Source organism: Pseudomonas sp. SP16.1, assembly GCF_052682975.1.
Map to the genome: position 1 here is coordinate 885,945 of NZ_JBQYFZ010000001.1, position 223,233 is coordinate 1,109,177.

General features: G+C 64.7%; 206 protein-coding genes, 4 tRNA genes, 7 pseudogenes and 1 riboswitch (2 of these 218 running past the window's edge). Of the genes and pseudogenes, 109 read left to right on the forward strand and 108 right to left on the reverse strand.

Annotation, left to right across the window (positions count from 1 at the left end; all coding sequences use genetic code 11):
* A protein-coding gene (locus ACUTAF_RS04400) for an OprD family porin (protein ID WP_445578833.1) crosses the window boundary here: on the reverse strand, positions 1-461 show its beginning. It extends 886 nt beyond the left edge of the window; 461 of the gene's 1,347 nt are visible here — the first part of the coding sequence; its start codon is at positions 459-461; its stop codon lies off the left edge, out of view.
* A gap of 686 nt (positions 462-1,147) precedes the next feature.
* On the opposite strand from ACUTAF_RS04400, the gene ACUTAF_RS04405 reads away from it, so the two are divergent.
* Complete coding sequence (locus ACUTAF_RS04405) at positions 1,148-1,579, forward strand: HIT family protein (protein WP_445578834.1); 432 nt, start codon at positions 1,148-1,150, stop codon at positions 1,577-1,579.
* Entirely contained in the window at positions 1,576-1,782 is a 207-nt protein-coding gene (locus ACUTAF_RS04410) for a SlyX family protein (protein WP_445578835.1), read from the forward strand. The genes ACUTAF_RS04405 and ACUTAF_RS04410 overlap by 4 nt, the downstream gene beginning before the upstream one ends.
* Positions 1,783-1,835: 53 nt before the next feature.
* Here the strand turns inward: ACUTAF_RS04410 and ACUTAF_RS04415 are convergent.
* From ACUTAF_RS04415 to ACUTAF_RS04435, 5 genes and pseudogenes are all read right to left on the reverse strand, one after another.
* Positions 1,836-2,054 (reverse strand): annotated as a pseudogene (locus ACUTAF_RS04415) (cold shock domain-containing protein); the annotation flags it as partial.
* Between the two features lie 99 nt (positions 2,055-2,153).
* Positions 2,154-2,465 (reverse strand): annotated as a pseudogene (locus ACUTAF_RS04420) (cold shock domain-containing protein membrane protein); the annotation flags it as partial.
* Between the two features lie 163 nt (positions 2,466-2,628).
* On the reverse strand, positions 2,629-3,696 hold the full coding sequence (locus tag ACUTAF_RS04425; protein WP_445578836.1) for a GGDEF domain-containing protein: 1,068 nt from the start codon (positions 3,694-3,696) through the stop codon (positions 2,629-2,631).
* Between the two features lie 277 nt (positions 3,697-3,973).
* A complete protein-coding gene (locus ACUTAF_RS04430; protein ID WP_165674199.1) occupies positions 3,974-4,444 on the reverse strand; it encodes a Dps family protein in 471 nt (156 codons plus the stop codon).
* A gap of 135 nt (positions 4,445-4,579) precedes the next feature.
* A pseudogene (locus ACUTAF_RS04435) lies at positions 4,580-5,329 on the reverse strand (SDR family NAD(P)-dependent oxidoreductase).
* Between the two features lie 398 nt (positions 5,330-5,727).
* Here ACUTAF_RS04435 and aspS point away from each other — a divergent pair.
* The 16 genes from aspS to nadA all read left to right on the forward strand — a co-directional run bounded on the left by aspS (position 5,728) and on the right by nadA (position 19,285).
* Entirely contained in the window at positions 5,728-7,503 is a 1,776-nt protein-coding gene (gene aspS, locus ACUTAF_RS04440; protein ID WP_445578837.1) for an aspartate--tRNA ligase, read from the forward strand.
* A 104-nt stretch (positions 7,504-7,607) separates the two neighbouring features.
* Positions 7,608-8,357, forward strand: coding sequence for a YebC/PmpR family DNA-binding transcriptional regulator (locus ACUTAF_RS04445; protein ID WP_445578838.1), 750 nt, complete (start codon positions 7,608-7,610; stop codon positions 8,355-8,357).
* Between the two features lie 196 nt (positions 8,358-8,553).
* Positions 8,554-9,078: a crossover junction endodeoxyribonuclease RuvC gene (ruvC, locus tag ACUTAF_RS04450; protein WP_445578839.1), complete on the forward strand. Its 525-nt coding sequence runs from the start codon at positions 8,554-8,556 to the stop codon at positions 9,076-9,078.
* 21 nt (positions 9,079-9,099) lie between these two features.
* The gene (gene ruvA / locus ACUTAF_RS04455; protein ID WP_445578840.1) at positions 9,100-9,705 is read left to right on the forward strand and encodes a Holliday junction branch migration protein RuvA; all 606 of its coding nucleotides are present in this window, start codon (positions 9,100-9,102) and stop codon (positions 9,703-9,705) included.
* A gap of 187 nt (positions 9,706-9,892) precedes the next feature.
* Positions 9,893-10,945 (forward strand): Holliday junction branch migration DNA helicase RuvB, encoded by a 1,053-nt coding sequence (ruvB, locus tag ACUTAF_RS04460; RefSeq protein ID WP_445578841.1) that lies wholly within the window; start codon positions 9,893-9,895, stop codon positions 10,943-10,945.
* A gap of 53 nt (positions 10,946-10,998) precedes the next feature.
* Positions 10,999-11,451, forward strand: a complete 453-nt coding sequence (gene ybgC, locus ACUTAF_RS04465; RefSeq protein ID WP_445578842.1) for a tol-pal system-associated acyl-CoA thioesterase — start codon at positions 10,999-11,001, stop codon at positions 11,449-11,451.
* Positions 11,452-11,483: 32 nt separating this feature from the next.
* Positions 11,484-12,155 (forward strand): protein TolQ, encoded by a 672-nt coding sequence (gene tolQ, locus ACUTAF_RS04470; protein WP_445582401.1) that lies wholly within the window; start codon positions 11,484-11,486, stop codon positions 12,153-12,155.
* 27 nt (positions 12,156-12,182) lie between these two features.
* A complete protein-coding gene (gene tolR, locus ACUTAF_RS04475; RefSeq protein ID WP_445578843.1) occupies positions 12,183-12,635 on the forward strand; it encodes a protein TolR in 453 nt (150 codons plus the stop codon).
* The gene (gene tolA, locus ACUTAF_RS04480; protein WP_445582402.1) at positions 12,632-13,624 is read left to right on the forward strand and encodes a cell envelope integrity protein TolA; all 993 of its coding nucleotides are present in this window, start codon (positions 12,632-12,634) and stop codon (positions 13,622-13,624) included. Before tolR ends, tolA begins: the two co-directional genes overlap by 4 nt.
* A 5-nt stretch (positions 13,625-13,629) precedes the next feature.
* Entirely contained in the window at positions 13,630-14,928 is a 1,299-nt protein-coding gene (tolB, locus tag ACUTAF_RS04485) for a Tol-Pal system beta propeller repeat protein TolB (RefSeq protein WP_445578844.1), read from the forward strand.
* 56 nt (positions 14,929-14,984) lie between these two features.
* A complete protein-coding gene (gene pal / locus ACUTAF_RS04490) occupies positions 14,985-15,482 on the forward strand; it encodes a peptidoglycan-associated lipoprotein Pal (protein ID WP_397485692.1) in 498 nt (165 codons plus the stop codon).
* 6 nt (positions 15,483-15,488) lie between these two features.
* Positions 15,489-16,301 carry a tol-pal system protein YbgF gene (gene ybgF / locus ACUTAF_RS04495; protein ID WP_445578845.1) on the forward strand — a complete coding sequence of 271 codons (813 nt, stop codon included), beginning with the start codon at positions 15,489-15,491 and terminating at the stop codon, positions 16,299-16,301.
* A gap of 324 nt (positions 16,302-16,625) precedes the next feature.
* Entirely contained in the window at positions 16,626-17,273 is a 648-nt protein-coding gene (gene queE, locus ACUTAF_RS04500; protein ID WP_445578846.1) for a 7-carboxy-7-deazaguanine synthase QueE, read from the forward strand.
* Between the two features lie 2 nt (positions 17,274-17,275).
* Positions 17,276-17,950 (forward strand): 7-cyano-7-deazaguanine synthase QueC, encoded by a 675-nt coding sequence (gene queC / locus ACUTAF_RS04505; protein ID WP_445578847.1) that lies wholly within the window; start codon positions 17,276-17,278, stop codon positions 17,948-17,950.
* Positions 17,951-18,008: 58 nt separating this feature from the next.
* Positions 18,009-18,084: transfer RNA gene (locus ACUTAF_RS04510), tRNA-Lys, on the forward strand.
* Between the two features lie 142 nt (positions 18,085-18,226).
* Complete coding sequence (gene nadA / locus ACUTAF_RS04515; RefSeq protein ID WP_445578848.1) at positions 18,227-19,285, forward strand: quinolinate synthase NadA; 1,059 nt, start codon at positions 18,227-18,229, stop codon at positions 19,283-19,285.
* Between the two features lie 101 nt (positions 19,286-19,386).
* On the opposite strand, the gene ACUTAF_RS04520 is transcribed toward nadA, so the two are convergent.
* Both ACUTAF_RS04520 and ACUTAF_RS04525 read right to left on the reverse strand, forming a co-directional pair.
* Positions 19,387-20,460, reverse strand: a complete 1,074-nt coding sequence (locus tag ACUTAF_RS04520) for an LOG family protein (RefSeq protein ID WP_445578849.1) — start codon at positions 20,458-20,460, stop codon at positions 19,387-19,389.
* A gap of 106 nt (positions 20,461-20,566) precedes the next feature.
* Positions 20,567-21,970: an MBL fold metallo-hydrolase RNA specificity domain-containing protein gene (locus tag ACUTAF_RS04525; protein ID WP_445578850.1), complete on the reverse strand. Its 1,404-nt coding sequence runs from the start codon at positions 21,968-21,970 to the stop codon at positions 20,567-20,569.
* 123 nt (positions 21,971-22,093) lie between these two features.
* Here ACUTAF_RS04525 and ACUTAF_RS04530 point away from each other — a divergent pair, with 123 nt between their 5' ends.
* Together ACUTAF_RS04530 and ACUTAF_RS04535 are read left to right on the forward strand one after the other, a co-directional pair.
* A complete protein-coding gene (locus ACUTAF_RS04530) occupies positions 22,094-24,496 on the forward strand; it encodes a phosphoketolase family protein (RefSeq protein WP_445578851.1) in 2,403 nt (800 codons plus the stop codon).
* Between the two features lie 38 nt (positions 24,497-24,534).
* A complete protein-coding gene (locus ACUTAF_RS04535; RefSeq protein ID WP_445578852.1) occupies positions 24,535-24,747 on the forward strand; it encodes a hypothetical protein in 213 nt (70 codons plus the stop codon).
* A 20-nt stretch (positions 24,748-24,767) separates the two neighbouring features.
* Here the strand turns inward: ACUTAF_RS04535 and ACUTAF_RS04540 are convergent, their stop codons facing one another.
* Positions 24,768-25,166: a quorum-sensing-regulated virulence factor family protein gene (locus tag ACUTAF_RS04540; RefSeq protein ID WP_445578853.1), complete on the reverse strand. Its 399-nt coding sequence runs from the start codon at positions 25,164-25,166 to the stop codon at positions 24,768-24,770.
* 121 nt (positions 25,167-25,287) lie between these two features.
* Here ACUTAF_RS04540 and ACUTAF_RS04545 point away from each other — a divergent pair, with 121 nt between their 5' ends.
* Positions 25,288-26,013, forward strand: coding sequence for a tRNA-uridine aminocarboxypropyltransferase (locus tag ACUTAF_RS04545; protein ID WP_445578854.1), 726 nt, complete (start codon positions 25,288-25,290; stop codon positions 26,011-26,013).
* Here the strand turns inward: ACUTAF_RS04545 and ACUTAF_RS04550 are convergent.
* Positions 25,928-26,965 carry a DMT family transporter gene (locus ACUTAF_RS04550; RefSeq protein WP_445578855.1) on the reverse strand — a complete coding sequence of 346 codons (1,038 nt, stop codon included), beginning with the start codon at positions 26,963-26,965 and terminating at the stop codon, positions 25,928-25,930. The two genes, ACUTAF_RS04545 and ACUTAF_RS04550, sit on opposite strands and share 86 nt — an antisense overlap.
* A 138-nt stretch (positions 26,966-27,103) precedes the next feature.
* On the opposite strand from ACUTAF_RS04550, the gene erdR reads away from it, so the two are divergent.
* A complete protein-coding gene (gene erdR / locus ACUTAF_RS04555; RefSeq protein WP_445578856.1) occupies positions 27,104-27,751 on the forward strand; it encodes a response regulator transcription factor ErdR in 648 nt (215 codons plus the stop codon).
* Between the two features lie 76 nt (positions 27,752-27,827).
* Here the strand turns inward: erdR and ACUTAF_RS04560 are convergent, their stop codons facing one another.
* Positions 27,828-28,754 (reverse strand): LysR family transcriptional regulator, encoded by a 927-nt coding sequence (locus ACUTAF_RS04560; protein ID WP_445578857.1) that lies wholly within the window; start codon positions 28,752-28,754, stop codon positions 27,828-27,830.
* Positions 28,755-28,866: 112 nt separating this feature from the next.
* Here ACUTAF_RS04560 and fpr point away from each other — a divergent pair, with 112 nt between their 5' ends.
* On the forward strand, positions 28,867-29,646 hold the full coding sequence (gene fpr / locus ACUTAF_RS04565; RefSeq protein ID WP_445578858.1) for a ferredoxin-NADP reductase: 780 nt from the start codon (positions 28,867-28,869) through the stop codon (positions 29,644-29,646).
* A 129-nt stretch (positions 29,647-29,775) separates the two neighbouring features.
* Here fpr and ACUTAF_RS04570 read toward each other — a convergent pair whose 3' ends face one another.
* From ACUTAF_RS04570 to ACUTAF_RS04580, 3 genes are read right to left on the reverse strand one after another with little or no spacing between them, the layout of a single operon-like run.
* A complete protein-coding gene (locus ACUTAF_RS04570) occupies positions 29,776-30,330 on the reverse strand; it encodes a peptidylprolyl isomerase (RefSeq protein ID WP_445578859.1) in 555 nt (184 codons plus the stop codon).
* A 3-nt stretch (positions 30,331-30,333) separates the two neighbouring features.
* Positions 30,334-31,128, reverse strand: a complete 795-nt coding sequence (locus ACUTAF_RS04575; RefSeq protein ID WP_445578860.1) for an alpha/beta fold hydrolase — start codon at positions 31,126-31,128, stop codon at positions 30,334-30,336.
* A 10-nt stretch (positions 31,129-31,138) separates the two neighbouring features.
* Positions 31,139-32,065 (reverse strand): LysR family transcriptional regulator, encoded by a 927-nt coding sequence (locus ACUTAF_RS04580; RefSeq protein ID WP_445578861.1) that lies wholly within the window; start codon positions 32,063-32,065, stop codon positions 31,139-31,141.
* Positions 32,066-32,149: 84 nt separating this feature from the next.
* On the opposite strand from ACUTAF_RS04580, the gene ACUTAF_RS04585 reads away from it, so the two are divergent.
* The 4 genes from ACUTAF_RS04585 to rarD all read left to right on the forward strand — a co-directional run bounded on the left by ACUTAF_RS04585 (position 32,150) and on the right by rarD (position 35,182).
* Positions 32,150-32,464 (forward strand): 3-phosphoglycerate kinase, encoded by a 315-nt coding sequence (locus ACUTAF_RS04585; RefSeq protein ID WP_445578862.1) that lies wholly within the window; start codon positions 32,150-32,152, stop codon positions 32,462-32,464.
* 135 nt (positions 32,465-32,599) lie between these two features.
* Positions 32,600-33,199, forward strand: coding sequence for an FMN-dependent NADH-azoreductase (locus tag ACUTAF_RS04590; RefSeq protein ID WP_445578863.1), 600 nt, complete (start codon positions 32,600-32,602; stop codon positions 33,197-33,199).
* A 217-nt stretch (positions 33,200-33,416) separates the two neighbouring features.
* The gene (locus ACUTAF_RS04595) at positions 33,417-34,289 is read left to right on the forward strand and encodes a carboxylate/amino acid/amine transporter (RefSeq protein ID WP_445578864.1); all 873 of its coding nucleotides are present in this window, start codon (positions 33,417-33,419) and stop codon (positions 34,287-34,289) included.
* Positions 34,289-35,182: an EamA family transporter RarD gene (rarD, locus tag ACUTAF_RS04600; protein WP_445578865.1), complete on the forward strand. Its 894-nt coding sequence runs from the start codon at positions 34,289-34,291 to the stop codon at positions 35,180-35,182. The genes ACUTAF_RS04595 and rarD overlap by 1 nt, the downstream gene beginning before the upstream one ends.
* On the opposite strand, the gene ACUTAF_RS04605 is transcribed toward rarD, so the two are convergent.
* A complete protein-coding gene (locus tag ACUTAF_RS04605) occupies positions 35,183-35,761 on the reverse strand; it encodes a dihydrofolate reductase family protein (protein WP_445578866.1) in 579 nt (192 codons plus the stop codon).
* A 97-nt stretch (positions 35,762-35,858) separates the two neighbouring features.
* The gene (locus tag ACUTAF_RS04610) at positions 35,859-36,266 is read right to left on the reverse strand and encodes an anti-virulence regulator CigR family protein (protein ID WP_445578867.1); all 408 of its coding nucleotides are present in this window, start codon (positions 36,264-36,266) and stop codon (positions 35,859-35,861) included.
* A 266-nt stretch (positions 36,267-36,532) separates the two neighbouring features.
* Here ACUTAF_RS04610 and ACUTAF_RS04615 point away from each other — a divergent pair, with 266 nt between their 5' ends.
* The gene (locus ACUTAF_RS04615) at positions 36,533-37,861 is read left to right on the forward strand and encodes a DEAD/DEAH box helicase (protein ID WP_445578868.1); all 1,329 of its coding nucleotides are present in this window, start codon (positions 36,533-36,535) and stop codon (positions 37,859-37,861) included.
* 116 nt (positions 37,862-37,977) lie between these two features.
* Here ACUTAF_RS04615 and ACUTAF_RS04620 read toward each other — a convergent pair whose 3' ends face one another.
* Together ACUTAF_RS04620 and ACUTAF_RS04625 are read right to left on the reverse strand one after the other, a co-directional pair.
* Positions 37,978-39,810, reverse strand: a complete 1,833-nt coding sequence (locus ACUTAF_RS04620) for an ABC transporter ATP-binding protein (RefSeq protein ID WP_445578869.1) — start codon at positions 39,808-39,810, stop codon at positions 37,978-37,980.
* Between the two features lie 35 nt (positions 39,811-39,845).
* Positions 39,846-40,910 carry a metal-dependent hydrolase gene (locus tag ACUTAF_RS04625; RefSeq protein WP_445578870.1) on the reverse strand — a complete coding sequence of 355 codons (1,065 nt, stop codon included), beginning with the start codon at positions 40,908-40,910 and terminating at the stop codon, positions 39,846-39,848.
* 127 nt (positions 40,911-41,037) lie between these two features.
* Here ACUTAF_RS04625 and arfB point away from each other — a divergent pair, with 127 nt between their 5' ends.
* Positions 41,038-41,451 (forward strand): alternative ribosome rescue aminoacyl-tRNA hydrolase ArfB, encoded by a 414-nt coding sequence (gene arfB, locus ACUTAF_RS04630; protein WP_445578871.1) that lies wholly within the window; start codon positions 41,038-41,040, stop codon positions 41,449-41,451.
* Here arfB and ACUTAF_RS04635 read toward each other — a convergent pair.
* Both ACUTAF_RS04635 and gap read right to left on the reverse strand, forming a co-directional pair.
* A complete protein-coding gene (locus ACUTAF_RS04635; RefSeq protein ID WP_445578872.1) occupies positions 41,448-41,912 on the reverse strand; it encodes a methylglyoxal synthase in 465 nt (154 codons plus the stop codon). The genes arfB and ACUTAF_RS04635 overlap by 4 nt on opposite strands.
* Positions 41,913-41,926: 14 nt before the next feature.
* Complete coding sequence (gene gap / locus ACUTAF_RS04640) at positions 41,927-42,928, reverse strand: type I glyceraldehyde-3-phosphate dehydrogenase (RefSeq protein WP_445578873.1); 1,002 nt, start codon at positions 42,926-42,928, stop codon at positions 41,927-41,929.
* Positions 42,929-43,058: 130 nt separating this feature from the next.
* Here gap and edd point away from each other — a divergent pair, with 130 nt between their 5' ends.
* The 4 genes from edd (at position 43,059) to ACUTAF_RS04660 (ending at position 48,090) form a co-directional block, all read left to right on the forward strand.
* Positions 43,059-44,882, forward strand: a complete 1,824-nt coding sequence (gene edd, locus ACUTAF_RS04645) for a phosphogluconate dehydratase (protein ID WP_445578874.1) — start codon at positions 43,059-43,061, stop codon at positions 44,880-44,882.
* Positions 44,879-45,835: a glucokinase gene (locus ACUTAF_RS04650; protein ID WP_445578875.1), complete on the forward strand. Its 957-nt coding sequence runs from the start codon at positions 44,879-44,881 to the stop codon at positions 45,833-45,835. Before edd ends, ACUTAF_RS04650 begins: the two co-directional genes overlap by 4 nt.
* A 100-nt stretch (positions 45,836-45,935) precedes the next feature.
* Positions 45,936-46,661 (forward strand): response regulator, encoded by a 726-nt coding sequence (locus tag ACUTAF_RS04655; RefSeq protein ID WP_445578876.1) that lies wholly within the window; start codon positions 45,936-45,938, stop codon positions 46,659-46,661.
* Entirely contained in the window at positions 46,654-48,090 is a 1,437-nt protein-coding gene (locus ACUTAF_RS04660; RefSeq protein WP_445578877.1) for an ATP-binding protein, read from the forward strand. Before ACUTAF_RS04655 ends, ACUTAF_RS04660 begins: the two co-directional genes overlap by 8 nt.
* Positions 48,091-48,171: 81 nt before the next feature.
* On the opposite strand, the gene rdgC is transcribed toward ACUTAF_RS04660, so the two are convergent.
* Entirely contained in the window at positions 48,172-49,092 is a 921-nt protein-coding gene (gene rdgC, locus ACUTAF_RS04665) for a recombination-associated protein RdgC (protein WP_445578878.1), read from the reverse strand.
* Positions 49,093-49,171: 79 nt separating this feature from the next.
* Between rdgC and ACUTAF_RS04670 the strand changes: the two genes are divergently transcribed.
* The 5 genes from ACUTAF_RS04670 (at position 49,172) to ACUTAF_RS04690 (ending at position 51,234) form a co-directional block, all read left to right on the forward strand.
* Positions 49,172-49,378, forward strand: coding sequence for a hypothetical protein (locus ACUTAF_RS04670; RefSeq protein WP_445578879.1), 207 nt, complete (start codon positions 49,172-49,174; stop codon positions 49,376-49,378).
* A gap of 26 nt (positions 49,379-49,404) precedes the next feature.
* Positions 49,405-49,480: transfer RNA gene (locus tag ACUTAF_RS04675), tRNA-Val, on the forward strand.
* 15 nt (positions 49,481-49,495) lie between these two features.
* Positions 49,496-49,572 (forward strand) — tRNA-Asp (locus ACUTAF_RS04680).
* A gap of 186 nt (positions 49,573-49,758) precedes the next feature.
* Positions 49,759-50,466, forward strand: coding sequence for an FKBP-type peptidyl-prolyl cis-trans isomerase (locus ACUTAF_RS04685; protein WP_445578880.1), 708 nt, complete (start codon positions 49,759-49,761; stop codon positions 50,464-50,466).
* Positions 50,467-50,790: 324 nt separating this feature from the next.
* Positions 50,791-51,234, forward strand: a complete 444-nt coding sequence (locus ACUTAF_RS04690; RefSeq protein ID WP_445578881.1) for a YkvA family protein — start codon at positions 50,791-50,793, stop codon at positions 51,232-51,234.
* On the opposite strand, the gene ACUTAF_RS04695 is transcribed toward ACUTAF_RS04690, so the two are convergent.
* Positions 51,143-51,955 (reverse strand): substrate-binding periplasmic protein, encoded by an 813-nt coding sequence (locus ACUTAF_RS04695; RefSeq protein ID WP_445578882.1) that lies wholly within the window; start codon positions 51,953-51,955, stop codon positions 51,143-51,145. The genes ACUTAF_RS04690 and ACUTAF_RS04695 overlap by 92 nt on opposite strands.
* A 267-nt stretch (positions 51,956-52,222) precedes the next feature.
* On the opposite strand from ACUTAF_RS04695, the gene ACUTAF_RS04700 reads away from it, so the two are divergent.
* Genes ACUTAF_RS04700 through ACUTAF_RS04710 form a run of 3 tightly spaced genes read left to right on the forward strand, consistent with a single transcriptional unit; the run spans position 52,223 to position 53,386 of the window.
* Positions 52,223-52,546 (forward strand): helix-turn-helix domain-containing protein, encoded by a 324-nt coding sequence (locus ACUTAF_RS04700; RefSeq protein ID WP_445578883.1) that lies wholly within the window; start codon positions 52,223-52,225, stop codon positions 52,544-52,546.
* A complete protein-coding gene (locus ACUTAF_RS04705; RefSeq protein ID WP_445578884.1) occupies positions 52,543-52,908 on the forward strand; it encodes a hypothetical protein in 366 nt (121 codons plus the stop codon). The genes ACUTAF_RS04700 and ACUTAF_RS04705 overlap by 4 nt, the downstream gene beginning before the upstream one ends.
* Positions 52,901-53,386, forward strand: a complete 486-nt coding sequence (locus ACUTAF_RS04710) for a sel1 repeat family protein (protein WP_445578885.1) — start codon at positions 52,901-52,903, stop codon at positions 53,384-53,386. The genes ACUTAF_RS04705 and ACUTAF_RS04710 overlap by 8 nt, the downstream gene beginning before the upstream one ends.
* On the opposite strand, the gene ACUTAF_RS04715 is transcribed toward ACUTAF_RS04710, so the two are convergent.
* Both ACUTAF_RS04715 and ACUTAF_RS04720 read right to left on the reverse strand, forming a co-directional pair.
* Positions 53,375-55,129 carry a bifunctional diguanylate cyclase/phosphodiesterase gene (locus ACUTAF_RS04715; RefSeq protein WP_445578886.1) on the reverse strand — a complete coding sequence of 585 codons (1,755 nt, stop codon included), beginning with the start codon at positions 55,127-55,129 and terminating at the stop codon, positions 53,375-53,377. The genes ACUTAF_RS04710 and ACUTAF_RS04715 overlap by 12 nt on opposite strands.
* 104 nt (positions 55,130-55,233) lie before the next feature.
* The gene (locus tag ACUTAF_RS04720; RefSeq protein WP_445578887.1) at positions 55,234-57,315 is read right to left on the reverse strand and encodes a carboxy terminal-processing peptidase; all 2,082 of its coding nucleotides are present in this window, start codon (positions 57,313-57,315) and stop codon (positions 55,234-55,236) included.
* Between the two features lie 129 nt (positions 57,316-57,444).
* Between ACUTAF_RS04720 and ACUTAF_RS04725 the strand changes: the two genes are divergently transcribed.
* The 3 genes from ACUTAF_RS04725 (at position 57,445) to ahpF (ending at position 60,880) form a co-directional block, all read left to right on the forward strand.
* The gene (locus ACUTAF_RS04725; protein WP_445578888.1) at positions 57,445-58,407 is read left to right on the forward strand and encodes an NAD(P)H-quinone oxidoreductase; all 963 of its coding nucleotides are present in this window, start codon (positions 57,445-57,447) and stop codon (positions 58,405-58,407) included.
* A gap of 155 nt (positions 58,408-58,562) precedes the next feature.
* On the forward strand, positions 58,563-59,126 hold the full coding sequence (gene ahpC / locus ACUTAF_RS04730) for an alkyl hydroperoxide reductase subunit C (protein ID WP_445578889.1): 564 nt from the start codon (positions 58,563-58,565) through the stop codon (positions 59,124-59,126).
* A gap of 197 nt (positions 59,127-59,323) precedes the next feature.
* A complete protein-coding gene (ahpF, locus tag ACUTAF_RS04735) occupies positions 59,324-60,880 on the forward strand; it encodes an alkyl hydroperoxide reductase subunit F (protein WP_445578890.1) in 1,557 nt (518 codons plus the stop codon).
* A 176-nt stretch (positions 60,881-61,056) separates the two neighbouring features.
* Here ahpF and ACUTAF_RS04740 read toward each other — a convergent pair whose 3' ends face one another.
* Positions 61,057-61,899: a bifunctional allantoicase/(S)-ureidoglycine aminohydrolase gene (locus ACUTAF_RS04740; protein WP_445578891.1), complete on the reverse strand. Its 843-nt coding sequence runs from the start codon at positions 61,897-61,899 to the stop codon at positions 61,057-61,059.
* Between the two features lie 143 nt (positions 61,900-62,042).
* Between ACUTAF_RS04740 and ACUTAF_RS04745 the strand changes: the two genes are divergently transcribed.
* Complete coding sequence (locus ACUTAF_RS04745; RefSeq protein WP_445578892.1) at positions 62,043-62,897, forward strand: LysR substrate-binding domain-containing protein; 855 nt, start codon at positions 62,043-62,045, stop codon at positions 62,895-62,897.
* An 88-nt stretch (positions 62,898-62,985) separates the two neighbouring features.
* Here the strand turns inward: ACUTAF_RS04745 and ACUTAF_RS04750 are convergent, their stop codons facing one another.
* The 6 genes from ACUTAF_RS04750 to ACUTAF_RS04775 all read right to left on the reverse strand — a co-directional run bounded on the left by ACUTAF_RS04750 (position 62,986) and on the right by ACUTAF_RS04775 (position 68,276).
* On the reverse strand, positions 62,986-63,639 hold the full coding sequence (locus tag ACUTAF_RS04750; protein ID WP_445578893.1) for an HAD family hydrolase: 654 nt from the start codon (positions 63,637-63,639) through the stop codon (positions 62,986-62,988).
* On the reverse strand, positions 63,639-64,625 hold the full coding sequence (locus ACUTAF_RS04755; RefSeq protein WP_445578894.1) for an ABC transporter ATP-binding protein: 987 nt from the start codon (positions 64,623-64,625) through the stop codon (positions 63,639-63,641). Before ACUTAF_RS04755 ends, ACUTAF_RS04750 begins: the two co-directional genes overlap by 1 nt.
* A gap of 48 nt (positions 64,626-64,673) precedes the next feature.
* Positions 64,674-65,462 carry an ABC transporter permease gene (locus tag ACUTAF_RS04760; protein WP_445578895.1) on the reverse strand — a complete coding sequence of 263 codons (789 nt, stop codon included), beginning with the start codon at positions 65,460-65,462 and terminating at the stop codon, positions 64,674-64,676.
* Positions 65,449-66,291 (reverse strand): ABC transporter permease, encoded by an 843-nt coding sequence (locus ACUTAF_RS04765; protein ID WP_445578896.1) that lies wholly within the window; start codon positions 66,289-66,291, stop codon positions 65,449-65,451. The genes ACUTAF_RS04760 and ACUTAF_RS04765 overlap by 14 nt, the downstream gene beginning before the upstream one ends.
* Entirely contained in the window at positions 66,288-67,094 is an 807-nt protein-coding gene (locus ACUTAF_RS04770; RefSeq protein WP_445578897.1) for an alkaline phosphatase family protein, read from the reverse strand. The genes ACUTAF_RS04765 and ACUTAF_RS04770 overlap by 4 nt, the downstream gene beginning before the upstream one ends.
* Before the next feature lie 123 nt (positions 67,095-67,217).
* A complete protein-coding gene (locus ACUTAF_RS04775; RefSeq protein WP_445578898.1) occupies positions 67,218-68,276 on the reverse strand; it encodes an ABC transporter substrate-binding protein in 1,059 nt (352 codons plus the stop codon).
* A 306-nt stretch (positions 68,277-68,582) separates the two neighbouring features.
* On the opposite strand from ACUTAF_RS04775, the gene ACUTAF_RS04780 reads away from it, so the two are divergent.
* The 4 genes from ACUTAF_RS04780 to ACUTAF_RS04795 all read left to right on the forward strand — a co-directional run bounded on the left by ACUTAF_RS04780 (position 68,583) and on the right by ACUTAF_RS04795 (position 71,129).
* Complete coding sequence (locus ACUTAF_RS04780) at positions 68,583-69,299, forward strand: UTRA domain-containing protein (RefSeq protein WP_445578899.1); 717 nt, start codon at positions 68,583-68,585, stop codon at positions 69,297-69,299.
* A 189-nt stretch (positions 69,300-69,488) separates the two neighbouring features.
* Complete coding sequence (locus ACUTAF_RS04785; RefSeq protein WP_012017940.1) at positions 69,489-69,863, forward strand: YciI family protein; 375 nt, start codon at positions 69,489-69,491, stop codon at positions 69,861-69,863.
* 34 nt (positions 69,864-69,897) lie between these two features.
* Positions 69,898-70,680, forward strand: coding sequence for a DUF899 domain-containing protein (locus ACUTAF_RS04790; protein ID WP_445578900.1), 783 nt, complete (start codon positions 69,898-69,900; stop codon positions 70,678-70,680).
* A 26-nt stretch (positions 70,681-70,706) separates the two neighbouring features.
* Positions 70,707-71,129, forward strand: a complete 423-nt coding sequence (locus tag ACUTAF_RS04795) for a YybH family protein (protein ID WP_445578901.1) — start codon at positions 70,707-70,709, stop codon at positions 71,127-71,129.
* 21 nt (positions 71,130-71,150) lie between these two features.
* Here the strand turns inward: ACUTAF_RS04795 and ACUTAF_RS04800 are convergent, their stop codons facing one another.
* Positions 71,151-71,690, reverse strand: a complete 540-nt coding sequence (locus ACUTAF_RS04800; RefSeq protein ID WP_445578902.1) for a tetratricopeptide repeat protein — start codon at positions 71,688-71,690, stop codon at positions 71,151-71,153.
* A 139-nt stretch (positions 71,691-71,829) separates the two neighbouring features.
* Here ACUTAF_RS04800 and ACUTAF_RS04805 point away from each other — a divergent pair, with 139 nt between their 5' ends.
* Positions 71,830-72,957, forward strand: a complete 1,128-nt coding sequence (locus ACUTAF_RS04805; protein ID WP_445578903.1) for a M14 family metallopeptidase — start codon at positions 71,830-71,832, stop codon at positions 72,955-72,957.
* A 120-nt stretch (positions 72,958-73,077) separates the two neighbouring features.
* On the opposite strand, the gene ACUTAF_RS04810 is transcribed toward ACUTAF_RS04805, so the two are convergent.
* Both ACUTAF_RS04810 and soxR read right to left on the reverse strand, forming a co-directional pair.
* Positions 73,078-74,322, reverse strand: coding sequence for an OprD family porin (locus ACUTAF_RS04810; protein ID WP_445578904.1), 1,245 nt, complete (start codon positions 74,320-74,322; stop codon positions 73,078-73,080).
* Positions 74,323-74,887: 565 nt separating this feature from the next.
* Complete coding sequence (gene soxR / locus ACUTAF_RS04815) at positions 74,888-75,346, reverse strand: redox-sensitive transcriptional activator SoxR (protein ID WP_445578905.1); 459 nt, start codon at positions 75,344-75,346, stop codon at positions 74,888-74,890.
* A gap of 78 nt (positions 75,347-75,424) precedes the next feature.
* Here soxR and ACUTAF_RS04820 point away from each other — a divergent pair, with 78 nt between their 5' ends.
* The gene (locus ACUTAF_RS04820; RefSeq protein ID WP_445578906.1) at positions 75,425-76,003 is read left to right on the forward strand and encodes an NADPH-dependent FMN reductase; all 579 of its coding nucleotides are present in this window, start codon (positions 75,425-75,427) and stop codon (positions 76,001-76,003) included.
* 185 nt (positions 76,004-76,188) lie between these two features.
* Here the strand turns inward: ACUTAF_RS04820 and gcvT are convergent, their stop codons facing one another.
* From gcvT to gcvH, 5 genes are all read right to left on the reverse strand, one after another.
* On the reverse strand, positions 76,189-77,313 hold the full coding sequence (gene gcvT, locus ACUTAF_RS04825) for a glycine cleavage system aminomethyltransferase GcvT (RefSeq protein ID WP_445578907.1): 1,125 nt from the start codon (positions 77,311-77,313) through the stop codon (positions 76,189-76,191).
* A 150-nt stretch (positions 77,314-77,463) separates the two neighbouring features.
* Entirely contained in the window at positions 77,464-78,840 is a 1,377-nt protein-coding gene (locus ACUTAF_RS04830) for an L-serine ammonia-lyase (RefSeq protein WP_445578908.1), read from the reverse strand.
* Between the two features lie 66 nt (positions 78,841-78,906).
* The gene (gene glyA, locus ACUTAF_RS04835; protein WP_445578909.1) at positions 78,907-80,163 is read right to left on the reverse strand and encodes a serine hydroxymethyltransferase; all 1,257 of its coding nucleotides are present in this window, start codon (positions 80,161-80,163) and stop codon (positions 78,907-78,909) included.
* Positions 80,164-80,329: 166 nt separating this feature from the next.
* Positions 80,330-83,182 (reverse strand): aminomethyl-transferring glycine dehydrogenase, encoded by a 2,853-nt coding sequence (gene gcvP, locus ACUTAF_RS04840; RefSeq protein WP_445578910.1) that lies wholly within the window; start codon positions 83,180-83,182, stop codon positions 80,330-80,332.
* Between the two features lie 9 nt (positions 83,183-83,191).
* Positions 83,192-83,575 carry a glycine cleavage system protein GcvH gene (gene gcvH, locus ACUTAF_RS04845; protein ID WP_445578911.1) on the reverse strand — a complete coding sequence of 128 codons (384 nt, stop codon included), beginning with the start codon at positions 83,573-83,575 and terminating at the stop codon, positions 83,192-83,194.
* A gap of 362 nt (positions 83,576-83,937) precedes the next feature.
* On the opposite strand from gcvH, the gene sodC reads away from it, so the two are divergent.
* Positions 83,938-84,489 carry a superoxide dismutase [Cu-Zn] SodC gene (sodC, locus tag ACUTAF_RS04850; RefSeq protein ID WP_445578912.1) on the forward strand — a complete coding sequence of 184 codons (552 nt, stop codon included), beginning with the start codon at positions 83,938-83,940 and terminating at the stop codon, positions 84,487-84,489.
* A gap of 143 nt (positions 84,490-84,632) precedes the next feature.
* On the opposite strand, the gene ACUTAF_RS04855 is transcribed toward sodC, so the two are convergent.
* A complete protein-coding gene (locus ACUTAF_RS04855; protein WP_445578913.1) occupies positions 84,633-86,153 on the reverse strand; it encodes a sigma-54-dependent transcriptional regulator in 1,521 nt (506 codons plus the stop codon).
* Positions 86,154-86,226: 73 nt separating this feature from the next.
* Between ACUTAF_RS04855 and ACUTAF_RS04860 the strand changes: the two genes are divergently transcribed.
* Complete coding sequence (locus tag ACUTAF_RS04860; RefSeq protein WP_445578914.1) at positions 86,227-86,424, forward strand: hypothetical protein; 198 nt, start codon at positions 86,227-86,229, stop codon at positions 86,422-86,424.
* A gap of 208 nt (positions 86,425-86,632) precedes the next feature.
* On the opposite strand, the gene ACUTAF_RS04865 is transcribed toward ACUTAF_RS04860, so the two are convergent.
* Positions 86,633-87,331: an endonuclease gene (locus ACUTAF_RS04865; RefSeq protein WP_445578915.1), complete on the reverse strand. Its 699-nt coding sequence runs from the start codon at positions 87,329-87,331 to the stop codon at positions 86,633-86,635.
* A gap of 573 nt (positions 87,332-87,904) precedes the next feature.
* Between ACUTAF_RS04865 and ACUTAF_RS04870 the strand changes: the two genes are divergently transcribed.
* From ACUTAF_RS04870 to ACUTAF_RS04890, 5 genes are all read left to right on the forward strand, one after another.
* A complete protein-coding gene (locus ACUTAF_RS04870; RefSeq protein ID WP_445578916.1) occupies positions 87,905-88,495 on the forward strand; it encodes a tyrosine-type recombinase/integrase in 591 nt (196 codons plus the stop codon).
* A 13-nt stretch (positions 88,496-88,508) separates the two neighbouring features.
* The gene (tnpA, locus tag ACUTAF_RS04875; RefSeq protein ID WP_003284819.1) at positions 88,509-88,826 is read left to right on the forward strand and encodes an IS66-like element accessory protein TnpA; all 318 of its coding nucleotides are present in this window, start codon (positions 88,509-88,511) and stop codon (positions 88,824-88,826) included.
* The gene (gene tnpB, locus ACUTAF_RS04880) at positions 88,823-89,158 is read left to right on the forward strand and encodes an IS66 family insertion sequence element accessory protein TnpB (protein WP_010562499.1); all 336 of its coding nucleotides are present in this window, start codon (positions 88,823-88,825) and stop codon (positions 89,156-89,158) included. The genes tnpA and tnpB overlap by 4 nt, the downstream gene beginning before the upstream one ends.
* A gap of 61 nt (positions 89,159-89,219) precedes the next feature.
* On the forward strand, positions 89,220-90,767 hold the full coding sequence (gene tnpC, locus ACUTAF_RS04885) for an IS66 family transposase (protein WP_445578482.1): 1,548 nt from the start codon (positions 89,220-89,222) through the stop codon (positions 90,765-90,767).
* Between the two features lie 51 nt (positions 90,768-90,818).
* Positions 90,819-91,475 carry a tyrosine-type recombinase/integrase gene (locus tag ACUTAF_RS04890; RefSeq protein WP_445578917.1) on the forward strand — a complete coding sequence of 219 codons (657 nt, stop codon included), beginning with the start codon at positions 90,819-90,821 and terminating at the stop codon, positions 91,473-91,475.
* Positions 91,476-91,486: 11 nt separating this feature from the next.
* Here the strand turns inward: ACUTAF_RS04890 and ACUTAF_RS04895 are convergent, their stop codons facing one another.
* From ACUTAF_RS04895 to ACUTAF_RS05005, 23 genes are all read right to left on the reverse strand, one after another.
* Complete coding sequence (locus ACUTAF_RS04895; RefSeq protein ID WP_445578918.1) at positions 91,487-91,681, reverse strand: helix-turn-helix transcriptional regulator; 195 nt, start codon at positions 91,679-91,681, stop codon at positions 91,487-91,489.
* A gap of 190 nt (positions 91,682-91,871) precedes the next feature.
* Positions 91,872-92,231 carry a histone-like nucleoid-structuring protein, MvaT/MvaU family gene (locus ACUTAF_RS04900; RefSeq protein WP_445578919.1) on the reverse strand — a complete coding sequence of 120 codons (360 nt, stop codon included), beginning with the start codon at positions 92,229-92,231 and terminating at the stop codon, positions 91,872-91,874.
* Between the two features lie 151 nt (positions 92,232-92,382).
* A complete protein-coding gene (locus tag ACUTAF_RS04905) occupies positions 92,383-92,652 on the reverse strand; it encodes a helix-turn-helix domain-containing protein (RefSeq protein WP_445578920.1) in 270 nt (89 codons plus the stop codon).
* On the reverse strand, positions 92,653-93,978 hold the full coding sequence (locus tag ACUTAF_RS04910; RefSeq protein ID WP_445578921.1) for a type II toxin-antitoxin system HipA family toxin: 1,326 nt from the start codon (positions 93,976-93,978) through the stop codon (positions 92,653-92,655).
* A 179-nt stretch (positions 93,979-94,157) separates the two neighbouring features.
* Positions 94,158-94,385: a DUF2274 domain-containing protein gene (locus ACUTAF_RS04915; protein ID WP_445578922.1), complete on the reverse strand. Its 228-nt coding sequence runs from the start codon at positions 94,383-94,385 to the stop codon at positions 94,158-94,160.
* Positions 94,382-95,647, reverse strand: a complete 1,266-nt coding sequence (locus ACUTAF_RS04920) for a TraB/TrbI/VirB10 family type IV secretion system protein (RefSeq protein ID WP_445578923.1) — start codon at positions 95,645-95,647, stop codon at positions 94,382-94,384. The genes ACUTAF_RS04915 and ACUTAF_RS04920 overlap by 4 nt, the downstream gene beginning before the upstream one ends.
* Positions 95,648-95,649: 2 nt before the next feature.
* Positions 95,650-96,636, reverse strand: a complete 987-nt coding sequence (gene trbG / locus ACUTAF_RS04925; RefSeq protein ID WP_445578924.1) for a P-type conjugative transfer protein TrbG — start codon at positions 96,634-96,636, stop codon at positions 95,650-95,652.
* Positions 96,633-97,340: a conjugal transfer protein TrbF gene (gene trbF, locus ACUTAF_RS04930; protein WP_445578925.1), complete on the reverse strand. Its 708-nt coding sequence runs from the start codon at positions 97,338-97,340 to the stop codon at positions 96,633-96,635. Before trbF ends, trbG begins: the two co-directional genes overlap by 4 nt.
* 12 nt (positions 97,341-97,352) lie before the next feature.
* Positions 97,353-98,528 carry a P-type conjugative transfer protein TrbL gene (gene trbL / locus ACUTAF_RS04935; RefSeq protein ID WP_445578926.1) on the reverse strand — a complete coding sequence of 392 codons (1,176 nt, stop codon included), beginning with the start codon at positions 98,526-98,528 and terminating at the stop codon, positions 97,353-97,355.
* Positions 98,525-98,710 carry a hypothetical protein gene (locus tag ACUTAF_RS04940; RefSeq protein WP_445578927.1) on the reverse strand — a complete coding sequence of 62 codons (186 nt, stop codon included), beginning with the start codon at positions 98,708-98,710 and terminating at the stop codon, positions 98,525-98,527. Before ACUTAF_RS04940 ends, trbL begins: the two co-directional genes overlap by 4 nt.
* Positions 98,711-98,723: 13 nt before the next feature.
* Positions 98,724-99,458 (reverse strand): P-type conjugative transfer protein TrbJ, encoded by a 735-nt coding sequence (gene trbJ, locus ACUTAF_RS04945; RefSeq protein ID WP_445578928.1) that lies wholly within the window; start codon positions 99,456-99,458, stop codon positions 98,724-98,726.
* Positions 99,455-101,884 (reverse strand): conjugal transfer protein TrbE, encoded by a 2,430-nt coding sequence (trbE, locus tag ACUTAF_RS04950; RefSeq protein WP_445578929.1) that lies wholly within the window; start codon positions 101,882-101,884, stop codon positions 99,455-99,457. The genes trbJ and trbE overlap by 4 nt, the downstream gene beginning before the upstream one ends.
* Positions 101,885-101,895: 11 nt before the next feature.
* On the reverse strand, positions 101,896-102,168 hold the full coding sequence (locus ACUTAF_RS04955; RefSeq protein WP_445578930.1) for a VirB3 family type IV secretion system protein: 273 nt from the start codon (positions 102,166-102,168) through the stop codon (positions 101,896-101,898).
* The gene (locus ACUTAF_RS04960; protein ID WP_445578931.1) at positions 102,165-102,506 is read right to left on the reverse strand and encodes a TrbC/VirB2 family type IV secretion system protein; all 342 of its coding nucleotides are present in this window, start codon (positions 102,504-102,506) and stop codon (positions 102,165-102,167) included. The genes ACUTAF_RS04955 and ACUTAF_RS04960 overlap by 4 nt, the downstream gene beginning before the upstream one ends.
* Positions 102,503-103,510: a P-type conjugative transfer ATPase TrbB gene (gene trbB / locus ACUTAF_RS04965; protein WP_445578932.1), complete on the reverse strand. Its 1,008-nt coding sequence runs from the start codon at positions 103,508-103,510 to the stop codon at positions 102,503-102,505. The genes ACUTAF_RS04960 and trbB overlap by 4 nt, the downstream gene beginning before the upstream one ends.
* The gene (locus ACUTAF_RS04970; RefSeq protein ID WP_445578933.1) at positions 103,507-103,941 is read right to left on the reverse strand and encodes a CopG family transcriptional regulator; all 435 of its coding nucleotides are present in this window, start codon (positions 103,939-103,941) and stop codon (positions 103,507-103,509) included. The genes trbB and ACUTAF_RS04970 overlap by 4 nt, the downstream gene beginning before the upstream one ends.
* The gene (locus ACUTAF_RS04975) at positions 103,938-105,929 is read right to left on the reverse strand and encodes a conjugal transfer protein TraG (RefSeq protein WP_445578934.1); all 1,992 of its coding nucleotides are present in this window, start codon (positions 105,927-105,929) and stop codon (positions 103,938-103,940) included. Before ACUTAF_RS04975 ends, ACUTAF_RS04970 begins: the two co-directional genes overlap by 4 nt.
* A gap of 841 nt (positions 105,930-106,770) precedes the next feature.
* A complete protein-coding gene (locus tag ACUTAF_RS04980) occupies positions 106,771-107,676 on the reverse strand; it encodes a F510_1955 family glycosylhydrolase (protein ID WP_445578935.1) in 906 nt (301 codons plus the stop codon).
* A 210-nt stretch (positions 107,677-107,886) separates the two neighbouring features.
* Positions 107,887-108,246, reverse strand: coding sequence for a copper-binding protein (locus tag ACUTAF_RS04985; protein ID WP_445578936.1), 360 nt, complete (start codon positions 108,244-108,246; stop codon positions 107,887-107,889).
* Positions 108,243-111,404, reverse strand: coding sequence for an efflux RND transporter permease subunit (locus tag ACUTAF_RS04990; protein WP_445578937.1), 3,162 nt, complete (start codon positions 111,402-111,404; stop codon positions 108,243-108,245). The genes ACUTAF_RS04985 and ACUTAF_RS04990 overlap by 4 nt, the downstream gene beginning before the upstream one ends.
* A complete protein-coding gene (locus ACUTAF_RS04995; RefSeq protein WP_445578938.1) occupies positions 111,401-112,882 on the reverse strand; it encodes an efflux RND transporter periplasmic adaptor subunit in 1,482 nt (493 codons plus the stop codon). The genes ACUTAF_RS04990 and ACUTAF_RS04995 overlap by 4 nt, the downstream gene beginning before the upstream one ends.
* Positions 112,879-114,135, reverse strand: coding sequence for a TolC family protein (locus ACUTAF_RS05000; RefSeq protein WP_445578939.1), 1,257 nt, complete (start codon positions 114,133-114,135; stop codon positions 112,879-112,881). The genes ACUTAF_RS04995 and ACUTAF_RS05000 overlap by 4 nt, the downstream gene beginning before the upstream one ends.
* Before the next feature lie 101 nt (positions 114,136-114,236).
* On the reverse strand, positions 114,237-114,572 hold the full coding sequence (locus ACUTAF_RS05005) for a hypothetical protein (protein ID WP_445578940.1): 336 nt from the start codon (positions 114,570-114,572) through the stop codon (positions 114,237-114,239).
* Positions 114,573-114,846: 274 nt separating this feature from the next.
* Between ACUTAF_RS05005 and ACUTAF_RS05010 the strand changes: the two genes are divergently transcribed.
* Positions 114,847-114,987: a DUF2790 domain-containing protein gene (locus ACUTAF_RS05010; protein WP_445582403.1), complete on the forward strand. Its 141-nt coding sequence runs from the start codon at positions 114,847-114,849 to the stop codon at positions 114,985-114,987.
* Between the two features lie 128 nt (positions 114,988-115,115).
* Here the strand turns inward: ACUTAF_RS05010 and ACUTAF_RS05015 are convergent, their stop codons facing one another.
* Positions 115,116-115,583, reverse strand: a complete 468-nt coding sequence (locus tag ACUTAF_RS05015; RefSeq protein ID WP_445578941.1) for a carboxymuconolactone decarboxylase family protein — start codon at positions 115,581-115,583, stop codon at positions 115,116-115,118.
* A 270-nt stretch (positions 115,584-115,853) separates the two neighbouring features.
* On the opposite strand from ACUTAF_RS05015, the gene ACUTAF_RS05020 reads away from it, so the two are divergent.
* The 4 genes from ACUTAF_RS05020 to ACUTAF_RS05035 all read left to right on the forward strand — a co-directional run bounded on the left by ACUTAF_RS05020 (position 115,854) and on the right by ACUTAF_RS05035 (position 118,094).
* Positions 115,854-116,447, forward strand: coding sequence for a TetR/AcrR family transcriptional regulator (locus tag ACUTAF_RS05020; protein WP_445578942.1), 594 nt, complete (start codon positions 115,854-115,856; stop codon positions 116,445-116,447).
* 68 nt (positions 116,448-116,515) lie between these two features.
* On the forward strand, positions 116,516-117,208 hold the full coding sequence (locus tag ACUTAF_RS05025; protein ID WP_445578943.1) for a haloacid dehalogenase type II: 693 nt from the start codon (positions 116,516-116,518) through the stop codon (positions 117,206-117,208).
* Positions 117,209-117,278: 70 nt separating this feature from the next.
* Positions 117,279-117,554 (forward strand): radical SAM protein, encoded by a 276-nt coding sequence (locus tag ACUTAF_RS05030; protein WP_445578944.1) that lies wholly within the window; start codon positions 117,279-117,281, stop codon positions 117,552-117,554.
* A gap of 126 nt (positions 117,555-117,680) precedes the next feature.
* On the forward strand, positions 117,681-118,094 hold the full coding sequence (locus tag ACUTAF_RS05035; RefSeq protein WP_445578945.1) for a DUF3641 domain-containing protein: 414 nt from the start codon (positions 117,681-117,683) through the stop codon (positions 118,092-118,094).
* On the opposite strand, the gene ACUTAF_RS05040 is transcribed toward ACUTAF_RS05035, so the two are convergent.
* The 10 genes and pseudogenes from ACUTAF_RS05040 to hemA all read right to left on the reverse strand — a co-directional run bounded on the left by ACUTAF_RS05040 (position 118,021) and on the right by hemA (position 131,608).
* Positions 118,021-119,160, reverse strand: coding sequence for a diguanylate cyclase domain-containing protein (locus tag ACUTAF_RS05040; RefSeq protein WP_445578946.1), 1,140 nt, complete (start codon positions 119,158-119,160; stop codon positions 118,021-118,023). The two genes, ACUTAF_RS05035 and ACUTAF_RS05040, sit on opposite strands and share 74 nt — an antisense overlap.
* Positions 119,114-120,319: a CHASE domain-containing protein gene (locus tag ACUTAF_RS05045; RefSeq protein ID WP_445578947.1), complete on the reverse strand. Its 1,206-nt coding sequence runs from the start codon at positions 120,317-120,319 to the stop codon at positions 119,114-119,116. The genes ACUTAF_RS05040 and ACUTAF_RS05045 overlap by 47 nt, the downstream gene beginning before the upstream one ends.
* A gap of 491 nt (positions 120,320-120,810) precedes the next feature.
* On the reverse strand, positions 120,811-123,801 hold the full coding sequence (locus ACUTAF_RS05050; protein ID WP_445578948.1) for an EAL domain-containing protein: 2,991 nt from the start codon (positions 123,799-123,801) through the stop codon (positions 120,811-120,813).
* A gap of 145 nt (positions 123,802-123,946) precedes the next feature.
* Positions 123,947-124,462, reverse strand: a pseudogene (locus ACUTAF_RS05055) (methyl-accepting chemotaxis protein); the annotation flags it as partial.
* A gap of 240 nt (positions 124,463-124,702) precedes the next feature.
* Complete coding sequence (locus ACUTAF_RS05060) at positions 124,703-125,629, reverse strand: LysR family transcriptional regulator (protein ID WP_445578949.1); 927 nt, start codon at positions 125,627-125,629, stop codon at positions 124,703-124,705.
* A gap of 13 nt (positions 125,630-125,642) precedes the next feature.
* Positions 125,643-126,842: an MFS transporter gene (locus ACUTAF_RS05065; RefSeq protein WP_445578950.1), complete on the reverse strand. Its 1,200-nt coding sequence runs from the start codon at positions 126,840-126,842 to the stop codon at positions 125,643-125,645.
* Positions 126,843-126,927: 85 nt separating this feature from the next.
* Entirely contained in the window at positions 126,928-128,781 is a 1,854-nt protein-coding gene (gene asnB / locus ACUTAF_RS05070) for an asparagine synthase (glutamine-hydrolyzing) (RefSeq protein WP_445578951.1), read from the reverse strand.
* A 22-nt stretch (positions 128,782-128,803) separates the two neighbouring features.
* Positions 128,804-129,874 (reverse strand): Gfo/Idh/MocA family oxidoreductase, encoded by a 1,071-nt coding sequence (locus ACUTAF_RS05075; RefSeq protein ID WP_445578952.1) that lies wholly within the window; start codon positions 129,872-129,874, stop codon positions 128,804-128,806.
* Positions 129,871-130,374: a GNAT family N-acetyltransferase gene (locus tag ACUTAF_RS05080; RefSeq protein ID WP_445578953.1), complete on the reverse strand. Its 504-nt coding sequence runs from the start codon at positions 130,372-130,374 to the stop codon at positions 129,871-129,873. Before ACUTAF_RS05080 ends, ACUTAF_RS05075 begins: the two co-directional genes overlap by 4 nt.
* Position 130,375: 1 nt before the next feature.
* On the reverse strand, positions 130,376-131,608 hold the full coding sequence (gene hemA, locus ACUTAF_RS05085) for a 5-aminolevulinate synthase (RefSeq protein ID WP_445578954.1): 1,233 nt from the start codon (positions 131,606-131,608) through the stop codon (positions 130,376-130,378).
* A 156-nt stretch (positions 131,609-131,764) separates the two neighbouring features.
* On the opposite strand from hemA, the gene ACUTAF_RS05090 reads away from it, so the two are divergent.
* A complete protein-coding gene (locus ACUTAF_RS05090; protein WP_445578955.1) occupies positions 131,765-132,619 on the forward strand; it encodes a helix-turn-helix transcriptional regulator in 855 nt (284 codons plus the stop codon).
* A 17-nt stretch (positions 132,620-132,636) separates the two neighbouring features.
* Here ACUTAF_RS05090 and ACUTAF_RS05095 read toward each other — a convergent pair whose 3' ends face one another.
* The 4 genes from ACUTAF_RS05095 to parA form a co-directional block, all read right to left on the reverse strand.
* Entirely contained in the window at positions 132,637-134,586 is a 1,950-nt protein-coding gene (locus tag ACUTAF_RS05095) for a DUF3363 domain-containing protein (protein WP_445578956.1), read from the reverse strand.
* A gap of 350 nt (positions 134,587-134,936) precedes the next feature.
* Positions 134,937-135,464 carry a S26 family signal peptidase gene (locus tag ACUTAF_RS05100; protein ID WP_445578957.1) on the reverse strand — a complete coding sequence of 176 codons (528 nt, stop codon included), beginning with the start codon at positions 135,462-135,464 and terminating at the stop codon, positions 134,937-134,939.
* A complete protein-coding gene (locus tag ACUTAF_RS05105; protein WP_445578958.1) occupies positions 135,461-135,703 on the reverse strand; it encodes a ribbon-helix-helix protein in 243 nt (80 codons plus the stop codon). The genes ACUTAF_RS05100 and ACUTAF_RS05105 overlap by 4 nt, the downstream gene beginning before the upstream one ends.
* Positions 135,700-136,338, reverse strand: a complete 639-nt coding sequence (gene parA / locus ACUTAF_RS05110) for a ParA family partition ATPase (RefSeq protein ID WP_444669797.1) — start codon at positions 136,336-136,338, stop codon at positions 135,700-135,702. The genes ACUTAF_RS05105 and parA overlap by 4 nt, the downstream gene beginning before the upstream one ends.
* Before the next feature lie 161 nt (positions 136,339-136,499).
* Here parA and ACUTAF_RS05115 point away from each other — a divergent pair, with 161 nt between their 5' ends.
* Positions 136,500-138,059 (forward strand): IS1182 family transposase, encoded by a 1,560-nt coding sequence (locus ACUTAF_RS05115; RefSeq protein WP_445578477.1) that lies wholly within the window; start codon positions 136,500-136,502, stop codon positions 138,057-138,059.
* A 314-nt stretch (positions 138,060-138,373) separates the two neighbouring features.
* Here the strand turns inward: ACUTAF_RS05115 and ACUTAF_RS05120 are convergent, their stop codons facing one another.
* The 3 genes from ACUTAF_RS05120 to ACUTAF_RS05130 form a co-directional block, all read right to left on the reverse strand.
* A complete protein-coding gene (locus ACUTAF_RS05120) occupies positions 138,374-139,201 on the reverse strand; it encodes a replication initiator protein A (RefSeq protein ID WP_445578959.1) in 828 nt (275 codons plus the stop codon).
* Between the two features lie 11 nt (positions 139,202-139,212).
* A complete protein-coding gene (locus ACUTAF_RS05125) occupies positions 139,213-139,584 on the reverse strand; it encodes a helix-turn-helix transcriptional regulator (RefSeq protein ID WP_445578960.1) in 372 nt (123 codons plus the stop codon).
* A gap of 506 nt (positions 139,585-140,090) precedes the next feature.
* The gene (locus tag ACUTAF_RS05130; RefSeq protein ID WP_445578961.1) at positions 140,091-140,603 is read right to left on the reverse strand and encodes an antirestriction protein ArdA; all 513 of its coding nucleotides are present in this window, start codon (positions 140,601-140,603) and stop codon (positions 140,091-140,093) included.
* A 732-nt stretch (positions 140,604-141,335) separates the two neighbouring features.
* Here ACUTAF_RS05130 and ACUTAF_RS05135 point away from each other — a divergent pair.
* The 4 genes from ACUTAF_RS05135 to ACUTAF_RS05150 all read left to right on the forward strand — a co-directional run bounded on the left by ACUTAF_RS05135 (position 141,336) and on the right by ACUTAF_RS05150 (position 148,924).
* Positions 141,336-141,980 carry a hypothetical protein gene (locus ACUTAF_RS05135; protein ID WP_445578962.1) on the forward strand — a complete coding sequence of 215 codons (645 nt, stop codon included), beginning with the start codon at positions 141,336-141,338 and terminating at the stop codon, positions 141,978-141,980.
* A 234-nt stretch (positions 141,981-142,214) separates the two neighbouring features.
* Positions 142,215-143,900 (forward strand): hypothetical protein, encoded by a 1,686-nt coding sequence (locus ACUTAF_RS05140; protein WP_445578963.1) that lies wholly within the window; start codon positions 142,215-142,217, stop codon positions 143,898-143,900.
* 130 nt (positions 143,901-144,030) lie between these two features.
* A complete protein-coding gene (locus ACUTAF_RS05145) occupies positions 144,031-147,840 on the forward strand; it encodes a hypothetical protein (protein ID WP_445578964.1) in 3,810 nt (1,269 codons plus the stop codon).
* Positions 147,841-148,075: 235 nt separating this feature from the next.
* Positions 148,076-148,924 carry a hypothetical protein gene (locus ACUTAF_RS05150; RefSeq protein ID WP_445578965.1) on the forward strand — a complete coding sequence of 283 codons (849 nt, stop codon included), beginning with the start codon at positions 148,076-148,078 and terminating at the stop codon, positions 148,922-148,924.
* 342 nt (positions 148,925-149,266) lie between these two features.
* Here the strand turns inward: ACUTAF_RS05150 and ACUTAF_RS05155 are convergent.
* Positions 149,267-149,886 (reverse strand): annotated as a pseudogene (locus tag ACUTAF_RS05155) (tyrosine-type recombinase/integrase).
* Positions 149,887-150,254: 368 nt separating this feature from the next.
* Here ACUTAF_RS05155 and ACUTAF_RS05160 point away from each other — a divergent pair.
* Positions 150,255-150,776, forward strand: a complete 522-nt coding sequence (locus ACUTAF_RS05160; protein ID WP_445578966.1) for a hypothetical protein — start codon at positions 150,255-150,257, stop codon at positions 150,774-150,776.
* Positions 150,777-151,024: 248 nt separating this feature from the next.
* On the opposite strand, the gene ACUTAF_RS05165 is transcribed toward ACUTAF_RS05160, so the two are convergent.
* From ACUTAF_RS05165 to ACUTAF_RS05220, 12 genes are all read right to left on the reverse strand, one after another.
* Positions 151,025-152,175 (reverse strand): IS3 family transposase gene (locus tag ACUTAF_RS05165; protein WP_445578967.1). Its coding sequence is split into 2 segments (ribosomal slippage): positions 151,025-151,932 and positions 151,932-152,175, totalling 1,152 coding nucleotides; the frame shifts between segments, so codons are not numbered across the junction.
* A gap of 488 nt (positions 152,176-152,663) precedes the next feature.
* Complete coding sequence (locus tag ACUTAF_RS05170; RefSeq protein WP_445582404.1) at positions 152,664-155,027, reverse strand: TonB-dependent receptor; 2,364 nt, start codon at positions 155,025-155,027, stop codon at positions 152,664-152,666.
* Positions 155,028-155,168: 141 nt separating this feature from the next.
* Complete coding sequence (locus ACUTAF_RS05175) at positions 155,169-155,990, reverse strand: FecR family protein (RefSeq protein ID WP_445578968.1); 822 nt, start codon at positions 155,988-155,990, stop codon at positions 155,169-155,171.
* Positions 155,987-156,511, reverse strand: coding sequence for an RNA polymerase sigma factor (locus ACUTAF_RS05180; protein ID WP_445578969.1), 525 nt, complete (start codon positions 156,509-156,511; stop codon positions 155,987-155,989). Before ACUTAF_RS05180 ends, ACUTAF_RS05175 begins: the two co-directional genes overlap by 4 nt.
* Positions 156,512-156,759: 248 nt before the next feature.
* The gene (locus ACUTAF_RS05185; RefSeq protein WP_397488003.1) at positions 156,760-157,056 is read right to left on the reverse strand and encodes a LasR-specific antiactivator QslA; all 297 of its coding nucleotides are present in this window, start codon (positions 157,054-157,056) and stop codon (positions 156,760-156,762) included.
* Entirely contained in the window at positions 157,053-157,322 is a 270-nt protein-coding gene (locus ACUTAF_RS05190) for a hypothetical protein (RefSeq protein WP_445578970.1), read from the reverse strand. Before ACUTAF_RS05190 ends, ACUTAF_RS05185 begins: the two co-directional genes overlap by 4 nt.
* Positions 157,323-158,027: 705 nt before the next feature.
* The gene (locus ACUTAF_RS05195) at positions 158,028-158,801 is read right to left on the reverse strand and encodes an SDR family NAD(P)-dependent oxidoreductase (protein WP_445582405.1); all 774 of its coding nucleotides are present in this window, start codon (positions 158,799-158,801) and stop codon (positions 158,028-158,030) included.
* A 32-nt stretch (positions 158,802-158,833) separates the two neighbouring features.
* Positions 158,834-160,018, reverse strand: coding sequence for an acetyl-CoA C-acyltransferase (locus ACUTAF_RS05200; RefSeq protein ID WP_445578971.1), 1,185 nt, complete (start codon positions 160,016-160,018; stop codon positions 158,834-158,836).
* Positions 160,019-160,076: 58 nt separating this feature from the next.
* The gene (locus tag ACUTAF_RS05205; RefSeq protein WP_445578972.1) at positions 160,077-162,188 is read right to left on the reverse strand and encodes a 3-hydroxyacyl-CoA dehydrogenase NAD-binding domain-containing protein; all 2,112 of its coding nucleotides are present in this window, start codon (positions 162,186-162,188) and stop codon (positions 160,077-160,079) included.
* Positions 162,189-162,215: 27 nt separating this feature from the next.
* A complete protein-coding gene (locus tag ACUTAF_RS05210; protein ID WP_445578973.1) occupies positions 162,216-164,018 on the reverse strand; it encodes an acyl-CoA dehydrogenase in 1,803 nt (600 codons plus the stop codon).
* Between the two features lie 102 nt (positions 164,019-164,120).
* Positions 164,121-165,908, reverse strand: a complete 1,788-nt coding sequence (locus tag ACUTAF_RS05215; RefSeq protein WP_445578974.1) for an acyl-CoA dehydrogenase C-terminal domain-containing protein — start codon at positions 165,906-165,908, stop codon at positions 164,121-164,123.
* A gap of 115 nt (positions 165,909-166,023) precedes the next feature.
* Positions 166,024-168,672, reverse strand: a complete 2,649-nt coding sequence (locus tag ACUTAF_RS05220; RefSeq protein WP_445578975.1) for a LuxR C-terminal-related transcriptional regulator — start codon at positions 168,670-168,672, stop codon at positions 166,024-166,026.
* A 269-nt stretch (positions 168,673-168,941) separates the two neighbouring features.
* Here ACUTAF_RS05220 and ACUTAF_RS05225 point away from each other — a divergent pair, with 269 nt between their 5' ends.
* The 3 genes from ACUTAF_RS05225 to ACUTAF_RS05235 all read left to right on the forward strand — a co-directional run bounded on the left by ACUTAF_RS05225 (position 168,942) and on the right by ACUTAF_RS05235 (position 173,665).
* Positions 168,942-170,711, forward strand: coding sequence for a DUF1302 domain-containing protein (locus ACUTAF_RS05225; protein WP_445578976.1), 1,770 nt, complete (start codon positions 168,942-168,944; stop codon positions 170,709-170,711).
* 32 nt (positions 170,712-170,743) lie between these two features.
* Positions 170,744-172,108: a DUF1329 domain-containing protein gene (locus ACUTAF_RS05230; protein WP_445582406.1), complete on the forward strand. Its 1,365-nt coding sequence runs from the start codon at positions 170,744-170,746 to the stop codon at positions 172,106-172,108.
* Positions 172,109-172,222: 114 nt separating this feature from the next.
* A complete protein-coding gene (locus tag ACUTAF_RS05235; RefSeq protein WP_445578977.1) occupies positions 172,223-173,665 on the forward strand; it encodes an aldehyde dehydrogenase family protein in 1,443 nt (480 codons plus the stop codon).
* A 71-nt stretch (positions 173,666-173,736) separates the two neighbouring features.
* Here ACUTAF_RS05235 and ACUTAF_RS05240 read toward each other — a convergent pair whose 3' ends face one another.
* The gene (locus ACUTAF_RS05240) at positions 173,737-174,702 is read right to left on the reverse strand and encodes an AraC family transcriptional regulator ligand-binding domain-containing protein (RefSeq protein ID WP_445578978.1); all 966 of its coding nucleotides are present in this window, start codon (positions 174,700-174,702) and stop codon (positions 173,737-173,739) included.
* A 348-nt stretch (positions 174,703-175,050) separates the two neighbouring features.
* Here ACUTAF_RS05240 and ACUTAF_RS05245 point away from each other — a divergent pair, with 348 nt between their 5' ends.
* The 3 genes from ACUTAF_RS05245 (at position 175,051) to ACUTAF_RS05255 (ending at position 180,611) form a co-directional block, all read left to right on the forward strand.
* Positions 175,051-177,108, forward strand: coding sequence for an alkyl/aryl-sulfatase (locus ACUTAF_RS05245; RefSeq protein ID WP_445578979.1), 2,058 nt, complete (start codon positions 175,051-175,053; stop codon positions 177,106-177,108).
* A gap of 107 nt (positions 177,109-177,215) precedes the next feature.
* Positions 177,216-178,859 (forward strand): GMC family oxidoreductase, encoded by a 1,644-nt coding sequence (locus ACUTAF_RS05250; RefSeq protein WP_445578980.1) that lies wholly within the window; start codon positions 177,216-177,218, stop codon positions 178,857-178,859.
* 141 nt (positions 178,860-179,000) lie between these two features.
* Entirely contained in the window at positions 179,001-180,611 is a 1,611-nt protein-coding gene (locus ACUTAF_RS05255; RefSeq protein ID WP_445578981.1) for a long-chain fatty acid--CoA ligase, read from the forward strand.
* Between the two features lie 664 nt (positions 180,612-181,275).
* On the opposite strand, the gene ACUTAF_RS05260 is transcribed toward ACUTAF_RS05255, so the two are convergent.
* A complete protein-coding gene (locus tag ACUTAF_RS05260) occupies positions 181,276-183,378 on the reverse strand; it encodes a TonB-dependent receptor family protein (protein WP_445578982.1) in 2,103 nt (700 codons plus the stop codon).
* A 429-nt stretch (positions 183,379-183,807) separates the two neighbouring features.
* A pseudogene (locus tag ACUTAF_RS05265) lies at positions 183,808-184,049 on the reverse strand (JAB domain-containing protein); the annotation flags it as partial.
* A gap of 199 nt (positions 184,050-184,248) precedes the next feature.
* Here ACUTAF_RS05265 and dinB point away from each other — a divergent pair.
* Positions 184,249-185,310 (forward strand): DNA polymerase IV, encoded by a 1,062-nt coding sequence (gene dinB / locus ACUTAF_RS05270; protein ID WP_445578983.1) that lies wholly within the window; start codon positions 184,249-184,251, stop codon positions 185,308-185,310.
* A gap of 118 nt (positions 185,311-185,428) precedes the next feature.
* Here the strand turns inward: dinB and ACUTAF_RS05275 are convergent, their stop codons facing one another.
* From ACUTAF_RS05275 to ACUTAF_RS05290, 4 genes are read right to left on the reverse strand one after another with little or no spacing between them, the layout of a single operon-like run.
* On the reverse strand, positions 185,429-185,827 hold the full coding sequence (locus ACUTAF_RS05275) for an META domain-containing protein (protein ID WP_445578984.1): 399 nt from the start codon (positions 185,825-185,827) through the stop codon (positions 185,429-185,431).
* Positions 185,828-185,831: 4 nt separating this feature from the next.
* Entirely contained in the window at positions 185,832-186,263 is a 432-nt protein-coding gene (locus ACUTAF_RS05280; RefSeq protein ID WP_445578985.1) for a hypothetical protein, read from the reverse strand.
* 27 nt (positions 186,264-186,290) lie between these two features.
* Positions 186,291-187,286, reverse strand: coding sequence for a 2-hydroxyacid dehydrogenase (locus ACUTAF_RS05285; RefSeq protein ID WP_445578986.1), 996 nt, complete (start codon positions 187,284-187,286; stop codon positions 186,291-186,293).
* Positions 187,287-187,295: 9 nt separating this feature from the next.
* Positions 187,296-190,046 carry a response regulator gene (locus ACUTAF_RS05290; RefSeq protein WP_445578987.1) on the reverse strand — a complete coding sequence of 917 codons (2,751 nt, stop codon included), beginning with the start codon at positions 190,044-190,046 and terminating at the stop codon, positions 187,296-187,298.
* Positions 190,047-190,600: 554 nt separating this feature from the next.
* Between ACUTAF_RS05290 and ACUTAF_RS05295 the strand changes: the two are divergent.
* From ACUTAF_RS05295 to ACUTAF_RS05320, 6 genes and pseudogenes are all read left to right on the forward strand, one after another.
* A pseudogene (locus ACUTAF_RS05295) lies at positions 190,601-191,439 on the forward strand (sensor histidine kinase); the annotation flags it as partial.
* Positions 191,440-191,535: 96 nt separating this feature from the next.
* A complete protein-coding gene (gene cysM / locus ACUTAF_RS05300) occupies positions 191,536-192,447 on the forward strand; it encodes a cysteine synthase CysM (RefSeq protein ID WP_445578988.1) in 912 nt (303 codons plus the stop codon).
* Positions 192,448-192,450: 3 nt separating this feature from the next.
* A complete protein-coding gene (gene rlmD, locus ACUTAF_RS05305; protein WP_445578989.1) occupies positions 192,451-193,803 on the forward strand; it encodes a 23S rRNA (uracil(1939)-C(5))-methyltransferase RlmD in 1,353 nt (450 codons plus the stop codon).
* A gap of 119 nt (positions 193,804-193,922) precedes the next feature.
* Positions 193,923-196,166: a GTP diphosphokinase gene (gene relA / locus ACUTAF_RS05310; protein ID WP_445578990.1), complete on the forward strand. Its 2,244-nt coding sequence runs from the start codon at positions 193,923-193,925 to the stop codon at positions 196,164-196,166.
* Positions 196,167-196,254: 88 nt separating this feature from the next.
* Positions 196,255-197,085: a nucleoside triphosphate pyrophosphohydrolase gene (gene mazG, locus ACUTAF_RS05315; protein ID WP_445578991.1), complete on the forward strand. Its 831-nt coding sequence runs from the start codon at positions 196,255-196,257 to the stop codon at positions 197,083-197,085.
* A gap of 491 nt (positions 197,086-197,576) precedes the next feature.
* Positions 197,577-198,116 (forward strand): DUF2058 domain-containing protein, encoded by a 540-nt coding sequence (locus ACUTAF_RS05320; RefSeq protein ID WP_445578992.1) that lies wholly within the window; start codon positions 197,577-197,579, stop codon positions 198,114-198,116.
* 4 nt (positions 198,117-198,120) lie between these two features.
* On the opposite strand, the gene ACUTAF_RS05325 is transcribed toward ACUTAF_RS05320, so the two are convergent.
* The 3 genes from ACUTAF_RS05325 to ACUTAF_RS05335 all read right to left on the reverse strand — a co-directional run bounded on the left by ACUTAF_RS05325 (position 198,121) and on the right by ACUTAF_RS05335 (position 200,815).
* Complete coding sequence (locus tag ACUTAF_RS05325; RefSeq protein ID WP_445578993.1) at positions 198,121-198,396, reverse strand: Rho-binding antiterminator; 276 nt, start codon at positions 198,394-198,396, stop codon at positions 198,121-198,123.
* Between the two features lie 142 nt (positions 198,397-198,538).
* Complete coding sequence (locus tag ACUTAF_RS05330; RefSeq protein WP_445578994.1) at positions 198,539-199,810, reverse strand: OprD family porin; 1,272 nt, start codon at positions 199,808-199,810, stop codon at positions 198,539-198,541.
* Positions 199,811-199,951: 141 nt separating this feature from the next.
* A complete protein-coding gene (locus tag ACUTAF_RS05335; RefSeq protein ID WP_445578995.1) occupies positions 199,952-200,815 on the reverse strand; it encodes an MBL fold metallo-hydrolase in 864 nt (287 codons plus the stop codon).
* 197 nt (positions 200,816-201,012) lie between these two features.
* Here ACUTAF_RS05335 and ACUTAF_RS05340 point away from each other — a divergent pair, with 197 nt between their 5' ends.
* The 3 genes from ACUTAF_RS05340 to ACUTAF_RS05350 all read left to right on the forward strand — a co-directional run bounded on the left by ACUTAF_RS05340 (position 201,013) and on the right by ACUTAF_RS05350 (position 203,085).
* The gene (locus ACUTAF_RS05340; RefSeq protein ID WP_445578996.1) at positions 201,013-201,570 is read left to right on the forward strand and encodes a TetR/AcrR family transcriptional regulator; all 558 of its coding nucleotides are present in this window, start codon (positions 201,013-201,015) and stop codon (positions 201,568-201,570) included.
* 84 nt (positions 201,571-201,654) lie between these two features.
* The gene (locus ACUTAF_RS05345) at positions 201,655-202,800 is read left to right on the forward strand and encodes a DUF5610 domain-containing protein (protein ID WP_445578997.1); all 1,146 of its coding nucleotides are present in this window, start codon (positions 201,655-201,657) and stop codon (positions 202,798-202,800) included.
* A 48-nt stretch (positions 202,801-202,848) separates the two neighbouring features.
* Positions 202,849-203,085: a glutaredoxin family protein gene (locus ACUTAF_RS05350; RefSeq protein ID WP_445578998.1), complete on the forward strand. Its 237-nt coding sequence runs from the start codon at positions 202,849-202,851 to the stop codon at positions 203,083-203,085.
* Between the two features lie 75 nt (positions 203,086-203,160).
* On the opposite strand, the gene ACUTAF_RS05355 is transcribed toward ACUTAF_RS05350, so the two are convergent.
* From ACUTAF_RS05355 to mobA, 3 genes are all read right to left on the reverse strand, one after another.
* A tRNA-Pro gene (locus ACUTAF_RS05355) sits at positions 203,161-203,237 on the reverse strand.
* Between the two features lie 214 nt (positions 203,238-203,451).
* Positions 203,452-203,673 carry a YgdI/YgdR family lipoprotein gene (locus ACUTAF_RS05360; protein WP_445578999.1) on the reverse strand — a complete coding sequence of 74 codons (222 nt, stop codon included), beginning with the start codon at positions 203,671-203,673 and terminating at the stop codon, positions 203,452-203,454.
* Positions 203,674-203,739: 66 nt separating this feature from the next.
* The gene (gene mobA, locus ACUTAF_RS05365) at positions 203,740-204,345 is read right to left on the reverse strand and encodes a molybdenum cofactor guanylyltransferase MobA (RefSeq protein ID WP_445579000.1); all 606 of its coding nucleotides are present in this window, start codon (positions 204,343-204,345) and stop codon (positions 203,740-203,742) included.
* A gap of 64 nt (positions 204,346-204,409) precedes the next feature.
* Here mobA and moaB point away from each other — a divergent pair, with 64 nt between their 5' ends.
* The 23 genes from moaB to ACUTAF_RS05480 form a co-directional block, all read left to right on the forward strand.
* The gene (gene moaB, locus ACUTAF_RS05370) at positions 204,410-204,949 is read left to right on the forward strand and encodes a molybdenum cofactor biosynthesis protein B (protein WP_445579001.1); all 540 of its coding nucleotides are present in this window, start codon (positions 204,410-204,412) and stop codon (positions 204,947-204,949) included.
* Positions 204,946-206,160 carry a molybdopterin molybdotransferase MoeA gene (locus ACUTAF_RS05375; RefSeq protein ID WP_445579002.1) on the forward strand — a complete coding sequence of 405 codons (1,215 nt, stop codon included), beginning with the start codon at positions 204,946-204,948 and terminating at the stop codon, positions 206,158-206,160. The genes moaB and ACUTAF_RS05375 overlap by 4 nt, the downstream gene beginning before the upstream one ends.
* 4 nt (positions 206,161-206,164) lie before the next feature.
* Positions 206,165-206,953: an NAD-dependent deacylase gene (locus ACUTAF_RS05380; RefSeq protein WP_445579003.1), complete on the forward strand. Its 789-nt coding sequence runs from the start codon at positions 206,165-206,167 to the stop codon at positions 206,951-206,953.
* 46 nt (positions 206,954-206,999) lie between these two features.
* Positions 207,000-207,608 (forward strand): C40 family peptidase, encoded by a 609-nt coding sequence (locus tag ACUTAF_RS05385; protein ID WP_445579004.1) that lies wholly within the window; start codon positions 207,000-207,002, stop codon positions 207,606-207,608.
* An 86-nt stretch (positions 207,609-207,694) separates the two neighbouring features.
* Positions 207,695-208,213, forward strand: a complete 519-nt coding sequence (locus ACUTAF_RS05390) for a C40 family peptidase (protein WP_445579005.1) — start codon at positions 207,695-207,697, stop codon at positions 208,211-208,213.
* Positions 208,210-208,869 (forward strand): O-methyltransferase, encoded by a 660-nt coding sequence (locus tag ACUTAF_RS05395; protein WP_445579006.1) that lies wholly within the window; start codon positions 208,210-208,212, stop codon positions 208,867-208,869. Before ACUTAF_RS05390 ends, ACUTAF_RS05395 begins: the two co-directional genes overlap by 4 nt.
* A 6-nt stretch (positions 208,870-208,875) precedes the next feature.
* Complete coding sequence (locus tag ACUTAF_RS05400) at positions 208,876-209,196, forward strand: hypothetical protein (protein ID WP_445579007.1); 321 nt, start codon at positions 208,876-208,878, stop codon at positions 209,194-209,196.
* A gap of 39 nt (positions 209,197-209,235) precedes the next feature.
* Positions 209,236-209,440: riboswitch (cobalamin riboswitch) on the forward strand.
* Between the two features lie 173 nt (positions 209,441-209,613).
* Complete coding sequence (gene cobO / locus ACUTAF_RS05405; RefSeq protein ID WP_445579008.1) at positions 209,614-210,267, forward strand: cob(I)yrinic acid a,c-diamide adenosyltransferase; 654 nt, start codon at positions 209,614-209,616, stop codon at positions 210,265-210,267.
* Positions 210,264-211,556 carry a cobyrinate a,c-diamide synthase gene (locus ACUTAF_RS05410; RefSeq protein WP_445579009.1) on the forward strand — a complete coding sequence of 431 codons (1,293 nt, stop codon included), beginning with the start codon at positions 210,264-210,266 and terminating at the stop codon, positions 211,554-211,556. The genes cobO and ACUTAF_RS05410 overlap by 4 nt, the downstream gene beginning before the upstream one ends.
* Positions 211,553-212,206: a 5,6-dimethylbenzimidazole synthase gene (gene bluB, locus ACUTAF_RS05415; protein WP_445579010.1), complete on the forward strand. Its 654-nt coding sequence runs from the start codon at positions 211,553-211,555 to the stop codon at positions 212,204-212,206. The genes ACUTAF_RS05410 and bluB overlap by 4 nt, the downstream gene beginning before the upstream one ends.
* A 27-nt stretch (positions 212,207-212,233) precedes the next feature.
* A complete protein-coding gene (cbiB, locus tag ACUTAF_RS05420; RefSeq protein ID WP_445579011.1) occupies positions 212,234-213,142 on the forward strand; it encodes an adenosylcobinamide-phosphate synthase CbiB in 909 nt (302 codons plus the stop codon).
* Positions 213,135-214,145, forward strand: a complete 1,011-nt coding sequence (cobD, locus tag ACUTAF_RS05425) for a threonine-phosphate decarboxylase CobD (protein ID WP_445579012.1) — start codon at positions 213,135-213,137, stop codon at positions 214,143-214,145. Before cbiB ends, cobD begins: the two co-directional genes overlap by 8 nt.
* Entirely contained in the window at positions 214,145-215,599 is a 1,455-nt protein-coding gene (locus ACUTAF_RS05430; RefSeq protein WP_445579013.1) for a cobyric acid synthase, read from the forward strand. Before cobD ends, ACUTAF_RS05430 begins: the two co-directional genes overlap by 1 nt.
* Before the next feature lie 129 nt (positions 215,600-215,728).
* Positions 215,729-216,250, forward strand: a complete 522-nt coding sequence (cobU, locus tag ACUTAF_RS05435) for a bifunctional adenosylcobinamide kinase/adenosylcobinamide-phosphate guanylyltransferase (RefSeq protein WP_445579014.1) — start codon at positions 215,729-215,731, stop codon at positions 216,248-216,250.
* Entirely contained in the window at positions 216,247-217,302 is a 1,056-nt protein-coding gene (cobT, locus tag ACUTAF_RS05440) for a nicotinate-nucleotide--dimethylbenzimidazole phosphoribosyltransferase (protein WP_445579015.1), read from the forward strand. The genes cobU and cobT overlap by 4 nt, the downstream gene beginning before the upstream one ends.
* On the forward strand, positions 217,299-217,874 hold the full coding sequence (gene cobC / locus ACUTAF_RS05445; protein WP_445579016.1) for an alpha-ribazole phosphatase family protein: 576 nt from the start codon (positions 217,299-217,301) through the stop codon (positions 217,872-217,874). The genes cobT and cobC overlap by 4 nt, the downstream gene beginning before the upstream one ends.
* Entirely contained in the window at positions 217,871-218,605 is a 735-nt protein-coding gene (locus ACUTAF_RS05450) for an adenosylcobinamide-GDP ribazoletransferase (RefSeq protein ID WP_445579017.1), read from the forward strand. The genes cobC and ACUTAF_RS05450 overlap by 4 nt, the downstream gene beginning before the upstream one ends.
* 59 nt (positions 218,606-218,664) lie before the next feature.
* Positions 218,665-219,522, forward strand: coding sequence for a hypothetical protein (locus tag ACUTAF_RS05455; protein WP_445579018.1), 858 nt, complete (start codon positions 218,665-218,667; stop codon positions 219,520-219,522).
* Between the two features lie 85 nt (positions 219,523-219,607).
* On the forward strand, positions 219,608-220,012 hold the full coding sequence (locus tag ACUTAF_RS05460; RefSeq protein WP_021445174.1) for a MarR family winged helix-turn-helix transcriptional regulator: 405 nt from the start codon (positions 219,608-219,610) through the stop codon (positions 220,010-220,012).
* A 64-nt stretch (positions 220,013-220,076) separates the two neighbouring features.
* Positions 220,077-221,282: an MFS transporter gene (locus ACUTAF_RS05465; protein WP_445579019.1), complete on the forward strand. Its 1,206-nt coding sequence runs from the start codon at positions 220,077-220,079 to the stop codon at positions 221,280-221,282.
* Complete coding sequence (locus ACUTAF_RS05470) at positions 221,279-221,404, forward strand: hypothetical protein (protein WP_445582505.1); 126 nt, start codon at positions 221,279-221,281, stop codon at positions 221,402-221,404. The genes ACUTAF_RS05465 and ACUTAF_RS05470 overlap by 4 nt, the downstream gene beginning before the upstream one ends.
* Positions 221,405-221,480: 76 nt before the next feature.
* Positions 221,481-222,029, forward strand: a complete 549-nt coding sequence (locus tag ACUTAF_RS05475; RefSeq protein ID WP_445579020.1) for a glutathione peroxidase — start codon at positions 221,481-221,483, stop codon at positions 222,027-222,029.
* A gap of 345 nt (positions 222,030-222,374) precedes the next feature.
* Positions 222,375-223,233 carry the 5' portion of an esterase/lipase family protein gene (locus ACUTAF_RS05480; protein ID WP_445579021.1) on the forward strand. It continues 68 nt past the right edge of the window, so the window shows 859 of its 927 coding nt (coding positions 1-859); its start codon is at positions 222,375-222,377; the stop codon falls past the right edge of the window.

Sequence of the window (223,233 nt, forward strand, 5' to 3'; positions counted from 1 at the left end):
TACTTCAGAACGGTATCGGAAATACGGAACTTGACGGCACCCCCGACTTCGGTCTGGGTGTCGTCGCCACGACCTTCGTCGGTGGTGGCGAACAGGCCGTTGCTGTGACGACCGCGGCCGCTGTCCAGTTTGATGCTACTCAGGGAGTGAGCGTCCACACCTACGCCGACAGTGCCCTGGGTGAAGCCGGATTCATATAGTAGGCGAATGCCCAGGCCGGTTTCTTCGCGGTAGCCTTTCTTGAATTGAGAGTCACGAACGTTATCGCCGTCCGAGTCGACAGTGGGGATGTTACCGCCACCGTTGCGGAAATCACGGTTCATGTACAGAACGCGATTGAAGATGTTGAAGCTGCTGTCTTCAATGAAGCCGTTGGATTCGGACTGGCTGGATGCCACTGCCATCTGAGAGGTACCCGCGGCAACTGCCAGGGCGATTACGCTCCACTTCATCACTTGCATCGTGATTGCTCCTTTGGTTTAGAAGAGTTGCGCTGCCCATTTAATTGTTGTATGGGCGGCTCTTTCTTTTTGTGTCGGCGCTAACTTATAGCACGCCGCCAATATTGGCGATAGTTACAAACTATTCCTTGCGCTTTCTCCACCCTGGTGTCGCAAGGGCTATGAAGGATGTCGCAAATCTGTAGCTCTGCACTTGCGTTCTGTGGTGCCGACGTTTTCGCGATAGCGGGGGCCGGTTGGGCTGCTATTGATCTGCTGCACGGCGTACCGGACCTTGGCCGTACTCATAGCAAAAGTCGTGCTCAAAGGCTTCCTTTGACGTTAAAAAAATGACTGCCACCTGGTCGGGCGGGCGGTTGAGGCGGGTCGAGCCAGCGCCGCCGCGGCTTTGTCCGGGCCTGGGTTGGGCCGGCCAGGGCCTTCCGCCGTTGGGCCTTGGCCGATGCTGGGCTCATGGGAGTGGGTGGCCGTGGCGGCTGGCGGTAACGTGCGCCCGGCAGTCATTACGGTAGGAAACCAAATGGTGCACGCTGACGCTGCGCGTCGGACGCAGCTGCCTTGCGCTGGTGCATGCCCGAGGATGAATTGTCCCTGTCGGCCGCGTATGCTGCGCGCCCTGTGCTCCGGTCCCTGACGGATATCCGGCGCTAAGCTTGGTTGATTGGGTCGATACGAGGAGAGTCGCCATGTTCGCTCTGGATTCGCGATTGCAGCAGGACTGCCTGCTGATCGGGGATTTCCCCCTGTGCAGCTTGCTGCTGATGAACGATACCCACTATCCCTGGTTCGTCCTGGTGCCGCGGCGCGAGGAGGTGAGCGAGCTGTTCCAGCTCGATGCCACCGACCAGGCCCGGCTCTGGCGGGAGACCACGCTGCTGGCCGAGACGCTCAAGGACACCTTCGCCGCGGACAAGATGAACGTGGCGACGCTGGGCAATCTGGTCAGTCAGCTGCACATGCATGTGATAGTGCGGCGCCGCGACGACGCCGCCTGGCCGGCCCCGGTATGGGGGCGGCACCCGGCGCAGCCCTATAACGAAGAACAGGTGCGGCAGCTCAAGGACAAGCTGCGCCTGGTGTTGACCGAGGACTTCCAGTTCGCCGGAGATGCATCATGAGCCTCGAGGCCCGCATCATGGAGCTGGAGAGCCGCCTGGCCTTTCAGGACGACACCATTCAGGCGCTGAGCGACGAGCTGGTCGAGCAGCACAAGCGTATCGAGCGTCTGCAGCTTCAGTTGAGCACGCTGGCACGGCGGCAGGAGGAATTGCACGGTCAGGTGGGGATCGCCGAGGACGAAGCGCCACCGCCGCATTATTGATCGGCAACGAAAAAGCCCGCGAGCGATCGCGGGCTTTTTTAACTCCGTGGGGCTTAGCGCCGTGCGGGGGCGGCGGCGATCACGTCTTCGGCCTGCAGGCCCTTGTCGCGCTGCATCACCGAGAACTCCACGCGCTGGCCCTCGATCAGCACGCGATGGCCTTCGCCGCGGATGGCGCGAAAGTGCACGAAGATATCTTCGCCCGAGTCGCGCGAGATGAAGCCGAAGCCCTTGGAGGTATTGAACCACTTGACCGTTCCGGTCTCGCGATCGTCCTGCTCGGTGTTCTGCGCAGGGGCGGTGGATTGCGTGCGCGGGCTGCGCTGAGTGCTCTGCTGCGGTTGCGTGCGCAAGCTGCAGGCCAGGTGCAGCAGGGTGGCGCCGGTGGCGATCAGCAGGGGCAGCCAGAGGGCGGGTTGGCCGCCGATGCTCGACAGCGGTGCGAGCAGCACCAGGCCTTGAAGCACAGCGGCCAGGACCAGCAGGGTCGAAGCCAACCCCTGCAGCTGCAGGCGGGTGCCGGCGAGGTTCAACGGTTGCTGTGGCGCGGCCAGCAGGTTGAGCAGGCCGATCAAGGCCAGGCAGGGCGCGTCGGGGGTGGCAAGGAATGCGCCGGAAAAACTCGGGACGGCAGATAGCAGCAGGGCGGCAAACCCTGTAACAAGGTGGGCGATCTTCAACATCTTCGATGAACTCACTGATTGGATGACGACTTGGGGTGCTGCGGAGGCGGCACGTCCGTGATGATCAGGTGGACGAGTGCCGGGGTATCGCGTCGCGCGCGCCGCAAGAGAAGAGCGCGGCGTGCGGAACGTATTTAACAGCAAAGGCGGGGGGTTACTCAAATCAGGCGCTGAGCATGCTTTCGCTGGTGGCGGGGTGGACCTGGTTGCGGCCGCCGCGCTTGGCCTGATAGAGGGCGTCGTCGGCGCGGGTGAGCAGGGCTTCCAGGGTGTCGCCTCGTTCGGCCAGGGCGCAACCGAACGAGGCGGTGATGCTGTCGAGTACCTGGTCGGTGCGTCGCACCTTGACCCGCAGTGCCTGGATCTTGCGGCGCAGCTGTTCGGCGAACTCGAGCACCTCGGCGATGCCGGTGCAATTGCGCAGCACCAGGCAGAATTCCTCTCCGCCATAGCGAGCGGCGAAGGCGCGCGGCGGCAGCAGTTCGCGCATCAGTTGCCCGACGTGCTGCAGCACGCGATCACCCAATGGGTGGCCGTACTGGTCGTTGAACTGCTTGAAGTGGTCGATGTCGAGGATCACCAGGGCCAGGCCTTCGTGCGATTCGCTCAGCGCCTGCTCCAGCAGGCGGGTGAAGGCGTGCCGGTTGAACACCCGGGTCAGGCTGTCGAGGGTGGCGGCCAGGTGGGCGCGTTCCAGTTGGTTGCGCAGGTGCTTGATCTCATCCTGGGCGGCGCGCAGGCGGTAGAGGAATTTTTCCTGCTGGTCGTGCATCAACTGGGTGCTTTCCTGCAGCTCGCTGAGCACGCTGGGCAGGTCTTCGATTATCGGTTCCTGCAGGGCGCTGAGGCCGTGGCTGAGGCTGTGCTGATAGTTCTGGCTGCCGATCACGCTGCGCGAGACGTCGTTCTCGATGTCGTCGACCAGTTCGATCACTTGCTGCTGGCCGGCGCGGGCTTCCTCGAGATCGCCGCGGATGATGTAGTCGCGAAACAGCTTGATCGCGGTTTCCGGCGGGAAAACGTCGAAATCCTCGACGGCCTTGTCCAGGCGCCGGTTGAGTTCCGGTTCGCTGCCCTTGCTGTAGGTGTACCAGAGCGCGTAGTGCACCGGGTTGGGAGCGATGGCGTGGCGCATCATCAGCGGCACGGCCTGTTTCAGCAGGGCGGCCGCTTCGCGAGTTTCCTCTGGGTAGAGTTCGAGAATGCTGGGGGTTTTGGGCGGCTGACTCATGTGCGTCGCGGAACTCTGTGGCGAATGGCCAGAGCATAGATCAGCCAGGGGCTGGCTGCCTAATGAAAAAGGTCCGGATATCCGCAATGCCACTACCTCGGGGCGCGCCTGCCTCCAGCCACTCCCTCGTTGGGAGAGGGGCCGGGGGCAACGGCTGGAAACGCCGTGGAACTGCCGGTTGGGGCTATCCGCGATGCTATACCCGGGGGCTTGGATTGGTCGCGCCCGACCATGCTCAGGTGAACAGCGCTAGCGGATATCCGGGCCTGCGGAGCGGTTATGCGGCGAGCAGGCTGCGCAGCATCCAGGCGGTTTTTTCATGCACCTGCATGCGCTGGGTCAGCAGGTCGGCGGTGGGCTCGTCGCTGACCTTGTCCAGCAGCGGGAAGATGCCGCGTGCCGTGCGTACCACGGCCTCCTGACCCTGCACCAGCTGCTTGATCATGTCCTCGGCAGTCGGCACGCCTTCCTCTTCCTTGATCGACGACAGGCGGGCATAGGCGGCGTAGGTGCCGGGTGCCGGGAAACCCAGGGCACGGATGCGCTCGGCGATGGCGTCCACTGCCAGGGCCAGCTCGTTGTACTGGCCTTCGAACATCAGATGCAGGGTGTTGAACATCGGACCGGTGACGTTCCAATGGAAGTTATGGGTCTTCAGGTACAGGGTGTAGGTATCGGCCAGCAGGCGCGAAAGGCCCTCGGCGATGGCGGCGCGATCCTGTTCGGCGATTCCGATATTGATTTCCATAGAGTTTTTTCTCCTCTCAAATGAGTCGGGGTGTCGATATCCTAGTGTTCGGCAGAGCCTAGCACGGAGTCATCGAGGCGACTCCCGCGCCATGTCAATGAAAGCCATGTTTAGAAGCTATCGATCGGGCGCGGTTCATTTTCCGCACCCGAGAAGCTTGGCCAGCACGCTCGGGTAGGCGGCCGGCAGCAGGCGCTGGAGGCGATCGAGCAGGCGTGCGTCGCCACCGACCAGGATGCGTGGCCTGCCGGCCTTGACGCCGGCGACTATCGCCTCGGCGGCCTTTGCCGCGCTGGTGCGCGCCAGCCTGTCGAAGTTGCGCATGGCGCGCTCGGCGTCCTGCGAGCCATCGATGCCGCGGTAGAAGCGCGCCGAACGGGCGATATTGGTCTTGATTGCGCCGGGATGCACGCAACTGACGGCGATGCCGCGGTTGGCCACTTCCTGGCGCAAGGACTCGGTAAAACCGCGTACGGCGAACTTGCTGGCGTTGTAGGCGCCCTGGCTGGGCAGGCTGACTATGCCGAAGACGCTCGACAGGTTGACGATATGCCCGCTGCCCTGCTGCAGCAGGTGAGGCAGAAAGGCCTTGCTACCGTGCACCACGCCCCAGAAGTTGACGTTCATCAACCACTCGAAGTCCTAGTAGGCGAGCGCCTCGATGGTCTGCGACACGGCGACGCCGGCATTGTTGACGACCAGGGCGTGGCAGCTGACGCGCGCGCCGCCGCCGCGCAGGGTCTCGGCGTTGCGTTCGAGCTGGGCCAGATCGATATCGGCCAGGGCCAGGTGGCAACCTTCTGCGGCCAGTTGGGTGGCCAGGGCCTGGCCGATGCCGGAGGCGGCGCCGGTGATCACGGCGACCTTGTCGGAAAATGATTGCATGATGGCTCCTTGCCTTCGCTGGTTGTCTCCATGGGGGGGCGGAGCTTAGCCACTCGGCCCTGCGCGGTACAAACGTTTCGGTCATGCGCCAGATCAACATTCCGCTGCAGGAGGGGCTGGACACCTCGACCCGGTGCGCGCTCGTGTCGGCAGTCTTCCAGCGGGGCGCTGGAGAGGGCGGCGAGGCCGGACGGGGGGGCATGGTATTTCCCTCCCGTGTTCGGCCTTGGTAATGGAAGCCGTCCGCCGGGCGGCTGCACCCGGGCGATTTACCCTATATAATCCCGCTCTTTTCAAGACCGGGCGCGCGGCGGGATGCTCGCCGCGGCGCGGCTCCTGCTCAGGGCGCAGGGTGTCGCCTGACCAATCCAAGACCTTTAGAGAAGCGAAACACGATCATGATGCGCAGCCACTATTGCGGCCAACTGAACGAGAGCCTGGATGGCCAGGAAATCACCCTTTGCGGCTGGGTGCACCGTCGCCGCGACCACGGCGGGGTGATCTTCCTCGACATTCGCGATCGTGAGGGCCTGGCCCAGGTGGTGTTCGACCCGGATCGCGCCGAGACCTTCGCCAAGGCCGACCGCGTGCGCAGCGAATACGTGGTGAAAATCACCGGCAAGGTGCGCCTGCGTCCGGCCGGTGCGGTCAACCCGAACATGGCTTCCGGGGCCATCGAGGTGTTGGGCTACGAGCTGGACGTGCTCAACGAGGCGGAAACCCCGCCGTTCCCGCTCAACGAATACACCGACGTCGGCGAGGAAACCCGCCTGCGCTATCGCTTTATCGACCTGCGCCGCCCGGAAATGGCCGAGAAGCTCAAGCTGCGTTCGCGCATCACCTCGAGCATCCGTCGCTACCTGGACGAGAATGGCTTCCTCGACGTCGAGACGCCGATCCTCACTCGCGCCACCCCGGAAGGCGCCCGCGACTACCTGGTGCCAAGCCGCACCCACGCCGGCAGCTTCTTCGCCCTGCCGCAGTCGCCGCAGCTGTTCAAGCAGCTGCTGATGGTTGCCGGCTTCGACCGCTACTACCAGATCGCCAAATGCTTCCGCGACGAGGACCTGCGCGCCGACCGTCAGCCGGAATTCACCCAGATCGACATCGAGACCAGCTTCCTCGATGAAAAGGACATCATGGCCATCACCGAGACCATGGTGCGCAACCTGTTCAAGGAAGTGCTGGGCGTCGAGTTCGGCGAGTTGCCGCACATGCCGCTGGCCGAAGCCATGCGTCGCTTCGGCTCGGACAAGCCTGACCTGCGCATCCCGCTGGAGCTGGTGGACGTGGAAGATCAGCTCAAGGATGTCGAGTTCAAGGTCTTCGCGGGACCGGCCAACGATCCCAAGTGCCGCGTTACCGCGCTGCGCGTACCGGGCGGGGCGAGCATGCCGCGCAAGCAGATCGACGACTACACCAAGTTCGTCGGCATCTACGGCGCCAAGGGCCTGGCCTATATCAAGGTCAACGAGCGTGCCGCCGGCGTCGAGGGCCTGCAGTCGCCGATCGTCAAGAACATCCCGCTGGACAATATCAACGTGATCCTCGATCGCGTCGGTGCGGTCGATGGCGACATCGTGTTCTTCGGCGCCGACAAGGCCAAGATCGTTTCCGAAGCCCTGGGCGCGCTGCGCATCAAGCTCGGCCACGACCTCAATCTGCTGACCTGCGAGTGGGCGCCGCTGTGGGTGGTCGACTTCCCGATGTTCGAGGAGAACGACGACGGCAGCCTGACCGCCATGCACCACCCCTTCACCGCGCCGAGCTGCAGCCCGCAGGAGCTGGAAGCCAACCCGGCCGCCGCGCTGTCGCGCGCCTACGACATGGTGCTCAACGGCACCGAGCTGGGTGGCGGTTCGATCCGTATCCACGACAAGGCCATGCAGCAGACGGTGTTCCGCGTACTCGGCATCAGCGAAGAGGAACAGCAGGAGAAGTTCGGCTTCCTCCTCGACGCCCTCAAGTACGGCGCGCCGCCTCACGGCGGCCTGGCCTTCGGCCTGGATCGCCTGGTCATGCTGATGACCGGCGCCAGCTCGATCCGCGAGGTCATCGCCTTCCCGAAAACCCAGAGCGCGGCCTGTGTCATGACTCAGGCGCCAGGTCTGGTGGACAACAAGGCGCTGCGCGAACTGCATATTCGCCTGCGCGAGCAACCCAAGGCCGAATAAGCCGTTACCGAGAAGCCTGGATTGCCAGGCTTCTTCGTTATGGGGCGCAGCGACTCGAGCTCTCGCACCCCGGCAAACAGTAAATGAAACAAACGGAGTGAGTTATGGCTGGTCATTCCAAGTGGGCCAATATCAAGCACCGCAAGGGTCGTCAGGACGCCAAGCGGGGCAAGATCTTCACCAAGCTGATCCGTGAGCTGACCGTCGCCGCCAAGCATGGCGGGCCGATCCCCGCGGACAACCCGCGCCTGCGCCTGGCGGTCGACAAGGCCCTGACGGCCAACATGTCGCGCGACGTGATCGACCGCGCCATCGCCCGCGGCGCCGGCAACAACGAGGCCGACAACGTCGTCGAGCTGAGCTACGAGGGCTACGCGCCGAGCGGCGTGGCGATCATAGTCGAGGCCATGACCGACAACCGCAACCGCACCGCGGCGGCCGTGCGCCACGCCTTCAGCAAGTGCGGCGGCAACCTCGGCACCGATGGTTCGGTAGCCTACATGTTCGAGCGCAAGGGGCAGATCAGCTTCGCCCCCGGCGTGGACGAGGAGGCGCTGATGGAGGCGGCGCTGGAGGCCGGCGCCGACGACGTGGAGATGGGCGACGACGGTTCCGCGCTGGTTTCCACCAGCTTCGCCGACTTCCATGCGGTCAACGAGGCGCTCGCTGCCGCCGGCTTCAAGGGCGAGGAAGCCGAGATCGCCATGATCCCCAATATCAGCGCGCCGGTCGCCGATCTGGAAACCGCGCAGAAGGTGATCAAGCTGATCGACATGCTGGAAGATCTGGACGATGTGCAGAGCGTCTACCACAACGCGGATATCCCCGACGAGATCATGGACCAGCTGGGCTGAAGCAGCTTGTCGCCCGGATGCGTAGGGTGGGCCGGGCGGCGATCCGCTTTAGCCCACCATGCAACGCGACCCTGGTGGGCTGAAGCCCACCCTACGCCCGCCCTACGGTTTTCTCTGGTTCCACCGGCGCGTCACGAGTGACGGCGCATGAGGACCCCCGTATACTCGCCAACTGGATAAATAGACAGTTGCCGACATGACTCTCATCCTAGGAATCGACCCCGGCTCGCGCATCACCGGCTACGGCGTGGTGCGCGACACCGGCCGCGGCTGCGAGTACGTCGCCAGCGGCTGCATCCGCACCGGCGACGGGCCGCTGGCCGAGCGCCTGCAGATCGTCTTTCGCGGGGTCGGCGAGGTGATCCGCAGCTACGGGCCGGTGACCATGGGCATCGAACAGGTATTCATGGCGCGCAACGCCGACTCGGCGCTCAAGCTGGGGCAGGCGCGCGGCGCCGCCATAGTGGCGGCGGTGGAGGCGGGCCTGGAGGTGGCGGAGTACACCGCCACCCAGGTCAAGCAGGCGGTGGTCGGCACCGGGGCGGCGGACAAGCAGCAGGTACAGCTGATGGTCATGCACCTGCTCAAGCTGACGCAGAAGCCGCAGATCGACGCTTCCGACGCCCTCGGCATCGCCCTGTGCCACGCCCACCACCGGCAGAGCCTGATTCCCCACGGCCTGGCCGGCGCCAAGCGGCGTGGCGGGCGCCTTCGTTTGTAATCTGATTAAAGGACAGCAGTGGTGATCGGACGTTTGCGCGGCACCCTGGCGGAAAAGCAGCCGCCGCATTTGCTTCTGGATGTAAATGGCGTCGGTTATGAGCTGGAAGTGCCGATGACCACCCTTTATCGTCTGCCCTCGGTAGGCGAACCGGTGACCCTGCATACCCATCAGGTGGTGCGCGAGGATGCCCATCTGCTCTACGGTTTCTTCGAGAAGCGCGAGCGCGAGCTGTTTCGCGAGCTGATCCGGCTCAACGGCGTCGGCCCCAAGCTGGCCCTGGCGCTGATGTCGGGGCTGGAGGTGGATGAGCTGGTGCGCTGCGTGCAGGCTCAGGACACCGCGGCGCTGACCAAGGTGCCGGGGGTCGGCAAGAAGACCGCGGAGCGCCTGCTGGTCGAGCTCAAGGACAGGTTCAAGGCGTGGGAAAGCATGCCGGCGATCGCCACCCTGGTGGTGGAACCTCGTCCAGGTGCGGCAGTCTCAAGCGCGGAGAATGACGCGGTGAGCGCCCTGATTTCCCTGGGCTACAAGCCGCAGGAGGCCAGCCGGGCCGTGGCCGCCGTCAAGGAGGATGGTTTGACCAGCGAAGATTTGATCCGTCGCGCACTGCGCGGCATGGCGTGACAAGGTGCTGAACGACTACCTGCGTTGCCGATGCGTCATTAATATCCGGCTGGAGCGCCAGTCCGATCGCAATGCTCATTTGCAGTCGTAAGCTCGCGTACGAGCCCAGCCCGGTTCTCGCCTGTTTTTGCCTGGCCTCGGCTGCGCTGCCGACGCTCTTCAACACCCTGTCGATGGAAACATTCCGATGATCGAAGCCGATCGCCTGATTACCGCCAGCCCGCGTGAGCGCGAAGAGCAGCAGGATCGTGCCATCCGTCCGCTGAAGCTGGCCGACTACATCGGCCAGCCCAGCGTGCGCGAGCAGATGGCGTTGTTCATCCAGGCCGCAAGGGGCAGGGCGGAAGCCCTCGACCATACCCTGATCTTCGGTCCGCCGGGCCTGGGCAAGACCACCCTGGCCAATATCATCGCCCAGGAAATGGGCGTGTCGATCAAGAGCACTTCCGGTCCCGTGCTGGAGCGTCCTGGCGATCTGGCGGCGCTGTTGACCAATCTGGAAGCCGGCGACGTGCTGTTCATCGACGAGATCCACCGCCTCTCGCCCATAGTCGAAGAGGTGCTGTATCCCGCGATGGAGGATTTCCAGCTCGACATCATGATCGGCGAAGGCCCGGCGGCGCGCTCGATCAAGCTGGACCTGCCACCCTTCACCCTGGTCGGCGCCACCACCCGTGCCGGCATGCTGACCAACCCGCTGCGCGACCGCTTCGGTATCGTCCAGCGCCTGGAGTTCTACGGCATCGACGACCTGGCGACCATCGTCACGCGTTCGGCTGGCATCCTCGGGCTGCCCATCGAGGAGCGGGGCGCCTACGAAATCGCCCGTCGCGCCCGCGGCACGCCGCGTATCGCCAACCGCCTGCTGCGTCGCGTGCGCGACTTCGCCGAGGTGCGCGGACGTGGCCACATCACCCGCGAGATCGCCGATCAGGCGTTGAACCTGCTGGACGTCGACGAACGTGGCTTCGACCACTCCGACCGTCGTCTGCTGCTGGCGATGATCGAGAAGTTCGACGGCGGCCCGGTGGGCGTCGACAGCCTGGCCGCCGCCATCAGCGAGGAGCGCCACACCATCGAGGACGTCCTCGAACCCTACCTGATTCAGCAGGGCTACATGATGCGCACGCCGCGTGGGCGGGTGGTGACCCGTCACGCCTACCTGCACTTCGGCCTGAATCTTCCCAAACCCCTCGGCGAGCAACCGGGTGCGGACCTCTTCGCGATGGACGACGAATGACGAAAAAATTCTTATCAAGCCGGATTGGCAAGCGACAGGGCGGGGACTAGAGTATGCGCGCGCCAAACGGAGTCCAGCCGTTCAGCCATCGTTGCCGGGTCTATTACGAAGACACCGACGCCGGCGGTATCGTCTACTACGTCAACTACCTCAAATTCATGGAGCGGGCTCGCACCGAGCGCCTGCGTGAACTGGGTTATGCCCAGTCGACGCTGGCCGGTGAGGGCCTGTTGTTCGTCGTGCATTCGGCCGAGGCCCGCTATCACGCGCCGGCGCGGCTGGACGACGAGCTGTTGATCAGCGCCGACGTGATCGAATTGAACCGCGCCAGCCTGCGTTTTCGTCAGCAGGTCAGGCGGGCCGCGGATGATGTGCTGCTCTGCGAAGGGCAGTTCCTGGTGGCCTGTGTGCGCGCCGACAACTTGAAACCCCGGGCCATCCCCGAGTCCCTGCGCCATGCGTTCGCCGGGGTGCAGGCGCCGGGCCTAATTGCAGCAGGAGAGTAAGCGTGGAAGCCAACGCCAACGCCGTTGACCATATGTCGATGTGGAGTCTGATCAGCAACGCCAGTCTGGTGGTGCAGCTGGTAATGCTCACCCTGGTCGCCGCCTCGGTCATTTCCTGGGTGATGATCTTCCAGCGCAGCAATGCCATTCGTGCCGCCAAGCGCGCCCTGGACGGCTTCGAGGATCGCTTCTGGTCCGGTATCGACCTGTCCAAGCTATATCGCCAGGCCGGCAGCAACCCCGACCCGGATTCCGGTCTCGAGCAGATCTTCCGCGCCGGCTTCAAGGAATTCTCCCGTCTGCGCCAGCAGCAGGGCGTCGACCCGGATGCGGTAATGGACGGCGTGTCCCGTGCCATGCGTGTGGCCATTTCCCGTGAAGAGGAAAAACTGGAGACCGCATTGCCGTTTCTCGCCACTGTCGGTTCCACCAGCCCCTATATCGGCCTGTTCGGCACCGTGTGGGGCATCATGAATTCATTCCGTGGCCTGGCCCAGGTGCAGCAGGCCACTCTGGCCACCGTCGCCCCGGGTATCGCCGAGGCGCTGATCGCCACCGCCATCGGCCTATTCGCCGCGATTCCTGCGGTGATCGCCTACAACCGCTTCGCCGCCCGCGGCGAGATGCTGATCGGCCGCTACTACACCTTCGCCGACGAGTTCCAGGCCATCCTGCACCGCAAGGTGCACACCTCGGACGATTAAGACGAGCGAACAGGAAGGGCTTTAGCCATGGCGAGAATTCGCAACAGACGCAAACCGGTCGCCGAGATGAACGTGGTGCCCTACATCGACGTGATGTTGGTGCTGCTGGTCATCTTCATGGTCACCGCGCCCATGCTCAACCAGGGGGTCAAGGTCGATCTGCCCAAGGTCAGCAGCGAGGCGTTGCCGCAGGACAACAACGCCCAGGTGCTGACCATTTCCATCAAGGCGGACAAGACCTACTACTGGAACATGGGCAGCGAGGTGGACGTCGACACCGAGCAGGAGCGTGCCTCCACCCTGGAGCAGATGACTCAGGCCGTTGCGGCGATCATTGCCGAGAACCGTCGTCAGGGTAAGCCGGTGCAGGTATTCGTGCGCGGCGACAAGTCGGTCGACTACGGCACGGTGATGGCCGCCATGGGCGGTCTGCAGCAGGCCGACGTGGGCAACGTCGGATTGATTACCGAGGCGCCCTGATGCAGCAAAGCGAGCGTTCGCCATCGGAGAGCTACTTCTGGCCCGTGGTATGGGCCGTGGGGCTGCACGTCCTGATGTTTGCCATGCTGTTCGTCAGCTTCGCCTTCAGCCCCGAGCTGCCGCCGGCGCGCCCCGTGGTGCAGGCTACCCTGTACCAGCTGAAATCGCAGAGCCAGGCCACTACCCAGACCACCCAGAAGGTCGCCGGCGAGGCGCAGAAGACCTCGGCGCCGCAGTTCGAGACCGAGCGTCTGGAGCAAAAGAAGGCCGAGGAGCAGAAGCTTGCCGCGGCCAAGGCTGCGGAACAAAAGAAAGCCGAGCAGGCTCGAAAGGCGGAAGCGGCCAAGGCCGAGGCAGCCAAAGCCGCGGCGGCGAAGAAGGCCGAGGCCGAAAAGAAGGCCGCGGAGCAGAAGCGCCAGGCCGATATCGCTAAGAAGCGCGCCGAGGATGAGGCGAAGAAGAAAGCCGCCGAGGATGCCAAGAAAAAGGCAGCCGAGGACGCGAAGAAAAAAGCGGCGGAAGAGGCCAAGAAAAAGGCAGCTGCCGAAGCCGCGAAGAAGAAGGCGGCCGAAGACGCCAAGCGTAAGGCCGAAGAGGCGCGACGCAAGGCGGCCGAGGATCAGAAGGCAGCGGCGCTGGCCGAGCTGCTGTCGGACAATGTGCAGAACCAGCAGGCGCTGGCCGAAACCCATGGCGATCAGGTGGCGGGTAACCTCGATGACCTGATCATCAAGCTGATCACCGAGAATTGGCAGCGGCCGATGTCGGCGCGGCGCGGCATGAGCGTGGAGTTGCTGATCCAGATGCTGCCCGATGGCACGGTGACCAACGCCAGCGTGTCGCGCTCCAGTGGCGATGCACCGTTCGACAGTTCCGCCGTGGCCGCGGTACGCAACGTCGGCCGCATTCCCGAGATGCAACAATTGGATCGCGCTACCTTTGACCGTCTGTACAGGCAGCGCCGCGTCATTTTCAAACCGGAGGATTGAGCTCTGTGAATACCCTGATTCGTATCGCCCTGCTGGGGCTGGTCATGCTGGTCGGCAGCGTGCAGGCGGCCGACCCGCTGGTGATCTCCCATGGCGCCGACCGCGCCACGCCGATCGCCGTGGTTCCGTTCGGCTGGCAGGGTGGCGCTGTGCTGCCGCAGGACATGGCCGAGATCATCGGCAACGATCTGCGCAACTCCGGCTATTTCGAGCCCATTCCGCGGCAGAACATGATCAGCCTGCCGACCCAGGCCAGCGAAGTCATCTACCGCGACTGGAAGGCCCTCGGCACCCAGTACGTGCTGGTCGGCAGCATCGTGCCCAACGCCGGTCGCCTGCAGGTGCAGTACGCCTTGTTCAACGTCAGCACCGAGCAGCAGGTGATGACCGGCAGCGTCGGCGGCGGTACCGATCAGCTGCGCGACATGGCGCACCACATCGCCGATCAGGCGTTCGAGAAGCTCACCGGCGTCAAGGGCGCGTTCTCCACCCGCCTGCTGTACGTCACCGCCGAACGCATGGGCGCCAACAACACGCGTTACACCCTGCAGCGCTCCGACTACGACGGTGCCCGTGCGGTAACCCTGCTGCAGTCGCGCGAGCCGATCCTGTCGCCTTCCTTCGCACCCGATGGTCGGCGTATCGCCTACGTGTCGTTCGAGCAGCGCCGCCCGCGCATCTTCGTCCAGCATATCGATACCGGCCGCCGCGAGCAGATCACCAATTTCGAGGGGCTCAACGGCGCCCCGGCCTGGTCGCCGGACGGCAACCGCTTGGCCTTCGTGCTGTCGCGTGACGGTAATCCGGAAATCTACGTGATGGATATGGGCAGCCGGCAGATGCGCCGCGTCACCAACCATTACGCCATCGACACCGAACCTTTCTGGGGGCGCGACGGTCAGACCCTGTACTTCACTTCGGATCGCGCCGGCAAGCCGCAGATCTACAAGACCAGCATCAATAGCGGCGCGGTGGAGCGGGTTACCTTCGTCGGCAACTACAACGCGAACCCGAAGTTGTCGGCCGACGAGAAGACCCTGGTGATGATCCATCGCCAGGATGGTTTCACCGTGTTCAAGGTGGCGGCGCAGGACCTGGAAACCAACCGCCTGCGCATCCTTTCCGACACCAGTTTGGATGAGTCGCCCACTGTTGCGCCCAATGGCGCCATGCTAATCTACGCCACCCGCCAGCAGGGCCGGGGAGTCTTGATGTTAGCGTCCACCAATGGGCGCGTGAGGCTCCCTCTTCCTACCGCTCAAGGCGAAGTTCGAGAGCCTTCTTGGTCCCCTTACCTGAACTGATGCGGCGCTATACCTTTTATTGCTTGACACAACTGGGGTTCATTAGGAGTTACATGATGGAAATGCTGAAATTCGGTAAGTTCGCTGCACTGTCCCTGGCTCTCGCCGTCGCTGTTGGTTGCTCCTCCAAAGGCGGTGATGCTGCTGGCGAAGGCGCGGTCGACCCGAACGCCGGTTACGGTGCCAACACCGGTGCCGTGGATGGCAGCCTGAGCGAAGAAGCCGCCCTGCGCGCTATCACCACCTTCTACTTCGAGTACGACAGCTCCGACCTGAAGGCCGAAGCCATGCGCGCTCTGGACGTACACGCCAAGGACCTGAAAGGCAACGGCGCTCGCGTCGTTCTGGAAGGTCACGCCGACGAGCGCGGCACCCGCGAGTACAACATGGCTCTGGGCGAGCGTCGTGCCAAGGCCGTTCAGCGTTACCTGGTACTGCAGGGCGTTTCCCCGGCTCAACTGGAACTGGTTTCCTACGGCGAAGAGCGTCCGGTCGCCATGGGCAACGACGAGCAGTCCTGGGCTCAGAACCGTCGCGTAGAGCTGCGCAAGTAAGCTGCCATGCGTAATTGCCGCCGTACTCTGACCCTTCTGACACTCGCCCTGCCGCTCGCGGCGATGGCGGAAGTTCCCGTGCTGGAAAGCAGCTCCATGCCGCAAGGCAGCAGCTATCCCCCGGCGGGTTATGGTACGGCCGGCGCCTATGCCGGAGCCGGGGCGCAAGCCCCGGCCTCGGCACAGGGCATGCTGTTCAACCAGTTGCAGCAGATGCAGCAGGAAATTGCCCAGCTGCGCGGCATGCTCGAAGAGCAGCAGAACGAAATCCAGCGTCTCAAGCAGGAGAGCCTCGAGCGCTATCAGGATCTGGACCAACGCCTGTCCTCCGGTGCTGGCTCCGCCGCTCCCACACAGAATTCAGCCAGCGGCGCCGTCAACGCCAATGGCACCCCAACGCCGCCTGCCGCCCAGCAGCAGGCCAGCGCCGAACCGGGTGATCCGGCCAAGGAAAAAATCTACTACGACGCCGCCTTCGACCTGATCAAGGCCAAGGATTTCGACAAGGCATCGCAGGCGTTCACCGCCTTCCTCAATCGCTATCCGAACAGCCAGTACGCCGGCAATGCGCAGTACTGGCTGGGCGAAGTCAATCTGGCCAAGGGCGATCTGCAGGGGGCCGGCCAGGCCTTCGCCAAGGTCAGCCAGGCCTATCCGGACCACGCCAAGGTGCCGGACTCGCTGTTCAAGCTGGCCGACGTGGAGAAACGCCTGGGCAACAACGACAAGGCCCGTGGCATCCTCCAGCAGGTCATCTCCCAGTTCCCCGGCAGCTCTGCCGCGCAGCTGGCGCAACGCGATCTGCAGCGACTCCCGTAACGGTCGCCGCCTTTCAGAAAGCCCGCGTTTGTCGCGGGTTTTTTATGCCCGGCTGTCGTGCTATGGGCTATAGGGTGCTCCGTGCTCATCGCGACCGTTACGGCCGAGCAATGGTGGTGCGCATGGCGCACCCGGGCCGCAATGGTGAAATATCGGTTGCGGCGTTTTTCGTTTAGAATCGCCGACCCCGGGATTCGGGCGAAGCTTCAGCTCGGCTGATGTCTTCGCTATGCCGGGAAACGGACCGCCGCTTCCCTGAGCGGACCCTCGAATTCAACGCAACGGAGGCGGATGGCCTGTTTCGTCATCACGCCCGTGGCCACTATGCAAGCAACCCTGCGCATCACCGAGATTTTCTACTCGCTGCAGGGCGAGACGCGTACCGCCGGCTTGCCGACGGTATTCGTGCGCCTGACCGGCTGTCCCCTGCGCTGCCAGTACTGCGACACTGCTTACGCCTTTAGCGGCGGCGAGCTCGTTGCGCTGGACGCCATCCTCGACCAGGTGGCGGCCTACAAGCCGCGCTACGTCTGCGTCACCGGCGGCGAGCCGCTGGCCCAGCCCAATTGCATTGCTCTGCTCGAGCGTCTGTGCGACGCCGGCTACGAGGTATCGCTGGAGACCAGCGGCGCGCTCGATGTAGCGGCCGTCGATCCGCGGGTGAGCAAGGTACTCGACCTGAAGACCCCGGGCTCGGCCGAGGTGCAGCGCAACCGGTACGAGAACATCGAGTGGCTGACCGCCAACGATCAGGTCAAGTTCGTCATCTGTTCGCGCGAGGACTACGACTGGGCGGTGTCCAAGCTGATCCAGTATCGCCTCGAGAGACGCGCCGGCGAGGTGCTGTTCTCGCCCAGCCACAAGCAGGTCGATGCGCGCGAGCTGGCCGACTGGATAGTGGCGGACAACCTGCCGGTACGCCTGCAGCTGCAGCTGCACAAGATTCTCTGGAACGACGAGCCGGGACACTGAGCATGAACGACAAGAAAGCGCTGATCCTTCTCTCCGGTGGCCTCGATTCGGCCACCGTGGTGGCCATGGCCAAGGCCGAGGGCTACGCCTGCTACAGCATGAGCTTCGACTACGGCCAGCGTCATCGCGCCGAGCTGCAGGCCGCCGAGCGCGTCGCCCGGCAACTCGGCGTGGTCGAGCACAAGGTGATCGGCCTCAACCTCAACGGCATCGGTGGCTCGGCGCTGACCGACAGCTCCATTGCCGTGCCGGAAACCCCGGGCGAGGGCATTCCGGTGACCTACGTGCCGGCGCGCAATACGGTGTTCCTGTCCCTGGCGCTGGGCTGGGCGGAAGTGTTGGGCGCGCGCGATATCTTCATCGGCGTCAACGCGGTGGATTATTCGGGTTATCCGGACTGCCGTCCGGAGTTCGTCGAGGCTTTCGAGCGCATGGCCAACCTGGCGACCAAGGCCGGGGTGGAAGGGCAGGGCTTTCGCATTCGCGCGCCGCTGCAGCAGCTGAGCAAGGGTGAAATCATCCAGGCCGGCATGCGCCTCGGCGTGGATTACGCCTTGACCGTGTCCTGCTACCAGGCCGACGATGACGGCCGCGCCTGCGGCAAGTGCGACAGCTGCCGCCTGCGCGCGGCCGGCTTTGCCGCCGCCGGCGTCGCCGATGTCACCCGCTATATTTGAAAAAGTTTTCGCGAAGTGTTGATTTCCTGAATTAAATCAGTATCATGCGCCTCGCGTTGGGTCGTTAGCTCAGTTGGTAGAGCAGTTGGCTTTTAACCAATTGGTCGTAGGTTCGAATCCTACACGACCCACCAGATCGCAAAAGCCAGTCGCAAGACTGGCTTTTTTTTGCTCTCGAAAAGCCCCTTGGCCGATATCGCGTCCACCCGTGGCGATGGGCGCGCAGAGCCGGGTGTATACTCGCAGCTCGCGTACGAGCGCCACAGGTTTGATGATATGACGCAGATTTCCGAACGCCTTCTGGTTCAAGCCCATCTCGATGCCAAGCAGCCCAAGCCGCTGACGGCCGAGGAGGAAGCTTTCTACCGCCGCGAGATCGCCGCCGAGCTGAAGAAGCAGAACGCCGTGCTGGTGGCGCACTACTATTGCGACCCGGTGATCCAGGCGCTGGCCGAGGAAACCGGCGGCTGCGTCTCCGACTCCCTGGAAATGGCCCGCTTCGGCAATCAGCACCCGGCGCAGACCGTGGTGGTGGCCGGGGTCAAGTTCATGGGCGAGACGGCGAAGATCCTCAACCCGGAAAAGCGCGTGCTGATGCCGACCCTGGAGGCGACCTGCTCGCTGGATCTGGGCTGTCCGGTGGACGAGTTCTCGGCCTTCTGCGACCAGCATCCCGAGCGCACCGTGGTGGTCTACGCTAATACCTCGGCAGCGGTGAAGGCGCGCGCCGACTGGGTGGTGACCTCCAGCTGCGCCTTGGAGATCGTCGAAAGTCTGATGGATAACGGCGAGACCATCATCTGGGCGCCGGACAAGCACCTGGGCAACTACATCCAGCGCGAGACCGGCGCCGACATACTGCTGTGGGACGGCGCCTGCATCGTCCACGAGGAGTTCAAGGCCAAGCAGCTGCTGGACATGAAGGCGCTGTATCCGGATGCCGCCATCCTGGTGCACCCCGAGTCGCCGCAGAACGTGGTGGAGCTGGCCGATGCGGTAGGCTCCACCAGCCAGCTGATCAAGGCGGCGCAGACCCTGCCGAACTCCACCTTCATCGTCGCCACCGACCGCGGCATCTTCTACAAGATGCAGCAGCTGTGCCCGGACAAGACCTTTATCGAGGCGCCCACCGCCGGCAACGGTGCGGCCTGCCGCAGCTGCGCGCACTGTCCGTGGATGGCGATGAATACCCTGGAGCGCGTGCTCACCGGCCTGCGTGAAGGCGGCGGCGAAATTCAGGTCGACCCCGCGCTGATTCCCAAGGCGGTCAAGCCGCTCAAGCGCATGCTCGATTTCACCCAGGCGGCTCGAATGAAGGTCGTTGGCAACGCCTGACAGGGATGTAGTCAAAACGAAGCCCAGCAAATGCTGGGCTTCGTGCTTTGCGTCGCCCGGATGCAATCCGGGAAGGGGAGGGCATTGCCCCGGATTACAGCTCAGATCGCCCAGTGCTGCGGCTGGTTGACGAAATTCAGCAGTTCGCGCAGCCGGCTGTGGTCGCGGCCGTTGAAGGCGAAGGCCAGGCGCTGCAGGTGACACAACTCGGGTTCGTCGCGCTCCTGCTCGCAGTAGGGCTGCAGGCTGAAACGGCCGTCTGTGCTCAGGTCGACGAAGTCCTCGTGCAACTGGGCCAGCGCGGCTTCGCTGAGCGGGTGGTTGAGGCGCAGGACGAAGCGGTCCTTGAGCCAGCGGCTGGAGTGGAAGTTGCGATAGAACTGGGCGATCTCATCGGCGGCGTCCGCGGCGCTGTGCACCAGGCGCACCAGCTTGAGGTCGCTGGGCAGGATATAGCCCTTGTCCGCCAGTTCCAGCTTGAGAAAGTTTATGGCGTGCTCCCAGTAGGTGCCGCCGGGCTGGTCCAGTAGCACCACCGGCACCAGTGGGCTCTTGCCGGTCTGGATCAGCGTGAGTACTTCCAGCGCCTCGTCCAGCGTGCCGAAACCGCCGGGGCAGAGCACCAGGGCGTCGGCTTCCTTGACGAAGAACAGCTTGCGCAGGAAGAAGAAGTGGAACGACAGCAGGTTCTCGCTGCCCTGCATCGTGGCGTTGGCGGCCTGCTCGAAGGGTAGGGTGATATTGAAGCCCAGGCTGTTTTCCCTTCCGGCGCCTTCGTGGGCGGCGGCCATGATGCCGCCGCCGGCGCCGGTGATCACCATCAGGTCGTAGTGTGCCAGGGTGGCGCCCAGCTCGCGCGCCAGGGCGTAGACCGGATGGTCGGCCGGGGTGCGCGCCGAACCGAATACCGTGACCTTGCGCCGCCGCTTGAAGCGCTCCAGGGTGCTGAAGGCATGCTCCAGCTCGCGCAGGGTCTGCAGCATGATCTTGGCGTCCCAGCGGTTGCGATCGGCCTGGGCCATGCGGATCACGGTGGTGAGCATGTCCCGGTACAGCGGCAGGTTCGGGCTGTTGCCGGGCGCGGAGAGGGCGAGCAACTCGTCCACCTTGCTGGCCAGGTCGATGCCGCTGGTCTGGAGGTGGCGTGACAGGTAATCGTCCGGTTCGTATGGCATGCTGCGTCTCCTTGATCGACTCCGCTCGGTCGCGTCCAAGTCCCTGAAAGGCCGAGCCTTTTCAGAGTATGGACGCCTCGGGCAGGTTTGCGGAAGCGCAGTGTTCTCAGATCGCGATCTGCTCGCCCGGTTCGGGAATGTTGGCGAGCCAGTTCATCCGCTGGTGCAGGGCTTGCTGCAGCGCCTGCATCTTCTCCAGCTCGCCGTGGACCAGATACAGCTCCGGGTGATGCTCGAAGTGGCTGGCCCAGTCGAGCAGCTGCGACTGCCCGGCATGCGCGGAGAAGCCGCCGAGGGTATGCACCTTGGCCTTCACCGCGATGCGCTGGTGCAGCACCTTGACCGTGTCGGCACCGTCGACGATAAGGCGGCCGAGGGTGCCCTTGGCCTGGAAGCCCGGGAACACCAGGTGGCAATTCTCGCGCCAGAGGTTGTGCTTGAAGTGGTGGACGATGCGCCCGCCGTTGCACATGCCGGCGCCGGCGATGATGATCGCGCCGCTCTTGATCCGGTTGATCGCCATCGAATCTTCAGGCGTCGGTGTGCAGCGCAGCACCGGCAGCCAGTCCTCGACCCGCCTGACGCCCTTGGCGGCCAGGATGGCGCGGTCCTCGGCGGCGAACTGCTCGTGGAAGCGGCTGTAGATGGCATTGGCACGGATCGCCATGGGGCTGTCGAGGAACACCGCCTGCTGCGGCAGCCGGCCCTCCTGGTAGAAGCGGCCGAGGTAGTAGATCAGATCCTGGGTGCGGCCGACGGCGAAGGACGGGATCAGCACGTTGCCGCCCTCGCGGTGGGCCTGCTGCAGGATAGCGGCGAGCTCTTCCAGGGTGTCCTCGCTGCAGCGGTGGTCGCGGTCGCCATAGGTCGACTCCATCAGCAGCACGTCGGCCTCGCTCAGCGTGGTCGGCGCCTGCATCAGCGGCGAGCAGGTATTGCCCAGGTCGCCGGAGAACACCAGATGGCGGTGCAGGTGGTGATCCTCGATCTTCATCTCGACTATCGCCGCGCCGAGGATGTGCCCGGCATTGTGGAAGGTCACCTGCACCCCCTTGGCCACCTCGACCGGGGTGCCGTAGGCGTGGGTGCGGCGCTGGCCGAGTGCCTGCTCGGCATTGGCCAGGGTGTACAGCGGGCTGATCGCTGGCTTGCCCTGGCGGGCGCGCCAGCGGTTCTCCCACTCGGCATCCTTTTCCTGCAGGAAGGCGGCGTCGAGCAGCATCAGCTCGAGCAGCTCGCCACTGGCCTCGGTGGTATGGATCGGGCCGCGATAGCCTTCGGCTGCCAGGCGTGGCAGCAGACCGCTGTGGTCGAGGTGGGCGTGGGAGATCACCACCGCATCCAGGCCGCGTGGGTCGAACGGGAAGGGCGTGCGATTGAGGTCTTCCTCTTCGCGTCGTCCCTGGTGCATACCGCATTCGAGCAGCACTTTGGCGCCGTCGCGGCTTTCCACCAGATAGCAGGAGCCGGTGACCTGTTGAATGGCGCCGAGAAAGGTGAGCAGGGCCATGGTTCTATCCTTGTGGTGATGACGAGCCAAGCTTGCCGGGTTGCCGCGCGGCAGGTCTTGATGCAGATCAGCCAGCGCCTTTGGCTGTGAGCCTAGACTGCGACGAGAACCGAGGAGTGCCCGATGACCCAGCTACTACCCGACGCCAGCGCCCTGGCCCGGCATGCCCGGCAATACCCGGAGTTCGCCGCCTGGCAAACGGGGCGCGGGCCCATTCAGCATAGTCCGCAGACCCACGCCGCGGTGTTCCGCCTGGCTCATCAACTGGTGCAGGGCGGATTGCAGGCGGACCTGGCCACTGTCTATCGCCGCTTCCAGGCCCTCGACCGGCTGACCGCGGCCGGCCTCTGGCTGGTGGTGCACATGACCTACGCGCGGCGGGTCAGGCTCGATGGCGCGCCGCTGCAGGCAGATGATTTCAAGCCGGTGCCCGAGGGCCATACCGGCGGCGCGTTGAACATGGTGCCGGCCTATGCGGGCTATCTGGCGCTCGATGCGTTGACCGGCGAGACCCGTGCCTGGCTGATGGGGCAGGGGCATTGCGTGGCGGCGATCGAGGCGCTGAACCTGCTGACCGGCAACCAGCACCCCGAGCAGGCCGCCCGCTATAGCTGCGACGAGGCCGGCATGAGCCGGCTGGCGGCGGACTTCTACAGCTACGCGCAAGCGGCGGACGGCAGCCCCGGCGTGCCGCTGGGCAGCCACGTCAACCCGCACACCGCCGGCGGTATCGCCGAGGGCGGCTACCTGGGCTTCGCCGAGCTGCAGTACGCGCACCTGCCGCTGCCCGGCGAGAAGCTGGTGGCCTTTCTCTCCGACGGCGCCGCCGAGGAGCAGCGCGGCAGCGACTGGATGCCGCGCTGGTGGCGTGCCGAGGACTGCGGCGTGGCGCTGCCGGTGATGATCGCCAACGGCCGGCGTATCGAACAGCGCACCGACCTGGGCACGCACGAGGGGCTCGAGGGATTCCGCCAGCACCTGTGCCGCTGCGGCTTCGACCCGCTGACCTTCGACGGCCGCGACCCGGCGGCCTTCGTCTGCGCCCTGTGGGAGATGGAGCAGCGCCTCGCCCACCGCGTGCAGGAGCTGAACGCAGGCCTGCTCGGCTATCCCTTGCCGATGCCCTACGGCATCGCCGAGACCGTCAAGGGCCATGGCTTCTATGGCGCCGGCAGCAATGCGGCGCACAACCTGCCGTTGCCGGCCAGCCCGGCGCTGGATTCGTCGGCGCGCGAGTTGTTCAACCGACATGTGGCGGCCCTGTGGGTGGCGCCGGCAGAGCTGGCCGAGACCTGCCGCCTGTTCGCCGAACGGCCGGGGCGAGTGGCCGAGCGGGATAATCCGCTGGCGCAGCGCCGGCCGCCGTCGCCGGTGCAGCCGGCGCTGCACTTTCACCGGGACGTCTGCTCGCCGATGAGCGCGCTGGATCGCTACTTCGTCGACCTGGTGCGGGCCAACCCGCATCTGCGGCCGCGGGTGGGCAACCCGGACGAACTGGCCAGCAACCGTCTCGGCGGGATACTGGCGGCGCTCAAGCATCGCGTCAGCCAGCCGGAAAGCGACCTGGAGGACGTGCACGGTGCGGTGATCACTGCGCTCAACGAGGAGGCGGTGGTGTCCGCCTGCCTGGCCAACCAGGGCGGGCTGAACCTGGTGGCCAGCTACGAGGCCTTCTGCGTGAAGATGCTCGGTGCGGTGCGCCAGAGCCTGATCTTCGCCCGCCAGCAGAAGGAGGCGGGACGCCCCGCCGGCTGGCTCGGTTGGCCACTGGTGGCCACCTCGCACACCTGGGAGAACGGCAAGAACCAGCAATCGCATCAGGACACCACCTTCTGCGAGGCGCTGCTGGGCGAGATGCACGATGTCATGCGCGTGCTGCTGCCGGCCGACCACAATTCGTTGCTGGCGCTGCTGCCGGGCATCTACCAGGAGCGTGGCCGGCTGGCCTGCCTGGTGGCGGCCAAGCGCGAGCAGCCGTGCGTGTTCAGCGCCAAGCAGGCGCAGCAACTGGCGCGCGTGGGCGCCTTGCAGGTCGACGAGTGGGGCGATGGCGAGCCCGTAATGCTGATCGCCAGCGGCAGCTATCAACTGACCCAGATGCGTCGCGCCGCCGTTCGTCTGAGCGAGCAGGCTGTCGCCTGGCGTCTGATTTACTTGCAGGAACCGGGGCGTTTTCGCGCGCCGCGCGATGCCTGGGAGGCCGCCAGTCTGGCCAGCGAGGCCGAGCGCGAGGCGTTGTTTCCCGAGTCCGTCGCCAGGCGCGTGCTGCTCAGTCATATGCGTCCCGAGGTCGCGGCGGGGCATCTGTGGCCCCTGCTGGGCGACCGGCGCTCGTGCCGTGTGCTGGGTTACCGCAACCACGGCGGCACCTTCGACGAGGCCGGCATGCTATTCGCCAATCGCTGCAGCTGGGCTCACGTGCTGCAGGCGATAGCCGAGCTGCTCGGCGTCGCCCAGGGCGCCTGGCTGACGGCTGAAGAGCAGGCGGCGCTGGCCGGGGAGGGCGATCCGCGTTGCCTGCGCTGAGCGGGTGATCCGCTTCAACGGGAAAGGGAGGGGCAGGTATGCCCAAATTGATCCTGGAGATAGACCTGGAGCTGTACCACCTGCTGCAGCAGGCGGCGCGTACCAACCGGAGGACTCTGGAGGGCGAATGTCTGCGACGGCTGGAGGGCGGCGCGCGGCGCTCGCGCTACATGGAGGCGCTGCTCGCCGAGCTGCGCGCCGACGACGCCCAGCGCCGTGCCGCGCGGGGCTCTGGCCCCAGCGCCGGCTGAAAGAACCTGGCGCAGATCCGTCAGAGTGCGCAGTCGGCCTTGTCGAACGCCTCGGTGGTGACCGGTCGGTTGCTGCGATATTCGCTGAACTGGTAGCGCAGCTGCGCGCCCTGGGCCAGCAGCCGGCGAAAGCCCGGGTTGCCGCAAACGCTGGCGGCCAGCTGGGCGCGCACCGTGTCCGGATTGCCGCGCATCTGCGCGGCATGGGCCGGACGGACGCTGAGATGGTTGATCAGGGTGTGGCCTTCGACGGTATAGCCCTGATCGAGAATGTCCTCGTTGATCGCTCGCGGTGTGCCCTCGCTGCTTTGCCGCGCGACCTGCTCCAGGGCGCGGGTCAGTTCGAGCTCCTTGAGCGAGGCGGCCTGGACGGCGACGGGCAGGGTCAGGGCGAGGACGAGGGCGGTAACGCGGGACATGCGGATTCTCCTGGACGAGTGCGGGCTTTGACCCGGCAGGCGCGGCCGGGTTCAGCACCTGGCGCATCATAGCCCGCCCGGCTTTGTTAAACTGCCGCGTTTTTTCTGTCGAGCCCTGTTCGTGGACCAGTCCCATCCCCCGCATGCCGTCGCCCGGCTACGCGCCGAGCGCCTGGCGCGCAGCGTCAAACCCTTCGTTGCGCGCGGTTCGCGAGCCGAGCGCTGCCCGGCCTGCCGGGTGCAGCCGGATTACTGCCTGTGCGCCTGGCGCCCGCGGGCCGCGGCGAATGCCGGCATGTGTCTGGTGATGCACGATATCGAGGCGCTCAAGCCGAGCAACACCGGCTGGCTGATCGCCGACGTGGTGGCCGACACCCACGCCTTCGGCTGGACGCGCACCGCGGTCGATCCGGCGCTGCCGGCGCTGCTCGCCGAGCCGCAGTGGCAGCCCTACCTGGTGTTTCCCGGCGAGTACGCCGCCCCCGAGCGGGTGGTGGAGGAAGTCCATCTGGTGCCGGGCAAACGGCCGCTGTTCGTGCTGCTCGATGCGACCTGGACCGAGGCGCGCAAGATGTTTCGCAAGAGTCCCTATCTGGACGCGCTGCCGGTACTCAGCCTGACGCCGGCGCAGCTGTCGCGCTACCACCTGCGTCGCTCCAGCCGCGGCGAGCACCTGTGTACCGCCGAGGTGGCGGCCATGTGCCTGGAGCTGGCCGGCGACGCGCAGGCCAGCGAGGCGCTGGACTGCTACCTGGATGCCTTCAGTCAGCATTACCTGGCGGCAAAGCGGCGCCTGCCGTTGGATCTTTCCGACGAGTTGCACCAGCGCCTGGCGCGTTTTCGCTGAGCACGGCCGGCAGCGGCTTGGGCCATAGCTGGGCCAGCAGCATGCCGGCGAACATCAGCGCACAACCCAGGTAACCGCGCAGCGCCAGCACCTCGCCGAGCAGCAGGGCGCCGGCGATGGCGGCGAACACCGCTTCCAGCGAGAGGATGATCGCCGCGTGCGAGGCAATCGCGTGCTGCTGCGCCACCACCTGCAGGGTGAAGCCGACGGCCACGCCGAACAGGCCGCCATAGAGGATCGCCGGGCCGGCTGCGAGAATGCCGTCCAGGGTCGCCGTCTCGAAGATCAGCGCCAGCAGCAGGCTGATCACGGCGCAGGTGGCGAACTGGATCAGCGCCAGGCGCAGCGGGTCGTGGCGGCTGGCGAAGAAGCCCACCAGCAGCACGTGCACGCCCCAGACGACGGCGCCGGCCAGCTGCAGCCAGTCGCCGGAGGCGACGGTAAAGCCTTCGCCGACGCTGAGCAGGAACATGCCGACCACCGCCAGGCAGGCGCCCAGCCAGATGCCCAGGCCGCTGCGTTGGCCGATCAGCAGGCCGAGGATCGGCACGACGATGACGTACAGCCCGGTGATGAAGCCGGAATTGGTCACCGTGGTGAACAGCAGGCCGACCTGCTGCAGGTTGATCCCCAGGGACAAGGCCAGGCCCATGACCACGCCGCCGAGCAGCAGGCTGCGATCCAGCGGCGCCGCCGGGCGTCGGCTGCGTCGTTGCAGCAGGGCCAGCAGCGGCAGCAGCACCAGGCAGGCCAGGGCGAAGCGCAGGCCGGTATAAAGGAAGGGGCCGATGCTGTCCATGCCCAGGCGCTGGGCGACGAAGGCGCTGCCCCAGATCATCGCGGTGATCAGCATCAACAGGTCGGCGCGCAGGGCTTGGCTTGGCATGGCGGTGTCTCGGCGGGCAAAGCGACGAATCGTGCCGCAAAGCTTGGCGCTTGACCACCCCGTCATGGCTCGGCATGCTGGGCGCCGCCGTCGTCCCGAGTGGGGAGCCTGCCAGCGCCGAGTGCGCAGGCTTGAGCGGGTCGCTCGGCGCCAGGCACTGCCATAATCAGCGCAGTGCACTCATAACAAGAACAGGATCTGCCAATGGCCGCCTACGAAATCCTGATTGCCGACGACCATCCGTTGTTTCGCAGCGCGCTGCAGCAAGCCCTGACCCTGGGCCTGGGGCCCGAGGTGCGACTGGTGGAAGCCGCCAGCATCGCCGAACTGGAAGGCCACCTGGGCGCCAAGAGCGACTGGGACCTGGTCCTGCTCGACCTCAACATGCCCGGCGCCTACGGCTTCTCCGGCCTGGTGCTGCTGCGCGGGCAATATCCGCAGATTCCCGTGGTGATGATCTCCGCGCAGGAGGAGGCCTCGGTGGTCAACCGCTCCCGCGAATTCGGCGCCAGTGGCTTCATCCCCAAGTCCAGCCCGCTGGAAACCATCCAGGAGGCCGTGCGCCAGGTGCTCGACGGCGATACCTGGTGGCCGCCGCTGGCCGAGGAGGGGGCGCCGGTGTCGGCCGAGGCCAAGGCCGCCAGCGCCGGCCTGGCCAGCCTGACGCCGCAGCAGTTCCGCGTGCTGACCATGGTCTGCGAGGGCCTGCTGAACAAGCAGATCGCCTACGAGCTGAGCGTCTCCGAGGCGACGGTCAAGGCCCACGTTACCGCCATCTTCCGCAAGCTCGGGGTGCGCACCCGCACCCAGGCGGCGCTGCTGCTGCAGCAGATGGAATCGATTCCGGGCTGAGGGTTCGGCGGGCGCAAGCGTCCGCCGAGGAGAACAGGGTCAAGGCCATGGTTGACACGCCGGCGGCATGTCCGCCCTAGGCAATCGGCGGCAGGACGATCTGATCGCTGCGAGCCACTCCGACGGTGAGCGCGCGGCACTGTTCGAGAAACTCGCGCATGGCCGCGGTCTGGTATTTCTGCTTGTGCCAGATGAAGTAGAACTGCCGGCGCAGGTCCAGCTGCGGCGTTTCCACCGCCACCAGGCTGCCGCGGCGGAAGGCATCGCGCAGCGCCAGGCGCGAGATGCAGCCGATACCCAGACCCGACTCCACCGCGCGTTTGATCGCCTCGGTGTGTTCCAGCTCCAGGCGGATATTCAGGCTGCGCGGGTGATGGCGCATGGCCTGATCGAAGGTCAGGCGCGTGCCCGAACCCTGCTCGCGCAGGATCCAGGCCTCATGCGTGAGCTCCTCCAGCGACGCCGTACCGCGCGTGGCCAGGGGATGCTGCGGCGCGCAGAACACCACCAGTTCGTCCTCGACCCAGGGCTGCACCTCGATGTCCGGATGCGCGCAGTCGCCTTCGATCAGGCCCAGATCCAGCTCGTAGTGGGCGATCTGCTGCACCACGTGAGCGGTGTTGTGCACCTGCAGCTTCACCCGGCACTCGGGGTGGCGCTGCATGAAGCTGCCGATCAGCAGGGTCGCCAGGTAGTTGCCCACGGTCAGGGTGGCGCCGACGTTGAGCGAGCCGAAACCGCTCTTGCCGCCGAGCAGGCGTTCGATCTCGCGCGCCTGGTCGAGCAGCGCCACCGCCTGCGGCAGCAACTGGCGACCCAGGGCGTTGAGCGCCAGGCGCTTGCCGGCGCGGTCGAACAGCTGGCAGTCGGAGTGGCGCTCCAGTTCGGTCAGCGAGGTGCTGGTGGCCGATTGCGACAGGGCCAGCGACTCGGCCGCGCGCGAGACACTTTCCTGCTGGGCCACGGCGACGAATACCTGGAGTTGTCTGAGGGTAAATCGCATATCTATATAACCGATAACCTATATCTTGATAATCCACTTAACAGATATTCTGCGTCCGCCTAGAATGCCGCGCAATCAGCCTTTTGCTTCCCGTCTGCGCGAGGAATTCCGCATGAGCAATATGAACATCGAGCGTGTGCTCAGCGTTCACCACTGGAACGACACCCTGTTCAGCTTCAAGTGCACCCGCGACCCGGGCCTGCGCTTCGAGAACGGCCAGTTCGTCATGATCGGCCTGCAGCAGGCCAACGGTCGTCCGCTGATGCGTGCCTACTCCATCGCCAGCCCGAACTACGAGGAGCATCTGGAGTTCTTCAGCATCAAGGTGCCGGACGGCCCGCTGACCTCGCAGCTGCAGCACCTCAAGGAAGGCGACGAGATCGTCATCAGCAAGAAGCCCACCGGTACCCTGGTGCTCGATGACCTGCTGCCGGGCAAGCACCTCTACCTGCTGTCCACCGGCACCGGCCTGGCGCCGTTCATGAGCGTGATCCAGGACCCGGAAACCTACGAGCGCTTCGACAAGGTGATTCTGGTGCACGGCGTGCGCTACGTGAACGAGGTCGCCTACCGCGAGTTCATCACCGAGCACCTGCCGCAGAACGAGTATTTCGGCGAGGCGCTCAAGGGCAAGCTGATCTACTACCCGACCGTGACCCGCGAGCCGTTCGAGAACCAGGGCCGCCTGACCGACCTGATGCGCAGCGGCAAGCTGTTCGCCGACATCGGCCTGCCGCCGATCAACCCGCAGGACGACCGTGCGATGATCTGCGGCAGCCCGAGCATGCTCGACGAGACCAGCGAAGTGCTCGACGGCTTCGGCCTGAAGATCTCCCCGCGTATGGGCGAGCCGGGCGACTACCTGATCGAGCGCGCCTTCGTCGAGAAGTAAGCGCCTCCGTTAAACGACAAAGCCGCCCGATGGGCGGCTTTGTCGTTGTAGGGTGCGCGGGAGGTTGCTCGTTGGAGCGCGGTGCGCGCGGCCTGGGCGGCCCCGCGACACCCTACGGCAAGCGGCGTCTTACAGACGCTTGGCGTCGAGGATCAGCACCGGCTCGCGCGGCACGTTCTGGTGCATGCCGCGGTTGCCGGTGGGCACCTGGGCAATCTTGTCCACCACTTCCATGCCGCGGGTCACCTTGCCGAACACGGCATAGCCGAAGTCGCGCGAGCCGTGGTCGAGGAAGGCGTTGTCCTTGTGGTTGATGAAGAACTGGCTGGTGGCCGAGTCGCGCACCTGGGTGCGGGCCATGGCCAGGGTGCCGCGTACGTTGTGCAGGCCGTTGTCGGCCTCGTTCTTGATCGGCGCGTCGGTGGCCTTCTGCTGCATCTGTGCATCGAAGCCGCCGCCCTGGACCATGAAGCCGGGGATCACCCGGTGGAACTGGGTGCCGGCGTAGAAGCCGCTGTCGACGTACTTGAGGAAGTTGGCCGTGCTGATCGGTGCCTTGTCGGCGGCCAGCTCCACCTCGATCTCGCCGAGGCTGGTGGTCAGCAGCACCTTGGGATTGTCCGCCGCCAGCAGGCTGGTGGACAGCAGCAGGGAACAGGCGGCGAAGGCGAGTTGCTTGAGCATGGGTCAGTTTTCCTTGTTGGCAGTTTCGAGAAAGGCGAGCAGGGCGCTATTGAAGCGTTCGGGTTGGTCCAGCGGTGTGGCGTGGCGCGAATTTTCGATCACCAGCAGGCGTGCATCGGGCATTTCTGCGACGTACTCGCGCTTGCGCTCGACCGGGGTGTAGTCGTGGTCGGCCGCGATCACCAGGGTAGGACAGGTGATGCGGTTCAGGCGTTCCCGCACGCCCCAGCCGATGATGGCGTCGAGGCTGGCCAGGTACGCGCGCTTGTCGTTCTGCGGCCAGCGCGCCTCGATCTTGCGCCGCAGTTCGGCCTGCTCCGGTCTGGGGAACAGCAAGCGGCCGAGCCCTTTGGCGATGGTCTCCAGGCTGAGCAGGCGCGACAGGGTCCAGCGCTTGCCGATCTCCAGCCAGTCGCGCGGGGTTTTCGCCTTCACCTCCGGGCCGCTGTTGACTATGGTCAGGCTGCGCAGCAGCTCCGGGCGGTCGACGCCGAGCTGGAAGCCGATCATCCCGCCCATGGAGATGCCCACCAGGTGCACCGGCGGCAGCTGCAGGTGCTCGATCAGCGCCACCACGTCGTCGGCGAAATCGGCGATGCGGTAGGCCTCGCGCGGTTTGTCCGAGCGGCCGTGGCCGCGCACGTCGAGCGCAAGCACGCGGTAATGCTGGCTGAGCTGGGGAATCTGGTACTCCCAGTCGCGGGTGCTCGAGCCCAGGCCGTGCACCAGCAGCAGCGGGGCGCCGTGGCCGTAGTCCTCGTAATGCAGCTGGCATCCGTCGTTGTCGAAGTAGGGCATGGCCGGGTTCTCAGTCGGGCGACAGCGGGGCGGCGAAGGCGGCGTCGAGCGGCGCGGTGTCGAAGTTCTTGATCAGCTCGATGAGGATCTGGGTGGCCGGGCCGAGCACCCGTTCCTTGTTGCTGTAGAGGAAGAAGCGCGGCTTGCGCGTGCCGCCCTGGGCCAGCGGCAGCGGCTTGAGCAGGCCCTCGTCCAGCTCGCGGGCGATCAGGTGGCGCGGCAGCCAGGCGAAGCCCAGGCCGCTGCTGACGAAGGTGCGTGCGGTGGGCAGGCTGCCGACCGTCCAGCGTTGCTCGGCGCCGAGCCAGCCGGTGTCGCGCGGCTGCACCCGGCCGCTGTCGCGGATCACCACCTGCATCTGGGTTTCCAGATCCTGGAAACTCAGCTCGCGCTGCAGGCGGTGTAGGGCGTGCTCCGGATGGGCCACGGCGATGAACTCCACCTCACCCAGTTCGAGGCCCAGGTAGCCGGTGATATTGAGGGAGCTGATGGCCAGGTCGGCGGAGCCTTCGTGCAGCACTTCCTCGACGCCGGAAAGCACCTCCTCGCGCAGGCGCACACGGCAGCCGCGGCTTTGCGGCATGAAGGCCGACAGCGCGCGGACGAGATTGGCGGTGGGGTAGGCGGCGTCCACCACCAGGCGCACCTCGGCTTCCCAGCCCTGTTCCATATGGTGGGCCAGGTCTTCCAGTTGGCTGGCCTGCTTGACCAGTTGTCGCGAGCGGCGCAGCAGCACGTCGCCGGCTTCGGTGAGCACCGCCTTGCGTCCGTCGATGCGCAGCAGCGGCACGCCGAGCTGCTCCTGCATGCGCGCCACGGTGTAGCTGACCGAGGATTGCGAGCGGTGCAGCACCTCGGCGGCCTGGGCGAAGCCGCCTTGGTCGACCACCGCCTGCAGGGTGCGCCATTGATCCAGGGTTACACGGGGAGCCTTCATTGCTTTGTCCTGTCTCTGCCGGCAAACGGGTTCTATCGCCGGCGATATCCACCTACACTGGCGCTTCCCCGTTGGAGAGCGTCGATGAAAAAACTCTGCTGCCTGCTGTTCGCCCTGTTGCCGCTGGGCGCCCATGCCTACCCCATCGAGCTGGACAAGCAGCTCAACGGTGCCGAGGTGTCCGCCAGCACCCAGGAGATCGACCACAACATGGCGGCGCTGATGCTCTACAACTATGGTCAGAGCGAGGCCGAATGCACCGCGGTGTTCCGCAACGGCCCCGAAGCGCCGCGCACCCGTCGCGCCGCGCTGGCGCCGGGGGCGAACACCAATCTGACGGTCAAGTTCACCCGCAGCGTGATTCGCCTGCGGGTCAACCTGACCTGCGGTCTCAAGTAACCAGAGCCTAGTCTCGGGCCTTTTATAAATCAACTTTGTCGATATATGTAAGCAGATATTTGCGCTTTTTAATCGATAGTTACGACTCTAGTCTGTGCTCCATCGACCTTTACCCACCTCGATGGAGTCTCAAACATGTCCCGTGTTCTGGTAATCGAAAGCAGCGCTCGCCAACAAGGCTCGGTGTCCCGCGAGCTGACCCTGCAGTTCATCGCCAACTGGCAGGCCGCCCATCCCGCCGACCAGATTCAGGTCCGCGACCTGGCCGCCGAGCCGGTGCCGCACCTGGATGCCACCCTGCTGGGCGGCTGGATGACCCCGGCCGAGCAGCAGAGCGAGGCGGAGCAGGCCGCGCTGGCGCGCTCCAACCAGCTCACCGACGAGTTGCTGGCGGCCGATGTGCTGGTGCTGGCCGCGCCCATGTACAACTTCGCCATCCCCAGCACCCTGAAAGCCTGGCTGGACCACGTGCTGCGCGCCGGGGTCACCTTCAAGTACAGCGAAACCGGCCCGCAGGGCCTGCTCAGTGGCAAGCGCGCCTTCGTCCTCACCGCCCGCGGCGGGATCTACGCCGGCAGCGGCCTGGATCACCAAGAGCCCTACCTGCGCCAGGCGCTGGCCTTCATCGGTATCCACGAGGTGCAGTTCATCCATGCCGAAGGCCTGAACCTGGGCGGCGAGTTCAGTGCCAAGGGCCTGGCCCAGGCCAAGGCCAAGCTGGCCGCCGTGGCCTGATCGCGACTCCACTCTCCTGGGCGCCCGCATCCGGGCGCGTTCGCCGGCCGGGACCCGAGGGTGCCGGCCGGCTTTTTCGTCTGGCCCGGTGCAAAGCCGGGGGCAGCTCCCGGATTGCGACCGGCGCCCACCCTGTTCGCGGCTGAAGCCACTGCTGCGGATTGTCCGGCACTGGCGAACGCGCTAAGGTCGCCGCCTTCGTTGCCTGGAGCTCGCCGTGCGCTACCTGCTGATTGTGACCCTGCTGTGGGCCTTCTCCTTCAGCCTGATCGGCGAGTACCTGGCCGGTCGGGTCGACAGCTATTTCGCCGTGCTCAGCCGTATCCTCATCGCCGGGCTGCTGTTCGTGCCGCTGACCCGCTGGCGCGGCCAGGCGCCGGCCTTCGTGCGCGGCATGCTGCTGATCGGCGCGCTGCAGTTCGGTGTCACCTACGTCTGTCTGTACCTTAGCTTCAACCTGCTGACGGTGCCCGAGGTGCTGCTGTTCACCATCCTCACGCCGTTGCACGTGACCCTGATCGAGGACGCCCTCAATCGCCGCTTCAACCCCTGGGCGCTGCTCGCCGCGCTGGTGGCGGTGCTGGGGGCCGGAATCATCCGCTACGACGGCGTCAGCCAAGGCTTCCTGCTCGGCTTCCTGCTGCTGCAACTGGCCAACTTCACCTTCGCCGCCGGCCAGGTGCTGTACAAGCACCTGCTGCTGCGCCATCCCTCGAGCGAGCCGCAGTACCGGCGGTTCGGCTTCTTCTATGTGGGCGCGCTGCTGGTGGCGCTGCCGGCCTTCCTGCTGCTGGGCAATGCCGAGCGCCTGCCGGGCACGGCGCTGCAATGGGGTGTGCTCGGCTGGCTCGGGGTGATGGCTTCGGGGCTGGGGCTGTACTGGTGGAACAAGGGCGCCAGCCTGGTCGACGGCGGCACCCTGGCGGTGATGAACAACGCCCTGGTGCCGGCAGGTTTGCTGGTCAACCTGCTGATCTGGAATCACGACGCCGACCTGGCGCGCCTGGCGCTGGGCGGCGCGGTGATCGTCGCCTCGCTGCCGCTGGCCGGGCTCGGCCGGGCCAGCCCGCTGCAGGGCGCGGCACGCTGATGCATCTGTCCGGACGTGGCGTGGCGCTGTCGGTGGGCGCGTCGGTGCTGTTCGCAGTGCTGCCCGGTTACGTGCAACTGCTGGCGCCGCTGGATGGCATCCAGATATTCGCCCAGCGCGTGCTCTGGTCGATTCCGCTGGTGCTGTTACTGGTGCTGCTGAGCCGCCAGGGCGCGCTGCTGGGCGAGACCTTCGCCCGCCTGCGCCGCGAGCCGCTGCTGCTGGCCGCCTGGCCGCTGGCGGCGGCGCTGATCGGCGTGCAGTGGGGGCTGTTTCTCTGGGCGCCGCTGGCCGGGCGCATGCTCGAAGTGTCGATGGGCTATTTCCTGCTGCCGTTGGCCATGGTGCTGGCCGGCCGGCTGTTCTATCAGGAGCGTCTGCGCCCGTTGCAACAACTGGCGGTGGCCTGCGCGGTGCTCGGGGTGACGCACGAGTTGTGGCGCAGCCAGGCGTTTTCCTGGCTGACCCTGATTACCGCGCTGGGCTATCCGCCATATTTCATGCTGCGCCGCTGGATGCGCCTGGACGCGTTGTCGGGCTTCGTGCTGGAGATGCTGATGCTGGCGCCCTTGGCCATCTGGCTGATCGTCGCGTACGGGCCGGTCGGCGCCTTCGAGGGCCGGGTCGCGCTCTGGCTGCTGGTGCCCGGCATGGCGCTGATCGGTACCCTGGCCTTCGCCGCGATGATGGCCTCCAGCCGCCTGCTGCCGCTGGGGCTGTTCGGCATTCTCAGCTACGTCGAGCCGGTGCTGCTGTTCGCCGTGGCCCTGCTGGTCCTCGGTGAGCACTTCGATGCGGCGCAATGGCTGACCTACCTGCCGATCTGGCTGGCGGTACTGCTGGTCGGATGGGACAGCGTCCGGCTGCTGCGCAAGCAGCGGCGAGGGGGCTGATCAGGCGACGCTGGCGCGCGGTACGGGGATCTGCCGGAGTTGGCTGACCTGCTTTTGCACCCGGTAGTGCAGCTGCACGGTGCCGCTGTTGAAGCGACGCTGGTCGCTCAGCGTCAGGCTGCGCTCCATCCCGGTGGCCAGCAGCGGGATGCCGGCGCCGAGCACGTGGGGCACCAGATTGATCACCACTTCGTCGATCAGTCCGGCGGTGTAGCAGGTACCTGCCAGGAGGCTGCCGCCGACCAGCCAGATGCGCTGGAACTTGGCCTCGCCCAGGGCCGCCAGGGCCTGTCCGGGAGTGCAATGGGTCAGCTGCACTTCGTCGCTGGCGCGCGGCAGTTCCAGGCGGGTCAGCACCACGCAGGGCTTGCCGGGATAAGGCCAGGGTCCGCCGCGCCCGCGCAGCGCCTCGTAGGTGCCGCGGCCCATCAGCAGGGCGTCGATACCCGAGTAGAAATACTGGAAGCTGTATTCCTCGTCCGGCTGGCGCAGGCTGTCGAACCAGTCGAGGCGACCATCGGGGCGGGCGATATAGCCATCGAGGCTCGAAGTGATGTGATAGATCAGCGACGGGTTCATGATGTCTCCTCGGCAGGCCATCTGAAGATTTGATCGATATCACGGGCAACAAGTTCGCCGGGCGCCCTACCGCTGGTCGGCAGCTGCCCGGCGGGTCTCAGTCGAGGACGTTGCGCAGGATTTCATGGACGATGCCGGTAGCGACGGCCACCAGCACCACGTCGCGGCCGACCTGCTGCCACTGGTAGCCGTCATACTGGGGCAGGCGCGCCGACAGACGGCTGTCGAAGTTCTTGGCGATGCCCGGCGGCAGCGGCTTGCCGCGACCCAGGTTCTTGGCGATGCCTGGCGGCAGGGCGGAAGTCGGGCCGATCAACTGGCGGTTCTCGCCAAGCACGATGCGCACCTGGCCGATATCCACGGTCGGGCCACGCAGGTCGATCTGCGCGCTGTCCTCGCCGGCCGTTGGCTTGCCCTTGCCGGGCGGCGGGCTGGCCAGCAGGGGAGAGGCCGCCAGCAACAGGCTGAGGCCGAGGCTGACGGCGCAAAGGGGTTTGGCAAACATGAGCGACACTCCATCGAAGGGGGAGGCCGATTAGAGCGCCGCTGCCCGGGGCAATACAATCCCCGCGCGGCAGGCCTGGTCGCGATCGTGACGGCGGTCTCTGCGGCAGGGCACGTCGCGTTGGCGGGCCGGTCGTGACCGGCGTCGGGGGCGGCGAGGGGTCACGGCGCCGCTCGACGCGCCGGGGGCATGCAAAGAAATTCGGCCGCGGCGGCGGAAACCGTTAGGCTATGCACCGTTTTGTCGATTTTTCGAGGTAGTGCCCCGTGTTTGCCCAATTCGCCCTGCATGAACGCCTGCTGAAAGCCGTGGCCGAGCTGAACTTCGTCGAGCCCACCCCGGTGCAGGCGGCAGCGATTCCGCCTGCGCTGGAGGGCAAGGACCTGCGGGTGATCGCCCAGACCGGCAGTGGCAAGACCGCCGCCTTCGTCCTGCCGCTGCTCAATCGCCTGCTCGGTGACGGCAACTCCAAGCAGCGCCTGAGCATCCGTGCGCTGATCCTCCTGCCGACCCGCGAGCTGGCCCAGCAGACCCTCAAGGAAGTCGAGCGTTTCGCCCAGTTCACCTTCCTCAAGGCCGGCCTGGTCACCGGCGGCGAGGACTTCAAGGTGCAGGCCGCGCTGATGCGCAAGATCGACATCCTGATCGGCACTCCCGGACGTCTGATCGAGCACGCCAATGCCGGCAACCTGCCGCTGGACGAGGTCGAGGTGCTGGTGTTCGACGAGGCCGACCGCATGCTCGACATGGGCTTCGCCGAGGACGCCCAGCGCCTGGCCGAGGCCTGCGGTCCGCACCAGACCCTGCTGTTCTCCGCCACCACCGGCGGCAATGGCCTGCGCGAGATGGTCGCCAAGGTGCTGCACCAGCCGCAGCACCTGATGCTCAACAGCGTCAGCCAGCTCAACGAGGGCACCCGCCAGCAGATCATCACCGCCGACCACAACCATCACAAGGAACAGCTGGTCGACTGGCTGCTGGCCAACGAAACCTATGACAAGGCCATCGTCTTCACCAACACCCGAGTGCAGGCCGACCGCCTCTACGGCAAGCTGGTGGCGGCCGGGGTCAAGGCCTTCGTGCTGCACGGCGAAAAGGACCAGAAGGATCGCAAGCTGGCCATCGAACGTCTGCGCCAAGGCGCGGTGAGGGTGCTGGTGGCCACCGACGTGGCAGCGCGCGGCCTGGACGTCGAGGGCCTGGACCTGGTGATCAACTTCGACATGCCGCGTTCCGGCGACGAGTACGTGCACCGCATCGGCCGTACCGGCCGTGCCGGTGGCGAGGGTCTGGCGATTTCGCTGATCTGCCACGGCGACTGGAACCTGATGTCGAGCATCGAACGCTACCTCAAGCAGCGTTTCGAGCGGCGTACTGTCAAGGAGCTCAAGGGCAGCTACCAGGGGCCGAAGAACCTCAAGGCCTCGGGCAAGGCCGCCGGCAGCAAGAAGAAAAAGACCGACAGCAAGAAGGACCCGAAGAAAACCGCAGCGCCCAAGCGCAAGTCCGGCCCACGCCCGGCCGGCAAGCCGTCCGCCGTGGTCAGCGAGGACGGCCTGGCGCCGCTCAAGCGCAAGAAGCCGGCGGCGGAGTGAGGCTACGACCTTGAACCTGTAGGAGCCGGCTTGCCGGCGATCGGCGTTTCAATAGCATCGCCGGCAATCCGGCTCCTACAAAAGCGTCGCGGCCAAAGTCCGGTCACGCCCGGGTCTCAATCCACCCCGACAAAGCCGCCGGTCTGGTGCTGCCACAGGCGCGCATACAGGCCGCCGCGGGCGACCAGCTCGGCATGGCTGCCGGTCTCGACGATGCGCCCCTGGTCGATCACCACCAGGCGGTCCATGCGCGCGATGGTTGACAGGCGGTGGGCGATGGCGATCACCGTCTTGCCCTGCATCAGCTCGTCCAGGCTGTCCTGGATCGCCGCTTCGACTTCTGAATCCAGTGCCGAGGTGGCCTCGTCCAGCACCAGGATCGGTGCGTCCTTGAGCAGCACGCGGGCGATGGCGATGCGCTGGCGCTGGCCGCCGGACAGCTTGACCCCGCGCTCGCCGACCTGCGCATCCATGCCGTGGCCGCCCTGGCCGTCGTCCAGCAGCGGGATGAAGGCGTCGGCGCGGGCCTTGCGCGCGGCCTCCAGCAACTGCGCCTCGCTGGCGTCGGGCTTGCCGTAGCGCAGGTTGTCGCGAATCGAGCGGTGCAGCAGGGCGGTGTCCTGGGTGACCATGCCGATCTGCGCGCGCAGGCTCTCCTGGCTCACCGCAGCGATGTCCTGGCCATCGACCAGGATGCGCCCGCTCTCCAGGTCGTACAGGCGCAGCAGCAGGTTGACCAGGGTCGACTTGCCGGCGCCGGACGGCCCGACCAGGCCGATCTTCTCGCCCGCGCGCACGTTCAGGCTGAGTCCGGCGATCACCCCGCCGGCCTTGCCGTAGTGGAAGTGGATGTCCTCGAAGCGTACCTCGCCGCGTTCCACGCGCAGCGGCTCGGCGTCCATCCGGTCGAGCACCTCGCGCGGCTGGACGATGGTGCGCATGCCGTCCTGCACCGTGCCGACGTTCTCGAAGATGCCGTTGACCACCCACATGACCCACTCGGCCATGTTGTTGATGCGCAGCACCAGGCCCAGCGCCAGGGCGATGGCGCCGGTGCTGATCGACTCCAGGCTCCACAGCCACAGGGCCAGGGCGCCGGTGGCGACGATCAGCACGCCGTTGAGGCAGGTGATGCTGACATCCAGCAGAGTCACGGTCCGGGTCTGCAGGCGCACCTTGTCCAGCAGCTCCTGCATGGCTTCGCGGGTGTAGTTTTCCTCCTCGCGGGTGTGGGCGAACAGCTTGAGCGTCATCACGTTGCTGTAGCCGTCCACAACCCGGCCCATGACCTTCGAACGCGCCGCCGAGGCGGCCGCCGAACGCCGCTGGATGCGCGGCACGAAATGGCGCAGCAGCAGGCAGTAGCCCACGATCCAGGCCAGCAGCGGCACGATCAGGCGTACATCCGCCTCGGCGAACAGGTACAGCGCGCTGCCGGCGTAGACCACCACGAACCACAGCGCGTCGACCAGTTGCATGGCCGACTCGCGCAGGCTCGGCCCGGTCTGCATGATGCGCTGGGCGATGCGCCCGGCGAAGTCGTTCTGGAAGAAGCCCAGGCTCTGCTTGAGCACGTAGCGATGGTTCTGCCAGCGGATCAGGTTGGTCAGCCCGGGGTTGACCGCCTGGTTGGCCAGCAGGTCGTGCAGGCCGAACACCAGCGGCCGCAGGATCAGCGCCACCAGCAGCATCCACAGCAACTCGCCGCGGTAGTGCTGGAAGAACTCGGCGTTCGGCGTGCGCTGCGCCATGTCGATCAGGCGGCCGAGGAACTCGAACAGCGCCACCTCGATCACCGCGGCGAAGAACCCCATCACCAGCAGGGCCAGCATCAGCGGCCAGACCTGGCGCAGGTAGTGCAGGTAGAAGGGCACCAGCCCGGCGGGCGGCTGCACGTCCGGGCTGGGTTTGAAGGCGTCGATCAGCGACTCGAAACGGCGAAACGGCATCGCAGGCATCCTGCCTTGGTGAAGAGGTGTCGATGTTAGCGCGAGCCCGTCTCGCTCAGCAGGGGTTTCTCCAGCTCGCCGGCCCAGGCCAGTAGCGGTACGGGCGACTGCGGCTGCCAGATGCGCTTGAACAGCACCAGCAGGTGCTCGGGGTTGCCGCGCTCGAACGGCAGGCGGTCGACGTGCTCGTGCACCTGCCAGCGGCCATCGCGCTGGCGGGCGAAATCGAAACGGAAGGGATGAAAGCCGGTCATGCCCAGGCGCAGATCGGTGACGATCAGGCGATCGCCGATCCGGTCGTAGCGCAGCACGCCGTTGGTGAACCAGGCCAGGCGCCGATGCGCGGGCGAGTCGAGCAGTTGTTCGCGCAGCCGGGTTCCGCGCGGCAGACGCTGCAGTTGTGGCGGCCCGGCGTCGAACCAGCCCACCAGCGCCTCGTGATAATGCTCGCGGTCGAGCACTATGACCCGCCACAGCAGGCTGTTGAACGGCGTCGGGGTGACGAACAACTGCTCGGCCTCGATGCCCTGGCGCGCCAGCTCGGCCTCGACGCGCTGCTCGGCCATGTGTTTGCCGGCCAGGGTAGAGGCCAGATAGAGGGTCGACAGCGCCAGGGCCAGGGCCGGAACCCGCCAGGCCTGCTCGCGTAGCCCGCCGACCAGGCCGAACACCACCGCGGCGAGCAGCGGTAGGGTGTAGATCGGGTCGATGATGAACACGCTCGACCAGGCGGTTGGCGTCGGCATCAACGGCCAGAACAGCTGGGTGCCATAGCTGGTGAAGGCGTCCAGCAGCGGATGGGTGACCAGCACCAGCCAGACGGCGAGCAGCAGGCGTCTGCTCGAGTAGCCCGGTTGCGGGTGCAGGCGTCTGGCCAGCCAGGTCAGCAGCACGGCGAGGGCGCTGAGCACCAGCAGCGAATGGCTGAAGCCGCGGTGGTGGGTCATGTTGGCCACCGCATCGCCGTAATCGATGACCACGTCGAGATCCGGCAGGGTGCCGAGCATGGCTCCGTACAGCAGGGCCTTGCGACCCTGCCAGCGACCGAGCAGGGCGCCCTGGATGCTGGCGCCGAGTACGGCTTGGGTGATCGAGTCCATGATTGTGCTCGCGTGAATGCAGATCGCTACGTTAGCCGAGCCGCCGGGCGAACGCCGCGGGGAAATTTCAAGCAAAGGTTACAGCGTCAGCGGTTATCCTGTCGGCCCGACCCTGTGGACCAAGGCCATGTTGATCGTCTCCAATGCCGTGCACCTGCCCCTCGAGGAGATTGAGCTGAGCGCCATCCGCGCCCAGGGCGCTGGCGGGCAGAACGTCAACAAAGTGTCCAGCGCCGTGCACCTGCGCTTCGACACCCAGGCCTCGTCGTTGCCGGCGTTCTACAAGGAACGCCTGCTGGCGCTACGCGATAGTCGCATCACCGCCGAGGGGGTGGTGATCATCAAGGCGCAGCAGTATCGCACCCAGGAGCAGAACCGCATGGACGCGCTCGAGCGCCTGGCCGAGCTGATCCGCAGCGCCGGCAAGGTGGAGAAGAAGCGCCGCCCGACCAAACCGACCCTGGGCTCGAAGCAGCGTCGTCTGGACGGCAAGAGCAAGCGCGGGGCGATCAAGGCGGGGCGGGGCAGGGTGGATTTCTAGCCCCGTCCGGCCAGATAGGCCTGGTAGTCGGGGATGCGGTACTCGTGCTGCTGTTCCAGCAGGGCACTGCCGAGCAGGTAGTCGGCGCTGCTTTCGTTGCACGCCACCGGAATGTTCCACACCGCGGCGACCCTTAGCAGCGCCTTGATGTCCGGGTCGTGCGGCTGCGGCTCGAAGGGGTCCCAGAAGAACACCAGGACGTCCACACGGCGCTCGGCGATACGGGCGCCGAGCTGCTGGTCGCCGCCCAAGGGGCCGCTGATCATGCTTTCTACCGGCAACTGCAGGCGCTTGCTCAGCAACAGGCCGGTGGTGCCGGTGGCCACCAGCTCGTGGCGCGCCAGCGTGTCGCGCTGGCGCGCGCACCAGTCGAGCAGAAAACCCTTGCAGTGGTCGTGGGCCACCAGGGCGATGCGCTTGCGCGCCGGCAGGCTGGCGGTGGTGAAGCTGATGCGGCTCATCGGTGCTCCTCGCTTCAGCCCAGGCGCGCCAGGGCCAGGCAGTTGTCCAGCATGCGGTTGGAGAAGCCCCACTCGTTGTCGTACCAGGCCATCACCTTGAGCAGCTTGCCGCTGACCTTGGTGTGGTTGGCGTCGAAGATCGACGACAGCGGATTGTGGTTGAAGTCGCAGGACACCAGCGGCAGGCTGTTGTAGCCGAGCACCGGCGACTTCTCGCTGGCGGCCTTGAGCAGGGCGTTGACTTCCTCGGCGCTGGTCTCGCGCCTGAGCTGCAGGGTCAGGTCGACCAGCGACACGTTGATCACCGGTACCCTCACGGCCATGCCGGTGAGTTTGCCGGCCAGCTCCGGCAGCACCAGGCCGACCGCTTCGGCGGCGCCGGTCTTGGTCGGGATCATCGACTGGGTGGCCGAGCGTGCGCGGTAGGGGTCGCTGTGGTAGACGTCGGAGAGGTTCTGGTCGTTGGTGTAGGCATGGATGGTGGTCATCAGTCCCTGTTCGATGCCCAGCTCGCGGTGTAGCACCTGGGCCACCGGCGCCAGGCAGTTGGTGGTGCAGGAGGCGTTGGAGACGATCTGCATGGCCGGCGTCAGCACGGCCTCGTTGACGCCGTAGACCACGGTCGCGTCGGCACCTTTGGCCGGTGCCGAGATCAACACCTTACTGGCGCCTGCGGCGAGATGGGCGGCAGCCTTGTCGCGGTCGGTGAACAGCCCGGTGCACTCGAACACCACGTCGACCTGATGGGCCTTCCAGGGTAGTTCGGCCGGATTGCGGATGGCGCTGACGGCGATGTGATCACCGTTGACCCACAGGCTCTCGCCGTCGGCCACCACCTCGCCGGGAAATGCACCGTGGACGCTGTCATGGCGCAGCAGGTGGGCATTCATCGCGCTGTCGCCCAGGTCATTGATCGCCACCACCTGCAGATGCTGGCGATAATCCTGGGTGTAGAGTGCACGCAGCACGTTACGGCCGATGCGGCCGAAACCATTGATGGCGATTCGCAGAGTCATGGTGAGGTTTCTCGTGATTTGTTGTTGGAATTACAAGATTATTCTCATGAGACTAGAAATCAAGCCTTTTGAATGGCAGTATTTTGTTAAAACTACAAACAGACGCTAGTTGCTAGCCTGGAGAACACCCATGCATCCCCGCGTTGTTGAAGTCACCGACCGTCTGATCGAGCGCAGCCGCGCCACCCGCCAGCGCTACCTGGCGATGATCCATGCGGCCGCCAGCGAAGGGCCGCAGCGCGGCAAGCTGCAATGCGCCAATTTCGCCCACGGCGTGGCCGGCTGCGGCGGTCAGGACAAGCAGACGCTGCGTCTGATGGACGCGGCCAACGTGGCCATCGTTTCTGCTTATAACGACATGCTCTCGGCGCACCAGCCCTACGAGCACTTCCCCGAGCAGATCAAGCAGGCCCTGCGCGAAATGGGCTCGGTGGGCCAGTTCGCCGGCGGCGTGCCGGCCATGTGCGATGGCGTCACCCAGGGCGAGCCGGGCATGGAGCTGGGCATTGCCAGTCGCGAGGTGATCGCCATGTCCACCGCCGTGGCGCTGTCGCACAACATGTTCGATGCGGCGCTGTACCTCGGCGTGTGCGACAAGATCGTGCCCGGTCTGCTGATGGGCGCGCTGCGCTTCGGTCACCTGCCGTCGCTGTTCGTGCCGGCCGGGCCGATGACCTCGGGCCTGTCCAACAAGGAGAAGGCCGACGTCCGCCAGCGCTATGCCGAGGGCAAGGCCAGCCGCGACGAACTGCTGGCCGCGGAAATGGCCGCCTACCACGGCCCCGGTACCTGCACCTTCTACGGCACCGCCAATACCAACCAGTTGCTGATGGAAGTGATGGGCCTGCATCTGCCGGGCGCCTCGTTTATCAATCCGGGCACGCCGCTGCGCGATGCGCTGACCCGCGAGGCGGCGCAGCAGGTCACCCGCCTGACCAAGCAGAGCGGGAGTTTCATGCCCATCGGCGAGATCGTCGACGAGCGCTGCCTGGTCAACTCCATCGTCGCCCTGCACGCCACCGGCGGCTCGACCAACCATACCCTGCACATGCCGGCCATCGCCCGCGCCGCCGGCATCCTGCTGACCTGGCAGGACATGGCCGACCTCTCCGAGGTGGTGCCGACCCTGGCCCACGTCTATCCCAACGGCAAGGCCGACATCAATCACTTCCAGGCCGCCGGCGGCATGGCCTTCCTGATTCGCGAGCTGCTCGAGGCCGGGCTGCTGCACGAGGAGGTCAACACCGTGGCCGGCCGCGGCCTGTCGCGCTACACCCGCGAGCCCTTCCTCGAAGACGGCAAGCTGGTCTGGCGCGACGGCCCCACCGAGAGCCTGGAGGAGAGCGTGCTGCGCCCGGTGGCGCGGCCGTTCTCGGCGGAGGGCGGCCTGCGTCTGATGCAGGGCAATCTCGGCCGCGGGGTGATGAAGGTCTCCGCGGTGGCGCCCGAGCATCAGCTGGTGGAGGCGCCGGCGCTGGTATTCGAGGACCAACTGGAGCTGGTCGAGGCATTCAAGGCCGGCAAGCTGGAGCGCGATTTCGTCGCCGTGGTGCGCTTCCAGGGCCCGCGTTGCAACGGCATGCCCGAGCTGCACAAGATGACCCCCTATCTCGGCGTGCTGCAGGATCGCGGCTTCAAGGTGGCGCTGGTCACCGATGGGCGCATGTCCGGCGCCTCGGGCAAGATCCCGGCGGCCATCCACGTCTGCCCCGAGGCCTTCGATGGCGGCCCGCTGGCGCGGGTGCGCGACGGCGACATCATTCGCCTCGACGGCCATAGCGGCGAGCTGCTGCTGCGCGTCGACGAGGCCGAGCTGGCGGCGCGCGAACTGGCTGTCGCGCCGACGCCGGCAGCGGGCTGCGGGCGCGAGCTGTTCGCCTTCATGCGGCACAACTTCAGCAGCGCCGAGCAGGGCGCCAGCGCCTTCACCGCCAGCCTGGAGTCGCTCAAGTGAAGCTGGCGCTGGTAGGCGATATCGGGGGGACCAACGCGCGCTTCGCCCTTTGGCGCGACGAGCAACTGGATAGCGTGCAGGTGTTGGCCACGGCCGACTACCCAACTCCCCAGGCGGCGATTCGGGCCTATCTGCAGGGCCAGGATCTGCCGCTCGGGGCGGTGGAATCGGTGTGCCTGGCTTGCGCCGGGCCGGTCAGCGGCGACGAGTTCCGCTTCACCAATAATCACTGGCGCCTCAGTCGCAGCGCCTTCTGCCGCGAGCTGCAGGTACGCGAGCTGCTGCTGATCAACGACTTCTCCGCCATGGCCCTGGGCATGACCCGCCTGCGCGAGGACGAGCGTCGCCCGATCTGCCCCGGTCAGGCGCAGCTTGATCGCCCCTGTGTGGTGATCGGTCCCGGCACCGGCCTCGGCGTCGGCACCCTGCTGCCAGCGGCTGATGGTGGCTGGCAGGCGTTGCCGGGGGAGGGCGGGCATGTCGACCTGCCCATTGCCACGCCGCGCGAGGCTGAGCTGTGGCAGCTGCTGTATCGCCAGCTCGGCCATGTGCGTGCCGAGGACGTGCTCAGCGGCGGCGGCCTGCTGCTGCTGTACCGCGTGCTGTGCCAACTGGAAGGCGCCGAGCCACGCCTGGCTTCGCCTGCCGAGGTGACGGCGGCGGCGTTGGCCGGCGACGCGCTGGCCGGCGCAGTGATCGAGCAGTTCAGCGTCTGGCTCGGTCGCGCCGCCGGCAACCTGGTGCTCAGCCTCGGCGCGCGCGGCGGGGTCTATGTGGTCGGCGGCGTGGTGCCGCGTTTCGCCGAGCTGTTTCTCGCCAGCGGCTTCGCCGCGGCGCTGCGCGACAAGGGCTGCATGAGCCATTATTTCGACGGCATCCCGGCCTGGCTGGTGACCGCCGAATACCCCGGCCTGACAGGCGCCGGCGTGGCGCTGCAGCAGGCGATGACGTAGGGTGTGCGGGGTCGCCTAGGCCGTGCGCACCAGATCGCAAGGCGAGAGAGTGCAATAGCGGTGCGCACGGCGCACCCTACGACAATAAGGACGGCGGACCATGAGCCAGCCCGGAAAATCCATTCTCCTGGTCGATGACGACGCGGAGATTCGCGACCTGCTGCAGACCTACCTGAGTCGCGCCGGCTTCGCCGTGCGCGCCGCCTGCGACGGCGCCGGCTTTCGCCAGGCGCTGTGCGCCGAGCCGGCCGACCTGGTGATTCTCGACGTGATGCTGCCCGACGAGGACGGTTTCAGCCTGTGCCGCTGGGTGCGCGAGCACCAGCGTTTCGCCCTGGTGCCGATCATCATGCTCACCGCCAGCTCCGACGAGGCCGACCGGGTGATCGGCCTGGAGCTCGGCGCCGACGATTACCTGGGCAAGCCGTTCAGCCCGCGCGAGCTGCAGGCGCGGATCAAGGCCCTGCTGCGTCGCGCGCAGTTCAGCCAGGCGGCGGGCGGCGAGGTGCTGGCCTTCGATCAGTGGCGCCTGGACATGGTCAGCCACCGCCTGTTCCATGCCGATGGCGAGGAAGTGATCCTCTCCGGCGCCGATTTCGCCCTGCTCAAGCTGTTCCTCGACCATCCGCAGCAGATCCTCGACCGTGACACCATCGGCAACGCCACCCGTGGTCGCGAGGTGATGCCGCTCGAGCGCATCGTCGACATGGCGGTCAGCCGCCTGCGCCAACGCCTGCGTGACACTGATAAGCCGCCGCGGCTGATCCGCACCGTGCGCGGCAGCGGCTACCTGCTGGCGGCCAGCGTGACGCCGCAGCATGGCTAGCTGGCGGCGTTGGCTGCCGGTGCCCCGCTCGCTGCTCGGGCGCATGCTGCTGCTGACCCTGCTGGTGGTGCTGCTGGCGCAGGCGCTGTCCAGCGTCATCTGGGTCTCGCAGCTGCGCGCCAGCCAGATGGAGGGCCTGCTCACCAGTGCGCGCAGCCTGGCGCAGTCGATGGCCGCCAGTGTCAGCTACTTCCGCTCGCTGCCCATCGGCTATCGGCCCATGGTGCTCGACCAGTTGCGCAACATGGGCGGCACGCGCTTCTTCGTCTCGCTGAACGACAAGCCGCTGCAGATGCAGGTGCTGCCGCAGACGCCGCGCAAGCGCGCGGTGCTCGAGGCAGTCGAGGCGACCCTGCGCGAGCGCCTGGGCAGCGGCCTGGACATCTCCCTGCAGTTCGTCAGCCCGGAGGACCTGCGCATCTTCAACAGCGGTCTGAAACTCGACGAGTTGCCGCGCTCCTGGGCGCACTACGCGCTGAGCCTGGAGCCGCTCAATCCACCGGTGCTGGTGACGCAGATCCGCATCGCCGAGGGCGAGTGGCTGTACCTGGCCTCTTTGCTGCCCGAGCCTTATGTGGCGCTGGAGCAGCAGGGCCTGCCGGCGCAGCAGCTGTGGTTTATCCTCCTCACCAGCAGCTTTCTGCTGCTGTTCATCGGCATCCTGGTGCATTGGCAGAGCCGCCCGCTCAAGCGCCTGGCCAGGGCGGCGCGGGAAATGTCGCTGGGTAGCGAGGTCGAGCCGCTGGCCGAGACCGGCGGCAGCGAGGTGGTCGAGGTCAGCCGCGCCTTCAACGCCATGCGCGAGCGCATCGGCCGTTACCTCAACGAGCGCAGCCAGTTGTTCAGTGCCATCTCCCATGACCTGCGCACGCCGATCACCCGTCTGCGCCTGCGCGTCGAACTGCTCGACGACGAGGCGTTGCAGGCCAAGTTCGGCCGCGATCTGGACGACCTGGAAATGCTGGTCAAGGGTGCGCTGCAGTGCGTCAAGGACACCGATATCCACGAGAACATCGAGCCGGTCGACCTCGACCACCTGCTACACGGGGTGGTCGAGCCCTACCTGGGCAACGGCCGGGTGACGGTCGCAGGCCGCGCTCTGGCGCCTTATCCGGGCAAGCCGCTGGCGCTCAAGCGCTGCATCGGCAATCTGGTGGACAACGCGCTGAAGTACGGCGAGCGCGCCCACTTGCATATCGAGGACGATGGCCAGGCCTTCGTCCTGCACGTCGACGACGAGGGCCCGGGCGTGCCGGAACAGCGCTTGGAACAGGTGTTCGAGCCGCATTTCCGCCTGGCCGGCCAGCAGCAGGGCTACGGTCTTGGCCTGGGCATCGCGCGCAACATCGCCCACAGCCATGGCGGTGAGCTGAACCTGCGCAACTTGCGCGAGGGCGGCCTGCGGGTGACCCTGAGTCTGCCCAGGTAGCCTGCGCCGCGCGATCCGCCCCGTGGGAGCCGCTTCAGTCGCCAGGCTTTTACCGGCGGCTGAAGCGGCGGACGCCGCGGCTCAGATCCCCTGCGGAATCTCTTCGCCGCCGAGAGCGGTGAACAGCTCGGGGAGGAACTCCACCAGGGTCATCATCATCAGGATGAAGCTGGCGTCCTGCTGGGCCAGGGCGTCGTCGCCGCCATCCTGCTCGGCCTGCTCCTGCAGCACGTCCTCGAAGCGCAGGCGCTTGATCACCAGCTTGTCGTCGAGCACGAACGACAGCTTGTCCTGCCAGGCCAGCGACAGCTGGGTGACCTGCTTGCCAGTGGACAGGTGCAGCTGGATTTCCTCGCTGGTCAGGTCCTGGCGCTTGCAGCGCACCACGCCACCGTCCTCGTGGGTGTCGCGCAGCTCGCACTCGTCGAGCACATGGAAGCCCTCGGCGGCCTTCTGCGTCTTCAGCCAGTCGGTGAGGGTGGCGGTCGGTGCGATCTTCACCGACAGCGGACGCACCGGCAGCGAGCCCATGGCCTCGCGCAGGGTGGAGAGCAGGTCTTCGGCCTTCTTGGCGCTGGCGCTGTCGACCAGGATCAGGCCCTGCTTCGGCGCGATGGCGGCGAAGGTGCCGGACTTGCGGATGAAGGCGCGCGGCAGGAAGGCCTGGACGATCTCGTCCTTGAGCTGGTCGCGCTCCTTCTTGTAGACCTTGCGCATCTGCGCGTTCTCGATCTCGTCGACCTTCTCCTTCAGTGCATCGCGCACCACCGAGCCGGGCAGGATGCGCTCTTCCTTGCGCGTGCCGATCAGCAGGAAGTCGCCGCTGAGGTGCACCAGCGGCGCATCGGCACCCTTGCCGAAGGGCGCGGTGAAACCGTAGGTGGTCAGCTCCTGGCTGGCGCAGGGGCGCGCCGGCTTGCTCGCCAGTGCGGCCTCCAGTGCGTCGGCATCGAAGGGAATGTCCTGGGTAAGGCGATAGACCAGCAGGTTACGAAACCACATGAAGGGGTGATTCTCCGTTTGAGGTGAAGGTCGCGAGGCAACGCCAGCCCTTGCAGCCGTCTCGGCGGAGGAGCCTGGCATGTCGCGACGCAATGAAAAGAACGGGCAACTGCTCAGAACCTTGCCGCACGCCGATGGTTCAGCGAGCGCAAATGATCGTGTCCGTCAACGCAAGGCGCGCATTATTCTCCCCTCCGCGGTTCAGGCCAACCCTGAGCTAAGCCCTTGGCAGCGCGATAAAAATTATTTCGCCGAGGGGGTTGCCAAGGTACGGATCGCTCTCTAGAATGCGCCCCACTTCGAGAGTGAATGGGGTGGTTAGCTCAGCCGGGAGAGCATCTGCCTTACAAGCAGAGGGTCGGCGGTTCGATCCCGTCACCACCCACCAATCTCGCAGTTACGCGCAGCGGTAGTTCAGTCGGTTAGAATACCGGCCTGTCACGCCGGGGGTCGCGGGTTCGAGTCCCGTCCGCTGCGCCATTTCCTCCTCGCTTCATCCCCTCCTGTGACATTTTCTCGGCGTCTGCCGGAATCTTCAAAAAGTTCCTTTGTTTACTTGAACTTATGCGCACTGCTCGGCTCCTATGCCGTAGCCAGTGATCGCGGCCGCCTGTTAAGCTGGCCGCCTCACACGACGGCCTTCGGGCGCATTCACAAGGAACAAGCATGAAACAGCATCGTTTGGCGGCGGCGGTTGCCCTGGTGGGCCTGGTGCTCGCCGGTTGCGATTCGCAAACCAGCGAAGTCGAACTCAAGAGCCCGGCGCAGAAGGCTTCCTACGGCATCGGTCTGAACATGGGCCGTAGCCTGTCCGAGGAAGGCATGGACGATCTGGATTCCAAGGCCGTCGCCCAGGGAATCGAGGATGCGCTGGCGAAGAAGGAGCCGCGGATCAAGGACGATGAGATGGTCGAGGCTTTCTCCTTCCTGCAGACGCGCGCCGAAGAGCGCATGGCCGCGCTGAACAAGGAAGCGGCCGAGGCCGGGAAGAAATTCCTCGAGGAGAACGGCAAGCGCGAAGGCGTGGTGACGACCGAGTCCGGCCTGCAGTACGAAGTGATCAAGAAGGCCGACGGCGCCCAGCCCAAGGAAAGCGACGTGGTGACCGTGCACTACGAAGGCAAGCTGACCGACGGCAGCGTGTTCGACAGCTCGGTTGCCCGTGGCAGCCCCATCGACCTGCCGGTCGGCGGCGTGATCCCCGGCTGGGTCGAAGGCCTGCAACTGATGCACGTCGGCGAGAAGTACAAGCTGTACATTCCCAGCGAGCTGGCCTACGGCGAACAGAGCCCGTCTCCGGCTATCCCGGCCAATTCGGTGCTGGTGTTCGATCTGGAGCTGATCGGTATCAAGGATCAGGCCGCCGAGCAGTAACACTTCCAGGTATTGCCACAGCGCCCCGTCTTGACGGGGCGCTGTCGTTTCCGGGGGATGGCGGTGGGGGATGTTACGCTTATGCACATTGCTCTGAGAGTTCGCAACTAGCTGCGCGTTACACTGTCGCTTTGCCAGTGTCAATTTTCAACTTATTGATTTTCTTGGTTTTTATGTGCTGGGCAAAAAATGTCCGATCTGTCCGAAGCCCCCATGCGGCGGGGCTTTGGTAAGCTTGTCGAAAGTCTTTTCACAGGTTTATCCACAGCTTCGGTGGATAAGCCGATCAAGCCCAGGTGCCATCCAGGTTGCCGAGGAGGGTCGATGAAAGTTCCGTGGAAGCTGGCGCGTTACCTGCCTCAGGCGGCGCGTTTCCTGCGTGAAGGACGGCTACCGGAATTGCTGCGCGCGCTCGGCGATAAGCGCACGCCGCAGGGCGAGCGATTTGCCGCCCTGAAGGAGGATCTGCGCCTGCTCAGTGCCTTGTGCCTGGCCTGGGCCAAAGGCGAATACCGGCAGGTCAGCCGTCAGGCACTGCTGATGGCGGTGGCCGCCCTGCTGTACTTCCTGACTCCACTGGACGCCATTCCGGACTGGCTGGCGGGCCTGGGTTTCATCGACGATCTGGCCGTGCTGGCCTGGGTGGTGCGCACCTGGCAGGGGGAACTCGACGCGTTCAAGGCCTGGCGGGCGGCGCAGACGCCGGAGCACCTGGCGGATATCGAGCGCTTGCCACCTCCTGATCCGTTATCCCGGGAGCGCTGCTGAGCGCCTCGTCCAGCCAGGCGGCGATCGATCCGTCGTCACGCAGCTGCAGCAGAATTGCGTCCAGCTGTTCGGCGGCCACCGGCAGGTGCGGACCATAGACGCAGTGCACCCGGTAGCGTTCCACTACCCAGGGGCTGAAGCGCAAGCGCAGCTGCGGGTACTGGGCGAGCTTGTAGACCAGGTTGCGGCGCATGTCGATCACCGCATCCAGGCGCTGCTTGTCGAGCATCTGCAGGCTGGTATCGAGGTCGCGCACGTCCTGGCGCAGGATCTGTCGAGCGGCGAAGGCCGCCATCAGCGGCGCGCTGTAGACGTAGCCCAGACTGGTGCCGAGCACCTTGCCGTGGAGGCTCTGCAGATCGGTCAGCGGCGGCCGGTCGCGATGCTGCAGCAACGCGTCTTCCTCCTCGTACAACGGCGGCGACCAGTGATAGCGCTGCGGTTCGCCGAGCCAGTCCGGGTTGCTGTTGCAAATCAGATGCAGCCGACCCTGTTGCAGATAGGCCTCGAGCCGGTTGTTCGGCGTCTCGACGAACTCGATCGGCAGGTCCAGGCGCAGGGCCAGCTCCAGGCCGAGGCGATGTACCAGGCCCCGGTCTACCTTGCCCTGGGTCATGCCCACATAGGGCATGGCGTCGGCCGGGCCGTAGCCCCAGCGCAGATTGTCGGCGCCGCAGGGCAATGCCAGCAGGCCGCAAAGCAGCACACCCAGTGTTCGCACAGGAAACTCCCCGCCCTTGATGTTCGCGCTTCGCTGTCCGCTGCGTTCCTGCGCCCGTTGGCGTCGTGGGCGGGGCAGCGATCCGCTAGGCGCAGGATGCCGAATTCCGCGGCCACTGCCGGCCAGGCGCACTGACGGCAGCCGCGGCAATACGTCGGCCGATCGAAGCAGTATAGATCACGCCCCCTGTTCCCGGACGCCTGTTAATATGGCCGTTCGCAAGGAAGGTGCCGAGGTCGTCGGCACTGCTTTCCAACGGAGAGATCCATGACAGTGCAAGTTATTGCCCGCGATGGTGAGCCGGAATACGCCGTGCTGCCTTGGGCCGAATATCAGGCGTTGCTACAGGCGGCGGGTCGCCAGACCGCGACCGAGCCGACCAGCTCCGCCGTCCCGAGCGAGGCCGGGCGGCCGTCGCTCGATCAATTGCAGAGCCTGCGCGAGGCCAAGGGGCTTAGCCCCGAGGCGCTGGCACGCAGCGTAGGGATCAGCCCGCATTACCTGGCGATGATCGAGCGCGGCGAGCGCGAGCCCGATGCCGCCATCCTGCGGGCCCTGGCCTGGTCTCTGGAGCTGGAGGGTTGGTCTTGAGCGTACGTATCAGCCGCCAGCACTGGCAGGCCCTGCTCGACGAACTGGACGACGCCCGTCGCCAGAGGCATCTGCTGACCTACCGTGCGCTGATCGAGCGTCTGGAATTGCCCGCGCCGGCCATGCAGACCCTCAGTGCCGCGCTGGAGCATCTGGCGGCGCTGGATGCCCGCGCCGAGCGCCCGCTGCGCAGCGCCCTGGTGATCAGTCAGGGCGCAAGTCGTCTGCCGCGTACCGGATTCTTCGATTGCGTCACCCGCCTGGGCCGTTTCAGCGGCGCCTCTGATGGCGTGGCCGCGGCGTCCTGGCATGCCGCCGAGGTGGTGCGGGTGTTCGAGTTCGATTACCCGGCCGATGTCTAGACTGTTCTGGCAGCTGCGCGCGCGCCTGGGCTACTGGCTGGCCAGGCGTCTGTTCGACTGGCCCTGGCTGCTGCGCCAGCCACGTGCCTGGCAGTGGATGCAGGGGCAGTATGCGCGCCTGGCGAACCTCGGCGACGTCTCGGCGCAGAGTTTCTACGGTCATATCCTGCTGTTTCGCGGCCAGGGCTTCGGCGCGCGCGAGGAGGGGTTGCGCCTGCTGCGCCTGGCGGCTGCAGGCGGCGAGGCCAAGGCGGCCTATCAGCTGGGGGTGCAGGCCCTGCAGGGCGATACCCGCCAGGCCCCGGACGCCCAGGAGGCAATGCGTTGGTGGATGCTCGCCGCCGCGGCCGGGCATCCGCTGGCGGCCAGTCGTCTGAGTCAGCTGTATCGCGACGGCGCGCCCGGCCTGCCGGCCGATAGCGCCCTGGCCGAGCGTTACGCTGAACAGGCCACCGCGACGCTGCGTTCAGGCCGATAGCCGGTCGATGATCTGCAGGCTGTAGCCCGGCACGTCCTTGGCCTGGCGCTTGGCTTCGGATGCCAGCTCGGCCAGCTGCGCGGCGTCCAGTTGCGCGCAATCCTCGCTGCGCAGGTGCACCACGCCGATCGAGAGCGTCAGCAGAGGGAATTCCTGCTGCTGGCCCTGGCGGTTGTGAGCGCTGAAGCAGCCGGCCTGCAGGTGTTCGTCGCGATAGAAGCGCCGGCACTGGCTCTGAAAATCCTCGATCAGGCGGCTGAGTTTGTCGCGCCACTCGGCGCTGCCGAGTACCAGGAGGAAATCGTCCCCGCCGATATGGCCGACGAAGTCGCGCACCGGGTCGACCTTCTCGCTCAGGCATTGCGCGAGGCACAGCAGCACCTCGTCGCCCTTGGCATAGCCGTACAGGTCGTTGAACGGCTTGAAGCTGTCGATATCGACGTAGCACACCGCCGCCTCGCGGCGCTGCTGCAGCAGGCGGGTCAGGCACTGCTGAATCGGCACGTTGCCGGGCAACAGGGTCAGCGGATTGGCGTGTCGCGCCTGCTGCAGCTTCTGCTCGGTAATCAGCTTGAGCACGTCGATCACCCGGCCCAGACCCAGGTAGCGGCCATCCTGGGTAATGATGAAGTCTTCCTCGATGCGCTGACGGGCGCGGCTGGTGAGCAGACGGCTGACCTTCTGCAGCGATTGCGTTCGCTCCACGGCGAGAAAGTCCTGACTCATCAGTCGGCGGATTGGCTTGCGCGCGAACAGGTCTGTGGCGAAGGGCTTGAGCAGTGCATCGGAGAGCGAATGGCGGTGAACGATACCAACCGGCTGATGCTGCTCGTCGAGCACCGCCAAAGAATTGAGGTTGGCCTGGTTGCGGAACGCTTCCAGCACCTCGGCGATGGCGGTGTGCTGATCGACCGCGGGCTGTTCGTTGAGCAGGGCCGCGAGGTCGCAGCCGTCCTCGCCCATGGAGCCGGGAGCGCCCTGCAGGCGCGGCCGCAGCTGACCGATCTCGCGTGGCGGCTTGTCCAGCGGTCGGCTGAGCAGGTAGCCCTGAACCAGATCCACGCCCATCTCGGCGAGCACCGTCAGCTCCTCCGCCAGTTCGATGCCCTCGGCGATCACCTGGGCGCGAGAGGCCTGGGCCATCTTCAGGATCGAGCCGACGAACTCGCGCTTGACCGGGTCCAGGTGGATGCCGTCGATGAAGTGGCGGTCGATCTTCACATAGTCCGGGCGCAACTCCGACCACAGGCGCAGGCTGGAATAGCCGGCGCCGAGATCGTCCAGGGCGATGGAGAAACCCATGGCGCGGTAATGGTGCAGCGCGGTGTCTAGCAGGGCGAAGTCTTCGGTGGGCGCGTGCTCGGTGAGCTCGATCACCACCTGACTCGGCGGGATGCCGAACGCCTGCAGCAGCTGCAAGGTGCGTCCCGGCTGGTGGCTGGGTTCGAGCAGGGATTCGGGCGAAACGTTGAGAAACAGCTTGCCTTCCAGGCTTTGGGCGCTGAAGGCCTTGCACGCGCTTTGCCGGCAGGCCATTTCCAGTTCGCTGAGACGCCCGGCGTGGCGGGCCACGGCGAACAGCGTTAGGGGCGCGTGCAGGGGGCTGTTGGAAGGGCCGCGGCTCAAGGCTTCGTAGCCGAGTATGCGTTGCTCGGAGAGCGAGACGATGGGCTGGAACAGACTGCTTAGCTCACCGCTGCGCAAGATCTGCTGCAGCGCGCTCAACTGCTCGGTGACGGTCATGGTGGTCTCGATGTGCCGAAAGACGAAGGGGTCGATATGCCTATCGACCCCCGCATTTCACGACAGAATGATGACCCTTTGATGACGGCTCGGTGCCAGCATCCTCAATGCTTGGCCAGCGAGGCGTTCAGACCCAGGTAATCGAGCAGGATGCGCCCACTTTCCGCCAGGTAGGCGTCGTCTTCCGGCGTGCTCTCGTCGGCTTCCAGCGGCAGGGCGTCCTCGTCTTCCTTCTTCAGCTCCTTGAGCGGCTCCTCGCCCTTGGCCTGGCGCCGGTTGTTCTCCAGCAGCAGCTGCTTGGCCTCGATGCTGGATTGCTGGGCGCGGCGCTTGCTCTCGTTGAGGCTGACCTGAGTTTCGGCCATGAGCTTCTTGGCCAGGGTCAGGCGGTCGCGGGTGAAGACGAAGTCCGGATCGTTGGCGGTGCGCTGATCGTGTCGTGCCTTGAGCTCGGCGAGGAAGGGCTTGAACGGGTCGAGCTCGGGCTTGATCGCCGGACGGATGCTGTCCCAGGGCAGGGCGGCGGGCAGGGCGCTCTCGCCGATGTCCTTGGTGTCCATCACGTCGGGATAGAGGATGTCCGGAATCACGCCCTGGTGCTGGGTGCTCTGCCCGGAGACGCGGTAGAACTTGGCCAGGGTCAGCTTGAGTTCGCCGTGGTTGAGCGGCTGGATGGTCTGCACCGTGCCCTTGCCGAAGGTCTGGCCGCCGAGGATCAGCGCGCGGTGATAGTCCTGCATGGCCCCGGCGAAGATCTCCGAGGCCGAGGCGGACAGGCGGTTGACCAGCACCGCCAGCGGGCCGGTGTAGTAGGTGCCGGTATTCTCGTCGGCGAGCACGTCGACGCGGCCGTCGGCGTTGCGCACCAGCACGGTGGGGCCTTGCTCGATGAACAGGCCGGTCAGCTCGGTGGCTTCCTGCAGCGAGCCGCCACCGTTGTTGCGCAGGTCGATCACCACGCCATCGACCTTCTCCTCCTTCAACTCGTTGAGCAGGCGCTTGACGTCGCGGGTAGTGCTCTTGTAGTCCGGGTCGCCGGCGCGGAACGCCTTGAAGTCCAGGTAGAAGGCCGGGATCTCGATCACCCCCAGCTTGTAGTCGCGGCCTTCATGGGCCAGCGTGAGGACCTTCTTCTTGGCCGCCTGTTCTTCCAGCTTGACCGCTTCGCGGACGATGGTGACCACCTTGCTGGTCATGTCGCTGGGCGGGTTGCTGGCCGGCACGACTTCCAGGCGCACGGTGGAGCCTTTCGGCCCGCGGATCAGCTTGACCACTTCATCCAGGCGCCAGCCGATCACGTCGACCATCTCGCCGTTGCCCTGGGCGACGCCGACGATCTTGTCCGCGGGGGCGATCTGCTTGCTTTTCTCCGCCGGACCGGCCGGCACCAGGCGCACCACCTTGACGTGCTCGTTGTCGCTCTGCAGCACCGCGCCAATGCCTTCCAGCGACAGGCTCATGTTGATGTCGAAGTTCTCCGCATTGTCCGGCGACAGGTAGGTGGTATGCGGATCGTAGGTGGTGGCGAAGGCGTTGATGTAAGTCTGGAACACATCTTCGCCGCGGGTCTGCTTGAGCCGCGCCAGCTGGTTGTTGTAGCGCTTGGTCAGCAGCTCCTGGATGTCCTTGTTCTCCTTGCCGGCGATCTTCAGGCGCAGAACCTCGTCCTTGAGCCGCTTGCGCCACAGTTCGTCGAGTTCGGCGCGGTCCGATGCCCAGGGCGCATTCTCGCGGTCCACCTCAAGACTCTCGTCGAGATCGAAATCGATCTTGTCGATCCCTTTGCCGAGCTCCGCCAGGGCGAACTCCAGGCGTTCCTGCAGGCGCTGCACATGACGGCGGTAGATGGCGAAGCCGGGTTCGAGGTCGCCGTTCTTCAACAGATCGTCGAACTGGGTGCGCCAGCGGTTGAATTCGGCGATATCGGCGGCGGTGAAATAGCTGCGCGCCGGATCGAGCGACTTGAGGTAGTTGTCGTAGATCTGCACCGAGCGCTCGTCGTTGAGCGGTGGCTTGTTGTAGTGGTGTCTTTTGAGCAGTTCCACCACGTTGAGGCTGGCGATCACCTGCTCGCGGTCCGGCTGCAGGTATTCCCAGTCGGCGGCGCTAGTGGTCTTGGCCGCCAACGGCAGGGCGCTGAAGCCGAGGACGAGGGCGAGGGCAGTGCTTGCGAGAGAGCGCTTCATGCTGATTCGACGTAGTGGCAGGTGATAACGCATATTAGGCCGTAAATAAGGGCGCCAGGTTCCATTGGCGCTGGGCGGGAGGCCGGCGGTCGACGTCGGGCCCGGTTTCACTTGCACTATGGAGGCAGCATGAAGGCATTGCAAGGCGTCGAGGGGCGGGCACAGTGGCTGGAACAGCCGACGCAGGCCTGTGATGCGGGGCAGATTCGGGTCCGGGTGGCCGCCGCTGGCTTGAACCGTGCCGACCTGCTGCAGCGCGCCGGCCTCTATCCGCCGCCGCCGGGCGCCAGCGAGGCGCTGGGTCTGGAATGCGCCGGGGTGATCAGCGAAGTCGGTCCCGGCAGCGCCTGGCAGGTGGGCGATCGCGTCTGCTGTCTGCTGGCCGGGGGCGGCATGGCCGAGGAGGTGGTGCTCGATGCCCATCACGCCTTGCCGGTGCCCGAGGGCCTGAGCCTGGCCGAGGCTGCGGTGCTGCCGGAGGTCTACGCCACGGCCTGGCTCAATCTGTTCCAGCTCGCTGCGCTGCGTCCTGGCGAGAAGGTGCTGTTGCATGCCGGTGCCAGCGGCGTCGGTTCGGCGGCGATCCAGTTGTGCAAGGCGTTCGGCAGCCCCTGCTGGGTCAGCGTCGGCTCGGCCGAACGCCTGGCCTATTGCGAGGCGTTGGGGGCGCAGGGCGGTGTGATTCGCGGTGAAGGTCTGGAGGGACTGAAGGATTTCGGCCCCTTCGATGTGATTCTCGACCCGGTCGGCGGTCAGTATGCGGCGCTCAATCTGGAGCTGCTGGCGCGTGACGGGCGCTGGGTCAATATCGGCCTGATGGGCGGCCGCGAAGCCAGGCTGGATCTGGCGCAGGTGCTGGGCAAGCGTATCCAGCTGATCGGCTCGACCCTGCGCAATCGCGACGACCAGTTCAAGGCCGACCTGCTGCGCGACCTGCAGCAGCAGGTATGGCCGTTATTCGTCGAGGGGCGATTAAAGCCGCAACTGGTGCGCAGTTTTGCGTTCAAAGACAGTGAAGAGGCGTTCGAGACGCTCGCCGGTAACCAAGTGGCGGGTAAACTGGCGCTGCTTATCGATCCCGATCTGATTTGAGCCGCAGCTGCAGCCCGCGCCTGGCGCGGGTTCGGTCAACGATTGGCTCCTTCAATCAATATCATGGCTGTAATCAATAAGCTTTTTTTCGTTAGGACGCTAAGATGCGCCCTGTAGATTTTCAACCCTCGCAGAAACCTCAACAGGAGTCAGAGATGTCCCTCATCAATACTCAAGTGCAACCGTTCAAGGTCAACGCTTTCCATGCAGGCGAGTTCATCGAAGTCACCGAGCAGTCCCTGAAAGGCAAGTGGTCCGTGCTGATCTTCATGCCGGCCGCCTTCACCTTCAACTGCCCGACCGAGATCGAAGACGCCGCCAACAACTACGCCGAGTTCCAGAAGGCCGGTGCCGAGGTCTACATCGTGACCACCGACACCCACTTCTCGCACAAGGTCTGGCACGAAACTTCGCCGGCCGTTGGCAAGGCCCAGTTCCCGCTGATCGGTGACCCCACCCACCAGCTGACCAACGCCTTCGGCGTGCACATCCCGGAAGAGGGCCTGGCCCTGCGCGGCACCTTCGTGATCAACCCGGAAGGCGTGATCAAGACCCTGGAGATCCACTCCAACGAGATCGCACGCGACGTGTCCGAGACCCTGCGCAAGCTGAAGGCCGCTCAGTACACCGCCGCCAACCCGGGTCAGGTTTGCCCGGCCAAGTGGAAAGAAGGCGAAGCCACTCTGGCTCCGTCGCTGGACCTGGTTGGCAAGATCTAAACAGCGGCCGATCCGTAGGGTGGATGACGCTGTCTTCATCCACCTTTACGAATAGCCGATGGTGGATGGGTGAAGCGTCATCCACCCTACGCCAGCCCTTAAGATTCTTATCCGATTCTTAACGGTCGCCGATGCCCGGGCGCGATCCGTCCGGGCATTTTATTGCCCCGATTTTATGTCATTGAGGACTCTCCGCCATGTTGGACGCCAATCTTAAAGCCCAGTTGAAGGCCTACCTGGAAAAGGTCACCCTGCCGTTCGAGATCGTCGCGTCCCTCGATGACGGCGCGAAATCCCAGGAGCTGCTGGGCCTGCTCAAGGACATCGTCGGCCTGACCGACAAGATCACCCTCAAGACCGATGGCAACGACGCCCGTCGTCCGTCGTTCTCGCTCAACCGCCCGGGTGCGGATATCGGCATTACTTTCGCCGGCATCCCCATGGGCCACGAATTCACTTCGCTGGTGCTGGCGCTGCTGCAGGTCGGCGGCCACCCGTCCAAGCTGGACGCGGACACCATCGAGCAGATCAAGGGCATCGAAGGCAAGTTCGAGTTCGAGACCTACTTCTCGCTGTCCTGCCAGAACTGCCCGGACGTGGTCCAGGCGCTGAACCTGATGGCGGTGCTCAACCCCAACATCCGCAACGTTTCCATCGACGGCGCGCTGTTCCAGGAAGAAGTCGAGCGCCGCCAGATCATGGCCGTGCCGAGCATCTACCTGAACGGCGAGGTGTTCGCCTCCGGCCGCATGGAAGTGAAGGAAATCCTCGCCAAGATCGACACCCAGGCCGGTAGCCGCGATGCCGAGAAGATGAGCGCCAAGGAAGCCTTCGACGTACTGGTCATCGGTGGCGGCCCGGCCGGCGCTGCGGCAGCCATCTACGCCGCGCGCAAGGGCATCCGCACCGGCGTGGCCGCCGAGCGCTTCGGCGGCCAGGTGCTGGACACCATGGCCATCGAGAACTTCATCTCGGTGAAGGAAACCGAAGGTCCGAAGCTGGTGCGCGCCCTGGAAGAACACGTCAAGGAATACGAAGTCGACGTGATGAACCTGCAGCGCGCCTCGGCCCTGGTGCCGGCCAGCAGCGAAGGCGGCCTGCACGAAGTGAAGTTCGAGAACGGCGCCTCGCTCAAGGCCAAGACCGTGATTCTCTCGACCGGCGCGCGCTGGCGCGAGATGGGCGTGCCCGGCGAACAGCAATACAAGGCCAAGGGCGTGTGCTTCTGCCCGCACTGCGACGGCCCGCTGTTCAAGGGCAAGCGCGTGGCGGTGATCGGCGGCGGCAACTCCGGCGTCGAGGCAGCCATCGACCTGGCCGGCATCGTTGCCCACGTGACCCTGCTGGAATTCGCCGACAGCCTGCGTGCCGATGCCGTACTGCAGAAGAAGCTGGGCAGCCTGCCCAACGTCACCGTGATCAAGAGCGCGCAGACCACCGAGGTCAAGGGCGACGGTCAGAAGGTCACCGGCCTGGTGTACAAGGACCGCACCAGCGAGGAACTGCACAGCGTCGAGCTGGAAGGCATCTTCGTGCAGATCGGCCTGCTGCCCAACAGCGACTGGCTCAAGGGCACCGTGGAGCTCAATCGCTTCGGCGAGATCATCGTCGATGCCAAGGGCGCGACCAACGTCCCTGGCGTGTTCGCGGCTGGTGACGTGACCACCGTGCCGTACAAGCAGATCGTCATCGCCGTGGGTGAGGGCGCCAAGGCCTCGCTGTCGGCCTTCGATCACCTGATCCGGCATAGCTGATCGGTCGCTGCAGAAATGAAGAAGGCCACCCCTCGGGTGGCCTTTTTCGTTTTTGTGGCTACGGGAGCGAGCTCCTCCATCAGCGATTGGCGGCTTTTGTAGGGTGCGCCGCGCGCACCGATCCCCAGGTGCCGCATCATCGGTGCGCACGGCGCACCCTACGGGCCTTGCATTTCTCAGCGCTTCAGACCGCCCAGGGTCAGCGGCATCTGACGGTTCACATCCTTGTACAGCAGGTAGCGGAAGCGGCTCGGGCCGCCGGCGTAGCAGGCCTGCGGGCAGAAGGCGCGCAGCCACATGAAGTCGCCGGCCTCGACCTCGACCCAGTCCTGGTTCAGGCGGTACACCGCCTTGCCTTCCAGCACGTACAGGCCGTGTTCCATGACGTGGGTTTCGGCGAAGGGGATCACGCCGCCCGGCTCGAAGTTGACGATGTTGACGTGCATGTCATGGCGCATGTCGCTGATCTCGACGAAGCGCGTGGTGCTCCAGCGGCCTTCGGTGCCGGGCATGACGATCGGCTCGATGTCCTGCTCGTTGGTGACGAAGGCTTCCGGGTAAGGCACGCCTTCGACCGGCTGGTAGGCCTTGCGCAGCCAGTGGAAGCGCACGGCTTGGCTGCTGTTGTTGCGCAGCGACCAATCGCTCTGCGGCGGGATGAAGGCGTAGCTGCCCGGCCGCATGGCGTGCTGGGTGCCATTGAGGGTCAGGCTGAATTCGCCTTCGACGACGAAGATCACGCCTTCGGCGGTCGGGTCCAGCTCCGGCCGGCTGCTGCCGCCGTTCGGGCCGACTTCGACGATGTATTGCGAGAAGGTTTCGGCGAAGCCGGTCAGCGGGCGGGCGATGACCCACATGCGCATGTTGTCCCAGAACGGCAGGTGGCTGGTGACGATGTCACGCATTACGCCTTTGGGGATCACGGCGTAGGCTTCGGTGAACATGGCGCGGTCGGTCAGCAGCTGCTCCTGACCTGGGTGACCGCCATGCGGGGCGTAGTAGTAGGGCGATTTGCTCATCGAGAGATTGCCTCGGCGGGTGAATGGCGCAGGGGTGGCTCCCGGCGCGGAAAATTGGCTCCCCTGCACTATAGGAATTCGCGGCTGGATTCGGAAATTAAATAGTAGAATGTCTGCCAGTGGCTTTCATGATGGGTGGCGACATGCTCGATCCCGTACTGTTACGCAGTTTTCTCGCCGTGGTGCAGACCGGCGGTTTCACCCGCGCGGCCGCCAGCCTGCACCTGACCCAGTCCACCGTCAGCCAGCAGGTGCGCCGTCTGGAGGAGCAGCTCGGCGCCGAGCTGCTCGACCGCAGCGGCCGCTACGTGGTGACCACCACCGAGGGCGAACGCCTGCTCGGCTACGCCAACCGCATCGTCGCGCTGATGGACGAGGCTATGCTGGCCCTGGGGCAGAGCGCGGTGGAGGGCGAGGTGCGCCTCGGCGTGCCGGACGATTTCGCCGCCAACAGCCTGACCCCCTACCTGGCCGATTTCGCCGACGCCCATCCCGGTGTGCGCCTGGAGATCACTATCGGCCTCAGCCACGACGTGTGGCGCGCGTTCAACGCCGGCGAGCTGGACCTGGCGCTGATCAAGCAGCGCGCCGGGAGTGCCAAGGGCCTGGCCAGCTGGGCCGAGCCACTGGCCTGGCTCGACAGTCGCGCGCGACCGGTGCTGGCGCGCAACCCGGTGCCGCTGGCGGTGTTCCCGCCCAACGGTCTGTACCGCCTGGAGATGACCCACGCGCTGGACGCCATGGGCAAGCCCTGGCGCATCGCCTATGTCAGCAGCAGCCTGCCGGGCGTCAGCGCCGCGGCCGAAGGTGGTCTCGGTCTGACCCTACTGCCGCGTCGGCTGATCAGCGCCGCGCACCGCGAACTGGGCGAGGCCGAAGGCTTCGCTCCGGTAGCGCCGGTGGAGGTGGCCCTACACGCACGCAACCAGCTACCCGGCTATGCGCGCGAGCTGGCGGCGGCGTTGATCGAGGCCTGCGAAGGGATCATGAGCATGTAGGGTGTAGCGGGGCCGCCTAAACGGGTAGGGTGCACCGTGCGCACCTGATTTTCTACGTTCAAGGCGGCGCGCACGGCGCACCCTAGGCTCAGCGCCAGCTGAGGATCGGCCAGCCGGCCTGCTCGGCGTGGGCGCGCAGGGTCGGGTCAGGGTTGACGGTGAAGGGCCTGTCGACCAGCTGCAGCAGTGGCAGATCGTTGCGCGAGTCGGAATAGAAGCTGGCGCCGGCCAGCGTCTCGTTCTGCTCGGTGAGCCAGGCGTGCAGGCGCGTCACCTTGCCTTCGCGGTAGGTCAGCACGCCCTCGGTGCAGCCGCTGTAGAAACCGTGCTGCAGCTGCAGGTCGATGGCCAATACCTCGTCGATGCCGAAGCGCTCGGCAATCGCGCTAACCAGAAAGTGCGCCGAGGCCGAGATTACCAGCAGGCGGTCACCGGCGGCGCGGTGCGCGGCCAGGGCGCGGCTGGCGTCGCTGTAGAAAATCGGCTCGATCACGTCCTCGACGAAGGGCTCGACCACATGGGCGACCTCCTCGGGCGTGCGTCCCACCAGCGGCGTCAGGGTGAAGGCCATATAGTCCTCCATGGCCAGCTCGCCGGTCGAATACAGGCGCATCAGCTGCTGTTCGCGGGCGATGAAGGCTTCACCATCGGCCCAGCCCAGCTTGGTCATTTCCACCGCCCACAGGCTGGCGCAGTCGCCGTGGATCAGGGTTTCGTCGAGATCGAAGATTGCCAGGGCCATCACGCCACCTCCCGGATCGCATCGGCGCCAATGGCCAGGCTGACGCTCTGGCCGTCGTGGTGCAGGTCGGCGGCGGAGCGGTTGAGCACGTCCACCAGCAGCTCCACGCCGCGTGCCTCGACGCGGTAGCGGATGACGTTGCCGAGCAGGCTGTGGCTGCGAATCCGCGCCTCGATACCTTCGTCGGCGAAATGGATGGCCTCGGGGCGGATCGCCACCCGGCCACTGAGCGGCTGGCCGAGCAGGCGGCTGGCGGCCTCGGCGTCGAGCAGGTTGTAGCTGCCGATGAAGCCTGCCGCAAATGCGTCCGCCGGCGCGGTGTAGAGGGTTTCGGCGTCGCCGCTCTGGACGATCTGGCCGCCGTTCATCAGCACGATGCGGTCGGACAGTACCAGCGCCTCCTCCTGATCGTGGGTGACGAAGATGGTGGTCAGGCCCAGTTCGCGTTGGATGGCGCGGATCTGCTCGCGCAGGTGCTTGCGGATGCGTGCATCCAGCGCCGACAGCGGCTCGTCGAGCAGCAGCAGGCGCGGGCGGGTGACCAGTGAACGGGCCAGGGCCACGCGCTGGCACTGGCCGCCGGAAAGCTGCTGCGGGTAGCGCCCTGCGTAGTCGCTCAGTTCCACCAGCTCCAGCACCTCGGCCACGCGTTTGGCAGCCTCGGCGGCGGGCACCTTCTGCATGCGCAGGCCGAAGGCGACATTCTGCGCAACGGTCATGTTGGGAAACAGCGCATAGCTCTGGAACACCATGCCAATGCCGCGCTTCTGCGGCGGCGTCGGCACCAGGTCCTCGCCATCCAGCAGGATCTGCCCGCCATCGACCTCGGTCAGACCGGCGATGCAGCGCAGCAGGGTGGACTTGCCGCAGCCGGAGGGACCGAGCAGGGTAATGAACTGGCCCTGGCCGATCTCGATATTGATATCGGTGAAGATGGGCGTGGCGCCATAGCTTTTATGCAGGTTGCGGATATTCAGGTAACTCATTGCAGATCCTTATGGACAACGGGCAGGGGATCGCCAGCAAGCCGGCTCCTAGGCCTTGTTCAGGCGATTGGCCGCCCAGGTCATCAGCAGCACGAACATGAAATAGGAAATCACCAGGGCGCTGGTGAAATGGCCGCTGTCGTTGCGCATGTTGTACAGGTACACCTGCAGCGTCTCGTAGCGGCTGCCCACCAGCAGGTTGGCGAAGACGAACTCGCCGAACAGGAAACTGAAGGACAGGAACACCGAGACCATCAGGCCCTTGCGCAGATTCGGCAGCACCACCATAAAGGCCGCGCGCCAGGTGCTGGCGCCGAGCAGGTGGGCGGCGTCCATCAGGTCGCGCAGGTTGATGGCCTGCAAATTGTTGCTGATGGCGCGGTACATGAAGGGCAGGGCGATGGTGAAGAAAGTGCCGATCAGAATCCACGGCGTGCCGAGGATCGGCAGCGGGCCGGCGGCGAACAGCTGCATCAGGCCCACCGAGGACACCACCGGGGGGATGGCGAACGGCAGCAGGATCAGCACGTTCATCACGGCGTCCAGCCTGGGGAAGTGGTAGTTGACCACGAACAGCAGCGGCAGGATCAGCGCCAGCGCCAGCGCCAGGGCAGCGAAGCACACCAGCAGCGAGCGGCCGAAGGCGGCGAGAAAGCGCGCGTCGCTCCACAGCGCGACATACCACTTGAAGGTCAGTCCGCTGGGCAGGATGGTCGCCGACCAGCTGGTGGACAGCGAATAGACCAGGGTGCCGAGCAGCGGCAGCAGCAGGATCAGGAACAGCAGGTAGACCACCAGCTGGTGGAACAGCGGCGAGCGTTTTTCAGCGGGCGACATGGTAGCTCCGGCGCAGCAGCCATTGATGAACGATGGTGATCAGGGTCATCAGGCCGACCAGCACCATGGCCAGGGCGCTGGCCATGTTCGGGTCGAGGAAGATGTCGCCGGAGACCATCGCCGCGATACGGATCGGCAGGATGTTGAAGTTGCCGGTGGTCAGCGCATAGACCGTGGCGTAGGCGCCCAGGGCGTTGGCCAGGAGGATGACGAAAGTGCCGAGCAGCGCCGGGGTCAGCACCGGCAGGCCGATGTGCCGCCAGAACTGCCAGGTGCTGGCGCCCAATAGCTCGGCCGACTCGCGCCAGTCCTCGCGCAGGGCGTCGAAGGCCGGGTAGAGCAGCAGCACGCCGAGGGGAATCTGAAAGTAGGTGTAGAGGACGATCAGGCCGGTCTTGGAGTAGAGGTTGAAGTCCTCGATCACGCCCATCTGCTTGAGCAGGATGGTCAGCGCGCCGTTGAAGCCGAGCAGGATGATGAAGGCGAAGGCCAGCGGCACCCCGGAGAAGTTGCTGGTCATGTTGGAGAAGGCCATGACGAAGTCGCGCAGGCGGCTGCTGACCTGGCGCAGCGAGTAGCTGCCGATGATGGCGATGACGATGCCCAGCAGGCTCGACCAGAAGGCCACCTCCAGGCTGTGGCGCATGGCCTGGCGGTAGAAGGCCGAGGCGAACGCCTGCTGGAAATTGCCCAGGCCCCAGCCTTCGGCGGTGTTCAGGCTGTTGCTCGCCACCCAGGCCAACGGCGCGATCTGGAAGGCGAAGAAGAACAGGGCGAAGGGCAGCAGGCACAGCAGTGCCCAGCCCTTGCTGGAAATGGACGACTTCATGCAAGCAGCTCCCGGCACCAGGGTTTGTCGTGGGCCGCGCCGAGCAGCTGGCAGATGGTGCCGCACAGCTCGGTCTGCTGCGGACGGGCCGCCGGATCGAGGCTAAAGGCGCTGCCCAGTACGATCAGCGGCACTTCGCGCTCTTCCGGCAGCAGGCCGTTGTGGCTGTGGTCGGCGTTCATGCCATGGTCGGCGGTTACCAGGATCTGGTATCCGGCGTCGAGCCAGGGCTGGATATAGTCGGCCAGCAGCACGTCGGCACGGCGCGCGGCGTTGCGGTACTGCGGGCTATCGAGGCCATGCTTGTGGCCGGCGTCGTCGATGTTCATCGGGTGCACCAGCAGCAGGTTGGGGTTATGGCGCTGGCGCAGGCTGTCGGCATCGGCGAATAGGTGCGAATCCGGGTAATGGTCGGCGTAATAGAAGTGGCCGTGCTGGATCGGCAGCGTCATATCGCTGGTATGGCGATCGCGGGCGGCGACGAAGGGCGCGCGGTTGTACAGCTCGCTGACCCAGTGATAGGCCGCGGCGGCGGTGCTCAGGCCGGCGTCACGGGCGTAGTGGAAGATGCTGCGCTGATTCGACAGGCGCACCACATCGTTATTGACGATGCCGCTGTCGATGGGGGCAACGCCAGTGAGGATGCATTCGTAGAGCGGGCGGGACAGTGCCGGCAGTGCGCAATCGAGCTTGTACAGCGCGGCGCGCCCGGCCTGGCAGTAAGCCAACAGGTGGCCCAGCGCATGCTGGGCCACCTGATAGCTCAGGCCATCCAGTACCACCAGGATGACGTTGTGCTTCATGGGTTTCTCTCGTTCGGTCGTAGCTCGGATGCAATCCGGGTTCCGTTCAGATTTGGCAGGGCGTGGTGCCTTTCACCCTCTCCCCCGGCCCCTCTCCCGTAAACGGGAGAGGGGAGGTGGGCATCAATTCATATTGATGATCACGTGCTCCTGCCACAGGCGCGGCAGGGCCTTGGAGGTGGCCTCCCAGGCAGCGGCGTCCTTGATCGGCTGGACCTTGGCGTATTGCTCCTGCGGCAGCAGCTTGGCCTGTACCTCGGCCGGCAGCTCGATATGCTCGGCGCGGATCGGTCGTGCATTGCCCTTGGCCAGGTTGATCTGCCCGGCGTCGCTGAGGATGTATTCGCGGGTCAGCTTGGCGGCGTTGGGGTTCTTCGCCCACTTGTTGATGATGGTGCTGTAGCCGGAGATCACCGAACCGTCGGACGGGATCAGCACCTCGAAGCGCTCGGGGTCGATCTGGTCGCGGTAGGACAGGCCATTGAAGTCCCAGACGATGCCGACTTCCACTTCGCCCTTCTCCAGGGTCTGGATGGTCGGGTTGGCCAGCGACAGGCGGCCCTGCTTGGCCAGTTCGCCGTAGAACTCCAGCGCCGGCTGCACGTTGCTCTCGTTGCCGCCCATGGCGATGGCGGCGGCCAGCACGCCGTTGACCGCCTGCGCGGCGGTGCTCACGTCGCCGGCGGAGACCTTGTAGGTGCCGGTCTTGAGGTCGGCCCAGGAATGCGGGATGTCCTTGACCAGCTGCTTGTTGACGATGAAGGCGATGGAGCCGGTGTAGGCTAGCATCCAGTGGCCGTCCTGATCCTTGGCCCAGGCCGGAATCTGCTCCCAGGTGCTCGGCTTGTACGGCTGGGTCACGCCCTGCTGCACGGCGATGGGGCCGAAGGCGGCGCCGACGTCGCCGATATCGGCGGTGGCGTTTTCCTTCTCGGCGGCGAACTTGGCGATTTCCTGCGCCGAGCTCATGTCGGTGTCCTGGTGCTTGAGGCCATAGAGCTTGGCCAGATCGGCCCAGGTATCCTTCCAGTTGGCCCAGCTGTCGGGCATGCCCACGCTGTTCACCGCGCCCTCGGCGCGTGCAGCCTGTTCCAGTGCCTGCAAGTCGGTGCCTTCGGCCATGGCCGAGGTCGCCAGGGCGATGGCCGAGCCCATCAATGAAGCCAGCAGCAGTTGTTTCATCGGAAACTCCTTTGCATGAGAGTGTTGGTCTAGATCAGCAATACCCGAGCCAATCTAAGCGCGTTGAGTGACAGTTTTATGTCCAGCCAGTGGCGGCAGATGCCCAGGGGTGTCCGGCTGGCGCGCTCCACAAGCGTAGACCAGCGGCCGTTTTCGCGGGCTGGAGGGCGAGCGAGCGGTGGCATGCGACATGCTCACGGTATGGCTGTCATCTAACGGTCATCTAGACTACCTAGGCTCGCGAGCCATATCGGTGAAGGATTTTTGCCCTGTTATGGGGCTGGACTAGTCCATGAGGGGAAATTGATGCGTGAAGAAGCGCCGCGGGCGGTGACCGTCATTTGCCGCGCGTTGCAGGAGCAGATCGACCGCGGCCTGTTGCCCTCCGGCAGCAAGTTGCCGGCCGAGCGTAAGCTCAGCGAGCTGTTCGATACCACCCGTATCACCCTGCGCGAGGCACTCGGCCAGTTGGAGGCGCAGGGCCTGGTCTATCGCGAGGAGCGCCGCGGCTGGTTCGTTTCGCCGGCGCGGGTGGCCTACAACCCGCTGGTGCGTACGCACTTCCACGCCATGGTCGCCGAACAGGGGCGAGTACCGGCCACCGAAGTGCTCAGCGCGCGGCTGGTGCCGGCCAGCGCGCAGATCTGCCAGGTGCTGGAGCTGCCGGCGCTGTCCAGTGTCTACCAGGTGTGCCGCGCGCGGCGCATCGACGGGCGCCTGGTGCTGTACGTCGAGCACTACCTCAACCCGGCCTACTTCCCCGGCATCCTCGAGTTCGACCTGACCCGCTCGCTCACCGACCTCTACGCCAGCGAATACGGCATTCACTACGGCCGGGTGCGTTTCGACATGGTGCCCACTGCGCTGCACGCCGAGGCGGCGGCCAGCCTCAGGGTGGCGCCGGGCAGCCCGGCGCTGCGCATCACCCGGGTCAACCGCGACCAGCACGGGCGCATCATCGACTGCGATCTGGAGTTCTGGCGCCACGACGCCATCCACGTCAGCGTCGAAGTGCCCGAGTAGGGTGCGCTGCGCGCCCTGAGGCTTCCGGCAGACTTCGAATCGCCAGGGCCGGGTGTAACCCGAAGAGGCTGGTGCGCACGGCGCACCCTACCGTTCGTCGGCTGCGACGATGTTTTTCCGGCCAATGTCGAAATGATCCTGACGCGTTCGACTATCCAGTACCCACCCGCCAAGGAACTGGAGCGCGCCATGAAATACCTTTGCCTCGTCTACGCCAACGAACAGGAGCTGCACAGCTCCCCCGACAGCCCGCATGACAGCGAGTGCTTCGCCTACGCCAACGCCGTACAGGAGAGCGGGCGCATGCTCGCCGCCGAAGCGCTGCAGTCGGTGCAGACCGCCACTACCGTGCGCATGCGCGGCGGCAAGCTGGCGATCACCGACGGCCCCTTCGCCGAAACCAAGGAGCAACTGGCCGGCTTCTACCTGGTGGAGGCGCGCGACCTCAACGAGGCGATTCAGCTCGCCGGGCACATTCCCGCCGCCCGCGTCGGCTGTGTTGAAGTACGCCCGGTGCGCGAACTGGATATCCAGCCGGCGCAACTGCAGGCCGGCCAGCACTGAGCCGCCATCGATCGCCATCGGCAGGAGAACCGCTATGGACCGCAGCTTTATCCCCGAGGTCGCCACGCGCGAGCAGTGGTTGGCGGCGCGCAAGGCATTGCTCGAGCAGGAAAAGGCCCTGACCCGGCAGCGCGACGCCCTCAACCGCGCCCGGCGGGCGCTACCCATGGTGCCGGTCGAGGCGGACTACCGCTTCGACGGCCCGCAGGGCGAGGTCGGGTTGGAGGCGCTGTTCGACGGGCGCAGCCAGCTGATCGTCTACCACTTCATGTACCACATGGACCGCGGCGAGGGCTGCGACGGCTGTTCCTGCCTGGTCGACAACATCGGCCACCAGTCCCACCTGCATGCACGCGACACCAACCTGGTGCTGGTCTCGCGCGCGCCGCTGGCCGATCTCGCGGCCTTCAAACGACGCATGGGCTGGACCCTGCCTTGGTACAGCTCCTATGGCAGTCGCTTCAACTACGACTATCACGCCACCACCGACGAGCAGGTCGCGCCGGTCGAATACAACTACCGCGACAAGGACGAACTCGAGCGCCTGGGCCTGACCTATCACATCCAGGGCGAGCAGCCCGGCGTCAGCGTGTTCCTGCGCGACGGCGGGCGGATCTACCACACCTATTCCTGTTATGGCCGCGGCCTGGAGATTCTGATGAGCAGCTTCCACTACCTCGACCTCACCCCCTTCGGCCGTGGCGAAGGCTGGGACGGCATGCCCGATCTCGATGGCAAGGGGCTCAACTGGACGCGCCTGCATGACGAGTACGAGCAAGCCGCGCCCGGCCACGACTGCTGTGCGCACAAGGCCTGAAGACAATAAGGAAGGAGAGCATCGACATGACTCAGCACGAACTGCAAGACGCGTTGAACAGCTGGACCGAGGCCTGCCGCAGCAAGGACGTGGCGCGCATCATGAGCCACTACGTGGAGGAGGTGGTGGCCTACGATGCCATCGGTCCCCTGCGTTTCCAGGGGCGCCCGGCGTACCAGGCGCATTGGCAGGCCTGCATGGAAATGTGCAGCGGTCCGGGCATGTTCGAGCCACATGAGCCAACATTCACCGCCGCGGGTGATCTTGGCGTGACGCACTACCTGCTGCACTGCGGCGGCACTAACGACAAGGGCGAGCTGGAAAGCTGCTGGATGCGCGTGACCCAGTGCCTGCGCCGCCAGGGCGGACGCTGGCTGATCTTCCACGAGCATTTCTCCGCCCCCTGCGACATGGCGAGCGGCAAGGCGCTGTTCGACCTGCAGCCCTGAGTCCAGGCCGCGTGCCGCGGTTTACTGCTGCCCCAGCGCCGCGCAGGAGGCCTGGTAGTTCTGCTTGCAGGCGCTCTGGTACAGGCGCCGCGCCTGGTCCGGGTCGCGCGGTACACCGCCTTCGCCGCGGTGATAGAGGTTGCCGAGAATGTGCTGGGCCATGGGGTTGCCGGCCGCCGCCGACTGGTTGAGGTACTTGAGCATGTCCTGCTGATTGGCGAACTCCGGGGCGTCGCGCCCGGTGTAGAGGTAAGCCAGGCTGACCGCAGCCATGGCGTGGCCCTTGTCCGCGGCCTGCTTCCACCAGTACTCGGCCTGCTTGAGGTTCTTCTCCGGTTGGCCGACGAAGTAGGCGCTGCCGAGCTGGAACTGGCTGTCCAGATCGCCCCGCTGGGCCTGCTGGCGCAGCGCATCCAGCGGCGCTGGCGGCGCCTGTTCCTGGCGGGCCGGCGGGTGTTCGGAGGCCGCTGGCATATCCGGCTCACGGCCGGCGCAGCCGGCCAGCAGCATCAGCGCGAACAGGGCGGGGAGCAGGGGAGGCGGGGCGATCGGGCGGTACATGCGTGGGGTTCTCCGGCGGTTTCGGCTCAGCTTGTTAGGCCGACCCTGGCTACCTTAGTTCGCCCGGGCCGGTCTGTCTGCCTTCACAGCGGCGCGCCGAGCTGCAATCCTGATGGCTGTTTCCGTTCACGAGGCAGCCATGAAGATCAGCGCGGATTTCGACAGCGGCAATATCCAGGTCATCGACGCCGGCGACCCGCAGTGCGTACTGCTGGCCCTGCGGCCGGACCTCAACAGCTATCACTTCCAATGGTTCCACTTTCGCGTGGAGGGCCTGCAGCCGGGCCGGCGCCACGTCTTCAGCCTGAGCAACGCCGGACAGTCGGCCTACAACCGCGCCTGGGACGGCTATCAGGCGGTGGCCAGCTACGATCAGCAGGACTGGTTTCGCCTGCCGACGCATTTCGCCGACGGCCAGTTGCACTTCGAGCTGCAGGCCGAGCGCGAGCAGGCCTGGTTCGCCTATTTCGAACCCTATCCACGGGCGCGCCACGAACGTCTGATCGCCCGGGCGCTGGAGTGCGGCGCCGAGCTGCTGGCCTGTGGCAAGAGCCTGGAGGGGCGTGATATCCAGCTGCTGCGCATCGGCCGCCAGGCGCAGGCGCCGCGCAAGCTGTGGATCATCGCCCAGCAGCATCCCGGCGAGCATATGGCCGAATGGTTCATGGAGGGGCTAATCGAGCGCCTGCAGGACCCGCACGATGCCGAGATGAGCGCGCTGCTGAGCCGGGCCGAGCTGTACTTGGTGCCGAACATGAACCCCGACGGGGCCTTCCGCGGCCACCTGCGCACCAACCATGCGGGGCAGGATCTCAACCGCGCCTGGCAGTCGGCCAGCGCCGAGCGCAGCCCCGAGGTGCTGTTCGTGCAGCAGCACATGCGGCGTATCGGCGTCGACCTGTTCCTGGATATCCATGGCGACGAGGAGATTCCCCACGTATTCACCGCCGGCTGCGAGGGCAACCCCGGCTATACGCCGCGCCTGGCCGCGCTGGAGGCGGACTTCCGCGAGCGCCTGGTGGCTGTCGGCGCCGAATTCCAGACTCGCTTCGGCTATCCACGCGACGAGCCCGGCCAGGCCAACCTGACCCTGGCCTGCAACGCCGTGGGCGAGGCCTTCGATTGCCTGTCGTTCACCATCGAAATGCCGTTCAAGGACCACGACGACAACCCGCAGCCGCGCACCGGCTGGAACGGCGCGCGCTCGAAGCAGCTGGGGCGTGACGTGCTGACGGTGCTGGCGCAGATGGTGGGCCAGCTGCGCTGAAGGGGGAGTGGGGGGCAGCGGCAAGCCGTTGGATCTGCAGGCAAAAAAAGCCCGTCGCAAGGACGGGCGGAAAGTGCCGTAAACACATGGAGACAATCGGACGCGCTGGCGCGTCGGGCGTTACAGGATCGACAGCGGGTAGTTGATGATCAGGCGGTTCTCGTCGGCGTCGGTGCCCACGTCGCGACGGACGCTGGAGTTGCGCCAGCGGATGCTCAGGTTCTTCAGGCTGCCTTCCTGGATGGTGTAGGCCAGTTCCGATTCGCGCGCCCATTCCTCGGCATCGGTGCGCCCGCCGGTGTGGATGTTGGAGCCGCTGGTGTAACGGTTCATCAGGGTCAGGCCGGGAATGCCGAGGCCGGCGAAGTTGTAGTCGTGGCGCAACTGCCAGGAGCGCTCCTCGGGGGCGTCGAAGCTGGCGGTGAAGCCGTCGTTGACCAGGCTGCCGCCGCTGGCGCCGTCGATGCGCAGGAACTTGGTGTCACCGCTCAGGCGCTGGTAGGAGAGGGTGAAGCTGTTGTTGCCGGTCTTGGCGTTGAGGCTGCCCTGGTAGACCTTGTTGTCCAGCTCGCCGGCCTTGGCCGCGCCTTCTTCCTTGCCGTCGAAGTAACCCAGGTTGGCGCCCAGCACCCAGTCGCCGACCGGCTGGCTGTGAGTCAGTTGGGCGAAGCTCTGCTTGTAGACGTCTTCCAGGCGTGCGTGCCAGACGCCGAGCATGCTGTTGTTGCCATTGAAGCGGTACTCGCCGCCGCCGAAGTTGAAATCGTCGCCCTCGACGCCGCCGAACGACATGTCTTCGCGGCTGGCATCGTTGCGCTGGCTGTTCTTCCAGAACTGGCCGCCATACAGGTTCAGGCCGTCGATCTCGCTGGAAGTGATCTGCGCGCCCTGGAAGGTCTGCGGCAGCGAGCGACCGTCGTCGGCGCGCAGGATCGGCAGCACGGCGAACCATTCGCCGACCTTCAGCTCGGTCTTGGAGAATCTCGCCTTGGCGGCTACCGCCAGGCGCCCGAATTCGTCCGCGGCATAGCCGTCGTCATGTACCGGTAGCAACTGGCTGCCGGTCGTGCCACGACCGCCGTCGAGCTTGAGCGAGAGCAGGCCGAGGGCATCGAGGCCGAAGCCGACGGTGCCCTGGGTGAAGCCCGAGCGCGCGTCGAGGATGAAACTCTGGGTCCACTCGGCTGCCTGGCTCTGGTCGTTGTTGGTGTGGTTGAGGAAGTTGCGGTTGAAGTAGTAGTTGCGCAGGCCCAGGGTGACCTTGGCGTCGTCGACGAAGCCGGCGGCGTGGCCGGCGGAGGGCAGGACGACAGCCAGCGCCGTGCTGCCGAGCAGCGCCAGAGGAAGGATGTTGCGTGCGGTCATTGTTGTTGTGCTCCCAGTTTTTGAACGAGCCATCCCCTGCCGGCCGGCTGGCGGCCCGCATGACGGGAGGGTGGTGGGTGCCCCGGCGGGGCGGCGGGCCGGCCTAGCGCGGCCGGCCATTGCCAGGGGCTGGGGTCAGCCTCCGGCGAATCCGGTGCTATGGCGTCTGGCGTCGGAGGCGCGCGCAGGTGCGAAGCGTTGCAGCGCTGGGGAAGAGGCGAGGATGTTCATGATTGGGTCCCGGTTCTTGTTGTTATACGTCGTCATACAACTTGCCGGATTATCGACAGGCTTTTCCCTGCTTGTCAACGCGGCTATAGACGAAAGTCGCAGGCTATCCGCGTCATTATCGGCTGAAATGTCCGGGATAAGAGGGTTTTGGCGCGGGGCCGCGCGTTGGCTGAGGGGCGGCGCTAGCCAGTGCTTTTGTATATGACGTGTGATGACTGCGAGAATTGAGATGCCGTACCCACGCAGATCGCCGTCCAGATACGGCCTTCCGGCCGGGCTTGTGGAGAGCCACAGGGCGATGAACTCGCAGGAAGTCGGCGCGACCGCCTCGCGATCAGTCGCGTTCGAGCAGACGCGGTCCGGCGCCCTGTTTGCCCAGCTCGTCGCAGGGGTTGCGCAACGGGCAATCCTGCATCGACAGGCAGCCGCAGCCGATGCAACCGGTGAGCTGGTCGCGCAGGCGGGTCAGCTGCTCGATGCGGGTATCCAGGTCGCGCTGCCACTGGGCGGACAGCTGCTGCCAGTCTGCCGCCGTAGGCGTGTGGTCGGCCGGCAGGCTGGCCAGCGCCGCGCCGATATCGGCCAGGGGAATGCCCAGGCGCTGTGCCACCTTGATGATCGCTACCCGGCGCAGCACCTCGCGCGGGTAGCGCCGTTGATTGCCGGCGTTGCGCTGGCTGTGGATCAGCCCCTTGGCCTCGTAGAAGTGCAGGGTGGAGACCGGCACGCCGCTGCGTTCGGCTACCTGGCCGACGCTCAACGGTCGCTCGATGCGGGAATGACAGGACGACATGGAAAATAGCCCTTGACCTTAAGTTAAGTTGAGGTTTTACCCTCGGTCACCTCGACTGACAAGCCCGAGGGCATTTCCATGCAGGACAGGATTCGACTGGTATTGATCTACGGTAGCGTGCGTGAGGGGCGTTTCTGCGACCAGGTGGTGGCCTGGGCGCGCGAGCAGATCGAGCAGCGCAGCGAGTTCGAGCTGAGCCTGGTCGACCCGGCCGCCATGTTCCGCCAGCCCGGCGAGTCGCCGGACGCCGGAGAGCAACGCCATCAGGCGCTGCAACAGTTGCTGCGCGCCGATGCCTTCCTGATCGTCACGCCGGAGTACAACCACGGCTACCCGGCGGCGCTCAAGCGCTTCATCGACGAAGTGCCGGCATCCTGGGAGGCGCGGCCGGTGGGTTTCGTCAGCTATGGCGGGGTGTCCGGCGGCCTGCGTGCGGTGGAGCAGCTGCGCCAGGTGCTGGTGGAAATGCACGCCATGACGGTGCGCGGTTCGGTGAGTTTCGCCAACGCCTGGGAGCAGTTCGACGAGCGCGGCCGGCTGCGCGAGGCGCGCCGCGCCAACTCGGCCATGGCGCATCTGCTGGTGCAGCTGAACTGGTGGGCGCAGACCCTGCGCGAGGGGCGAGCGCGGGTGGCCTACGAGCGGGTCAGGGGGTAGCAGCGTTAACGACGTAACCCGGAGGCAATCCGGGAGCTTCCGAGGGCATCCCCGGATTGCATGCGGGCTACGAGGCGGGGCTACGTGCGACGACTGTAGGAGCCTCGCCCCGAGGCGAAGCTTTGTGTCTATCGACGCATTCGCCGCGAGGCGCGGCTCCTACGGAGCATGGGCTACAGAGCGGGTCAGCCGCGGTAGTAGCGCTGCGGCACGAAGGGGGTCTTGGCCACCTTCATCGCCACGCGCTTGCCGCGCACGACGGCCCAGACTTCGCTGTCCATGGCGGCGTGGCTGGCCTTGACATAGCCCATGGCCACCGGCGCGCCGAGGGTCGGGCCGAAGCCGCCGCTGCACACCCGGCCGATCACCTGGCCGTCGGCGTCGACGATCTCGGCGCCCTCGCGCACCGGCACGCGCTCCTGCGGCAGCAGGCCGACACGCTTGCTCGGCACGCCATCGCGCTGCTGCTCGAAGATGCGCCCGGCACCCGGGAAGTTGCCGGCGCGCAGGCCGTCGAGACGGCGCACCTTGGAGATGGCCCACAGCAGGCTGGCCTCGATCGGCGTAGTGCTGGTGCTCATGTCGTGACCATACAGGCACAGGCCGGCTTCCAGGCGCAGCGAGTCGCGCGCGCCGAGACCGATGGCTTCGACTTCGGCTTCGGCCAGCAGGCTGCGCGCCAGGGCTTCGGCCTGCTCCACCGGCACCGAGATTTCGAAACCGTCTTCGCCGGTGTAGCCGCTGCGGCTGACGATGCACTCGCTGTCCAGCAGGCGCACGCGGGCGACCTGCATAAAGGTCATTTGGCGAACGTCCGGCGCCAGGCGGGCCAGCACGTCCACGGCCTTGGGGCCCTGCAGGGCGAGGAGGGCGCGCTGCTCGAACAGGCATTCGATCTGGCACTGCTCGCCGATCTGCTGCTTGAGGTGGGCCAGATCCTGGTCCTTGCAGGCGGCGTTGACCACCAGGTACAGGGTCTCGTCGCCGAGGTTGGCGACCATCAGGTCGTCGAGGATGCCGCCGTGCTCGTCGGTGAACATGGCGTAGCGCTGCAGGCCCACCGGCAGGTCGATGATGTCCACCGGCACCAGGGACTCCAGGGCGCGCGCGGCATGCTCGCCGCGCAGCAGGATCTGGCCCATGTGCGAGACGTCGAACAGGCCGGCGGCCTCGCGGGTGTGTTGGTGCTCCTTCATCACGCCCAGCGGGTACTGCACGGGCATGTCATAGCCGGCGAACGGCACCATGCGCGCGCCGAGCTCCAGGTGCAGGGCATGTAGCGGGGTTTTCGCCAGTGTTTCGGTGGTCATGCGCTTCTCCGTTGATTTCGTGGGTGGGGCGAATCTCGCCCCCTCTCCCTAGCCCTCTCCCCTAAGGGGGCGAGGGGATGGTCAGGTGTGGGCCGCAGCCTGTGCGGCGACCTCGCTTGTGCTCCTGCTCCCCGTTGCGGAGCGAGGCTGTCAGCACTCGATGATATTGACGGCCAGACCGCCGCGAGCGGTTTCCTTGTACTTGCTCTTCATGTCGGCGCCGGTCTGGCGCATGGTGCGGATCACCTTGTCGAGCGAGACGAAGTGCTGGCCGTCGCCGCGCAGGGCCATGCGCGCGGCGTTGATCGCCTTCACCGAGCCCATGGCGTTGCGCTCGATGCAGGGCACCTGGACCAGGCCGCCGATGGGGTCGCAGGTCAGGCCGAGGTTGTGCTCCATGCCGATCTCGGCGGCATTCTCGACCTGCTGCACGCTGCCGCCGAGCACTTCGCACAGGGCGCCGGCGGCCATCGAGCAGGCCACGCCGACTTCGCCCTGGCAGCCGACTTCGGCGCCGGAGATCGAGGCGTTCTCCTTGTACAGGATGCCGATGGCGGCGGCAGTGAGCAGAAAGCGCACCACGCCGTCTTCATTGGCACCGGGCACGAAGCGGGCGTAGTAGTGCAGCACCGCCGGCACGATGCCGGCCGCGCCGTTGGTCGGCGCGGTGACCACCCGGCCGCCGCTGGCGTTCTCCTCGTTCACCGCCAGGGCGTAGAGGTTGACCCAGTCGAGCACGCTGAGGGTGTCGCGCAGACAGGCTTCGGGGTGCTCGCTGAGCTGGCGGTGCAGCGCGGCGGCGCGGCGCTTGACCTTGAGCCCGCCGGGCATGATGCCCTCGTTGCGGCAGCCGGCGGTGACGCAGTCCTGCATCACCTGCCAGATGTGCAGCAGGCCGGCGCGGGTCTCGGCCTCCGGGCGCCAGGCCGCCTCGTTGGCCAGCATCAGCTGGCTGATCGACAGGTTGTGCGCGGCGCACTGGGCCAGCAGTTCCTTGCCGGTCTTGAACGGGTAGGCCAGCGCGGTCTTGTCCTCGACGATGCGGTCGGCACCGGCCGCCTGCTCGTCGACCACGAAGCCGCCGCCCACCGAGTAGTATTCGCGGGCGCGCAGCTGCAGGCCGGCGCCGTCGAAGGCACGGAAGATCATGCCGTTGGGATGGTAGTCCAGCGGCTTGCGGATCATCGCCAGGTGCTGCTTCTCGTGGAAGGCGATGGCCTTCTCGCCGAGCAGGTTGATCCGCCCGGCGCCGCGGATGGCGGCCAGGCGTGCCTCGATACCGCTGGTGTCGATGGTGTCCGGCTGCTCGCCCTCCAGGCCGAGCAGCACCGCCTTGTCGCTACCGTGGCCCTTGCCGGTGGCGCCGAGCGAGCCGTACAGCTCCACCTTGACCGAGTCGGTGGCAGCCAGCAGCTCGTCGCGCTTGAGTCCCTCGACGAAGCGCGCGGCGGCACGCATGGGGCCAACGGTATGCGAGCTGGACGGCCCGATGCCGATCTTGAATAGGTCGAAAACGCTCAGTGACATGTCGTACTCCTGGCGGCGCCGGTTGGCCCCTCCCCAGAACGGGGAGAGGGCCGGCGCCCGCCTTATTCAGTCAGCGTAGACCGGGAAGGTGGCGCAGAGGTCGGCGACCCGACCGCGGACCCGTTCGATCACGGCCGGGTTTTCCAGATCGTCGAGGATGTCGCAGATCCAGCCGGCCAGGGCGCGGCACTCGCCTTCCTTGAAGCCGCGAGTGGTCACCGCCGGGGTGCCGATGCGGATGCCGGAAGTGACGAACGGCGACTGCGGATCATTCGGCACGGCGTTCTTGTTCACCGTGATATGCGCCGCGCCCAGCGCGGCGTCGGCCGCCTTGCCGGTCAGGCCCTGCTTGACCAGGCTGATCAGCATCAGGTGGTTGTCGGTACCGCCGGAGACCACGTCATAGCCGCGTTCGACGAACACTTCGGCCATGCCGTGGGCGTTGTCGATCACCTGCTGCTGGTAGGCCTTGAAGCCCGGCTCCAGCGCTTCCTTGAAGCACACCGCCTTGGCCGCGATCACGTGCATCAGCGGGCCGCCCTGGGCGCCGGGGAACACCGCGGCATTGAGCTTCTTCTCGATCTCTTCGTTGGCCTTGGCCAGGATCAGGCCGCCACGCGGACCGCGCAGGGTCTTGTGGGTGGTTGTGGTGACCACATCGGCGAAGGGGATCGGGTTCGGGTACAGGCCGGCGGCGACCAGACCGGCGACATGGGCCATGTCGACGAACAGCAGCGCACCGACCTTGTCGGCGATGGCGCGGAAGCGGGCGAAGTCCAGCACCCGCGAGTAAGCCGAGAAACCGGCGACTATCATCTTCGGCTTGTGCTCGACGGCCAGGCGCTCGACTTCGTCGTAGTCGATCAGCCCGGTGGCGGTATCCAGACCGTACTGCACGGCGTTGTACAGCTTGCCCGAGGACGACACCTTGGCGCCGTGGGTCAGGTGGCCGCCGTGGGCCAGGCTCATGCCGAGGATGGTGTCGCCGGCGTTGAGCAGCGCCAGGTAGACGGCCGAGTTGGCCGAGGAACCGGAGTGCGGCTGGACGTTGGCGTAGTCGGCGCCGAACAGGGCCTTGGCGCGCTCGATGGCCAGCGCCTCGACCACATCGACATGCTCGCAGCCACCGTAGTAGCGCTTGCCCGGATAGCCCTCGGCGTACTTGTTGGTCAGGCCGCTACCCTGCGCCTGCATCACGCGCTGGCTGCAGTAGTTCTCCGAGGCGATCAGCTCGATATGGTCTTCCTGGCGCTTTTCCTCGGCCTGGATCGCGGCGAGCAGGGCGTCGTCATAGCCCTGCAGTTGGTCGTGCTTGCTGAACATGGTGAGGCCCTCTTTATTGTTTTTCGAGATGCACGCGGCCCGCCCCGGTGAGGGGAGCCGAACGGAAACTGAGTGGGTGTCTGTGAGGCTGCCTGTAGGAGCCGGCTTGCCGGCGAGGGCGGTTGCCGTGATCGCCAGCAAGCTGGCTCCTACCTATCTCGCAGTCTTACGCGTCCTGATACGCCTCGATGGACGGGCAGGCGCAGACCAGGTTGCGGTCGCCGTAGACGTTGTCCACGCGGCCGACCGGCGGCCAGTACTTGGCCTCGATCAGGCTCGCCACCGGGTACACGGCCTGCTCGCGGCTGTAGGCGTGGTGCCACTCGCCAACCAGTTCCAGGGCGGTGTGCGGGGCGTTCTTCAGCGGGTTGTCCTGACTGTCGAGGCGGCCCTGCTCGACCGCGCGGATTTCCTCGCGGATGGCGATCATGGCGTCGCAGAAGCGATCCAGCTCTTCCTTGGACTCGCTCTCGGTCGGCTCGATCATCAGGGTGCCGGCCACCGGGAAGGACATGGTCGGGGCGTGGAAGCCGAAGTCGATCAGGCGCTTGGCCACGTCGTCGACGCTGATGCCGCTGCTGTCCTTGAGCGGACGGATGTCGAGGATGCACTCGTGCGCCACCAGGCCGCCCTCACCGGAGTACAGCACCGGGTAGTGCTCTTCCAGGCGACGGGCGATGTAGTTGGCGTTGAGAATCGCCATCTGCGACGCGCGCTTGAGGCCGTCGCCGCCCATCATGGTGATGTACATCCAGGTGATCGGCAGGATGCTGGCGCTGCCGAACGGCGCGGCGCTGACCGCACCTTGCTTGCGCTCCATGTTGGCGTGGCCGGGCAGGAAGGGCGCCAGGTGCGACTTGACGCCGATCGGGCCGACGCCCGGGCCGCCACCGCCGTGAGGGATGCAGAAGGTCTTGTGCAGGTTCAGGTGCGACACGTCGCCGCCGAACTGGCCCGGGGCGCAGAGGCCGACCATGGCGTTCATGTTGGCGCCGTCGATGTAAACCTGGCCGCCGTTGGCGTGGATGATCTGGCAGATCTCGCGGATGCCTTCCTCGAACACACCGTGGGTGGACGGGTAGGTGATCATGATCGCAGCCAGGCGATCCTTGTGCTCTTCGGCCTTGGCCTTGAGATCAGCGATGTCGACGTTGCCGCGGGCGTCACAGGCGGTCACCACCACGCGCATGCCGGCCATGGAGGCGGTCGCCGGGTTGGTGCCGTGGGCCGATTGCGGAATCAGGCAGATATCGCGCTGATCGTCGCCACGGCTCAGATGGTAGGCGCGAATGGCCAGCAGGCCGGCGTACTCGCCCTGGGAGCCGGCGTTGGGCTGCAGCGACACGGCGTCGTAGCCGGTGGCGGCGCAGAGCATGGCTTCCAGCTCGCGGGTCAGCTGCGCGTAGCCGGCGGCCTGCTCGACCGGAGCGAAAGGATGCAGGTTGCCGAACTCCGGCCAGGTCACCGGGATCATCTCGCTGGCGGCGTTGAGCTTCATGGTGCAGGAGCCCAGCGGGATCATGCTGCGATCCAGGGCCAGGTCCTTGTCGGCCAGCTTGCGCAGGTAGCGCATCAGCTCGGTTTCGCTGTGGTAGCGGTTGAACACTTCGTGCTGCAGGATTGGCGACTGGCGCAGCAGGCCTTGTGGCAGGCGGCTGGCGATCTGCGCGGCCAGCTCGCCGACGGCAGGGGCGGCCTGCTCACCGGCGAACAGCGCCAGCAGCGCCTCGACGGCGGCCTGATCGGTGGTTTCGTCCAGCGACAGACCCAGACGCTCGGCGTCGATCTCGCGCAGGTTGATGCCGGCAGCACGGGCCTTGGCATGCAGCTCGGCGGTCTTGGCGCCGGTCTTGATGCTCAGGGTGTCGAAGAAGTGCTGCTGCTCGACGCCGTGGCCCAGCTTGCTCAGGCCCAGGGCGAGGATGGCGGTGAAGCTGTGCACGCGCTGGGCGATTTCGACCAGGCCTTTCGGGCCGTGGTACACGGCGTACATGCTGGCGATGTTGGCCAGCAGCACCTGCGCGGTACAGATGTTGCTGGTGGCCTTCTCGCGGCGGATGTGCTGCTCGCGGGTCTGCATGGCCAGGCGCAGGGCCGGCTTGCCGAAGCGGTCGACCGACATGCCGACCAGGCGGCCCGGCATGTCGCGCTTGAACGCGTCGCGGGTGGCGAAATAGGCGGCATGCGGGCCACCGAAGCCCAGCGGCACGCCGAAGCGCTGGGCGCTGCCCAGGGCGACATCGGCGCCGAACTCGCCCGGCGGGGTGAGCAGGGTCAGGGCCAGCAGGTCGGCGGCCACGGCCACCAGGGCACCCGCGGCATGGAAACGCTCGACCAGCGCGCGGTAGTCGAAGATGTCGCCGTTGCTGGCCGGGTACTGCAGCAGTGCGCCGAAGTAGGCGCCAGCGTCGGTGATGGCGGCTTCGTCGCCGACCTCGATCTCGATGCCCAGCGGCTCGGCACGGGTGCGCAGCACGTCGAGGGTCTGCGGGTGGCAGTGCTGGGAGGCGAAGAAGGTGTTGCTGGCCTTGTTCTTCGACAGGCGCTTGCAGAAGGTCATGGCCTCGGCGGCCGCGGTGGCCTCGTCGAGCAAGGAGGCGTTGGCGATCTGCATGCCGGTGAGGTCGCCGATCAGGGTCTGGAAGTTCAGCAGCGCTTCCAGGCGGCCCTGGGAAATCTCCGGCTGGTACGGGGTGTAGGCGGTGTACCAGGCCGGGTTTTCCAACAGGTTGCGCAGGATCGGGCTCGGCGTGTGGGTGCCGTAGTAACCCTGGCCGATGAAGTTCCTGAACTGCTGGTTCTTCGCGGCGATGGCCTTGATCCTGGCCAGGGCGTCGGCTTCCGACAGGCCCGGCTGCGCGCCGAGGATGCTGGTGCCCTTGATGCTCTCGGGGATCACGCTGTCGGTCAGCGCGTCGAGCGACTCGTAGCCGAGCAGTTGCAGCATGGCTGCGGTGTCGGCATCGCGCGGGCCGATATGGCGGGCGATGAATTCGTTCTGGGTATCGAGCTTGGTCATGGCGGTCACTCAGGCGTCGGCGTTGGCGTTCAACAGACGATCATAGCCGGCCTTGTCCAGCAGGTCGGCCAGCACCGCGTTGTCGGCCAGGCGCATGCGGAAGAACCAGGCCTTGTCCAGCGGCGACTCGTTGACCAGCTCCGGATTGGCCTCCAGGTCGGCGTTGATTTCGACGATCTCGCCGTCCAGCGGCATGACGATATTGCTGGCGGCCTTGACCGACTCCAGCACCGCCACTTCCTCGCCCTGGGCGTAGGACTTGGCTTCCGGCAGTTGCACATACACCACGTCGCCGAGCGCGTCCTGGGCGTAATGGGTGATGCCGACGGTAACCAGACCATCGTTGTCCAGACGCAGCCATTCGTGATCGGCGGTGAAACGCAACTCGCTCATGTCAACTCCTCAAGGGGCAAGGGTGCCCGCTTCTAGGCGGCGGGCAACAAGGGTGCCCACGCACTGGCGGGCAAGTTTGGGTAAACCTTTAGCAATGCCGGTGCCAATCCAGGAATATCTAATAAAAACAATGACTTAGTCGTATTCTCGATGGTTGTATACAGTCCACTGGAACGATATCGCTACGAATGTGGATGTCGTTTCTGGAAAAGTGGATGTCGCGCCAGGCGGGGCGCGGCTTTCGGCGGGTTGTTGCTGAATCGTTACGGTGGATCGATATCGATACGACGCGTTGGGGGAACCCGCTGCACTGGCCGGCGGTCGGTTACAGGGAGCATCTACTGCAAAGGAGAACGACTGCCATGAAACCCTGGATTCCCCTGGCTTTCGCGCTGTTCGGCATCGGTGCCGCGCAGGCCGGCGATACCGTCAGCGTGGTCATGGAGCAGGCCACCGAGACGGGCCCCGGCGCCTCGTTGGGCACCGTCAGTATCCGTCAGTCCGCCTACGGGTTGGTCTTCACTCCCCAGCTCAATGGGCTGGAGCCGGGCATCCATGGCTTTCACATCCATGTGGCGGCCAACTGCAACGCGGTCGAGGTGGACGACAAGCTGACCCCGGCAGGCGCCGCCGGCGGTCATTGGGACCCGAACAACGCCGGTCGTCATGGCTTCCCCTGGGAGGACGACGCCCACCTCGGCGATCTGCCGGCGCTCTACGTGGCGGCGGACGGTAGCGTCAGTCAACCGGTGTTGGCGCCCCGGCTGAAAGAACTGGAGGAACTGCATAACCGCGCGCTGATGATCCACGCCGGCGCCGACAACCACTCCGACCATCCGCAGCCCCTCGGCGGTGGCGGTGCACGGGTCGCCTGCGGGGTGATCAAGGTGCCGACCAGCTCTGCTCCGATCTAACCCGTCGCGGCCTGTCACGACAGGCCCGAGGTATCGGGGAACTCTGGGCTGGGTTGCCGCGCAACGAAACTTGCAGGTTCGTTAGCGCTTTCAGCATGCGCCCACCCTACAGGGGCGCGCGCTGCGTCTATGCAACCGCGTTTTTAGCGATTGCCCGGTATGCCGTACTTGCGCAGCCGCTTGGCGATGGCGGTATGCGAGGTGCCCAGGCGCGCGGCCAGCTGGCGACTGGACGGGTGGCTGGCGTAGAGCTTCTCCAGAAGCCCCTTCTCGTAGTCGTCCATGGCCTGTTCCAGGCTGCCGATCTCGCCTTCCACGCGTGGTGCCACTTCGGTCACGGCGATATCCAGATCGTCCACCTCCACCCAGTTGCTGTCGCAGATCGCGGCGGCGCGGAAGATCACGTTCTGCAGCTGGCGCACGTTGCCGGGCCAGCGGTTGGCCAACAGCGCGGGGAAGGTGACCGGTGCCAGACGGCAGGGCAGGCGTTGGATCTGCGCGCAGGCCTGGGCCATGAAATGCTGGGCCAGCAGCAGGATGTCCTGGCCGCGCTCGCGCAGCGGCGGCACCTCCAGGTTGAGCACGTTGAGGCGGTAGAACAGGTCTTCGCGGAAGCTGCCCTCGGCGACCATTTGCTCCAGGTCGCGGTGGGTGGCACTGAGGATGCGCACGTCCACCTTCACCTCGCGGTCGCCACCGACGCGACGAAAGCTGCCATCGCTGAGGAAGCGCAGCAGTTTGGCCTGCAGGTAGGGCGACATCTCGCCGATCTCGTCGAGGAACACCGTGCCCTGGTTGGCCAGCTCCAGCAGCCCTGGCTTGCCGCCGCGTTGCGCGCCGGTGAAGGCGCCGGGGGCGTAGCCGAACAGCTCGCTCTCGGCCAGATTTTCCGGCAGGGCGGCGCAGTTCAGCGCCAGAAACGGCGCGTTGCGGCGCACGCTGACCGCATGGCAGGCGCGAGCCACCAGCTCCTTGCCGGTGCCGGTCTCGCCATGGATCAGCAGCGGCGCATCGAGTGAGGCCACGCGCAGGGCACGGGCCTTGAGCGCACGGATCGGCGCCGATTCGCCGAGCAGCGAGTCGAAGCCCTCGGCATGATCGTGATGCAGCGCGGCCAGACGCTGGCCCATGCGGCTCGGCGCATAGAGCGTGAGCAGGCCGCCGGTCAGGCGCCCCTCTTCGGTGATCGGCTGGGCGTCGAGCAGCAGCGGCTGGCCGGCGAAATGCACCTCGCGCAGCGGCTGGTGGAAGCCGGCGGCGAGCAGCGACTGCTGCAGATCCTCATCGGCGAACAGCGTGGCGATGCTCTGCCCGGCAGGGGCGCTGCCGCACAGTTCGACCAGCGCCGGATTGGCCAGCAGCACGGTGGCGCGATCGTCCACCGCCAGCACCGGGTCGGGCATGGCGGCGAGCAGCGCATCGAGCTGCAGACGGCGGCGCTGGCCGGGCAGGATGTCCACCACCTGCACGCTCTGCACGCCATGCACCTGCAGCAGCGCGTCGCGCAGCTCGTCGAGCACCTCGGCGCTCAGGGTCGGCGCGTCGATATAGACGTTTGGCGGTACCATCTCCACCGCATCGAGGTTCAGATTGCGTCCGCCGAGCAGTGCCAGGACTTCCTGGGTGATGCCGACGCGGTCGATGAAACTGACGTGGATGCGCATTGACGAGGGCCGAAATGGGCGAACAGGCGGCGATTATGCCTGCTCCGCCCGGCATGAGGAAAAGGGCGACACCGTGAGCACAGAAAAACCGAGCCGCGCCGACTACCACCGCCAGCACCAGGCCCGCGCCGAAGCCGAGGCGCGGCGCCTGCTGGCGCGCAAGACCGAGCTGCAGGGGCGCTGGCTACCCTGGGTGGCGCAGGAGCTGTACCAGCTCAGCCCGCCGGAGTTCGCCAATATGGTGCGCCGCGAGTTGCAGCGGTTGGAATGAGTCCTGGATCGCGTGCGATCTGTAGGAGCTGCGCCCCGCGGCGAATGCAATCGCTCAAGCGAAATCGGGCCCAAAAGCTTCGCCCCGGGGCGGGGCTCCCACAGGTGTAGGGCGTACTGCGGCGCCCTGCTTCCTGCATCCATGCAGGGGGCGCGAAGCAGCACGCCGCGGTGCCTGAGCGCGACGGGCTCTCTGATCCGCTAATCCTTTAGCCGCGCCGAGGCGCACAGCTGCGCATATCCACCCTACCCACATGCGGATTGCCCCAGCCCATCACGCAGGCCACCTGCTGGTTGCGCTGCTGCTCCCAGGGCTTGACCGGGTAGGCCTTGCTCCAGGCCTCGTAGAGCTGGCGATCCTGCTTCGACAAACGCAGCCGGTAGCGCTCGGACATATAGAAATAGGTGCGGGCGATCATCCCGCGGATGGCCGGGCGCGGCATCACCTTGCGCGCCTTGAAGTCCACCACCGTCTGGCACCGGCCGTACTGATGCGGCGGCTGCGGCAGCCAGGCGAAGCTGTAGTTGCTGCGGTCGCCGTTCACCTCGCCGATGCTCGGCACCAGGTTGTGCAGGTCGGCCTCGGCCTCGCGGAACTGCGCATCGCTGGCGGTGCAGTTCTTGCGTCCGCCTTTCTGCCAGCACTGGCGCTGGTGGCCGATCACCCAGGCCGGGACTATGTGCTCCCACTCGATGCGCCGGGCGCGACTGGCATTCTTGCGCGGCGTATAGCCACAGGAACGCAGATCGACCCGGTTGCCGCTGTACTTGCAGCCGCAGTAGAACTCGGTGGACTGCTTGGCATACAGCGGCCAGGCCAGACGCTTGGCCTCGGCGAAGGTGGCGGGCGCGGCGTCGAGGGAGAGGGGGAGAAAACAGCACAGCAGAGGCAGTAGGCGTCGAATCATGGGGCGGCAGGGTAGCCCTCGCCGCTGCCGATGTGAAGATTAAAATCTTATGTTTTTCAAATACTTATATGATGGCGTAATGCTGTGATCAGCAGGCGGGAGGCATGGATCCCGGGCAGAAGTCGCGCTGGCAGCCGCGCCCCTTGGCGAATGGGCCGTGGCGCAAAGGCGTCGCCCCGAGGGGCTGCGAGCGGCGAGGGGATCTGCCATGGCTTCCCTCTGTCGCGCAGAACCGAAGCACGTCATCCTGGATTTGTCCGCTTGGCGAGCTGAAAATGCCCCCAGGGCTTCCGGCGTCCTGTGGCGCAGAGAACCCAGCCAAAAGAACAGAGGCTATCAGCTGTCGTTTTCCTTTGGCCTATCCAAGTACGATCAATAGCTTATGAAGCAAAGGAAAATCATCCACATTGATTGCGCATCCCGTCCCGGAGTGTTTTTTTGCGTTTCAATGAGGGCTGAATGGCGCGTCATCCGGGCGTGTTGTGTCCGTTGGCGTTCGCTGGTGTGCTGGCCCAGCGGAGAAAAAAGCGGGTATTTAAGCGGGGTTCGTAAACCGCTAGGAGGATACCCACCATGCCTTTGACTGATGTCCAGGTCCGCCAAGCAAGGCCCGGCCCCAAGCCCCGCAAACTCAGTGATGAGCGGGGGCTCTTCATTGAGATTCGCCCGAACGGGAACAAGCTCTGGCGCTACCGGTACAAGATAGGCGGAGTCGAGAACGTTTTTGCTATCGGCGAGTATCCTGAGGTGGGGCTTGCCGATGCCAGGGCGGAGCGAGATCGTGCTCGGGCTTTGGTAAAGCAGGGGCGGCACCCGGCCCATGTTCGCCGAATACAGCGAGTAAAGCAGCAGCTTGAGAATCAGTCCTCTTTCAAGGTGGTCGCTTTGGAATGGATCGCCACCAAGAGCAATGTCAGCGAGAGCTATCGCAACCAACTGACCAGGGCATTCACCAAGAACCTGTTTCCCTACGTTGGCCGTCTGCCAGTTCGAGAGGTCACTGCAGCCCAGCTATTGGAGTGTTTGCGGCGAATGGAGAGCAGGGGGGCGACGTTCTATGCGATCGCTCTGTGCAACGTAAGCGTCCAGCCAAGTCACCTTCCGAACTCCAGCATTAAGGGCGATGGTGTCCGCGTATTTTTAAGCGGACGCGTTCGTCCTTAACGTTAGGATTTCCATGCGCCAACGAAGCTCTTACCCCAAACCGTTCAAGGTCCAGGTCGTTCAGGAATGCCTACAACCGGGTGCGACCGTCTCCAGCGTTGCCATCCGCCATGGCATCAACGCCAACGTCATTCGAAAATGGCTACCGCTTTACCGAGATCAGCTACCCGCGGTGTTGCCGGCGTTCGTTCCATTGAGGGCTACGCCCAAACGGCCGACTGCAGCATCGGTGATTATTGAGCTATCGCTTGGCGAGCAGTCAGTCACAGTGAAATGGCCAGTGTCCGATCCTGACGGCTGCGCCCGCTTTGTCCGGGGGCTTGCCCCGTGATCCGCATCGATAGCATCTGGCTTGCCACTGAGCCGATGGACATGCGCGCCGGCACCGAGACCGCATTGGCCCGTGTAGTGGAGGTATTCGGTGCGGCGAAGCCGCACTGTGCTTATCTGTTCGCCAACCGCCGCGCCAACCGCATGAAAGTGTTGGTGCATGACGGTGTAGGGATCTGGCTGGCCGCGCGGCGATTGAACCAGGGCAAGTTTCACTGGCCAGGCATCCACCGCGGCTCGGAAGTTGAACTCGACACCGAGCAGCTTCAGGCTTTGGTGCTCGGTTTACCTTGGCAGCGGGTTGGTGCAGCCGGTGCGATCACAGTGCTGTAGCGACGGCCATTAGCCCATCGCTTTATCTGCGCTGATCGCCTGCTCTGGCACAATCAGCGGCATGACTTCCTTGCCCAATCTCGACCAACTGACACCTGAGCAACTGCGCGCACTCGCTGCGCAGTTGCTGTCGCAAGTCGACACGTTGGGTAAGACGGTTGAAACGATGGGCAAGAAGATCGACCGCGATCAAACCGTCATCGAGCAGCTCACCCATGAAATCGCCTGGTTCAAGCGACACAAGTTCGCCAAGCGTAGCGAGCAACTAAGCCCTGACCAGGGCAGCCTACTGGATGATTTGCTCGACACGGACATTGCCGCTATCGAGGCGGAACTGAAAACCCTCAATCCTCCGGCGGCTCCGGCTGAACCCCGCCAACAGCCCAAGCGCGCACCGCTGCCAGCCCAGTTTCCGCGTACTGTGATCCGTCACGAGCCGCAGAACACTCAATGCGCCTGCGGCTGCCAGCTGCAACGCATCGGCGAAGACATCAGCGAAAAGCTGGATTACACGCCGGGCGTGTTCACCGTCGAACAGCACGTGCGTGGCAAATGGGCCTGCCGTCAGTGCGAAACACTGATCCAGGCGCCGGTACCAGCCCAGGTGATCGACAAGGGCATCCCCACTGCCGGCCTGCTGGCTCACGTGATGGTGGCCAAATTTGCCGACCACCTGCCGCTGTATAGGCAAGAAAAGATTTTTGGGCGCGCTGGCCTGGCCATCGCCCGCTCGACGCTGGCGCAGTGGGTCGGACAAACCGGCGTACAGCTCCAACCATTGGTCGACGCCCTGCGCGAGGCGGTACTGGCGCAAGGCGTGATCCACGCCGACGAAACCCCCGTGCAAATGCTGGCCCCTGGCGAGAAGAAAACCCACCGGGCTTACGTCTGGGCATACTGCACCACACCCTTCGCCGACCTGAAGGCCGTGGTGTATGACTTCAGCCCCAGCCGGGCTGGTGAGCATGCGCGCAATTTTCTGGGTCAGTGGAGTGGCAAGCTGGTCTGCGACGACTTCGCCGGCTACAAGGCCAGCTTCGAGCAGGGCATCACCGAAATTGGCTGCATGGCCCACGCCCGCCGCAAATTTTTCGATCTGCACGCAGCGAACAAAAGCCAGTTAGCCGAACAGGCGCTGCACTCCATTGCCGGGCTGTATGAAATCGAGCGGCAAGCACGGCACATGAGCGATGAAGAACGCTGGCGAATACGCCAGGACAAGTCTTCACCGATCCTCGATGCGCTGCATGAATGGATGCTGGCCCAGCGTGATCGAGTGCCCAACGGATCAGCCACGGCGAAAGCCTTGGATTACAGCCTCAAACGCTGGCTGGCTCTGACTCGCTATGTCGAAGATGGCTCTGTGCCCATCGACAACAATCAGGTCGAGAACCAGATTCGACCATGGGCCCTTGGACGCTCGAACTGGCTGTTTGCCGGGTCGCTGCGCAGCGGCAAACGGGCGGCGGCGATCATGAGCCTGATCCAGTCGGCGCGCATGAATGGGCATGATCCGTACGCCTACCTGAAGGATGTGCTGATGCGGCTGCCGACACAGCGGGCCAGCGAGATTGGCCAACTACTGCCGCATCAATGGGCACCCGCCTGAATTACGCAAGGTGAGTTCGGCAGACGCTTACTGTGCAACTGGCTCTCTCAGATGTTCCGTTTCGCTGTCCGGACGCTGCGCGCCGATGCGGATCCCGCAGCCGCGCTGTATGGCGCATTCGTGCGCAAGCCGATCCAGCATAGCCAACCAATGTCCATCACCGATATCGCCAGATTTCGGGAAGGCCTGCAGTCCTACGGCGGTTTTCGCACGAACACTATTGCCCTTGAGCTGCTGCAGCTGCTCTTTCTTCGCACGGTAGAGATTCGCCGGGGGCGCTGGGAACACGTCGACCTAGATGCGGGGCTCTGGGATATTCCGGCCGAGCTAATGAAAAAGGGGCGCCGGCATCTGGTGCCGCTCCCGTCAAGATCTGTTGAATTGCTTCGGGAACTGAAAGGCATCACGGGAGGTGGTGAGCTGATGTTCCCGGGGTTGAGGCACCCTGATAAACCAGTCGATGGGTCGACGTTTAACCGAGCGCTGGAGCGGCTGGGGATGAAAGGCTTTTCATGCCACGACTTCCGGGCGACGGCCTCAACACATCTATACGAATCTGGTCTTTTCAGGGCTGAGGTGATTGAAATGCAGTTGTCGCATGCCGAGGGGAATAGGACAAAGGCCGCGTACAACCACGCCGAATATCTGCAGGAAAGGCGAGAAATGATGCAATGGTGGCAGGACTTCGTCCTGGCTGCTGGTAACTGAAATAGGGCGGCTCAGGCCGCCCTGCTTTGCTTCATTACCTCAATCCAGCCTTGTACTTCAATCTGTGACCAGCGGGAGTATCGGCCCAGCTTCACAGGAGGTGGGAATTCTTCTAGCTGGATCATGTCATAGAGCTTGGTGCGGCCACACCCTACTTGCTCTAGTACTTCGTCAATCTTGATGAGGCGGTCGAGTGGCTTGCTCATACGTCCACCTCTGCCGGCCAATAATTGATTGTGTCTCTCATTTTCCATGCCATAGTGCTATTCCAATGGACTCAGCCTATTGGTGCTGTGCTTGCTGGAAAACCAACTATGTCGTAGGTGGGCGGGGAGGATAGGGATTCAAAGGTAATGGCGCCGTAGGAGGGTACGGCGCCAGCGGTTCGGCAAATAGTTATTGCAGCCAGCTTTCGACGGCATCGGCGCCGAACTCTTCTTTCCAAGCTTTCAAGACTTTGTGGTTACCGCCTTTGGTTTCAACAATTTCGCCGGTCTTGGGGTTCTTGTAGCGCTTTACCTGGCGAGGACGGCGTGCTCCGGAATCCTGTTTGCTGAGCTTGCTGGCTTTGGTTTGCGGATCGAGGATGGCGATGATGTCGCGCAGGCCTTTGTCGTACTTCGACATTAGAGCGCGGAGCTTTTCCTCGAACTCCATTTCCTTTTTTAGGCCATCGTCCTTCTTGAGGGCTTCCAGCTCTGCCAGTTGAGCGGCCAGTTGCTGTTCAAGGGCGCGAAATTCGGCAAGCTTTGACATTCTATGTGTTTCCTTCTATCTGACTGTTTCGGACATTAACTATAACTCGATTCCACGACTGTTGCAGATGATAAGGGCGAGGATTGCCGCCGTTTTTTTAGATCGTAGCGGTGGGCAGGAGTATTCCTCTTGAGGCGTGGTCAGGATGCCTCTATTGAGTTCGTGTCTTCGGCACAATGCCAACTTGCATCCCAAATGGATTGAACACGCTGTTTAGGGTCTGCACGGTTGGATTTGACTCGTCATGCTCCAGCTGACGAAGGGCGCGCAGGGAGAGTTTGCACATCTGCGCGAAACGGGCCTGCTGCAATCCGGTGATTTCCTTCCGCAACTTGCGCACAGCTTGGCCGATGGTCAACTCGCCCGACGCCAATTGGGTCTGTATTTCGTTCAGAATACGGTTGCGCTCGATGATGTCCATTCAGACAAGCCCCCATCGGCTGAGTCGTTGCTGGAGGTTTCGCAGCGCAATACGCGGATGATTCATGGTGGAGTTTGGCAGCCCCTGATCGCTCAGTAGGTCGGGAAGGGCAAGGAAGTTTTGTGCTGCGCCTCGGAGCCTTTCATATAGAACATCTGCATCGCTCCATTGCCCTAGTGCGGCACAGGCTTGGCGCCAGTTGACCTCGCCGGCAATCTCTATTGGCTGCGGCCATTTTGTAGTGCGAGTGATGCCTTCATCATCCATCACCATGGGGGCAAGGTCGTAGATAGGGGCGAGTTTCAGGCCTGTGCTGTTTCGCAGAATTGAAGTATTGCGGCCATGGTTGTCCGAATTGCCAAGGATTTGGTTGAGCAAGTCGCGCTGTAGATACTCAAAGATCATGTCGCCAACTTGCGCGCCTTGCCCCGTCTGCTGCCACAGCCTGGCCAGGTGCTTCAGGGCGTCGGTATGCAGTAAGTAACTGCCCGGTACGGTGACTCCTGCCAGGGAGTACAGGGACTCCATGGCGCTGCGCTCCACACCAGCGGCACTAAGATGACGGTCAAAACGACGCATCCACAGGCTAGGCTTACGGCCTTCCTCCAGAGCCAGGCCTTCGGCAGGTACGGTATCCAGGCCAAGCCGCTGGATGGCCCTGTAGAAGCAGAACTCGCTACGCAGGATGTCTTGGTCGGTCTGCCTAGCCTGATTTCGCGCGAATTTCACGAACCAGTGGCAGGTCGCATAAGCATCCGGCAGGGCCGCATCTGGATGCAGGGCACCTTCTCGGTCTTCAGTCAGCAACAGTTTGGGGGCTTCCCCACCTGCGCCTGTGGCGCCACCGATAGCCGCACCCTGCTCGTAGGCGTATTCCAGAAAGCGCGAATCGCGGTTGATTACATCCTCGCGAGAGAAACCTAACAGCGGGCTTCCCTGAAGCGCTGCTGCCGCCTCCTTGATGCGCAGGTTGCCCACCGGCGCCGGAGCGCACCGGCTCAGGAGGAATAGGTCCAGTTCCAGATTCTCGGGTTTCTGTTCGCCCAAACGCTGGAGCAGGAAACGGCGTGCGGCCCCTGCGGGCAATATGTCGTGAAGGAATGCGGGAGCCGTGGCGCCCCGGTAGGAGTCCCAGCCCAATGGCACTGTGGCGCTAACTGCATGCTCGAGACGGCTGCCGATGTGCTCCAGCGTCTCAAGCAGATATGTCTGCTCATAGCCAAAAGAACACACCCCTGCAAGACCTGCCTCGGGCTGCTCGAAGTTGAGGTGCATGGCGTCATGCCAGGCATGGCCACTGTACAGTTGCAGGGTGAGAGAGTGCATATGGGCTCCGGCACTTTAATGCCTTTAAAGCTACTGGCTGCCGCGAATAAAGGCAATAAAATGCCTTAAATCACTCCGAATCTAGATATAAAGAGCACTTTAGTGCCGATTTATGGGGCTGATCAATGGCGGTTTCCATGCTTGATCGCAAGGGCTAGCTTCCGACAAGGCGTTCAATTTCAGGCGGTGGACTTGGTGTTGGCCCTCCTGAACACCCGATCCCTCGCCATGAAGGCCTCCAGCATGTGCGGGATCAGCGTCAGGGCGTCGACTTCTTCACCGTAGGTCTGCGAGTGCAGCGCCGCGTAGCGCTCGAGGTCAGCTTTCAGGCGGGCCGGGCAGGTGAAGGTCAGCTTCAGGTTTTCGGTTTTCGGCAACGGGCCGAGACGCAGCTTGGTCGTGCTCATTGCAGGTTCCTCTGTTGAACGGAGAAAGGCAGATAGGGGCGCAGCACCAGGTCTCGGTTGACGATCACCCGTAGTGGTAACCCAGGACGCTGCGTCAGCGTGGGCTGGATATCGAGGTTGCGACGGGTGACCTCCTGGCCAACCTGATTCACCGTGTCCTGCAGGCTGTCGCGTCCGGCGATGATGATGCGGTCGCCGTCGGTACGACTGGTCGGTGAGGCCAGCTCGGCGCCGATGCCCAGCAGGCTGGTCATGGCCGCGCCGGCGACGATCCGATCCCAATGCCAGTCGACGCCATCCTCGAGGCCGGCATAGCCGGCGGCGTCGGTACCGACCAGGTTGTCGAGCTGGAAGGACGAAGTATCCGGCAGGATCACCCGCTGCCATACCACCTGCACGCGGCTTTGCCCGTAACTCACTTGGCTGTTGTAGCGGCCCAGCAGGCGCGCACCTTGAGGAATCAGTACATGCTGGCCAGTGGCACTGTCGTAGACCGGTTCGGTCACCGTGGCGATCACGTCGCCGGGTAGATCCGACTTGATACCGGTGACCAGTGCCGCCGCGATGACGGTGCCGGCCATCACCTGGTAAGGCGACTCAGGCATCTGCAGCAAGCCGGAATTACGGATTTGTGCGTTTACGGATTTACTGAGAAACGCCTCGTTCCGTTCCTGCTGGGTCGGCGTTCCTGCAGTTGCGGCTACCACGCCTGACGAGGTCATACCCAGGATCATGGGATCGAGTTGGGCGCCCCCAGTGGGGGCGATGTTCGATTTCCGCGCGTTGTTGGTCTGGAAAAACACCGAGGACAGCGCCGCCTCCTCGGCTTCCTTGAGCCGGGCAAGACGTTCGGCTTCAGCGGCATCTGGACCATGGCCATAGCCCTGCGCCTGCTGCCCGGCCCTGAGGATCGGCCCGCCCAGATCGCCGGGTAGCGGCGGCCCCAGTTGCGGTACCTCGGGCGCAGGTGGAGGCGGCAACTGCGAGTAGTCTGCTGGCAACTGCTCCAGTCCCTCGGAGCGCGCCACGCGGTCGACGTTGTACAGCTCGCTTGGCTCGGCGCTCTGACGGCGCTGCTGTGGTTGCAGCGACCACAGCATGGCCCCGAGCACCGCGGCCGAGAGGCCACCGACCACCGCTGCCAGCATGCGCGGATTGAGTCGGGTGACCGGGCGCGGCTTGGCGCGCAGCTCCAGCGACTCCGGTGCTTCCTTGGGCGGTAGCGGGGTTGCCGCGGTTTGGGTGTCGTCCTTGGCCGTCATGCTCAAGGCCTCCGTGCCATGCCGTCGGTGCGTTCGATCCGCACCACGTCACCCTTGTCGGCGCCCAGGCGCAGCTCGGCCGCGCCGAACAGGCGGTCGACGATGTAATAGGGCGAGCGGAAGCGGTAGTTGACCAGTTGTCCGTCGCCTTCCGCGCCGATCACGAACAGCGGCGGCAGCTCGCCTTGGGCAATGCCGGCGGGGAACTGGATATACACCTTGTGGCCGTCGTCGAAGGCGCGCTGCGGCTTCCAGGGTGGATTGCTGCCGCTGATCGCATAGCGAAAGCGCAGCTGCTCCAGCGCCAGGCCTGCATCCACCGGCGCCGCGGCCTGGGCGGCGCCGGCGTGGCGTTGCAGGGCGAGCATGCGATCCTTCGGATAGTCCCAGGACACCGAAGCCATCCAGGCGTTTTCGGTGGAACTCAGCTCGATCAGGTAGGTGCGACGCGTGGTGGTGATCACCAGGTTGGTCTTGAGATCGACCCGTGTCGGCTTGATCAGCACGCTGGTGCGTAGCTCGTCGCCGCTACCACTGGTGGTGTCGCCGACGATCCAGCGCACGGTGTCGCCGGCGGCCACGGTGACCAGCTCCTCACCGGGCTGCAGGTTGATCGCCGTCAGCCGGCCCGGGCTGGCGTATACCTGATACAACGCACCATCGGAGTAGGGCCACACCTGGATGGCGTTGATATAGCCTTCCCGGCTCGGTGGCACCCGAGCTTCGCGATTGGCGCGCGAGACCCGCACGCGCTCATCGGCCGGTTCCTTGGCCGGTTTGCTGCGCTGAGTTTCCGGCAGCGGCTTGAGCTGCGCCGGCAGGGCCAGGGGCTTGGGGACTTCCACCACCTCGATCGACTTGGGCGGCTCCGGCAGGCGCTGCGCCTCGATCGGTTCGTCCAGGGCGATCACCGGTGGCTGCTGGCTGGCGCAGCCGGCCAGCAGGCTCAGCAGCAGCGGGCAGAAGCAGAGATTCAGCGAGGTTTTCATGGTTTCTTGGCTCCTTCCGTAGTGTCCAGCTCACGGCTCCAGGACAGGCCGTTGACGTAGATGCCGAGTGGGTTGCGGCGCAGCTTTTCCTCGGTGCGTGGAGGCTGCAGCACCAGCGAGATCACCGCGGTCCAGCGCTCCAGGCCGGCGGCTGAACCGTTCTCGAAACGGCGTTCGATCCAGCGCACCTGGAACGAGCTCTCGCTGGCGCGCACCACGCTGGTGACCTCAACCGATACCGACTCCTTGCCGACCCGGGTGAAGGGATCGTTGGCGCGGGCATAATCATTGAGGGTGGCGGCGCCGCGGTCGGTGGTGGAGTGATAGGCCTCCAGCCAGTTCTGCCGCACCACCACCGGATCGATCGACAGCGAGCGCACCAGCTCGATAAAGCGCGCCAGGTGATGGGCGATCTGCGCATCCTGGGGTTGGTAGGGGCTGGCGGCTTCGCCGACGGCGCGCACCTGGCCGAGGTTGTCGACCTCCACCACATAGGGCGTCACCGTCGACTGCGCCGAACGCCAGACCAGCCCGCCGGCCATCAGCAGCGCCAGGCCCAGGCAACCGAATGCCATCAGCCGCCAGTTGCGTGCCTGCGCCAGGCTGCTACCCATACGCAGATCCCAGGCCTGTGCCGCTGCCTGGTAGGGGGTGACAGGTTGAGGGGTGTCGCTGTAGCGCACCCGTGGACGTCTGAATCGCATCCTCGTCCTCCTTTAGGAACTCGATGGGTCGCGGATCTGCGGCCCAGGTGATGAGCCACCGCCATCGCCACCACGCAGGGTGTGGGCGACCGTGCTGGTGGCCTGTGAGAGTTGTTGCCTGCGCTGCAGGCGCCTGGCCCAATCAGGCGGCTTGGCGGGGGCCGCCGATGAGCCAGCAGCGGCGGACGTTCCACCAGTCGTAGTACCGCCGGCCGCAGCTCCAGAGGGCACACCAGCCAAAGAACGGGCTCCACCCATGGCCAAGCGCGCTGCACCGGGTGCCATACGCGCGCCGGCCAATACCGCGCCGCCGACACCTGTGGCGACTGCAGCAGCACCCGCTGCCATGCCTGCCGCGCCGAGTGCAGTACCGGCTGCTGCACCAGCACCCAGTTGCGGGGCGCCGGAGACCAACCCGGTGGCAATGCCCGGCCCGAAGATGCCCAGGCCGAGCAAGGCCAGCGAGGCGAGCATGACCACCAGCGCATGGTCGATGGAGGGCTCGTCCGGCACGGCCTGGAACTCGGCGAACAGCCCGCTGCCAATGCCGACGATCACCGCCAGGACCAGCACCTTGATGCCGGCCGCCACCACGTTGCCCAGCACCTTCTCGGCGAGAAAGGCGGTCTTGTTCCACAGCGCAAAGGGCACCAGCACGAAGCCGGCGAGGGTGGTCAGCTTGAACTCGACCAAGGTGACGAACAGCTGGATGGCCAGGAAGAAGAAGCTGACGATCACCACCAGCCAGGCGAGAAACAGCACCAGGATGGTATGCAGGTTGCCGAAGACTTCCGGAAAACCACTGAGCTTGCTGATCTGCTCAAGCAGCGGCCCTCCGGCATCAACCCCAAGCGCGGCCAATCGCCCTGGCTGCAGAAACTCCGCATGACTCAGTCCAGAACCAGAGGCCAGCAGACCCAACCCGGCGAAGGAGTTGAAGACGATCTTCGCCAGGGCATTGAAGTTGCCGATGATGAAGGCGAAGGCGCCGACGTAGAGAATCTTGCGGATCAGCTTGGCGCTGACGTCCTCGCCGCCCATGGCCCAGAACAGCCCGGCCAGGGTCATGTCGATCACCACCAGGGTCATGGTGAGAAAGGCCACCTCGCCGCCGAGCAGGCCGAAGCCCGTATCGATATAAAGCCCGAACACCTCGAGGAAACGGTCGATGACGCTGACGTCGTTCATTGCACGTCCTCGTCGAAGCTGGGCGGGATCGCGGGCAAGTCGGTAGGCCGGAGAAACTCGCCGGGCCGAGCGCAGCCGGAGTAGAAGCGTTCAGTCGAATCGTCTTGCCGTGCCACAACGCCATCGTCGCCACGTCCGCAGGCGGCCAACGCCAGAAGTGGCAGCAGTGTCAGGAATCTCATGAGGGCGACCTCCCTACCGATAGAACTGCACGGGGTAGGGGGTATAGGGCGTGCCGCTGCCCATAAAGCGCCGACGCCGTTCGCGCGCCTCCTCGGCAGCGGCAGCCTGGCGGGCCAGCTCCAGGGCAATGGCGCGGTTCTGGGTGATGTGCAGTTGCTGCGCCTGGATCGACTGCTTGGCCTGCAGGGCCAGCAGCTGGTTCGTGGCCTGGGCGGCCTGCAAGGCGCCACCCGCGGACTGGCTCTGCTGCACCAGAGCTGCCAGGGTGCTCTCGTCCTCGGCCAGGTTCTGCGTCACCTGCGCCTGCACGCGCAGGGCGGTGTGCAGCCCGTCGAGCCCCTGTTGCCAGCGCTCTCGGGCTTCCTCGGCCAGGCGCTGGCTGCTGACGTCGCCGGTGTACTCGGCCGGATAGAGGCGGGCGAACTCCTGATCCAGGCGCTGCACCTCGTAGGCCAGTCCCCGCGCCTCGGCCAGCAGTCGTTCGGTAGTGGCCAGGCTCATGCGCAGGCGGTCGAGCACGTTGTAATCCAGACGCGCCAGGTGACGGCCCTGGTTCAGCAGCATCTGGGTTTCGTTCTGCAGCTGGCGGACCTGGTTGTTGACCATCTCCAGGGTGCGCACCGCGGTCAGGGTGTTCTGCGCCAGGTTGGTCGGGTCGATCACCGTGAGGGCGCTGGCCGGCTGCACCGCCAGCAGACCAAGCACCAGCAGCGTGGCGCAGGGGAAATGGTGGACAGGGGAACTCATGGCAGGCACTCCTTGCATGACGAGGGATAGTCGGTGAGCAGGTCGGCGGCCCAGTCCAGGCCGCGATGGCGCGACCAGGCAGGCGCGAAATCGGCGGCGCCGGACGCCTGCAGAATGCAGTCGATTTCGCGCTGCTCGGCCGGGCTGGCCGAGGCGGCGAAGGCCAGCGCCACCGGCCCCAGGTCGAGGTCGAACAGGCGGTTGCCCAGGCGCGACTGGTAGTAGTAATCACGCTTGGGCGTGGCCTGGGCGACGATCTCGATCTGTCGGTCGTTGAGGCCGAAGCCTTGGTAGATGTCGCGGATCTGCGGCTCGCCCGCCTGCGAGTTGGGCAGGAAGATGCGACTGGCGCAGCTCTCGATGATTGCCGCAGCGATGCTGGAGCCCTGGATGTCGGCCAGCGACTGGGTGGCGAAGATGACGCTGACGTTCTTCTTGCGCAGGGTCTTGAGCCACTGACGGATGCGCGCGGCGAACAGCGGGTCGTCGAGAAACAGCCAGGCCTCGTCGAGAATCAGCAGCGTTGGCGCGCCGTCAAAGCGTTCCTCGAAACGGGCGAACAGGTAGCTCAGCACTGCGGCCACCGCCGCCTTGCTGTGCATCAGTTCCTCCATCTCGAAGCACTGCACGTCGGCGCTGCCCAGACGATCCTGATCGGCATCCAGCAATGCGCCATGAGCACCGCCCAGCACGTAGGGCTGAAGTGCCTGGCGCAGGGCGTTGTCCTGCAGTAGCACGGACAAACCGGTCAGTGTGCGCTGCGGCTCGGGCGCGCCGGCCAGGCTGTCCAGCGCCGTCCACAGTGCGGCCTTCTGCTCGGGGCCGACGGCCACGCCTTCCTGCAGCAGGCGAGCCTGCAGCCACTCGGCGGCCCAGGCGCGGTAGCCATGCTGATCGATGCGCGCCAGGGGCTGGAAGGCCAGGTCGCCATCACCTCCGAGGTCGTAGTGCTCGCCCCCCAGTCCCAGCACCGTTGCACGCAGCGAGCGCCCCATATCGAACAGAAACAGGCGCGAGCCCGGGTAGCGCCGAAACTGCAGGGCCAGGGTCGCCAGCAACACCGATTTGCCCATGCCCGTGGGGCCAGCCACCAGGGTGTGGCCGACATCGCCGACGTGGGTGACCAGGCGAAACGGCGTGGCACCATCGGTGCGGGTGATCACCAATGGCGGGCCATCCAGATGTTCGTTCCGCGCTGGACCGGCCCAGACTGCCGAGACCGGCATCAGGTGCGCCAGGTTGAGCGTGGAGATCAGCGGCTGGCGGACATGGGCGTAGACGTTGCCGGGGAGCGACGACAGCCAGGCCTCCACCGCATTGAGGCTCTCGGCGATGGTGACGAAGCCGCGGCCCTGGATTACCCGCTCGACCCGGCGCAGCTTCTCGTCGGCGACCTGGGCATCGGCATCGATCACCGTCACGGTGGCCGTCACATAGCCGAAGGCGACCTGGTCGGCACCGAGCTCCTGCAATGCCGCGTCGGCGTCGCTGGCCTTGTTCGCGGCGTCGCTGTCGAGCAGTGGGCTTTCCTGCTGGAAGATCGCTTCGCGCAGCAACGCCAGGACGCCCTTGCGCTTGGCGAACCACTGCCGGCGCAGGCGCACCAGCTCCTTCTCGGCCTCATCCTTGTCCAGGCAGATAAAGCGGGTCGACCAGCGATAGGCGAAGCCCAGGCGGTTGAGGTCGTCCAGCACGCCTGGCCACGTCGAGGTGGGGAAGCCACGTACCGACAGCGTGCGCAGGTGCTGCTCGCCCAGGCGTGGCGCCAGGCCGGTGGTCAGCGGGCTGTCGGCCAGTAAGTTATCGAGGTGGAAGGGCACCTCGGGCACCGCCAGCCGCTGGCGGTGGGTCGACACCGTGGCGTGCAGGTAGGTCAGCGTCTGGCTGTCGTCGAGCCAGGCGAGCTCCGGCATCACCCCGTCCAGCAGGTCGAAGAAGCGATCCGTCTCGGCGACGAAGGCGGCCAGCCGTTCGCGCCAGTCGACGCCACGCTGTGGTCGGTGCTCGTAGAGCAGGCCGGCGGCGCGCGAGCGCGACTCTTCCGGCGGCAGGTAGAGCAGCGTCAGGTGGTAGGCACTCTCGAAGTGGCTGCTCTGGGCCTCGAAGGCCGCGCGGCGCTCCTCATCCACCAGCCAGGACAATGGCTCGGGAAAGTCACTATCGGGGTAATCCGCCGCCGCCAGACGCTCGGCCTCGATAAACAGCGCCCAGCCCGAGCCGAGGCGACGCAGGGCGTTGTTCAGGCGCGCCGAGGTGGCTACCAGCTCGCCCTGGGTGGCGCTGTCCAAATCCGGCCCGCGAAAGCGCAAGCTGCGCTGGATCGAACCGTCCTTGTTCAACACGACGCCGGGGGCGACCAGGCCGGCCCAGGGCAGCCAGTCGGCGAGCTGGGCCGGGCGGCGCTGGTATTCGGTGAGGTTCAGCATGGCAGCGCTCCTCACACGTCCAGCAGCGGGGGCTGCTTGATATGCCGGGCAAACACCTGGAGGAACTGCGGATCCAGCCGGGCGCCCCACACAGCCAGCGAGTGGCCGACCAGCCACAGCGCCAGGCCCGGCAGCCAGAGTTGCAGGCCCAGGCCGACCATGGCCGCCAGGGTACCGTTGAGGATCGCCACGTTGCGCGGCGCGCCGCCGAGCAGGATCGGCTCGGCAAGCGAGCGGTGAAGTGGCACCTCGAAACCGGGGATGAGTTCGCGCTCGCCGTTCATGCGACCACCGCCCCGCCGGCGAAGCTGAAGAAGCTGAGGAAGAACGACGACGCGGCGAAGGCGATCGACAGGCCGAAGACGATCTGGATCAGCTTGCGGAAGCCGCCGCTGGTGTCGCCGAAGGCCAGCGTCAGGCCGGTGGAAATGATGATGATCACCGCGATGATGCGCGCCACCGGGCCCTGTACGGATTCGAGGACCGCTTGCAGCGGCCCCTCCCAGGGCATGCCGGAGCCGGCGGCGAGCACGGGCAGGGAGGCGCCCAGGCAGAGGGCGCCGAGCATCAAGGCGCCGGCGACGCGGCGACGACGAACAGCGGAAAGCTGAAGGGCAGTCATGGCTGAGTTCCTGAAGCAGAGGAGGAGCGAAGGAGGGTGTCGATGGAGGTGAGCTGGTAGCCGCGCTCGTCATGGTCGATGACGCGGGCGATCTGCTGGACATGGCGGGCGCGCCCACGCCCGGCGAGAAACACCACCAGGTTCACCGCCTCGGCGATCAGCGCCCTAGGCGCGGCCAGGGCAACCTCCAGGATCAGTTGCTCCAGGCGCAGCAGCGCGCCCTGGGCGGAGCCGGCATGAATGGTGGCGATGCCACCGGGATGGCCGGTGCCCCAGGCCTTGACCAGATCCAGCGCCTCGCCGCCGCGCACCTCGCCGACCACCACGCGGTCGGGGCGCAGGCGCAGCGTGCTGCGCACCAGGTCGGCCATGGACACCACGCCGGGTTTGGTGCGCAGGGCGACGTGATCGAGGGCCGGGCATTGCAGCTCGACCGTGTCCTCCAGCACCAGCACGCGGTCGCCACTGCCGGCCACCTCGGCCAGCAGTGCATTGGCCAGGGTGGTCTTGCCGCTGCTGGTACCGCCGGCCACCAGGATGTTCTGTCGCTCATGCACGGCCACGCGCAGGTACTCGGCCTGCGCGGCGCTGAGGATGCCGTCGGCCACATACTGCTGCAGCGGGATGACGCCGGCGGCACGCTTGCGCAGGGCAAAGGTCGGTCCGGCCACCACTGGCGGCAGTACGCCCTCGAAGCGTTCGCCCGTCTCTGGCAGTTCGGCGCTGACCAGGGGCTTGTTGCGATGTACTTCCTGGCCGACATGCGCTGCCACCAGGCGGATGATCCGCTCACCATCGCCGGCCGCCAGCGTGCCCAAGCGGGCGCGGCCAGCGGACAGGCGATCCAGCCAAAGCATGCCATCGGGATTGAGCATCACCTCGACCACGTCCGGATCATCCAGGGCCGCCGCGATCAGCGGGCCCATCGCCGTGCGCAACATGCGCGTGCGGCGATCCAGGGACGTTGCCGCAGCGCTCAGCATTGGGGAGGACGCGACAGTCATGGACGCTCTCCCGAGACCTGAGCCTCTGCCTGAACCTCTTCGTGCACGTCTCTGACCAGGCTGCGTCCGTGCTGCAGGTGGCGCCCCAATTGCTCGACAAACTGGCTGAAGCGCAGCTTGCCCTGCGCGCGTGCTGCCTCCTGATGCGCCTCGGGCACCGGCGTGCTGACCGTGAGGTAGTAGCGCACATACAGCGCCATAGTCTCGATCAGGATGTGCTGGTCGCGCTCCAGGCGCTCGAACTGACGTGACAGGCGATCCAAGCGTTTAGCCATGGCCACCTCGCGCTGCTCGCCGGACTCGGGCGACAGCCAGGAGGCCAGCGCCGCGGCGATGATCGAGGACTTCGACACGCCCTTGGTGATCGCCAGTTCGTTCAGACGCTTGGCGTGCTCGGGTTGGATAAACAGGTTGAGGCGGGCTCGGCTCATAGGGCTATTCCATCGTCAGGGTCGAGTGCGGCCAGCCGCGCCACGCGCTGCAGGCGTGAATCTGGCTGGGTGGGGAAGGGCGTGGGAATGTCATCCTCGTCGAGCAGCAGCAGGTCGCTGGTCAAATCGTCGTGATCCGGCAGCTGGGCGAGCTCCGCCAGTTCGTGCTGGCGGCGCGGGCCGCCGTCCTCGATGGTCGAGTCATCGCTTAGGTCGGCCGGCGATGCTGTAACGGCCGCAGGCACGGCCAGGCCGCTCCAGTCGTCCGCGCGCGGTGCCGGGGCGTCGGCATAGCTGCCCGACTGCAAGCGCGGCGCCGGCAGCACTCGGCTCTGGAAGTTGGCGTCGGTGAAGTAGCGCAGCTTCTTCGCACGGATCGGAGCGAGACCTGAGAGCATCACAACGGCCTCGTCACTGGGCAGTTGCATCACCTCGCCCGGGGTCAGCAGCGGGCGTGCGGTTTCCTGCCGCGACACCATCAGGTGGCCCAGCCAGGGCGCCAGACGGTGGCCTGCATAGTTGCGCTGCGCGCGCAGTTCGGTGGCGGTGCCGAGGGTCTCGGAGATGCGCTTGGCGGTGCGTTCGTCGTTGGTGGCGAAGGTCACCCGCACGTGGCAGTTATCGAGGATCGAGTGGTTCTGGCCGTAGGCCTTGTCGATCTGGTTCAGTGATTGCGAGATCAGGAAGGCGCGCAGCCCATAGCCGGCCATGAACGCTAGCGCCGTCTCGAAGAAATCCAGCCGCCCTAGCGCCGGAAACTCATCGAGCATCAGCAGCAGCTTGTGCCGGCGCTCGATGCCGTCGGAGCCGTCGAGCGACTCGGTCAGGCGCCGGCCGACCTGGTTGAGGATCAGGCGGATCAGCGGCTTGGTGCGGCTGATATCCGAGGGCGGCACCACCAGGTATAGCGACACCGGGTGCTCGGCCGAGATCAGGTCGGCGATGCGCCAGTCGCAGCGCGAGGTGACCTCGGCCACCGTCGGGTCGCGATACAGGCCGAGGAAGGACATGGCGGTGGACAGCACGCCCGAGCGCTCGTTGTCGCTCTTGTTCAGCACCTCCCGCGCGGCCGAGGCCACCACTGGATGCGGTGCATCGCCCAGGTGCGGCGTGGTCATCATTCGGTGCAGAGTCAGCTCGAAGGTGCAGGCCGGATCGGAAAGGAAGTTGGCGACGCCGCGCAGGGTCTTGTCCTGGCCGGCGTAGAGCACATGCAGGATGGCGCCGACCAGAAGCGCATGGCTGGTCTTCTCCCAGTGGTTGCGCCGCTCCAGCGCGCCCTCCGGGTCGACGAGGATGTCGGCGATGTTCTGCACGTCACGCACCTCATGGGCGCCACGACGCACTTCCAGCAGCGGGTTATAGGCTGCCGATGACAGGTCGGTGGGGTTGAACAGCAGGCAGTGGGAAAAGCGCGAGCGCCAGCCCGCGGTCAGGCTCCAGTTCTCGCCCTTGATGTCGTGGATGACCGCCGAGGCCGGCCAGGAGAGCAGGGTAGGCACAACCAGGCCGACACCTTTGCCCGAGCGCGTCGGCGCGAAAGTTAGAACATGTTCGGGGCCTTCGTGACGCAGGTATTGGTCGTCGAACTGGCCGAGGAACACTCCCGCGGGCTGGGTCAGGCCGGCCTTGTGCACCTCATCCGCATCGGCCCAACGCGCCGAACCGTAGGTGGTGACGCGGCGTGCCTGGCGCGCCCGCCAGATCGCCATGCCGATGGCCACCACCAATGCCAGCAGGCTGCTGCTGGCGGCGATGCTGCCGCCGACGTTGAAGACGTCCGGCGCATAGGCATCGAAGACGAACCACCACTCGAACAGCCGCCAGGGATGGTAGACCGGCGTGCCCAGCAGCTCGAACCAGGGTGCCCCCAAGCGAGCCTGGTAGCCGAGCGCGGCCGCCGTCCACTGCGTGGCGCCCCAGACCCCAGAGAGGGTAATGGCCAACACCACCAGCACCTGGCCGTACAGAACCGTCGTCACATGCATCCCTGAACCCAACCTCCCTGGCAAAACGCACGGCACGCAGATGTGCCGCGGGCGAGAGGTTCGGTACTGGGAGGCGACGGGTCAAAGACAGATTTGGGCAGGATTATCGTCGAGGGGATGGCTGATCCAGGTAGGGCGCAAGAGAGGCGGTTAGAGGGAAATTAGCGCGACTGGACGAACGCATGCCACGCCAACTGTAGACTCCCAACTCGACATGCAAGTGGTTAGCCTCAATCGGTTAGCTGGAGGCCTGCGCTGGTCCAGACCCGCGATCAGGATCATTTTGTGATACTGGCCGCAGGAGCTTTTTTTCATGCGGTCGCCCGGTGTCGAGCGCCTCGAGATTCGTATCAGCGGCTCATTTGGAGCGTGCTGGCGGCTAAGGTGCCGCTCTAACAGTTCGTCGATGCCTGGAGCGAAAAAGTAGCGCGCTCGGGAGGTTCGACGACCCGGGCGGCATCGCCATCACTGGTACCGTGTTATTCGTCCGCGGTGCGCGCACCGAACGCATACAGATCTTTGCTTTCGACGCTCACCCGGCAGCGGGGTGGCGAACTCGGTCGGCCGATGCGTCTGGCGGTGCATGGAGACGAGCTCCATGTAGCCAAATACCTAAACAATCGCCCCCCAGGTATTCGGGCTGGACGGAACACCGTAGCGCACCATTGGCCGACCCGGCAGTGCCCCTGGTGATTCGACGCTCCGGCGGGATGGTGGGAACAGCGGACGGCGAGCTGCTCGCCGCCGACTTCTACAACCACAGAATCCATAAGTTCATCGGGGAGGGTGACTTTATAAGCAGTTTCGGTAGCCGACGGCGCCATGAATGGGCGCTGCCGGCTCACTCCAGAGTCTGACCGGCTTTGGCGATCGCGCTCCAGGTCGTGCCGGCGTCCTTTGATAGATAGACGTCACGTTTGAAGGTCGCCATCGCCCATTCCTTTGGCTGGGCTGGGTTCTGTGCAAGATAGGCGACAGCGTCCTCGTCCAGATCGGGCACGCCGAGCGGGGTGATCTCGCGCGTCTTCAGATCCACCCTGGATAGCTTGGCCGCTTCGCCGTAGCTACCGAACCATAGGCTGCTGCCATCAAGACTGAAGGTGGCGCTCACTACCTGTTCGCCTTCGACGACCGCCCTGAAGCGTTGACCCGCATCGCGCGACAGGTACAGGCCGGCGCCGGTCGCCACCGCGACCAGCCGGTGGTCGCTCGGATGCACCGCCAGTGCGGTCGGCGCCTCGCCAATTCCCTGTGCGGATGCGCGCTGCCAATTGATCCCATCGTTGCGGCTGTAATACAAGCCCGGAGCGCTCATCCGCGAATTCGGACGGGTGTTGTAGACATAGAGGGTTGCGCTATCGAAGCCGCTGGCCAGCAGGTGGAAGTCCGACTCGCCTTGTAGGCCCAGTTGCTGCCACGTGCGCCCTCCATCGCTGCTCTTGATCACGCCGAACGGATTGACCATACCGCTGCCGCGGGCCGGGTGGCCGCTGCTGTAGATCGCCTGGCGCGTCACCGAATAGCCCATATAGTCGTGTGCAGGTCCGGGTGCCTTGCTCCAGCGCCCTTGGCTGTAGACGGCCAGGCCGTGGTGACTGGGAATGGACAGCTGTTGGCCATCCGGGCTGAACGCCAGCCCGTGTAAATGTTCAAGGGTGATCGCGGCATCGCCGCAGGCGGCAAGAATGGTGACGCCGACTAGCAGCCCGAGCCTAGCTGCACCGCGTAGTAGGAATGTCAGAGGCATGATTGCTTCTCCAAGTGAGGGGCGATCTGTGCCAAGGCCTCTTTCAAGAAAAAGAGGCGCCTGATCCAGGCGCCTAGGGCCAACCTCCAAACCAAAGGAGCAACGGGAGGATGGCGGCACAGTTACCCATGGTTGAGTCAAATCACTGACCCGAAAGACTGGCCCGGCGAGAGGGTGTGGCTCATCGGGCCTGCCATTCTTGTCTTGACGCTATTGCTGCATCGGCTTGATCGACAGGAGCGTCGCCGTCATGCCTTCGTTCTTGAACTCGAACATCACCTGTTGGCCGACCTGCACTTGAGCCAGTTGCTCGGGCGTCGCCTTGAAACCCATGGTCATCGCCGGCCACTTCACGGCAGGCACGGGGCCATGGGCAATGGTGACGCTGCCTTTCTGGCTGTCGATAGCCTTGACGGTGCCCGAAGCCTGGGCGGTTGCCATAGCCCCCGATTGCTCCATCTGCATCTCTTTCATTGGCATCTTGTCCATAGGCATGGCGGGCATTTCGGCGGCAAGCGCCGGTTGGCTGAGGATCAGGGCCAGGGCACCTAGGAGGGTGTAGTTCTTCATACGAGTTTTCCTTCTGCTGGGTTGGGGATGGATTCAGAGGTCTTGCGACGGCGCATCAGCCTATAGGCCGCCGGGAGAACGAACAGCGACAGCAGCGGTGCAGTGACCATGCCACCGACCATGGGCGCGGCAATACGGCTCATCACCTCGCTGCCGGTGCCGCTGTCTAGGAGGATTGGCAGCAAACCAGCGATGATCACCGCCACGGTCATTGCCTTGGGGCGTACGCGCTGCACGGCGCCTTCGCGGATCGCCTCGATTAGCGCCCCCTCGTCGTTGCGCCCCGCGTCTTGCCGTTCGTTCCAGGCGTTCTTCAGGTACAGCAACATGATCACGCCGAACTCGGCGGCGACCCCGGCCAGGGCGATGAAGCCCACCCCGGTGGCCACCGACTGGTTGTAGCCGAGCAGGTAGAGGAACCAGATGCCGCCGACCAGTGCGAAGGGAAGTGTGGCCATGATCAGCAGGGCTTCACTGAAGCGAGCGAACGTCAGGTAGAGCAAGACGAAAATGATCACCAGGGTCGCCGGCACCACCAGTTTGAGCCGGGCATTGGCGCGTTCGAGAAACTCGAACTGCCCGGAGTAGCTCAGGCTCATGCCCGGCTCTAGTTTGACCTGATCATCGATGGCCTGGCGCAGGTCACCCACCACTGAAGCCAGATCACGGCCACGCACGTCGATGTAGACCCAGCCAGACAGACGCGCATTCTCGCTTTTCAACATGGGTGGACCTTCACTGATCCTGATCTGCGCCACAGTGCCAAGGGTGATCTGGCTGCCCTGGGGGGTATAAATCGGCAGCTCACGCAGCCCTGCCAGTGAATCGCGCCACTCGCGCGGATAGCGCAGGCTGATCGGGAAGCGCGCCAGGCCCTCGATGGTCTCGCCGATGTTCGCCCCGCCAATGGCGCCGGCGACGATCGCCTGCACGTCGGCGATGTTCAGGCCGTAGCGCGCCGCCGCAGCGCGGTCGATATCCACATCGACGTAACGCCCGCCGGTCAGGCGCTCGGCCAGGGCGGAACTGACGCCCGGCACCGTCTTGGCGACCCGCTCGACTGCCTGGGTCATCTCGTCGATTTGCGCCAAGTTACTGCCGGCGACCTTGACCCCGATCGGGCTCTTGATGCCGGTGGCGAGCATGTCGATGCGGTTGCGGATCGGCGGAATCCATAGGTTGGCCAGCCCTGGCACCTGCACGGTACGGTCCAATTCCTCCACCAGCTTCTCCGGGGTCATCCCCGGTCGCCACTGCTCGCGCGGCTTGAATTGAATGGTGGTTTCGAACATCTCCAGTGGTGCGGGGTCGGTGGCGGTTTCGGCACGGCCGGCCTTGCCGAACACATGGGCGACTTCCGGCACCGTCTTGATCAGGCGGTCGGTCTGCTGCAGCAGTTGCGCCGCCTTCTGCGCGGACAGCCCCGGTAGCGCGGTGGGCATATAGAGCAGGTCGCCCTCGTCCAGCGGCGGGAGGAACTCGCCACCGAGACGGCTCATCGGCCAGAGCGCGCTGAGCAGAATCAGCACCGCGACCAGCAGGGTGATTTTCGGCCGCTGCAGTACCGCGTCCAAGGTCGGCTGATAGATGCGAATCAGCCAGCGGTTTAGCGGGTTCTGTTCCTCGTTGGGAATCCGCCCGCGAATCCAATAGCCCATCAGCACCGGCACCAGGGTCACCGACAGGCCGGCGGCGGCCGCCATGGCGTAGGTTTTGGTGAAGGCCAGCGGACCGAACAGGCGGCCTTCCTGGGCCTCCAGGGTGAAAACCGGGATGAACGACAGGGTGATGATCAGCAGGCAGAAGAATAGTGCCGGGCCGACCTCCACCGCCGCCTCGGTGATCACGTGCCAGTGATGTTCGCCCTTGAGGTCCTCGCCCGGGTGCTCCTCGCGCCAGGCCTCGATCTTCTTGTGCGCGTTCTCGATCATCACCACCGCGGCGTCGACCATTGCCCCGATAGCGATGGCTATGCCGCCGAGAGACATGATGTTGGCATTGATCCCCTGCTGCTGCATGACGATAAAGGCGATCAGCACCCCGACCGGCAGCGAGACGATAGCCACCAGGGATGAGCGCAGGTGCCAGAGAAACAGCGCACAAACCAGGGCGACTACGATGAATTCCTCGATCAGCTTGTGACTGAGGTTTTCCACTGCACGATCGATCAGCCTGCTGCGATCATAGGTGGTGACGATCTCCACCCCCGTGGGCAGGCTCTTGCCCAGTTCGTCAAGCTTGGTCTTGACCGCGGCGATGGCCTCGCGAGCATTCTTGCCGCTGCGCAGGATCACCACGCCGCCGACTACCTCGCCCTCGCCGTCGAGTTCGGCGATGCCGCGACGCATTTCCGGGCCGAGCTGGATATGCGCGACCTCGCCAAGCGTCACTGGCACGCCGCCACTGTCCAGGCGCAGGGGTATGGCGCGAAAGTCATTCAGCGTCTGCAGGTAACCCGAGGCGCGCACCATGAACTCGGTCTCGGCCAGTTCCAGCACCGCACCGCCGGTTTCCTGGTTGGCCTTGGAGATCGCCTCGGCGACCTGCTGCTGGGTGATACCACGGCTGGCCAGTTTGATCGGATCGAGCAGCACCTGGTATTGCTTGACCATGCCACCGATGGTGGCCACCTCGGCGACATTGGCCAGGGTCTTCAGTTCGAACTTGAGGAACCAGTCCTGCAACGCCCGCAACTGCGCCAGGTCATGCGTGCCGGTACGGTCGACCAGGGCGTACTGGTAGATCCAGCCCACCCCGGTGGCGTCCGGCCCCAGGGCGGGCGTGGCTCCCGCAGGCAGACGGGCCTGTACCTGGCTAAGGTATTCCAGTACCCGCGAACGCGCCCAGTACAGGTCGGTGCCGTTCTCGAAGAGCACGTAGACGAAGCTGTCGCCGAAGAAGGAATAACCGCGCACCGTTTTCGCGCCCGGCACCGAGAGCATGGTGGTGGCCAGTGGATAGGTCACCTGGTTCTCGACGATCTGCGGCGCCTGCCCCGGGAAGGGCGTGCGGATGATCACCTGCACATCGGAGAGGTCCGGCAGCGCGTCGATGGCGGTGTTCTGCACCGACCAGACACCCCAGCCGACGGCGAACAGGGTGGCCAGCAGCACCAAGAAGCGGTTGGCCACCGACCAGCGGATCAGCTTGGCGATCATGGTTGCACCTCCAGCTTATCCAGCCGCTCGATCAACAGGCCGTCGTCCGTTTCACGCACGCCAACGTGTACCGAGTCCCCTGCCTGTACTCCCTCCAGCAGAGTCGGATCTGCCAACGGAAAGGTCATGGTCATTCCAGGCATGCCGAGGGTCTTGAACGGACCATGGGCTAGGGTGACCGAGTCGTTGTCGATCTCGACCACCTTGCCTTCCGCCTCATGCAGGGCCTGCATCGGCTGAGCGTCGGGTGATGCGAGGTCCTGGGCGAGTACCCCGCGCAGGCTGGCCTCGGAATCGAGCAGGAACTGTCCGGAGGCGACTACCTGCTGACCTTCCTCCAGGCCCTCGATAATTTCCGCCTTGTCAGTCCTTTCCCGTCCAAGACGGACCTCAACCGGTCGATAACGACCCTCGCCTTCGACCAGCATCACCAGGGCACGCCGGCCGGTACGGATTACCGCTTCATTCGGCACGTACAATGCTCTCTGTTCGCTCGGGCGACTCAGCCGAACCTTGGCGGTCATGCCTGGCCGCAGACGGCCCGTCGGGTTATCCAGTTCGACCCGCACGCGCAGCGTGCGGCTATCCAGGTTGGCCTGCGGCAGGAAGGCGCTCACCGTGCCCGCCAGCACTTCACCGGGGAAGGCGGGCAGGTATGCCTCCACCGGCTGGCCGAGCTGTACGCCGCCGGCTTCGGCCTCAGGCACAGCCACGTCGAGCCAGACACTGCTCAGGCCGTTGACTGTGGCCAAGGGTTGGCCAGCGGCCAGGGTCATGCCTTCGCGGACATTGAGTTCCTGCAGCACGCCGGCAATCGGGCTGGTCACCGTCCAGAGGGCCTGGACCTTGCCACTACGCTCGACCCGCTCGATCAATGACTGCGGCATCCCAGCCAGGCGCAGGCGCTGCCGGGCTGCGTCCAACAATGCTCTTTCACCGACCTCGCGCAAGGCCAGGAACTCTTCTTGAACAGCCGCCCATTCGGGTACCAGTAGGTCGGCCAACGGCGCCCCGGCGGCTAGCAGGTCCTCGGGCGCGCGCCGATACACACGTTCGACGAAGCCCCCGCTGCGTGCCTGCACCACGGCGACATCGCGGTTATTGAAGGCCAGGTTGCCGACCACTTCCAACTCAGTGGCCGAGTGCTCACGGGTGACAGTCGCCAATCGCATGCCCAGGTTCTGGACGACGCTTGGGTCGATGCTGACCGCGGCACTGTCACTCGCCTCGCCGGCGTAGCGCGGCACCAACTCCATGTCCATGAAGGGCGACTTGCCGGGTTGGTCAAATTTCTGCTGCGGGTACATAGGGTCGTACCAATAGAGCACTTCGCGCTCATCCGGTGCGGAGGACTCCTGGGCATTGGCCATGCTGGCCCCAGCCTCCACCAGGGGCTGAGCGAACCAGTAGCCGCCCGCTGCACCAATGGCGAGCGCCAAGCCCGTCAGCAACGCGCCTTTCCAGATTCGAGTCTTCATTGGCTACTTTCTCCATAGGCGAAATACAGGCGGGCACTGGTCTGTGCACGTTGCTGTTCAAGGTCGATATGTTTCAGGCGGGCCTCGATGAGCTCGCGCCGCGCGGCCACTAGCGCCATTAACTCGCCACGGCCGGCGCGGTAGTCCGCCATCGCCAGGCGTACCCTCTCCTCGGCCAGCGGTACCAGGGTTTGTTGGCTGCGCTCCACGGCGCGCTCCAGGCGGCGGTATTCGGCCAGATCGGCGTCCAGCGCTTGCGCGTGCTCCCGTGTCATGGCTTCGCGCTCGGCTTCCAGGCGCAGCAGTTCGGCGCGCTTGGCGGCGATCTTCGGGTCCTGCCGGCTGGCGGTGAACAGGGGTAGGTCGAAGGTGAACTGCACGGAGACCATGTCGCCAAAGGCCTCGCCACGCTTTTGGTAGGCCAGCTCCCAGCTCCAGTCGGGCTCCTTGTCCGCTTCGGCTAGACGCACCTGGGCCTCTGCCTCCTGTGTCATCGGCGTGAAGGCCTGCAGCTCCGGGTGACGATCCAAACTGTGGCGGAAATGCAGGTCATCGACTCGCCAGCTCGGCCAAGAGCCGGACAGCGGCTCGACCGCCGCCGGCCCGACCCAGCGGCGCAGGGCCGCGCGGGCCTGCGTGCGGTTGCGTTCTAGTTCATCTTCCTGTTCGGCGAGCAGTGCTGCTTCCTGCTTGGGCGCCAAACTGTCGGCCGCCTGGCCACGGCCGCCGGCCAAGCTGGCCTGTACGGCCTTGGCCAGCAGGCGATTCTCGTCGTACAGGGTCTGGAACAGTTGCAGTTTCTGCTCGACCGCGAAGCCGCCGATCCAGGCAAGCGCAGTTTCACGGCGCACCTTGAGGCGTTCGACCCGCTCCAGTGCATCGGCGCTGTCGATGCCCGCCTGGGCAGCCTCGACACGGGCACGGCGCTTGGCTCGGTTGGGAACTTCTTGCATGACCCCGACCATCTGCATGGTCATGAAGTCGCGCGTGAGGCTGCCACGGGCATCGCCCTCGGTGGGAAAATTCTGGATACCTAGGGCAAGCTTGGGGTCCGGTAATTCACCGGCGGGAATGGCGGCCTGCATGGCGGCATCTTGGTTGGCAGCCTGGGCAGCCAGTGACGGTGCCTCGCGCTCCGCCAGGCGCAGGGCTTCGTCCAGGGTAAGGGCGGCAGCCAGGCCGGGCACGGCCAGGGTGCATAGCGTGAGGGCGGCCAGCGAAAGGCGTCCTCCGCAGTAGCGTCGGAGATTCATATTCACGATTCCTGTGGACGATCCGGCGCGTACCCACACGGGCACACGCACACCGTCTCGCCGCCTAAGAGGGGGAAACGGGACTCAAGTCAGCACGGGAATCAGGCGCGGGGAGGGCGCCACACCCCTGAAAGGGACGTGGTGGGAGGAAAGTCTTGGGCGGACGGGGTGGCTAAGGCTTGATTAAACAGAACAGGTGTCCTGATGACCGAGATCTGCAGCATGCCGTTGCTCTTGCATTCCTGGCTGGTCTTGCAGACTTTGCCTTTGGCTAGCTGCTGAGCCTGATCTTCGCAGCAAGAGGCCGGCATATCGTTCATCGACATGTCCTGCCACCCCATGGGGCATGGCTGCGAAAGTGCAAGCAAGCCGGCCACCCCGTTCACGGGAAGGGTCAGGCTGAGCAGCAGGAGCAGCAGATGCAGGCGTCTTTTCATGACGTGCAGTCTAGTTCAAGCCGGGGTGGTTAGGAAGTTCGAGCAGTCATTGCCGGGGGTTGTCGCACACCAGCAATGGCTCGCTCTGCACTGTAACAAGTCGTCCAGCCGTGCGTCCCATTAGTGTGGGGATTCCGTTGGAGGTTGCAGTCATGAAGATCATCGAAACCAACAATGACATCGGTCACCGCTGCTGTCCTGGTCACCGCGGGTGAATTGGCGCAGGCCGCTCAGAGCCAAGCGACACTAGGCGATAACCAGGCACGAATGAACCATATTCCCCGTCGAGACTTATCGTTACGGCATGGAGTTGGGTATCGCGCGGGGCCTGCACACCAGCGATACCAGCCAGGTATGTGGTGTCGTGCCGGCCGTAATGCAGTACGAAGACAGTCAAGGCGGGGTACGTGCCTAGGAGTACTTGATCCTCGACGGAGGCTGTTTTGACTACTGACACCTAGGCCTGAGCTTTCGGGCGGCACTCGAAGCGCTCCAGTTGAATGCCCAAAAGCCGGCTGAACAGCACCCGAGGTGGCTCGGGTGCTATGACTTATTTTTGTGTCCAGCACGTGCGCTGAACACTTCATCCAGCGGCGTGTGGAACAGATGGTTGGCGTAGTTGCTGAGGGTTTTCACCGCCAGGGCCAGAACAATCTCCAGTATCTGACGCTCGCTGTAGCCTGCGGCCAGGAACGCCTCGACCGCAGCCTTGGGTGGCAGCCCACGTGTATGAAACAGGGTGCGGGTGAAATTGACTAGGGCGGCGAGCTTGGTATCGGCGATAGCGCTGCCGTCACGGATGGCGTTAGTCACATCAGCGGCAAGCCCCGACTTCATGTTGGCCAGGAGACTGTGGGCCGAGACGCAATACTCACAACCGTTCTCGCGGCTGATGACCAGAAAGACCACTTCCTGTTCCGCCGGGGTAAAACCGGATTCCGCGCGAAACGCAGCATAACCATCCAGGTAGGTCTCCAGCAGCCCCGGAGAATGGACCATATTGGCGTACATATGGGGATAGAGCCGACCTGCGCCTTGGTCTTCTGGACTTATCGGTTTTTAAATCTGTATTGCGTTTTTTATCGCCTTCAGCAGGCGACAGAACACGGCAACAAAGGGGGGGATTGTTCTGGACTGATTGTTTCGGATGTCAATCTGCATTGCCTCCTTGTCGAGCCAATCAGCATCCATGGGTGCTGAAGCTGGTGTTCGGATGCAATAGGGAAGGTTTTGTTACAGCTGGGAGAGGGGGATGTTGAATTAAATAATGATCGGTCCATAATGCGCGACATGAAACGTGGACGGCCAAGAGCATTCGACCCTGAGCAAGTACTGGAAAATGCCATGCAGCTTTTCTGGAGCCAGGGCTATGAGGCCACCAGCCTGCAAGACCTGCTTCTAGCCACAGGCCTATCCAAGAGCAGCCTGTACGAAAGTTTCGGCAACAAGCAGAGCCTGTTCGAAGCCGCCTTCACCCGCTATTTCGACAGCCGTGCCAAGCAGATGCGCGAGCGTTTGGAACAGGCCGATTCGCCTCTGGGTTTCATCCGCGAATGTCTGCTGTCCGTGCTGGAAGACGCGCGGCAGAGTACACCGCGCGGCTGCATGCTGGTCAACGTGGCCAACGAATTCTCCACCGGTGACCCTGTTGTGCAGCCATTGATCGAGCTGGCGACACGCCGTTTTCGTCAGGTATTCGAGCAGGCCTTCGAGCAAGCGCAGGACCGTGGCGAGCTGTCGACCATTGAGTCTCCCGCGGCGCTGGCGCTCTATATGCATTGTGCCATGAGCGGGTTGCGCACCCAGACCAAGTCCGCCGTTGTCCAGCAAGATCTGCGTAGGGTGATCGAGTTCGTCATGACGAGCATGCGCTGATCTTTTTGTCTAATTTTGGACTATCCGGTCCGCCTCTGCCCAGCAGCTCATAAAAACAAGGAGTCTCGATGAAAAAGGTCGTTGCCTTCGATATCTATGGAACCCTGATCGATACCCAGGCCGTGCTGAAGTGCCTGGCAGAACTAGTCGGCGACAAGGCGCCAGCGATCTCGCGGTCGTGGCGGCAGAAGCAATTGGAGTACAGCTTTCGCCGGGGCCTGATGCGCGACTACTGCGATTTCTCGGTGTGTACGCGACAGGCGTTCATCTTCGCCTGCGGCGAACACGCGGTAGCGGCCAGCGAAGAGATGATCGAGCTGGCCATGCAGGCCTATTCCGAGCTTGACGCCTTCGCCGATGTGCCTGCGGGGCTGGGCGCTTTGCATGAGATGGGCCTGCACCTGTACGCATTCTCCAATGGCAGTCGCGCATCCGTGGAGCGGCTGCTGGAGCGGGCCGGGATTCGCCATCACTTCGAGGCGTTGGTCAGCGTTGAAGAGGTGCGGTCATTCAAGCCAGATCCTGAGGTCTACGTTCATTTGCAGCGTCGTTGTGGCGTCGCCGCTGCCCAGCTTTGTCTGGTTTCGAGCAATCCATTCGATGTGCTCGGCGCCGTCCATTGCGGCCTTCGCAGTGTGTGGTTGCGGCGCGATCCGGCTAGCCAGTTCGACCCCTGGGACTTGCAGCCCGATCTCACGCTGGATGACTTTGGCGAGGTGGCGAGACGCTTGCCGGAGATATTCCGCCAGCCCATGACGTGAGATGATCGCCGTAACGAATGGGCGGCTCGCATCTTAAAGGAGAGTATCCCAAGAGTCTGAGTCGCCATGCATGCCAGCGCTGCTGGTCAGCCTGACCTATCAGTGCAGCCAGCGCTGCCTGCATTGCCATGTGAACGCCGGACCAAACCGAAAAGAGGCCATGACCGACGAGAGCCTGGTTTTGCTGCATCGGGTGATCGACGCTCACTCGGTGCAGACCCTGGACCTGACGAGGGGCGCGCCCGAGATGCATCCGCGCTTTCGCGAGGTCGTCAGCCACGCGCGGCGGGAGGGGGTGCGTGATCGGCCGTTGCAACCTCACCATTCTCAGCGAACCAGGCTATGAAGGCGTGGCAGACTTTCTTGCCTTGCAGGAGGTGGAAGTCACTGCGTCCTTATCCTGTTATTCGTGGAATAACGTTGACAAACAGCGCGGCGACGGCGTGTTCTATGCGAGCATCGGGGCTTGCATATGCTCAACTATCTCGGCTATGGCCGAGAGGGCAGCAGGCTTATCCTTAACCTCGTGTACAACCCACAGGGCCACAGTCTGCCGCCTGCGCAGACGCAGCTCGAAGCAGACTACAAGGTTCACCTGGCGGAGGACTTTGACATTGTCTTCAAACATCTGCTGACTGTCGCCAATCAGCCGATTGCCCGTTTCGGCAGCACCCTGGTCAGCACGGGGACGTTCGGCGCCTACATGCAGTTGCTGCGTAACAGCTACCGTCCGGAGAGCCTCGAAGCGGCCATGTGCAGGAGCCTGGTCAGTGTCGACTGGCAGGGCTACTTCTACGACTGCGACTTCATGTTTATACGGATGCAAACCGGTAGCCGTTCCGGCCGGCGCGCTTGGCGGTATAGAGAGCCTGGTCTGATACCTTGATCCATTGGTCGGCATTCAGGCCATGCTGGAACAATGCTACACCAATGCTGGTACTCACGTTCAGCCTAAGCTCGCCGACAACAAAAGGCTCCTTCATTACTGCGATGATTTTTTCAGCCACTATCTTGACCGAATCCGAGTTCGGAACACCGCAAAGCAACAAAATAAATTCGTCTCCCCCTAGTCGGGCAAGCAAGTCACTTGATCTCAATACGTCAGAAATACGGCGAGCGAATTCTTGAATGACTTTGTCTCCCACATCGTGTCCGTAGGTGTCATTGATGCCTTTGAATTTATCGATATCGAAATACATCAGCGCCATGATGCGTGGGTTACGCAATTGCTCAATTAGGACGTTTTCCAGCGTGTGATAGAAGTAGGCTCTGTTGGCCAGGCCAGTCAAGCTGTCGTAGTTGGCGCGCTTAAATAGCTCGACTTCGGTTTCTTTGCGTTCGGTAATGTCATCAAAGACGCAAAGAATATTCTCGATTTCGCCCTCTAAGGCGGTCAGGGGTAACATACTGACCTCCAGCCACAGTTGACGACCGTCGGCCTGTATGGCGAGCTCCCGATGTTTGAGGAGAGGCTCCCGGGTTTGTATTAAAAGTTCACTGTCGCGCAACAGGGTTTGCGTATGTTCGCTCCATGGCATGTCCCGGTCGCTCTTGCCGGCGAGTTGCTGAATGTTTCCCACTTCGATGAATTCCAACAGCCTGCGGTTGCCTCCCTGGTAAACGCCAGTGCTGTCTTTCCAGAAAACCAGCTGAGGGATGTTGTCTAGCACCAATTGTAATGTCTGGCGAGATCGATGCAGCTCTTGCTCGATACGTTTTTTCTCGGTGATGTTTTTGGCAATGCCTAGGATGCTGACCACTTTTCCATCGACACGAAGGGGAACGAGCACGACCGACAGATCTTTTTCGACTCCCGCTGAAGTTTGTACCAGGTTATGGTAGGAAACCGCTTTCCCGCGAAGCGCCTGTTTGAAATGTGCTCGAGTGATACGTGCGTTTTCAGGGTCAAGAAAAGCCTCTGCCGAAACTCCGATCAATCCTTCGCGCGACACTCCAAGCTGTCTTGCAGTTTCCGCATTGGCGGCAGTAATTCGGCGGTTTCGATCCAGTGACGGCAAAGGGGTGATTTTCAAAGAACGAAGAAAACTCTTCTGCCTGCCCTGCATCTTCCTCAAGCGCTTTATAATGTCGGCGAAAACGTAAGCCGATATAGCCGCACAGCAAGCTTAGTATAATGCCGGAAAATATTGTGCCGATATGCGGAATTAGCCAGTCGCCGAAGCTCTTAGATTCATTTTGATAAAGAAAGAGCTGCCAGCTGCGTCCTCCAAAATCGAGAAAACCCTCATGTTTCAATGGCAGCATGGGAGCTTGGGACAAACGGTGGACAGTTCGATCGCCGTCATAGATGAGGGCGCCGTATCGCGAGGCCCCATCGAAGACTTCTATATCGAACTTTTTCTTTACGGGGGCGCGGTCGAAGCGCTCGAATAGTTCGTAAACATTCACAATGGAAAACACGAAACCCGTCAGCCTCTCCGGTTGCCGGCTGGAACCATTGGTATGCGGGGCTACACCATAAACCGGGCTAAAAAGCACGACGATGGCTTTATCTGTCCTGTCTTTTACCGCTTTGTGCCGAGCCGTTGCGCGTGACTTGCCTGAAATTGCCGAGTCGCTCATCGCCAGGTTCCGCTCACTGATCGAGGCGTAGTCAAAACCTCTGAGCTGTGCGGGGCGCTCGGGTTGTTTCGGATTGACCGCATATGCCAATGGATAGCTATGGGGCGCCGTATGCTGCTGCCCCCAAACCCGGTAATTGGAGAACTGCTTGCGCATGGCGGCTTCGAAGGAGGGGATCTCTGCGGAGGGCACCCGCGGCACATAGCCAACAGAGTTCAGACCGGGTAAGCGGTCAAAGAAGTTGGATGACTTTACATATTGCTGGAAGGATTGATCGTTCACAGAGTCGCTGGCGGTTATAAATGCCGCGAGGCTTTCGTTCGTGGCTCGATAATTGTCAAGCAACTGCTGCAAGTCGTCGTTGATCGCCAGGGCGGTTTGCTGCAAATCATTGTTCTGCTGAAGCCGCTCGTCGAGAAATAATTTGTACAGGGCATTTGCCAGTATTGCCAGGCCTGCCATAACTATCGAGGAAAATATCAGCGCTTGTATCAAGCGCTCTTTTGTTTCGCCGCTTTGTGTATTCATCGACGCCCTCGAGTCTGAACTTCACGGGTAGAAATATGAAGCAAGATGAGCCAAAGAGTTTGGTTCGAATATCTCTTGGTGGGGCGGCCGCAGCTCGTCGGCGCTGAAAGAGACCAAAGCGCCGAACTATCCATTTTCCCGCATGTTTCACTGTCCTGGGTCCGGCGCCAGCCATTCCAGCATCCCAGGTGCGACACCGTTGGTTGGCAACCATTACGAGTTGACAGCACCACCGAAGTGTTCGCGAGCGCCGATAAGCCACAGCCCGAAGGAGCCAGGCTGCTATTGAAGCGCGCCATAGGGAACATGCCGATCTCGGCCAGCCCCTTTGCCGGTCCAGGCAAGCACGACCTGCTAAGCGGCGTTCAGAATGCTGCGCGAAGTGGCAATGTGCCAGATGGTTGCGCTCGGTACGATTGTGCGACTCATCGGAGTTACGCAGGGACCGCACGGCCCCCCTCGGGCTCAGTCGATCGGGCAGTGCTCGGTTGTCATTGCTCCTGTGTAGCCAGCATTTGGCATATGGCTTCGGTGAATGCATCCGCAGGTAGCGGGCGGCCGAACAAATAGCCTTGGAAAACCAGACAACCCTGGTCTATCAGGAAGTCGAGCTGGGCTTCGTTTTCCACTCCCTCGGCAATGACATCGAATTCCAGGCCGCCGCCCATGGCGATGATCGTCTGGACGACCATGGCATCGCGATGGTTCGTCGGCAAATTGTCGACAAATGATTTATCGATCTTCAATTGGTTCAGAGGCAGTTTGGTCAGGTAGTTGAGCGACGAATTTCCGGTGCCGAAGTCATCCAGGGAAATCGGGAAACCCTTTGCCTGAAGTTCACACAGCTTGGCAATGGAATCCCCGAAGTCGTCGATGGCCAGGCTTTCGGTAATCTCGAGCTTGAGCTTTTCGGGGCGTACCCCCGCCTTGTGCACCTCGGCGAGGATGTCGTCGACGAAGCGCTCGGATTTGAACTGTCGCGTACTGATATTCACGGCCAGGGTCAGGTGCCGCATGTCGTCCTGGCCTGCCCACTGCGCGAGCTGACGACAGGCGGCGGCCAACGCCCAGCGCCCCATCGGCTCGATCAGGCCGGTCTCTTCGGCGAGCGGAATGAATTCCGCCGGCGAAACGATTCCTCGCTGCGGATGCACCCAGCGCAACAACGCTTCCGCACCGATAGGGCGTCCCCAAGCGTCGACCTGCACCTGGTAGTGAAGCTCGAACTGCTGCTGATCGATAGCTTCGCGAAGTTCTTCGATGAGACTTCTGCGGCGATTGACTTCGACCTGCATCGCATCCTCGAAAAAGTACAGCCTGTTGCGCCCTCTGCTCTTGCTCTTGTACATCGCCAGCTCGGCCTGACGTAGAAGGGCATCGGAGTCTGCTTCGTGACCGAAATAGAGCGTCACGCCAATCGAGATGGTACAGACGAGTCGATGATCATCGAGGTTCATGGGGGCCCGGACAGCTTGCTGGATCGTTTCGGCCAGCGCCTGGGCCTGGGTGATGGCGCTATGCCTGTCGACTCCCAGGTGCTCCGCCATCAATACGAAGGTATCGCCGCTGAAGCGACACAGGGTGTCGCCGTCGCGAACGATCGAACGAATTCTTCGTGCGACTTCGACGAGTACCCTGTCCCCGCAGGCATGTCCAAGCGAATCGTTCACCTGTTGGAAGAGGTCCAGGTCCAGCATCATCACCACGCCGTATTCCCCCACTTCGGCGCTGTTTTCCAGGGCGTGGCCTATGCGATCCTCCATCAACAGGCGGTTCGGCAGGTTTGTCAGAGAGTCGAAAAGCTTGAGATGCTCGGCTAGCTTGAGCGCCTCTTTCTCCGTTGTGATGTCCTGCAGATTGGCGACGTAGCGCATCGTGCGGCCCTGTTCATCGGGTACCGCGGAGATCGACAGGTGCGCGGTATAGAGGTGGCCGTCGCGATGTCGATTGGTGATTTCGCCGTGCCAATGCCCGTTCCGGCTCAACGTCTCCCAGAGAGCCTGGTAAAAGGCCTGGTCGTGTACGTCGGACCTGAGAAGCCTGGGCGTCGCGCCAAGGGCCTCGTCCTGCGAATAGCCGGTGATGCGGGTGAAGGCCGCGTTCACACGCTCGATGGTGCCGTCGCCGTTGGTGATGATCTGCCCGTCGTGGCTCTCGAACGCCACTGCAGCGATCCTGCGCTCATGCTCATCGCGGCGCCGTTGGGTGATATCGCGTCCGACCGTCAGCACTCCCGTAGAGGCACCATTTGCATTCTGGACCTGAACCTTGGCTATCTCGAGCTCGCAAATCCTGCCATTCGGTACCGCGATGATCGTCTCGTACTGTTGCATATGGCCGCTGCGCTGAACTTCCTGATCCTTCGCATGGGCGCGATCGACATAATCCTTGTTGCCGAAGATCTCGCGATCGGTCTTGCCCAGAATCTGCTCGATCGGCAGGCCAATCAGTTGCTGGGCTGCGGTGTTGCAGGCCAGATAGACACCCTGCGGATCCTTGAGGGTCATGGCGTCCGGGCTGCTTTCGATGATGGTGCGCAGCAGCGCCTTCTCCAAGCGCAATTCCTCCGTTCTGTCCTTGAGTTCCTGGTGCTGCTGGTGCAGCTCGGCCGTTCTGCTTCGAACTGCTCGGCGCAGTCCCCAGATCCATAGGCCGGCGAGTGTTATCAGCACCAGTGCGGTGGACACCACCAGAAAGACGATGCGCAGGTACGGCTTGAACTCGAAAGGATGGGAAAACCATTTTTCACGCAGTTTTTCGCGTTCCTCTGCAGTGATCAGGTTCATGCCGCGATTGACGAGATCTAGAGTGGCCTGGTTGTCCCGGGTGACGGCCCAATGGAACTGTCCTTCGTATAGCTTGAACGCGCGGGCAAAGCGCAGGTGGTCCCGGTAAAGGTAGAGATAATAGCCCGCCGGCTCATCATCCATGCAGAACATCTTGATGCTGCCGGCTTTAGCCGCAGACAGGATGGCCTCGTAACTCGGATAGACCTCAAGGGTCGAGATGCCCAGGCTGGCGAGTTTGTCCATGCAGGCATCGCCATGCTGCACGCCGATGGTGAAGCCGGACAGGGAGCGAGCATCATGAATACCCTGGATCGACGTATCGACATAGATGCTCACCGGCAAGGTCGCGTAGGGCGATGAAAAGTCGAACAACTGCTCCCGGGCCGGGGTGCGAAAAAGCATGTCGATGACGTCGGCGTTGCCCTCCAGTACGGAGCGCTGCGCCTGCGCCCATTGCATTGCCTGCAGATCGACTCGGATGCCGGTCTTACGCTCCCAGAGCCGCCACAGGTCGACGATATAACCATCGACCCGGCCGTCCGCCCTCTGAATGACGTAGGGCGGGTAGTTGTTGTCGGTGACTACGCGCAGCGACTGTGGCGTACCCTGCGGGGCAGCGATTGCGGCCGCGAAAGGAAATGCGAACAAGCCGAGCAAGAGCCCGTGCACCTTGACGATGCCCATCAATCCCATGGTCTCGTTCCTATTGCCATTCCAATTATTCGAGCGGATCTATGAATAGCTTCTAAGTTCTCGATTTGATGCGTAGTGGTTGCCGTACTTCTTCCCGATCTGACTTTATTGCTGGACTGGCATGGCGTGCATGGGTATCCGCCACTCAGGTACTGAAACGGGCTACAAAGCTATTCAGCTCGACAGCCAGACGCGCCAGTTCTTGGCTGGCGGCGCTGGTCTGGTTGGCACCCGCGGCGGACTGCAGCGAGAGGTCGCGGATGTTCATCAGGTTGCGATCGACCTCTCGGGCGACCTGCGCCTGCTCTTCGGACGCGCTGGCGATCACCAGGTTGCGTTCGCTGATTTGACTGATGGCGTGAGCGATTTCCTCCTGCGCCTCGCTAGCGGCCTGTTCCGGTTCGAGCATAGCATGCGTCCGCTGGTTGCTCGTCTGTATGGACTGAACGGCCTTGTCGGCCCCCTGATGCACTGCCCGGATCATCTGTTGGATCTCCTGGGTCGACTGCTGAGTACGGTGCGCCAGGGCGCGAACCTCGTCGGCCACCATTGCGAAGCCCTGTCCCGCCTCGCACGCCTGGCCGCGTCGATAGCTGCGTTAAGCGCAAGCAGATTGTTTTTGCTCGGCGATGGAGCGAATCATGCCGAGCACCTTGCTGATCTCACGCACCTGAACGGCCAGCTGCACTACTGCCCCGGCAGTCGTGGCCACGTCCGTAGCCAGCAGGCCGATGGAGTCGACTGTTCGGATAAACTGCTGTCGTTCCCGTTGAGTGGTCACATCCGATTCGCGGGGCGCTTCACTCGGGATTCTCCGCAAGCGCTTCGGCCGACTCAAACGGCATCGGCTTTTCGCATGCGCTCAACAGCAGGGCAGTCAGCAGCAACGACATTTTCTTCATCAAGCGATCTCCTCTCGGGATGTGTGATCCGGCAGCAAAGCCTGGCTTTCAGCCGGACTCACCCGCCCGATAAACCGCGCCAATTGTTCGGTCGGTTCGCCTTCGCGCCGTATCAGGTAGGTGGTCAGCATCGCGGGGCAGCCGGCCAGCGGGCGGGCCACGACGTCCGGGTTGTTGAGCTCGGTGATGCGTGCCAGGCTGGAGAAGCCCAGGCCGTATCCCGCCGCCACCAGCGCCATCATCAGGTCCAGGGTGGGGACGCGGTCGGCGATGGTCAGCCGTGTATTCACGGCGCTCAGTACCCGCTGTAGTTGCTGCCAGAAGCCCTGGCACACCTGCGGATCGCAGAGCACCAGCGGGTAGCGCACCACCTCGTCGAGCGGCACGCGCCGATAAGTCAGCAGTGGGTGGCGGGCCGGCACTGCCACTACCAGCGGATCGAACCAGACTGGCTCGGCCACCAGGCCATCACCGATCTCGTCGGACTGTGCGAGCCCGATGTCGAACAGGTCATCGCTCAGGCCTCTGACCTGTTCGCTGAAGGTGACCTCCGACAGGCAGATCTCGACCTCCGGTTCATCCTCGCGGCACTGGGCGAGCAGGGCGGCTAGGCGTGCCTGGGGGATGCCGTCGGACAACGCGACGCGGATGCGCCCGCGGTAGCCGGCCGCCGCGCTCTTGACGCTGGCCTTGGCCTGGTCGACCACGGCGAGCACCCGGCGCGCTTCCTCCAGCATCACCTTGCCGGCCCAGGTCAGGCGCGTGCGCCGCGTGGTGCGCTCGAATAGCTGCACGCCCAGGCGGTACTCCAGCTCCTTGATGATCCGCGACAGGGGCGACTGCTCGATATGCAGGCGCGCGGCGGCACGTGCAAAATGCAGTTCTTCTGCAACGGCGATGAAACAGCGAAGGTGGCGCAGTTCCACGGCCTTTCCTCCGTCAGTTGTAGGGTTCGGCTTGCACGTCGCCGTTCCAGGTTGGCTGGCGACGCAGGTTGGCGATCTGCAGCAGAGCGCCTAGTGCGGCGACACTGCCGGCACTGGCGGCCAGGGTCCAGGTGGGCAGCTGCAACAGCAGCACGAAGCCACCCGCCGCGGCACCGATGGCGCTGCCCAGGTAGAGCGCCGACTCGTTCAGGGCGATGGCCAGGTTGCCGTCGCCCTGGGCCTGGCGCGCCAGGATCAGCTCGTTGTTCTGCGGCACCTGCAGCGCCCAGCCAACCGCGCCCCACAGGGCGATGGGCAGCATCACCAGCCAGGTGCTGAGGGCCGCCGCCAGCGGCAGCACGAACAGCGACACGGCGAGGATCAGCATGATGGCGAAGGTCAGCACCGGGCCCTTGATGCGATCCACCAGTGGGCCGATCAGGAAGCTGCCCAGCACGCCGCCGATACCCCAGACCCACAGGTAGGGGGTGACCGAACGCACCGCGCCGTAGGCCGGGTCAGCCAGCAGCGGGGCGATGAAGGTGTACATGCCCAGGCTGGCGATGGCGGCCAGCAGCGACACCAGCAGGATGACCAGTACATGGCCGTCGCCGAGGATCGCCAGCTTCTGGCCCAGCGTGGTGGCAGTGGCCGCCGGCAGGGAAGGGAGCTTCAGCAGCAGGCCGAAAAAGGCCACCAGGCCGAGCACAGTGACCAGCCACAGGGCGGCCTGCCAGCCCAGCTGTTCGGCGATCAGCAGGCTGAGCGGCACGCCCAGCACCACGCCGCTGGCCATGCCGCCCATGATGATGGCGATGGCCTTGCCGCGGCGTTCCGGGGTGGACACGGCGGCCGAGGCGCCGATGCCCATGGCCAGGTAGACGCCGGCGCCAATACCGGCGATGGCGCGCCAGACCATCAGCGCGGTGAAGCTCTCGGCCAACGCGCTGGCGGCGTTGGCGATGACGAACAGGCCCAGGGCCAGCAACAAGCCGGCGCGCTGACGATGCGCCGGGGTCAGGGCGACGAAGATCGGTGAACCCAGGCCGTAGGCCAGGGTGAAGGCAGTGACCAGCTGGGCGGCCACCGCGACGGAGACCGCGAACGAGGCCTCGATCATCGGGATCAGCCCGGCGGTGACGTAGGAGGCCATGCCGAGGGCAAAGGCCCCCAGCGCTATGAGGTAGATGGGTGATTGGTTGGGTGTGTGCATGCTCGGACTCGCTTGCGTTGCAAGAACGCGTGGGTGGTACAGCGGAGGGATGCGGCCCCGCACCGGGGCCGCATCCGGTTGGGGGCTAAAGTTCGAGGCTGACGTCGTACTCGCTCAGCCAGGTGTTGAGGCCGACCGCCAGCTCCATGCCCATGCGCTCGTACATGGGCGAGACGCTGCCGAGCGGCTTGGCCAGGGTTTGCTGGATACGGCCGCTGTCGAGCAGGGGCGTCACCGGCGCGTTGCGGTCCGCCTGGATGGCGGCCAGGGCGTCACGCAGCGCCTGCTCGTAGGCCGGGTCCTGGGTCGAGGGGTAGGGGCTCTTGACCCGCTCGCTGATCGACTCCGGCAGCAGGTCGCGGGTCGCCGCGCGCAGGATGCTTTTCTCCCGCCCGTCGAAGGCCTTCATCGCCCAGGGGATGTTGAAGGCGTACTCGACCAGGCGGTGGTCGCAGAAGGGCACCCGCACCTCGAGGCCGACGGCCATGCTCATGCGGTCCTTGCGGTCGAGCAGGGTCTGCACGAAGCGGGTCAGGTTGACGTAGCTCATCTGCCGCATGCGCTGGTCAACCGCGCTTTCGCCGGACAGTACCGGCGCCTCGGCGATGGCCTGGGCGTAGCTGTCGCGCAGGAAGCTGTGCATGTCGAGCTGGGTCAGCAGGCCCGGGTCGAACAGGGTCTTGCCGTCGAAGTACTTGCCGGTCACCGAGGTCAGCCAGGGGAAGGTATTGGCCTGGATCGCCTCCGGGTCGTGGAACCAGCGGTAGCCACCGAACACCTCGTCCGCGCTCTCGCCGGACAGGGCTACGGTCGAGTGCTGGCGCACCTCCTGGAACAGCCGGTAGAGCGACGGCCACATGTCGCCCCAGAACGCCGGCGGCAGGTCGAGGGCGCGGACAATCTGCGCCCGCAACGCCGGGTCGGCCAGCTCACGGCTGTCGAGGACGATCTCCTGGTGACTGGAGCGGATCTTCTCCACCAGGTCGCGCACGAAGGGTGCGTCCGGGGTGCCGCGTACGGCGTCGCCGGTGAAGCCGCTGCCGTGGTCGACGAAGTCGACGGAGAAGGAGCGGATGTTCTCCTTGCCGGCGGCCAGCAGCTTCTTCGACGCCAGCGCGGTGATGATCGAGGAGTCCAACCCGCCGGAGAGCAGGCTGCACAGCGGCACGTCGGCGACGATCTGGCGGTCGACGATGTCCTCCAGCAGGTCGCGGGTATGGCGGATGGTCTCGTCCAGCGAGTGGGCGTGCTCGCGCGCCTCGAGCTTCCAGTAGTGGCGGCGGCCCAGGCCCTGGCGGTTGATGCGCACGATCTCGCCCGGCATCACCTCGCGCATGCCGTCGAACACGGCATGGCCTGGCGTCTTCACCATTTCCAGGATCTCGCGCAGGCCATCGGCGCGCACCTTGCGCGGTACCAGTGGGTTGGCCAGCAACGCCTTGGGCTCGGAGCCGAACACCACGCCGTCCGCGGTGGGGAAGTAGTACAGTGGCTTGACGCCCATGCGGTCGCGGATCAGCAGCAGCTCCTGCGAACGCAGGTCCCAGATGGCGAAGGCATACATGCCGTTGAGCCGCTCGACGAAGGCCTCGCCCCATTCGACATAGGCGCGCAGCACCACCTCGGTGTCGCTGCGGGTTTCGAACTGGTGCCCGCTCCGCTGCAGCTCGGTACGCAGTTCGCGGAAGTTGTAGACCTCGCCGCTGTAGGTGATGGCGGCGACCTCGCGCGGGCCACCATGCAGGGCCGTCATCGGTTGGCGACCGCCCTCCAGGTCGATGATCGACAGGCGCCGATGGCCCAGGCCGACCGGGCCGTCGATCCACAGCCCGCCGGCATCCGGCCCGCGCCGGGCCATGGTGTCGGTCATGCGCTGCAGGGTGTCGCGCTGCGTTTCCAGGTTCTGGCTGTAGGACAGCCATCCAGCGATTCCACACATAGTCGTTCTCCTTGTGATTGGGTTACCCGAGGCTTTCCAGGTCGCTGTCCTCGGCCAGCAACACACGCCTCTCGCCATGGACGTAGCGCGCCGGTGCTGGGGTTTGGGCGTGGGTTTCCAGGTCGTTGAGCAGGCGCTGCAGCGCCGCGGCGGTGTCGAGGCCGGCGAAGGGCTGGCGGGGTGGCTCCTTGAGCGCCACGGCGCGCACCACCTGCCGGCACAGCCGCGAGAGCTTGTGCAGGGTGTCCAGCCCTGGCTCGTCGGGGGTGGTGACGAACTCGTGCAGCAGCTCCTCGGTGCCGTTGGCGCCGCGCGTCCAGATGCGCAACTGGTCGTGATCCCAGCGCGGGGTGTCGAACACCAGGCGCGCATGGATCAGTCGGGCGTCGCGGTCGACGAAGCTGAAATCCACGGTGCGCTGGCGCACGATGTTGACGAAGCTGGCGTAGCCGGTGACCCGCGCCTCGCCCAGGCTGGCGGTGAGCTGCACGGTGTCGAGTACCTCTGCGCCGGAGACCGAGAAATCCGAGCGCACGCCGAGCACGCCATCGAGCCGGAGCTGACCGGCGCGAGGGCAGATCCAGCCGAGCAGGTCCAGGGCATGGATCACCTCGCTGGTCACGCCGCAGGTGGGGCGGTAGTCGTTGATGCGGTCCTTGCCCCAGTGGAAGTTGGCGCGGACCAGTTGCCAGTCGTGACGCTCGACCCACTCACGCAACTGCTGGGTCGCGTCCGAATAGCGCTCCACCAGGTCCAAGGCAAAACCGCGTACCTGGTCCAGTGCACCGAGCAGTTCGTCTAGGTTGTCACCGGGCGTGACCAGCGGCTTCTCGCAGAGCACGAAGCCCTGGTAGCCGGCCAGCTGCTTGAGCACCGGCGCATGGCTGTGGTCGTTGACGCTGACCACGACGATGTCCGGCGCGAAGCCTTCCAGTGCGCGGGTGACGCTGTCGAAGTAGGGCAGCTCGGTCGTCTTCTGCTGGCGCCCGACATAGGCCAGCGACAGCGGCAGGCCAGTGCTCGTGGCGATATGCTCGAAGGCGCGGCGGTAGCGGTTGCCGGCGTAGCCCAGGCCGATGATCAGGATCTTCATGCCGAGGCCTCCTGACGGATCAGCAGGCGCTCGTCGCTGGCGACGAAGCCCAGGGCCTGGTAGAGCGTGCCCGCGGCCTCGGTGCTCTGCAGTACCACGCAGCCGACGCCGCGGTTGGCGAACCAGCGCAGCAGGTGCTGCATCAGCTGCCGGGCGATGCCGCGGCCCCGCCACTGCGGCTCCACTACCACCGACTGCACCCAGCCGGACAGGCCGTTGAGGCAGCCCGGCGCCGGCGCGCGCTGGTCGAGGATGGCGGTCGCGCAGCCCAGCACCTGGCCGGATTCCCTGTGCTCGGCGGCGAGGATCTGCACGCAGTCGCTCTCGCTCAGGCGGCTGCTCAGCCAGGTGCGGTAGGCCGCCCGCCAGCGAGCCGCGTCCTCCGGCGTTTTGCTCGAATAGCTGGCGGTGGTGCCGTCCAGCAGATACGCGCGCAGCTCCACCAGGCTGGCCAGGTCGGCCAAGGTCGCCGGACGCACGGTGAGGAAGGACTGATCCATCTCAGGCAACCTCCGCAGCGAACGCCCGGGAGGCCAGCGGAATGCTGAAATGCTCGAAGGTCTCGCGCAGCGACAGCGCCAGGTGCTCGATCTGTGCATCGCTGTGGTTCGGCGTGGCGTTGACGCGGAAGCGCTCGGTGCCCACCGGTACCGAGGGGTAGTTGATCGGCTGCAGGTACACGCCATGGGTATGCAGCAGGCGTTCGGCCGCCGCTTTGCAGCGCTTGGCCTCGCCCACCAGCACCGGCAGCACGTGGGTCTGCGAGCAGGGCATCACCGGTACGTCATAGTGCTTGAGCTGCTCGCGCAGCTTGGCGGTCTGGCTGTGCAGGCGATCGCGCTCGTTACTGCTGGCCTTGAGGTGCTCGACGCTGGCCAGGCAGCCGGCGGTGATCGCCGGGGGCAGCGAGGTGGTGAAGATGAAACCCACGGCGAAGGAGCGCACGGCATCGACGATCACCTGGGTCGAGGCGATATAGCCACCGATCACGCCGATGGCCTTGGCCATGGTGCCCTGGATGATGTCCACCTGATCGGCCACGCCCCGCTCGGCGGCGATACCGGCGCCGCGCGGGCCGTACATGCCCACGGCGTGCACTTCGTCGAGGTAGGTGAGGGCGTTGTAGCGCTTGGCGACCGCGACGATCTCGGCGATAGGGGCAATATCGCCGTCCATCGAGTAGACCGACTCGAACACCACGATCTTCGGCTGGCCCTGCGGGTAGCTGGCGAGGATCTGCTCCAAATGCTCAACGTCGTTATGACGGAAGATCTTGCGCTCGTTGGGTGTCGAGCGGATGCCGTTGACGATGGACGCGTGGTTTAGCTCGTCGCTGATCACCACGCAGTCGGGGATGCGCCGCAGCAGGCACTGGAGGGTGGCATCGTTGGAGCCGAAGCCGGTGGGGAAGACCAGCGCCGCTTCCTTGTCGTGCCAGTCGGCCAGGCTCGCTTCCAGGCTAGTGTACACCTCATGCGAGCCGCCGATATTGCGCGATCCGCCGGAGCCCGCTCCGTAGGCCTCCAACGCATCGTGCATCTGCTCGCGCACGGCGGGGTGCTGCGACATGCCGAGGTAGTCGTTGCTGCACCAGACCACCACCGGTTCCTGCTCGCGACCATCCAGCTTGGCCAGTGGGTACTGGCCGCAGATGCGGCTGAGGGTGGTGAAGGTGCGGTACTGGTTGGAGGACTTCAATGTCTCCAGCTGTTCTCGAAGAAGCGCTTGGTACATCCGTTTATCTCCTTAGCAAATGGGTGACACATCTCTGCTGACTTCCTCATCTAGCAAGAGCCCTGGCGCGGGCATTTGCGGCCAGGTCGGGGTATTCTTCTCGGGATTTATAGGGGTTACAATTTGACTGTTTATCCTAGTACTGGAGGTAACCGGATGAGCGCGCCCCGCACAGCCGAACGCACTCGGGTAGAGCTGGCCGAATTCCTGCGTAGTCGCCGCGAACGCATTTCGCCGGAGGAGGTGGGCTTGCCCGCCGGTAGTCGACGGCGCACGCCTGGGCTGCGCCGCGAGGAGGTCGCGGCACTGGCCGGGGTGGGTTTGTCCTGGTACACCTGGCTGGAACAAGGACGGGACATCAGCGTGTCCGCGACCTTTCTCGACAACCTCTCGCGTACGCTCAAACTGGATGCCACCGAGCGTCGTCACCTGTTCCTGCTCGCTCACCAGCGCCTGCCGCCCGAGCCAGGGAAGACCTGGTGCACGGTGCCTGCGCTGATTCACCGCTTGATGGCCGACCTGCCGTCACGTCCGGCCTACGTGCTCAACCTGCGCTGGGACGTGCTGGCCTGGAATGCGGCGGCAGACCGGGTGTTCGGCTTCTCCGCGCTGCCGGCGGACCGCCGCAACCTGCTGTGGATGCTGTTCACCAGCCCGGCCATGTACGCGCTGTTCGATCCCTGGGAGGAGCAGGCGCTGCAGATCCTCTCCAGCTTCCGCCGCGACTTCGTGCGGGCGACCCAGGATCCGGATATCGCCGCGCTGGTGAGGGACTTGGAGAAGGCCTCGCCGGACTTCAGGGACTGGTGGCGACAGCAGGACATCCATGGCGCCTGCCAGGGGATCCGCCATCTGCAGATCGAGGCGGTCGGCCAGGTGGTGTTCGAACACACCACGCTGACCATCGACGAGGATCGCCATCTGCGCCTGGTCTACTACGCCGCCAAGGAGGGCATGCCGCAGAGCCGCAACTTCGAGCAGTGGCTGCAGCAGGAGCCGGCGCTGGTATAAGCCCCAGCGCTGGTTGCTCAGCCAATCGACGGCCCGCGCTGGCGACCCAGTTGCCAGGAGGCGCCGTTGCCCTGGATCACCGCCGACACGCTCTGCCCGAGCCTCTGCTCGATCACCGGCTTCCACGGTACCAGGCTGAAGCCGATGCCATCGTCGAGCAGGGCATAGCGGCCGCTGGCCAGTTGCACGCTGCGCCGGTAGACCCCGCGGACGTGCTTGCCCTCGGCCGCCGGGCGGTACTGCAGGCCTGTCTGCGCCGAGAGTTCGCGCGCCGCCGCGGTCAGCTCCCGCCCGCGCAGGGTGGCCAGCAGGTTGCGTGCGAGCACCATACGTTGGCCCTGGCGTTCGGCCAGGCCCTGTTCCACCAGGAAGTCGGCACGCTGCCGCAACGCTTCGCGCACCTCCTTGCCGAAGCCTTGGTCGACCACTTCGCGGTTGCCGCCGATCAGCTGTTGGTCCAGCCAGGTCGCGCCGACGGCGCGCACCTGCTGCTCGAGGGGCAGCGGCGTGCGCAGCTCGACGGCAACGTCGCCCAGGCGGCGGGCATCATGCTGTCGACCTTGCTCGGGCAGATCGGCCGGCACCCGCCAGACGTCCTCGGCCAGCCGCTCGACGATACCGGCCCGGCGCAGCGCTTCCAGGCGGCGCACATGACGCTCGACCAGTGCCTCGGGATCATGCCCGCCGCTCGACTGCGAGCGTGCCAGGGCCAGGTGGTGATCGGTGCGATAAAGGCCGTCCGCAGCCAGTGAAGCAATCGAGCGATCCACCGCGCGCGGCTCGCTCAGACTGCGTGTTTCCACCAGGCCGCCGATGGGGTAGTCGGCCAGCTCCGCACGGGCAGGCAGGGCTAGGTAGTGGGCCTTGCCGTCGAGTCCGTCGACCACCAAATAGCCACGGTCGTTTAGCTCATCGGCCAGCCCCTTGGCCGCGATCCGGCCGACCACCCCGGGAGTGCCCTTGCCTGGCTCGAAGAGCGCCAGCTCGCGCTGCAGGCCACCCATGGCCCGCTGCATCGTGCGCACTATATCGCCGCGCGCGCCCATGGCGCGCAAGGTGGCCTCGGCGCGGTTGTGCACCCTCCAGTATCCGGGTCGAACCTCATGGGCCAGGCCCAGCTGTTGCAGATGCTGCAGGCGACCGATCAGCAACTGCCGCTGGGGATGGTAGGCGAGGGCTTTCAGGCGCAGCTCGCCCGCCCGATGTGCACGCTCCAGGGTACGATCCAGATGGGTCCAGCGCTCCTGCTGCACCTCGCGCTGCAGGCTCTGCTGGATCTCCAGTTCGGTACGCGGGCCGAGCCATTCTGTGGCCAACTCCGATGCACGGTTGCGCATGCCCTCGGCGATATAGTCGCGGGCGATCACCAGGTCCTTGCCGGTGTCGTCCTTGCCGCGCAGGACGATATGGGTGTGCGGGTTGTCGGTGTTCCAGTGGTCGACCGCCACCCAGTCGAGGCGGGTACCGAGGTCGGCCTCCATCCGGTCCATCAGGTGGCGGGTGTAGGTGCGCAGGTCGTCGAGCTGCACGGCATCCTCGGGTGAGACGATGAAGCGAAACTGGTGGCGATCGTCCCGACCGCGCTCCTCGAACGCGTTGAGGTCGGCCTGGTCGGTCAGGGGGCCGTAGGCCTTGCCTGGATCGCCCTCGCGACTGACGCCGTCGCGCTCGATGTAGCGCAGGTGGCTGAGCGTCGAGCGCTTGCCGGCCTGGCGCAGGTTCATCAGGCGCGTCTTGATGGTGACGCGGCGGTGATTGGACTGAAGTTGCTGGGCACTGAAGCGAGCGGCAACATGCCCGCGGCCGAGGCGGGCGCCGGGCTGGTGGCCGGCCTTGCGCGGCTTGCCGGTACCGGCTTTGTTGGCCTGGCGCAGCACCTGGTTAACGAAGGGTTGCCCGCGTTGCTGCGGCTTGCCCGGCTGCGGGCGAAAGCGCAACTCGTCGTCCGGACGGCTTCCTTTGCTCATATCTAAGACTCCTCCAAGTTGATCGCAGTACGGCGTATCAGGCACGCTTCCAGGCCGTTGCCACTGTGGGGCGAACACGATCTCGGCACCTGGCGATCCCGGCGCTGTGTCGCCGCCAACCCCCGTGCAGACTGCTTTCCGGGCCAGCGAAGTGCCGCCCCCTTTTATCTTGCCCTCCGCTTTTTCCGTGCCTTTGCGCTGCTGAGTTGGGTAATCAGGAGAGGCGGGGCGGCGACTTCCACAGCCCCTGGTCGGCAGGCGAGGGCAGAAGTACCTGCAGCCAGGCGGCGCGCGGCTGGACGCACTGAGCGCACGCAGTCGGCAGGCGGATCGACACGGAGACGGCCTGTTCATCGACGCGACTCCAGCCACAGGGGCTGCGCCCGGCCGATTACCGCGTCGGCAGACACCGGGCCGAAGTAGCGGCTGTCGAACGACGCCGGGTTGCTGCTGCTGAGCAGGAACAGCTCGTCGCCAAGCAGGCGCCGGCAGGCCTGCCAGGTCGGTAGCGCGCGCCCCTGTCGATCCCACCTCAAGCGCCTGGCAACAAGTTCACCATCGATGCGCACCTGGCTGCCTTGCACGCACACCCGCTGCGGCGCCATCGCCGCCACGGTCTTCAGCAACGGCACGTTCGCCGGCAGGTAGTCGCGCCGCGCCGCCAGCGACCTCACCTCCGGCGGCAGATGAACCAGCACCAGATCGCCCGGCGCCAGCGAGTTGGCCGGCGAAATGCGGTACCAGCCGACGGGCACGCTGTCGGACGCGTTGTAGACCAGCCGCGGCGGCGACGTTGTGAGCGCCGCCCACCCCAAGGCGACCAGACTGCCGGCGAGCAGCGCCAGTGGCCACCGTACGCCGCGAGCACCCAAGGTCATGACGCGCTCTCCGGAAACTGCCGCTCCAGCACCTCGCGCAGCATCTCCGCCATCGTCATGCCACGCTCGAAGGCCGCCAGCTTGATGCGCGTGCGCAGTGCCGGCGTCACGTCCAGCGTCAGCCGGGCGCTGTAGCGCTCGGCCTTGCCATGGTCGACGGCGGCGCCCTGGCGTATCCAGGCTTCGGCATGCGGATCGGCCAACGGGCGTGCACCGATCCCGATGCGCTTGCTGCTCATGGCGACCACCTCAGCAACTCGTCGACCAGACTACTGACTTCGCGCGCTGCGGCGCTATCCGGTGCCAGTTCACGCGCCAGGCGACCGGCTGCCACGCTCTCGGCGAAGACGATGCGCTGGCGAACCTCTGCCTGCAGCGCCGGTAGTGGTTGGTCGGCCAAGGCGCCGCGCGCTTCGCGGCCGATCACCGTGGTGCTGACTCGGCGATTGATGGCAAATGCCGCGCGCAGCATCGGCCTGAACACCTGCGCTTCGCGGATCAGGTTGACCATCTCTGCGCTGGCCCACAGGTCGTAGGGGCTGGGCTGCACCGGTATCAACACGCGATCTGCTGCCAGCAACGCTGAGCGGGCGAGTGCGGCGATGCGCGGTGGCCCGTCGATGATCACATGATCGGCACGACGAGCCAGCTCCGGGGCTTCCTGGTGCAGCGTCTCGCGCGCCAGGCCGACGGCGCTAAACAGCCTGGGCAAGCCCTGCTGGCTGCGCCGCTGCGTCCAGTCCAGTGCTGAGCCCTGCGGGTCGGCATCGAGCAGGATGACGTTCTGCCCGCGCAGGGCCAGTTCGCCGGCGATATGGGTGGCCAGGGTGGTCTTGCCCACTCCACCTTTCTGGTTGAGCAGGGCGACGATCATGGCCGGTCCCCCCCGGCCAAATCTCCCCAATCAACAGCTGTCCACACACAGGCGCTGCCCCAATAACAAGTTAGAGCTTTTAAGTTGAGGCTGTAAAAAAACGTCGTCCACGGCCGTTCTCCAACGGTAAATTCAACAGGTCGATGCAACCGGGATTGCCCATGCCGCGCTACAAACCCCAAGAACGCAATGGCCTGTTTCTGCCGGTGGTGCTGTCCGAGCAGATCGTGCCAGGCAGCTTCGTTTTCGCCCTGGACTACCTGGTCGATCACGAATTGGATCTGAGTGAGTTGGATGCGCGGTTTCGCAATGGCGAAGTCGGCGCGAGTGCCTACGATCCGCGAGTGATGCTCAAGATTGTGCTGTTCGCCTACAGTCAGGGGCTGCTGTCCAGCCGCGCCATTGAACGTGCCTGCCTGCACAATGTGCAGTTCATCGCCTTGAGCGGATACAGCCAACCTAGCCATGCGCACATCGCCAAGTTCGTCAGCCAGTTGGGAGAACAGGTCAAGGCGCTGTTCGCCCAGGTACTGGTTACCTGCGATGCACAAGGCCTGATTGGTGGCGAGTTGTTTGCCATCGACGGCGTAAAGCTGCCGAGCAACGCCAGCAAGGAGTGCAGTGGCACGCACGAGGAGCTGCGCCAGCGCGCCATGCGGCTGGAGCGCGCTGCCGAACGGATCGTGTCGATGCACCAAGGGCAAGATCGTACCGGCGGTGACGGCAGCAACCTCGACGAACGTCGCCAGAAGCGCGTGGAGGCACTGCGGCGCGAGGTGGTCCGCACGCGCGAGTTTCTGAGCAAGGCACCAAAGCGCCTCAACAACCAGGGCCAGGAAATCAAGACCAATGTGACCGACCCGGACAGCGGCAAGATGGCCACCGGCAAGGGCGTGATCCAAGGCTACGCCGCACAGGCCGCCGTCGATGGCCAGCACCAGATTATTGTGGCCGCCGATGTTGTGGGTTCGGTGGCAGAGCACGGCATGCTGCTGCCGATGGTGGAGCAGGCCGAGGCTTATCGGCAAGATCACACGCTGATACTCGCCGATGCGGGCTACCACACCAAGGACAACGTCGAGCAATTGGAGGCGCGTGGCATTCCTGCGCTGATTGCCGACAAGCAGATGCGTAAGCGCGACGAGCGTTTGGTCAATCAGGATCGCTTCAAGCCCAAGGGCGACGTGCTCCACGACAAGACACCGAAGGCACGCAAGCCTACTGGCAAAGAGCGCTTCCGACCGCGTGATTTCGAGTTTCTCGATGATGGTACCTGTCTCTGCCCGGCGGGTAAGACCCTGGTGAGCAACGGCAGTACTTACTTGGTGGACAAGGGGTTGCACCGCCGGGACTACAAGGCGAGCCCCGATGACTGTGGGCCTTGTGAGCTGCGCGCCAAATGCTTGCGCTATCCGGATCGGACGTCTGCGCGCAGCGTCTACCTGTTCGGTGGGCGCAGTCCCGACTGGGTTGAGCCCAAGGAGGTCGTCGAACGTGACGATGCGATCACGCGCATGCGTACAGCCATCGACTCGCCAGAGGGTCGTAGGCGCTATGGATGTCGCATCGGCACGGTTGAGCCGGTGTTCGGCAATCTGCGGCACAACAAGCGGCTGGCACGCTTCAATCTGCGTGGACGTAGCAAGGTCAACACGCAGTGGCACCTGTACTGCATGGTGCACAACATCGAGAAGTTGGCAGGCAGCGGATGGCGTGCATGAGGGGCTGCAGCAGCTCCATTGCATACGCATCGTGCCCAAGTTGGGGCCGGTGTTCGCGACGGCAGCCAATTGAGACTCAAGTGGTGCGTTCGTAGCACGTGCGCTGTGAATCCACAGGAATGGCGCCTTTAAAGTTAGTTTTTTTACAACCTCGTTAGTTAAGTTAAGGGAGGCTGGAAGCCCCGCCAGCCGTGGCCTGCAGCGGAGTTCGTGCGCCTGATAGCACGAGGGGGATGCGCCTGATAGCACGTGCCGGCGTGCGCCTGATAGCACGACTGCATTCACAGCTTTTCCCGAAGTTATCCCCGTGCCGTCTACGGCACGCGCCGGAAGGCCAGCAGCTCGGTCGATGGGGGCAGGTGAACAACCTCCAGGTGATACCCCGGTAGTGGCTGCCGGGCGACCAGCGCACGCAGGTCGACGGCGAAGTCCGAGTAGCGCGCCGAGCTGCCCGACTTGCGGTACAGGTGGCGAAAGTCGAACTGCCAGCCGTCCTCCTGCTTGCCGCCGTGCTTGCGCACCAGGCGGTACAGCCAGCGCTCGATGCCGCCAGTGAGGCGGAAGTAGGCCGGGTCGATGGTCAGCACCAGGGCCTGATCCAGCACCCCGCTGTAGAACCAGTCCGGCAGGATCAGCTCGATGCCCAGTGGCCGGCCATCCGCCGCGGCCAGCTCCTTCCACTCGTTGATCCAGGAGAAACGATGCAGGCGCCGGCCGGTGGTCTCGCGGATCGAGGTCGCCACGCTGGTCGACTGCAGCCGATCCAGGGCGGCCTTCAGTCGCTGGTAGTCGCGCAGCGAGGTACCGCGGCCGATGAAGCGCAGGATCTGGTAGGGCGTTGCACGCATCAGCCGCGAAGTGGGAATGCCCGCATCGCGCGCCTCGACGATCTGGCTGGCCGCCCAGATCAGGATGTCGGCATCCCAGATCGTGGCGATGCCATGCTCCAGCGTGCCCTCCACACGGACCGTCACCTCGCCCGAGCGAAAGTCGATCGGCACGGTGCGCCGCGACTTGGCCAGCGAGAAGAACGGATGCGCCATCAGGTCCTGGGCATCGCGCGGCGCCATGTCGCCTGGCAGCGCGCGGAACAGATCCAGCTGCCCACTCTGCGCAGGCGAGTCCTGAGGGTTGCGGCTCATGGACAAGGGCTTCACTGCTCATCACGCTGCGCTCCCGGGTGGCGGCCGAGGTATTCGGGATCGAAGGTGGTCTCGAAGCTGCGCTCAGCGGCCCAGGCTTCGAGATCGGTGAGCGCATACATCACCCGCCGGCCGAACTTGTGAAAGCGCGGCCCGCCGCCGATCACCCGCTGCTTCTCCAGCGTGCGCGGCGACAGTCGCAGGAAGGCCGCGGCTTCGTTGTTGGTGAGGTAGCGAGGGGCAGGGCAGGCCTGTGGCGCTTGCGCCTCAATGGCGCCCTCCACGGGCCGCATGGCATGCGCCGTCGGCCCGGCCTTGCGATGCAGTGGCGAGTCGAGATTGATGCGACGCGGCTGGCGGGAAAGATCGAGTGAGTGCGACATGGTGTGTCCTCCGTTGACGTGGGAGGTGCACCATGCGGCAGCCGTCGCGCTCGATCATGCCGGGTTGGGTCTGGGCGAATGCGCAGGCAGGAGGGGCGAGGATTAATACCGGGACGGTCTGGACACTGACCGGGTACGCCTATCTACGCGCGTCACCGGCCACGGCACCCAAACACGCAAAGCCCTATACGCGGAGCCCTACGGATTTGCGGATCTGCGGCTTTCCACAAAACCGGAAAACCGCATCGGCGGATTTCCGTAAATCCGTAAAAACGTAAATCCGCTTCCCCACCAATCCTTAAATCCGTGGATACGGATCGACGGATTTGGGCAAAACCGTAAGACCGTAACGGTCTCAATCAACTGGCAGCACAACGCATTTGCTCCAGGCTGGTCGCCGGGTGCGCGCCCCCGTGCATCAGCCTTCCGGGTGGGGCGCGCGGGTGGCCGGCAGGACAGGGGCGCAAAAAACAAGGCACCGGGTCGCCCCGGTGCCTTTCGCTGGTTTAGCGATTCCAGAACACATGCACCTGCTCGAAACCGGTCTCCAGGGTGAATACATCGCCGCTGTATTCCATCTCACGAGCCATGGCGCGGTAGTCGATGTACATGGCCAGGTGCGGCGGAATGCTGCTGGTTTCCTCGGTCAGTTCCTGGGCGTAGTCGGCCAGCGAGCTGTAGCAGCCGCAGTAATCTTCCTCGGCCGCCTTGCGCGCCTGTTCCAGGTCGTCGAAGTGAGCGAGCAGGGCGCCGCCGAACTCGGGGTATTCCTCGATGAAACACGCAATCTCGTGGGCGCTTTCGAGGCCCTCGTACTCGCCGAGGCGGTAGCCGTCGAAGCCCTCGAAATCGTGGATGGCGTACTCCTCCGCACCCTCGACCGGCGAGGCCGCCAGCATGGCGTCGACCTGTACCTGGATGTCATCCAGCTCCAGGGTGGCATCGATCCAGACGCCATGCAGATGACCGGCGTTGTAGGCCGCCAGGTCGGCAACGTAGATCCTGATATCTTCGCTCATGGCTTTCGCTCCTTCGTCTTCAGGGTTCTGCGCTTGCGCTGCGCATGAACCCCTGCCGACTAGGGCGACTAAGGCGGTCGTGAAAAAATCAGGAAAAATCGCGGAGGCTCCACCCAGCGCAGCGGCCGGGGGGAAACCGTCTATTTTTCTTGATTTTGAGGGGGCAAGAACCCCTGCTTTGGAAAGGGGAGAACGTCACCGCGGGTGGTGACAGCAACGTGCTTCGTCAGTTAGCAACTGGCCGGAACCGGCCAAAAGCGGCCAGAAGCGGAGTGATCTGGATCAAGCTGAGTGGGCCTTATTCATAGTCCTGAAGATCTCCAGGAAGGTAGGGTCAATTCAAAAGGACGCGACGCGGTCAGTTGCCACAATCCTCCCAAGTACGATGATCCTGGCTCCCGAGCAGTTCGCCGTCTGGCTGTCGCGCCAGGCCAGCAGTGGGCAAGTACACGGCGCGATTGTGCTGAGTCGGGAGGACTTCGCCGCCCCCGCTAACCACTGACGTCGGCAACAACAGCAACGACAATCCGGAAATACTCGACCCGTCGAAGTGGTACTGGCCGGGTAACAGTCAGGCTCCCCTCGTCCCGTCCTCCGCTTGCTCGCAGACCTGCCCAATTGGGGGATGATTGTCCAAAATCTATGGAAAGAGATGTCGCCAGTGGATAGGCTGACGAACAACATGGCCGATGCTCTAGAGCAGGCCAATATGGCGCAGGAATAAAGATCAGAATGAGCAACTACATTACGACCCCTAAGACCATAACCTCCGAGATTCGTAAGCTCTGCGAAAAAGTATTGCCAGGATCTACTCCGGAGTATGTGGAAGTCATACCAGCACCGAAAGCTCTTCCAAGCGAGTGCTTCCCTAATGTGGAGCAGCATATCGAGAAGCACGGCGGCAAATCGATAATAGGCTGGCAGGTTTGGGAATGGCCTGGAGTATTTGCTGAGGCCGAATTCCATGCAGTCTGGCAGCGGCCGGATGAAATTCTTGTGGATATCACTCCAAAGATAAGCGGGGAATCTTCGATTCTCTTTATCCCTGATCGTACTCGTCAATACACTGGAAGCCGAGTCCCTAATATCAAGCATCCAATAGCTAAAGGCGAGATTGTCCGAGACTACATAAAGTTATTAGATATTGGCTTTGACGTTGTTGAGCATTATTCAGTGCGCGGCAATACAGCGTTGACCCACTATGGGCGCATGCTTGAAGACTCCCTCGATCTTGTCAAAGAAATGCTCCTCAAAGGTAGGACAACGAAAGGGAAGTGCGTATGTGGTGGACATCTTCCATACGGGGACTGCCACCGCTTTGACGTGAAGGACGCAATCGCTGCCCTGACTAAGCTGGCGGTCGACCTAAAACAATGACCGCCTAATGCCAGTCTCTCCTCTCAATCGGGGTTCCATGGCAGAATTAAGCGGCTCTAGCCCTAAACGAGTCTGACTATCCGGAATGGGTTGGTTTCTGCCATTCATGACCGGTCGCAGTCGACCCATGGCAGCTGGTTGGCGGCATGCATAGCCGTAAGACGGTTTTGCTCGACAGTTCCGCGCCAGAGGGCGTACGTTCAGTTCTACATTTGAGCATGAGAATTCGCACCTATGTCCAACGAACAGCTAGAGGAGAAAAAGGCTTACGAAGAGAGGCTCCAGCGTCGACTACAGATTCTCAAGAAGCAACTCGACGCTGGAAAGGTCCACATAGCCGAAGGGCTTCAGGTCATTGAAAGTTTGAAGCTCGTCAAGTATGCACCGGACGGCACGATTGACCTCTCGACAGCTGATGGACTGGTTAGATCGATGGCACTCGCGGTCGAGGCGATGCACGATCGCGAGAAAATGAAGGAGACCGCATCTCTCGCCGAGATACAATCCGAGTACTTCAACTTCCTGAGCCAGAACTTTGGTCAGTTCTTCAAGGTCATGGTTGAGCGAGGCTTAACACCGCACGAGGCCGGTATTGCGCTGTCTAGGGCTCCTGGCGCTGTTGCGGAGTTGAACCGCAATCTCGCCGACTTTCTGGCTACGATCGAAGGCTACTGGAGTGAAGCCGGGCCAACCGCAATCGCCCATGTGGAAGACATGCACGACGCACTGAAGGGCGTCTTTGGGGGCGACCTATTTCCGTCGCATGATGAGAACATTGCTTCTAAGTGCTCGCTCTACACAGATACTCTCGTATTGCCTGACCCATTTCTGCGGACGAAGCACATGTTTGAACGACTCGGGGCTGAGAGGAAGGCCTACTATCTGATCAAGCACGCGCTCAATCTTTTGCAGTACCGCGATCTCGCGTGTGCTGACGTCACCCCTCCGATAGTCGTCGTCCTACCTGACACATCAGCGCTCGAAGACGAAGAAAAGCAGTTCTACTATCAACTTGGTCAAGAGGATGCCCTTGTTCACGGCTCCCGCGTGTTTGGTAGGCGATTCGAGACCTTTGAAGAAATGTTGGAATTCTGCCAAAAACTCGACACCATCGAACGCGCTGCTGCCGAGGTTCGTGACCCGCATCGAGTCCTATTCGATTCCGAGTGGGGCGGCTCCTTGCCTGAACAGCTTCAGCGTGCCGCGAAGACCGAGGCCTACTCCGGCATTCTTGGCACTGATAATCCGGGCGTCATCCTTGCTTCTCAAGCACTTGGTCGTATGAGCACTAGTAACGAGCTCTTGATCAAGGCTCGCCGCTTGCGGGGTACTCCAATCATTGATGCACCGACATCATGGCAGTACTTCGTGTGGAAGCTTGAGTATGACTCCGCCCTGGCTGGGGAGGTAGACGGACTGCGAGATATCCATACAGTGCGAGGGCTGCAGACCCTTGCCACAAACGAAATGCGATGGTTGGGGCGAGTGCCCCCCGATGCCCTTATTGAAGTGCGCAAATCTGGTGCCCTTGACGAAGTTCGCTCGATCCTTTCCAGGGGAGTAGAAGAACTGGCGACGGCCAATCCAACAAACTTCCATAGAACAAGCGACCTTGTTTTCGACAACATCCATGCTGCGTTTGCTGAACACCAGAAGAACGTAGATACATTAGCAGCTAAAAAATGGAAGTTTGCGGGTAGCGACATCGGGTCATGGATTGTTGTCGGATCCTTGGCTGCAACTGCTGCTGCTACTGGCACCCCCGTCTGGGGACTTGCAGCCCTTGCTGCCGATCAATTGCTAAAGGCCCCCAAGCTGCGTGAAATACCAAAGTCAATCAAAGACCTCGTGCAAGAAACCCAGCAACTCAAGCGATCTCCCGTTGGATTACTTTTCAAGTACAGCAATGGCGCGGGTTGACGCTTATCCATATCCGAGCAGGCTGTCGCAACCACAGGCGTAAATTACACATCTGAATCTGGACGATCTCCTAGGGACACGGACTGCACGGTGATCTCGTCAAGCCAGATCGGGTATCAGGAGAAGGGAATTGAAAAAGAAAAAGCGCAAGAGGTCAGCTCGCACACCGGCTAAAAAGCCACACCTGTCAACTGAAATGCAGCGTGTTATGGATGAACGACGGAAGATGTTTGACCAAGCCTTCCAAGTATCCTGCAGCCGGGTGCGTGAGGTTCTCACCCGCTTCCATCCAGGTGACGCGCTCACAGCCGTCAACATCTTGGATCTCTGGCAACCGAATCGTGCTAGCCAGGTGAAGCACCAACTTGCCTTCAGCCTGTTGGTGTCCACACCGGTTGATAGCTTCGCACCTGCCCGTATGACCACTTACGAGGAATTCTCAGATTTCTGCAGCGCACTAATCGAGGCCTTGCCAGATTTCTTCATGCTAGAGGATTACGTGCCGGAGTTGGACTGGGGCGAGGTGAAGATTCTTCTCGGGCAAGAGCCGGTTGCCATTCTGCATGGCGGCCCCGTACAACGCGTCGTTGATCATATTGAAGCATTTCGCATCTGCCACGCGGATGGCACCCAGGCCGCGGCCGATCTGGAGACTGCAATCCGACTGCAGGGCGAACTTCTTCGTTTAGTTCCTAACAATGGCGGAGATCAAGACGAAACAACTCCTGGGCATGTCGAGGTGCCACCCGCGCCTTTTTGGGAGGTCATCTCGCTGGCATTAAAACAGTTGCCTGGGCTTGAGAAGCTTCGAGATCCCTACGTCGCAGAGCTGGGGCACCCTGCCTCTTGGCATGATGCAAGTAGCTTCAGCGAAGCGGTGATGACAGGCAAAGCAGTGCCTTGGCTTGCGGCTAGGACCCATGGAGTGGTCTTTGCCGTTTCGCTACGAAACACAGTGACGGTTGTAATCGACTCCTGGGCCAAATCTGCGCAGAACGCCCCAGCCCGAGTTGCTACGCGCTTGAGCAGCTACGTGGCAAAGCGAATCCAGAGTCATTCCTGCCTGACCGGGCCACTGCTACTACGCTCGAGCAGTGAACGTGCGCCGTTTCCCATTGCCGCCGCCCTCTTCGACGGTTCACACAACTTCTTGGTAGTTCCCGTACCACCCGGCCAACTAGCCTTGGCCGGCAAGGCTGTGACCGTTATGCGCCGTATCATGCGAAACAAGGACTGGGGTCTCCAGCTCGCAGGCACCTCCGAGGGGTTCCAGCTCCGGGATGCCAGCGGCGAGGTCCCCGGGCCCCAAGCGGTGCATATCCTATTGGTGAATACTTCTGTTTCTACTGAGTTTTCTATGGCCAAGCAGCCGAGCCCTGACGCTCGCCTGATGCCCTTGGTAGATGCATGCACGATTTTTGATTCGATTGTATCGGTGGAAGAGCTGGCACGGTTCTGGACGTACGTGGATGGCCTAGGAGAATTTGGTGGCGGCGCGTTCAGCGATTTGGGCGATCTGTTCGGGTCATTCCGAGACGTCCATGCGCAGATCATTGAAGGAGCGTTGACCCCTAACTTTCTGAGCTTGGATCCCCACTGGGGAGCGTCTTGGCGCTACAGGCAACTCAAAGATTGCTGGAAGCATGCGCCGCTCATCTTTCCGGACGAAGACAGTGTTTGGGAGACACATGAACGCAAGGGCATAAGTTCTCTGACACGAGTCATTGCCAAAAATGCTCCCAAACTCGCATGGTCGTCGGTGATCGGGACAACTACCCTGCACTTTATCCTCGATGTTGAGGCAGTCGGTTTGGTGCCGCAAGATGGTTCGTTACTTGAACTCTTTGTGCACTGTGCTGCGGATAGCATCGCCGAGCGAGCATCGATTATCGCACCGTTCCTACAGCTCCCCTTACGTCGGATAAATCTGCATTGCTTCAGTGCGGACCACCTACTGGCCTCTGCTGGGGAAGAACAGACTCGGCGGGCAGCGAGCATGCCTCTCATCCCGGGTTGGGCAGATATGCCGAACCCGGACGCTTACAGTTACCAAGCCCGAGTCACCGTCAATTTGGCGAAACTGGCGCGGGATCTGGAAGATGCTGAAGACGCGCGTTTTGAAGCTAACTGTGCATTGGCGATCGTCGAGCATCTGTTCTCAGTACTGGGGGGCGCAATGCCGCCCGAATTGCACCAAGCCCTGGCGGACACAGGCGCTCGCCGACCACGCTTTACCCTCAACCACATGCAGCGCACAGTGGACGTACCGGACTTCACACGATCGCAGGTGCCGAGAGCTGAGGATTACAAAGTGGCCCGACGCGATCTAGCCATCCAGCTTAAAGCGCAAGGCGTGGCCCCCGGTATATACGAGCTTGATGTCGCCAAGGCGCTGATCAACCCGGCCCGTGCGGCATACCGAGACGCGGTGCACCAGCGCATTCGCGCATTAGATCGCGAAAGCCTGCTGCGCTATTGCGTTGAGCAACACGACGCTTTGATCGCTTCGTATGACCGCGACGAACTGAGAATCACGCAAAGTCTTCGCCATGAGGTTGATTTCGACCGAGAGGAAACACTAGCCGAGGCTCACGAAAAGTTTGTCCGTGAGAGTAGAAACTACCGATACCTGCTTGAGAGTGCATTGGTTTTGACCTCGTGCCAAAAATCGCCGGTACAAGCTGAAGCGGTCCTTTCTATTCTGGCTATGGTCGACTGGCTCTTTGTTCTATATGGCGCCAGCGATGTACTACACCACGGTATTGATGTGGGCGGCCTTCGGGTTGACGACCAGTACGTTCCGGAGGTCTTTTACTCAGAAGTGCGTAATTCGCAGGAGGACTTGTATGGGCGAGAGATGGCTGCCCTGCGGTTGGGCATCAACGTGGCGGAGGAAGACAAGGTCACGACGGAGCTTTCAGTACAAGCATATATTGAGCTCTTAGACACCGCGTTCTTGAAAGACCTACGGTTCTCTTACTCACATATGTTGCAGGTACTTTCCACACTCATCCAGTGGGTATCGGCCGGCGGCGAACAAGAGCTCGCCTGCAGCTATGTCTCCACCCGGCAAGTTATGGCAGAGCGGATAGTGAACGCTTACCCAGAAATGCCTATAGACGCTGCACTAGAGGTAATAGAGTTTCTCCTGCTTGAGCCCGACCAGGCCTGGCGCTTGCTAGGCAGAGATGTCACTGAAAACGATGTCCCCGTCTGGGAGCACTCCAAGCGAGGCAGTCGCCAAACAGTTCGACCGCTCATTGAGTTATCGGACGGTCGATTGCTATGGGGGGCAGCAGCAGTGGAAAGGGCTAGACGTATCTGGACTGGATCAATTTCAGCGGGTTATCTGCCTGCTGACTACCCCTGGCCAGCAGTAAATGCCGCCGTAGCTCAGCTTAAGAGGGAGTTGGAAGATGGACTGGAGGACCGCGCATACCAAGTGTGCTCCCGCGTCATCCCCTATGCCATTAAAGGCATAGACTTCAACCGCCGCTTTCCAGAACAGCAATTTCCGGACGTGGGTGATTTCGATGTACTGGCTTACCTGCCGGAGGAGAACCAGTGGCTGACCGCTGAGTGTAAATACAATCAGCCCGCCTTTTGCCTGAAGGACACACGTCGACTTCGGGATCGGATTTTCGGGCGGGGAAGTGATTCCGGCCAGTTGGGAAAAGTCGAAAGGAGGCGCAACTTCCTAGCTCAGAATACAAACACTTTGCGAAACTTGCTTGGGTGGCCAGAACCCGCGGAGAAACCGCTCTTAATAACGGAGCTTTACGTGTCGAAGGACATGCACTTTTGGTTACGGTTCCCCCCGTATGAGGTACCAACGTACTTTGTGCAGATTGACACCTTAGACGCCTGGCTACGATCTGCCGACTCACCATTTTTTATCAGTGATGCTAATGCAGAGCACCTTGGAGCCAGCCCTGTGTAACTAGCAGCTTTTGCCGGGACTAATGGCTGGTCTGTCCTCTGCGGAAATTTCGCTGAACACATGTCCGCTTTTGGTAGACAGCGGCCATGCCAGACCCCACACGACCAGCGAACGTGTTGAATCTTCACTCACCATCGGTATCCGATGGTGGCCGAATAGGCACTTACACCCCGTTATACTGGAGTGGTATATGCCACCTTAATGGCACGAACCTTTTCACATAGGAGTGGATTTCATGTTCAATCTATTGGTTATGGCGGGAGGCTGGAACGGCCGCCGAGATGATGTCCCTCTTGGACGCATTTACGTCGGGCAGGAGCCAGACTGGAAAACTGGTGACCTGCCAAATTTTGATCGGATGCGAACACTCCCAGCAATCTTTGCTCCAGAGAAACGCGGCGATGGCGATGGCCAGTTCGCCCGGGTGGGCGAGATTACGAATACTCGGGTGCAAGGGGGAAGTGTCGTTGTCGAGTACCGATATGACCCCGATATCCCACCCATTCCTCTAAATGATCTGATTGCACTTGCCCCCGCGCTTGGAATTCACATTCCACAAAGAGGCTTCGGCCCATTCGAGCATAGCCACTGGGCAATAAAGGACGCCGACCTATTCCGAGTGTTAATGGCAGAGTGGAGTAAGCCAGTTCGCCAACCAACCGTTTTCCAACTAGAAATACCACAGCACGTGAATCCCGACCTTTTGTCTGCGATGATGCCCTTTGCTGGATTCGACACAGTATGGGGGGCTATTCAGCGCGCGTCGATAGCGAACGGAATGCATAGCGGCAGAGCAGACAATCGCTGGGATCATCCAGCGATTATCCAAGATGTTGTTGCCCTCATCGATCAGGCTGCAATTGTTGTATGCGATTGCACGGGGAAGAACGCGAATGTTTTCTACGAGATGGGCATCGCCCATGCCTTAGGCAAAGAGGTGGTAATAATCACTCAGAACCCAGCGGATATCCCTTTCGATATCGCCCACCTTCGACACATCCGCTATTTAGGCAACGATCAAGGAGTACAGCAGTTAGAAGCTGAGCTCACTGCCAGAATCAGGACGTTGAGAGAGACAATTTAATCCTTGCAACAGCTGATCTAGGCGCGCCGTGAAGCTCTGACTCAGCAGCTCCAGCCTCACGCCCTGATCAGGATATTCCGCACGCTACAGGCCGGATCGTCCTACTAATCCGCCTGTGAAGGGCGTCCGCTCCTGGCCCAGGCTGTGTAAAAACCCTCGCTGAAGTTCGCGGTTGGCGTTGCTACGCGAAATCTTTGAAATTTGACCGGGTTGGGATGTTCAGAGTTCGTTAGGAAACGCAGAAATTGATCATCAAATGATCAGTGCTCAGCGCTCAAGACGTTTTTACACAGCCTCGTCCGGATAGCGACGGTTTCAGGCGCAACCGTCGCTGTCGGGTGGTTACACCTCCGTCTGCTCTGCCATCTCTAGGGCGTCGTCGACCTCAATCCCAAGATATCGGCCTGTGCTTTCCAGCTTCGTATGGCCAAGCAGAAGCTGGACTGCTCTCAGGTTCTTCGTCCGGCGGTAGATCAGCGATGTCTTGGTGCGCCGCAGCGTGTGAGTGCCGTACAGCGCTGGGTCCAAGCCAATGGAGGTCACCCAGGCTTTGACAATGCGTGCGTATTGCCGTGTGGAGAGATGTTCTGAGCAGTGCAGCCGGCTGGGAAACAAGAAGTCCTCACTTCTTAGGTGGGCCTGGTGCATCCAGGCCTCCAGAGCAGCGCGGCTTTGCTCGGTGATTTCAAATTGCACGGGGCGCTGGGTTTTCTGTTGCATCACGATGGCTCGTGGCGATACATGCTCCCCATGAGCTACATCCCGCACCCGCAGCTTGGTTAAGTCGCAGGCGGCAGCTTGCTGTCGACTGCCAGGTCGAAGAGGGCCAAATCTCGTACCCTATCCGCGAGCTGTAGTCTGATCCGGATGGCCCAGATATCCCTGAGTCGGAGCGGAGCTTTCTGCCCGACAAGCTTTCCCTTGTTCCAGGGCTGATGGTTATTGGTGGCTATGGCGTGCATGACATGTCCTCCTCGTTGCAGGAGGACCAGGGTGGATCAGTCTTGGTACATGGTCGCTATTCGACCCGGAGCGGTCATTCTGAGAAGACTGGTGGACAAGAACGCGTTGTCTTCCCGACGCTGCCGAATGTTCCGTGTAGGGTCGGACACCCGCGAAGCGGTTTTTCCACCGTGGACTATCCAGGTTACCTCGCTGCAACCGCTTTAGCTGGGGCTTCGCCCTGACCGGCATACGAGGGAGTGGGCGATCTGGAGCGGATCGGCACATGAGGAGCTAAAGTGTCAGATGTGAGCGACGCGATTCTGCATAAAGCCGTAGCCGCCCCTTTTGCGCCTGGTTTTCGTTGGTCGGCGAAGGAGAATGATCTGTGAGATCAGTAGGATTCATCATTGCCCTATCCATCTTCGCCACGAATGCCAGTACCACGGAATGGTTTGGCGAGTGGGCTACGGGTGAGACTGAGGCTGGTACCTACCTCTATGCAGCTACTGTTAACGATAGCGGCAATCTGCTCGGTCAGTATTGCTCCCCATCTGATGGAAAATGTATTTGGCTGCTCGGAATGGCCTCTGCTTGCAAGGAAGGCGATCACTATCCAATTCTTGCAAACTCAGATGTAGGGGCGAGGCATATCTACGTGTATTGTAGCGAGAGGCGAAATAACAACTTATATAATTATGTATTCACTGACTTTGACGCCATACAGGAAATCGTTACAAAAGGCATAATAGTTGGGTTTGCCGTACCGCTCCAGAGCGACAAGTTTCGAGTCATTCGGTTCGATCTTGCAGGCTCCAATCGTGCCATTCTTTCAATGCAGGCTGCGGTTGAAAAAGCGCAAAGAGCAGCACCCTCCAAAGATTCAGGCACTGAGGATTTTGAGTTGTAATGGCGTTACTGACCTGCCCACGACTGCTTTTGGCAGCTGCCGACCCAAAGCGACCGGTTGAATCAGGCAAAAATCGGCAAACTGGAGCCTGTCGCCTTGGTTCCGGAATTAATCTGTCTTCAGTCCTGAACCACTCAGTCCTCTTCCTGGTCACTACCGTATTGGTACTTTCGAAGCGCGATGCGCTGATCTGCGCGCTGCCGCTCCTGTTCAATCAGGTTGTGGAGGGCTGAATCGCCCCGGATTTCTTAGACACTTTCCAGGCTCAGTAAATGTCGCTTCTCAAACTCTACCGGTGACAGCTGGTTGTTGAAACCGTGTCGGCGTTTTGGGTTGTAAAACATCTCGATGTAGTCGAACACATCAGCGCGTGCGTCCTGCCTGGTGCTATAGATTTTTCGCCTGATCCGTTCCCGCTTCAGCAGCTGGAAAAAGCTTTCCGCTACTGCGTTGTCATGGCAATTGCCGCGCCGACTCATGCTGCCAAGCAAGTTGTTGGCTTTCAGGAAGCTCTGCCAGTCGCCGCTGCTGAACTGGCTCCCCTGATCTGAGTGAATCATCACTTCCTGCTTTGGCTTACGCCGCCAAACTGCCATCAGCAACGCATCAATAGCCAGGTCGCTGGTCATCTGCGGTTTCATTGACCAACCGATTACCTGCCGCGAGAACAGATCGAGCACCACCGCCAAATACAACCAGCCCTCATAGGTGCGGATGTAGGTGATGTCCGTAACCCAGACCTTGTTGGGTTCGGTGACATTGAATCGGCGCTCCAGATGATTCGGTGAAGCCGCTGGAGGCTTACCACCATAGCGGCCCGGTCGGCGACGATACCCTGTCTGTGAGCGCAGCCCTTCCAAGCGCATCAGTCGAGCAACACGATGCTTGCCGCATGCCTCTCCAAGCTCACGCAGGTCGTCGTGGATTTTGCGGTAGCCGTACACACCGCCGCTCTCTAGCCACGCGTGCTTGATCAGTCCAAGCAGGCGTTGATCATCCTTGGCTCGTGCCGACTTCGGTTCAGCCAGCCACGCATAGTAACCACTGGCATGTACTTTCAGCGTCAGGCACAGGCGGCGAACCGAATAGTCAGCGGATAGCTGGTTGATGAAGGCGTACTTCAGCCGCACTCCTTGGCAAAGTACGCGGCGGCCTTTTTTAGGATGTCTCGCTCTTCGGTCACGCGCTTGAGTTCGGCACGAAGACGACGCAGCTCAGCTTGCTGATCGTCCTCTTGCGCGCGCTGCTCTTGGGGCTTGCTGTAGCGTTTAACCCAGGCATACAGGCTGTGGGTCGACATACCCAAACGAGCAGCTACCTCAGCCACTGGCAGACCTCGTTCGGTCACCTGTTTGACTGCTTCGATTTTGAATTCTTCGGGATAACGCGGGTTGCTCATGGCACCTCCTAATAGGCCATATTATGAGGCTTGGAGGTGTCTACGAAACTAGGGGCGATTCAGTCTGGATGCTGGAAGGGAAGCCTGCGCAGCATGCTGGTGTCGATGATGAGGTGAAAGACATCCATGGTCGGCGAAGTCTGGTAGGGGGCTATAGTCGGTATTAGGTCGCCCCGCTTTCGATCGAGTCAAGAAGATAGGTCGTTATGCTTTTCCAGCAAGCGAGTCAGGAGGAGGCTCTGGAGGCCACAGGTGAAGCGATTGCCATTACTGGCAAGTACGACTACAGAATCGTTCCGTATTTGATAGATCCAACTTGGCGGCTGCTTTTGGCCGGTTTCTGCCTAATGCCACCGGCGCTACGGGTCGACTCCGGCATACCGCGATAGAGCACAACCGACCAGAGGTGGTCATTTCGAGTTGATGAACTAAGTTGGTTCACCAGTTTATTGATGTGGCGTTGGCGCACGTCCTTATGCGCCTGAGACCTACCACTGGTGGCTATAACCCAATGTCAGCGTGGTGCCGGGAGCTGGCAGATGGCTGGTGTTGCTGCTGCTGCGCATCAGTTGGCTGTACAGCGGGTAGTAGTCGCGGTTGAGCAGGTTCTCGATACCCAGGCTGACCTTGTCTTTTTCGCTCAGGCGGTAGTCGCTGATCAGGTCCACCGTGGTGTAGCTGTCTACTTCGCGGCGGCCGAAACTGGCCGCGCCATCCAGGCGGTAATCCTCGCTGCCGACGTAGGTGGTCTGCAGGCGGTTGCTCCAGGCCTCGCTCGGTTGGTACTGAAGGTAAGCAGTCAGTTTCAGCGGAGGCACGCGGAAGCCGGTCATGTCCCGCCAGTCGCCGTTGTCCGGTTTCTCGCGGCCTCTCATCCAGGTGAAGGTGCCGCCCACGCCCCAGACGTCATCCAGGCTCAGCCAGTTGGCGCTGCCTTCGACGCCGTAGATGCGCTCCTTGGTGCGGGTGAGGATCAGGCCGTTGTTGAAGCTTTGCACATCGCCCAGTTTTGAGGTGGTGTAGAACAGCGCCAGCGAGGCCCGGGTTTGTTCGCTGAGAGTGCCGCGCCAGCCTAGCTCGTAGTTGTCGGTCTTCACCGGCTCCAGATCGGAGGAGTCGATGTCGAAGCCATTACGCGCGTTGCGCACCTGAACGCCGATGTCCGGCAGCTGGAAGCCCTGGCTGAAGGCCGCATAGATCTCCTGGCTGGGAGCCGGGGCATACACCGCGCCGAGGTTATACAGCAGGTCGTCGTAACGGGTCGTGCCACCTTGCACGGTCGTCGGGCTGGCGTTGTGGACCTCGGAGAGCGGGACGAAGTCGCCGAACTTGGCGGTGGCGTACTCGTAACGCAGGCCGCCGTCGATGGACCACTGATCGTTGATGCGGTGCTGGAGTTGGGCAAAGGCGCCGCTGCTGAGGGTGGTCAGCTCCGGCATGTAGGTCATCTTGCCGATCTTCTGGAAGTCGGTGCCGCCACTGGCGTCGTAGATGGCCGGATCGAAGATGTCGAGCGGCATGTCGCTGCGCTCGTGGTTCAGATCGCCACCCCAGACCAGTTCCGTGCTCTCGCCCAGCGGTGTACGCAGTGTCAGGCGGCTGCCGAAGACTTCGCTGTTCTGCATTACTTGGTCAACGAAGCGACCACGGGTGGCCACACCACGGGCATCGAAGGGGGTGAAGCGGGTGAAGTAGTCGCGGTAGTAGAGCTGCGCCGACATGCGGCTGCCGAGCAGGTCTTCATGGCTGTATTCGAGGTTGGCCATGGTGTTCTTGATCTGGTTCTGCTCGTCCAGGCTGAGGCCTTTGAGCGCCTGCGCCGGTACCGTACCTGCGGGCAGTTTGGCCACAGACGGGTCGGAGGTGTAGTCGCTGTCCTGCTGGGCATCGTAGTGGCTGAGGGCGAGCTGGATGCGCTGGTTCTCATCGATACGCAGGCCGAGCTTGCCGCCGATATTGAAGGCGTTGGAGTCGAACATGTCGCCCTGGCTGGGCTCTGGCGCAATGCGCTGGCCGTCGGCGTCGAACGAGCTGCCGATATGCCGCGCGCCGAAGTCGAGAGCATAGTCGAACCGGTCCTGGGAGCCGGACAGGTGATGTTGCAGCTGTCCGCCGAGGCCATCGTTGTCGAGCTGGGTCAGCGAAGAGGTGCCGGTCAGCGTGGTTTCGGCGCGCATTTCACCGCCCGCAGGGCGTGTCGTGATGTTGACGATGCCACCCGTGGCGCCGGCGCCATAGATAGCGCTGCTGCCGTGGATCACCTCGACGCGCTCGATCAGCGCCGGATCGATGTTGGCCAGGTTACGCGAGGAGTCGCGGTTGGTGTTCAACGGCACTCCGTCGACCAGGACCAGCATGGTGCGGCCGCGCAGGGTCTGGCCGTAGTCGGTGATGGTGCGGCTGGAGTCCGCAATGCCGGAGATGCTCTTGGCCAGCACGGTAGCCAGGCTGCCGGAGGCCATGCGCAGCTTTTCCAACTGTTCGCGCTCGATGACATCGACCTGACGTACCTGCGGCACCAGATCGCTGGAAGTACGAGACGAAGTCACTTCCATGGGCGCCAGTTCGACGGCGGCCGCAGAGGTTTCCAACTCGCCTGCGGCCGCTGCGCGCGGCACCACGATAAAGGTGTGTTCGTCCTGTTGTTGCACGTCGAGGCCGCTGTCGTTGAGCAGGTGTTGCAGAGCTTCGCTGGTGGTCAGGCGGCCGCGCAGGGCTGGCGACTGCTTGCCGAGAGTGGCGTCGCTGGAAAACAGGATCTGGCTGTCGGACTGCACCGCCAGTGCGCTCAGGGATTGCTCGAGAGGCGCAGCAGGCAGATCGAAGTCGATTTCGCCAGCGGCCTGGGCCATCGATGACAGGCCGAGCAGCAGGCTGCTGGCCAACAGGGTAAGGCGCCGGGTCGGGTTTTTCACTTATAGGCTCCGGGAAAATATGAGGTGTTCCTGGAGATAGCCGCCACAGCAGCGAGTAAACCCTACCTCACGATGAAATTATTTTTCCGTAGCCCGTCGACTCAGGCTCAACGAGCCGTCCGCCGCGGTGTTCAGCTCCAGTGGCAATATCTTCGGCAACAAGGCCAACAGAGCTTCCAGATTGGTGCTGCCAAAGGTGCCGGATACTGGCAGCTGTGCCAGATCCGGGTCGTTGAGGTGCACGACAGTGTTCTGTTGGCGCTTGAGTGTATCCAGCACCTCGGCCAGCGGAGTGCGATCAAATACCACGCGGCCTTTGATCCAGCCACTCAAAGCCCTGGCATCCACCTGAGCTGGATCACCTAGCTGGCCGTTGTGCACCAGAACCTGCTGGCCGGGCGTGAGCAGCAGCTCATTCGTCTGGCCGCGTACACCGACCTTGCCTTCCTCGACGGTCACGCGCACATCGTCTGCCAGGCGGCTGACGTTGTAGCGGGTACCGACCACGGTGATCTCGGTCGAGCCGGCCAGCGTGCGGAAAGGACGGTAGGTGGCAGGGGTGACATCGAACAGTGCCTGACCCGCCAGCAACTCGACGCGGCGGCTGCGCAGGTGCCAGCTGACGTTGACCTGGCTGGCACCATCGAGGGTGAGGGTGCTGCCGTCAACCAGGGCGATGTTCTGCACCTGGCCCGGTGCACTGCTATAGCGCTCGCTGCGATAGGCTGGGTCGAGCCAGACCAGCCCCAGGGCTATCGCGCCGATCAGCAACTCAAGCATGGCGGGACGTTTCCGGGGTTTCTTGACAGGCGACGGCAGGGGGAAGCGCCGCTTCAGCTCCTCGCGATGGCGTGCGAGCGCGTCGTCTGTAGAGTTGTGCTCGTCAGCGCGGCGATTCATGCGCAGGCCTTCTGATAACCCAGGCGGGCCAGGCACTTGGCCATGCCGACCTTAAGGTGTTTTTCCACGGTCTTTAGCGAAATCCCTAGTCTCTCGGCGACCTGCTGCTGCGGCAGCTCATAAATCTTGTGCATGACGAAGACTTGCTGGCAGCGTGGTGGCAGCTCGGCGATAGCGGCGCATAGGCGCTCCAGTTCGTCAGCGGCGGCATGCTGGCGTTCCAGGCACGGGGCATTACAGAGAACCTCGGTCAGTTCGGCCTGGTCGTCCACCCAGGCTTGCCTGCGGCGCTCGCTGCGGTAGTGGCTGATGGCGCGATCATGGGTGATTTTGTGAAGCAGCGCCAAGGGCACACGTACAGCTTCTCTTTCGGGCGACTCCAGCAATTGCACGCAAACATCGTGTACCACCTCGCGCGCCGCCTGGCGGTCGCCGAAACGACGACGTACAGAATCAACCAGCTCGTCATAGTGGCGAGCTAGGGTCGTAATCAGAGAGAGTTTGGCGAAGGCGTGAGGCAATTTTGCGTGCGCGGTACGTGTTGGGTATTACGCGAATATAAATGAGAACAAGTAACATTTAAAGGCCGCCAACAAGATCGTGCGCCTCAAAAGCTGGAGGCCCCGATGCGTTGGATTTCTTATGTGGCTGCCCGGTTGTAGCCGTTCTCGGCCTGTTCTAGGGCGCCCGCGGTATGGGGGCGTCCCCAAAATTTGACGGCATGTGACGGTTAGAGCGAGCCGGCAAGGCCGGCTCGCGAACCTCCGCTTTACAGCTCCAAGGAAAGAGGTTTAGCCGATTGGCCGCAGCACCTGGGGGAGCATATGCGCTGGTGGACGCGGCTGAGGAAGCCCACTTCGAAGGCTCTTCGTTCTATCGCGCATGGCAGTAAGTCGCGCTCGGCGATCATGACCGCCCAGAGCCAGCCGCTGCGGGCGTTGTCGAGCCAGGTCTGGGCCAGCTTCACGCCTTGGTTGAATGCCTCCCTGCAGTCGGCAGCCCAGATGATCTCGACACCTGGATGGCCGTCGTGAGGTGGCAGGCACGTCATAACACCCTTGCTCATCTGGCACCTCCTCGCACTTCGGATAGGGCTCGGCGATAGAGCACCACCATCTCGTCGAGTAGATCCAAGGCTGAATATGCAGCGATCCGTACGCGCAGATCTGTCGGCTGCAGCCCCTCAGGTTCAGCCAGTTGATCCAGCAGATTGCCGAGCATTACGCCGCGAAGTTCAGCCGCAGCTTCGGAGGCTAGGGGAGAGCGTTCAGATTCATGCAGCGGGCTTCGCTGCAGCGGAAAAGGTACAACGCAGGATTCGAACTCAGCCATGGCACACCTCCAGATCAGAGGTGGACAGCAGGACCAGCAGCCCAAGGCGGAGCTCTCGGGTAAAAAGGGGGTAGCGCATTCCTTATGCTCCTCGGACAGTTAGAGGAACCACCAGTGCCGTTTCGACTCGGAAATGGTGGCGAACCGTACGGGGGTCGAAATACCGGCGTCCGAGGGAACCGGCCAGGCAAAAGCCTGCCCCGCACGGCCCGCCATAGAAATGCAGTAGCTCGGTGAAACTAGCACCAGCTACACAGCTATGAACGCTGCCGCGCCCTCAGACAAAACGGGTTTCGACTCCCGGCCGTGGGATTGACCACGACGGGCGCACTCTAGCCCGAGGGTTTCGGGATGGCAACCTACTGTGGCGTAGTTGAAGTGCTTGTTATCTGAGCGTTTGGAGGACGTTGTCCTCGAGCCAAGAAGATGGCCGGTCGGCCTGGTACAGGCCAAGCAGCGCTCGTCAGCGCGGAAGTGGGAGCATCCCAAGCATCTTGGGAAAAGGGCAGTGGCCGCGAGTGCCCAGTCCGGCCGGCATCCTTGCCCGATGCGAATCGGCCGGTGGGCAGCGGCGCGTCTATCCGGGGAGTTCAAGCAGGAGTCTCGGTCATCTAAGCGTTTCGACTTCTGCCAGAACAAGCGGGGCGAGAGGCAGGCGGGGCGTACCCCGCCTCTTGGTTGTTTACCTATAGGCGCCTGCTCTCCTCACAGAGCATTCACCAAGTGGCCGCCGTCCACCGCCAGTAGTGCGCCGGTCATAAAGGAGCCCGCGTCGCTGGCCAGCAGCAAGAAGGGACCGTTGAGTTCATCCAGTTGACCCAGACGTCGCATCGGTACGCTGTCACGGATATAGGCTTGGCCCTTCTCGACTTCGAAGTAGGTATCGTTCATCTCAGTCTTGAAATAACCCGGGGCGATAGCGTTGACCCGAATCTCGTGTCGTGCCAATTCAAGCGCCAGGGCCCGGGTCAGCTGTACTACGCCGGCCTTGGCCGCGCAGTAGTGGCTGAGTGCCTGGCCGACACGCACGCCGAGGATTGAGGAAATATTGATAATGCTGCCGCCGCGTCCGGCCTTCACCAGGCGCTGGCTGGCGCATTGCGCTGTGCGCCAGACGCCGTCGAGGTTGGTCGCCAGCATGTCGCGCCAGCTGTCCTCGCTCATCTCCAGGAAGCGCTGAGGGCTGCCGATACCGGCGTTGTTGACGAGCACATCGACACAGCCGAACTGTGTCTCAGCAATATCGAAAGCCGCCCCGATGCTGGCCCGATTGGTGACGTCGAGTGCCACGGCCAGGGCCTGACCACCTTCCCACTGGATGTCCTCGGCCAGCTTGGCAAGGCGTTCGACCCGCCGTGCGCCGAGTACCACGCGTGCCCCGGCACGACTGGCCGCCTTGGCGAAGTGTGCACCCAGGCCGCTGGAGGCGCCGGTGACCAGCACCGTCTTGTCGGCCAGCGAGAAGGATTGTGTCGGCATAGTTTGATTGGTCATGTTCTGGCCCCCCAGGGTCAAAAGACTTCGAACAGGCCGGCGGCACCCATGCCGCCGCCGACGCACATGGTCACCACGACGTACTTGACGCCGCGACGCTTACCCTCTAGCAGGGCGTGACCTACCATCCGCGAGCCGCTCATGCCATAGGGGTGGCCAATGGCGATGGCGCCGCCATTGACGTTCAGCCTGGCATTGTCGATGCCCAACTGGTCGCGGCAGTACAGCACCTGGCAGGCGAAGGCCTCGTTGAGCTCCCACAGGCCGATGTCGTCGACCGTCAGGCCGTGTTGCTTGAGCAGCTTGGGCACCGCGTACACCGGGCCTATGCCCATCTCCTCGGGCGCCAGGCCAGCCACCGCAATGCCTCGGTACAGGCCCAGAGGCTCGAGATTGCGCCGTTCGGCCAGGCGCGCATCCATCAGCACGCAGGCACTGGCACCGTCGGACAGCTGGCTGGCGTTGCCGGCACTGATGCAGCCGCCCTCGCTCACTGCCTTGAGCTGCTGCAGGTCGTCCAGAGTCGTCTGTGGCCGGTTGCCCTCGTCCTGGCTCAGACTGACCTGCTGGTAGCTAACCTCGCCGCTGGTCTTGTCGGTCACGCTCTTAACCGTGGTGACAGGGATTATCTCGTCAGCGAACAGCCCGGCCTCCTGGGCGGCAGCGGTGCGCAATTGCGACTGCAGGGCGTAGGCGTCCTGGGCTTCGCGGCTGATGCCGTAGCGCTTGGCCACGTGTTCGGCGGTGTGCAGCATCGGCATGTAGGCATGAGTGGCGTGGCGCATGACGTTCTCGTCGCACTCGTTCAGGGCCCAGTCCATGTTGCGGGTCTGCACCGCGCTGATGTTTTCCTGACCGGCGCCGATGGTCACTTGCATGCCGTCGACCATGATTTGCTTGGCAGCAGTGGCGATCGCCATCAAGCCGGAGGCGCACTGACGGTCCAGAGTCTGCCCGCTGACCGAGAGGGGTAATCCCGCTGCCAATGCGCTCATGCGTCCGAGATTCCAGCCAGCGGTACCGCTGGGCATGGCAGTCCCCATCACCAGGTCCTCGATCTCGGCAGACTCGATGCCAGCGCGTTCGACCGCTGCACGGATGGCGTAAGCGGCCATGCTCGGCGACTTGGTGTGGTTGAAGGCGCCACGGAAGGCTTTGCCGATAGGTGTGCGGGCGGTGGAAAGGATGACGGCTTCTTTCATGGTTCATATGTCCTGTATGAGATGGTGACAGGCGACCGCAGAGGCCGCCCGGGAACGATCAGCAGCGTTCAATGCGCGTCTTGTCGGTGGCGACTAGACGCGTCAGCAGGGGGGCCGGCTGCAGCCACATCTCGCCGTAGGAGCCGAGGTTTGCGCGGTAGTGTTCGATTCCTGCCAGGATCTGCTTCAGGCCGAGTTGCTCGGCATAGTGCAGCGGGCCGCCGCGCCAGGCCGGGAAACCGTAGCCGTTGACCCAGACGAGGTCGATGTCACTGCTGCGCAGGGCGATACCTTCATCGAGCAATTGAATGCCTTCGTTGATCAGCATGAACAGGCAGCGGTCGTGGATCTCCTGATCGCTGATGGTTCGCCGCGGAATCCCCAGTTCGGTGGCCAGTTGCTCGGCCAGAGCAATAACCTCGCCATCCTCCTGGCGCTCGCGGCCCTCGTAACGGTAGAAGCCGCTGCCGGTCTTCTGCCCGTAGCAGCCGCGCTCATACAGGGCGTCGGCCAGCTTGCAGTAGCTTGGGTCGTGGGCGATGGCCTCGCGACGCGACTCGCGCACCAGGTAGCCGACGTCGACACCGGCCAGGTCGTACATGGCGAACACCCCCATGGCCAGCCCCAGGTTGGTCAGCACCCGGTCGACCTGCGCCGGGCTGGCGCCCTCCAGCACCAGGCGGTGGGCCTCGCGGGCATAGGGTTCGAGCATGCGGTTGCCGATAAAACCGAAGCACACCCCCGAGACCACCGGGATCTTGCCGATCTTTCGGGCCAGCTTGAGGGTAGTGGCCAGCACGTCCGGCGCGGTCTCGGCGCCGCGGACGATTTCCAGCAAGCGCATGACGTTGGCCGGGCTGAAGAAGTGCAGACCGATCACGTCCTGGGGGCGGCGGGTGACCGCGGCGATCTTGTCGACATCCAGAGTCGAGGTGTTGCTGGCGAGGATGGCTCCGGGCTTACAAATCTCGTCCAGGGTACGGAACACCTGCTGCTTGATCTCCAGGCTCTCGAACACCGCCTCGATCACCAAGTCGGCGTCGGCCAGGTCGGCATAGTCCAGGGTGCCGTAGAACAGCTCCATGCGTTGTTCCAGTTGCGCCTGGCTGAGCTTGCCGCGCTTGACGCTGATCTCGTAGTTCTTGCGGATCTGCGCCAGACCGCGGTCCAGGGCCTCGCGCTTGAGCTCTAGGAGTGCCACCGGGATGCCGGTGTTGGCGAAGTTCATGGCGATACCGCCGCCCATGGTGCCGGCGCCTATCACCGCTACCTTACGGATCGGTCGTAGTGCAGTGTCGGTGGTGACGCCAGGGATCTTCAGTGCCTCGCGTTCGGCGAAGAACAGGTGGCGCAGGGCCGCCGATTGCGGCGAGGCCAGGGCCTGCTGGAACAGCTCCTGCTCCTTGGCCAGACCGGCCTCCAGGGGCAGCTGACAGGCGCCCTGTACTGCGCTCAGGGCCAGTTGTGGGGCCACCCGACCTTGCCAGCGGCTGGTTTGTCGAGCGGCATAGGCACGAAAGTAGTCGTCTCCGAGGCCTGCCGCAGGTTCAGCGCGGGGCCATGCCGGTTGGGGCGGGGCTGCGTCGGCCAGCAGCTCGCGGGCAAAGGCGCAGGCGCTATCGAGCAGATTATCCTTACCGCCGCTCAAGCGATCGACCAGACCCAGCTCATGGGCCTTGCCGGCACCCAGTTGCTCGCCGGAGAGGATCAGCTGCAGGGCTTGCTCGGCACCGACCAGACGGGGCAGGCGCTGGGTGCCGCCGGCGCCAGGAATCAGGCCGAGAAGGATTTCCGGCAGGCCCAGGCGTGCCTTGGGTTCGGCCACGCGGTAACCGCAGGCCATGGCCAGTTCCAGGCCGCCGCCTAGAGCCAAGCCACCGATGGCGGCGACTACCGGCTTGTCGAGGCTTTCCAGCTCGTCGAGCAGGGCGGGCAGGGCCGGCTCGGCCCAGGTGAAGTCACTGCCGAACTCGCCGATATCGGCGCCGGCGCTGAAAGGCAGGTCATGGCCATGCAGCACCAGGGCCTTGACTGTCGGGTCGGCGGCGGCCTGGCGGCAGGCCTGCGCCAGTTCCTGGCGCAGGCCATGGCCAAGGGCGTTGACCGGTGTGCGATTGAGGCCAATCAGGGCCAGTTCGTTGTCGCGGGCGTAGTGGATCAGGCTGTACATCTAGGGAGCCCCATAGTCGGTAGAGAGTCAGAACCAGGCGTCTTGCATGTCGAAGCAGGTGCGGTTGGCGGAACTGAGCAGACGCGCCTGAACTTCCACCTGGGCCAGCTCCCATTCCATGAAATAGCGCGCGGCCTGCAGCTTGCCGCGGTAAAAGTCGTGCTCGCTGCCGTTGGCACCTGCTGCCAGGGCGCGGCTGGCGACCAGCGCCTGGCGTAGCCAGATCCAGCCGACCAGCACCCGGCCGAACAAGTCCAGGTAGGTGGTGGCATTGGCCAGACCCGGGTCGGGGTTGGCGGCCACCTGGCCCTGCAGCTCGGCAGTTACCTGGCGCAGGATGCCGAGGGCGTCGCCCAAAGCCGCAGCTAAGGGGGCGCAGTCGGTCAGGCCGTGGGCGGTAGTCAGGCTGCGCTCGACCTCGTCGATGAACAGGGTGAAACCTTCGCCGCCGCGCGGGCCCAGCTTGCGCGCCAGCAGGTCGATGCCCTGAATGCCCTCGGTGCCTTCGTGAATGGGGTTCAGGCGGTTGTCGCGGTAGTACTGCTCCAGCGGGTATTCGCGGGTGTAGCCGGCGCCGCCGAGCACCTGGATGCCCAGATCGGAGGCGATCACGCCATAGCGCGACGGCCAGGTCTTGACCATGGGCGTGATCAGGTCGAGCAGCTCGGCGGCCTGCTGGCGCAGGCTGGCCTCGGGCGCGCTGTGGCTGTCTTCCACCAAGCTGCTGGCATACAGACACAGGGCCAGGCTGCCTTCGGCATAGACCTTCTGCATCAGCAGCATGCGCCGCACGTCGGCGTGCTCGACGATGCGCACCTGGGGCGTCCTCGGATCCTTGCTGGAGGCCAGGCGACCCTGGGGGCGTTCGCGGGCATAGGCGAGGGCATGGATGTAGCTCTGGTAGGCCAGGCAGGCCGCGCCCAGGCCGACGCCGATGCGTGCCTCGTTCATCATCTGGAACATATAGGCCAGGCCCTGGTGCGGCGCGCCCACCAGATAGCCGACCGCTCCTTCCCGTTCGCCGAAACTGAGCACGGTGGAGGTGGTATTACGGTAGCCCAGTTTGTGCAGCAGGCCGGCCAGGGCCACATCGTTGCGCGCGCCGAGCTGTCCTTCGTCGTCCACCAGGACCTTGGGCACCAGGAACAGTGAGATACCCTTGGCCCCGGCCGGCGCGCCCTCGATGCGTGCCAGCACCATGTGCACGATGTTCTCGGTCAGCTCATGGTCGCCGCCGGAGATGAACATCTTCTGCCCGAACAGCCGGTAACTGCCATCCGCCGCTGGCCGCGCGAGCATGCGCAGGTCACCCAGGGCCGAGCCCTGGCCGGGCTCGGTGAGGGCCATGGTGCCGCTGAAGCGACCGGCCAGCATGGGCGCGAGGAAGCGCGCCTGCAACTCGGGGGCGGCGAAGCTCTTGATCAGGTTGGCCGCGCCAATGCTGAGGAAGGGGTAGGCGGTGGTGGATATATTGGCCGCATTGAAATAGGCCATGCAGGCGCGCAGCAGGACTTCCGGCAGCTGCAGGCCGCCGTCGGCGAAGTCGTGGTGGGCGGCGAGAAAGCCGGCCTCGGCGAAGGCATTCCAGGCGGCCTGGGTTTCCGGGATCAGGGTGATCCGTTGGCCGTCGAAGGTCGGCTCGTTGGCATCGCCTTTCTGGTTGTGCGGGGCGAAGTACTGCGCGGCGATTTCCCGGGCGGTGTTCAGGGTGGCGTCGAACACCTCGCGGTCGTGCTCGGCATAGCGCGGGCGCTGCAGCAGCGCCTCGCTGTCGAGCAGTTCGTAGAGTTGGAAACGCAACTCACGCTCGTTAAACAACAGGTCGGTCATGGTGCCTCACACTAGGGTTGAGCGAATAAAAAAGGCCGCCGTGGGACGGCCAAAAACACTTCGACTGGAGCATTGCAGGGAGTCGGAGTGCGTCGATTGGGATCAGCGCGCGAAGGCGGCGTCGGGGATGTCCATCAGGTTGGCGCTGCCGCTCCCGATCAATTCGCGGTGCAGCGTCGCCCTGGGCAGCAGGCGCTGCAGGTAGAAACGTGCGGTTTCGCGCTTGCCCAGGTAGAACTCGCGCTCGCTGCTGCCGGCGTCCAGTTGGCGCTCGGCCAGGGCGGCGGCGCGCAGCCAGTAGTAGCCGACCAGGCAGTAGCCGGCGAGCATCAGGTAATCGAAGGCGCTGGCGCCAACCAGGTCGGCATCGTCACCCTGGTGCTGGCTCAACCAGAGACTGACCTGGCGCCAGGCGGCGATTTGCCGAACCAGCGGTTGTGCCAGAGCAGTAGGTGCCTGGTCGGAGTTGCAGAAACTCTCGATTTCAGTCAGCAGCTCATTCAGCGCCTCGCCGTTGTCGGCCAGCACCTTGCGGGTCAGCAGATCGAGACCCTGGATGCTGTTGGTGCCTTCGTAGATCGAGGTGATGCGCACGTCGCGGGCGATCTGCTCCATACCCCATTCGCGGATGTAGCCATGCCCGCCGAACACCTGGATGCCCAGTTGCGCGGCCTCGTTGCCGGCCTCGGTGAGGAAGCCCTTGGTGATCGGCGTGAGCAACGCCAGACGGCGTTCGGCCGCGGCGCGATCGACGGCCGAGGCACCGTGGTGCAACACATCGACCAGTTGGGCGCAGGCGTAGGTGAGCATGCGTCCGCTCTCGGCATAGGCCTTCTGGGTCAGCAGCATGCGCCGCACATCCGGGTGGGAAATGATTGGGTCGGCTGGCTGCTCGGGCCGCAGGCGCGGTGTGGCGCGCATCTGTATCCGTTCGCGGGCATAGCGCAGGGCTGCCTGGAAGGCAGCCTCGGCGTGGCCCTGGCCTTGCTGGGCCACGGCCAGGCGCGACTCGTTGATAAAGGTGAACATGGCATTCAGACCACGGTTGGCCTCGCCCAGTAAGTAGCCGCTGGCATTGTCGAAGTTCAGCACGCAGGTGGCGTTACCGTGGATGCCCAGCTTGTGCTCGATCGAGCCGCAGCTGACGCCGTTGGCCGCGCCCAGGCTGCCGTCGAGCTTGACCGCGATCTTGGGCACCAGAAACAGCGAGATGCCCTTGACCCCGGCTGGGGCACCTTCGATGCGCGCCAGTACCAGGTGCAGGATGTTCTCAGTCAGGTCGTGTTCGCCGGCGGAGATGAACATCTTGCTGCCGCTGATGGTGTAGCTGCCGTCGGCCTGGGGCTGGGCGCGGGTGCGCAGTAAACCGAGGTCGGAACCGCAGTGAGCCTCGGTCAGGCACATGGTGCCGCTCCAGCGCCCCTCGATCAGCGGCGGCAAGAAGCGCTGCTTGAGTGTCTCCTCGGCATGCGCGCTGAGGGTGCTGATGGCGCCGCCGCTGAGGTTGCCGTACATGGTCCAAGCATGGTTGGCGCTGAACAGCAGCTCGCTGATCACGCTGCCCAGGGATGGCGGCAGGCCCTGGCCGCCGTAGGCCGGGTCCTTGTCCAGGGCCAGCCAGTCATTGGCGGCGAATTGACGATAGGCCTCGGCGAAGCCGGGCGGGGTGCTGACCTGGCCGTCCTGCCACTGGCAGCCATGCTGGTCGCCCACCGGGTTGAGCGGCGACAGCACTTCCTCCGCAAATTTCGCGCCTTCCTCGACTATGGCGTCCAGGGTCTCGCGCTCGAGAGGCTCGCAGCCCTGCAGTTGCTGGTAATGGCCGGGCAGGTCGAGCAGCTCGTGGACGACGAAGCGGATGTCACGTTGCGGGGCTTGGTAGATGGGCATGGGGCGATCCTTGAATCAGCAAAGGCATGCCCGGATTGTTAACCCGGCGGGAGGAAGTGCGCGTCCAACCGGGGATGGATTTGCGGGTGGAAAAGTACGAGCAGGCGGGTGGAGTTCATTCCAGCAGCCTGAGCTCGCGCGCCTTGCGCAGGGCTGCGTCGCGGTCGCCGACGTCGAGTTTGCGGAACAGGTTGTTGATGTGGGTCTTGACCGTGCTCAGGCTGATGAACAGCGCCTCGGCGATCTGCTGATTGTTCTGTCCCCGGGCCATGCGGCGCAGCACATCCTGCTCGCGGCGGGTTAGGGGTTCGATCAGACTGTGTGCGTCGTCCTCGCTCCGCAGCCCGCGCAGTAGCGGGGCGAGGCGTTCGCGGGATGGCGGCTGATCCAGGCCGAGCTGCTGGCGGGTCTGCGGCAGCAGCAATTGGCGCAGGAGGTCGACCAGCTCGCGGCCTTCGTTATGCAGCAACTGACCGAAGCCGTGCCGCTCGGCCAACCGCAGGGCATGATCGAGGCAGCGCAGGGCAGCCGGCGTGTCATCCTGATCTTGGTTTAGGGCTGTTTCCAGCAAAAGCCGCTCCAGTTGCAGACGCAGATTGTGCTCGGCCTCTGCCTGTTCCCGCAGGTTGGTGGTGATCTGCCGGGCGGCCTCGTGCTGGCCCAGGTGGCGCTGGACCCAAGCATAGGCCAGCCACTCCTCGGGTTGCAGATCCTCGCCGTAGCGGCGGTGGCACCAGTGCCACTCCTCCAGCCAGAGTAGGACAAAGTCCTGGTCCTGCTCGCGCAATGCCAGGCGCACGCGCCAGGCGCCAGCCAGGCGGTAAAGGCTGAATAGCTGGTACTGGCGGGCCAAACGGCGAGCCTCGTCCCAGCGGGCCAGGGCCTGGCGATGCTTTCCTTGGGCAGCGTACAAGCAGGCTTGGTGGTGGAAAACCCAGGGCAGTCCGGCGCAGTGGGGAAAATCCACGGCCACAGTCTCGGCCTGGCTCAAGCACTGCTGGGCCTGGCCCAGCTGGTTTTGTTGCAGCAGCAGCAGCCCCTGGCCGAGGTGACGAAACAGTTCGTAGAAGTTGCGCGAGGTGCTCGCCGGCCGCTCGTCGTTCAGATGGTGCAGACGCCGGCTGGCGGCTTCCAATTGTCCCCGGGCCAGCTCGATCTGGCCGAGGAGCAGCTGCAACAGGTTGGTGTAGCCGCTGAAGCCGAAGCCTTGCAGCTCCTCCAGAGCCTGGGCTCCTTCGCGGTGCGCCTCGGTCAATTGGCCGAGGGCGAATAGGCAGCTGGCGCGGTTGAAGTGCAGCACCGAACCGGCTGCGTTGTGCTGGGGATAGTGTTGCAGCGCTTGGCTTGCCAGTGTCAGGCCGTGTACCAGGTTGCCTCCGAGAAATGCCAGTCGGCTGCGCAGGAACGCGATGGTCTGGTGGATGCGTTCGGGGTGGCGAGTCACACCTTCATGGCGCAGCAGGTCTTGCAGGCGTTGCAGGCAGATGCGCGAGCGGGCGAAGTCGTTGGTGACGATGACGGTGGAGGCTTCGGTGACGGCCAGGGTGAAATGATCGCCGCCACTCTGCTCGGATTGCTCGGCGAGGAAGTCGACTATGGCGTTGACCTGTCCTTCGCGCAGCAGGGCGAAACAATGGCGCTCGACGGTCGCCAGCATCGCATTGAAGTCCTTGGCCCGGCCGAATTGGTAGATGGCCTCCGCGTATCGCTGGTGTTCTAGCAGCCAGGCTGCGCCCCGCAGATGCAATTCGCGTAATTTCTGCGGGGCGCGCCTGCGTAGGCGCTGGTAGAGGCTGTTGCGCAGAGCCGGATGGTAACGGTATTCCAGTTCTTCGCCGGGGCATTGCTCGATAAACAGGTCGGCGCGCTGCAATTGGCGGATCAACTGGCTGGCCTCGGCGTAGTCGCTGAGGCTGCGTGCCAGGCGCGTATCGAAGGCCTGAACCACCGAGGTGCGTTCGATAAAGGTCTGCAGCTGCGGCGGCAGTTGGCGCAGCAGTTCCTCATGGAGGAACTGTGCCACATCGGCATAGGCCTTGAGGGTGACCGTGCGCAGCGCCTGGGGATTGTCCGGGACGGCCTGTTCTCGATAGGCGGCTAGCCAGAACAGCACTCCGCTGATCCAGCCCTCGCTGCCGGCGCGCAGTTGGTAGATGGCGTCGGTGTTCAACTCGACGCCGCGGGCGCTGGCCAGTTGACGGGTTTCCTCGCTGTCCAGAGCCAGGTCGCGGGCATCCAGCAGGCACAGCCGTTCGTCTCGGCGCAGGTGGCTGAGTGCCAGACGTGGCAGACCTTCGCTGGCGCCCAGTAGGTGTAGGCCCGCGGGGGCGAAGCGCAGCAACTGGTCGAGATACTGACAGGCGCGGCTGGAGCGCAGCAACTGCAGGTCGTCGAGGATCAGGGTGAAGGCTTCGCCGCGCCGCACCAGGCGATTCAGGATAGTGTTCCACAGGCCGTCTTCATCGGCACCGAGGGAAGGGTGCTCGAGCGGTCCCAAACCCAGGGCCGCGTGCAGATGCAGGAGCAGGCGCAAGGGCTGGTTGTCGGCCCGGGTGAGACGCAACCAGGACCAGGAGCCTGACAGGCTGTGGGCGTACTGGCTGAGCAGGCAGCTCTTGCCATAGCCGAGCGGTGCGCACAGCAGGACCAAGCGGCCGGCCTGTGAATGAGCGTCGGTCAGGCGCCGGATCAGGTGTGGACGCATCAGTGCCTTGGCCGGTGGAGGCGGCGGGCGCAACTGGCTCTCATTGATAAGGAAGGTCATCGTTGGTGATCTATCCGGCTGGACAAGGGGGCTAGGGCCCAGCCATGACTGGACCAGTTCGATCTTCGCATTAACCCATTCTCATATCTCCAGCCCGGCAGATATCTGGCCATTACTACCAGCAATCTGACCGTAGCGATCACGGACAGCACAGGGGGCTGCGGCCACTATCCGCCGTGCAACGGATAGCTCGGCCTCCCTCAATCCCCTTGGTGTTTCCGGCCCGCCGTTGCTGCACGCCAACAAAAATAACAAGTCTGGAGTAGTTGATGACAAGCAAGATGTCCGCGCCCCCCGTTGCGCGTCTGGCCCTGGCCATAGCCGTTGCGAGCGGGGCCGCCAGCAGTGCCCATGCAGTGGATTTCAGCCTCGGCGAGATCGAAGGCAAATTCGACAGCCAGTTGTCCGTCGGCGCTAGTTGGGCCGTGCGGGGCGCCGACCCCGACTTCATCGCCGTGGCCAATGGTGGCAAGGCTTCCGCGCGAACTTCTGATGACGGTCGTTTGAACTTCAAGAAGGGCGAGAGCTTCTCCAAGATTTTCAAGGGCATCCATGACCTGGAGCTGCGCTACGGCGACAGCGGCGCTTTTTTCCGCGGCAAGTATTGGTACGACTTCGAGCTGAAGGACGAGCACCGCCTGCTCTACGACATCAGCGACGACAACCGCAAGGAGGGCGCGCAATCATCCGGCGCCCAATTGCTCGACGCTTTTGTCTATCACAACTACAGCCTTGGCGATAACCCGGGGTCCATCCGCCTCGGCCGGCAGGTCGTCAGCTGGGGTGAAAGCACCTTCATCCAGAACTCCATCAACAGCATTAACCCGGTGGATGTCGCGGCCTTCCGCCGGCCCGGAGCAGAGATCAAGGAAGGCCTGATTCCGGTAAGCATGCTCTACCTGTCCCAGGGGCTGAACGACAACCTGTCCCTGGAGGCTTTCTACCAGTTGGAGTGGGACCAGACGGTCGTCGACAACTGCGGCACCTTCTTCTCCACCACCGATGTGGTGGCCGATGGCTGCGACAAGTTGGTTATAGGCGGCAACGACTTCAATCCCGCCCCCGCGGCCGGCTACACCTTCCTGCCCCGCGCAGGCGATCGTGATGCCCGCGATCAGGGGCAGTATGGGATGGCGTTGCGTTGGTACGTGCCGGAGCTTAACGACACCGAATTCGGTCTTTACGCCCTCAACTACCACAGCCGTCTGCCGGTGTTCAGCACCCTGGTCGGCAGCACGGCCCGCGATCCTGCCACTGGGGCAGTGCAGGCGCAGTACTTTATCGAATACCCCGAAGACATCCGCCTCTACGGCCTGAGCTTCCAGACCAACATCGGCGGTACCTCGGTCAGCGGCGAGCTCAGCTACCGGCCCAATGTGCCGCTACAGATCAACAGCACTGATCTGACCCTGGCCGCCTTGTTTCCTGCCCCGGCACTGGGCAATCCGCTCTACGCCAGCGGGCATGTCCAGCCGGTGGTGGGCAGCGAAATTCATGGCTACGAACGCAAGCCGGTCACCCAGGCACAGGTCACGGTGGTGCACTTCGTCGACCGGGTGCTTGGCGCCAGTCGCCTGACCCTGGTGGGCGAGGCCGGTTTCAACCATATCGCGGGGCTGTCCTCGGCTGACGGTGACGACCTGCGTTTCGGTCGCGATTCCATCTATGGCCAGGGGCAATTGTCTGGGGCGTTGAACGGTGCTGTCTGTCAGGGCCTGTTCAATACCGCCAACCCCGGTGAGTGCAACACCGATGGCTATTTCACCAGCAACTCCTGGGGCTATCGCCTACGCGCCAGCGCCGACTACAGCAACGTCTTCGCTGGTATCAACCTGACGCCGAGTGTCGCTTGGTCCCATGACGTGGATGGTTACGGCCCCAACTTCAATGAGGGGGCCAAGGCTATCAGCCTTGGTCTGAATGCCGATTACGACAACCGCTACACCGCCAGCCTCAACTACACCGACTTTTTTGGTGGTCACTACAACCCGGTCACTGACAGAGACTTCGTGTCTCTGAGCTTTGGTGTGAGTTTCTGAGCCGTAACCCCCGAGGTAGATCTGTAATGAGAATGAATAAACTGTTGTTCAAGAGCGCCTTCTGCTTGACGCTGATGACAGGGACGGCCATCGCCAAAGTCACTCCAGAGGAGGTACAGCTCCTGGGTACCGAGCTAACACCGTTGGGGGCAGAGCTTGCGGCCAATGCAGACGGCAGTATTCCTGCCTGGACCGGTGGCTTGGCGGAAGACGCCGGGCAGGTGGATGGAGGTGGTTTCCTCAGCGACCCCTTCGCTGCGGAAAAACCACTGTTTGTCATCACTGCGGCAAATGTCGAGCAGTACAAAGATAAGCTGTCGTCCGGCCAGCTGGCGATGTTCAAGCGCTATCCGGACACTTACCGCATGCCGGTCTACCCGAGCCACAGAACCACGTCCGTGCCGGAAGAGGTCTATCAGGCGGCGAAAAAGAGCGCCGCGAGTACCGAAGCGATCGCGGGGGGCAATGGTCTGGGGGCGTTTTCCGAGAGTCGCTATTACGCCTTTCCGATCCCCAAGAGTGGGGTGGAAGTACTCTGGAACCATGTAACCCGCTATCGCGGTGGCAATTATCGCCGAGCCATCATTCAGGCCACGCCGCAAGCCAATGGCAGTTTCACTCCAGTCCGGTTCGTCGATGAGCTCGCGTTTCCTGCCGACATGGGCGACCTCGATACGGACAAGGCGCAAAACCTCCTGTTTGTCTACAAGCAGGTCATTGACGCACCGGCACGGCTGGCTGGGAACGTACTGTTGGTCCATGAAACCATCGACCAGGTCAAGGAGCCGCGTCTGGCCTGGCTGTACAACGCCGGTCAGCGTCGGGTTCGGCGTGCACCACAGGTCTCCTATGACGGCCCCGGCAACGCGGCTGACGGCATGCGCACCGTCGATAACTTCGACATGTTCAACGGTGCCCCCGACCGTTATGAGTGGAAGTTGGTCGGCAAGCGAGAAATGTATGTGCCGTACAACAGTTACAAGCTTTCCTCTACAACACTCAAGTATGCCGAGATCCACCAGCCTGGCCATATCAACCAGGAACTTGCGCGCTACGAGCTGCACCGTGTGTGGGAGGTGGAGGCCACGCTCAAGCCGGGTCAGCGGCATATCTATTCGAAGCGCACCCTGTATTTCGATGAAGACAGCTGGATGATCGTGCTGGCTGACCATTACGACGGTCGCGGCCAATTGTGGCGATCTGCCGAGGGACACAATCTGCAGCACTATATCCAGGGCACCCGCTTGTATGTGGCCGAAGCACTCTATGACTTGGTCTCGGGGCGTTATTTGACGCTCGGTCTGAGCAATGAAGAAAAGCAGAACGTCCAGTTCCTCGACAAGGTCAGCGCAAACAACTTTACCCCCGCTGCCTTGCGCTCCAGCGGTATCCGCTGACTCTATGCCTGTTGTTTAGGCGAATCATGGGGCTAGCCCGGCAGAACGCCGGGCTACCTTCAACCGCTTCGTCTCTACATAGGCTCAAAAATTTCGTGTATCGGGAGATACTGAATGTTTGAATCTGATCAACATCTCCAGTCATTCTACATCGATGGCGAGTGGCGGCAGGCCAGTGACCAGTGCCTTCGCCAGGCTGTGATCAATCCAGCCAATGGCGAGGTTTCCGGGTATATCGCCCTGGCCGGGGAAGCGGAGGTCGATGCTGCCATCGAGGCGGCACAGCGCGCTTTTCCTCTCTTCGCCAGCACCTCCCGCGAGCAGCGTCTGGAGCTTTTGGAGAACATTTGTCGCATCTACGAGCGGCGCCTGGACGACATCGCCGCCGCGATTTCCTTGGAGATGGGGGCTCCGCTGGAGGCTTTGTCCCGCCCGCTGCAGGCGCCGGCCGGGCTCTGGCACTTTCAGACGGCCAAGGCGGTGCTGGAGAACTTCGCCTTTCAGCGTCGTCAGGGTAGCACCGAGGTGGTGCGTGAACCGATTGGGGTCTGCGCGCTGATCACCCCCTGGAACTGGCCGATGAACCAGTTGGTGTGCAAGGTCGCCCCGGCGCTGGCGGTGGGTTGCAGCATCGTCCTCAAACCGAGCCAGAACTCCCCCTATTCGGCGACTATTCTCGCCGAGATCCTCGACGAAGCCGGTGTACCCAGAGGCGTGTTCAACATGCTCAACGGCCAAGGAGCGAAGCTCGGCGAGCAACTGGCCAGCGATCCGCGTATCGACATGGTGTCCTTCACCGGTTCCAACGGGGTCGGCGCACAGCTCTCGAGGGCCGCGGCCAGCACTATCAAGCGCGTATCGCTAGAGCTTGGAGGGAAGTCCGCCAACCTTATCCTCGACGATGCTGACCTTGAGCAGGCAGTCACTCAGGGCGTGCGCAGCATGATGAGCAACAGCGGGCAGACCTGCATCGCCCCGTCAAGGATGCTGGTGCCGGCGACGCAGCTTGAGCGCGCAGAGGCCATCGCCGCTGCCGTGTGCGCTGAGCTGGGTCTTGGCGATCCCTTTGTTGGCAGCACCGAGGTTGGGCCGATCGCCCACCAGCGGCAGTTCGACAGCGTGCAGCGGCTAATCGCACTCGGCATGACGGAGGGCGCGCGACTGGTCTGTGGTGGTCTTGGCAAGCCCCAGGGGCTGGAGCGGGGGCTGTTCTGCAAGCCGACGGTGTTCAGTGCAGTGGACAACCGCATGACCATTGCCCGCGAGGAAATCTTCGGCCCGGTACTGTGCCTGATTCCCTATCACGACCTCGACGAGGCCATCGCCATCGCCAATGACTCGATCTACGGCCTGTCCGGTTATGTGCAGAGTGCCAGTGCCGAACGCGCCCGTGCGGTCGCCCTGCGCCTGCGCACCGGCAGCGTGCACCTCAACGGCGCGTCGATCGACCTGACGGCGCCGTTCGGCGGATATAAGCAGTCAGGTAACGGCCGCGAATGGGGCGAAGCCGGCTTCGAGGAGTTCCTCGAGACTAAAGCAATACTGGGCTGCATCTGATACTCCATGTGTGGCAGCCCTCTTCTTAACACCGGCTTCGGCCGGTGTCTTTTTGAGGATTTCCGTACAGGTCAGCTAGTGTGGCTCTCGCGCCAACGTTTGCGCGCATGCAGATATGCCGTGGTTTCGCTATAGCCAAGCCGCTCGGCGATCTGCGCTCTGTTCAGTCCTTGTAACTCCAGGCTTTGGTCCAGCTCGGCGCGGACCAGATCGAGAACTTGGCGAAAGCTGAAGCCTTGGTCCGTCAGGCGGCGGCGTAAGGTTCGTGGGCTCTGGTGCATGGTCTCGGCCAGGCTTTCGAGGCTTGGGGTTACTCCGCTTATGAGTGTTTGTCGGATTTGAGCGGCCACCTTGCCGGCCCAGCCGTCGAGTTGGCGACGCTGGGCTATACGTCGATCAAGTTCGCTGAAGATGACTTCGACCAGCCCTCTGTTACTACCTTGCATAGGTAGCTTCGCGGTCCCGGGGGCGTACAGTAGGCGATTGTGTGGGCAATTAAACTCAACTGAATCGCCAAAGTATCGAGCATATTCTTGATAATAAAAGGGACGAGCATGTTTGAATTGAGCTCGCTGCGGGAAAATATGTTGGCCGGTGCCGCGACGCAGCATGGTGAGCGACATCACCGAGTAGTGTTCAGTGATATAACGCACGACTTCGTCGGGAGCCTCGATATTGATTTCCACACCGATCAATCCTCCATCCTCCACTCGATGAATTCTGTCCATTTCTGAGGCCAGTCGGGCATATTTTTCCCATACTAAAAACGAATCTCCGGCCTTTTCGAGGAACTGAGTTATATACGCCAGAACATGCCAATCCTGCGGCGTGAAGTGTTCGAACAAGTGCAGGCCAATGGCTGGGTCGATTTGAGCGGCGCGCTGCCAAAGTTGTTCCAGTTCAACCAGGCTGAAATCCCGCTCCGTTTCACCTTTTAACTTGAGATAGCGTTCCAGGATTCTGCCCATCGAGCCACGATGAAAACGCGTGATCTGTGGTTTGACCGTTTCTCCCGAAATTTTGGCCGATTCCCGCATGGTCTTAATTCTCTGGCTGGCTTCTTATTAGAGGGGCGGATGTTCTGCTGAGGTACCTCAGTTAGCCAGAAGGTTTTGACGAAAACAATGAGTGTCGCGTTACGGTGGTAATTACCGAAACGACGTCCCCTCATCGTTCTGAGCCCCCGGCAGCCATGGTGCCTGAACCGGGTTCAAGAACAAGTCCAGCTTGGGCCTATAACCCGAAGCATGCGGAGGCGTGATGCCGGTCGAGCCGACCAGCCGGCGTAAATGACACGGCGTATGCCAGCTCTCTGGAGAAGGGTATGCCGTGGTGGTGCGGTTACCCATACACCTCTGCCTGCCGGGCGGAGAGAGGAAAACAAGATGAAGCGCTTGAGTAAGTCACCCCGTAGTCTCAACGGCCTCACTGGCCTGGCATTGGCCGCCCTGTTGGCCGGGGCCCCAGGCATAGTGCCCCATGCTGCGGGCAACAGCGAAAAGGCAGCCCCTGCCATAGATGGGCATTTCGATGTCAAGGGCAAGGCGCCATCGGTGTTTACCGCCAAACTCCAGAGCGAATTGCGCAAGAGCTCCGCCTTCCAGGATGAGCGCGACTTTGAGGAGTCCAAAAGAGGCTTTATCGCCGCTCCGCCCTACAAGCAGATCAAGGCCGAGGCCGGCCACGTAGCCTGGGACATGGGCAGCTACGAGTATCTGCTCAAGGGCAAGCAGTTCGACAGCATCCACCCGTCGCTGCAGCGTCAGGCCACGCTCAACATGGCTTATGGCCTATACGAGGTGGTACCCGAGCGTATCTATCAGGTGCGCGGCTTCGATCTTGCCAATATCACCTTCATCAAAGGTGATACCGGATGGATCGTCTTCGACACGCTGACAACCAAGGAAACAGCCAAGGCCGCGCTCGACTTCATCAACGCAACGCTTGGCGCGCGTCCGGTGGTCGCAGTCGTCTATTCGCACTCCCATGGGGATCATTTCGGTGGGGCGCATGGCGTAGTGGACGTAGAGGACGTGAAGAGCGGTAAGGTCCCGGTCATCGCCCCCGTAGGCTTCATGGAGCACGCCGTCGCCGAGAATGTGTACGCCGGCAATGCGATGATTCGGCGGATGTTCCTTCAGTACGGCTCTATGTTGCCGCGTAGCCCCTACGGTCACGTCGACCAGGCCATCGGCAAGAACGTTGCCGTCGGTACCATGGGGCTGATCCCGCCGACTCGGTACATCGAGAAAGACTTCGAAACCCTGACGATTGACGGTGTGATCATGGAATTCCAGAACACGCCCGGAACCGAAGCCCCGTCGGAGATGAACACCTGGTTCCCGCAATTCAAAGCCTTCTGGGCGGCTGAGAACATCGTAGGCACCATTCACAACATATATACGCTGCGCGGCGCGCTGGTACGCGATGCTCTGCTGTGGTCGAAGAATATCAACGAGGCGTTGTACCGTTACGGCACTCGCGCCGACTACATGTTCGCTTCCCACAGCTGGCCGCGCTGGGGTAATGCGCGCATCCAGGAGGTCATGCGCGCGCAACGCGATGCCTATGCCCACCTGAACAACAATGTCCTGAACCATGCCAATCAGGGCGTGACCATTAACCAAATCCACAATGTCTACAAGCTGCCCAAGAGCCTGCAGGAAAACTGGGCGGCACGCAGCTATCACGGTTCCGAGGAGCACAACAGTCGCGCCGTGATCAATCGCTACTTGGGGTATTGGGATGGCAATCCGGCGACCCTGACGCCCCTGTCTCCCGAGGAGTCGGCTCCGCTTTACGTGGAGATGATGGGCGGTGCCGAGAAGATCCTGACCAAGGGCCGCGAGCTGTACGAGAAGGGCGAGTACCGGCAGGTCGCGGAGCTGCTCGACAAGCTGGTCCAGACCGAGCGCGGAAACCGGGCCGCCAAGGACTTGCTGGCCGACGCCTACGAGCAGATCGGCTATCAGAAGGAAAGCTCCAGCCTGCGCAATACCTTTCTCGCCGCTGCCTATGAGCTGCGCAACGGCATTCCTAAGGGCGCCGTGCTTAAGGCTGATGGGCCGGACACCATACGCGGCATGTCCACTGGGCTGTGGCTCGATGTCCTTGGCGTACGTTTGAACAGCAACAAGGTGGAGGGCGTGCAGGCGATCATCAATCTGCATACGCCCGACAATGGTGAGCAGTTCGTCGTGGAGCTGAGCAATGCCACCCTCACCAACATCCGCGGTCAGCAAGCATCCAACCCCGACCTGAGCATTACCGTGAATCGCCGCGACCTGGAGTCGGTCATGAGCGGGGCGGCCAGCTTCGATGACCTGCTCAAGGCGGGCAAGGCGACCTTCGTCGGCGACCGCAAACCTCTCGATCTGCTGCTCACGTCACTGGATAGCTTCACACCGGACTTCGAGCTGTTGCCTGGCACCAAGATCGACTAGCCGGGGCTGTCGCCCTGCGGCTGCGGACGACTGTGTCCAGCCCCCGGTACTGCAGGCAATTGCCTGCCTGATACGACACGAAGAATTGGCAGAGAGATTAGTGAGCGATGAGTAACGAAGAGTTCGATTACGTGATAGTGGGAGCCGGTTCCGCCGGGAGCGTGTTGGCGAGCCGACTGAGTGAGGACCGAGGGGTTACGGTCTGTTTGTTGGAGTCGGGTGGGCCGGACAAAAGCGTGCTTATCCACGCGCCAGCCGGCTTCGTCGGGATGGTCGCCACCCATTACAACAACTGGGCATTCGACACCGAGCCCCAACGGCACCTGAATAATCGGGTCTGCTACCAGCCACGTGGCAAGACGCTGGGTGGCTCGAGTTCGATCAACGCGATGCTCTATGTACGCGGTAATCGCTGGGACTATGACCATTGGGCGAGCCTTGGCAATCCGGGCTGGTCCTACGAGGACGTGCTGCCGTATTTCAAGCGCGCGGAGAACAACGAAACCCACGGCGCCAGCATCTATCATGGCGCCGGTGGGCCGCTGAACGTTGCCGAACTGCGCAGCCCGAGCGCCCTGAGCAAAGCTTTTCTCGCGGCGGCGGCAAACCATGGTCTAACCCCGAATCCCGATTACAACGGGCCCGAGCAGTTCGGTTCCTTCATGTACCAAGTCACACAGAAAAACGGTGAGCGCTGCAGTGCTGCCAAGGGGTACCTGACTCCCAACCTGTCGCGCTCCAATCTGTGCGTCAAGCCCCATGCCTTGTCAGCGAAGTTGATCATGGAAGGCAAGCGCGCCCGTGGCGTCGCCTACTATCAGGGTAACGAACTGAAGCAGGTGCGCGCGCGTCGTGAGGTCATTCTGAGTGCCGGCGCATTCGGCTCGCCTCAACTCCTGCAATTGTCCGGAATTGGCCCAGCACGGGAACTTCAGGGCCTGGGGATTGCGGTGGTGCACGACTTGCCGGGCGTCGGCGAAAACCTGCAGGACCATCTCGACCATGTGCAGAGCTACACCGCCCGCAGCGATAGCGAGAGCTTCGGCCTGTCTCCTCGCGGCCTCGTCAAGATGGCCCAGGGGGTCTTTGAGTGGCGCAAACGGCGCAGCGGCATGATCGCCAGCTCGATCGCCGAGGCTGGGGCCTTTTTCCGTTCCTCGCCCGAAGTGACCGTGCCCGATCTGCAACTGGTGTTCGTGATCGCTCTGGTCGACGACCACGGCCGCAAGATGCACACCAGCCATGGCTTTTCCAGCCATGTCGATATCCTGCGACCCTATAGTCGTGGCTCGGTCAAGCTGGCCAGTGCCGACCCTCGTGCCGCGCCGAAGATCGATCCTAACTTCCTTTCCGACGAGCGTGACCTGGACGTGCTGGTCAAGGGTGTGCAGAAACAGATGGATATCCTGGCTGACAAGGCCTTCGCGCCTTGGCGTGGCGAGCTGCTTTATCCGGCCGACCGTGGCGACATTTCCAGCCTCATCGAGGACATTCGCGCGCGTGCCGATACTCAGTACCACCCCACCAGCACCTGCAAGATGGGGCCAGCGGACGATCCTATGGCGGTGGTCGACTCGCAGCTGAGGGTGCATGGGATCGACGGGCTGCGAGTGGTGGACGCATCCATCATGCCGACCTTGATCGGCGGCAACACCAATGCTCCGACCATCATGATCGCCGAGAAGGCCGCCGACCTGATCCGCGGTACGCGTGTTCGCTCGGCACAGGGGGAGTCGGCGAACTGCGCCTAGTCGAGCAGTTCTGCACTTTGGGGGGCAAACCAAGCTTTCCGATGGTAGCCCCGTCCTTCCCAGCCAAGACAGGCGTGTTGCCTTGCGCCTTTGTCTAGCGAGCTGTTGCGCCGAATACCTACAAGAATTTCGAGGTTCGCAATGCAAGATATGATGATGAACGACCAGCTCGGCATTGGCATGATCATGCGCCACGCCGAGCAGATTGCCGCCGAGGTGGAAATCGTGTCGGTGCTGGGCGATGGTAGTCGGCACCGTTACACCTATGGCCAGGCATTCGCGCGCGCACGTCGTCTGGCCAACGCGCTGGAGCGCTTGGACATAGGCTCTGGGGCTCGCGTCGCCACCCTGGCCTGGAACGACTATCGCCACTTCGAGCTGTATTACGCGGTGCCTTGTTCTGGACGGGTGTGCCATACCATCAACCCGCGGCTGTTTCCCGAGCAGATCGCCTACATCATCCGCCACGCCGAGGATCAGGTTCTATTCCTCGACCCGCAGTTTATCCCGCTGCTGGAGCAGCTGCAGACAGAGCTGCCGGGCGTGCGCCACTACGTTGCCCTGTGTGCGACGCATGAGTTGCCGGTCAGTAGTTTGCCCCACCTACACAGCTACGAAGCGCTGCTGGCGGCCGAGACGGCGGAGTACTCCTGGCCGGAGCTGGACGAGCGCACCCCAAGCGGCCTGTGCTACACATCCGGTACCACCGGTAACCCCAAGGGGGTCCTCTACAGCCATCGCAGCACGGTGCTGCACAGCCTGGCGGGCAACCTGGCCGATGTGATTGGCTTGCGCGCCGAGGACGTGGTGCTGCCGATAGTGCCGATGTTCCATGTCAATGCCTGGGGCATGCCATACAACGCTGCTATGGTTGGTGCCAAGCTGGTGCTGCCGGGACCCAGGGCCGGCGATGGTGCGACCCTGGCCGCTCTGATCAACGACGAACAGGTCACCTATGCCCTCGGCGTGCCTACCGTCTGGTTGGCATTGGCACAGCATCTAGAGCAGGGAGACGTGCAAATCCCCAGCCTCCGGCGGGCAGTCTCGGGCGGTGCAGCCTGTCCGCTTGCTCTGATCGAGCGCATGGAGCGTCACGGAGTGACCCTGGAGGTGGGCTGGGGCATGACCGAAACCAGTCCGCTGGGCAGCTATAACCGCTATCAGCCCTGGTACGACGGGCTGCCCGCCGCCGAGCGCGGGCAGCAGCTGGTCAAGGCCGGCCGCCAGGTATTCGGCGTGCAACTGCGTACCATCGACGAGCAGGGCAACGAGCTGCCTCGCGACGGGGTGGCCGCGGGTGCCCTGCAGGCCAGAGGCCCCTGGGTGTGTGCCGGATACTTCGGCGGCGAGCGGTGCGACGACTGGTTCGACACCGGCGATGTGGCCGCCATCGATGCCAGCGGCTACCTGCAGATTACCGACCGCACCAAGGACGTGATCAAGTCCGGTGGCGAGTGGATCAGCTCGATCGATATCGAGAACGCGATGATGGCGCACCCGCAGGTAGCTGAGGCGGCGGTGATCGGCGTAGCTCATCCGCGCTGGAGCGAAAGGCCGCTTCTGTTGGTAGTGCCTCGAGCCGGTCATGTCCCGCACACCGAAGAACTCCTCGATTTTCTTCAGGGAAAAGTGGCCAAGTGGTGGCTGCCGGACGCCTGCGAGCTACTTGACGAACTGCCGCATACCGCGACGGGAAAGGTCAGTAAGAAGGATCTGCGCGAGCGCTTCGTGGGTTACCAGTGGCCGAAGTAAACCGTACGACAGAAGTCCTGATTCCTAACATGTGACCAGGGCTCGTCGCTACCAAGCCGCACCGCCGGCATCTGGGCGGTGGACATCATCACCAGCACGCATCTCCGAACTTCAGTCCCTGCGTCTGCAGGGTATCGGCTCGGGACCCCAGCTCTTCAACAGCCTAGGAGTTGGATAGGCCTGCTTCTGGCCGTTCTCTGCTCGTTTTAGGGCGCCGGCGTTAGGTGGTGCCCCCCAAAATCTGCCGGTATGTTGCGGTTAGCGCGATCCGGCTCGAACATATCTTCTCCAGCCGTAAGGAGAGGGGGCTCGTTGTGATCGCAGTGTCGGTGTGGTGCTTAGATTCGCTGGTGGATGCGGCTCAAGAAGCCAACCTCGAAGGCTCACCTCTCCATTGCGCAGGGCAGCGGATCGCGTTCGGCGATCATAAGCGCCCCTCGAGCTGGCAGCTTCACGCCCTGATTAAATGCCCTGCTGGCAGTCCGCCGCTCAGGTCGATGGTGCCGCGAAACATCTCGTACTGGATCAGGCGATGCTTGGCATCCAGAACAGCGCCGCCTATCTGAGCCAGGCGAACTTGATGCGCGTTGCCTTTTAAGGAGTTAAGACCGTTTGCGACTGCTCAACCAATTAAGGTTGAGCAGTTTCAATGGTGGCTCGGGACTCAGAAGCGGTAGTTCACGCCTAGAGTAAGAGTTCGGCCAGGAGCTGGCTGGCGACCCAGAGGGCTGGTGTCGATGCCGCGGAAGTAGTACTGACGGTCGAACAGGTTGCTGATACCCGCCGAGGCAGTCAGAACACTGGCGTCCTGCAGCTTGAACTCGCGTTCGATGGCGGTGTTCCAGATCCAGTAGGCCGGCAGTTCGCCGACCGAGGCGGTGGCGTTTTCCTCATGGGTATTGGCATCATCGCTATAGGCGCTGCTCACATATAGGCCGTCGAGACTGTAGGTCCAGGCCTCGGCGAAGCGATAGCGACCGTCTATGGTGAACTGATGTTTGGAGCTGAAGGGCACCTCGTTGCCCTTGAAGGTGCCGGCACGCTGCTCGGCGTCCAGATAGGCATAGCCGGCATGCAGGTCTAGGGTGGGCAGTGCGGCGGGGGTCCAGAACACCTCGCTCTCGATTCCCTGGTGGCGGGTGCTGCCGAGATTCTGGAAGCGACTGTCGGCAAATACGATCTGATCGTCGAAATCGATGCGATACAGGCCGAGGTCGACGCGAAGGTTGCTCTGCGGGGTGAAGCGCACGCCTGTCTCGTAGTTGCGCGAGATTTCCGCCTGGACCACGCCGTCCCTGACGATCTGGAACACCTGCGGTGCCCTTAGCGAGCGCTGGGCGTTGGCGTAGACGAACCAGTCGTCGCTGGCCTGATAGCCGACGCTCAGGCCGGGCAGCCATTCCTCAGCGATGGTCTTGCGTTCGACGCCGCTGACGCCATCGGCGTATTCCAGTTTCGCGTGCTCGTATCGCACGCCGGGGGTGACGGTGAGGCGGCCGTCGAGCAGCTTAATCTCGTTGCTCAGGTAGGCAGCCTGGCCCTCGTCGTCGAACACCCAGTCGCGTACCACGCTGTTGGCGCCGGTATTCAGGTTCAGGCGGTTAACGTCGAAGTCGACATTCTCCTTGACCAGGCGCGCGCCCAGCAGCCAGGTCTGGCTGATGCTGTCTCCATCGATGCTCAGGCTCAGGCGTGGCTCGCTGCCCCAGACGCGGAAGTCGCGCGGCGCGTCCTGCAGTGTGGCCGGTGTGGCATCGGGCGTGAATGGCAGGGCGACAATGAAATTGCGATAGCTGTGCTGGGCGAAGTTGGTCCAGCTGAACTCCACGTCGTCGAACGGACCCATGGCGCCGAGGTACTGGGTGTAGGTCCCCCAGACGCGGTCGCTGTCGCCTTCGAAGCGATCGAGATCGCGGGTGGATTGGCGCGGATCATCCTTGTAGTCGGCGACGCTGAGGGCGCCGGCTAGGTCCATATCGGCGATATAGCGTTGCACGCCGAAGCTCAGACTGCGGGTGTCGTCTATGTCCCATTGACCGCGCAGACGGTAGTTCTGCACGGAGGTCTCGGAGTGCTCGCGGCCATATTCACCGTCGAGCGTGTTGAGATCCAACTGCAGGCCGAAGTTGTCGGTCAGGTAGCCGCCGGTACCGAGGTAACTGTCATAGAGTTGGCGGCCGCCGGGAGCAAAGGTGATGCGCTCCTGCAGAGTGGTTTCCCATTTCGCAGGAATCGGTCGGCTGATGAAATTGATGACCCCACCGACGTTGTTCGGGCCGTATTGCACGGCGGCACCGCCGCGCACGATGTCGATTCGATCGACCGTGGCGAGGGTTTGCGGGAACAGCGACAGACTGGTCTGGCCATAGGGCGCCAGGGCCAGCGGGATGCCATCGGAAAGTGCCTGGACACGCCCACTGCGGCTCTCATAGAGGCCTCGCACGGAAAGCTGTGGCAGGGCGCCGGTGCCGGTCTCATCGAAGATCTTGACGCCAGGGACACGCTGCAGAGCGTCGTCCAGGCCACGCACGCTGGCCTTGCTCAACTCCTCGGAGCTCACCAGGCTGCGGCTGCCGGCGTAGCTGCGGACTTCGGCATCGCTGGCCTCACCGAGCACATCTCCCTTGATGACGACAGGGGCAAGGACCGCTTCCTTGTCTTGTGGGTCGGTTGCTGCGGCTCCGCTTTCTGCGGCGAACGCCGCTTGCGCTATGGCCAAGGTCAGAAGGCTTACCGAGAGACCAATCTGGTGAGGGAGGGCTGACATCGTGACTAGAGACTCCAGAGTGATGGGGGAAGTACGCATGCCCCTTCTGCAGCCACCGATGCACATCGGTTTCATGCTGATCAGTTCAAGGGGCAGTAAATTAGGTGAGAAGCTAATGCAGAAATAATTGCAAATGCGAAACGTTAGCAAGTGTAAGGATTATTAGATTAGATGTGAAGATGGCTTCGGCCATCTCAGTGGAGCGCCGCTATGGCCGTTATGCATGCCGTCGAGCGAGTCAGCGATGATTTGTTCAAGCAGCATCTGTTCAACGTGACTCACCGCATGAACTCGGATGCCGCTCAGTCTCGCTCGATGTCGATGGTTCGCAGCGTAAGGGCTGCGATGGGCTTGAGTGGCTCCATTCGCCCTGGCAGGTGAACTAGGGGCGCTCTAGGGCGCAGCAAAAGGGGGCGAAGCCCCCGCGGTTCAGAGCAACCCTGGCTCGGCGAAAGACACCAGGCGTTGGCCTGCCACGATGATGTAATCCAGCGAGCGCACGCCGACGAGCGCCAAGGCTTCTTTCAGGCGCTGCATAATTACCTTGTCCGCTTGGCTCGGCTCCGGGGGGCTCTCGGATGATTGTGCTAGAAGATCACTGCGGCGGCTTTCAGGCGCAGTGCTTCCTTGACCGTTTCGCGCAGGTAGACCGAGGCGCTGTCGATGGTGCCGCCAGTTGCTTCACTCCCTGAGATCGCTATTCTGGCCAGTCCAGCCTGCCAGGCTGTTCTATTTTTCTCTACCGTTTGTCGGGTGATGAGCGGCTGCGACGTCTTCAGATGCAGAGAATCCAGCCGAGAAAATAGAGGGTATGAAGGCGGGTATCAGATGTCGTTTTCCTTTGGGTTATACAATTAAAATCAATAGCTTATGAAGCAAAGGAAAATCATCCACATCGACTGCGACTGCTTCTATGCGGCCATCGAGATGCGTGACGACACGAGCCTGGCCCATCGCCCGCTGGCGGTGGGCGGCTCGGCGGACCGGCGCGGGGTGATCGCCACCTGCAACTACGAGGCGCGTGCCTATGGCGTGCGCTCGGCGATGTCCTCGCGGCATGCGCTGAAGCTGTGCCCGGACCTGCTGATCGTCAGGCCGCGCTTCGAGGTGTACCGCTCGGTGTCGCGGGAGATTCACGGCATCTTTCGCCAGTTCACCGATCTGATCGAGCCGCTGTCGCTGGACGAGGCCTACCTGGACGTGAGCGACTCGGCGCATTTCGCCGGCAGCGCCACGCGCATCGCCCAGGAAATTCGCCGCCGCGTGGCGCAGGAGCTGCACATCACGGTGTCGGCCGGGGTGGCGCCGAACAAGTTCCTGGCCAAGATCGCCAGCGACTGGCGCAAGCCCAACGGGCTGTTCGTGATCACCCCGGATCAGGTGGATGAATTCGTCACCGCTTTGCCGGTGAGCAAGCTGCACGGTGTCGGCAAGGTCACGGCGGACAAGCTGACGCGCCTGGGCATTCGCACCTGCCTGGATCTGCGCGACTGGAACAAGCTGGCGCTGGTGCGCGAGTTCGGCAGTTTCGGCGAGCGTCTGTGGCGCCTGGCTCATGGCATCGACGAGCGTGAGGTCAAGGTGGACAGCCGGCGCCAGTCGCTGAGCGTCGAGCACACCTACGACCAGGATCTGCCTGACCTGCACAGCTGCCTGGAGAAACTGCCGGCGCTGCTGGAGGAGATGAATGGCCGCCTGCAGCGCCTGGACGCCAGCTACCGAGCGGACAAGCCGTTCGTCAAGGTCAAGTTCCATGACTTCACCCAGACCACCTTGGAGCAGGCGGGCGCCAGTCGGGATCTGCAAAGCTACCGGCAGTTGCTGACCGGTGCCCATGCCCGTGGCGACAAGCCGGTGCGCCTGCTCGGCGTCGGTGTCAGGCTGCACGACCTGCGCGGGCGGCAGGAGCAGCTGGAGCTGTTCGCGCCGTAGGGCGGCCCGGATGCCGGCCGCTCGGAGCGAAGCGAACAGGCCGACGATCTTCGGCGCCTGCAGATCCCAACCCTGTACCGCATTGCGAACGGATCGCCGCCCTGGTACCCCTACGCCGTCATTCCGGCCAGAGGCGGATCGGCTTGCCGGTCGCCGGCCACAGCTGCAACTGGTCGATGGCGTTGAAGTCCCAGCGCTGCACCTGGCCGATGGCGTCGAGGAAGCGCCGCTCCTGCTCCATCAGGGCGGGGGCGCACATCTTGCGGGTGCTGCCTGGGACGTCGAAGTCGAGCGCGTCGCCGTTCAGGCTGTAGCCGGCGAACCAGTGGTTGCAGCCGGCGTGGCCATGGGCGCGGCCGTCGGCGGCGAAGGTGATGGTCAGGTGGCTGCGGTCGATCAGCGGGCGTTCGCCGATCCACTCCACGCGGTAGCTGCGTTCGGTTTCCAGTTGCGGTGCATCGCTGGCGCAGCCGCCGAGGGCGGCTGCGAGCAGGGTGAGGGGCAGGGCGCGGTGCATGGTGTCAGGCCTCCTGGCAGGTACGGCACAGATGACGGCCGGCGTCGTTGCGCCAGCCCAGCTCGGCGATGCGGGCTTCGGCGGCCGGGGCTAGCGCCGCCTTGCCGAGCGCCGCGTCTACGGCGAATTCGAAATCCAACTGCTTGCCGCAGCCGTCGCAGTTCACCTGCCAGTTGTGGATCGCCAGTTCCTTGAACTGCGGGCCCTTGCACACCGCCAGCCATTGGCCGGGCGGGTTGATCAGATGGCGGACCTTCTCCACTTCCAGGCGCATATGCAGGTCGCGGCTGCCCTTGAGGGTGACCAGCAGCGCGTCACCCGCCTGGATCGAACCGCCGTTGCCGGTGACCTGGTAGCGGCCCGGCGCCAGGGCGCGGCATTCGGTGAGGGTGTGCTGCGGGTTGAGCAGGGTGTAACGGAAATCGTGTTCGGCCATGGGTCCTCCGGATCAGCCGGCATGCTATCACGCGCCGGCCTTGACCTCATTGCATGGGCTGCCGGCGGCCCAGGCGGCGATATTGTCCAGGGTGGTGCGGGCGATGGCGGCCAGCGCCTCGTGGGTGAGGAAGGCCTGGTGGGCGGTGACGATGACGTTGGGAAAGGTCAGCAGGCGGGCGAGCGTGTCGTCCTGCAGCGGCAGGTCGGAGCGGTCTTCGAAGAACAGTTCCGATTCTTCCTCGTAGACGTCCAGGCCCAGGTAGCCGAGTTGGCCGCTTTTCAGCGCTTCGATCAGCGCCGGGGTATCGACCAGTGCGCCCCTGCCGGTATTGATCAGCATGACGCCGCGTTTCATCCGTTCCAGGCGGCTGGCATCGATCAGGTGGTAGCTGGCCTCGGTCAGCGGACAGTGCAGGCTGAGGACATCGCTCTGGCCGATCACCTCGTCCAGCGGCGCCTGACGCGCGCCGATGGCCTCGAGCCCGGCAAGCGGGAAGGGGTCGTAGACCAGTACCCGGCAGCCGAAGCCGTGCATGATGCCGGCGAACGCCTGGCCGATCTTGCCGCCGCCGATCACCCCGACGGTCTTGCCGTGCAGGTCGAAGCCGGTCAGCCCGTGCAGGGAAAAATCGCCCTCGCGGGTGCGGTTGAAGGCGCGGTGGAGGCGTCGGTTCAACGCCAGGACCAGCGCCACCGCATGCTCGGCCACCGCATGCGGCGAATAGGCCGGTACCCGCACCACACACAGCCCCAGGCGCTCGGCGGCCTTGAGGTCGACGTGGTTGTAGCCGGCCGAGCGCAGGGCGATCAGCCGCGTGCCGCCGGCGGCCAGGCGCTCCAGCACCGGCGCCGACAGCTCGTCGTTGATGAAGGCGCAGACCACCTCGCAGCCGCTTGCCAGCGCCGCGCTGGCCTCGGTCAGACGTGCTTCGTGGAACTGCAATTGGCACGCGTCCGGCCGCGCGGCGGCGAGGAAGCTGTCGCGGTCGTAGGGCTTGCTGCTGAACAGGCAGATGCGCATGTGGGCTCCTCAGGCGCTTTGCGCCGCAGCTTCGCTCAGCCGGGCGATCGCCGCATCCAGCTCGTCGAGGGCGCTCTGGGCCTGCGGATCGTCCTGCTTGAGCAGGGTTTCGCTGCGCTGGCAGGCGGCGCGCAGCTGCGGCACGCCGCAGTAGCGGGTGGCGCCGTGCAGGCGGTGCACGCGTTCGATCAGCGTGCTGCGTTCGCCGGCCTCGCGAGCCTGGCGAATGGCCTGGCGGTCGCCTGGCAGCCCGGCCAGCAGCATGTTGAGCATGTCGGCGGCCAGATCGGCCTTGCCGGCCGCCAGGCGCAGCCCCTCCTCGGCATCGAGGACGCGCGGCTGAGGCGGTTGCGCGGCGGACAGCGCTGCCTTGCCGGCGGGTTGATTGCGCAGGCTCAGTCCGGTCCACTTGAGTACCACCTGGGCCAGTTGGCGCTCGCTGATCGGCTTGGTCAGGTAGTCGTCCATGCCGCTGCGCAGCAGCAGGCGCTTCTCGTTGGCCAGGGCGTGGGCGGTCAGCGCAACGATCGGCGTGGCGCTGCGGCCCTGCTCGCTTTCCCACTGGCGGATCGTCTCGGTGGTCTGGCGGCCGTCCATGCCGGGCATCTGCACGTCCATGAACACCAGATCGAAGTTGTCCTGCTGAATCGCGTCGATGGCGGCATAGCCGCTGTCCACCGCGCTGACCTGGGCACCGAGGTCCTCCAGCAGGGTCTGCACCAGCAGCAGGTTGGCCGGGTTGTCGTCGACGCAGAGAATTCGCGGCCGGCGTCCGCTGTCGAGGACGGCCGGCTCGGCGGCCGGGCGCTGCGGGCAGGCCAGTTCGGTCAGCGCCTTGTGCAGCTTGCGCGTGCAGGGAGGCTTGGCCTGCAACTGGGTGTAGGCATCGGGCAGCGACTCGTGGAACAGCCCCAGTTCGGTGGTGGGGCAGAGCACCAGGGCCTTGCAGCCGAGACGTTCGAGCTCCCAGATACGCTGGCCGAGGGCATCCGGCGGCAACTGTTCGGTGGTGATGCCGAGTACCGCCAGGCTCAGCGGACGCTCGCACTGCTGCTGGGCGGCCACAGCCTCGAGCAACTGCTCGAGGCGGGCGAAGCTTTCCACTTCCAGGCCGCAGTCCTCGAGCTGGTGGGCCAGGGCCTGGCGCGCCAGCTCATGGCTTTCCAGCACGGCCGCGCGGCGGCCCTGCAGCGGCGCGCGCGGCAGGTCCTCGGCATCGTCGCGGGCCTTTGGCAGGCTCAGGCTGACCCAGAACTCAGAGCCTTCGCCCGGGGTGCTGTCGACGCCGATCTCGCCGCCCATCTGCTCGATCAGGCGCTTGGAGATCACCAGGCCGAGGCCGGTACCGCCGGCTTGGCGGCTGAGCGAGTTGTCGGCCTGGCTGAAGGCCTGGAACAGCGCGCGCAGATCCTCGTCGGACAGGCCGATGCCGGTGTCCATCACGCTGATGCGCAGCTGGGCGCTGTCGGCGCTTTCGTCCTCGACCATGGCGCGCATGACGATGGTGCCTTCGCGGGTGAACTTGATCGCGTTGCTCACCAGGTTGGTCAGCACCTGCTTCAGCCGCAGCGGGTCGCCGCGCAGGGCCAGCGGGGTGTCGCGGTAGATCAGGCTGACCAGTTCGAGCTGTTTCTGGTGAGCGGCGGGGGCGAGGATGGTCAGGCAGTCCTGCAACAGGTCGCGCAGGTTGAACGGGATGCTTTCCAGCACCAGCTTGCCGGCCTCGATCTTGGAGAAGTCGAGCACCTCGTTGATGATGCCGAGCAGGCTCTCGGCGGACTTCTCGATGGTGCCCAGATAGTCCTGCTGGCGCGGGGTCAGGTCGCTCTTCTGCAGCAGGTTGGTGAAGCCGAGTATGCCGTTGAGCGGAGTGCGGATCTCGTGACTCATGTTGGCGAGGAACTCGGACTTGATGCGACTGGCCTCCAGGGCTTCCTTGCGCGCGAAGTCCAGCTCGATGTTCTGGATCTCGATGGTCTCCAGGTTCTGCCGCACGTCCTCGGTGGCCTGTTCGATGTTGTGCTGCAGCTCTTCCTGGGCATTCTGCAGGGCTTCGGCCATGCGGTTGATGCCGGCCGCCAGCTCGTCCATCTCGTGGCTGCCCAGTGACGGCAGGCGAGTTTGCAAATGGCCTTCCTTGAGCTGGGCGACGCCGGCCTTGATCTCGCGCAGCGGGCCGTTGATGCTGCGGCTCATGCGCAGGGCCAGCAGGGCGGTGACGCCGAGGCCGCCGACGATCAGCAGCAGGCTGGCGACCAGGCTGCGGTAGCCGCTGAGCAGGGTGCCCTGGTGCGACAGTTCCAGTTCGACCCAGCCGAGCGGCGCGGCGCCGCGCCGCTTGCCGTCGCCGCCGCTGAGGACCAGGTGCTGGTCGTACACCGGCAGCAGGAAGCGCGTGGCGTCACCGCCGCTAAGGCGACTCAGCCCGGGCTGATCGTCCGGTGTCGGGTTGAGCATGCTGGGCCCGGCATGGGCCAGCGGCGTGCGCTCGGTGGCAAGGAAGGCGACTGCGCGGACGTCCGGATGTTCCAGCGACTGCTGGGCGATGCGCTGCAGCAAGGCCTTGTTGCGCTGCTGCAGGGCGGGGGCGGCCAGCGGCGCGAGGTGCTCGACCAGCATTTCGCCACGCTGCAGCAACTGCGCCTGCAGCCCGGACAGCTGCACCCAGGTGAAGTAGCCGCCCAACAGCAGCGCCAGCAGGCTGGTGGGCAGCAGGGTGAGCAGCAGTACGCGGCCCTTGATGCCTAGATCCTTGAACACGCTTTGCCTCCCTTTATGACGTCCGCGCAGTGTAGCGACTCGGCGCGCCGGAATCTTTAGATGAGGAGTTGTCGCGCAGTAGGTAGAATCGTTCGCGTTTGCCTTCCCGGTCGTTCGTCATGCTGTCCGCCGCCCACCGCGCCGCTCGTATCCTCGCCATCGAGGATGACCTCCTGCTCGCCAGCCACCCGCATGCCCATCTGCAGGATAGCGGCTACCGCGTCACTCTCTGCCATAACGGCAGCGAGGGCCTGGGCCTGGCCGAGCGCGGGGACTTCCGCCGCAAGTTGCAGGCCCTGGGCGATACCGGTTTGCGCCTGCAGACCCTGTGGGCAAGGGCTACCCGCTCGGCCGCCAGAAGGCCTAGGTGCCCGGAGTTCGTTCGCTGTTCTGGAAGCTGCGGCGCTGCTGATTGCCTTCGTCCTGCTGCTGATTTCGCTCAGCTGGTCCTTCGGTCAGCACATTAGGGTGGCACACCTCGCTCTTGTCCGCTGCGGCCAAGGTCCAGCTACGGGCCTACGCCGAGCAGGGGCGGCGCGTCTGGCAGGAGGGCGCTGCTGCCGGCGCTGCTCGGCCTGCTGCTGTGCGTCGGCCTCTACCGCGTGCTGATCGCCCCGCTGGTGCGCTTACGCGAGCAGGCCAACGCCCTGCACGACGATGACCTCGGCGCCCGGGCCGGCGACGTGGCGCTGCGGCGTGACGAACTGGGTGAGCTGGGCCGCGCCTTCGACCATATGGCCGAGCGCCTGCAGGCCACGGTATCGCTGCAGCGCCAATTGCTGCGCGATCTGTCCCACGAGTTGCGCACCCCGCTCAGCCGCCTGCGCGTGGCCGGCGAGAGCGGCCTGGATGCCGAGCGACTGAGCCGGCGCGTGCTGCAGGAGGTCGACGGCATGCAGCGCCTGGTCGCCGCTACCCTGGAGCTGGCCTGGCTGGACAACGAGCGCCCGCAACTGGACGTCGAGGAGGTGGAGCTGGCCGCGCTGTGGGAGGTGCTGGTGGAAAACCTGCGCTTCGAGAGCGGCTGCGCTACGAGGTGCAAGGCGACTGCCGGCTGCGCGGCAACCGCAATCTGCTCGCCCAGGTCCTGGAGAACCTGTTGCGCAACGCCGTGCGCCACTCGCCGCTCGAGGGTGTGGTGCGCCTGGGTGGCGTGCGCGAGGGCGACGGTTGGCAGCTGTGGCTGGCCGACGAGGGGGCTGGGGTGGTCGCGGACCAGCTCGAGGCGATCTTCCTGCCCTTCACCCGCCTGGACGGCGCGCGCCCTGGCGATGGCGGTTTCGGCCTCGGCCTGAGCATCGCACGCGGCGCGGTCCACAGCCAGGGCGAGCGCATCTGGGCGGAGAACGGTGCGCCCGGGTTGCGCGTGCATCTGCGCCTACCGGCGGCCTAGCCAGCGGGAGCGGCCGATCCCGCATCACGGCGTGATGCCGCCGCGGGTTCGGCGTATCATGATCGCCCTTCGCGGCAGTCCGGATTCGAGCGACCCATGACCCTGCACTTTCCCACCATCGCCGATTGCGTCGGCAATACCCCGCTGGTGCGCCTGCAGCGCCTGCCGGGCGACACCTCCAATACCCTGCTGGTCAAGCTGGAAGGCAACAACCCGGCCGGCTCGGTCAAGGATCGCCCGGCGCTGTCGATGATCACTCGCGCCGAGCTGCGCGGCGATATCCAGCCCGGCGACACCCTGATCGAGGCCACCAGCGGCAACACCGGCATCGCCCTGGCCATGGCGGCGGCGATAAAGGGTTACAAGATGATGCTGATCATGCCGGACAACATGAGCGCCGAGCGCAAGGCGGCGATGACCGCCTACGGCGCCGAGCTTGTGCTGGTAAGCAAGGAAGACGGCATGGAGGGCGCCCGCGATCTGGCCGAGAGCCTGCAGCGCGGCGGTCGCGGCAAGGTGCTCGACCAATTCGGCAACGGCGACAATCCGGAGGCCCATTACGTCGGCACCGGTCCGGAGATCTGGCAGCAGACCGGCGGGCGCATCACCCATTTCGTCAGCTCGATGGGCACCACCGGCACCATCATGGGCGTGTCGCGCTATCTCAAGGAGCAGAACCCGGCGGTGCAGATCGTCGGCCTGCAGCCGCAGGAAGGCTCGGCCATCCCCGGCATCCGCCGCTGGCCGCAGGAATACCTGCCGAAGATCTACCAGGCCGAGCGCGTCGACCGCGTCATCGACATGGCGCAGGTCGAGGCGGAGCGCGTGATGCGTCGTCTGGCGCGGGAGGAGGGGATCTTCTGCGGCGTGTCCTCCGGCGGCGCGGTGGCGGCCATGCTGCGCCTGTCGCGCGAGGTGGAGAACGCGGTGATGGTGGCAATCATCTGCGACCGCGGCGACCGCTACCTGTCCACCGGCGTCTACGACCTGCCGGCGACAGAGCAATAGCCCATGACCAAACGCAGTAGCGGCCTGCGCTTCCAACCCAGTGGCGGCAGCCGCGCGGCGCAGGTGCCGGTGGGCAAGAAGCAGCAGGTGAGCATCGAGCGCCTGGCCGGCGACGGCCGCGGCATCGCCTTCGATGGCGGGCGCACCTGGTTCGTCAGCGGCGCCCTGGCCGGCGAGCGCGTCGAGGCCAGGGTGCTGGCCGCGCGCAGCCAGACCGTCGAGGCGCGTGCCGAACGCATCCTCGAACCCAGCGCCGCGCGGCGCCAGCCACCCTGTGCGCATGCCGGGCGCTGCGGCGGCTGCAACCTGCAGCACATGCCCCACGCCGACCAGCTCGCCCTGAAACAGCGCACCCTGGCCGAGCAGCTCGCCCGCCTCGGCGGCGTGCAGCCGGACGAGTGGGCGGCGCCGTTGGTCGGCCCCGAGTTCGCCTACCGGCGCCGCGCGCGCATCGCCGTGCGCTGGGATGCCAAGGCGCGCCGGCTGGACGTCGGCTTTCGCGCCGAGGCCAGCCAGGAGATAGTCGCGATCGACGACTGCGCGGTACTGGTACAGCCCTTGCAACCGATTCTGCGCGGCCTGCCGGCGCTGCTGCGGCAGCTGGGCAAGCCGCAGGCGCTGGGGCATGTCGAGCTGTTCAGCGGCAGCGCCGAGGCCCTGCTGCTGCGCCATACCGCGCCGCTCGCTGCAGCCGACCTGGCGCTGCTGCGCGCCTTCTGCGCCGAGCACCGCGCGCAGTTGTGGCTGCATGGCGAGGGCGAGCCGCAGGCCGATGAGGCCGGCGCCGAGCTGGGCTTTGCCCTGCAACGCTGGCAGCTGCGGCTGGCCTATCGGCCGGGGGATTTCGTCCAGGTCAACGGTCCGGTCAACGAGGCGATGGTCGCCCAGGCGCTAGACTGGTTGGCAGTGCGGCCCGGCGAGCGGGTGCTGGATCTGTTCTGCGGCCTGGGCAATTTTGCCCTGCCGCTGGCGCGTCAGGCGGGCGAGGTGGTGGCGGTGGAGGGCGTTGAGGCTATGGTTGCGCGCGCCGCGGCCAACGCCGCCGGCAACGGCCTGGGCAACGCGCACTTTTTCCGCGCCGACCTGTCGAAGCCGCTGGCCGATGAGGCCTGGGCACGCGGCGGATTTTCCGCGGTGCTGCTCGATCCGCCGCGCGACGGCGCGCTGCAGGCGGTGCGCGGGATGACGCAGCTGGGCGCGCGGCGCCTGGTCTATGTGTCCTGCAACCCGACCACGCTGGCACGCGACGCCGCCGAGCTGATGCAGCAGGGCTACCGTCTGCGCCGCGCCGGGATTCTCGACATGTTTCCGCAGACCGCGCATGTCGAGGCCATGGCCCTGTTTGAGAAGCCCTAGGCTGAGGCCCGGGGCACGAGGGATGCGCAGGACGCGCATGCTTTCAGTTAATCCGACCGGCTCGCAGAAGCCGGCGACTGCTCGGCGCGCCTTGGGCGCGCCGTAGGGAAGGTAGAACGATGGTTCAGGTGAGAGCGTATCAGCCGATCAACGACGACGGCAGCATCAACCTGGAGGCCTGGCTCGATCATGCGGCGAGCGTCGATCCGGCGCTGGATCGCGCGGCCCTCAAGGAGGCCTGCGAGTTCGCCCGCGAGGTCGAGCAACTGGCCAATCCGGCGCAGAACCTGTGGGTCGAGGGCACCTCCAGTTTCCGTGTCGGCCTGGAGATCGCCGAGATTCTCGCCGATCTCAAGCTCGACCAGGATTCGCTGGTGGCCGCGGTGCTCTACCGCGGCGTGCGCGAGGGCAAGGTGACCCTGGCCACGGTGCACCAGCGCTTCGGCCCGGTGGTGGCCAAGCTGATCGAGGGCGTGCTGCGCATGGCGGCGATCAGCGCCTCGCTCAACCCGCGCGACTCCCTGGTGCTCGGCTCGCAGGCGCAGGTGGAGAACCTGCGCAAGATGCTGGTGGCCATGGTCGACGACGTGCGCGTGGCGCTGATCAAGCTGGCCGAGCGCACCTGCGCGATCCGCGCGGTCAAGGTGGCCGACGAGGAAAAACGCCAGCGCGTGGCGCGCGAGGTGTTCGACATCTACGCGCCGCTGGCCCATCGCCTGGGCATTGGCCATATCAAGTGGGAGCTGGAGGACCTGTCGTTCCGCTACCTGGAGCCGGTGCAGTACAAGCAGATCGCCAAGCTGCTGCACGAGCGGCGGCTGGACCGCGAACAGTACATCAACGACGTGATGAGCCAGCTGCGCGCCGAACTGGAGGCCACCGGGATCAAGGCCGACATCAGCGGCCGGGCCAAACACATCTATTCGATCTGGCGCAAGATGCAGCGCAAGGGCCTGCAGTTCAGCCAGATCTACGACGTGCGCGCGGTGCGCGTGCTGGTGCCGGAGGTGCGCGACTGCTACACCGCGCTCGGTATCGTGCATACCCTGTGGCGGCACATTCCCAAGGAGTTCGACGACTACATCGCCAACCCCAAGGAGAACGGCTACCGCTCGCTGCACACCGCGGTGCTTGGCCCGGAGGGCAAGGTGCTGGAGGTGCAGATCCGCACCCACGCCATGCACGAGGAGGCCGAGCTGGGCGTCTGCGCGCACTGGCGCTACAAGGGCACCGACGTCAAGTCCGGCTCCAACCACTACGAGGAGAAGATCTCCTGGCTGCGCCAGGTCATCGAGTGGCACGAGGAGCTGGGCGACATCGGCGGCCTGGCCGAGCAGCTGCGGGTGGACATCGAGCCGGACCGGGTCTACGTGTTCACCCCCGACGGCCACGCCATCGACCTGCCCAAGGGCGCCACGCCGCTGGATTTTGCCTACCGGGTGCACACCGAGATCGGTCACAACTGCCGCGGCGCCAAGATCAACGGGCGCATCGTGCCGCTCAACTACAGCCTGCAGACCGGCGAGCAGGTGGAGATCATCACCAGCAAGCAGGGCACGCCGAGCCGCGACTGGCTCAACCCCAACCTGGGCTACGTCACCACCAGCCGCGCGCGGGCGAAGATCGTCCACTGGTTCAAGCTGCAGGACCGTGACCAGAACGTCGCCGCCGGCAAGGCCATGCTCGAGCGCGAGCTGGCGCGACTGGCACTGCCGCACGTCGACTACGACAAGCTGGCGGAGAAGGCCAACCTCAAGGAGGCCGAAGACCTGTTCGCCTCCCTCGGCGCCGGCGACGTGCGCCTGGCCCATGCGGTCAACCTGGCGCAGCAGCAGGTCGAGCCGGAGCGCGGCAGCGAGCAGCTCGAACTGATCCCGCGCAAGGCACAGGGCTTCAAGCCGGGCAAGCGCGGCGACATCCAGATCCAGGGCGTCGGCAACCTGCTGACGCAGATGGCCGGCTGCTGCCAGCCGCTGCCGGGCGATCCGATCGTCGGCTACATCACCTTGGGTCGTGGCGTCACCATCCATCGCCAGGACTGCGCCACCGCGCTGCAGCTGACCAGCCGCGAGCCGGAACGGATGATCCAGGTGAACTGGGGCGAGGCGCCGGTGCAGACCTACCCGGTGGAGATCGTGATCAAGGCCTACGACCGTTCCGGCCTGCTGCGCGACGTCACCCAGGTGCTGCTCAACGAAAAGCTCAACGTGCTGGCGGTCAACACCCGCTCGAACAAGGAGGACAACACCGCTTCCATGTCGATCACCGTGGAGATCCCCGGCCTGGACGCCCTCGGCCGCCTGCTGGCGCGCATCAGCCAGTTGCCCAACATCATCGAGGCGCGCCGCCATCGTGCCAATTGAGCCCCAAGTCTGTAGTTCGGATGCAATCAGGGGAACGGCGTCCAGGCATTCCCGGATTGCATCCGGGCTACCTATGTAAAGGAAGCCTATGTACCGACTCGACGATCTGCTGCACCTCATGGCCCGTCTGCGCGACCCGCAGCACGGCTGCCCCTGGGACCTCAAGCAGAGCTACGCGAGCATCGTACCCTATACCCTCGAGGAGGCCTACGAGGTGGCCGACGCCATCGAGCGCGGCGACTTCGAGCACCTGCCGGGCGAACTCGGTGATCTGCTGTTCCAGGTGGTCTATTACAGCCAGCTGGCCGGCGAGGAGGGGCGCTTCGACTTCGCCCAGGTGGTCGACGGCATCACCCGCAAACTGATCCGCCGCCATCCCCACGTGTTCGTCGATGGCGACCTGTACGGCGCGCCGGACGCGGCCAGGCTGGAAGAGGCCGCGGTCAAGCAGCGCTGGGAAGAGCTCAAGGCCGAGGAGCGCGCCGAGAAGGCCACCGCGCCGGAGCAGCTCTCCCTGCTCGACGACGTGCCCGCCGCGCTGCCGGCGCTGAGCCGCGCGGCCAAGCTGCAGAAGCGTGCCGCCCAGGTCGGCTTCGACTGGCCGGACGCGCTGCCGGTGGTGGACAAGGTGCGCGAGGAACTGGACGAAGTGCTCGAGGCCATGAGCGAGAACGATGCCGAGGCGGTGGCCGAGGAGATCGGCGATCTGTTGTTCGTCGTCACCAATCTGGCGCGGCATCTCAAGGTCGACCCGGAAGCCGCGCTGCGCGCGGCCAACGGCAAGTTCGAGCGGCGCTTTCGCTTTATCGAGCAGAGCGTGCGCGAGGCCGGACGCAGCCTGGACGGCTGCTCGCTGGAGGAACTGGACGCCCTGTGGAGCGAGGCGAAGAAGCTGGAGAAGCTGACGCCGGGTTGCTAGGCAGGGGGCTAGTAGGAGCCGCGGGAGCGCCTAGCCTTACCGGCGATCACCGGCGCCCGTATGAGGATCGCCCGCAAGCGGGCTCCTGGCGTTGGATAAGTTCGCACAAGTCGCGGCCCGGTAGGCGTATTTAGGAAAACTCTGGAATAGCCGTCATTCCCGCGCAGGCGGGAATCCAGGATCTGCGTAGTCCTTGGGCTCCCGCCTTCGCGGGAGTGACGATAAATGGCATTTTCAGAACTTCCTTAGGTTGACGGGGCGAACATGCATTGGAAAATGGGCGTGCTATCGCTTTTGCTGGGCTCCATACTGTGGCTCGGTGTGCCGGGTTCAGCGTTGATTGAGCCGGTTCTCGCCGCTACCTGTGGTCCCAAAGGCGCACAGCTTGTTCGCGCCCCCAAAGGTGGGTGCTATTACATCAACCGCAACGGCAACGAGACCTACGTGGACAGAAGTTGCTGCAATTGAATCTAGTTCGGGATCGTTAAGTCATGGGTCTTTCCCTGCGCGACCAGCTGCTCAAAGCCGGCCTGGTCAACGAAAAACAGGCCAAGCAGGTTGGCAAGCAGCAGCAGAAGCAGAAGCGCCTGGCGCACAAGGGCCAGGCCGAGCTGGATGACAGCGCGCGCCAGGCCGCGCTGCAGGCCCAGGCCGAGAAGGCTGCGCGCGACCAGGAACTCAATCGCCAGCAGCAGGAGAAGGCCGAGCAGAAGGCCCGCGCCGCGCAGGTCAAGCAACTGATCGAGCGCTCGCGCCTGCCCAAGCTGAGTGGTGAGGACTACTACAACTTCGTCGATGACAAGAAGGTCAAGCGCCTGGCGGTCAACGCCATGATGCGCAACAAGCTGTCCAACGGCTGGCTGGCCATCGTCCGCCACGGCGGCGGCTACGAGGTGATCCCGCGCGAAGCGGCGCTGAAGATCCAGGAGCGCGACCCCTCGCGCATCGTCCTGCTCAACACCCATGTCGAAGCACCGGATGCCGACGATCCCTATGCCGCCTACCAGATCCCCGACGATCTGATGTGGTAAGTGCCTAGCAGCGCGTGCCGCCGAGCAGCACCCGCCCGAAGCGCGCGCCCGCATCCTGCGGGGTGATCGCCAGCAGGCGATCCAGACGCAGGCGCATCTCGCCTTCCGGTGAGCGCAGGAGCAGAAACTCCTCCTTGCTCGCTGTGGTCTCGGTGGTCAGCGCCTGGCCTTGCAGGCGCGTGCCGTCGACCAGTTCGATCGACAACTGGTAGCGGTACAGGCAGGCGATTTCCACATAGTCGTACAGGTCGCAGGCCAGGGGCTGGTAGTCGCTGTCCATCGAGTCATCCTCCGCGTCGATCTGAGCCTAGCCGAGATTGACGAGGGGGCGCGCTCCTGCGTTTCCCCTGAACAGAAATAACGCCGCGACCCGATGCGGGCGTCGCGGCGTCGTCGTGGCCAAATCACAGCCGACGGCGGTATTACATCAGCGGGATGGTGTAGCTGACGATCAGGCGGTTCTCGTCCATCTCGCCCAGCGCGTCGGAGCGCAGGGTGGCGTTGCGCCACTTGATGCCCAGATTCTTGAAAGTACCTTCCTGGATGACATAGGCGATGTCCATGTCGCGCTCCCATTCCTTGCCGTCGGAGACGCCAGCGCCACGGTCGATATTGTCACCGTTGAGGTAGCGGGTCATGAAGGTCAGGCCCGGCAGGCCGATGGCGGCAAAGTTGTAGTCATAGCGCACCTGCCAGGATTTCTCGTCCTTGCTGGCGAAATCGCCGATCTGCACATAGTTGACCAGGAACGGATCGGTGCCGTTGATGTAGGCGTAGCCGGTATCGCCGCTCATGCTCTGGTAGCCCAGGCCGAACGCATGGCCGCCCAGGGCGTAGGTGAACATGGCGCTGAACGCCTTGTTGTCGATATTGCTGCTGCCGTCATCGGTGGTGCGGGCATAGCGCACGTCCGATTTCAGCGATTGCTTGTCGGCGATCGGCAATACGTGGACCAGGTTGAAGATGTGCTGCTTGTACAGGTCTTCCAGCTCGCCGTAGTGGTAGCTGGCGGTCAGGTCCTTGGTCAGCTGATAGGACAGGCCGGCGAAGTTGAAGTCGTCCGCGACGTTGCCCTTGCCGCTGAAGCTGAAGCCGCGAATGCCGCCGCCGGCGTTGACGCTGAGGTCTTCGAAGTTGGTGGAGTCGCGCTGGTTCTGCTCCTTCAACTGGCCTGCATGCAGGGTCAGGCCTTCGATCTCGTTGGAGGTCAGGTGACCGCCGAGGAAAGTCTGCGGTAGCAGGCGCGCATCGTTAGCCGAAACGCTGGGCAGCTTGGGCATCATGCCGCCGATCTTGGCGACGGTCTTGGAGATCTTGACCTTGGCTGCCCCGGTGGCCTCGGAATATTCCCCTGGACCCTCGTCGCCGAAGGCGTTGGGCAGCAGGTTGGTGCCGGTGCGCTCATCCGAGGAGTCGAGCTTCAAGCCCAGGCCGGCGTAAGCATCCAGGCCGAAGCCGACGGTGCCTTCGGTAAAGCCGGATTCGGCCTTGAAGATGAAGCCCTGCGCCCATTCCTCACGCTTGGACTGTTGCGCCGAGCTGGTGTGGCGCAGGTCGCGGTTCATATAGAAGTTGCGCAGCTCCAGAGTGGCCTTGCTGTCGCCGATGAAGTCGGCCTGGGCCACTCCCGGCAGAGTGAGGCTGGCGCCCAGCGCGGCCAGGGCCACGGCGCGGGCGAGGGGAGTCTTACTCATTATTCTTGTCTCCTCGTTCTTATAGGTAGGTCGGCCACGATGTGACCGGCCAGTTACGGCGCTGTGAAATAAAGCATTTCAGTGGCGAGTCGACTGTAAGACTTTAGTCTGCACGGACGAACGGTATGCCGCGCCAGGTGGCTACTGCAGCCATTGCGGGTAGATCGGCAGCGCCTGCTGGGCCATCGCATCGTGCGCCGGTAGCACCTGCAGCTCGGGTTCACGCCGCATCAACTGATGGACCCGCTGCAGCACTTCGTTGGTGGCGCTGCGGTCGTTATCGACCAGACGCCGGCTAAGCCAGAACTTCTCCCGTGGGCCGGTGAAGCCTTCCAGACGCCAACTGGCATCGCCGGTGAAGAAGAAGCGGCGACCGTCGTCGAGGGTGATGAACAGGCCAACCGAACCGGGGGTATGGCCGCGCAGCGGCACCAGCACCAGGGCGCCGTCGCCGAACAGATCGAGGCTCTCGGCAAAGCCGAGGAAGGGCTGCGGCTCGAACTGATAGGGCACCCAGCGCACGCCATGGGCGAACTGGCTCGGCAGGATCGCCGGTGGCGTGGCGATCCGGCTGAACTCGATCTCCTCGTAGGGCGCCCAGACCGGCACTTCGGCAAAGTCGGCCAGCCCCGAGGCATGATCCCAGTGGGCATGGGACAGCAGGATGCGGTCGACGCGCATGCCGTCGCGCTGCAGCTGGTCGCGTACCGGTTGCACGGCGCCGTACTGCATCAGCTGGCGGCTGTGCCAGGGCATCTCGGCGAACTGCCGGTCCACCTCGCGGCCCAGCCCGGTATCGAACAGCAGGGTGGCGGCATGGTGCTCGATCAACACCGCCACATGGTTGGCGGTGGCGCTCTGCGTCCAGCTGCCGCCGGCCACGGTGAAGGCGTCCAGGGTTTCGGTCTGCGCGGTCTTGACCAGGCTGAAGCGCAGCTCGCTCCCGGCGCTGGCGGCGGTACAGAACAGCAGCAGTGCGGTCATCAGATAACGCTGCAGGTACATGGTCGGAGCTCCTGTGGCAGAAGGGGCGAGGTTCGGCTGGGCGGCATGGTCTGACTCACCGGTTGCGATGCCGTCATCGACGGGCAGATCGTGCGGGAATGGATAGTAGACAGACAGGTCTGTATATTTCAAGGGCGAATTTTCTCCCCGACACTCGGTCTTCCCTTGCGCATAATGGCCGCCTCTGGAGGTTGCATATGGCTTCGAACAAACGTGAACAGCTGCTTGTCACCGCAGTGCAGCTGTTCTATCGCGAGGGTTATCACGGCACCGGCATCGACCGCATCCTGGCCGAGTCCGGGGTGGCGAAGATGACCCTGTACAAGTATTTCAAGTCCAAGGACGAGCTGATCCTGGCTGCCCTGCAGCTGCAGCACGAGCAGATCGTCGCGCGCATGCATGAGGCGCTGGCCGGCCTGGCGCCGCGCGAGGCGATACTCGCCGTATTCGACGGCTTGCAGCAGCTGCTCGGCGAGGCGGACTTCTGCGGCTGCCTGTTCCTGCATGCCGCGGCGGAGTTCCACGACCGCGATCACCCGATTCATCGCCAGGCGGCCGCGCACAAACGTGCCTTGTTCGAATTCTTCCGGCTCAGGCTGCAGGCCCTGGGCGCGCGTGAGGTCGACAGCCTGGCGGCGCAGCTGCAGTTTCTCTTCGAGGGCGCGCTGAGCATGGCGCACCTCTACGGGCCTGGCGAACAGGGCCGGCAGGCGCGCGAGGCCGCGGATGGTCTGTTGCAAGTGGCGGGGGTATGAGCGCCGGACCATTGGTCGGTCTGGGCTAAAGATCGTCCGTCCGGCGCCGCTAGCCTGGCGAATATCGTTCTCCGGTACCTCGCCATGAAAACCTTGGCCTCGCTCAATCCCTCCGCTTCGCGCGCTGCGGAGATCAATCAGCAGACGGCTGCGCGCAAGACCGCTGCGAATGCCCAGACCATCCTGGCCAATCGCCTGGCGGAAAAGCTCGGTCTGCCACCCGGTTCGCTGAACGGCAAGCAGGACGATTTCACCCCGGAAAAGGTGGCCAATCGCATCCTCGGTTTCATCGAGCAGCGTCTGCAGGGCGAGGCGGTGGCGGGGGCCGACCCGGCCAAGCTGCAGAAGCTTCTCGGTCAGGCCCGTGAGGGTGTCGAGAAGGGCTTCGAGGAGGCGCGCAAGATCCTCGACGGCATGGGGGGGCTGGCCGGCAAGGTGGCCAGCGATATCGACGATACCTACCAGCGTATCCAGGATGGTCTGGCCGGCCTCGACCAGCGCTTCGGCGCCGGTGCGCCGGCAGCCGGGCAGGTGGCGGCAGCCGGCTACAGCCAGCGTCTCGCCGCCCAGGCGGAAACCTTCGACCTGTCGGTGACTACCCGCGATGGCGACCGCCTGCGCATCTCGGTGGCCCAGGCCTCGGCCAGTTGGTCGCAGACCCGTTTCGCCGGCGTCGGCGCGGGCGGAGGCGGCGCGCTGGCCGCCAGCCGCGAATCCGGCAGCCTGTTGACTGGTGCCTGGCAGGTCGGTGTCGAGGGCGAACTGGACGAACAGGAAGTCGAGGCGCTGGAGAGGTTGTTCAGTCAGGTACAGGATCTTTCGAACAAGTTCTATGCCGGTGACCTGGCGGGTGCCTTCGACCGCGCCATGGATCTGCAGATGGATGGAGAACAGCTGGCGTCGATGTCGCTGCGCCTGACCCAGACCAGCGTGCGTCAGGCCACCGATGTCTACGGTGCGGTCGCCGGGCAGGGCGGGCAGGCTGCCAGCGCGGTCAGTCCGAGCCTGCAGGAATATGCCCAGGGACTGCTCGAAGCCTTGCACGGCGCCGGCGATCTGGCCCGGGACGCCAAGGGCCTGCTCACGGACCTGCTCAAGGGTGGTTTCTCCCTGGACGAGCGTTTCGATCCGCCGCGCCTGGAGAAGGCTGAACGCCTCAATCGCAGCCTGCTCGACGGCTTGCATAACCTGCTGCCTGGCCAGCCCGACGAAAGCGCGACCCTGAGCTGATCCGGGTCGGTGCTAAACTTCGCACCTTGCAGAGACTGAGGTGCGTGTATGACGCCGGAATGCCAATTGCTGGGGACGCTGGGTTGCCACCTGTGCGAGGTGGCCGAAGCGCTGCTGATGCCGTTCGTCGAAAACGGCCTGCTGGTCGAGCTGATCGACATCGCCGAGCACGAAGGGATGGTGGAGCAGTACGGTCTGCGTATCCCGGTACTGCGTCGCTGTGACAATGGTGCCGAACTGAACTGGCCGTTCGATGGCGAGCAGGTGGTGGCTTTTCTGCGCTGAAGCCTTCGCTGGCTAGCGGCGGGCGAGGGAAATCGCAGGCATAAAAAAACCCGCCGGTTAGGCGGGTTTTTGATTTGGTCGGAGAGACAGGATTCGAACCTGCGACCTTCTCGTCCCGAACGAGACGCGCTACCAAGCTGCGCTACACTCCGAATGAGCCGTATTCTACCGAAAAACTTTTACTACACAAGGGGTTAGCCCGAAAAAATTTAACTTCGGGGGCTCCTTCGCGGGAGCACTGGGGCGCGCCGGCAGAGTTATGGCTTGGCGCGGCGGTCCGGCAACCCGCCGCGCAGGTAGTCGGGCGGGGCGCCAGCGCGCCCGCTCGCCGCGAATGACGGTGTGCGACTGAGGCTGGGTGAGCTCTCAGAGTTCCTTGACGGTCTGCACCTGGTCCTTGTTGACGGTGGCGCGCTTGCCGTCGAGTTGTTCGAACTCATAGAAGCCGGACTCTTCGTCGTACATGGGCTTGTCCACGGTGTGGATCTCGCGTCCGTCATTCAGGGTGATCACCGAAGGCGAGGCGCAGCCGGTCAGGACGGCGAAGCCGAGGGCGAAAATCAGGGCGGCAATGATCCGTTGAGTCATGGTCTGTCTCCTTGGGTGATCGAGGTCTGTACCCAGCCTCAGACGAACATGCGGCGCCCGAGTTCCCTAGGCCTCCTCCGGGCCTTGACGGGGCCGGGTGGCGGCGAGGATCTCCGGCGTATTCAGATTGGCCAGGCGCGCATCGTCGAGCGGGCAGTCCAGCGGCGTCGGTTGGAGGCGCTCGAACCACCGTTGCGGGCTGCGTTGGCCGGCCTGCCAGGCGTGCTCCAGGTCGTCCCGCAGATTGGTTGGCAGCAGGCAGAACAGTGGCTGCCAGTACTGCCCCTGGCGCACCACCGCCGGTTTGCTGCCGGCGCGGGCGAGCAGTGCGTCGAGCAGCGGGCGATCCACCAGGGGCGCGTCGCAGGGCAGCACCAGCAACTGGCTGTGGCGCGCCGCCGCCAGGCCTGCGCGAATACCGGCCAGCGGTCCCTGAAAGTCGCTGTCCTGGTCCGTCACCAGGCGGTCGGCATAGGGCGCGTAGCGCTCGGCGTTGCGGTTGCAGGAAATGATCAGGTCGTCGCTCAAGGGGCGCACCAGTTCGTGCAGCCAGGCGATCAGCGGCCGTCCGCGCCACTCCAGCAGACCCTTGTCGCGACCGCCCATGCGTTGGCCGCGGCCGCCCGACAGCAGCAGTACGGAGCAGGCGGGCGGGTCATTCGATACGGACATGCTGCGGTCTCCTCGGGGCTGTGTGATATAACTCCGGCCATTCTCTCGCAATTGGAAGCCCGCCATGAACCATAAGGCCGAGGCGCTGTTCGTGCCGCTGCAGATCGCCGTGCTCACCGTCAGCGATACCCGCACCCTGGAAACCGATACTTCGGGACAACTGTTCGTCGATCGCCTGCAGGCGGCCGGTCACCAGTTGGCCGCCCGTGTCCTGCTCAAGGACGACCTTTACAAGATTCGCGCCCAGGTCGCCGGCTGGATCGCCGACGACGGCGTGCAGGTAGTGCTGATCACCGGCGGCACCGGTTTCACCGGGCGCGACAGCACCCCAGAAGCGGTCGCCTGTCTGCTTGACAAGCAGGTGGACGGCTTCGGCGAGCTGTTCCGGCAGATCTCGCTGGCCGATATCGGCACCTCCACCATCCAGTCGCGCGCCCTGGCCGGCCTGGCCAACGGCACCCTGGTGTGCTGCCTGCCGGGTTCGACCAACGCCTGCCGCACCGCCTGGGACGGCATCCTCGGCGAGCAGCTGGATGCCCGTCATCGTCCCTGCAATTTCGTTCCCCATCTGAAACAGGTGGCCGCCTGCGAGAGCCGCGGATGAGCGGTTGCGAGCAACCCGGTCTGCTGCCCATGGAGGCGGCGCTGGCACGCCTGCTCGCGCTGGCCGAGGCTGCGCCCATCGCGCAGCAGGAAACGGTCGCGCTGGCCGATGCCGACGGCCGGGTGCTGGCCGAGCCGCTGCTCGCCGCACTCGACCTGCCGCCCTGGGACAACAGCGCCATGGACGGTTACGCCCTGCGCCTGGCCGACTGGCAAGGCGAGGCGCTGCCGGTCAGCCAGCGCATTCAGGCCGGCATGGCCCCGCTGCCGCTGCAGGCGGGCAGCTGCGCGCGCATCTTCACCGGCGCGCCGCTGCCGGCCGGTGCCGACTGCGTGGAAATGCAGGAAAACGTCGAGCTCGACGAAGCCGGCCAAGTGCGCTTTTGCCAGCCGCTGCGGCTTGGCCAGAACGTCCGCGTCCGTGGCCAGGAAACCCGCGTCGGCGACTGCGTGCTGCCGGCCGGCACGCGCCTGGGGCCGATCGAACTGGGCCTGGCCGCCTCCCTCGGCGCGGCCGAATTGCGTGTGCGGCGGCGGCCGCGGGTCGCCGTGCTGTCGACCGGCGACGAACTGGTCGAGCCCGGCCAGGCACTCGGCCCGGGACAGATCTACAACAGCAACCGCCGCCTGCTCAGCGCCTGGCTGCAGCGCCTGGGCTGCGCCGTGGTCGACGCCGGCATCCTGCCCGACGACCTGGCGTTGACGCGCGAGGCCCTCGGCAGGCTCGGCGACGTCGACCTGATCCTGTCCACCGGTGGGGTCTCGGTGGGCGAGGCGGATTATCTCGGCTTGGCCCTGCGCGAGGCCGGCGAGCTGGCGCTATGGAAGCTGGCGATCAAGCCGGGCAAGCCACTGACCTTCGGTCATTACCAGGGCGTGCCGGTGATCGGTCTGCCGGGCAATCCGGCCTCGACCCTGGTCACCTTCGGCCTGCTGGCGCGCCCCTACCTGCTGCGCCGCCTCGGCGTGCAGCGCATCGAGCCGCTGGGCTTCGCCGTGCCGGCCGGGTTCGCCTGGCGCAAGCCGGGCATGCGCCGCGAGTACCTGCGCGCGCGCCTGGAAAACGGCCGCGCGGTGCCCTACGCCAACCAGAGCTCCGGGGTGCTGCGTAGCGCCGCCTGGGCCGAAGGGCTGGCCGAGGTGCTCGAGGGGGCGACGCTGGAGGAGGGCGACAGCCTGCGGTTCATCCCTCTTAGCGAGATCCTGGGCTAAGGCCATGGACGAGGCGCTGCGGCGAGTCGCGCGAGCCATCGGGCAGGCCGAGCGCATCCTGGTCATTACCGGGGCGGGGCTGTCGGCCGATTCCGGCCTGCCCACCTACCGCGGCCTCGGCGGGCTGTATAACGGCCATACCGCCGAGGGCCTGCCGATCGAGGCGGCGCTGTCCGGGCCGATGCTGCGCCGCGACCCGGCGCTGTGCTGGAAATACCTGGCCGAGCTGGGCCGGGCCTGCCTTGGCGCGGCGCCGAATGCCGGCCACCTGGCCATCGCCGAGTTGCAGCGGCGCAAGCCCGGTTGCTGGGTGCTGACGCAGAATATCGATGGCTATCACCGCGCTGCCGGCAGCCCCGGCGAGCGCCTGATCGAGATCCATGGCGAGCTGGCGCCGCTGTACTGCCAGTCCTGCGGCGTCGAGGACGGCGAGTTGGCCGAGCACCTGCAGCGGCCGTTGCCGCCGCACTGTGGGCAGTGCGGCGGGGTGTTGCGCCCGCCCGTGGTGCTGTTCGAGGAGATGCTCCCGGAGGCGGCGATCGACAGCCTCTACGCCGAGCTGCGCAAGGGTTTTGCCGTGGTGCTCAGCGTCGGCACCAGCGCCAGCTTTCCTTATATTGTCGAGCCGGTGCTGCGTACCCGCCAGGCCGGCGGCCTGAGCGTGGAGATCAACCCCACGCTGACCGACCTCAGCGGCGTGGTGGATGTACGATTGGCGGGGCGGGCCTTAGATGTTTTGCCGGAACTGCTGGGTCACATTCCGGGCGATAGAATTTGCAAATCGCCTGCATAGAGGGCATAGTCGCGCACTTGTAAATTCAACCGACACGGTCGTGCCCATGCGCAAACGCTTCGCACCCCTCGTGCCTTTTGCACTCATCGCCTTTCTCGCCGCCTGCGCCGGCCACGCGCCGCAGCCGCAGCTCGACGAACCCGCGGTCGAACCCGTCGCTCAGCAGGTCGAACCTGCCGAGGACGAGATCGCCGCGCTGATCGACGACAAACCCTACGAAATGCCGCAGCTGGCCGACAGCCTGCTCGATCTCGGGCGTTCGCTGGTCGGCACCCGCTATCGCTACGGCGGCAACTCGGTGCAGTCCGGCTTCGACTGCAGCGGCTTCGTCGGCTACCTGTTCCGCAAGGAAGTCGGCCTGGAACTGCCGCGCTCGACCCGCGAGCTGATCAACCTGGACGCGCCCAAGGTGGCCCGCGCCGACCTGGAACCGGGCGATCTGATCCTGTTCAACGACCGCGGCCGCGGCCGCGTCAGCCACGCCGGCATCTACCTCGGCGACGATCAGTTCATCCACTCCAGCAGCAGTCGCAGCGGCGGCGTGCGCATCGACAGCCTGGACGACAGCTACTGGAATCGCAGCTACCTGCAGGCCAAGCGCGTCCTCGCCCTGGCCCCGGTGGACGACGAACAGGCCGCCCAGCGTCATCCCTGAGAGCTTGCGGCGCGGCCCCACGGGGTTGCGCCGTTCGTCCCGAGCCGGCAGAGTAGGGCGCATCCAGGCTCAGGATCGCCTCGCTCATGCCCGTCACGACCCGTGTTGCCCTGCTCGTTCTCGCCCTGCTGCTGAGTGCCTGCAGCAGTCGTGCCCCCAGCCCCCAGCCCAGCTACCCACCAGCCACCGGCCAGGTCCAGGGTGGCGCCGACGACGTGCTGTTCCGCGCCTTGGGCCTGGTCGGCACGCCCTATCGCTACGGCGGCAATACCCCGGACGGCGGTTTCGATTGCAGTGGCCTGATCGGCTACGTCTATCGTGACGCCGCCGGCATCAGCCTGCCGCGTTCGACCCGCGAGCTGAGCGCCATGCGCAGCCCCAATGTGCGCCGCGACGCACTGCAGAGCGGTGACCTGGTGTTCTTCGCCACAAGCGGCGGGCGCGGCGTCAGCCATGCCGGCATCTATGTCGGCGACGGGCGTTTCGTCCACGCGCCGTCTTCGGGCGGCACGGTGCGCCTGGACAGCCTCGACAACAGCTACTGGCAGCGCGCCTACCTGGACGCCAAGCGCGTGCTCACCGCCGAACTGGCGCGCAATCCGTGACCCAGCGCAGCCTGCAGCTCGACGACGCGCTTTACCAGTACCTGCTGGACGTCTCCCTGCGCGAGTCGCCGTTGCTCGCCCGCCTGCGCGCGGAAACCGCGCAGCTGAGCGAGGCGCGCTGGCAGATCGCCCCGGAGCAGGGTCAGTTCATGGCCCTGCTGGTGCGCCTGGTCGGCGCGCGGCGGATCGTCGAGGTCGGCACCTTCACCGGCTATAGCGCCATTTGCCTGGCCGATGCCATGGGGCCGCAGGGCCAGCTGATCTGCTGCGACCTGCCCGGCGACTACAACGCCACTGCGCGCCGCTATTTCGCCGAGGCCGGTCTGGCCGAGCGTATCCAATGGCGTCTGGGCCCGGCGCTGGACAGCCTGACGGCGCTGGAGGGCGAAGGGCAGGGCGACTTCGACCTGATCTTCGTCGACGCCGACAAGGCCAACTACCCGGCCTACCTGGAGCAGGCGCTGCGCCTGCTGCGCCAGGGCGGCCTGTTGCTGTTCGACAACACCCTGTGGAGCGGCAGGGTGTTGCAGCCGCAGCCGGACAGTGCCGATACCTGCGCCATTCAGGCGCTGAACCGGGCGCTCAAGGACGATGCGCGCGTCGAGCTGTCACTGCTGCCGCTGGGCGACGGCCTGACCCTGTGCCGCAAGCGCTGAGCCGCCGTGGCCGATGCCATCCGCCTGCCGCCCCAGCCCGACGCCTGCGAACTATGCGCGCGGCCGGTAGCGCTGACCCGTCACCACCTGATCCCCAAGGCTCTGCACGACAAGGCCTATGTGCAGAAGCGCTATCCCCGCCACGAACGCATCACTGCCACGCTCTGGGTCTGTCGCGCCTGCCATAACCAGATCCACCGGCTGTTCAGCGAGAAGGAGCTGGCACTGAGCTACAACAGCCGTGAAGCGTTGCTGGGCGACGAGCGCTTGCGCGGCTTCGTCGAGTGGCTGGCGCGCAAGCCGGCCGGCTTCGTCCCCCGCCACTGAGTCGCGCCGGCGTTGACGGGCGAGGCGGCCAGCCTCTACCCTGCGCGCCTTGCTTCAGGTGCCCGACGCCACGCGCGTACGAGGTGAAACAGGGAAGCCGGTACAGAATCCGGCGCTGCCCCCGCAACGGTAGGTGAGTCAAACGCCGCTCTATTGCCACTGTGCTTCGTGCATGGGAAGGCGCGGCGCTAGCCCGCGAGGCTCGCTCACAAGCCCGGAGACCGGCCTGCTGCAGTCCACGGCATCGCGGAGGGCGTTGTCTGGCGTGCGGGCTCGCCTTCCCAGTGGCCCGCGCGCGCCGTTCTCCGCCTGCCTTGTCCAGCCCAGTGTGTTCGGGAGCGCAACGATGCCGCCACGCCAGCTTGCCAGTCGTGCACTGCGACCCGCGCCCGGATGCCCGCAGACCAGGAAACCTCGATGAGCGCATCGACCGAACGCGACAGCGAATCGACCCAGCGCGACAGCGCATCGGCTGAACGCGACGCCCGGCATCAGGCGCGCATGGCGCGCAAGAAGGCGCTGATCGACGCGAAGATCGCCCAGGCCCAGGATGAATACGGCCTGCTGCTGGTGCACAGCGGCAACGGCAAGGGCAAGAGCAGCAGCGCCTTCGGCATGGTCGCCCGCGCCCTCGGCCACGGCATCAAAGTCGGCGTGGTGCAATTCATCAAGGGCGCCGCCAGCACCGGCGAGGAGGCCTTCTTCCGCCGTTTCCCCGAGGAGGTCAGCTACCACGTGATGGGCGAGGGCTTCACCTGGGAGACCCAGGATCGCCAGCGCGATATCGCCAAGGCGCAGCAAGCCTGGGGCGTGGCCCGGCGCCTGCTGAACGACGAGAACGTCGGTCTGGTGGTGCTGGACGAGCTGAATATCGCCCTCAAACACGGCTATCTGGAGCTCGCTGCGGTGCTCGCCGATATCCAGGCGCGGCCGCTCTCGCAGCACGTGGTGGTGACCGGGCGCGGAGCCTTGGCCGGGATGATCGAGGCAGCCGATACGGTGACCGAGATGAGCCTGGTCAAGCATGCCTTCAAGGCCGGGGTGAAGGCGCAGAAGGGGGTGGAGTTTTGACCTCGCGCCAGTGTCCGGCGCTGCTGATCGCCGCGCCGGCCTCGGGGCAGGGCAAGACCACCGTCACCGCCGCCCTGGCGCGCCTGCACGCCCGCCAGGGGCGGCGGGTGCGGGTGTTCAAGTGCGGCCCGGATTTCCTCGACCCGATGATCCTCGCCCGCGCCAGCGGCGCGCCGGTGTACCAGCTCGACCTGGCCATGGTCGGCGAGGCGGAGAGTCGCCGCCTGCTCTGGCAGGCAGCGGGCGAGGCCGAGCTGATCCTGATCGAAGGGGTGATGGGGCTGTTCGACGGCCAGCCCTCGGCGGCCGACCTGGCGCGGCAGTTCGGCGTGCCGGTGCTGGGGGTGATCGATGGTTCGGCCATGGCGCAGACCTTCGGCGCCCTGGCCCATGGCCTGGCGACCTTCCAGGCCGACCTGCCGTTCGCCGGCGTGCTCGGCAACCGGGTGGCCAGCGCGCGCCATGGCGAGATCCTGCGCGCCGCGCTGCCGCCGAGCATCCGCTGGTACGGCGCGCTGCCGCGCAATGCCGCGGTGGAGCTGCCCAGCCGTCACCTGGGGCTGGTGCAGGCGCAGGAGCTGGCCGATCTGGATGCGCGCCTGGACGCCGCCGCCGATGCCCTGGCCGCCAGCGCCGAGGTGGCCTTGCCGGCGCCGGTGCGTTTCGCCGCGCCGCCGCCGTGGGCGGTCGAGCCGCTGCTGGCCGGCGTGCGCATCGGCGTGGCGCGCGATGGCGCTTTCGCCTTTCTCTACCAGGCCAACCTCGATCTGCTGCGCGAGCTGGGCGCCGAGCTCGAATTCTTCTCGCCGCTGCTGGGCGATCGCCTGCCGCAGGTGGACAGCCTCTACCTGCCCGGCGGCTATCCCGAATTGCACCTCGCCGAGCTGCAAGGCAACCAGGCCATGGCCGCGGCGATCCGCGCCCATCACCGGGCCGGCAAGCCGATCCTCGCCGAGTGCGGCGGTATGCTCTATCTGCTCGACGAGCTGACCGACAAGCAGGGCGCCAGCGGTCGCATGCTCGGCCTGCTGGCCGGCCGCGCCGCACTGCAGCCGCGATTGACCGCCCTGGCTTTGCAGGAAGTGGAGTTGCCGGAAGGCGAGCTGCGTGGCCACAGCTACCACCATTCGCGCCTGGACAGCCCGCTGGCGCCGCTGGCCCTGGGCCGTTGCCCGAACGGCAAGGCGGTGGCCGAGGCTGTCTACCGCCTGGGCCGGCTGACGGCCAGCTATATCCACTTCTACCTGCCGTCCAATCCCCTGGCGGCGGCAGCGCTGTTGCGTCCATGAGCGAGCAGGCCTTCAGCGCCGCCGAGCGCGCCGCGGTGTACCGCGCCATCGCCGAGCGCCGCGACATGCGTCATTTCAGCGGCGGCGAGGTGCCGGCCGAGGTGCTGGCACGCCTGCTGGAGGCGGCGCACCGCGCGCCCAGCGTCGGCCTGATGCAGCCCTGGCGCTTTCTGCGTATCAGCGACCCGCAATTGCGCGAAGCCGCCTGCGCGCTGGTGGAGGCGGAACGGGTGCGCACCGCCGAGGCGCTGGGCGAACGCTCGGACGAATTTATGCGGCTCAAGGTCGAGGGCATTCGCGAGTGCGCCGAGCTGCTGGCGGTGGCGCTGATGGACGGGCGCCAGAAGCATGTCTTCGGCCGCCGCACCCTGCCGGAAATGGATATGGCGTCGGTGGCCTGCGCCATTCAGAATCTCTGGCTGGCCGCCCGCGCCGAGGGCCTGGGCCTGGGCTGGGTGTCGCTGTTCGAGCCCGAGGCGTTGGCCGCGCTGCTGGGCATGCCGGCCGGCAGCAAGCCGGTGGCGCTGCTCTGCCTGGGGCCGGTCGCGGCCTTCTATGACAGGCCGATGCTGGTGGAAGAGGGCTGGGCGACGCCGCGGCCGCTGACTGAACTGCTGTTCGAGAATCGATGGGGAGAACGCGGTGATTGACCGCCCGATTGGCAACGGAGGCCATGCATGAGCCTGGCGCTCAGTACCCTGGCCGGGGTAGCGCTGGATGCCGCGCTCGGCGAGCCGAAGCAGGGCCACCCGTTGGTGGCCTTCGGTCGCTTGGCCGAGCGTTTGGAGCAGCGCTTCAACCCCGCCGGCGGCGGCTGGCGCAGCCATGGGGTGAGCGCCTGGTGCCTGGCGGTGCTGCCGCTGACCCTGCTGACCTGGCTGCTGGCCCAGGTCTCGGCCTTCGGCTGGGCGGTGGAGATCGCCGCGCTGTACTTCGCCCTCGGCCTGCGCAGCCTCGGCGAGCACGCGCGGCCGGTGGCGCAGGCGCTGCGCCTGGGCGATCTGGCGCTGGCGCGCGAGCGCGTCGGCTGGATGGTCAGCCGCAACACCGCCGCGCTGGACGCCGGCGGCGTGGCCCGTGCCGGCACCGAGTCGGTGCTGGAGAACGGCTCGGATGCGGTGTTCGCCGCGCTGTTCTGGTTCGTCGTCGCCGGTGCGCCGGGCGTGGTGCTGTACCGCCTGAGCAATACCCTGGACGCCATGTGGGGTTATCGCAACGAGCGCTTCGAGCGCTTCGGCTGGGCCGCGGCGAAGATCGACGACGCCCTCAACTACATCCCCGCGCGCCTGGTGGCGCTGACCTACGCGCTGCTCGGCCACAGCGCCCTGGCGCTGCGCTGCTGGCGCCGTCAGGCGCCGCAATGGGACAGCCCCAACGCCGGCCCGGTGATGGCCGCCGGCGCCGGCAGCCTGGGGGTGAGTCTGGGAGGCGCGGCCGAATATCACGGCGAGCTGCATGTGCGCCCGCAACTGGGCGAGGGGCCGCCGCCGCGGGCGCGCGATATCGAGCGCGCGCTGAATCTGGTGTGGGGCGGCGTGCTGCTGTGGCTGGCCCTGCTGGGGCTATGGGAGGCACTGAATGGCTGAGCATGGAGGCCGCCTGCGCGCGGCGGCGCAACGATATGGCATTGCCCTGGACGACTGGCTTGACCTGTCCACCGGCATCGCCCCCTACGGCTGGCCGCTGCCGGCGATTGCGGCCGAGGCCTGGACCCGCCTGCCGGAGCCGGACGATGGCCTGGAGGCCGTCGCCCGTGACTACTACGGCGCGGCCAGCCTGCTGCCGATGGCCGGGTCGCAGGCGGTGATCCAGGCCTTGCCGCGCCTGCGCAAGGCCTGCACGGTGGGCATCGTCTCGCCGACCTACGCCGAGCATGCGGCCGCCTGGCGGCGCGAGGGCCATCGCCTCGTCGAGATCAGCGAGGGCACCATCCCGCGTGCCCTGGCCCAGCTGGACGTATTGGTGCTGGTCAATCCGAACAACCCCACCGGCCGCCTGATCGAGCCGGCGCGCCTGCTCGACTGGCACGCGCAACTGGCCGCGCGCGGCGGCTGGCTGGTGGTCGACGAGGCGTTTATCGACTGCACGCCGGAATACAGCCTGGCGGCCTACGCCGACAGGCCGGGGTTGATCGTGCTGCGCTCGTTCGGCAAGTTCTTCGGCCTGGCCGGGTTGCGCCTGGGTTTCGCCCTGGCCGAGCAGGCTCTGCTGGACGAGCTCGCCAAGTGGCTCGGTCCCTGGGCGGTCAGCGGCCCGGCGCGCAGCGTGGCGCGCAGCCTGCTGGCCGACCAGCCGGGCCAGGTGCGCCAGCGCCAGCGCCTGCTGGCCGACGGCGAGCGCCTGGCGGCCCTGTTGCACGACTGCAATCTGCCGCCAGTCGGCGGCTCGGCGCTGTTCCAGTTCTGCTGCACGCGGCGCGCGGTGCCCTGCTACGAACTGCTGGCGCGGCGCGGCATCCTCGTGCGGCTGTTCGCCGAGCAGGACGCCCTGCGCTTCGGCCTGCCGCCGCATGAGTTCGGCTGGCAGCGGCTGGAGCAGGGCCTGCGCGCGTGCGCGGCGATGCTGGCCAGCCTGGAGGAAACATCCTGATGAGCGCGACGCTGATGGTGCAGGGCACCACCTCCGACGCCGGCAAGAGCACCCTGGTGAGCGCCCTGTGCCGCTGGGCGCGGCGCCAGGGCGTGGCGGTGGCGCCGTTCAAGCCGCAGAACATGGCGCTGAACTCGGCGGTCACCGCCGATGGCGGCGAGATCGGCCGCGCCCAGGCGGTGCAGGCGCAGGCCGCCGGGCTCGAACCCCACACCGATATGAACCCGGTGCTGCTCAAGCCCAACAGCGACACCGGCGCCCAGGTGATCATCCACGGCCGCGCGGTGGGCAATATGCAGGCGCTGGCCTATCACGGCTACAAGCAGGTGGCGATGGCCGCGGTGCTCGAGTCCCACGCGCGCCTGTGCCAGCACTACCCGTTGGTGCTGGTGGAGGGTGCCGGCTCGCCGGCAGAGATCAACCTGCGCGCCGGCGATATCGCCAACATGGGCTTCGCCGAGGCGGTGGACTGCCCGGTGATCCTCATCGCCGATATTGACAAGGGCGGGGTGTTCGCCCATCTGGTCGGCACCCTGGCGCTGCTCAGCCCGTCCGAGCAGGCACGCATCAAGGGCTTCGTGATCAACCGCTTTCGCGGCGACATCGCCCTGCTGCAACCGGGACTGGACTGGCTGGAGCAGCGCACCGGCAAGCCGGTGCTCGGCGTACTGCCCTACCTGACGGACTTGCACCTGGAGGCCGAGGACGCCGTCGACACCCGCCAGCAGGCCAAGGCCGAGGACGCGTTGCGGGTGGTGGTACCGGTGCTGCCACGGATCAGCAACCACACCGACTTCGACCCGCTGCGCCTGCACCCACAGGTGCAGCTGAGCTTCGTCGGCCCAGGCCAGGCGATTCCACCGGCCGACCTGATCGTCCTGCCCGGCTCCAAGAGTGTGCGCGCCGACCTGGCGCGGCTGCGCGAGCAGGGCTGGGACGCCGCCATCGCCCGTCATCTGCGCTACGGCGGCAAGCTGTTGGGCATCTGTGGCGGCCTGCAGATGCTCGGCCGGCAGATTCATGACCCGCACGGCCTGGAAGGCGCCGCCGGCAGCAGCGAGGGCCTCGGCCTGCTCGATTTCGAGACGCGGCTGGAGCCGCAGAAGCAGTTGCGCAACGTGCGCGGCCGCCTGTGCCTGGAGCAGGCCGAGGTCAGCGGCTACGAGATTCATGCAGGGGTCAGTACCGGCGGTGGCCTCAACGGTGCGGTGAGCCTGGACGACGGTCGTCGCGACGGCGGCCTGAGCGGCGACGGTCAGGTGCTTGGCACCTACCTGCATGGCCTGTTCGAGCGCCCTCAGGCCTGCGCCGCGCTGCTGCGCTGGGCCGGGCTGCGCGAGGTGCAGGCGGTGGACTACCAGGCCCTGCGCGAACGCGATATCGAGCGCCTGGCCGATCTGGTGGAGGCGCATCTGGATACCGATCAACTCAAGGCGCTCTGTGGCCTGGCGTAGGGGGGCGACGCTTTTTTTTCGTCCACCGCTGTGGTCGTTGGCACCTGCCAATGGTGGATCGGTAAAGCGTGATCCACCCTACGTAGCGGATTTACCAGCGGTGCGCACGGCGCACCCAGGGGAGTGGCAATGCTTGAACTGATCCTCGGCGGCGCCCGTTCCGGCAAGAGCCGGCTGGCGGAGAAGCTGGCCACCGAGTCCGGCCTGGAGGTGCTTTATATCGCCACCAGCCAGGCGCTGGATGGCGAGATGAGTGCGCGCGTCGCCCAGCACCGCGCGCGCCGCCCGGCGCATTGGGGCCTGGTGGAAGAGCCCGTGGAACTGGCCCGCGTGCTGCGCGAGCAGGCGCGCGAGGGGCGCTGCCTGCTGGTGGACTGCCTGACCCTGTGGCTGACCAACCTGCTGCTCTTGAACGACCAGGCGCGCCTGGCCGCCGAACGCGACGCGCTGCTCGCAACCCTGGGCGAGCTGTCCGGGCGCATCCTGCTGGTCAGCAACGAGACCGGCCTGGGTGTGGTACCGCTGGGCGAGCTGACCCGCCGTTACGTCGACGAGGCCGGCTGGCTGCACCAGGCCCTGGCCGAACGCAGCCGGCGCGTGCTGTTCTGCGTCGCCGGCCTACCCATGGTTCTCAAGGGAGAGGCGTTATGAGCCTGCACTGGTGGCAGGGCCCCTGCCAGCCGCTCGATCACGTGGCGCGGGCCAAGGCCGAGGCGCGCCAGCAGCAACTGACCAAACCGGCCGGCTCGCTCGGCCGTCTGGAGGCGCTGGCGATCCAACTGGCGGCGCAGCAGGGCAGCGACATACCGACGCTGGAACGCTTGTGGATCGCCATCTTCGCCGGTGATCACGGCGTGGTAGCCGAGGGCGTGTCGGCCTACCCGCAGGCGGTGACCGGGCAGATGCTGCGCAATTTCATCGGTGGCGGTGCGGCCATCAGCGTGCTGGCGGACCAGCTCGACGCCGCGCTGGAAGTGATCGACCTGGGCACCGCCGTGCCTCTCGAGCCGCTGCCCGGCGTGCGTCACCTACAGGTCGGCGCCGGCACGCGGAACTTCGTCCACGCGCCGGCGATGACCCTGGCCCAGGCGCTGATCTGCCTGCAGGCCGGGCGCGACAGCCTGCTGCGCGCCCGTGCGGTGGGCTGCGAGCTATTCATCGGCGGCGAGATGGGCATCGGCAACACCACCGCCGCCGCCGCGCTGGCCTGCTGGCTGCTCGATTGCGCGCCGGCCGAGCTGGCCGGCCCCGGTACCGGCCTGGACGCCGCCGGGGTGGCGCACAAGGTGCAGGTGATCGAGGCGGCGCTGGCCCTGCACCGGTCGCAGCTCGGCGAACCGCTGCAGGCGCTGGTGCACCTGGGCGGCTTCGAGATCGCCGCGCTGGTCGGCGCCTACCTGGCGGCGGCGCAGCAGGGCGTGGCGGTGCTGGTGGACGGCTTCATCTGCAGTGTCGCCGCGTTAGTGGCCGTGCGCCTGAACCCTGGTTGCCGCGGCTGGCTGCTGTTCGCCCACCGTGGCGCCGAGCCCGGGCATGCCCGGGTGCTGCAGACGCTGGACGCCGAGCCGCTGCTGGAGCTGGGCCTGCGCCTGGGCGAGGGCAGCGGGGCGGCGTTGGCCGTGCCGCTGCTGCGCCTGGCCTGCACGCTGCACGGGCGGATGGCGACTTTCGCCGAGGCGGCGGTGGCGGATCGTCCGGCATGAGCCTGCACCTGGAACTGCTGCGCCACGGTGAAACCGAGCAGGGCGGCGGCCTGCGCGGCAGCCTCGACGATGCCCTGACCGCCGCCGGCTGGGCGCAGCTGCGCGCCGCGGTGGCCGGCGCCGGGCCCTGGGACGCGTTGGTCAGCTCGCCGCTGCAGCGTTGTGCGCGCTTCGCCGAGGAGCTGGCGGCGCAGCACGGCCTGCCGCTGGCCTTCGACGCCGAGCTGCAGGAGCTGCACTTCGGCGCCTGGGAGGGACGCAGCGCCGCCGAGTTGATGCAGACCGATGCCGAGGCCCTGGGCCGCTTCTGGGCCGATCCCTATGCCTTCACCCCACCGGACGGCGAGCCGCTGCTGCGCTTCGAGGCGCGCATCCTCGCCGCCCTGCAGCGGCTGTACCAGGCGCATCGCGGCCGGCACCTGCTGCTGATCACCCATGGCGGGGTTATGCGTCTGCTGCTGGCGCGCGCCCGCGGCCTGCCGCGCCACGAGCTGCTGCAGGTCAATGTCGGTTACGCCCAGCGCGTGCGCCTGCAGCTGGACGGGCAGGGCGCCCTGACGGAGCTGGCATGAGCCCGGCGCTGATCGCCCTGCAGTTTCTCACCCGCCTACCGGTCCGCCTGCCGGGCATGCCCACGGCCGAGCAGCTCGGCCGTTCGCTGCTCTGGTATCCGGCCGTGGGCCTGCTGCTCGGTCTGCTGCTGTGGGGAGCTCACTTGCTGCTGGGCGCGGCCCCGGCATTGCTCCAGGCGGCGATCCTGCTGGCGCTGTGGGTGGGCCTGAGTGGTGGCCTGCATCTGGACGGCCTGGCCGACAGCGCCGACGCCTGGGTCGGCGGCTTCGGCGACCGCGAGCGGACCCTGGCGATCATGAAGGACCCGCGCAGCGGGCCGATGGCGGTGACGGTGCTGGTGCTGCTGCTGCTGCTCAAGTTCGCCGCCTTGGTCAGCCTGTTGCAGGCCGGCCAGGGCCTGCTGCTGGTGCTGCTGCCCTGGCTGGCGCGCGGCCTGCTGCCGCTGCTGCTGTGGACCACGCCCTACGTGCGCGTCGGCGGCCTGGGCCAGACGCTGGCCGAGCAGCTGCCGCGCGGCCAGCTGCCCTGGCTGCTGGCCGGCCACGGCCTGGCCATCTGCCTGCTGTACGGCGGGGCCGGCGGGCTGGCGCTGGCGGTCGCCGCGCTGGTGTTTTTCTGCTTGCGGCGTCTGATGTACCAACGCCTGGGCGGCACCACCGGCGATACCGCCGGGGCCCTGGTCGAGCTGGCCGAATGCGCCGTCGCCCTGGCGCTGGCCTTGCTGGTCTGAGGGCAGATCCCGTGGCCTCGCCTAGGCTTCAGGCATAACCACAAAGGTTGCCTGCCTGTATGCCTGCCTTTCTCTGGATGCTCATGCTGTTGTGCCTGTTCCAGCCCGTTGCCCGAGGCGAAACCCTGACCTGGGGCGTGCTGCCGCTGCCCGGGGTATTCAACGTGCGCGATGGCGAGTTGGTCGACGGCGTGCTCTACGAGGCCATGCAGCTGCTCGACGCGCAGCTGGGGGAGCTGCAGGTCCGCTACGAGGTGCTGCCCTTCGCCCGCCTGGAGCAGCGCCTGCTGGCCGGCGAGCCGCTGTGCGCCAGCGGCCAGTTGCAGAGCGCCGAGCGCGACCGTCTGGGACACTTCGTCGCTTTTCTGCAGTCGCCGCCGATCCATGTGCTGGTACGGCGCCAGACCTATGCGCAGCTGGCCCTGGACGACGGCCGGGTCAGTCTCGCCTGGCTGCTGGCCAATCCCTACCTGCGCGGCGCGCTGACCCGCGGCCGGGTCTACCCGCCGGCCATTCGCGAACCCCTGCAGCAGGCGCTGGACGCTCGCCGCCTGCTCGAACTGGCGGCCGGCACCGCCGGCGACAACCTGCTGCTGATGGTCAGCCACCGGCGCATCGACTACACCTTCGAGTACCCCATGGTCTACACCGAGGTAGCGCGCAGCTTCAGCCTCGGCGACAGCCTGGTCAGCGTGCCCTTGCTGGAGGGCGATGCGCTGGTGCCGGTGGGTTTCTACTGCCCGCGTACGGCCTGGGGCGCGCGCATGGCCGCGCGCCTGGAACGCGCCGTGGTCGCCCTGCTGGCGCAGCCGCAGGGCCTGCTGCAGGTGCAGCGGCGCTGGCTGCCGGACGAGGTCTACGCGCGCTTCGCCGCGGACTTTCGCCGCTACTACCGGCAACGCTCCGCCGGGCGCTAGCGGGAGCGCCTGGCGCACTGTTATGCCGACAAAGCGGGCAACTGTGCCTGTGTCTCCGCGCAAAGCGGGTATATACCTGTACCCCATGTTGCCGACCACCTGTCTCTGCACCCAATTGCGCCGCGCCAGCCGCGGGGTGACCCGACGTTACGACGACGCGCTCGCCGCGGTCGGGCTCGGCGCCGCCCAGTTTTCCCTGCTGCGTCATGTGCAGCGGTTGGGGCAACCGAGCATTTCCGCGCTGGCCGAGGCCATGGGCCTGGATCGCAGCACCCTGGGGCGCAACCTGAGGGTGCTGCAGGAGCAGGGCTTGCTGCAGCTCGGCGAAGGCCGTGACCAGCGCAGCCGCGAAGTGCTGCTCAGCGCCGCCGGCGTGCAGCGTCTGCAGCAGGCGCTACCGCTCTGGCAGCAGGTGCAGGACGAACTCAATGCACGCCTTGGCGAGGAGCGCCGCGCCGAGCTGATGCAACTGCTGGAACAACTGGCCTGATCGCGTATCGGCTCTTACTTATCGCCTTCACGGCCACGACTGGCCGTCCCCGGGAGACACCGCAATGACTACCGCATGGCGCTCGACCACCTGGCTGCTGCTTGGCGCGTCGCTGATCCTGGCCCTGTCGCTGGGCATCCGCCACGGCTTCGGCCTGTTCCTGCCGCCGATGAGTGCCGAATTCGGCTGGGGGCGCGAGGTGTATGCCTTCGCCATCGCCCTGCAGAACCTGATCTGGGGCCTGGCGCAGCCGTTCACCGGGGCACTGGCCGACCGCTTCGGCGCGCGCCGCACCATAGTCGCCGGCGGCCTGCTGTATGCCGTCGGCCTGCTGCTGATGGGCCTGGCCGACTCGCCGCTGTCGCTGTCGCTGAGCGCCGGCCTGCTGATCGGTATCGGCCTGTCCGGCACTTCCTTCTCGGTGATCCTCGGCGTGGTCGGGCGCGCCGTGCCGGCGGAAAAGCGCAGCATGGCCATGGGTATCGCCGCGGCGGCCGGCTCCTTCGGCCAGTTCGCCATGCTGCCCGGCACCCTCGGGCTGATCGGCTGGCTCGGCTGGTCCTCGGCGCTGCTCGCCCTCGGCCTGCTGGTGGCGCTGATCCTGCCGCTGGCGGCGATGATCAGGGAGCGTCCGCAGCCGCTGCCGAGCGGCCATGAGCAGAGCCTCGGCGAGGCGCTGCGCGAGGCGGCCGGCCACTCCGGCTTCTGGCTGCTGGCGCTGGGTTTCTTCGTCTGCGGCTTCCAGGTGGTGTTCGTCGCTGTGCACCTGCCGGCCTACCTGGTCGACCACCACCTGCCGGCGCTGACCGGCACCACGGTGCTGGCCCTGGTCGGGCTGTTCAACATCTTCGGCACCTATATTGCCGGCTGGCTCGGCGGGCGCATGTCCAAGCCGCGCCTGCTCAGCGCCCTGTACCTGACGCGCGGGGTGGTCATCAGCCTGTTCCTGGTGGCGCCGCTGACACAGTGGAGCGCCTACCTGTTCGGCATGGCCATGGGCCTGTTGTGGCTGTCCACGGTGCCGCTGACCAACGGCACCGTGGCGACGCTGTTCGGCGTGCGCAACCTGTCGATGCTCGGCGGCATCGTCTTCCTGTTCCACCAGCTCGGCTCCTTCCTCGGCGGCTGGCTGGGCGGCTATCTCTACGACCACACCGGCAGCTACGACCTGGTCTGGCAGATTTCCGTTCTCCTCAGCCTGATGGCCGCGGCGCTCAACTGGCCGGTGCGCGAGCGCCCGGTGGCGCGCCTTCAGGAGGTCGCGGCGTGATCCTGCGGCCCGTGCCGCTGGTCGCCGCGCTGCTGGCGGCTGGCCTGCTGCTGGCGCTGGCCTGGTGGGGCTGGCGTCAGGGCGGCCTGGCGCTGCTGCAGCTGGGCGTCGGTATCTGCTAGCGGTGCGCCGGCGTTGCTCTGCGCGGGCAGGGCGAGTAGCGTGGACGCATCGTTGAGAATCTCCAGGACCCTCCTTATGTCGCTGCGCCGTTTTGTCTGTTGCCTCCTGTTGTCCGGCCTGGCATTGCCTGCCCTGGCCGCCGACTGCCCGGAACTGCTGCAGGGCGAGCTGCCGAGGCTGCGGGCCAAGGAAACCATCGACCTGTGCCAGTTTGCCGGCAAGCCGCTGGTGGTGGTCAATACCGCCAGCTTCTGTGGCTTCACCCCGCAGTTCAAGGGGCTGGAGGCGCTCTACCAGCGCTACAAGGATCAGGGCCTGGAGGTGCTCGGCGTGCCCTCGGACGACTTCCGCCAGGAGGCCGACGACAGCGAGAAGACCGCCAGCGTCTGCTACGTCAACTATGGTGTGACCTTTCAGATGAGCGAGGCGCAGGCGGTCACCGGCGCCGACGCCATCCCGCTGTTCAAGGGCCTGGCCGAGCAGAGCAAGGCGCCGCGCTGGAACTTCTACAAGTACGTGGTCGACCGCCAGGGCAAGGTGCTGGCGAGCTTCTCCAGCCTGACCAAGCCGGACGACCCGGCGCTGGTCGCCGCGGTGGAGAAGGCCATCGCCTCGAAGCCCTGAGAGCCTGTTCAAAGTCTGCTGCGCGTCGGCCCTGCTGCGTTAAGGCTCGGCAAGCCGCTTGCGGCTAACGCGCTTTAGCGCGGCCCGAAGGGCGAACGAAGTGAGTACTGCTCATGTACAGCTCGTAAAGTCGAGCGCGACTCCGACCGGTCCTCGCCTGTTTTTGCGGGGCCGCCATCGGTATTGCATGGCTCTAGCTCGCGAGCCTTTGAACAGGCTCTGATCCTCCCGCTTCACCGCCCTTCACCCATCTGGGGGATGGGGCCGCGGCGCCTGCCTGCCTAGACTGGCCCGGCGCCGGACGCAGTTTCCCGGCGTGCCCACAAGAACAACAAGGAGGCACCCATGCGTCGCGTCTATACCACTGCCCTGGCCGCCCTGGCCCTGGTCGGCGCCGTTCAGGCCCAGGCCGGCTACACCGAAACCAAGTACCCCATCGTGCTGGTGCACGGCATCACCGGCTTCGACACCATCGGCGGGCTGGTCAACTACTTCCACACCATCCCCTGGAACCTCGAGCGCGACGGCGCCCGGGTGCATCTGGCCAGCGTCGCCGCGTTCAACGACAGCGAGCAGCGCGGTGCCGAGCTGGCCCGGCAGATCGTGCCCTGGGCCGCCGCCGGCGGCGGCAAGGTCAACCTGATCGGCCACAGCCAGGGCTCGCCGACCTCGCGCGTGGCGGCCTCGCTGCGCCCGGACCTGGTGGCCTCGGTGACCTCGATCAACGGCGTCAACAAGGGCTCCAAGGTCGCCGACGTGGTACGCGGGGTGATTCCCGCCGGTGGCCTGATCGAAGGCGGCGCCGATGCCATCGCCAACGCGCTCGGCGCGTTGATCAACCTGCTGTCCGGCGCCAGCAATCCGCAGAGCGGCATCGACGCCCTGGCCACCCTGACCACTCCCGGCACCAGCGCGCTCAACAGCCGCCACCCCTGGGGCGTGAACAATAGCAGCTACTGCGCCAAGTCCACCGAGCTGCACAACGTGCGCGGCCACGACATCCGCTACTTCTCCTGGACCGGCAACGCCGCCTACACCAACGTCTTCGATGCCGCCGACCCCTTCCTGGCCTTCACCGGTCTGGCCTTCGGCAGCGAGAAGAACGACGGCCTGGTCGGCGTCTGCGCCACCTACCTGGGCCAGGTGCTGGGCGACAGCTACAACATGAACCATGTCGATGCGGTCAACCACCTGTTCGGCATCC

What these genes read in the sequence shown, in the direction of transcription:
- ACUTAF_RS04405 (WP_445578834.1), top strand. Translation starts at nt 1,148, where the DNA reads ATGTTCGCTCTGGATTCGCGATTGCAGCAGGACTGCCTGCTGATCGGG.
- ACUTAF_RS04410 (WP_445578835.1), top strand. Translation starts at nt 1,576, where the DNA reads ATGAGCCTCGAGGCCCGCATCATGGAGCTGGAGAGCCGCCTGGCCTTT.
- ACUTAF_RS04425 (WP_445578836.1), bottom strand. Translation starts at nt 3,696, where the DNA reads ATGAGTCAGCCGCCCAAAACCCCCAGCATTCTCGAACTCTACCCAGAG.
- ACUTAF_RS04430 (WP_165674199.1), bottom strand. Translation starts at nt 4,444, where the DNA reads ATGGAAATCAATATCGGAATCGCCGAACAGGATCGCGCCGCCATCGCC.
- aspS (WP_445578837.1), top strand. Translation starts at nt 5,728, where the DNA reads ATGATGCGCAGCCACTATTGCGGCCAACTGAACGAGAGCCTGGATGGC.
- ACUTAF_RS04445 (WP_445578838.1), top strand. Translation starts at nt 7,608, where the DNA reads ATGGCTGGTCATTCCAAGTGGGCCAATATCAAGCACCGCAAGGGTCGT.
- ruvC (WP_445578839.1), top strand. Translation starts at nt 8,554, where the DNA reads ATGACTCTCATCCTAGGAATCGACCCCGGCTCGCGCATCACCGGCTAC.
- ruvB (WP_445578841.1), top strand. Translation starts at nt 9,893, where the DNA reads ATGATCGAAGCCGATCGCCTGATTACCGCCAGCCCGCGTGAGCGCGAA.
- ybgC (WP_445578842.1), top strand. Translation starts at nt 10,999, where the DNA reads ATGCGCGCGCCAAACGGAGTCCAGCCGTTCAGCCATCGTTGCCGGGTC.
- tolQ (WP_445582401.1), top strand. Translation starts at nt 11,484, where the DNA reads ATGTCGATGTGGAGTCTGATCAGCAACGCCAGTCTGGTGGTGCAGCTG.
- tolR (WP_445578843.1), top strand. Translation starts at nt 12,183, where the DNA reads ATGGCGAGAATTCGCAACAGACGCAAACCGGTCGCCGAGATGAACGTG.
- pal (WP_397485692.1), top strand. Translation starts at nt 14,985, where the DNA reads ATGGAAATGCTGAAATTCGGTAAGTTCGCTGCACTGTCCCTGGCTCTC.
- ybgF (WP_445578845.1), top strand. Translation starts at nt 15,489, where the DNA reads ATGCGTAATTGCCGCCGTACTCTGACCCTTCTGACACTCGCCCTGCCG.
- queE (WP_445578846.1), top strand. Translation starts at nt 16,626, where the DNA reads ATGCAAGCAACCCTGCGCATCACCGAGATTTTCTACTCGCTGCAGGGC.
- queC (WP_445578847.1), top strand. Translation starts at nt 17,276, where the DNA reads ATGAACGACAAGAAAGCGCTGATCCTTCTCTCCGGTGGCCTCGATTCG.
- nadA (WP_445578848.1), top strand. Translation starts at nt 18,227, where the DNA reads ATGACGCAGATTTCCGAACGCCTTCTGGTTCAAGCCCATCTCGATGCC.
- ACUTAF_RS04520 (WP_445578849.1), bottom strand. Translation starts at nt 20,460, where the DNA reads ATGCCATACGAACCGGACGATTACCTGTCACGCCACCTCCAGACCAGC.
- ACUTAF_RS04525 (WP_445578850.1), bottom strand. Translation starts at nt 21,970, where the DNA reads ATGGCCCTGCTCACCTTTCTCGGCGCCATTCAACAGGTCACCGGCTCC.
- ACUTAF_RS04530 (WP_445578851.1), top strand. Translation starts at nt 22,094, where the DNA reads ATGACCCAGCTACTACCCGACGCCAGCGCCCTGGCCCGGCATGCCCGG.
- ACUTAF_RS04535 (WP_445578852.1), top strand. Translation starts at nt 24,535, where the DNA reads ATGCCCAAATTGATCCTGGAGATAGACCTGGAGCTGTACCACCTGCTG.
- ACUTAF_RS04540 (WP_445578853.1), bottom strand. Translation starts at nt 25,166, where the DNA reads ATGTCCCGCGTTACCGCCCTCGTCCTCGCCCTGACCCTGCCCGTCGCC.
- ACUTAF_RS04550 (WP_445578855.1), bottom strand. Translation starts at nt 26,965, where the DNA reads ATGACGGGGTGGTCAAGCGCCAAGCTTTGCGGCACGATTCGTCGCTTT.
- erdR (WP_445578856.1), top strand. Translation starts at nt 27,104, where the DNA reads ATGGCCGCCTACGAAATCCTGATTGCCGACGACCATCCGTTGTTTCGC.
- ACUTAF_RS04560 (WP_445578857.1), bottom strand. Translation starts at nt 28,754, where the DNA reads ATGCGATTTACCCTCAGACAACTCCAGGTATTCGTCGCCGTGGCCCAG.
- fpr (WP_445578858.1), top strand. Translation starts at nt 28,867, where the DNA reads ATGAGCAATATGAACATCGAGCGTGTGCTCAGCGTTCACCACTGGAAC.
- ACUTAF_RS04570 (WP_445578859.1), bottom strand. Translation starts at nt 30,330, where the DNA reads ATGCTCAAGCAACTCGCCTTCGCCGCCTGTTCCCTGCTGCTGTCCACC.
- ACUTAF_RS04575 (WP_445578860.1), bottom strand. Translation starts at nt 31,128, where the DNA reads ATGCCCTACTTCGACAACGACGGATGCCAGCTGCATTACGAGGACTAC.
- ACUTAF_RS04580 (WP_445578861.1), bottom strand. Translation starts at nt 32,065, where the DNA reads ATGAAGGCTCCCCGTGTAACCCTGGATCAATGGCGCACCCTGCAGGCG.
- ACUTAF_RS04585 (WP_445578862.1), top strand. Translation starts at nt 32,150, where the DNA reads ATGAAAAAACTCTGCTGCCTGCTGTTCGCCCTGTTGCCGCTGGGCGCC.
- ACUTAF_RS04590 (WP_445578863.1), top strand. Translation starts at nt 32,600, where the DNA reads ATGTCCCGTGTTCTGGTAATCGAAAGCAGCGCTCGCCAACAAGGCTCG.
- rarD (WP_445578865.1), top strand. Translation starts at nt 34,289, where the DNA reads ATGCATCTGTCCGGACGTGGCGTGGCGCTGTCGGTGGGCGCGTCGGTG.
- ACUTAF_RS04605 (WP_445578866.1), bottom strand. Translation starts at nt 35,761, where the DNA reads ATGAACCCGTCGCTGATCTATCACATCACTTCGAGCCTCGATGGCTAT.
- ACUTAF_RS04610 (WP_445578867.1), bottom strand. Translation starts at nt 36,266, where the DNA reads ATGTTTGCCAAACCCCTTTGCGCCGTCAGCCTCGGCCTCAGCCTGTTG.
- ACUTAF_RS04620 (WP_445578869.1), bottom strand. Translation starts at nt 39,810, where the DNA reads ATGCCGTTTCGCCGTTTCGAGTCGCTGATCGACGCCTTCAAACCCAGC.
- ACUTAF_RS04625 (WP_445578870.1), bottom strand. Translation starts at nt 40,910, where the DNA reads ATGGACTCGATCACCCAAGCCGTACTCGGCGCCAGCATCCAGGGCGCC.
- arfB (WP_445578871.1), top strand. Translation starts at nt 41,038, where the DNA reads ATGTTGATCGTCTCCAATGCCGTGCACCTGCCCCTCGAGGAGATTGAG.
- ACUTAF_RS04635 (WP_445578872.1), bottom strand. Translation starts at nt 41,912, where the DNA reads ATGAGCCGCATCAGCTTCACCACCGCCAGCCTGCCGGCGCGCAAGCGC.
- gap (WP_445578873.1), bottom strand. Translation starts at nt 42,928, where the DNA reads ATGACTCTGCGAATCGCCATCAATGGTTTCGGCCGCATCGGCCGTAAC.
- edd (WP_445578874.1), top strand. Translation starts at nt 43,059, where the DNA reads ATGCATCCCCGCGTTGTTGAAGTCACCGACCGTCTGATCGAGCGCAGC.
- ACUTAF_RS04655 (WP_445578876.1), top strand. Translation starts at nt 45,936, where the DNA reads ATGAGCCAGCCCGGAAAATCCATTCTCCTGGTCGATGACGACGCGGAG.
- ACUTAF_RS04660 (WP_445578877.1), top strand. Translation starts at nt 46,654, where the DNA reads ATGGCTAGCTGGCGGCGTTGGCTGCCGGTGCCCCGCTCGCTGCTCGGG.
- rdgC (WP_445578878.1), bottom strand. Translation starts at nt 49,092, where the DNA reads ATGTGGTTTCGTAACCTGCTGGTCTATCGCCTTACCCAGGACATTCCC.
- ACUTAF_RS04670 (WP_445578879.1), top strand. Translation starts at nt 49,172, where the DNA reads ATGTCGCGACGCAATGAAAAGAACGGGCAACTGCTCAGAACCTTGCCG.
- ACUTAF_RS04685 (WP_445578880.1), top strand. Translation starts at nt 49,759, where the DNA reads ATGAAACAGCATCGTTTGGCGGCGGCGGTTGCCCTGGTGGGCCTGGTG.
- ACUTAF_RS04690 (WP_445578881.1), top strand. Translation starts at nt 50,791, where the DNA reads ATGAAAGTTCCGTGGAAGCTGGCGCGTTACCTGCCTCAGGCGGCGCGT.
- ACUTAF_RS04700 (WP_445578883.1), top strand. Translation starts at nt 52,223, where the DNA reads ATGACAGTGCAAGTTATTGCCCGCGATGGTGAGCCGGAATACGCCGTG.
- ACUTAF_RS04710 (WP_445578885.1), top strand. Translation starts at nt 52,901, where the DNA reads ATGTCTAGACTGTTCTGGCAGCTGCGCGCGCGCCTGGGCTACTGGCTG.
- ACUTAF_RS04715 (WP_445578886.1), bottom strand. Translation starts at nt 55,129, where the DNA reads ATGACCGTCACCGAGCAGTTGAGCGCGCTGCAGCAGATCTTGCGCAGC.
- ACUTAF_RS04720 (WP_445578887.1), bottom strand. Translation starts at nt 57,315, where the DNA reads ATGAAGCGCTCTCTCGCAAGCACTGCCCTCGCCCTCGTCCTCGGCTTC.
- ACUTAF_RS04725 (WP_445578888.1), top strand. Translation starts at nt 57,445, where the DNA reads ATGAAGGCATTGCAAGGCGTCGAGGGGCGGGCACAGTGGCTGGAACAG.
- ahpC (WP_445578889.1), top strand. Translation starts at nt 58,563, where the DNA reads ATGTCCCTCATCAATACTCAAGTGCAACCGTTCAAGGTCAACGCTTTC.
- ahpF (WP_445578890.1), top strand. Translation starts at nt 59,324, where the DNA reads ATGTTGGACGCCAATCTTAAAGCCCAGTTGAAGGCCTACCTGGAAAAG.
- ACUTAF_RS04740 (WP_445578891.1), bottom strand. Translation starts at nt 61,899, where the DNA reads ATGAGCAAATCGCCCTACTACTACGCCCCGCATGGCGGTCACCCAGGT.
- ACUTAF_RS04745 (WP_445578892.1), top strand. Translation starts at nt 62,043, where the DNA reads ATGCTCGATCCCGTACTGTTACGCAGTTTTCTCGCCGTGGTGCAGACC.
- ACUTAF_RS04750 (WP_445578893.1), bottom strand. Translation starts at nt 63,639, where the DNA reads ATGGCCCTGGCAATCTTCGATCTCGACGAAACCCTGATCCACGGCGAC.
- ACUTAF_RS04755 (WP_445578894.1), bottom strand. Translation starts at nt 64,625, where the DNA reads ATGAGTTACCTGAATATCCGCAACCTGCATAAAAGCTATGGCGCCACG.
- ACUTAF_RS04760 (WP_445578895.1), bottom strand. Translation starts at nt 65,462, where the DNA reads ATGTCGCCCGCTGAAAAACGCTCGCCGCTGTTCCACCAGCTGGTGGTC.
- ACUTAF_RS04765 (WP_445578896.1), bottom strand. Translation starts at nt 66,291, where the DNA reads ATGAAGTCGTCCATTTCCAGCAAGGGCTGGGCACTGCTGTGCCTGCTG.
- ACUTAF_RS04770 (WP_445578897.1), bottom strand. Translation starts at nt 67,094, where the DNA reads ATGAAGCACAACGTCATCCTGGTGGTACTGGATGGCCTGAGCTATCAG.
- ACUTAF_RS04775 (WP_445578898.1), bottom strand. Translation starts at nt 68,276, where the DNA reads ATGAAACAACTGCTGCTGGCTTCATTGATGGGCTCGGCCATCGCCCTG.
- ACUTAF_RS04780 (WP_445578899.1), top strand. Translation starts at nt 68,583, where the DNA reads ATGCGTGAAGAAGCGCCGCGGGCGGTGACCGTCATTTGCCGCGCGTTG.
- ACUTAF_RS04785 (WP_012017940.1), top strand. Translation starts at nt 69,489, where the DNA reads ATGAAATACCTTTGCCTCGTCTACGCCAACGAACAGGAGCTGCACAGC.
- ACUTAF_RS04790 (WP_445578900.1), top strand. Translation starts at nt 69,898, where the DNA reads ATGGACCGCAGCTTTATCCCCGAGGTCGCCACGCGCGAGCAGTGGTTG.
- ACUTAF_RS04795 (WP_445578901.1), top strand. Translation starts at nt 70,707, where the DNA reads ATGACTCAGCACGAACTGCAAGACGCGTTGAACAGCTGGACCGAGGCC.
- ACUTAF_RS04800 (WP_445578902.1), bottom strand. Translation starts at nt 71,690, where the DNA reads ATGTACCGCCCGATCGCCCCGCCTCCCCTGCTCCCCGCCCTGTTCGCG.
- ACUTAF_RS04805 (WP_445578903.1), top strand. Translation starts at nt 71,830, where the DNA reads ATGAAGATCAGCGCGGATTTCGACAGCGGCAATATCCAGGTCATCGAC.
- ACUTAF_RS04810 (WP_445578904.1), bottom strand. Translation starts at nt 74,322, where the DNA reads ATGACCGCACGCAACATCCTTCCTCTGGCGCTGCTCGGCAGCACGGCG.
- soxR (WP_445578905.1), bottom strand. Translation starts at nt 75,346, where the DNA reads ATGTCGTCCTGTCATTCCCGCATCGAGCGACCGTTGAGCGTCGGCCAG.
- ACUTAF_RS04820 (WP_445578906.1), top strand. Translation starts at nt 75,425, where the DNA reads ATGCAGGACAGGATTCGACTGGTATTGATCTACGGTAGCGTGCGTGAG.
- gcvT (WP_445578907.1), bottom strand. Translation starts at nt 77,313, where the DNA reads ATGACCACCGAAACACTGGCGAAAACCCCGCTACATGCCCTGCACCTG.
- ACUTAF_RS04830 (WP_445578908.1), bottom strand. Translation starts at nt 78,840, where the DNA reads ATGTCACTGAGCGTTTTCGACCTATTCAAGATCGGCATCGGGCCGTCC.
- glyA (WP_445578909.1), bottom strand. Translation starts at nt 80,163, where the DNA reads ATGTTCAGCAAGCACGACCAACTGCAGGGCTATGACGACGCCCTGCTC.
- gcvP (WP_445578910.1), bottom strand. Translation starts at nt 83,182, where the DNA reads ATGACCAAGCTCGATACCCAGAACGAATTCATCGCCCGCCATATCGGC.
- gcvH (WP_445578911.1), bottom strand. Translation starts at nt 83,575, where the DNA reads ATGAGCGAGTTGCGTTTCACCGCCGATCACGAATGGCTGCGTCTGGAC.
- sodC (WP_445578912.1), top strand. Translation starts at nt 83,938, where the DNA reads ATGAAACCCTGGATTCCCCTGGCTTTCGCGCTGTTCGGCATCGGTGCC.
- ACUTAF_RS04855 (WP_445578913.1), bottom strand. Translation starts at nt 86,153, where the DNA reads ATGCGCATCCACGTCAGTTTCATCGACCGCGTCGGCATCACCCAGGAA.
- ACUTAF_RS04865 (WP_445578915.1), bottom strand. Translation starts at nt 87,331, where the DNA reads ATGATTCGACGCCTACTGCCTCTGCTGTGCTGTTTTCTCCCCCTCTCC.
- ACUTAF_RS04870 (WP_445578916.1), top strand. Translation starts at nt 87,905, where the DNA reads ATGCCTTTGACTGATGTCCAGGTCCGCCAAGCAAGGCCCGGCCCCAAG.
- tnpA (WP_003284819.1), top strand. Translation starts at nt 88,509, where the DNA reads ATGCGCCAACGAAGCTCTTACCCCAAACCGTTCAAGGTCCAGGTCGTT.
- tnpC (WP_445578482.1), top strand. Translation starts at nt 89,220, where the DNA reads ATGACTTCCTTGCCCAATCTCGACCAACTGACACCTGAGCAACTGCGC.
- ACUTAF_RS04890 (WP_445578917.1), top strand. Translation starts at nt 90,819, where the DNA reads ATGTTCCGTTTCGCTGTCCGGACGCTGCGCGCCGATGCGGATCCCGCA.
- ACUTAF_RS04895 (WP_445578918.1), bottom strand. Translation starts at nt 91,681, where the DNA reads ATGAGCAAGCCACTCGACCGCCTCATCAAGATTGACGAAGTACTAGAG.
- ACUTAF_RS04900 (WP_445578919.1), bottom strand. Translation starts at nt 92,231, where the DNA reads ATGTCAAAGCTTGCCGAATTTCGCGCCCTTGAACAGCAACTGGCCGCT.
- ACUTAF_RS04905 (WP_445578920.1), bottom strand. Translation starts at nt 92,652, where the DNA reads ATGGACATCATCGAGCGCAACCGTATTCTGAACGAAATACAGACCCAA.
- ACUTAF_RS04910 (WP_445578921.1), bottom strand. Translation starts at nt 93,978, where the DNA reads ATGCACTCTCTCACCCTGCAACTGTACAGTGGCCATGCCTGGCATGAC.
- ACUTAF_RS04915 (WP_445578922.1), bottom strand. Translation starts at nt 94,385, where the DNA reads ATGAGCACGACCAAGCTGCGTCTCGGCCCGTTGCCGAAAACCGAAAAC.
- ACUTAF_RS04920 (WP_445578923.1), bottom strand. Translation starts at nt 95,647, where the DNA reads ATGACGGCCAAGGACGACACCCAAACCGCGGCAACCCCGCTACCGCCC.
- trbG (WP_445578924.1), bottom strand. Translation starts at nt 96,636, where the DNA reads ATGAAAACCTCGCTGAATCTCTGCTTCTGCCCGCTGCTGCTGAGCCTG.
- trbF (WP_445578925.1), bottom strand. Translation starts at nt 97,340, where the DNA reads ATGCGATTCAGACGTCCACGGGTGCGCTACAGCGACACCCCTCAACCT.
- trbL (WP_445578926.1), bottom strand. Translation starts at nt 98,528, where the DNA reads ATGAACGACGTCAGCGTCATCGACCGTTTCCTCGAGGTGTTCGGGCTT.
- ACUTAF_RS04940 (WP_445578927.1), bottom strand. Translation starts at nt 98,710, where the DNA reads ATGAGATTCCTGACACTGCTGCCACTTCTGGCGTTGGCCGCCTGCGGA.
- trbJ (WP_445578928.1), bottom strand. Translation starts at nt 99,458, where the DNA reads ATGAGTTCCCCTGTCCACCATTTCCCCTGCGCCACGCTGCTGGTGCTT.
- trbE (WP_445578929.1), bottom strand. Translation starts at nt 101,884, where the DNA reads ATGCTGAACCTCACCGAATACCAGCGCCGCCCGGCCCAGCTCGCCGAC.
- ACUTAF_RS04955 (WP_445578930.1), bottom strand. Translation starts at nt 102,168, where the DNA reads ATGAACGGCGAGCGCGAACTCATCCCCGGTTTCGAGGTGCCACTTCAC.
- ACUTAF_RS04960 (WP_445578931.1), bottom strand. Translation starts at nt 102,506, where the DNA reads ATGACTGCCCTTCAGCTTTCCGCTGTTCGTCGTCGCCGCGTCGCCGGC.
- trbB (WP_445578932.1), bottom strand. Translation starts at nt 103,510, where the DNA reads ATGACTGTCGCGTCCTCCCCAATGCTGAGCGCTGCGGCAACGTCCCTG.
- ACUTAF_RS04970 (WP_445578933.1), bottom strand. Translation starts at nt 103,941, where the DNA reads ATGAGCCGAGCCCGCCTCAACCTGTTTATCCAACCCGAGCACGCCAAG.
- ACUTAF_RS04975 (WP_445578934.1), bottom strand. Translation starts at nt 105,929, where the DNA reads ATGCATGTGACGACGGTTCTGTACGGCCAGGTGCTGGTGGTGTTGGCC.
- ACUTAF_RS04980 (WP_445578935.1), bottom strand. Translation starts at nt 107,676, where the DNA reads ATGCCTCTGACATTCCTACTACGCGGTGCAGCTAGGCTCGGGCTGCTA.
- ACUTAF_RS04985 (WP_445578936.1), bottom strand. Translation starts at nt 108,246, where the DNA reads ATGAAGAACTACACCCTCCTAGGTGCCCTGGCCCTGATCCTCAGCCAA.
- ACUTAF_RS04990 (WP_445578937.1), bottom strand. Translation starts at nt 111,404, where the DNA reads ATGATCGCCAAGCTGATCCGCTGGTCGGTGGCCAACCGCTTCTTGGTG.
- ACUTAF_RS04995 (WP_445578938.1), bottom strand. Translation starts at nt 112,882, where the DNA reads ATGAAGACTCGAATCTGGAAAGGCGCGTTGCTGACGGGCTTGGCGCTC.
- ACUTAF_RS05000 (WP_445578939.1), bottom strand. Translation starts at nt 114,135, where the DNA reads ATGAATCTCCGACGCTACTGCGGAGGACGCCTTTCGCTGGCCGCCCTC.
- ACUTAF_RS05005 (WP_445578940.1), bottom strand. Translation starts at nt 114,572, where the DNA reads ATGAAAAGACGCCTGCATCTGCTGCTCCTGCTGCTCAGCCTGACCCTT.
- ACUTAF_RS05015 (WP_445578941.1), bottom strand. Translation starts at nt 115,583, where the DNA reads ATGTACGCCAATATGGTCCATTCTCCGGGGCTGCTGGAGACCTACCTG.
- ACUTAF_RS05020 (WP_445578942.1), top strand. Translation starts at nt 115,854, where the DNA reads ATGCGCGACATGAAACGTGGACGGCCAAGAGCATTCGACCCTGAGCAA.
- ACUTAF_RS05025 (WP_445578943.1), top strand. Translation starts at nt 116,516, where the DNA reads ATGAAAAAGGTCGTTGCCTTCGATATCTATGGAACCCTGATCGATACC.
- ACUTAF_RS05030 (WP_445578944.1), top strand. Translation starts at nt 117,279, where the DNA reads ATGCCAGCGCTGCTGGTCAGCCTGACCTATCAGTGCAGCCAGCGCTGC.
- ACUTAF_RS05035 (WP_445578945.1), top strand. Translation starts at nt 117,681, where the DNA reads ATGCTCAACTATCTCGGCTATGGCCGAGAGGGCAGCAGGCTTATCCTT.
- ACUTAF_RS05045 (WP_445578947.1), bottom strand. Translation starts at nt 120,319, where the DNA reads ATGAATACACAAAGCGGCGAAACAAAAGAGCGCTTGATACAAGCGCTG.
- ACUTAF_RS05050 (WP_445578948.1), bottom strand. Translation starts at nt 123,801, where the DNA reads ATGGGATTGATGGGCATCGTCAAGGTGCACGGGCTCTTGCTCGGCTTG.
- ACUTAF_RS05065 (WP_445578950.1), bottom strand. Translation starts at nt 126,842, where the DNA reads ATGCACACACCCAACCAATCACCCATCTACCTCATAGCGCTGGGGGCC.
- asnB (WP_445578951.1), bottom strand. Translation starts at nt 128,781, where the DNA reads ATGTGTGGAATCGCTGGATGGCTGTCCTACAGCCAGAACCTGGAAACG.
- ACUTAF_RS05075 (WP_445578952.1), bottom strand. Translation starts at nt 129,874, where the DNA reads ATGAAGATCCTGATCATCGGCCTGGGCTACGCCGGCAACCGCTACCGC.
- ACUTAF_RS05080 (WP_445578953.1), bottom strand. Translation starts at nt 130,374, where the DNA reads ATGGATCAGTCCTTCCTCACCGTGCGTCCGGCGACCTTGGCCGACCTG.
- hemA (WP_445578954.1), bottom strand. Translation starts at nt 131,608, where the DNA reads ATGTACCAAGCGCTTCTTCGAGAACAGCTGGAGACATTGAAGTCCTCC.
- ACUTAF_RS05090 (WP_445578955.1), top strand. Translation starts at nt 131,765, where the DNA reads ATGAGCGCGCCCCGCACAGCCGAACGCACTCGGGTAGAGCTGGCCGAA.
- ACUTAF_RS05095 (WP_445578956.1), bottom strand. Translation starts at nt 134,586, where the DNA reads ATGAGCAAAGGAAGCCGTCCGGACGACGAGTTGCGCTTTCGCCCGCAG.
- ACUTAF_RS05100 (WP_445578957.1), bottom strand. Translation starts at nt 135,464, where the DNA reads ATGACCTTGGGTGCTCGCGGCGTACGGTGGCCACTGGCGCTGCTCGCC.
- ACUTAF_RS05105 (WP_445578958.1), bottom strand. Translation starts at nt 135,703, where the DNA reads ATGAGCAGCAAGCGCATCGGGATCGGTGCACGCCCGTTGGCCGATCCG.
- parA (WP_444669797.1), bottom strand. Translation starts at nt 136,338, where the DNA reads ATGATCGTCGCCCTGCTCAACCAGAAAGGTGGAGTGGGCAAGACCACC.
- ACUTAF_RS05115 (WP_445578477.1), top strand. Translation starts at nt 136,500, where the DNA reads ATGCCGCGCTACAAACCCCAAGAACGCAATGGCCTGTTTCTGCCGGTG.
- ACUTAF_RS05120 (WP_445578959.1), bottom strand. Translation starts at nt 139,201, where the DNA reads ATGAGCCGCAACCCTCAGGACTCGCCTGCGCAGAGTGGGCAGCTGGAT.
- ACUTAF_RS05125 (WP_445578960.1), bottom strand. Translation starts at nt 139,584, where the DNA reads ATGTCGCACTCACTCGATCTTTCCCGCCAGCCGCGTCGCATCAATCTC.
- ACUTAF_RS05130 (WP_445578961.1), bottom strand. Translation starts at nt 140,603, where the DNA reads ATGAGCGAAGATATCAGGATCTACGTTGCCGACCTGGCGGCCTACAAC.
- ACUTAF_RS05135 (WP_445578962.1), top strand. Translation starts at nt 141,336, where the DNA reads ATGAGCAACTACATTACGACCCCTAAGACCATAACCTCCGAGATTCGT.
- ACUTAF_RS05140 (WP_445578963.1), top strand. Translation starts at nt 142,215, where the DNA reads ATGTCCAACGAACAGCTAGAGGAGAAAAAGGCTTACGAAGAGAGGCTC.
- ACUTAF_RS05150 (WP_445578965.1), top strand. Translation starts at nt 148,076, where the DNA reads ATGTTCAATCTATTGGTTATGGCGGGAGGCTGGAACGGCCGCCGAGAT.
- ACUTAF_RS05170 (WP_445582404.1), bottom strand. Translation starts at nt 155,027, where the DNA reads ATGGCCCAGGCCGCTGGCGAAATCGACTTCGATCTGCCTGCTGCGCCT.
- ACUTAF_RS05175 (WP_445578968.1), bottom strand. Translation starts at nt 155,990, where the DNA reads ATGAATCGCCGCGCTGACGAGCACAACTCTACAGACGACGCGCTCGCA.
- ACUTAF_RS05185 (WP_397488003.1), bottom strand. Translation starts at nt 157,056, where the DNA reads ATGAGCAAGGGTGTTATGACGTGCCTGCCACCTCACGACGGCCATCCA.
- ACUTAF_RS05190 (WP_445578970.1), bottom strand. Translation starts at nt 157,322, where the DNA reads ATGGCTGAGTTCGAATCCTGCGTTGTACCTTTTCCGCTGCAGCGAAGC.
- ACUTAF_RS05195 (WP_445582405.1), bottom strand. Translation starts at nt 158,801, where the DNA reads ATGCCGACACAATCCTTCTCGCTGGCCGACAAGACGGTGCTGGTCACC.
- ACUTAF_RS05200 (WP_445578971.1), bottom strand. Translation starts at nt 160,018, where the DNA reads ATGAAAGAAGCCGTCATCCTTTCCACCGCCCGCACACCTATCGGCAAA.
- ACUTAF_RS05205 (WP_445578972.1), bottom strand. Translation starts at nt 162,188, where the DNA reads ATGTACAGCCTGATCCACTACGCCCGCGACAACGAACTGGCCCTGATT.
- ACUTAF_RS05210 (WP_445578973.1), bottom strand. Translation starts at nt 164,018, where the DNA reads ATGACCGACCTGTTGTTTAACGAGCGTGAGTTGCGTTTCCAACTCTAC.
- ACUTAF_RS05215 (WP_445578974.1), bottom strand. Translation starts at nt 165,908, where the DNA reads ATGCCCATCTACCAAGCCCCGCAACGTGACATCCGCTTCGTCGTCCAC.
- ACUTAF_RS05220 (WP_445578975.1), bottom strand. Translation starts at nt 168,672, where the DNA reads ATGACCTTCCTTATCAATGAGAGCCAGTTGCGCCCGCCGCCTCCACCG.
- ACUTAF_RS05225 (WP_445578976.1), top strand. Translation starts at nt 168,942, where the DNA reads ATGACAAGCAAGATGTCCGCGCCCCCCGTTGCGCGTCTGGCCCTGGCC.
- ACUTAF_RS05230 (WP_445582406.1), top strand. Translation starts at nt 170,744, where the DNA reads ATGAATAAACTGTTGTTCAAGAGCGCCTTCTGCTTGACGCTGATGACA.
- ACUTAF_RS05235 (WP_445578977.1), top strand. Translation starts at nt 172,223, where the DNA reads ATGTTTGAATCTGATCAACATCTCCAGTCATTCTACATCGATGGCGAG.
- ACUTAF_RS05240 (WP_445578978.1), bottom strand. Translation starts at nt 174,702, where the DNA reads ATGCGGGAATCGGCCAAAATTTCGGGAGAAACGGTCAAACCACAGATC.
- ACUTAF_RS05245 (WP_445578979.1), top strand. Translation starts at nt 175,051, where the DNA reads ATGAAGCGCTTGAGTAAGTCACCCCGTAGTCTCAACGGCCTCACTGGC.
- ACUTAF_RS05250 (WP_445578980.1), top strand. Translation starts at nt 177,216, where the DNA reads ATGAGTAACGAAGAGTTCGATTACGTGATAGTGGGAGCCGGTTCCGCC.
- ACUTAF_RS05255 (WP_445578981.1), top strand. Translation starts at nt 179,001, where the DNA reads ATGCAAGATATGATGATGAACGACCAGCTCGGCATTGGCATGATCATG.
- ACUTAF_RS05260 (WP_445578982.1), bottom strand. Translation starts at nt 183,378, where the DNA reads ATGTCAGCCCTCCCTCACCAGATTGGTCTCTCGGTAAGCCTTCTGACC.
- dinB (WP_445578983.1), top strand. Translation starts at nt 184,249, where the DNA reads ATGAAGCAAAGGAAAATCATCCACATCGACTGCGACTGCTTCTATGCG.
- ACUTAF_RS05275 (WP_445578984.1), bottom strand. Translation starts at nt 185,827, where the DNA reads ATGCACCGCGCCCTGCCCCTCACCCTGCTCGCAGCCGCCCTCGGCGGC.
- ACUTAF_RS05280 (WP_445578985.1), bottom strand. Translation starts at nt 186,263, where the DNA reads ATGGCCGAACACGATTTCCGTTACACCCTGCTCAACCCGCAGCACACC.
- ACUTAF_RS05285 (WP_445578986.1), bottom strand. Translation starts at nt 187,286, where the DNA reads ATGCGCATCTGCCTGTTCAGCAGCAAGCCCTACGACCGCGACAGCTTC.
- cysM (WP_445578988.1), top strand. Translation starts at nt 191,536, where the DNA reads ATGACCCTGCACTTTCCCACCATCGCCGATTGCGTCGGCAATACCCCG.
- rlmD (WP_445578989.1), top strand. Translation starts at nt 192,451, where the DNA reads ATGACCAAACGCAGTAGCGGCCTGCGCTTCCAACCCAGTGGCGGCAGC.
- relA (WP_445578990.1), top strand. Translation starts at nt 193,923, where the DNA reads ATGGTTCAGGTGAGAGCGTATCAGCCGATCAACGACGACGGCAGCATC.
- mazG (WP_445578991.1), top strand. Translation starts at nt 196,255, where the DNA reads ATGTACCGACTCGACGATCTGCTGCACCTCATGGCCCGTCTGCGCGAC.
- ACUTAF_RS05320 (WP_445578992.1), top strand. Translation starts at nt 197,577, where the DNA reads ATGGGTCTTTCCCTGCGCGACCAGCTGCTCAAAGCCGGCCTGGTCAAC.
- ACUTAF_RS05325 (WP_445578993.1), bottom strand. Translation starts at nt 198,396, where the DNA reads ATGGACAGCGACTACCAGCCCCTGGCCTGCGACCTGTACGACTATGTG.
- ACUTAF_RS05330 (WP_445578994.1), bottom strand. Translation starts at nt 199,810, where the DNA reads ATGAGTAAGACTCCCCTCGCCCGCGCCGTGGCCCTGGCCGCGCTGGGC.
- ACUTAF_RS05335 (WP_445578995.1), bottom strand. Translation starts at nt 200,815, where the DNA reads ATGTACCTGCAGCGTTATCTGATGACCGCACTGCTGCTGTTCTGTACC.
- ACUTAF_RS05340 (WP_445578996.1), top strand. Translation starts at nt 201,013, where the DNA reads ATGGCTTCGAACAAACGTGAACAGCTGCTTGTCACCGCAGTGCAGCTG.
- ACUTAF_RS05345 (WP_445578997.1), top strand. Translation starts at nt 201,655, where the DNA reads ATGAAAACCTTGGCCTCGCTCAATCCCTCCGCTTCGCGCGCTGCGGAG.
- ACUTAF_RS05350 (WP_445578998.1), top strand. Translation starts at nt 202,849, where the DNA reads ATGACGCCGGAATGCCAATTGCTGGGGACGCTGGGTTGCCACCTGTGC.
- ACUTAF_RS05360 (WP_445578999.1), bottom strand. Translation starts at nt 203,673, where the DNA reads ATGACTCAACGGATCATTGCCGCCCTGATTTTCGCCCTCGGCTTCGCC.
- mobA (WP_445579000.1), bottom strand. Translation starts at nt 204,345, where the DNA reads ATGTCCGTATCGAATGACCCGCCCGCCTGCTCCGTACTGCTGCTGTCG.
- moaB (WP_445579001.1), top strand. Translation starts at nt 204,410, where the DNA reads ATGAACCATAAGGCCGAGGCGCTGTTCGTGCCGCTGCAGATCGCCGTG.
- ACUTAF_RS05375 (WP_445579002.1), top strand. Translation starts at nt 204,946, where the DNA reads ATGAGCGGTTGCGAGCAACCCGGTCTGCTGCCCATGGAGGCGGCGCTG.
- ACUTAF_RS05380 (WP_445579003.1), top strand. Translation starts at nt 206,165, where the DNA reads ATGGACGAGGCGCTGCGGCGAGTCGCGCGAGCCATCGGGCAGGCCGAG.
- ACUTAF_RS05385 (WP_445579004.1), top strand. Translation starts at nt 207,000, where the DNA reads ATGCGCAAACGCTTCGCACCCCTCGTGCCTTTTGCACTCATCGCCTTT.
- ACUTAF_RS05390 (WP_445579005.1), top strand. Translation starts at nt 207,695, where the DNA reads ATGCCCGTCACGACCCGTGTTGCCCTGCTCGTTCTCGCCCTGCTGCTG.
- cobO (WP_445579008.1), top strand. Translation starts at nt 209,614, where the DNA reads ATGAGCGCATCGACCGAACGCGACAGCGAATCGACCCAGCGCGACAGC.
- bluB (WP_445579010.1), top strand. Translation starts at nt 211,553, where the DNA reads ATGAGCGAGCAGGCCTTCAGCGCCGCCGAGCGCGCCGCGGTGTACCGC.
- cbiB (WP_445579011.1), top strand. Translation starts at nt 212,234, where the DNA reads ATGAGCCTGGCGCTCAGTACCCTGGCCGGGGTAGCGCTGGATGCCGCG.
- cobD (WP_445579012.1), top strand. Translation starts at nt 213,135, where the DNA reads ATGGCTGAGCATGGAGGCCGCCTGCGCGCGGCGGCGCAACGATATGGC.
- ACUTAF_RS05430 (WP_445579013.1), top strand. Translation starts at nt 214,145, where the DNA reads ATGAGCGCGACGCTGATGGTGCAGGGCACCACCTCCGACGCCGGCAAG.
- cobU (WP_445579014.1), top strand. Translation starts at nt 215,729, where the DNA reads ATGCTTGAACTGATCCTCGGCGGCGCCCGTTCCGGCAAGAGCCGGCTG.
- cobT (WP_445579015.1), top strand. Translation starts at nt 216,247, where the DNA reads ATGAGCCTGCACTGGTGGCAGGGCCCCTGCCAGCCGCTCGATCACGTG.
- cobC (WP_445579016.1), top strand. Translation starts at nt 217,299, where the DNA reads ATGAGCCTGCACCTGGAACTGCTGCGCCACGGTGAAACCGAGCAGGGC.
- ACUTAF_RS05450 (WP_445579017.1), top strand. Translation starts at nt 217,871, where the DNA reads ATGAGCCCGGCGCTGATCGCCCTGCAGTTTCTCACCCGCCTACCGGTC.
- ACUTAF_RS05455 (WP_445579018.1), top strand. Translation starts at nt 218,665, where the DNA reads ATGCCTGCCTTTCTCTGGATGCTCATGCTGTTGTGCCTGTTCCAGCCC.
- ACUTAF_RS05460 (WP_021445174.1), top strand. Translation starts at nt 219,608, where the DNA reads ATGTTGCCGACCACCTGTCTCTGCACCCAATTGCGCCGCGCCAGCCGC.
- ACUTAF_RS05465 (WP_445579019.1), top strand. Translation starts at nt 220,077, where the DNA reads ATGACTACCGCATGGCGCTCGACCACCTGGCTGCTGCTTGGCGCGTCG.
- ACUTAF_RS05475 (WP_445579020.1), top strand. Translation starts at nt 221,481, where the DNA reads ATGTCGCTGCGCCGTTTTGTCTGTTGCCTCCTGTTGTCCGGCCTGGCA.